This window comes from Nocardia nepalensis (genome assembly GCF_048910785.1).
Classification (GTDB): Bacteria; Actinomycetota; Actinomycetes; order Mycobacteriales; family Mycobacteriaceae; genus Nocardia; species Nocardia nepalensis.
The window spans coordinates 57,672-288,357 of the sequence record NZ_JBKBET010000044.1; the positions used below are offsets into that span (position 1 = coordinate 57,672).

Sequence of the window (230,686 nt, forward strand, 5' to 3'; positions counted from 1 at the left end):
ACACCCATTCCAACGTATCGGACAAAATCGGTGCAGGAGTTGATCTTCGCGGATCCGCTGGGACCGGCGCAGCCGAAAACATCTCGTTGAGCGCGCCGAGGTTGCATTTGTTGAGATCCTCGCCGATCCCGCTGGGACCGGCGCAGCTGTCGGACAGGCTGGGGCCGACGTATCTGATAAGGTTGAGATCCTCGCCTATCCGCTGGGACCGGCGCAGCCATCGCGCGGAAACGCCGTTCGCTCCCAGCCACTTGTTGAGATCCTCGCCGATCCACTGGGACCGGCGCAGCCGGCCGTAGTCGCATTGGAAGCGCGGCATGATCCAGGTTGAGATCCTCGCCGATCCGCTGGGACCGGCGCAGCAAGGTCGGCTTGGTGCCAGCATTGACAACCGACTGTTGAGATCCTCGCCGATCCGCTGGGACCGGCGCAGCATCCGCCGCCGCCGAACTACAACGCCGAGCAGTTGGTTGAGATCCTCGCCGATCCGCTGGGACCGGCGCAGCCGCAAGACTGCGTAGCCGAGGACGAGTGGTATCGGTTGAGATCCTCGCCGATCCGCTGGGACCGGCGCAGCTCCACGCGGCCGGAGGGGGCACTCCGGGGTGGGAGTTGAGATCCTCGCCGATCCGCTGGGACCGGCGCAGCGCCGAGAGTATGGCGCTGTATCACCGTTCCCGGATCGTTGAGATCCTCGCCGATCCGCTGGGACCGGCGCAGCACCGCCGCCTGGCACCACACCCGGCGAGGGGCGGGGTTGAGATCCTCGCCGATCCGCTGGGACCGGCGCAGCCTGCCGTCGCCGACGCCGATAACCGCGCGGCTGTTGGTGTTGAGATCCTCGCCGATCCGCTGGGACCGGCGCAGCGTGACGACGACGCCGTTGTAGCCGGGTTCGTCGCTGTTGAGATCCTCGCCGATCCGCTGGGACCGGCGCAGCCGTCCGCCATGGACAACCTCACCACGACCGGCAAGTTGAGATCCTCGCCGATCCGCTGGGACCGGCGCAGCCCCAACCATCAGGCAGGCAATCGCCGAGAGCTAAGTTGAGATCCTCGCCGATCCGCTGGGACCGGCGCAGCCCAGCCAGCGCATCACCATATTTACGCCGCTTCTGTTGAGATCCTCGCCGATCCGCTGGGACCGGCGCAGCGTCCCAAATGCTCGACATGATGTGTCCGGCGGCGGAGTTGAGATCCTCGCCGATCCGCTGGGACCGGCGCAGCGCATCGCCCCGGCGTCCTCGAGCGCGTCCCGCGTCGCCGTTGAGATCCTCGCCGATCCGCTGGGACCGGCGCAGCTTGCAGGCGCGTGCCTTCGATGTGTCCTCGATCCGGTTGAGATCCTCGCCGATCCGCTGGGACCGGCGCAGCAGGAGAGTCACTGCTGAAGGCGATCGACCGCTGGAAGTTGAGATCCTCGCCGATCCGCTGGGACCGGCGCAGCCGGAACCTCCTCGGCAATCGGGTCGGGGACAGTGAGTTGAGATCCTCGCCGATCCGCTGGGACCGGCGCAGCAGTCCTAACCAGCAGCATCCGCAGTGCACGCTGACGTTGAGATCCTCGCCGATCCGCTGGGACCGGCGCAGCGCTGCACGACCAGCAGGTTTCAACATGCTGCTCGATCACTGCACGGCCCTGCGGTGATTTGCTAGTGCGTTTCGCCTGCATGTCGATTGAGAACCTCACGGTGATCTGGGTCGCGCTTGAGGTTCCGAACCGGACTGTCCACGCTCGACGAATGAAATATGCTCGACAGCAACGCTCCTCGCCTGAGACCCACTTCCCTAATAGCGGCCCGCCAACCTCCGGGACGTGGGGCACAGTGAGTTGGACCGGACTCGGCGCTCACAGGATGAGCGGCTCATTGTGGGGCGGTTTGACTACCGCACCGAGGTGCCGAGCGGTCTGGAATGTGCCGCTGTCAAGTTGGTAAATGCGGATGCTGTCGGTATCGGGCTTGATGGCCTGGGCCAATTCTGCTTCCAGAAGTTGCCGGACGACAGGAGTGCAGGTGACCTCGAACACAGATTTCTGGACTCGGAAGCCGTGGCCCTCGCATATTTTCGCTACTCGGCGTAGTCGGGCAGCTCCGATCGGGGTGATGGTCTCGACGTCGTAGGTGATCAGCAGTTCCATTAAGTCACAGTCCATGGGAAGTAGGTTGCGGTGTCCCCGCGCAGATGACGAGAAAGTAGACGCGCTTGGATCAGAGGGAGCAGTCCCGCAGGTATGTCCCGGTCGAGATAGGCGTGCGGCCAAAGTCGTTCACGTGCGAGGGACCATTGCTCGAGAAAGAACCGGCGTCCTTCATCGGTCAGTTGAACCTCACCGCCAGGTAGCGTCAGTGTGTGGTGTTTGGCGACCTGGTCCCTATTGATAAGTGTGAGGACGAGGCGGTCGACCATCAGCGGGCGGAACTCCTCCATAAGATCCAGTGCCAGTGCGGGTTTGGCTGGGCGAATGCCATGCAGATATCCGACGTAGGGGTCGAGGCAAACTTGTTCGAGGGCGCCGTGGACGGATGCACGCAGCATGCCGTATCCGAACGACAGCAGACAGTTGGCGACGTCGGTCGGCGGTCGTTTTCGGCGGCCCGGTTGTGTTGTGGGGGCGATGGACGGGAAGCTTTGGAAGTAGTCGCGGGCTGCTCGGCCTTCGATGCCAAGCACTTGGTTGAGGTCGCTGGCTTGGCCAAGTGCAGTGAGTGCGGTTTCATGTCGGCCCGCGATATCACGGAGGGCCGATTGGCGGCTGCCGGTGAGATCTCGAGCGGCCCGCAGCAGAAGTTGCCGGTAGTTGTGCAGCTTGCCCGCGACCATGGCCTTGGCCAGGGCCAGTCGGTGAGTAGGGTCGTCGTGTGCGCGGACCTGTTGCAGGCGTAGCTGCGGGTTGCCGGTCAATGGTCCGGCTACGCGGGCCAGGAATTTGCCGTTACGAGTGACCCACGTGACGGCTCGGCCGTCAGCAGCGCATCGGTGGAGCAGGTCGTCGGTCACGGTGACTCCGTTGAACGCGACGATGTCATCGATCCTGATGAGGGGCAATAGGTGTCGGCCAGGCTTGTCCGGGTGGTACACGCGCAATGCGTCACCGTCGAGGTGGAGGCTGGTGCCTGGGGTGGTGACGAACAAGGTCTTGAGGAGCTCAGTCATTCCAGTCTCCGAGTCGACGTGGCATAAACAGATCGATACTCCGGCGGTCCACTGTTTCGGGTAGACATCCTGGCCGCAGCGAGCAGCGGGTGCAGCGGCTGTCGTTGATCGCGGGCGGAAGGGTGTTCTCGACGATGGCTTCCTGTAGTTGCTCGACCACGGCGCGGACTGCGACGGTCATGCTCTCGTTTACGTCGATCTGGTAGCGGCGGCGGGTCTTTCCTGCGAATAGTTCGCCGAACGGCACGTCTTGGTCGAACATTTCACGCAGGCACAGTACTTGTGCAGCGACCTGGAGATCAGCTGCTCCGCCCGGTCGATAGGTCCCCGACTTGTGTTCCACAGGGACTGGGCCGGTGGTGGTCCAGTGAACAGTGTCGCAAATGCCGTGGATGCCGAGTTCCCAGTTGTAGACGGGCAGGGATCGCCAGATGGTGGTTCCCGCCCGTCCTGTAACTGTGCCGCCTCGATCGACGGCGGCGTGCGCGATATCTCCTCGTTGAGATCCTCGCCGATCCGTTGGGACCGGCGCAGCCCCTTGCGGTGACAGAACTGTGTCGAGGTTGGACTCGAAAGATGCTTCCTGCCATATAAGGATGGCCCGGCGTGGCAGTAAGCGTAGTGCTCGATCGCCGAGATCGGCACGTTCCATCGGCGGTCCAAGATCGGCGATTCGGACATATCGTCGGTCAGTTGATGACCTGGGTGTGGGTGACACCGGTCGGCAGGTCATTGGTGTTGACAGCGACGGTGTAGTCGGCGAAGCTGCGCGGGCCGTATTCACTGTCCTTGTTGTGCCGTTCGACGACTACACGGCTGAGCAGTTTGTGGGCGGGAGCATTACCGAAGGCGTTGTCGTGGCTGAAGACATGCAAGCCTCGGGTGGCCATACAGCCGCGAGCCGCCGAACGGTCGTGGTCGAACATCATGTCCAGAACCTGGTAGAGCAGTTCGAAGTCCCTGGCGTCGACTCCGGTCTTGGTACCGCGGGCAGCGGAGTAGGTGATCTCGGCTTTGTAGAGGCCGTACGGGATGGTCCATTTTCCGCCCATCTCGGTGGACTCGCCGTTGTCGATGTCGGATTGGCGGGTCTGGGTGACGCGGGTGATCGGATGTTCGGTCGGTGTGACGGGGTCGATGGAGCGGGCCATCCCGACCTGCAACGGTCCGCGAATCTGGCCGAGGGCGTTGGTGTCACCGGTGGACAACACGGCCCCGAACAGGCGAATGTCGGCGTACCGATCGCACAACCATGCCCTGGCGGTCTCGGCCTGGTCTTTGGTGAGTTTCGATTTCAGCTTCAGTCCGGTGGCGGCGTATGACTCGGCGAGGCGCGTGTTGAGAGCGTGACCTGCCTCGACAAAGATGCCGTAGCGCGGATCGTCGGCTGCGGCCAGGGACAGGGTGTCGCGGATTTTGCGTTTTATGCAGACATCGGTGATCAGGCCGTGCCCGGATTCGATATCGACGCGGGGTTGGTTGCCTGCGTCTGGGTTGCCGTTGGGGTTGCCATCGGTCACGTCGAACAGCAACACCATGTCGTGGCGCACAGCAGGATTCAAGTGCGCGGCGGCGAGGGTGGTGGTCATACGGGGGTGTCCTTTCGGGACGAGAGATCAAACTTGCGGAGTGTTGTTGGGGCGGTAGGCAAGCTGGTGGTGGTAGCCGAGGACGAACTGCTCTTGTTGGCGCACACTGCAACGCGCTGGTAGCCCCTTTCCACCGTCGACGAGTTCATAGAGTTCCGTGAGCTGGTTTTTGCAATGCGCGGCCAGCGCGGGCGATGTGCGGCGCCTGATCTTGCTGAGCCATGCGTCGGCCTCGATTCGCCCCTGGGTGAGCGCGACTCTGGGCGTCGCCACGGCACTGCGGAAATAGCGATTGGTGAACGTACTGTTGACCTCATCGGAATTTCGGCCGGTACCGGATTTCTGGCCCGCTTTCTTCTCGACTCCCGATTCCTCACGGGCACGGTCGGGCCGGTGAGCGGTGCGTTGAATGCTTTCGAGCAAAGCGAACAGGCGACCAGCCAGGTAGGCGGGATCGCGGCGGTTTTTGTCGAGACCGGTGAGCATAGGGCTGTCCTCGATTCGATTGGGACATCTATTGAGTGCAAGACGGATCAAGGCGGCGCGGACATCGTCGACGCGGCCGTCGTTACGGACGCGGTGCATCAGGTGGGCACGCAGCGCCATGGGCACCGGGACACCAAGCAACGCCGTGCGCAGCAGATCGCGGTTGGCTTGTTGGTACCGGTCGGCGTTCTTAGCGCCGAGCCGCGCATAGTGCCCGGTTCCTTTGTCCCAGCGGCCCAGGCAAAGAACCATGTCCTGCAGGGGATGCCATCGCCGGCCCGCGTTGAGCGTGGCACCGTTGGGCAGGGTGTGGGGCCGTGACCACCGCGGCGTGTTCTCGTGGTCCTCGAACCAGGCGGCGAGGTTGTGATCCAGACTCGTCGCCTCAGGGGCAGTGCTGGCCAACGGCATGTCGATCCAGTCTCGGACCATGACGCGAGAAACGTTGCCGCCCAATGCAAGCCAGCAGAACCGGGCATCGAGCCTGCGGGCGGCCGGCTTGCCGGTGTGTACGTGTCGCAGCAGGGCGTTGATGTGATCGGGTTCGGCTCGTTCGATCTGATCGGTCCAGACATGCTCGCCGGGGTCGCTGACCCACCAAGCCAACCGTGTGTCTTGGTCGGGGTAGGTGATCGCGTGCTCCGAGGACAGCACACCGATGAGACCGGCCATCATCTCATCGGCGCAGTTGAGGCAGATGGGTGTGTAGGTGAGCTGCTCGGTCAGGTCGTAACCGAAAACGCGCGCGTTGACCGTCACCAGCGGGGCGTCGTTGCTGGCGCCCGGGATGAGGCTCGCCGGCACCTTCACCGGGATGTTTCTCGACAACGCCCGCGCTTGCCCGCACACCAGGCACGTATCGGTCCGGCCGGTGGATTTGCTAGCCGCCACCTCACTCATCCAGTGCTCAGCGGCACTCGTACTTCGATACGCGGGTACGCCGTCGATGGTGGTGATCACGCCGTCCTTGGCGCGAATGCCTTCAGGGCGTTCGAGTTCGGCGAGCCGGCCGGATTTGTGCAGCGCCAGGAGAAGGTGGGGCACTGGATCGGTACGGTTATCGACGGTTGCGGCCCATCGGCCGATCAGGTCGACATACGCCTGGTGGCATTGCGCGACCCTGTCGTTCTTGGTCGTTTCGTCGCCCCAACCCAACACATATTGCACGTCATCGGCCGCCAAGTGTGCCAGCACATTCGAACTCCGATCCGACGTCGGGACCGTGTGTGTGACACCGCGTTTCGGCGCCTCGGGGACACGCAGCGGGTGCAGGGACAGACGGTCGATATCGCCGCTGTTGGTACGGACATCCAGCTTCCACCGGAAGTCACGATCGCGATGGAACGCCGCAGCCCCCTCTCGGTTGGCGCGCCCGTAGGCAGCCAAGCGGTCCAGCATCAGATCGCCTCCGCGGGCAGCTGTGCCAAACCGAATTTCGGGACGCGCAGCACACCTTTTTCCAGTCGTGCCCGGAACCAAGTGAACGATTTGCGGTTGCCGCCGTGGTGGATGCTGTGGAGCATCACCCCCAACTCGGCGTTCACGTCGATCGCGGTGCGGTCATCTGGTTTGGAGAAGCTGGCGGCGAATTCCCTTGTTCCCAAATATGGTTGGGAGAAGCATTGGCCGCGTGCGACACGGCGGCGGAACTGGTCCCGATAAGCGGCCTCCGGCTTGTCCGCGTGCGGATGCAGGTCCATCTGGGCGTGAATTCGGTACGCGACATCCTTCAAACACACCGCGTTTCGCTGCACACGATGCGCCACGGTGTCCAACCGTCGGCGCCCCGATACCGCGTCAGCGAGCGAAGCCAGATCCGTTGTCTCGTTACGCCGCAACGTGAAATGCCGAATCTGCTCGAGCACTTCGATGCGCTGAATGCTGTAGGAGAATTCAGGTTTCCAGTAGATCGCCTCCAACACACCGATCGCCGCCGTCGGCGTCATCACCGGATACGACACCCGCTCCGCGGTCAACTCCGGCCGGGTGAACAATGCACCCGGCCCCCACACCTGCACAGTCAACGACACTGAAACCTCACCCTTTCCAGCACTTCTCGAAACAGACCGATAAACAGAATTCGACCCCCAGCCCTATCCGGCAGTCCAATATTCGTGTGACTCGTCTCCTGAACCCCTGCGAGACGGGCCCAACGCTAGCACCGACGAACATGCGGCGGAAGTGGAAATTTTCCGGAACATGTTGTGGCAGTGCAGAGTCCGCATAGCGCAGAATCATGCACTAGGCCACCGACAAGAAACGCGACTCGATAACTGGCGATAACACAGCTCGGTCACAGCAAGCGCGAAAGACGCACGCGAACACGGCCTCTGGCCAGCCCACCAGGCACGGCGCACTACCGTGCCCGGGAGCCGTTCCCGCCGATTCGGCGCAGGCCACGAGTCACACGTTGAGATCCTCGCCGGTCCATTCAGACCGGCGCAGCCCCGTGTGGAGCCTTCGTGCCCGGCGGCACTGGTGTTGAGATCCTCGCCGATCCTCCCGGACCGGCGCAGCATAGGCGCCGCTCGTGTCGACTACCCACTGCAGATCGTTGAGATCCTCGCACGATCCTTTCGGACCGGCGCAGCTCGAAGTGCTGCGGCAGGAACTTGTCGTCGACTCGGGTGTTGAGATCCTCGCCGATCCTTCCGGACCGGCGCAGCCCCCGAGACCGGCGCCGTGAACGTCGACAAGGCATAGTTGAGATCCTCGCCGATCCTTTCGGACCGGCGCAGCCGAGAACGCGTTCGTGGTGCGTCGCGTGGTCGGCGTTGAGATCCTCGCCGATCCTCCCGGACCGGCGCAGCCGCTTTTCATCAACCGCTGCCACTTGCCCAACAGGATGTTGAGATCCTCGCCGATCCTTCCGGACCGGCGCAGCCATCCGCTACACCGATCACACCGTTACCCCACTGGTGTTGAGATCCTCACCGATCCATTCGGAGCGGCGCAGCATCCGACAACTCCGGCACTTCGTTCGAGCCGGTGTCGTTGAGATCCTCACCGGTCCGTTCGGACTGACGCAGCGGCTCGGCTGTGGGAAATCGAGCACGTCGCCAATGTTGAGATTCTCGCGGGTACGCTCGGACCGGCGCAGCAGCCAGATCTCATTGTTGGTGGGATTGCCGACCAGGTTGAGATCCTCGCCGATCCTTCCGGACCGGCGCAGCTGGATTCTGCGCAACGCGATCGTGTGGCACAAGCCGTTGAGATCCTCGCCGATCCTTTCCAGACCGGCGCAGCTTCGTTGGCGAGGCCATAAAAGACCTGCTGCTCGCGTTGAGATCCTCGCCGACCCTTCCGGACCGGCGCAGCCCAAACCAGTTCCGGCGCAGGCTGATACGCGACATAGTTGAGATCCTCGCCGATCCTTCCGGACCGGCGCAGCGGTCCACCTCACAGCAGCACCAGCAACGCGATCATGTTGAGATCCTCGCCGATCCTTCCGGACCGGCGCAGCTGCCCGTTGCTGGTCCGCTCGGCTCTGCGGCCCTGTTGAGATCCTCGCCGATCCTTCCGGACCGGCGCAGCCCGCGCAATCCGGCGGGCTACCTGTGGTCGATCCTGTTGAGATCCTCGCCGATCCTTCCGGACCGGCGCAGCCAGCAGGCAGCGAATCAACCCGCGTCGTCGAGCAAGTTGAGATCCTCGCCGATCCTTCCGGACCGGCGCAGCCTTCTGGACCACGGGTGCGGCCGCTCGACCACCAGTTGTTGAGATCCTCGCCGATCCTTCCGGACCGGCGCAGCCTGCGCGACGCCATGTTTCGCGCGTCCATACGGTTGGTTGAGATCCTCGCCGATCCTTCCGGACCGGCGCAGCCGCGCGAATGGTGCCCGACCCTCCCCCACCCGAGGTGTTGGCATCCTCGCCGATCCTTCCGGACCGGCGCAGCAGCCGGTCGGCGGTCTGGCGCGCATGGTAGGTGCCGTTGAGATCCTCGCCGATCCTTCCGGACCGGCGCAGCCCCGTCATGCTCGACGACGGGGCCGCGTGCGCGGCGTTGAGATCCTCGCCGATCCTTCCGGACCGGCGCAGCGCGGACCTGTCACCCATGTGGTCGATCGACCCGTTGTTGAGATCCTCGCCGATCCTTCCGGACCGGCGCAGCCCGCCGCCCAATTGGAGTCAGCGCAGCGGGAATACCTGGTTGAGATCCTCGCCGATCCTTCCGGACCGGCGCAGCGGTGCCCGTCGAGGCGGGAGCGTTCGTCGCCGATGTTGAGATCCTCGCCGATCCTTCCGGACCGGCGCAGCCTTGCTGGCGCGTTTGACCCTAACAAGTCTGCTGGTGTTGAGATCCTCGCCGATCCTTCCGGACCGGCGCAGCATCGGATCCGCGGCGAGCTGGCGGCGCATGTCGACGTTGAGATCCTCGCCGATCCTTCCGGACCGGCGCAGCAGATGAGGAAAACGATTGCAGCAGCGACGCTGCTGTTGAGATCCTCGCCGATCCTTCCGAACCGGCGCAGCAACCGCTTTCCAAAGCGTCGGTCCTCAAGGGCCTTGTTGAGATCCTCGCCGATCCTTCCGGACCGGCGCAGCACTGGACAACCAGCGGGATTCCACAAGCAGCACGATCATCGCACGATCCAGCACGGCCATGTCGATACGTTTCCACTAGATAGTGGTTGAGAACCCCCGGCGATTCGGGTCGCGCTTGGGGTTCCCAACCTCGGCTGTTCACGCCCCATGCAGTGAAACATGTTCCACTACAACGAGTTCCAATCGGTGCGTAGCAGGACTGCGCACGAGGAGCGCACCGATCCACCGAGAAAGGAGAAGCGCCAGCCTGACCTTTCGGCACCATCCGACCTTGACGAGATTCAAGCAGTGTTCATCGCCCCTGCGCAGTCAACCTCGATCTCTGGGCGGGTGACCGAGACGGTACGCCGTGATCAGAACACCGTGGGGAGATCGTCCTCGTCAATACCCAGACCGCGGCCGGTGCCCGAATCCCAATCGTAAGTACCTTTCCACCGTCCCAAATCGCCGACGATGGGATCGATCAGGGCGGCGGTCTCGGGACGTTGCGCGCGATGGGTGGGTAGCTGAACTATCCACGGCTGCAGTGTCCGTAATCCGGCCGATGACCCAACACGACCCGCTGCGAGATCAGCCAAAGTAGCCTCGATCATCGGGCGATGGCGTGCATCGTCGATGACTACCGGCACAGTGTCCTCGTCGATCATCCGGAAAGCTTTCTTGCGGTCTCGGCCAGCGCTGACACCGAGGTCGATCTCCGGGCCGTCGGTGACGGCGATGTAGTCCAGCTTCCGGCGGCTGTCTTGAATAACTTGGCCGACATTCCATTTGGATCGGTTCATCGGCCGATAGTCCAGTCGCAGTTGCTCATACAGCTCCTGGTAGTAGCGGGCGAGCATGTCTTGATCATCCAACTCCGCGCCGGTTGATCCGAAATGGATGGCGGTAAGACCACATCCGATCTCGTAGTCCGGCGGACGCTTTCCGTCGACCGGGTCGAACACCACGACAAGTCCTCCCTCCGGATACTCCCCGTTGCGGTTGGCACGTCCACCGGCCTGCTGCACCGAATCCGCTGGAGCTAGAGCGCGCCACACCGCAGGAAAGGACACATCGACGCCGGCTTCGATCAATTGAGTGGACACGACGAGTGTTGGGAGACCTCGAGCCAGACGTTCGCCGACGAGTCGGAGAACGTCTCGCCGATGCTGGGGACACATGCGAGTCGACAGATGCCACACATGCTGATGTCGTTCCGATACCAGTCGATAAAGGCTGCGTGCATCGGCAACGGAATTGACGATCACCAAAGCCTGATGTTGTTCGGCGACCTCGGCCGCGACCTGCTCCCACGTCACCTTCGAGTCCAGCCGCCGCTGATAGCGCACCCGCCGAGCACGATCGAACAACGACTGCGGGTCGCTGATGATCTCCTTGATCTCCAACCGCTCGCGGCTGGATTCGGATTCTCGCCACACCGACAGCGACTGGAACTGTGGCTGGGTGGCCGAGGTGAGCAGCACGGTGGTACCGAAATGCTCTGTCAGAGTGCGGAGTCCACTCAAGATCGGCAATAGCAACCTCGGCGGCAACGCCTGCACCTCGTCGAGGATCAGCACCGCGTTCGCCAGCCTATGCAGTTTACGAACCTGGGACGGTTTGCGACCGAACAGCGATTGGAACAACTGCACCGTGGTCGTCACCACGAACGGCGCATCCCAATTCTCCGCCGCCAACCGCGCCCACCGCTGCGCCTGGGTCACCGTACCGGTCCCGTTGTTGTCAGGCTCGAAGCGAACGCTGGAATGGTGCTCGAGCACGACTGGCTGCTCGTCGGTATCGAGGAGCTCCCGATACACATCAGCGTTCTGTTCGGTGATCGTCACAAACGGCACCGCGATGATCACGCGGGACTTGCCCCATGCCTTCGCGTGCTCCAGGCCAAAGGCACCTTGCGCGAATGTCTTCCCCAGCCCTGTCGGCGCGGCAAGCCGGAACACTCCCGGCTCCCATTTCGCCGCGGCGACCGCAGCCGCGTACACCTGCGTTCGCAGAAGGTCCGTCGCCGTGGGTCCCCCCGCGAGATTTCGTTTGCGCGCGATCTTCGCTGTGCGACGTTGCTCGAACCGGTCAGCCAGCATGGCCATATCGGTCGGCTCCGCAACTTTCGGACCTGCAAGTCCCCGACGGTGGGCGCCGGTATCCAGATGATCAGCATCGACCAACGTCGAAAACGCCATCCGCAGGCCCATTTCCATCACCAACTCGTTGCCAGCACCCTGCCAGCTCGACGGAATCAACCCCGCACCATCGAGCACCGCTTTCGCCTCCGGCACAGCATCGAAAAACTCCGCTGCCGCATCGGCATCCCCAGGCGCAGGCCCTGCGGCGAGGAGGTCGTCGAACATCTGACTACTCAACAAACCCCCGTGGTGCCCCCACACCGCCATCGCCGCGACATCTGCCACTGGGTACAACAGACGCGCACCCAGCTCCTTGTGTGGAACACCGACCCGGGTTCCACTTGCCTCCACCTCCAACAGGCGGCTCTGCCACAAACACGACGCCTTGCCCGCATCGTGAAACAAACCAAGCGCATGAGCGAGGTCTCCGGCACCGAACACCGAAGCAAACCGTCCCGCCCATTCCCCCGTCGACCGGCAGTGCTCGTGCAAGCTGTGCCGCACCCCAGACACATCGCTGACACTGTGTGCCCACAAAGTCATCCGCCAGACAATAGTGAAATATGTTCTACGGCAACAGCGCTCACCTGCCTGGTCCAGGACGTGCAGACCTGAACCCGCCGCTAAAACCATTGCCGCCCAGGGCAACTGGCGGCCATCAATGCGCACGACTCGGTGCCATGGATACTCAGCGAAACGGCCGCGGACCTCGTTGAGACGCTCGGCCTCCATTGCGGTCCACTCGATCCGGACCACGAGGGTGATGAACGCCTCGACGCTGTAGGTCAGCTGCGGAACTTCGCTGGGATTTGGTGTCGGCATGTTTCATGCCTTGCAGGTCTTTCAGCATGCGGACAACCGCATCCGCGAATGCCTCGTGGATCGACAGCGACCCGATTGTGAGCCGGCCGGCGCAGACGAGCACAGCGTTTCAGCGCGTTTAGTCGGCACGGCGGATCCGCCCTGTTGGAGGTATCACAGATACCCTTCCCCCGTAGCGCCGCTGGCCTGCAGCCAGACGACGACTTCCTCCCCTGGAAAGGCAGCCCGCAGCATCCGGTCGATCAGCTCGACGGGAGAATTCGCAGCCTGCGATACGCCGCCGACCGATCCTTCTAGCGCGAACCGTGTGCCCTCAAGTTTGCGGCTCCACGCGCCGCACAACTCACCGAGCGCCTGCCTGGTCGGACCGGTGACGGTACGCAGTTCCTCGATGAGGTATGCGAGGTCGCTGGCGGTCTCCACATGAGGGACATCAGACACATCGCCGCATCCAAGTCGCAGGTCTTGTGCCCGCCGCCAGGCCAGGTGGGGAGCACTCAGGACCCGCCCCGGCTCAATAGGACCGGTCACCGAATCGGACCCGTGTGGGCGATCATCAGCCCCGTGGCGGTCCCGAGACGTGATGGCTCACCGCTGTCCATGGGTGACGGATTTAGCAAACGACTGAGACCGCCGCCAGGTGTTCTCGCCGGGTTCTGTCGACGGTGAAGACCGTAGTGGCCAATCGCCGGTAGCCCCGGAGTCAATCGCGCGTTCGCCCTCCAGTGGCCGGTTCTTCCTGGCATCCTCGAAATAGCTACTGCGACAAGGGGGATCATGACTTCCGCGCCACCGAGCTGGTATCCCGACCCTCAGAACGAGGGCTTTCTGAGGTATTGGAACGGCACCGAATGGACTGGCGACCGTGCACCCGCCTCTGCGGTGGACGTCACCGACCAGACCCAGCAGGGCGTCGGGCAGGCCGCGAAGGTCCCGCTGTTCGGCGCCCGTGCGCACGCGAAGAAGCAGTCGCAGGAGCTGGCCGACGCGCTCGCCGAAAACCAAAAGCTACGAGCACAATTGGCGAGTACCGGGGGACTCGAGATCGCCGAACTACAGCAGCTGCGCAACCAGTACGCAGCACAGGTCACCGAGCAGCAGGCTCTGCTGGACAGCCTGCGCACGCAGGTGATCAACACTCGAGAAGAGTCGGTACTTCAGGAGATCGGCATCTACGAATACCGCCACCCTCTGTCCGACTCGGTCGCCTACCGCGACAAGCTCAAGCACCTACAAGGTGAGATCAAGGACATGGCACGCCGCGACGGCGGCGCGATCGAGGCCTTGAAAACGTGGGTGGTCGAGGGGTCGGTCACCGATGGCCGCAAGATGATCCGCGAATACTCGAAGCTGATGCTGCGTGCCTACAACGCCGAGGCCGACAATCTCGTCCGAAGTCTCAAGCCCTACAAGCTATCTAGCGCGCTGGAACGCCTCGACAAGATCGCTTTCACGCTTGAGCGGTTCGGCAAAACCATGCAGTTGCGCGTTGCCCCGCGGTATCACCAGTTCCGTCGTCTCGAACTGGAGATGACCGCCGATCATCTCGAGATGCTCGCACGCCAGAAAGAATACGAACGCGAACAGCGCGACCGGCTCCGCGAGGAGCGAAGAGCACATGAAGAGCTCGCCCGCGAGCGAGCAAGACTCGAAAAACAGCAACAGCAATACCGCGGCGCCCTCACCGCGCTCGAGGCCGCAGGCAACGTGGACACCTCTGATGCGGACGACCTGCGGGAGAAGCTGGCGGAGTTGGAGCGTGCGATCACCACGGTCAAGAACCGGGCCGACAATATTCGCGCCGGCTACGTGTACGTCATCTCCAATATCGGGGCGTTCGGCGAAGGCGTGGTCATGATCGGTTTGACACGCCGGTTCGATCCTTGGGATCGGATCCGTGAACTGGGCAACACGTCGGTGCCGTTTCGATACGACGTACACGCCATGTTTTTCGACGACGACGCGGTCGGAATCGAAGAGGAGATGCACCGCCGGCTGGCGCACAAGCGCGTCAACCGGGTCAACAACCGCCGCGAGTTCTTCTACGCCACTCCTGCAGAGGTACGCGAACACCTGCGGACACTGACAGGACGGCTCGTAGAGTTCGACGAGCTGGCCGAGGCGGTGGAATACCGACAAAGCCTCGCCGCGGCCCGCGACCTGGACCCGAAATGATTGCGCAACAACATATTTGACAAAGCCCGATCTGATCGGTTCCCCATACTCGGTGAGCCGGGGCACGGGAGGATGAATGACATGCCGGAACCTCAGGGACATTTGACAATCCGCACCGATGGCAGCGATGACGAGCTCTTCCAGCTTCTCGAGTGGTTCAACGATGACGACGAGCTACGTGGTCGAGTGAGCTTGCCCTCGAACAAGATTCGCCCCGGCCAGATGGGCGACCTCTACGACGTGCTCGTCGTGGCTGTCGGTGCGGGCGGAATCGCCCCCGCACTGGCCCGGTCGCTAACCACATGGTTCACCGTCCGACGATCCGACATCACCATCACCCTCAAACGCGACGATCACACCGAGATCACCGTCGACGCCAAACGCATCAAAACACCGGAGATCGCTCAGGCATTGCAGGGGATGCTCGAACGACCGGTCAGCCCACAGTGACCCCAGCGCCGAACCGGAGCGGCTGGCGCGCCACCCTGATCGGGGTGAGCCGGTACACCCATCCCGAGCTTCCCGACATTCCAGCTGCCGCCAACAACATCGCAGACCTCGCCCAACTCCTAACCGCACCCACCGGCGGCGCACTTGCCGACAACCACTGCACCGTCCTGCTCAACCCAGACCAGAGCACGCAGGTCGGAGCAGCGGTCAATTGCGCCGCGAAGGAAGCGCACGACGTCCTGTTGCTGTACTACACCGGACACGGCGTGCTGGACCGAGGCGGGCGACTGCACTTGGCGCTGTCCGGCAGCGACCCTGACCAAATCACATGGAGCTCAATACCATTTGACAGACTGCGCGAGGAACTCGCCGCGAGCCGCGCACACGCACGCATCCTGATCTTGGACTGCTGCTTCTCCGGACGAGCGTTCGAAGCCATGAGCTCGCCATCGACCCTCGTCGAGGGCCAAATCGACATCCACGGCACCTACACCATCACTTCGTCCGCCAAAAACGAACCCTCGCTTGCGCCAGAAGGACACCGCCACACCGCCTTCACCGCAGCGCTACTCAGCGCCGCCGCCAAGGCCGACCTCACTCTTGACCAGCTCTACCTGCGCGTCGACCAGATCCTGCACCGGAATGGTCAACCCCGGCCCCATAGACGAAGTGTCAACATCGCCGGCGAACTGCGCCTGTTCACCCCACCCGACCTCCGACAAATATCCGGTGCCGATGCACCGTTCGTGCCGACTATCGACCCACTCGCGAGCCCCGACGGCGACACCGAGACCCTTTTCGAAAGTGGCCAACTGTCTGCCGACCAAGGTGACCTCCCCCAGGCGGAGACCTCGTGGCGCCGCGCCGCCTCCCAAGGACACACCGGCGCGATGAATAACCTCGCCAACCTGCTGTGTACGCAGAGGCAATTCCGAGAAGCACACCTCTGGTATCGGGAGGCCGCCGAGCGGGGCAACGTCGAGGCCATGGGAAACCTGGCGAACCTATTGCACGAGGCACAACAACACGGCGACGCCGAACGCTGGTGGCGCCGAGCCGCAGAGGCCGGCAACACCGACGCCATGCACAACCTCGCCATCAACCTCGACAAATCCCTGCACTTCGACGACGCCATCACCTGGTACCGGCGAGCCGCCGAAGCCGGCCACACCGACGCCATGCACAACCTTGCGATCCGACTCCGCTACCGCGGACAACTTTCCGAGGCCACCACCTGGTGGCACCGCGCTGGGCACAAGCGCGCCCAACGCGCCGACGAAAGGCCGCGCCGACCGGTTCCACGAAAGGAATCGCGGTGAGGCCACAGAAGAAGGTCGATGTCATCCTGCCCGTCTTGGGCAGTCGCAAGTGCTTTGGAAGCTGAAGCAACAGACAATACCAAGGGCAGTACCATGTTTCGCGCTCCATCATGTCGGTAGGGCTCTCTACCATGGGCTGCACTGCTTCATTCAGGGGTGGAGGTCCGGCGATGAGTGACATCAGCGGCGAACTCGCACGGGTTCGAAAGGCGTTCGACAAGCCGACGTTGAAGCTTCTCGGCAAGACATGGGCTCCGGTCGTGCTCGCCACCTTCACATCCACCTTCACGCGCGATGACCACACCGTGCCCGCTGAACGTTTCCACGCCCGGGTCGACACCCTGTTGAACGAACTGCGCGCAAACGGTGTCGAGGTGCCGGACAAGACGGCAAAGGAGCTCTGCCGCAGCTGGGTTCGTGATCAGTGGCTGGTCCTGGCACCGGGCGAAGATGCCGCAGAGGAGTACTCGCTGACGTCCCATACCCAGGAGGCCATCGACTACGTGACCCGATCGGCTGGGGGTGTGTCCACGCTGAGTCAGTCGCGCATCCTGTCTATTCTGGAGGCCGCTCGCCGCTGTGCACTGGATGCCAATCCCGACCGAGAGGCACATCTGGCACGGTTGAACGCTGATATCGAGCGCCTTACCGCGGAGCGCGACCGGATCAGCGCGGGCGGACCGATCGAGCACGTGCCCGATGAACGGGTTCTTGAGGGGTACATCAATCTTCGTGATCTGATCGACCGCCTTCCCGCGGATTTTCTGAGGGTGTCCGAAGCCGTCAAGGCGATGCACCGCGAAATCCTCAGCGAGTTCCGTAAAGAAGGCCGACGAACCGGCGAGGTACTGGACCGCTATCTCGATCGTTCGAGAGATTTGATGTCGGAGTCCGCGGAAGGACGAGCCTTCACCGGCGCCGTCGAACTCTTGCGGGACGAGGCTCTGCTCAAGCAGCTCCGCGACGACCTGACGACAATCCTGGACCACCCTTTCTCCCAAGCCCTGACACCTGTTGAGGCACAAGAGTTTCGGAGCACGGTAGCCGCCATCCGCCGCGGGCTGCGGGTGGTGCTCGATCAGCGGCGGCGGGTGTCGAGCACACTGCAGACACATATCACCCGCCATCAGTCGCTGCGTGATCGAGAACTCGACGACGCACTGCGCAGGGCGAAGTCCGCGATGGCGACCTGGATCGAGACCGCTGGCCCGCGCGCCAAGATACCGATCGAACTCGGACTTCCCGCCGTGGATATCGGACATCTCCGACTACGCCTCTACAACCCGGCGGACCACGCCCCTCCCCCACCGTTACAACAGTCCAATCCGGTTGGTCTCAAGACTGTCTCGCTGGACGAGCTGCGACAGCAAGGCGGTCCCAGCTTGACAGCTCTACGCGCGCATGTCTGTCACGCCTTGGCCAGTGCAGAGTCGGTTACCGCCGCCGAGGTCTTCAGTCACGGCGATCCCGAACTACGCAGGCCGGTCGAGATCCTTGGGTTGCTCCACATCGCCGCTGGCCTCGGCAAGCCTGCGCAGGAGGGTGAGCAGCGCTTTGACGCCATCCGTCCAGATGGATCAACGCAATCCTTCACAGCCCCACGGATCGACTTTCATCGGGACGACATTTCCTCGCTGGTCCAGGAGGACGACACCGAGAGACCGTCGCAATGACGGCCTCGATGGATCCTGATGACGAGAACGCCGACACGATCTGGGACGACGAATCGGATGAGGATTCGGGTACCGCAGGTCCCTACTTCGACGGTGACAGCGGCCAATTGCCCCTTGAGGTTCGACAAGCTCTGGTCGTGCTGCTGAAGAAGCGTTACGTATCGGCCGAGGCACAGCCGCAGACATGGCGAACGCTGATCGAGAACGAGGCGCTCCTGCGCTCACGCATGAACGACCTCTTTCTGCACCTCGTCGTCGACCGAGACTACGAGATCGCGTACAAGCGCCAGGCTCAGCCGGAGGCCAACGGTCGAAAATTCCCGACAGTCCTGCACGACCAGGCATACGGGAAAGAGGAAACCCTGCTGCTGCTTCATCTTCGACACCTGCGACGCTCCATTATGAGCGCCGGAGCCGAGGAGGTTTTCGTCGATCACGAGGATCTGCTCGGCGAAGTGTCGAACTATCGACCTGCCAACTCCACCAACAAAGTTCGCGATGAACGGGCGACCGAGAATGCGATCGCAAACCTGATCAGCGCCCACGTCCTCGAGCGGACCGCCGATGGAGATCGGTACCGAATCTCACCGGTTGTGGAGGTCATTATGCCGGTTAGCAAAATCGAAGAGCTCTACCAATGGCTTCTCGCGGGGCAGGGAACCTCCGGCGTGGATTCCGATTTCGAGGTAACCGAGCAGTGAGTACGTTGTTCGTCGCGGATGCGGGTGTCGCCCACCGCCAATGGACCGCAAAGACACTGCAGATGGTGAACTGGGGCGGATTCGAAGGCCATCACAGCATCGATCTCTCCGCACCGGCTACGCTGATCAGCGGGTCGAGCGGTGCTGGCAAGTCCACCCTTATGGACGCCTACATCGCGCTGATGATGGACAGCACGGTCCCGTTCAACGGCGCCTCGAACAACAACGTCACCGGACGGGCTCGCGGCAACGAACAGCGAAATGTGCTGTCCTACATGCGCGGAAAGATCGATACCAGCCGTGAGGCAGGCACCGGCGGACTGCAGGACCACGTCCTGCGTGGTCGCGGCAGCAGCACATGGTCAGCGGTCTCGATGACATGGAGCGCCAGTAATGGTGATTGCTTCACCGCGCTACGTATCTACTTCGCGTCAGCGAGCGCATCGACTTATCAGGACCTCGGAAAGCACTGGGCGACCATCGATAGAGCGTTCGACCTGCGCGGGCTCGAACCGTATGCCGCAGAACAATTTCCCGAGCGAAAGATCAATTCGGCGATCCCGAAGCTGAAGTTCCACACCGGTTACGGATATTTCGCATCGACTCTGTTCACCAAACTCGGGATCGGCGCCCACGGCGATGGGGCGAAGGCGATGAAGCTGTTGGCCCGTATCCAGGCCGGCAAACAAGTCACCACAGTGGACAGTTTGTACAAGGAGATGGTCCTCGAGGAGCCCCAAACATTCTCCGCCGCCGACCAGGCTGTCGACCATTTCAACGACCTCGACAAGTCCTACGATGCAATGAGAAACGTCGAGGAGCAGGTCAAAGTGCTGGCCGAGATCCAGGAGACGCACAGCACGTTGGTCGAGGCCAGGTCCGCCGCCGCGCTGATCGACAGCACCAGGCTAGACGAACTCACCGCGGACACGCCGTTCACGGTCTGGGCTCGGCGTCGCGAGTTCGAACTGATCTCCGCAGAGATGACAGCGAATCGCTCCTCCTACGAGGCCGGTGAGACAGCAGTTGGAGAAGCACGACGCATAGAGAAGCAGACCAGCGACAGGCTGGAGGATATTCGCAACCAGATTCGGGCCAACGGTGGCGACGCTCTGGACTCACTCGAGCAGAAGATCGGCGCTCGTTCTACCGATCTGGTCACGGCTCGGAGGGCGCGGCGGCAGTTTGAAGTCCGCACGAAGGTCCTCGGTGCGACACTCGGCACACGAGATGATCACGATCGCCAACGGCAAGAGAGCGAACGGTTTCTGGCCGACTACGAGTCGAATAGCCGAACCCTCGAGACCCAACGTGATGCGGTGGTGGAGTCAGCGGTCCCGTTGAAAGCGCAGATGGAGAGCCTGACCGCCGAGCTGAAATCTATGCAGAACCGGGACAGTCTCGTCCCGATGGCCTTGCACAATCAGCGGGTGCAGCTTGCCGATGCTCTGCGGGTCGATTGGCAGGACCTTCCATTCGTCGCTGAACTGCTCGATATGGCGCCGGGATTCGACGCCTGGCGCAGTGCCGCCGAGCTGGCGCTCGGCGGCTTCGCCCTCACCGTGCTCGTCGATGAACACCGACGCAGCCATCTGCGGCGCGCCATGAACGCGATGAAATTCCCTCGCCGCCTACGCCATGAAGGTATCGACCTGCACCGGCCACTTCCGGCGGTACGAGGTACGCACACGCTGATCGGCCGCTTCGTCACCAAGGACACGCCGTTCACCGGCTGGCTGCTGGAACGCCTGCTCGACCGATTCGACTACACCTGTGTCGACGACGTGGCCGATCTGGACAACGTGGACCACGGCTTGACCATTGTCGGCCAGACGAAAGACGGTCGCCGGGGGGCGCACGGCGGGATGAAAGACCCGATCCTGGGCTTCTCCAACACCAAACGGCGTCAAGAGCTCGCCGAGGATATCACCGATATCGAGCGGAAGCTCCGGACCATAGCGGCGAACATCGGCGGATACGACGATCGACGTCGCGACTTGCTCGACCGCCGCGACGCACACAAATGCATCACCGAAACCTCCTGGGAGACAATCGATACCCAGACGATCGAGGATGAGATCGCCGAGCTGACAGAGGCGCGCGATCGGCTTCTCGCCAGCAACGATATCCTCGGCCAGTTGAAAGCCGAAGAAGCAGGTCTTGAACCCGAACTCGACGGTGCCCAACGTGATCGATATCTGGCCGAAGACCATCTCAAGAAGCTTGACAATAAGTACGCCGACCTCAAGACACGTGAAAAGACCGTCCTCGACCACCTGGACCGGATGGGTACCGACCTCGGCCCGAACCTGACCGACGAACAGTGCGCACTATTGGATGGCGAATACTCCAAAACGGCATCTCCGTCGAACCTGTCCGCGTTTGACTCTGCCTGTAGTTCGGTCCGCCGCACCCTGCGACTCAGCCGAGAGCAAGCCAGTAACGAATTCACCAACGCCGAAAAGAGACTCACCAGCACATTCGAGCATTTCCAGGCACGCTGGCCGCGTCCCAACCTCGGAGTTGCGATCGACTCTTACGACGGATATCGCGAGATCCTCGCCGAACTTCTTGCCGAAGGCATACATCAACGCCGCGCCAAGTTCAGCCGCGAGATCAGCGAATGGTCCGGACAGGACTTGCTGCGTCTGCACGGAGCCTTCGAGGAAGCGATCGAAGAGATCGAATCCAGGCTCATTCCCGTGAACGACATTCTCTCGCGATTGCCCTTCGGCCCACGCCACGACCGCCTACACATCAATCTTCGCAGAGTCGAAAGCAAGGACATCACCCAGTTCCGGCGCGACCTCAAGACACTCGCCTCCGGTTCCACGGCACTGCTCAGCGACGACCAGATCGAACCGCACTTCAAACGACTTCGCCGCTTCATCGACAAGATCCGCAAGTCCGACAGGCAATCTCAGCGCGACTACTTCATCGATGTGCGCCGCCATGTCTATGTCGACGCCGAGCGACGCGACACGGAAGGCAAGCACCTCGGCGTCTACACCAGCCTCGGCGGCAAATCCGGCGGCGAAACCCAAGAGCTGGTGGCATTCATCGTCGGTGCGGCTCTCCGCTACCAACTGGGGGACGCCACATCTACCCGACCGCGGTATGCGCCGGTTTTCCTCGACGAAGGCTTCATCAAATCCGATGCCGAGTTCGCGGGCCGCGCCGTCTCCGCTTGGCAAGGCCTCGGATTCCAGCTGATCATCGGGGCACCCCTCGACAAGGTCACCGCTATCGAGCCGTACATGGACCAACTACTGCAGATTCTGAAGAACTCGACAACTAACCACTCTCACGTCGCAGCGGTAACACCGGTCCCAGATCCGGCGGTGGTTTCGTGAAAACTCTTGACCAGGTTCTAGGGCAGATTGAGGCCCGCCTCGAAAAGCATTGGCACACAGACATCAGCGCCAATGACGAGTCACACTGGCCGTACGACCTCGTCCTCGGGAAGCCGACCGTGGAGTCTCTGACCCGCCGCTTCGCGGACATACAGCGTTGGGCTCTCGAATGGCGCGATTGGGCCCAAAACCACCAACTCGACCTGCGCCTGCAGAACCGCTCGGTGCACGGAACCAGCCAGCCGTTACCGTCGCACATCACCGTCCCAGACATCGATACCGCAGCAAGACTTGTCGGAGGCCGCTGGCCACGGCTGCTAGCGATCGCGAGGTTCCGGACGACAACACTCACCACACGGTTTCCAGACGTCGACGCCTGCACCATCCTGCGAGAACTCCAACTGCTCGACGATACGAACTTCGAACTCCTCTGCCGCGCAGCCGAGTGGTTCAGCATCAATGACGCAACCGGGTTGACGCCCCGACAAGTGCCCCTCGAGGGTCTCCACGGAAAATGGTTGAACAACCACCACTCCCTTATCCGCAAACTCTGCGGAAAGGACGATCTCGGCCTCGTCTCACGCCCCACCCGCGTCCACCTGACCTACCTCGACCCTGCACACCTCCGGGCAGGCCACCGCAAACACGACAGCATCACCCTGGGCGACACCGCCACACCGCAGTACAGCCCCGATGTCGTAATAGTCCTCGAAAACAAAGACACCGCAGTGTATTTCCCAGAAACCCACCGCGGCATGGCCATCGAGGGAGAAGGCTTCAAGGGCCCAACAACACTCACCCGACTGGAGTGGCTCACCGCCTGCCCCCACATCTACTACTGGGGTGACATCGACGCAGCCGGGTACGAGATAGTCCATAGATTCCGCGCCGCGGGCCTCGATGTCGAGACGCTCCTGATGGACGAGACCACCTACGACACCTACGCGCGGCACGGCAGCTACGTCGACGAGCGGGGCCGCCCGATCCCCTGCGCCAAACGCAAACCCCTCCCGCACCTCACCGATATCGAGCGATCCGTGTACGACCGCATCACCGAACCGAATTGGAGTGGACCTCGACGGATCGAGCAAGAACGAATACCCCTTCGAATCGCGCACACCACCTTGCGCAATGCGATCGCAAGGCAGCAAGGCGTTCAGCCCAACGACAGCCTCCAGCGATCCGCGGATGCGGAAGGCTGACGAGCATTTGCGAAATTCCTACTTGCTCAGTCGATTCGACACCTTCGATTGATACGGCAGCGGGTTGCTGCTGATGTGCCGACACAGATCGAACAGGTGTCGGAAGACATTCCATGCCCAGCGCACCGAGCCGTAGAACTGGCATCGGCACGGCCGCGACCGCACTGTCGGCTTCGGCACGCACGGGCCGGAAAGCAGATCGCCCAGTGCGGCAACAACATTCGAATGAACCTAGCGGCGCTAGCTTAACGGTTAGCGGGCGGACAGAAGGACACCGGTCTACAGTCGCCACGGACACCTGATCCGAGTCGGGGCGGATGTGTCAGACCTGGATCGTCATGTTCAACAATCGATCACCCGAGCTAGGACCCGTCTACCATGAATCCAAGGCGTGCTGCGTCGTTGGTTAGTGTCCAACGCCGAGCTGATCTGGGGGTTGGTGTGTTGCAGCTAGATGCAAGCAGACGGCTTTGGATGACTCGTATCTCGTCAGTGGTACTGACATCCGGTGCAGCTACGACGCTGACCGTGGCAGCTGCGGGCAAGTTCAACCTGATCTGGTCAATCGTCTGGATCATTCCGGCAGCGCTGGCGTTCGTGAGTCTGGACTGGCTGTCGCGAAAGCCGATTCCCAGCCCACATGCGATGGAGGAATCGGTCAAACGGTTGCGACACCAGTACGAGTCATACGTCGAGCACCACGCCGCCGAAGTCCAGGGCATCGGGCCACCAGTCGCTGTCGGTCCAGTGCCGACAACACTGCAACGCCAGATCGACCTCGATACGGCACTGGCTACTGCTGAAACCATGGCCGACCGCCTGTTCTTCGCCCGCTTCTTCGAGAGCGCGGGACGCTTCACCTTCCTGTTGGGGGAGCCAGGATCAGGCAAGAGCGTCCTACTGTTCCGGCTCGCCGCACGGATGGCCAAGGACCATCTCGAGGGCAGCACCACCAGTGTTCCGCTGGTCTTTCAACTACGAGACTGGACCTCTGACTATCCGATGCGGCGGTGGATCAGCGAGCAGGCGTGCTACCGATATGCGATCTCCCCCAGCGTGACTCGACACTGGCTCGACCGAGGGAGTTCGGTGCTGTTTCTCGACGGGTTCGACGAAGTCGCTGTAGGTCAGCGCGGAAACCTGATCAGCGAGCTCAACAGCTGGTCGCGCTCGGCCGGCGGCACACAGCTTGTAGTGTCATGTCGCTCCTCTCAACCCGACTTGCCGCATGTCATCTCGAATCTGCACGTTGACCAACTCGCTGTGCTGCGCCCATTCCCTCAACAGCAAGCGGTGGACTATCTCGAGGCCGCACTCGATCGCTTGAAGCACCAGAGCGGCGGGGCGCTTGCCCGCAGCGAGCACCTCGATCGGCTAGATAGGTTGCTTCGTGGACTAATCACCGACGAAAGCGCTGTTCGGCTACCGCTCATGCTCGGCTTGATGGCTGCCTCCGAATCGGAGATCAACAGAGGATCTGAAGACCACCGGCCGAGCGAGCCGCTCGCGATCATGAATGTCGACCCGGCCGAACCAGTCTTCACCCTCGGTAACGACCTCTTCGCCATGGGCGACTACGACGCTGCGCGAGGCGCCTACCTCGCGGCCAGCCGCATCCCTGGCTCCCACAAACGCGCATTGGCAACGCTCCTTTACGGAGTCTGCGAAGCCGTAGTAGGCAACGAGATCGAGGCACGTCGCGCAATGCACGAATCTATTGCCGCGCGACTTGAAGAATCGATCACCCAAAGCGATGTCAACAATCGTGTCCGCGTCGTCGATATGGACGAACGCGAAGTACTGCACGTCATGCTGCGCGGGGTTAGCTACAACCTCAGCCAAGTGTGCAGCCGATCGGGACTTCCGCCGAGCCGTGCTGATGCCGCACTTCGTTCTCTACGAAACATCGGCGCTATCGAAACGCCCTCGGACGACTGGAACAACATCCGCTTCCGCCGCAGCGAAACCTTCGCGGCCGAAACAGGATAGGGCAACGCCGACGTGCACATCCCCGCATGGGCCACAACAGCAATCATCGCAGCCGTGGCCTCGCTGTCGTTGATGTCCCTGGGAAACGACAAAGCTCTGCGCTGGAAGGCCTGGCGCCCCATCGCCTACGTCGTCGGCCTCGACGCGATCGGCGGCATTATCGTCCTGGCGAGCTACAACCTCATCCACCAAGCGAGCAGTGACCAGGCCAGCGACGTCACCGAAATGACGCCGAGCGCTTGGCCGATGATTATCAGCGGCATCGCAGCTCCGGCGTTGTTGCGAGCTCAAACACCCCGAACTCAAGCGTCAAGCTCCTGGCGAGGTCTAGTCGGCGGCCGACGGCTGTTCGGACCGGTGCGCAAATACCAACAGAAAGCCGAACGCGAGATCGAAGATATCTGCACTGGCGAAGAGACCACGTGGCTACGCGACGAGATCATCAGCGTGATCGGACTCAGTGTGGTCGAAGTCGGCGACTGGACTGAACAGTACCTCACCAGGACACGAGCTTTTCCCGAGAAGGCCCGCAAGCGAAAAGAGCGAATCGGGCAAATCCGAGGCATCGTCAACGACCAACAGTCATCCGACGACATTCGCAAAATGACCATCGCGACAGTCCTTCTCGACCAAGAAGGCCACCGCGCCGTACGGCAGCTATTTCGCTACGGACGCCAACACGCACCAGCCCAGATCTTCAAACGACGTAGCCGGATCGGCCGATACCTGCACTTCGCACGCACTCCAACCAAGGGACCAGAACACCGACTGCGCGGGGACCTCTGCCTTCCAGACGGGTTCCAAATCGACCTCCTCGACGGGCGAGTACGGGTATGCCACCCCGACAGAACAGTCGACGACGCCTTGCGCGACCTCGCGGGACATCTACGTCGTGAACTCGGAGCGCACGCCAAAGTCGAAGGCATCTACCACGGATGGATCGTCATTCGCCCGGCATACCGGCGAGGCAGAAAGAACTCCCTGTCCCAAGCCGTGGAGCGCTTCGCTAAACACCTCCGTGAATGCGAAGCAATCGGCCACGTCCTCGTCCAGCCCGACGGCACCGTCCTCGACAAAGAGAAAGGACTCTTCGCTGTCGCAGGACTCGTCGCCTCGCCAACCACCGCTCCACGCGACGGCAACGGCTACTGCGGAGATGCATTCTGCGGCACCGGTATCTGGCTCGCCGCGGATGTCGGATATGACTCCGACATCGATGACGGACGCGCCTACAAGAAACACTTCCATGCGACCGCCAACGTCCCCCTGTACCTCTTACTCGACATGCAGAAGCGCCAAGTCACCCTCCATGCCAACCCCAGCGATGGAACCTACCAACACACGGAGACCGTCGAGTTCGGGCAAATCATTCAGCTCCCGGCACCACTCAACATCAAACTCCACACCAGCATCTTCGAGACGTGACCGCTAATCGACCGCTGCTTCTTTGAAGCCGAAACGTACTCCAGCCGAGTACTGGACCTTCCGCCGACACGGACAACGGCCGACCAGTACGCGATGCAGCTGTTGGCCTGTTCCCAATAAATGAGACCAGGTGGTCGCCTCATCGGGAACCGGCCAGCTATGCCACCTGCTTTTCCACGCGCACTTCACACCGACCTCGGCCAGCTGGCTCAAACTCGTCGGGTCAACACGGAAATCAGCTTGAACAACCCCGCTGGCCGACAAGAAACCGCTGGTCACAAGAACCCGCTGGTCGTCGCGACATCGACGCGGGCAGCGTTTCGAACACCTGTCAATCCGCGCGTGAACTGTTGAATATGCGGTCGGTTTACGGAGTGAACAGTCGTCCGCATCCATACCTCGAGCTGCTGGCCAGCGTGAGGCCGATCCTAGGCGGTGACCATGACGACCGCGACTCAAAGGCCGTGCCTCGAGCTGCCGCTCCCCCGAGTCGATAGCGTCCCGGGACCGACGACGCCCCTTGTTCACATGGCGGTGTCCACCATGGATAGTTTCGGACGCCTCGCTGAACGTTCATCGCTCCGGTATCTCGGGTGGAATTCCGGGCAACGTGTCGGTGTCACGATCGTCAACGCCGTCCTCGTAGTTTCCGGCAGCGCGAATGCGCCGGACGCGATCAGCGACCGCGGCTATCTACGCCTTCCCGCCCAGGTTCGGCACTGCGCCCGGATCGAACCAAGCGACCGCCTACTCCTTGCCGCGATACGGGAATTCGGCATGCTCGCGATATTCCCTCCTGCTGCAGCGAGCGCTGCGCTGTGGGCGTTCGACCCGACCGTGTGGACGCAGCCATGACCGCTGGCGAGATCGAAGCGGCCAGGCTGCTGCTCGCCCGGCTCGGACTGCGCCCGCAGGACCTGCTCCTCGGCTCCGCCGAGGAGCACCGGCCGGTACCGACCTTCGCTGAATACATCGACCGGCTTCAAAGTGCTGTTCCCCCAGGCACTTTACGCACCTACAGCCCCTATTGGCGGCGCATCGCGGCTATGTGGGGTCCACGTCCGATCACCGAGCCGTCGCCGATGGAAATCAGGGAGCTGATCGAGCAGGCCAAGCAGCAGGCCGTCGTGCGCCGTAACACACGTGGGGGACGTTCGGCCGCCGAGCATATGGTTGGGGCGCTTCGAGCCTTGTACCGGCAGGCGCACGCCGACGGCCACATCACCAATACGGCCAACCCCGCCGATCACATCATCAAACCCCGGCGCCTGCCGAGCAACCGCCGGGCGCTTCCGGATCATCTACTCGCCGACATCAACCGCGTCGCCGCCACCACCGGCAACGACCCCGGCCTCGACACCCTGATCCTGCGACTACACATCGAAACCGCCTGCCGCCGCGGTGGCGCCCTCGCGCTACGCCCATGCGACCTCGACCCCGAGCAATGCCTCGTGCAACTCCGGGAGAAGGGCGGTGTGGTTCGCTGGCAACCGGTCTCCCCCGCCCTGATGCGTGCCCTGCAGGCGCATCGTCAACGTGGCGCCCACAACGACGAGCAACTGCTCCGGTACCGCAACGGACAACCCATCACCGGCCGCCGCTACGACTACCTCTGGAAACGGATCGGCAAGCACCTGCCGTGGGTCGCAACCCAGCAAGTCACCGCACACTGGCTGCGCTACACCACCCTCACCTGGGTCGACCGTCACCGCGGCTACGCAGTGGCCCGCGCGTTCGCAGGACACACCGACACCGCCGGAAACATCGGCGCCACCTTCACCTACGTGAGAGCGTCGCTTCACGAAGTGGCCGAAGCACTTTCGGCGATGACCGGCGAAACACACCCGCTGGCAACCGGATTCGAGGTATACCCGCAGCAGCGCGCCGCCTGAACACGCACACCCCTGCCGAACTCGGGACGATGACTACAATCTTGGTGCCGGACGTGACGATTGGCTGTCGGACGACTGCTAGACATTCTGGAGACCGTTTACGACCAGCAGTTAGGTTCTAACCAGGCAACTAGGTTCTGAGGAAGAAACATGGCGGGCGGAGAATTCGGTCGCGAACTGCGTAGACGCCGACTTGACAGCGGGCTGAGTCTTGGTGAATTGGCAATTCTTGTGCACTATAGCAGGGGGCACTTAAGCAGGGTTGAGACTGGCCATACAGTGCCGACCACATCGCTAGTGCGCGCGTGCGATACGGCTCTGAACGCTAACGGTGAACTGCTCGCGCTCGATCCACGGGCATCGAATGAAGTCGTCGACGACAGCGAAGCTGTGAGTAAAGCTCTGGCGCTCAGGATTCCGTCGATTGCCGACGATGACACGGTAGGTCCAGATCGCCTCGGGATCGCAGCAGATGCCCGGGCGCTTGCCGCGCTCATGGCATCGAGGCAGTTGGTTCCCCCGCTTGCTGTTGCCGTGTACGGTGAGTGGGGCAGCGGCAAGACGTTCTTCATGCGACAGATCGAAGCCAATATCGACCGACTTGTCGTCGGGGACTCTGCAGGAACAAACTTCGAGCCCGCTGTGCGGCACATACGGTTCTCTGCGTGGCACTATGCGCAGGGGAATCTCTGGGCAAGTCTGCTCAAACACATCTTCACGAGCCTCTGCCCCCCAGACTCGACATCGGAGCAGATGTTCGCTGCGGCAACGGCCAAGATCGCCGCCATTCAAGAAGTTGTTGATTCTGCTGATATCCGCGTGGACGCCAGCCAGCAGCGAGTCAACGATGTCGACGACGAGATCAAGCACGCGCGAGCACGTCACGCGGCCAAGATCGATTCTCTAAAATCCGTTCGGCTCCAGGATATCTGGTCTGGCGTAGTCGCGGATCAAGATGTGCGCAACGAATTCGAACGGGCCAGGGAAGAGCTTGGAATTCCGGCCGCGACCGACAGCGCCCACGAACTCCTAACAGCTGCTCGTGAGGTCATATCGCTAGGGTCGCGAACTAGGATCTTGGCCACGGCGGGCAAGCACTGGTACTCATCGCCGTTAGCCGGCGCATACCTGATTGGCGCCCTCGGACTCATCTTGACTGTGATCCTCGCCAAGTGGGCTCCACAGGTGACGAGCGGCATTGGCCCGTTCGTCGCGACTTTCGCGACTGTAGGGTCAAGCGCCGCTGCCTGGATCGGGCGGCAGTCGCAACTGGCAAGGAGATTGCTGGAGCCAGCCGAACGTCTCCAGGCCCAGATAGAGCAGCGGCTGGGGGAGGAACGTGCAAAGCAAGCCGCCGAGGCCGAGAAGCTGACTGCGGAAGCTAAAGAAGCCCAAGCCGAACTGACAACGGCGCTCGCGCAGCGCGCGAATGCGCTTGACGAGTTGGATGCGGCTCATCGTGCTCTCAGCGAGCTGACTCCGGCTCAACTCTTGCAGCGGTACCTCGCAGATCGAGTGGCAAGTGGCGAGTACGACAAGCATCTCGGCGTGGTGGGCGTCGTGCACCGGGATCTACTCAATCTCAGTGCACATTTGCGCGCGACTGCCTCGGATCCCGCAGTTACAACCAAGCGGATCGTGCTGTATATCGATGATCTTGACCGTTGCTCGCCTGTAACGGTGGTTCAGGTTCTGGAAGCAATTCACTTGCTGTTGGCGCTGCCGCTTTTTGTGGTTGTCCTCGGTGTCGATAGGAGGATTGTCAACCAATCTGTGGCAACAGTTCACTCGGACCTGCTTGCCACAGATAGCCGTTCAGCCACTCCATCTGAATACCTAGAGAAGATCTTCCAACTGACTTTTACACTGCCAGCGATGAATGCATCGGGATGTCAAGCCATCCTGCGGGAGGTCGCCAGCAGAAGCCGAACTTCGATATCGACGGCCGCGGACAACGTAGGTGCGACGGAAGGCGACGGCGAGCAGACTTCGGTGCCCAAGTCATCATCGTCAGACAGGGAGCTTGCGGAGTCCCTTATTTTGCACGACGCTGACCTCGCTACCCTAGATGTGGTCGCACCCCTGGTTGCAGTGACCCCACGACGTGCCAAGCGGTTCCTGAATGTCTTTATCGTTGTCCGGGCACGGCTCGCCGCAGAGTCTCAAGACATCGCGGCATTAGCTGTGCTCGTTGCCGCATTAGTTGGTGCGCCTCGCACTTTGGGACACGCATTGCGGCAGCTTGATGCCGCAGACACTGCGGATCTGACGTTCGGGGTTTGGGCGCGTGATGTGCTGTCAGCGACAGCCGAGGAAACCGAAACAAGTAGGATTGCGGATTTTCTCGACTCTGACGCCACGCTCCTTGATCTTCCTTTGCCCGCTGTCCTCGCACACATGCCTCTTGTAGCGCCGTACACGTAGCAGCAGTCCCTATCAGCACATCTACGTGACAGTAGACATCACAGTACGTGCCTAGCATGCCTACCGAGATGGTAGTTGCCTCTCCACACAGTCGAATTCTGATACGGATTCGATGCGGTCCTGATCCGGACAGAGAATCGCATCAAATTTGATCGGTACCGATTGAAAGTGGCTGTACCAGCGGTCTTCTGTGGCAGGAGTCAACACAAAATACAAAGCAAGGAAAGCCCGGTAGGGGACGGGGAGACCACAACGTCAACGCAGACAACGGTGTGGATGTGCTTGTGCGCGTCGATCCGATGACCATCATTGCTGCGTGTCAGCCCTTTCAGTTGGGGTGTGGGACGGACCGGTCGGAAGGCACTCCCTTAGACCGTGTCTCACGTCGTTGTAATTCACTCGATGTGTGCCGTAACCGGTTGTGCCGCATGATGTCTGGTCGTAGTCGATGATCTGTCGCAATGTCTGGTCCCGGATGGGCTGTGGGTGCTGGTCGAGCCTTTGTTGCCGAAGTTCGAGGCTCGCCGGCAGGGTGGTGGCACCGCCCCGGTCGATGAGCGGGCCGTGTTCACCGCGGTGGTGTTCGTGCTGACCAGCGGTTGTGCATGGCGGATGTTGGCGCCATTGTTCAGGGGCACTGTCCCGACGGCGCATCGCCGATTCACCGTCTGGACAGAGGCCGGTCTATGGCGGCGATTACACCGCGCGGTGCTCAACGAGCTGGGTAGTCAGGGCTTGATCGACTGGTCGCGGGCGGTGATCGACGCGGCGTCGGTGCGAGCAAAAAAAAGGGGCGATATGACCGGCCCGAGCCCGTTCGATCGAGGCAAGTCCGGTTCGAAGATCCACATGCTGTCCGACCGCGTGGGATTGCCTCTGGCCGTGGGTATTTCCGTAGCCAATACCAATACGCCCACGCGCTGCGCCCGCTCGTGCGGGTGATCCCGGCAGTGCGGTCGCGGCGCGGGCCACGCCGACGCCGACCGGCAAAGCTGCACGCCGACAAGGCATACGACTACACCGAGCTGCGCCGATGGATCCGCGATCGGGGCATCAGCGTCCGGATCGCCCGCAAGGGCATCGAATCCAGCGACCGCCTCGGCCTTCACCGATGGGTCATCGAACGAACAATCTCCTACCATACCGGCTACCACCGGCTCAAAATCCGCTACGACCGCAAGGCCACGCACTTCCTGGGCTTCCTCACCCTCGCCGCAGCATTGACCGGCTACAAGAAACTCGCGCAGGCGAAATCAGCGACATGAGACACGGTCTAAATCTCGAATTGACGAACAAAATCGAAAGAGCCCCTCCGGCAGTCGGTTACAGCGCATAAAAACTCCACCTATCCACTTGATCACAACACGAGGGCTACCTAATATTCGATGTTATCGAACACACGAAAACAGCAAATTTGCCTGATTGATGTGTGAGAGTCCCCTCTCGCGCACCACTCGAGCACGGATTTGTGTCACGCGTGACACCGTGTTCGAACACCCTCTGAGACGACGTTCCCGCTCACTCGATCCCCGAGGCGTGGCGCAGATAAGACAGCAACGCCGCTCGCCGCACGCGCTTGTGTCACCGATGACACCGCGAGGTGTTCGAGTGAATTTTCCTCGCTTCTCTAACACGCGGTCGTCGTCACAACTGAGACGGTCGCGTCCATGAGCGATCCCTCGCAAACCCCGCTGGCACAAACGTGTTCGAGTGGCATGGCGCCTCGTCCTCTCACACGCCATCTACGGCACATCTGAGCCAGGCGAGTGCTCGAGCGCTTCCTCTAACACGCGTCATCGACGCTGCTTAGACGGTCGAGTTCAGATGCTGCCTCATCCCGACCACTCTCATGCCTCCCCCATACCTGTTCGACGCACCCGGAGGGCGAACAAGTCCAGTCGCAGCGAACGGTCGTGTCGCCCGGTAGACAGCGATCGGCAGCGACGCCCCCAATACGCTTCGCGGCGTGGCTGTACCACGGCTTTGAGAATTTTCGCCGGGAACCCGGACTGCCTCTTGCCCGACTACGTGTTCGGTCGCTGAATGGCGGCGTGGTTGGGAGGAGATCGGTAGTGCAGACACATCCGGAAGGCCGGGCGGATCGGGTGGTGTCGGTGGCGGGGGTGCTGACCGCGGCCATGGGTTTTTCGATGCTGCAACTGTTTGTGGTGGGAGCGCTCGGGCCGCGGATCGTGCCGGATCTCGGGTTGTCTCCGGCGATGTTGGGGTTCACGACGACGGTGGGGTTCGGGACCGCCGCGCTGCTGTCACCGCTGGCGGGGCGGGTGGTCGATGTCATGGGCCCGCGGCGATGTTTGGTCGCTTTGCTGGGGCTGGTCGCGCTCGCGCTCGGGCTGATCGCCGCCGCGCCCGGGTATCTGGTGCTGCTGGTGGCGGTCGGGTTGGGTGGGTTACCGCAGGCATTGGCGAATCCGGCTACGAACAAGGCGATTTTGGCGGTCATCCCGGTTGGGCGGCGGGCCGCTGTGACGGGTACCAAACAGTCCGGCGTGCAATTGGGAGCGATCGCGGCGGGTCTGCCGTTGGCGGCGTTGGCGGCTGCCGCTGGTTGGCGGGTGTCGGTGTTGGTGGCGGCCGGTTCGGCTGTGTTGGTCACGGCTTGGGTGTGGTGGACGTTGCCGACCGATCCACCACGACACGAGCCGGATATCGGTTCTGCCGCAACGGGTTCGGCCAAGTCGAGTGTCGTGCGTTGGCTTGCGGTGTATTCGCTGTTCCTGGGTGCGGGCATGGCCTCGATCAATACCTATCTCGCACTGTTCGGTGAGCGGCGGCTCGGGCTCAGTGCGGCAACGGCGGGGACGCTGGTCGCGGTGCTGGGTGTGGCTGGTATCGCGGGCCGGATCGGGTGGGCGCGGGTAGCGAAGCAGCCGAGGATGGCGGTGGTGTTGCCTGCGGGATTGGCGGTCGGGTCGGCGGGCGCTGCCGGGCTGATGGCCGCGGCACCGTTGGTGGATGGGCTGGTTTGGGTCGCGGTCGTCGCGGTGGGGACGTTCGGGATGGCGGGTAACGCGGTGTCCATGGTGCTGGTGATCCAGCGGGCGGCACCCGGTCGCGGCGGGCGGGACTCGGCATTGGTGTCGGCGGGGTTCTTTGCCGGATTCGCTGTGGGGCCACCGCTTTTCGGTGCTGTAGTGCCTTGGATTGGTTACAGCAGTAGTTGGTTGTTGGTGGCCGCGGAGTTCATGACCGGCGCGGGTGTCGCTGCAGCGTGGGCGTTGCGGGACCGGGCATGAGCGAGCGAGACACCGAGGTCGCGCAGGAGCCGAACGGTGCCGAATCCGCAGGCCCGGGCCTCGGAAGCGATCCGAAGCTTCGCCACATCGGGGAAGGCGCGGGAATAAGCGAGTGGGCTGAGGTGGCCTTGAATTCGGTGTTGAACCGTGCCGAGAAGATCCGAGGGTTAGTGGGTGAGCGGTTCCCGTTGTATGCCGAGCGCGGAAGCGGTGAGTGGGTGTCTACGTCGCGGGGTTCCTGGACCGGTGGTTTCTGGGCGGGTCTGCTGTGGCTGCGGGCGCTGTACACCGGATCGGCCGATGACCGTTCGGCCGCCGCGCAGGTGACCGCGCGTCTGGCGGAGTGGGTCGGCGCGGATACCGCGACGCGCGGATTGATCTTCTGGTACGGAACAGCGTTGGCGGGCAACGCCCTAGGCGACGAAGCCGCTGCCGAGCTTGGCACGGAGGCCGCATGGGCTTGTCTGGACGACTTCGATAACGAACTCGGTGTGCTGCCATGGGGTTCGGCCTTCGGCGGCCCGCGATTGCTGGCCCGCGTCGATGGCGTGGCGGGCACGGTGCCATTGCTGGCCACAGTATCGGGAATGGCAACGGCTAGAGCACATCTGGATACTCACCTCACCCGGTGGCGTGCCGAACCGGTGTGCACCCCGGCGTGGGCATGGGCCGACGGCGGTTGGGTTGCATGTCGGCAGCCGCGTCCGGGGTGGAGCCGAGGACGGGCCTGGCTGCTGCTGGCGCTGGCGGATGCGAGCTGGCATATCGATACCAGCTACCTGGACACTGCCGAGGAATTGGTCGATGACACGGCACCGCTGATTCCGGCCGCCGAGCTGGCACCGGACGCGCCACCGGACACCTCCGCAGCCGCCGTAGAAGCGGTCGCGCTGCTCAAACTCGCTGCCGTACACCATGTTCCAGAGCGAGCCGAGCGCCTGGAAGGCAGGGCGATCGGGATTCTCGAGCGGTTAGCGACTCGGCATCTGAGCGGCACTGGCATGCTGCTGGACGGGTGCTATGACCTGGATCGCAAGCTGGCCACCGCGCACGAACTCATTTGGGGCGACTACTTTTTCGCACTCGCGCTGGCAATACATACCGGTCTGGTCGCTCCGTTCGATACCTGAGGCCGCATCAGCGCAGCACCCGCCGCGCGACAGTCTCGATATGCAGCTCATCTGGCCCATCGAGGACGCGTGCCATCCGGCCCGTGCGCAGCAACCGAGGTAGCGCGGTATCCGGCCCCAGCCCGGCCGCGCCGTAAACCTGGATCGCGGCATCGGCGACCTGTTGCAGTGTTCGGGCCGCCGCGACCTTCGCCAGACCGGCCTCAACCCGAGCATCATGGCCAGCGCTGATCAGTGTGGCCGCTTTGTGCACCAGCGGCCGAGTGCTGCGGATGGCCAGCAGCGACTCGAAGACATGCTGTTGCACCAGTTGCCGGTCGGCCAACGGCCCGCGCGACTGGGTGCGGCTGCGGGCCCGAGCACACATCAGCGCATACGCGCGCTCGGCCTGTCCGAGCCAACGCAGACACCGCAGTGTGCGGCCGAGTTGCAACCGCTCGCCCGCAATGGCCAATGCCCGCCCGGGGTCGCCGATCACGTGGTCGGCAGGTACCCGGACCCGGTCCAGTTCGATCTCCCATTGCCCGCCGACGCCCAGCACCGGTAACTCGCGCACGACCCGGAATCCGGGCGCATCGGTCGGTACGAGCAGCAACGTAAGCCCGTCGCGGCTGGGTGCCTCGCCGTGGGTGCGGGCCAGCACGGTGATCACATCGGCATCGGCGCCGCCGCTGACGAACCACTTGTGGCCGGTCAGTGTCCATGAGCCATCCGATGCCGCGGTGGCGCGGGTGGCCGTCATGGCCGGATCGGTGCCCGGTGTGTCGGGTTCGGTCATCGCGTAGGCGGCGCGCAGCTCACCGGAGACCAGACCCTTCAGGTAGCTCTCGCGAACATGGTGGCTGGCATGGCGTTGCAGCATCGACACATCCAGCAGCGAGGCCGAGCCGAGGATGGCGGGCCCGTGGTCGCTGACGCCCTCTGCTTCGGCCAGGCACACGTAGTCGGCGAACGGAAGTCCTTGCCCGCCATATTCGACCGGCAACGGCAATGCCCACAATCCCGCCGCTCGAGCCTTCGCCCGCAACTCCGCGGATTCGACGGCCGCCATCGGCCCGCCAGCGTCGAGCACCTCTTCCCGCGGCACCACTTTTTCCGCGACGAAAGCTGCCACGCGCGCCCGCAATTCCGCGATATCCACATCCGGCTCGAGCGGCCTCGATGCGGCACTGGCCGGAACCGCACTGTGGGATGTGAACGGCGTCATGACTTCTCCTCCACGCTGACTGGGAACCCGGGTGCCCGACGGTCCGACTGCTGTTGTCCGAGGGATTGGTCGGCGCGCAGCCGCGCCGAGTTCCCACGGGCAGCGCGACCGTTCAACAGGGAGAGCCATGACACCCGGCACCATGCGGACATCCGGCACCGACCAGCTAGCGGCACCCCTGCGGGGCATGCGATTTCATACGTCGAGCCCACCCGGCCCGATCACCACGGCAACCGAACACCTGCGGTTGCTCGGTGCCGAACCGATCGACGGCGACGCCGACGCGCTGACCCTGATCGGACCGGACGGTAGTGCTGTGCACGCCGCTGTGGCCTGGGGCGGATCCGGCAGTCAGGTACACGACGAAGCGACCGCGCAGGCCGCGGCCGGACTGATGCTCGTACACGGTCGACGCGACGGCACTCCGCGCGGTCTGGCGGTGGACTACGCCTCGACTGCCGCCGGAATACTCACGGTGCAGGGACTTCTCGCCGCACTGATCGCTCGTGCACGCGGCGGCGCGGTGGTCGGAGCCGATGTCGCGGTCGACAGGACGGCCTTGTTGACCGTCTCCCAGTATCTCGCGGCGGCGTCCGCCGACGATGACGAAGCGACCTCGCTCGCCCCGGGCGGGCCGCCCTTCGCTACTGCCGATGGCGTCCAATTCGAGGTAGAGGCCCTCGATGTCGGTGTGTGGGCCGAGTTCTGGCGGGCATTGGACGCACCACGGGACGCATTGCGAAAGGGCTGGCGGCCCTTCCAATTCCGCTACGCGACCGCCTGCGCACCGATTCCGCACGCATTGCACGACACCATCGCGCTGCGGAGCTGGGCGCAGGTGCGGGCCGCCGCCGAGGAGTCCGGCGCGGACGTGTGCCGACTGCGTCCACTCACCGAGCGCGGCCAGGAGATGCACGCCACTGGCGAGGACACCGTGCCGTGGCAGTTCCTCCTCGGCGGCGAAAGGCGCATCGCCGCTTCGGGTTCCGTACCGTCCGCCGATCGTCCGCTCGCGGGTTTCACCGTGCTGGAGGCCGGGCGTCGGGTGCAGGCTCCGCTGGCCGCGCATCTGCTCGGGCTGCTCGGCGCGGACGTGGTGCGCATCGAGCCGCCGGGCGGCGATCCGCTGCGCGGTATGCCGCCCACCTGCTCGGATATCTCCGCGCGCTGGTTGGCGCTGAACCGGGACAAGGACGCGGTCGAGATCGACATCAAGTCGGCCGAGGACCGGAAACGGTTGTGCGAGTTGGCTGCCGGGGCGGATGTGTTCCTGCATAACTGGGCGCCCGGCAAGGCCGAGCAGCTCGGGTTGGGCGCTGATGATCTGTGGGCGGCCAACCCTGGCCTGATCTACGCCTACACCAGTGGCTGGGCCGGGCGGCTCACCGACGCCCCGATGGGTACCGACTTCATGGTGCAGGCCCGCACCGGGGTCGGTGAGGCGGCGCGGCCCGCGGATGAGGCACCGATACCGTCGCTGATGACGCTGCTCGATGTGCTCGGCGGCATGCTGGGCACCGAGGCGATCCTGGCCGGTCTGCTCGCCCGTGAGCAGACCGGTCGCGGTGTCCGGGTCGAATCCTCACTGCTCGCGGCGGCGAATCTGCTCACCGCGCCCGCGCTGCGCCGCGCGGCCGACGGGCTGGACCCGCGCCGACCGGCCGGGTTCCGCCGCCCACTGGCCACCGCTGATGGGTGGCTCGCCCCCACCGACGAGCACGCGGCGGCGGCCATCGAGCACGCCGATCGGGTCCGCGGCCTGTCCACCACACAGGCAGTCGCCGCCTTGCGCGACAGCGGAATCGAAGCCACCGCGGTAACCACCGACTTGGCCGATCTGCCAGGCGACCCGCGCTTCATCGACGCTCTGACCACCGACTCGCTGGGCGCTGTCGCTGTTTCGTCTCCCTGGAGTTTCCGATGAGCGTTGTGCTACACGATCTGGTCCCGCGTCGGCTCCGCCGTTCGTGGGCGGCCGACGGCGCCTGTCCCGACCTCGGTCTGTATGCGCTGTTTCGTGCGCAGCGCTGCCTGGACCCCCATCGCAGCGCGCTGCTGGATGCCAAGGGCAAGCTCTGCTACACCCAACTCGACCGGCTGGTCCGTCGCCTGGCGGCGGGCCTGGCAGCCGAGGGTGTGGGCCCCGGAGATGTTGTCGGCGTACAGCTTCCGAACTCCCGCGAAGTGGTCATCGCCGACCTGGCCCTGGCCGCGCTCGGTGCGGTGGCGCTGCCGTTCCCGGTGGGCCGTGGCATGCGGGAGGCCGAATCGCTGCTGCGTCGCGCCGAGGCGGTTGCCGTATTGGCTGCCACCGATTTCCGCGGACACGCCCATGCGGCGGATCTCTCCGAGTTGCTCGGCGACCTTCCGAACCTGCGTTTCGTCGCCGCCGTCGGTAAGGAGCCCGTCCCGCAGCGATGTATCTCCTTCGCCGAACTGCTTCGCGCGGATGGCGAATTGTTCGTCCCGGCTCGTCCAGACCCCGACGGCGCCGCCCGTATCCTGGTCTCCTCCGGTTCGGAGTCGGAGCCGAAAATGGTTGCCTACTCGCATAATGCGCTCGCTGGCGGCCGCGGCAACTTCATGGCCTCACTGCTCACCGGCGAACCGCCGCGCTGTCTGTTCCTGGTCCCCCTCACCTCCGCCTTCGGCAGCAGCGGCACCGCCGTCACCCTGGCCCGACACGGCGGCAGCCTCATCCTGCTCGACCATTTCACCCCTGAGGCCGCACTGGCCGCGATCGAAAAGCATCGCCCGACCCACGTATTCGGTGTCCCGACGATGATTCGAATGATGCTCGAGCACAACGCATCCGGCACCGACACCAGCTCGCTTCAGGCACTTGTGCTCGGCGGCGCACCGCTGGACCGAGCCACCGCCGGCGAAGCCGAAAACGCCTTCAATTGCTCGGTCGTCAACCTCTACGGCTCCGCCGACGGCGTGAACTGCCACACCGACATCGGCGAAACCGATACGGCCGCAGCCGGTCCCGGCATCATTGTCGGCCGCCCGAATCCTCGCGTCGCCGAGATCCGCATCACGAACATCGATACCGGCGAAACCGCCCCCGTGGGCGAGACCGGTGAAATCGTGGCGCGTGGCCCGATGACCCCGCTGTGTTACGTCGGCGATCCCGAACTCGACGCCCGCTACCGCACCGATGACGGCTGGGTCCGCACCGGAGATCTCGGCGTCCTCGATGCCGAAGGACGCCTGCACGTGGTCGGCAGGCTCAAGGAGATCGTGATCCGCGGCGGTGCGAATATCAGCCCGGCCGAGGTGGAGCAGCTGCTCGCCGATCACCCCGACATCCGTGACGTCGCGTGCGTCGGTGTGCCGCATCCGAGATTGGGTGAACGGCTGGCCGCGTGCGTCGTGCCGCGGCCCGGTCGCACACCTGACCTGGATGGATTGTGCGCCCACCTGAGTGCTCACGGACTGGAGCGCGGGAAGCATCCCGAATCGCTACTGCTGCTCGATGTGCTGCCCCTGACTCCGGCGGGTAAACCGGACCGAGCGGCCATGCGGGCTGCGATGAGCTGAAATCGGCTGTGGGGCAAGCACTTCACGCGCTTGCCCCACAGTCGTCAGGAACCGGACATGGCCTTCTTCAATGCGGCGGCCGCATCGCGGTAGACGGTCAGCAGTTCCTGGTCCTGGCCCGGGTAGTTGACGATCGACACCTGCCTGGCGCCGCTGTCCGGCAGCACGGTTCCACTGGACATGTGCGCGTTATCGAGCACGAACTCGGGCTTCTTCGCCGCGAGCGCGGAAAGCTGCCCCGGTGTGACTGCCTCCGGTCCGTAGGTACCGACGATATCGGCACCCGCCAACTGCGCCGCCCACGTCGAAAAGACCTGCGCCACCACGATCGGCTGCTTGCCGCCCGGCCACACGGCTCGAATGTCCTTGCCCAGCTCGTCGTATTCGGCGGTGAACGTTGCCGTCCAGGCATCGGCGGCCGTCGCGGTGCCGAACTGGGTACCAAGCGACTTGACCTGCGCGGTCGCCTTATCGGCCGAGTTGTCGAGGTTCACCTCGATCAGCTTCGCCTTGGAACCGGCCGCCTCCTTGATCTTCGCCGCGAACGGTTCGAACGGCGCGTACAGCACGAAGTCCGCCTCGGCGACCGCCGTCAGATCCGATGGCTTCGGGTCGTAATCGGGTGCGTGGTGCACCGACGCGGGCACGATCACCGTGACATCCTCCGCGCCTGCGGCTTTCGCGAACGCGGCCTCCCAGGTCGTGGTGGCGACGATCTTCGGGTGCTGATGTCCGTCGTGGTGGTCGTGATCGCCGTCGGCACTGGAGCAGCCGCCGAGCAGCACACCAGCGGCCACGGCGAGGGCCAGCCCCGCGGTCAGTGGCTGAAAACGTGCCATGAGTTGTATCTCCGTTCGGGGATCAGGTGGGCCGCGAGGGCGACTGCCCCCGCGGTGAGTACCAGGACCGGCCCGGGTGGCAGGTCGAAGGCGAGGGCCAGGAGGAAACCGACGAGGTTGACGGTGACGCCGATACCGATGGCCCAGCAGATGATCGATGTCAGCGAATGTCCCAGCCGCCGGGCGGCCAGCGCGGGCAGCAGGGTGAGCGCATCGACGAGCAGTGCGCCGGTGAGCCGAATCGCCCCGGCCACCGCCACCGCGACCAGAACCAGCAACACCAGCGTGAGCCACCGCACCGGCACCCCCGACACCAGCGCCAACTCCCGATCGTGCAGCAGCAACGCCAGATCGCGCCGCCGCCACCAGAACAGCGCGGGCACCACAATCGCCAGTGCCGCAAGCACTACCACGTCCTGAGTGCGCACCGACAGGATCGAGCCCCACAGCAGCGAGAACGCCGATGACGCGTTCACCCCCGCCAGCGCGAGCACCAGCAATGCCGCCGCGACCGCCAAGCTCATCAGCAAACCCATTGCCCCGGACAGGCTTTCCGGCGTGCGGGCCAGCGGCGAAATCCCGGCTCCGGCGACCGCGCAAGCCACCAGCCCACACAGCGCCGGATCGAGCCCGGTCAGCATCCCAACGGCCGCGCCGAGCAACGCGACGTGCATCATCGCGAACCGCACCGGAATAATGTCGAGCCCGACGATCACCACCCCGACGATCGGCAACCCGATCGACCCGAGCACCAACGCCACCCCGGCCCGCCGCACCGGTACCAAGCCGAGCAGGTCGGCCACCTCCGCGGGTCCGTTCACGACACCTCCCCTATCTTGCGGATTTGCGCCGGAATCCATACCGCGGCAACGAATCTCATCCGACCTCCCGCAACCGGCCCGCCGCCATCTCCAGCACCCGATCACAGCGCCGCGTCAGCGCCCGATCGTGGGTGACCACGACGAGCGTGACCGGCAGCCCGGCCAAAACCTCGGCCGCCTCGTCCTGCCCCGCGAAATCGAGTGCGGCCGTTGGCTCGTCGGCCAGCACGACACCCGCGCCCGCCGCCACACAGCCCACCGCGCGCGACAGGTGCATGCGCTGCAACTGCCCACCCGACAGCGTGTCGAGCGGCCGGTCGATTAGCGTGCCGACCCCGAGCCGCGTCGCCATCATCTCGGCCGCCGTCCGATCCCCGCTGCTGGCCAATAGTTCACCGGCGAGCAACGGGAACCGCCCAGCCGCCGGACGCTGCGGAATCCACGCGCAGACCCGGCGACGCCACGCCTGCTCGGCAGTGCCGCCGCCGGTACGCCCGCCGACCGTGATCTCGCCACGGACCGCGCCGTGCAGACCGAGCACCGCACGCAGCAGCGTCGTCTTACCAGAACCATTGGTGCCCGTCAGCGCCACCCGCTGCCCGGCGGGGACATCGAGATCGACATCGCTGACGACCTCGATGCGGCCGTGACGGCACGACACCCCCGCCAACCGCAGCTCCAACCCGCCCATCACACCACCTCCGCCATACCCGGCCCGAACCCACCGATCGGGATGCGCGCACCGAGCGGTAGTCGCACGCGAGCACCGATCGGTTTCCCGGGCGTCTCGGCTGCCCGCAACAACGCGACCAAGGTTTCGCGAGCCCGCGCGACCCGCGAACGGATGGTGCCCACCGGGCAACCCACCGTCCGCGCTGCCTCGGCATAGGACAGGCCGAGCACCTGGGTCAGAACGAATGCCTCCCGCCGTTCCTCGGGCAGGCCGCGCAGCAGGTCGGCAATCGCCATTTCCTCTGGAAAATCCGGTCTTTCGTGCTCGCGACGATGGTCCAGGCTCTGCTGCCATTCGGCCAGCTGTGCGTTCTTCGGTCGGGCCGCGGCACTGCGGAACCGATCGATAACCACCCGCCGCGCAATAGACAACAGCCAGGTCCGAGCGGTGGACCGACCCGCGAACCGCGGCAGGGTGCGCATGGCGCGCAGGAAGGTCTCTTGGGTGAGATCGTCGGCGGACTGCACATCGCTCAGATGGGCAACGAAACGCCACACATCACGTTGCGTCGATCGGATGAACTCGGCCAGCGCCACTCGATCTCCCTTACCGGCCGCCAGCGCGAGCGCGGTCAGTTCTTCGTCGGACATGAACGGTTTCCAGACCGGCACGACTCACCCGGGTGCACCGCGGGAAATGTCAGAAGGGACAACGAAATACCACTACCGAATGGCAGTGTTCTCAATAGTGAATGCATTTGTCGAACAATCTCGGTTCAGCGACGCCACAGAACGTGGCGTTGAAAAGACCGGTCGCACACGGGCTTTCCCCGCGCACCGACGAGTGCGCGGACCTCCCCCGGCGACCGCTGGGCGAAAGCTCGCCGCACCTACCGTCCCGGACGGACGCGCAAGCTACGACGGCGACGTCCGCCACTCGTGCACGCCGAACCGATGGCGCCAACCGGATAGTCGGCTACCGGTCCCGCGCCACTGCGCCGGAACCATTCCGGCTGCCAGTGACGGACTCTCAGACCACAACCACGCCCACCGGCGGTCCTCGCCGAGCCACCACATGACGCAGCACGGCACCGCGCAGGGGCACGGTGGCACGCTCGAAAGCGACCGGAACACCGACCCCGGCTTCGTCCACTATCGAGTGGAGTAACACCAGTAGCAGCGGTGCCAGAATCCGTGAGTACAACGCGCTCAGCAGCGCGAACAAAGCCCGCTCGCCGCACCAGAGCCACACCGCGCAGACCAGCGCGGCCACCGCATGCCCGGCGATCATCGCCAGCGAACCCGCGTGCGCAAGGGAATCCGGCACAGCCGCAGCGTGAGACGCGACATGACCGCCCGATACCACCGAGACACCGAACCACAGGTGCAGTGCCGCCTGCATCACCAGCAGCCCACCACCGATAGCGATGATTCCCCGCTGCCGATCGGCCATCGCCCACGCCACCGAACCCGTCGCGGCAAATGCCACAAGCAACGCCGACAACGACAACGTGTGCCCTGACGCCTCGGCGTGGCCGACAGCGGACAACAACACACCGATCGCCGCGAATATCGCCGCACGGATTGCCCGCAGGTGCGGCGATATTGGCAAGCGATTCATAACAATGCCTATCCTCCCATCCGGCACGCGCGTGCGAGTCGGAAGGGTTTGATCAGCCGCGGTCGGTCATCTGTTGATCCATGCCCAGCGCGAGCGATCACCATCCGAGGTTTCGATCTACCTGCGCCGCATCACCGCGGCGCCACCGACCAGCAGACCGAGCGCGCCGAGCGCGATACCGATGACGCCGAGCCAGCGCGCGGTGTCATCGCTGGGGGACCCGCGGCTGGTCGACATCGCCGGAATATCGCCGTGGTTCTCGGCCTCACCGGATTGTTTGGCCGCCAAAGCCAAAGTAGGGGCGGGGTATTCGGGTTCACCCTTATCGGTGGCGGACTGATCCCACTTGACGATCTGGCCGTCGGCATAGGTCTGCACCGCGGGCATGGTGATTTTGTGCTGAGCAGTGACGATAGCCCTGCGATGCCCCTTCACCAGGGATATCGGCATATCCGGCGACCCAGCTGGCAGGAATCGGAATATTCCTCAGCCGATACTGAACGGCTCGCCCCACACGGTGACCCAGGTGACGACGTTGGCGGTCTCCACCTCGACGCCCACGAAGGCGCGGGCCTGGGCATACCCGGCACATCCGTTCAGGTCGATGGTTTCATCGGCCCAGGACACACCGCCGCTGGGGCCCTTGAACTCGTGCCGGATCCGGTGGACCTCCTGGCCGAAATCATCGGCCTGCTCGAGGTCGAGCAGAAAGAACGACTTCGCCTGGCCGGGACCCAATGTCAGATTGCCGCCGCTATTGGCGCCCACACCCGGTTTGACGTTCTTCCCGTCACTCCAGTCGAGAGTGCCCGTTACCCCGCCATTGGCGCCGCCACCGGCGATATTGACCTGGCAGCCGACAACGTAACCAGGGGCGATGCGACCGCCCCTGACGCCGGGCCCGGACAACTCGACCGACGCCGTCCCCGACACCCACGCATTGCGGTGCAGCGGCGTCGCCCCCATCGACGGGTTGATATTCGCCGACTCACCGGACAGCGTGATGTCCACGACGGTGCCATCCGACAGCGTCTTGGTCAGATGCGCACCGGGCAGCGGTACGAAAGTGTCGGCATTCGCCGCGCCCGTGGAGCAGAACCCCAGACCGGCGACGGTCGCGATACCCAGGCCGGCGAGCCGGGCAATGAGCTTGCGGTTGATCATCTTTGACTTCCTCGAAGAGTGAATTCGCTTGAGCGAGAAAAGATTCGATAAATCCGGGGTCAGCCGATGCTGAACGGAGCCCCATAGAGGGTGGTCTTCGAGTAGTGGTCACCGATGATTTCCACAACCGTGTACGCACGCGCCTGCGCATAGCCCGCACACCCCTGGATCTCGATCTCGGCGTCCTGATACTCCACCGAGTACGTGCCGGGCTTCGGAATGTCCTTGTAGTCGATCTGAACGAACTTCACCTCACCTGGCCCGAGGTTCAGCCCCACCGAGCCACCGAGCGATCCCCCACTCAGGTTGATACCGCCGGACACTCCCGCCGAGATCGCGTTATCGGCAATGCTGACCTGGCACCCGACGATGTAGCCCGTGCTCAACTGCGAAACACCATGCGTCGAGGAATTATTGGTGCCCGCAGCGCCCGAAGGGCCATTATTGGGCCCGACCGCACCCTCCGGCGTGACAGCGACTTCGGCGATCGCATTTCCCGAAACCCACACCGTGCGACCGGCACCATTGGCCGCCAACGATGGCGACACAATCGCATGCTCGCCATTGCGGATGATATTCACGCCGGGACCGGCCTTCTGCCCGTCCGGCAGCGCGACGAAGGCATCCGCATTCGCGGCACCGGTCGACAGCAAACCAACGGCCACAGCCGCACCCGCCCCAGCAATACCCAGACCCCGGCGCACGCCCAGACCACGATGTTCTCTCACTACCAACCCCTCAACAGGTGTGCCACATACGATTCAGCGCCGCGACACCCCGAGATCCGGGAATCGACGCTGACGGATCGGTAGTCGCGCGCCAACACCGGGAGTTCCCAGCCGCAGCAAACCTGTGGCGCGAGTCACGATCCCGTCAGCGGCGATCCGCACCCCGGTCGCGCCGGACTCGACAGCTCCGAAGACGCTGCCCTCGACGTCGCCGATCAGCGAGCACCCAGACCCGGAGAGTTAATGGCCGAGTAGTGAATTCGTGGACATTCACCCGGCCGTGGTCTGTATCGGTGCTGTCGATATCGTCGGACGCGGTGCGGCTGAGCGACGCAGAGCGGCGTGCCACCAGTGGGCGCGTGTTGTCGGCATGACACGACCAAGAAGGCCACCGCGCCGTACGAGCTCCCTCGGTCGAGCCAGTGTCGTCGAGTCACGTTGGGGGAGATCGCATATCGGTAGCACGCCTGCTCGCTGATCCAGCGTCGCATCGGATAGTCAGATATCCAGTCTCGTAGTTGAAAGACCAGCGGAACACTGGTGGTACTTCCTGGCTCGAACACTGATTACCTAATTCGCGGGTTTCAGCGAAGAGTTCTGCGCCCATTTACTCGTGCCGTCGGGCGCGTTGAGCGTGTCGATCAGCTCCACGGCCGAAAGCACCAGGACCGGTCCCCCGGCAACAATTGTCCCCAGAATGCCGCCGATCCCCGCGCCGGCGATCGCGCCAGGTATGCATCCCACCCCGAACAGGGGCAAACCCATAATGCATCCGCTAACGCCTCCGACGACCAAGCCGATCACGGTGCCGACGAATGTGCCGATCGTGGCGGCGAGCCCCAATCGGGTCGAGAACTCCGCCATCGCGGCCTGGTTCTCGACCGGCGATGCGACCGGCGTCGCGGCCGACGCGGCGGCGGGTCGCAGCTCACCGGGCGTCAATCGCAGCTCCTTCGCGTCTTTGCTGAGTGCGGGGTCGACTGTGAGCACCTTGTCGCCCACGGTGAATCGCGTTGGCACGACCATCACGGGTGCGCTGCTCTCATCGCGAATCGTGAACGAGCTGTGATCGTGGTCGAGTGCGAAGGTCCCTCCCGATAGCGTGGTTGTCACAACACGTTCCACCGAGGTGACCTTGTACTCGATGTCATGTTCGGTGGGTGCTTCCGCGCGGGCGGTTACCGGCGCGATTGCTGCAACGCATGCGATACCGAGCGCCACGATGCGTGAGGTTTCGATCACGAAATGTCCCTTTCTATTTCATGGATTCTGTTTCACAGATCAGGCAGGTCGCCATCGTGCCCATCCGAGAAGTAACTGGGGACGCACGCGCGATCCAGCCGGGCGGGATAGGGGTCGCCCAATCGGACGGGTAGGTGACCCTTTCGGTATGCACGGTCCACGCGGATCGGCGATAGCGGTTCGGACCCGAGTGCCCGGAACTCCCACCGCGTTCCCGTGGAATCCGGTTGCCAACCATCCGGGTCGATCGCGTATACACGCTGAACCAGTCGGTCGACGACAACGATGGCGTAATGGGCGTTGCGTCTCGCGGCGCTGCTCACCCGCCACCATCGCCGATCTCGGTCGTAGAGCGCTTCGGGGGACCGGAGGACAGACCGCCCGGCATCCGGCCACGGCTGCGAGATGATGAGCGCAATACGTTCACCGACCGCGGCGAGAGCGCCCCAGCGCTGATAGATATGCGCCCGGTCCAGGCCCGTGACGGAGGCGACGTCGCCCAGCCCGGCCGTATGGTCGAGGGCGGCGGCAGCGGCTTCCAACATCCCGGCGTCGATCTCGTTCGCGAGCACACTGTGCACTCGCAGCAGGGCTAGCTGGAACTCACGCGCCTGCACGAATTCCAGCTCACCGTCTTCATAGCGAGCCCATGCCTGTGGTCCGAGCCCGCTCAGTTGGCCGGCGAGTCCGACAAGGAGGGTCCGCACGGACCGTGACAGCCATAACCTTTCAGTTGCCCACATATCGCGCGCGAAGGCATACCCCCCGCCGCTTACCTGTAATTCAGTCATAGCCAGGGACTCTAGCGGCGAGATACATCCAGTTCACAGATTTACCGGATCGATCTTAATTAAATTTCTTCTTTGGTAGCCGGATATTCGCTACAGGTCCAACGCTTGGTTCGTAGCTACCTTTTGCTCGATTTCGAGGACATCAGCCGAAACGGTCTTCCGGTCGACGACATCCACTCGAACAAAACCTGGACCCCAGATAGCGGCCCTCGGGCAAGGCGAATGCCCGATGCCCTCCCCCGACCGATCGGCCAGCGTAACGATATGGCGTCCCACCGCCGACGCCTGGGCATACGTGCCTTCCGCGACCGCTGTCGATGCTCGAAAAGGGAGTACACACTGATTACGACACCGACGAATCCAATGACATTCACGGCCGCCGCCGAACCCGCGGCCCCGGCCAATCGGTTCGATTGTTCGATCAGCCAGGCCGAGGACACGATTGTGGTGACGTTCGGAGTGGAACGCGCCGGAATCGAGCTACCCGCTCCGCTGCGAATCGGGGTGGAGTTGTTTTTCCAGGACAACGGCCTGTCCGGACCCACCATCGCTATCGGTGGTCCGGTCGGGCGCCATATCCGGCTCGTCACCGGCATCAGCAAAGCCGATAGGGCCATCGAGTACCTCCAACACTGCGGGGCGGTGCTCCACATCGGCCGCGTCGTATGGCCTCTGCCTCCCGTTTCGGGACTCGGCCTCACATGGTCGGCGGGCGGCGGAAACGGCCATCGCATACCCCCGCTCGTAGCGGTCGCCGCCGCGGTTCGAGCGGTACGCCGGTACACCCCCGACGGACTCGAGCAACTCCCATAGGCGTCGAGAACGAATCGTCGCCGACCGCTCGGTAGGTGCCGATTCCGCTGCGGCCGAGCAGTATTCGACCTGTGGCTACCGCATCCGGTGGCGCGCCTGCGCTGACCGTGTTCGAACTGTAGGGATGTGATGTGCGGCCGGGCTCGGCTGTGATTTGTCCCGGATATCCGGTTCAATGACACGTTCTGTGTCGATACCGCTTAACGTCGCGAGGGCACAACAGTTGGTTCGGAAGGTGGCAGCGAGCGTGACAGGTACCCAGGCGAAGCTTGATGAATTGGTCAAGATCCTGACGATCGCTGCGGAACCGGCGGGTGAGGCCGGTGTCGCCAAGCGGGAGAAGAAGGGCGTTCCGAGCGTTCGCCAGCGTGTGGACATGCTGCTCGACCGCGGGACGTTCATCGAGACCGGTGCGTTGGCTCGTCAGCCCGGCCAACCGGATGCTCTCTACGGTGACGGGCTGGTCACCGGTCGCGGGCTGATCGGGGGCCGTCCGGTGGTGGTGATCGCCCACGATCAGACCGTGTACGGCGGGTCGGTCGGCATCACGTCCGCCCGCAAGTTCATGCGGGCGCTGCAACTCGCGTTCGACAACGCGTGCCCGGTGGTGACGATCAATGATTCCGGCGGTGCGCGGATTCAGGACGCGGTGGGTTCGATCGCATCGTTCGGTGATATTTCCCGGGTGTTGGAGAAGCTGTCCGGGTATGTGCCACAGGTGTCGATCATTCTCGGCAAGTGCGCAGCGGGTTCGGTGTACGGGCCGATCAACACCGACGTGCTCATCGGCACCAAGGATTCCTACATGTTCGTCACCGGGCCGGAGGTGATCAAGGCCGTCAACGGCGAGGACATCACCGCCGAGGAGCTCGGTGGCGCCGAGGTACAGGCCAAGCGCGGCACCCTGCATCACGTGGCCGACACCGAGCAGCAAGCGTATGAGTGGGCGCGCGACTACCTGAGCTACATGCCGACGAGCTGTCTCGAGCAGCCGCCGATTGTGAACCCCGGTCTGGAGCCGGAGATCACTGCTGCCGATCGGGAGCTCGACACGATCATCCCGGATTCCGATCGCGCCGGTTACGACATGCATGAGATCCTGCTGCGGATCTTCGACGACGGTGAATTTCACGAGATCCGCGCCGCGTTCGCCCCGAATCTGATCACCGGGTTCGCCCGGGTCGACGGCCATCCGGTCGGTGTGATCGCCAACCAGCCGTTGGTGCTGGGTGGTTCCATCGACGCCGCCTGCTCGGACAAGTCGACCTACTTCATCCGGCTCTGCGACGCGTTCAATATTCCGCTGGTGTTCGTCGCCGACACCCCGGGCGTGCTGCCGGGCCTCGAGCAGGAAGCCAACGGTGTGATCATCCGCGGCGGCCGGGTCCCGCGTGCGATCATCGAGGCGACGGTCCCGATCATCAACTTGGTCGTGCGCAAATCCTATGGTGGCGCCTACGGCATGATGGCAGCCCGGCAGGTGGGTGCTGATATCAGTTTCGCCTGGCCGACGGCCCGGATCGCGGTGATCGGCGCCGACAGCGCGGTCGACCTCATCGGCAAGCGGCAATTGGCGGCGGTGCCGGAGGAGCATCGGGCGGCGGCGCGCGAGTTCATGGTCAACCAGTACAACGAGACGATCGCCACCCCGTGGATCGCCGCCGAACGCGGCTACATCGACGCGGTCATCGAACCGGCGCGCACCCGTCTGGAGATCCGGCGCGCGCTGCGCCTGTTGCGCGACAAACCGCCGGTCAAGCCGGAGTTCAACCCGCGCAAGCACCCGGTGTACCCGATGTAGTAGTGGTCCCGCGCAATTGGCGCCGTTCGGGTAGTCGTGCGCGATAGACACCCGATCACTGAAAAGTCAGGACGACACCGGATGCGGTTGCGACGCGTTCGAGCGCCTGGAGATCCTTCTCGACGACGCCGAACAACAAATAGGCGAGCACGAAGGCGATGATGCCGCCGACACACAGTATGCGAACCGCCCAGACAATAGATTCGATCTCGTGCCCGGGCAGGAAGGTGATACCGGTGACGCCGACCAGCGGGACCGCGGCCGCCACGGTGAGGTAGAAGCCGGTGCGGGCAGCGAGTCGGCGCAGATCGTCGACATCGGCGGCATCGGAACGTCCGTGCACCAGGAAGACGGGATACAGGCACCGCACCACATACCAGGTGATCGCGAAGTACGGATACGCCACTGCGATGGCGCCGCACACGACCACCGACAGCAAGAAATGCGCATAGGTGCCGCGCGGAACGCCCCCGGCGATCAGATTGAGCAGCAACGGGAACGTAACGCCGCCGAGAACCCAGAACACGAAAGCAATCCACACCACCCGGTTGCCGAGCCGTAGCGCATCGATGCGTGCCCGAGTGAGAGTCACCTCGAGAAAGTTCCATCCGATGCGCAGACCTATGAGAACCAGAACGAGGCGGCGCGCAACGTAGAGAATCAGTATTGCGGCAACCACAATGGCGAGCGGATAAAGCACCAGGGCGACATAGTCGAATGAGTGCTGGGCCTGCGGCGCGAGCCTGCTGACGATAAGGGTCTTGTTGTAGTAATAGTTGTATCCCGCCGCCACCACGTTCGGTATTCCGATCGCCATCACCAGAATCGGTATCGGCCACAGCGGCCCGGTCGGCCGCCAGCTGCGCTGCGGCGCATCCACCAGATCCCGCGCCCGAGGGTCGAGGCACAGCTCGAATTGTTGAGCCAGCTCCGCACCGTTGGCCCACCGATCCTCCCGCTTCGGCGACAGGCATGTCAGCAGCACTCGGCACAGCGAGGCCGGGCAGTCCGCCGGGAGGTCGTCCAGGAATTCTTGCGCGATCGGGCGGCGACGCACCTCGAGCAGCTGCTCGACGAATTCCCGCGAATCCTTCGCCTCGATCCGGGGGAACGGTCGTCGCCCGGTCAGCAGCTCCCACAACACGACGCCGAGGGCGTAGATGTCGCTGCGCGTGTCCAGGTCGTCGACGGTGCCTGGCAGCGCCGGGTGGCTCGCCTCGAGGTGCTCCGGAGACATGTAGGCGAGGGACCCGCCGAAGTACGCCACCGGACTGCTGCCGACGACGTGGCCGCTGAAGCTTATGTTGAAATCGGCCAACTTCGGCACACCGTCGGCGGAGAGCAGTATGTTCGCCGGCTTGATGTCGCGGTGCAGCACACCCCGCCCCTGGGCGTAGTCCAGCGCCTCGGCGAGCCGACGTCCCAGCCAGGCCACCGTCTCCGGCCACGACAGGGCGGCGATCTCGTCACGCACCCGGACGCCAGAGGTACGGATCTCACCTTTTCCCTCCAACGCCGCGTCGACAGCGTCGAGCAGCAGACGTCCACCGCGTTGCTCCGGTGCGGTCTCGCGGACCCTTTTCAGCACCGATGCCAGCGTTCCACCCGGCAGGTACTGCATGTACATGAGTTTCAGCGCGCGGTCGGGCAGCAACCGCTGGTCGTAGACGCGAACGATGTATTCGTGTTCCAACTGGGCGAGGGTCTGGGGTTCGGTGCCGTGGTCGGCGGAGACCTTCACCGCCACCAGCCGCTGCATCGAGCGTTGCCGCGCCAGAAATACTCTGGCGAACGCGCCGTGGCCCAGCTCGAGCAGCAGGTCGAAGTCATCGATCCGGTCCCCGGGCTCGAGCTCCTCGCTGGCGACCTGAATGGTCGACCGCTCGGTGAGCGTGCTTTCGTACGGGTCGCCCGGTCGCAGGATCGCCTCGAGTTGCTCGGCGTATTCGGGGTATTCCCGCGCATACTCGTCGACGCCGACGCGGACGCCGACGGCGTGCAGGATGTGGAACTCCTCGTAGAGCAGTTGCCGGGGCATAGGGCCGGACTGCAACTCCGGAAACCGTGCCCGGTAATCGGCGAGCCGCTTGGGCCGGTCGTAGCGCAGCCAGCGGTACTTCAGGTCGACCTTTATCAGTGCGATCAGCGAGGCCCGGCTTGCGGTATCACCCTCGAGCGCGAAATTCGCCGGATCGGGCGGCACACCAGCGGCCTCCCACGCGGCGGTGAATTCCGCTACGGCGTCGACCAGCCGTGCCAGAGTGCCCGCCGCACTCTTGGCCAACGGATCGAAGGCAGCGGTCGCATCCGCTGCCGGTTCGGTCATCGCAGGTCACTCCGAAGCGAATCTCCGAGGCATGCTCAATCTTATCGCGGTGCACTTCCCGCAAAACGCTATCGTTGCACTCGGCCAAGGCTGTGCGACCCTCTCAGCGCCGGGTGGGTCATGCGGCGCCCGCGTCGCGACAGCTCAAACACGCGGCCGCCGTGGGCACGTCGCTGACGGTTTCACCCTGACCGATCAGCCATGCGCTAGATGGCGGCCGAGCCCCACGCGTTCTCGACGGCCCAGCAACGATCCGAAACCGGTTGGCCCACAGCAACAGTCGCCGATACTCCACCGATGGCGGGTGGGGTTCGAGTGCCAGGCAGTGGCAGTACCCTCAGCCATACCATTCTCCCAAGAAAGGCCTCCGCCACGTTCAAAGAAAGCCGACTTCGGGAGGCCTAGACCACGACGCGACGTTGTCGCAGCAGGTCTTGTCGACCTACCGACATCCCGGCGGTCAGTCGTCGTCCTCGGGCTCAGGCTCATCCATTTCGGCCTGGTATTGACGGCCGACCAGGTCGATGTCAACCGAGCCGATGCCCCTCACCAATCGGATGACGATCTCGGACAGGTCCCACCGCAGCTCCTCGTCGGTGTCGTGACGTGTTGGTGCACCTAACGTTTCGGTCAACGCTCGGCCCAGATCGGTGAAGCAACCTCTCAACTCAGGTTCGACTTCGAGGGGTATGACGTCGGGGGCGGCAGCGTCGGTGACATAGATCGACAGGTAATCCATCCGCCGCTTCCGCAGGTAGATGTAGGCGACGGGCCGGTTCACGGCGAGGTCGGTGCGGATCAAGGGATCCATGCCCTCCTCGTGGACGATCTCCCATCCGGCCACGGCGCAGAACGGTTCGATGTCATCGATCTTCCCGGACCAGTCGAACTGCGCGGCGAGACCGGCGATACGAATCGCGCCCTCGATATCGGCATGCATGCGCGTAGGCTACTTTCTGCTCGGGTCAGACGAGGTATTGGGGATCTGACAGGCTGGGGCGTTCACCGGATATGGGCTCCATAACCCGCCGTCACGGCATTCTCCTGAGCGCTCGGTTGCCCGGTATCAACTGCCGGGAAACTGATGTTGACTACGACCGACTCATCGAGCTTGTTGCTGTTCGCCTGAGCCCACAGCGGAATCAAAGGCGCGACGACGGCCGGGATAGCGGCCACTGTCCAGCGATTGAGGTTGCTCGCGCCCATTGCGGCCAAATCGCTGATCCACGCCCCCGGCATCGAAGCACTCTGGGCGATCGGCGCCGCCGCACCGGGTATTCCGCCGACTGGAGGTTCAGGTTGTGCGAGGGTGAACTCTTTCGCGGTCTGCGGATCGACCGCGTAGGAGGTGATCCTTCCGGTCCCGGGTTCGGTATGGATCACCATGTAGTCGAAGTCTTGTCTTCCTTCGCGCAGTTGCTTCGCCAGGATCGGATCGTATTTCTCCAGCGCTGTCATGGGGCCTGAGCCCGGGCGGAGGAATTCGTCCTGAGCGTAGGGCAGGGTGCCCTGTTCGAAGGCCAGCTCTGTCCCGTCCCCAATATCCACTTGCCGGGTGCTGAAACTGTCCGGCGTCTTGCCACCCTTGTACTCCAGCAGGACGACTCGTTTGGTGCCGTCCGGAGCCGTGGCGATCGCGACCCGGTCCGCGGTATAGCCTCCGCCTGGGCCTCGGTAGATGATCTCCATCTTGGCGACATTCTCGACGTAGTAGTCGCCGCCGATCTCGCCTCTGACCTCGGATAGTGCGCTGATGCTTGCCTTCTCGGCGGAGAGGTCACCGGCCAGCTGACGGAGTCTCGCAGCAGTCGGATCGTTTCCCGCAAGCCGACCGGACGCTCGCAAGTTCTCAAGTGTGGCGCGGAGCTTCGACCGCGAGAGATCCTTGATCTCGAGGTCTCGCAGGGTGCCGTCATCCATCCTGAGCTTCAGGCCTCGGGATTCGATCAAGTTGTCGAGCTCAGTCAGATGCTGATTACGGGCCGCCTTTGCGGCGTTCTGCATGATGTCCACTTCGCCGAGCATGAATCGCGCTTCGTCGGGTAAGTCCCTGGCCGTGATGGCGTCAATGGGCTCGCCCATGAGCTTTCCGTGCATGACGACGTCGGACGATGCGCTGTCCCACTCCGGTTTCGGTACGCGTTTGCCTGTTTTCGTGTCTTGCCAGAAGACACGACCTTGGCTGTCGATTCTCCGGTCGATGCCTTTGGGCACGGTCTTACCTGGCGGCAGCGGAGGCAACTCGAACTCGGCAGGCCCTACACCGACTGCCCCCGGATCTACCCGTCCGCCGCCGTGCTCGCGTGGGCCGCGGCGTGGAATCTGGTTGTGAGGACGTTGTGGCCCGAGTGGGAAAGGATCGAGGTCATCGAGGCCGGGACCGAGTACTCCGTTCGGCTCGGGTCGGTTCCACGGGTTGTTGCTCGGTCCTCGGGTCGGCGGCACCGTGCCGTCAGGCTTGGGTGTGGTGACTGGAGGCCGGATGCGCTCTCGCGTATTCCATGGCAGTTCATTGGGTTTGGGGTAGTCGAGGATGGCGGGGGGAACGCCTTCGCCGGTACGGATGCCCGCGCCGGGTGCGGCTTCGTACGGGCGGGCGGGGTTGGGGACATAGAGGGAGGCGCCGGGGTTCGTGTCCCACGGGTGATACAGCGGTGCGGCGCCTTCGGTGCCTCTACCGCCGGCGCGAACAGTGGCGCCGAGTTCGGCTTCTTCACCGAGGAGTTTGTTGCCGGCCCATCGAGCACCTTCGCCGAGGCCTCCCAGCACTGCGATGTCCGCACCTGGTACGAGAGTAAAAACAGCCCATGCTGCGCCTTTGGCGGCTTGTCCGTAGTTGCCGTTGTCGAGGCCTTCGCTGAGGTCTTTCAGCCCGGTCATGTCGCCGAGCAGGTCGCGGAAGTCGCCTTCGTTGAATTTGTGCGGCGGCTTGTAGGGGGTGGTGTCGGGGATGAAGGTGCGGCGGGGATCGGTGGGATAGAGCTTGGGGGTGTTGTCGAGTGCTTTGGCCTGGTCGGCGGTCAGTAGTGGGGTGCCGGTGCGCTGCAGGCGGTCGCGGGCGTCGACGGCGTTGCGCCACAACGTGTTTTGCACGTTGTCGGCGGGGATACCGCTGGCGAGGAGCCGGTTGGCTTCGGCCTTGCGGGCCGGGTCGTCGATGGGAAGGTATTGCAGGCTGGCGTAGAGCTGGTCTTCGTCCTGGTTCTGTTTGGTGTAAGCGTGCAGACCGAGGCGGGTTTGGGCGTCTTTGCGTAGTTGTTCGCTGCGCTCGTTGAGCGGGCCGGTGGTGTTGGCCAGCGACAGATCGTTGACCAACTGAACTGCGCTGTAGCCCAGGCCGGGCATGACGGTGGTGCCGTCGGCCAGTTTCGGTAGGGCCCGTTGGTTCCAGTGGCTGTTGAGCCGGTTGGCCGCATCGGCTTTGGCCTGGTTGAGCGCGTTGGTGCTCTCGATGGTTTGCGGGCCCATCACGGTCTTGTCGAGCAGAGCGATGTCGCGGTCGCGTTGTTCGGGACTGTAGGTGGGGTCGGTGGCGAAGTAGCCGCCGAGCTGCTGGAACGAATATGCCGTGTTCGGTTGCGACTGAGCGGGTTTCGCACCGGGCACGGTGACGGTGGTCTGCTGGCCGGTCAACCCGTTCGCCAACGGAACCGACTTGTTCTGCATGGTCGTACCGCTGGGCAGAGTCAGGGCTTGCCCATCCTTGGGCGGTCCGTTGTTGACCACGGCCAAGAGATCGGGCAGGCTGCCCGCGCCCGGCTTCTGCTGCGGCTGCGTGGACGGCAACAAACCCAAACCCTGAGCCATCCGCTGCTGCTCAGGAGTCAGCGGCTTCGACTCGGTTGGCTTCGCGGGCTGGGTATCGGGCTTGGTGGGTGGGGGTTGAACTCTGGGCTTGCCTTGACTTTCCGCGATCGTCGGGCCCTGCACAGCAGGCTGGTTCTCGGGTTTGCCCCGACTCTCGGCGATGGACGGTCCGTAGACGGGGTCTTTGGGAGCCACAATGGATACCTCGGAATTTCATGCAAAAGACCGCCCTGATACGGGACAGCCGAGGGCGGAAACAGCGAGTGCCGCAACCGATCCAGGGGATCAGTTGCGGCACTTCGGATTTCGGGCATGGAGGCCGGAAAATACGACAGTGCCCCCGCCTCGAACGTGAAGAGGCAGGGGCACTGTCGGTGTTGTGTCAGGTGATGCGGGTGTAGGTGCTCGCACCCGAGGTGACGGTCGCTGGGTATGCCGACCATTGACTGTTATCGATGACCTCGACCGTGATCAGGTCACCATTGCCGACAGTCACCGTCGCGCTCGCCGTCGACGGGCTCGACGTGGCGGTGGTGCCGGTGGCAATCACGGTGCCGTTCTGCTTCACGCGCACCTGGATCGAATTACCGAACGTCCCACCCGTCCACGCCACACTCGCCGACACCGTCGCCGATGCCTTACCGCCCTGGGACACCAGAGCGTTCGAGGACACGGTCGATCCCGGATAGTTGGCGGTGTCGGCGCTCCACCCGGTGACCTGTGTCCACGAACTCGACGACGACTGGGTGCCGTTCTTGGTCATGCCCGACGGCTTGAACCCCGGTGTGACCACCGCCGACAGGGTGCCGCTACCAGACCACACAACCGGACCACCAGTAGCGGCCGACGCCGACCCGACCGTTCCGAACGCCGCCGAACCAGCCGTGATGATCGACAGGGTGCCGCGGCCCGATGCCGTGCCCGAGGTAATCGGCCCCGCCAGACCCCCGCCGCCGCTGAACGCAGCGACCTCGATCACCTGAGTGACGGCGGTGAGACCGCCGATTCCGGTGTAAGCAGAAGGCTGACTCACCGTCGCCAACGCCGACCCGGTCGCGCCGGCAAGCAGAGGCATACCGGTCCTCGCCGTCAACGTTGCGGCGCCACTGGCCGAGACCGGCAGACCCGTCGATGCCGTGAGCCTGCCGATGCCCGACACACCCGCACCCGTCGGCACCACAGGTGCCGCGGTGACCGAAGCCATGCCCGTGCCGGTGTATGCCGCGGAAACGACGGCTCGACCGCCGACGGCCACCGTGGCCGTGGCCGTGCCCGAGCCGGCTTGTGCCTCGACCAGGCCCACGCTTTGACCGTAAGGTGCTGCGGGCGTGCCGGTTCCGGCAAACGACGCCAGGTAGCTCAGTGCGGCGCTGGCTGTGCCGATGCCGTAGAACGGGGCCCACGCACCGCTGTTCGGTGTAACCAGTGCTGTCAATTGTCCGGTACCGAACAGACCGGCGTCGGGAGCAACGATCTGGCCTGTCCCGCCGAAAGATGCGGTGACCACGACCGACCCGCCAGGGCCGACAGCGGTTTTCACCACTGCCGACCCCAGACCGGTGAATCCGATGCCGACCGTCTGCACCAAAGCCGTTGTCAGCGAGAGCAATCCGAGTCCGCCGCCGCTGGCCACGGGCTTGGCCGAAGGTATCGACTGGGTCGTCAATGCTCCCACTGCGCCACCGGCCGCGAGTGCGTACGGCGGGATCACTGGTACCCCGGTGCCGGCGATGACGATCAACGGGGCCGCAGGCAACGGCATCGCGGCCGTCGGTGGCGCCGGGACCGCGGGGGCCGCAGTCGGTGGCGCCGGCAGTGTCGCCGTGATCATCTGTGCTGATGCTGTCACAGCGCCTCCGAATTCAGTTGTAGGTGAATGGTTTCCGGCTTAGGTCATCGTGAAGGTCGGGGTGACCAGCAGAGTGCCCTGCGAGCCGAGGGTGGTGGAGGCGATGGCGACCTTGTCGATGAAGGTGCCACCGGTGGCGGCGGTCCACAAACCGGCGTAGGTGTACGTGCCTGCGGGCAGGTTGATGGTGACCTGGCTGCCCGACACCGAGCCGCTGGCGGCCGCACCCCAGGTGGTGGTGACACGAGCGTAGGCGGGCGAGCCGCCGGTGGCTTCGTTGGCGCCGCTGGTGCCCGGGTCACCGGTGTGGATCGACACATAGGTATTCGAACCACCGATTCCGGCATACGCGTTGCACAGCACGTTCTTGGTGGCAGTGACGGCAATGGCCATGACAGCTCCTTATTTCTTCTTGTTGGTGTTGAGCGGTTGAGGCGAAGCCCCAACATTTTTGTGGGACGGAAAGTTTCACCGGGCACTCATCAACCCGGCAGGTGACCGGCTGCCGTCATCGGCCGCTAGGTGCGGATGACGGTGCCCTCGTACCAGGCGTAGGTGGTCGCCGGCGTGGTCGGGTAGGTGACCAGCATCGTGTAGCGCGAGTTGGCCGGCATGGCGTCGCAGACCGAGTTCGGCACCGCCCAGGTGGCGGCGGTCGAGGTGACCGTCGCAGGCCAAGAGCCCAGTGACGCGCCGCCAGGTGCGGTGAGCACGATCGTGACCGTGGTCCCGTTGGGGAAAACGGCGCCGCCGGAGGGCTGGATGGTCTGGACGAAGCTGGCGCCGGTGGTCAGTTTCAGTGGTTCGATGCTCGGTTGATATCCCAGGTAACCGGGATCGGTCGGTGTGGTCATGTGGCTCCTTGATGGTGTTGGACCTCGTTCATCAGTTCCGGCGACAGGTGCAGCTCCGGGATGCGCCCCGCCTGGGCGGCTTCGATCACCCCGCGCAAGACCGCCAGTGCTTCCCGGAAGAGTCCGGTGACCCGGTCCAATTCGCGAATCGAGGCCTCTTGGGCGACCTCGACCGCGTCCAGGCGGTGGGTGACCGCGCGCAGTTCGGCCGATACCCGGGTAAGGGTGGCCAGGGCGATGTCGTTGACGTCCTTGGCCGCGGCGACCTCGTTGCGCAGGTTCTGCACCGGGTCGCGTTTGCGGGCGCGCAGCCAGGAGAAGAACGCGGTCGCGCCGGTGCCGCCGAGGAATGTCGCCGTGCTCAACACCGTCGTCTCTACGAGCGGCATCAAGCGGCCCCGGGCGCAGCGGACTGCGGGTGTTCGAGGGTGGCGATCAGCTCGGCGCCGGCGTCGGCGGCCGCAGCGATCACCGGTTCGTTCTTGACGATCCAGATGTTGAGGCTGCGCAGCAGCTCCATGCCGGTCAGCAACGCCGCGCCAGGGCCGGCCACCGTAGCGGGCGCGTACTGGAACAGCACCGCGGCGACGGCGAGGATGTTGATGACGCCCCCGATTGCCGAGACCACGGTCTTGGCATTCGCGGAAACCATCTGGCCCGCGCTCATGACGCGGCTTTCGGGGCGGCGGAGCCGGTTGCGGCCGACAGTTTCGCGACCGCGTCCACCAGTGTCAGGTTCTGGCCGTGGGCGTTGGTGCCCAGCTGTGTCCACCCGTCTCCGGCCGGGCCCAGCAGCTGGGACCAGATATCTTGGACCTTCTGATAGAGGTCTGCCTGCTGGGCATCGGTGAGCGCCATGAGAACTCCGTTGCTAGTAGGTGGCGTCGACCCGAGTAGTCGACGCAGATCGTCGAGGCTGCCGCGAAAAGCGTCGGCGTCGACGGTGTGTCCGGCGACCTGGGCGGCGTCGGTGAACTGCAGCACGTCGACGGCTCTGTCGCAGAACCCGTTCCAGTACGGCGAGGTGTCACCGGGATACAGGTCAGCGGCGTATCCGGTGCCGCCGACGTAGCTGGACTGGATCAGACCGGGCACCTTCGACAGGTCCGGCGAGCCGAGCCGCATCGCGTACCACCGCGGGATGTAGCTCAACCGGACCTGCACCCCACGCTCGTCGATCGCGTCGCACAATGCCCAAAATGTGGACATATCACCGGAATTGGCTTCGAAGTCCAGCATGGCCGGGGCATTCCCGAGGTGGCTGACGAACAGATCCGCCTGCTCCTCGATGCCGCAGTCCGCGCGGACATAGTGATAGCCGGCGAGCAGCAGTCCGTTGGCCTCGGCGGCATCGCGATAGGCGGGCCAGGTGTGGTCGACGAAATAGTCGCCTTCGGACACCTTCGCGAACACGAAATCGAAGCCTTCGGCCTTCACTCGGGCCAGGTCGATGTCGGGTCCGTTGTTATTGGAAATATCGATACCGAAAATCGTCACAAGAGAACTCCAGGAAAATGACCGACGCTGTCGTGGTCAGGAGAACGAGCAGAGGGTGCCGTCGAAGAACGTCGCCAGACCGTTGGCGTCACCTTGGATACCGGCACTCTGCGCACTCTGGTATCCCGGCGCGACCACGGCGCCGGAGCCGAGGAACACCACGAATGTCGCGCTCGTATCGAACTGGCTGCTACCCGAGCCTTCACCGGCCGCGCGCAGCACGGTCCAGGTTCCGCCGGGATTGGGCGTGGTGTACAGGAACGTCCAGTACGGGTTCGAGCCGGCGGGGGTGTCCCACTGCAATCCGACACTGATCACATACCAGCCCGACTTGGTCACCTGGATCTGACCGGTTCCCAGGTCGATGAGATTGACGTTGTTCGACGGACGCAGCGTGTCGAACGTGCCGCTCACGACGCGCCCGTTACCGCTGGTCTGCGCGACACTGGAAGCGGTCTTGCGGCATACCGACCAACCGGTGCCGACCATCGCCGGTTGCGTTGTATCGGCCGATGTGAAGGAGTCCAGATCGAAACCGAAATAGGTGGCGGTGCCCCACGTCGAGTTCTGCTGCAGATACGAGCTGATGAATCCCACCGACCGGTTTGCGGATCCGACCGGCGACGTTGCCGCGGCGTCGGTGTAGGACAGCACACCGACGCCGTTCACCAGCACCGTGTAGTTGGCGCCCTGGGCGGTGAGAGTGATCGTGTCACCGGTGCTGATGCTCATGTTGCCGGTGCTCGCCCACTGGGTGGCAGTGGTGCTTCCAGCCGATCGTGTGCCGTAACAGAGGTAGACACCGGTGGTTGATACTGCCGTCCACACGAACGTCGACAGATCGGTGGCGGCGCGGATGATCGGTCCGCTACCGGCGAAGTTCGCCCCCGCCTGATTGACGTTGCCCAACACCACCGACACGGTCACGGAATCGGTGTACAACGGCGTTTTCCACAGCGCCGCAACGCTTCCGGTGCCGGTGTCACCATGTTTACCCAGGCCCGCCTGGCCGTTGACCACGGTCATGTCGGCGACCGGACCGGTCTTGAAGCTAGTCCAGTTGGCGGTGTTCCAGCTCTGGAAGTTGTCGGTGATCGACGCGCCACCGACCTGGGACTGCTGCTGCTGTGTCTGCAGAGCCGCGATCGCCGACGCGTTGGCCGTCGAGGTGTCCTGCGCGTTGTTCGCTGTCGATTGCGCTGCGGCGGCGCCGCTTTGGGCGGCGGTCGCCGCGGTCATCGCCTGCGTCGTCGCGTTGTTGATGTCGGTCGTGGCCGTCCCGATCCCCTGGAACGACTGCATCACCCCGGAGATGATCGACTGCTGGGCGGCCTGCCAGGTCAGCTTCTGCAGACTCGACAGGCCCGCCCCGCTGCTGCCGGGGCCCGTGTAGGAACCGGCGGGGACGGACTTGTCGGGGGAAGTCATCGCGAGGCTCGATCCGAATCGGGACCATCCGTTACGAGCTCGGTTGCGGCGTTCACGGCAGCGAGGTTGACCGGCAGCTCGCGCATGTCGACCAGATGCGCCAGATCACCGGACTCGCGCAATTGCGCGACGACATGGGCGCGTTCCTCGGCGGTCAGCTGCGACATATCCGGCGCCGACGCCTGCGGCGGCTGCGGTGTGCCCGCGGGCACCCAGCGACCGGACCCGTTGAGCCAGTGCGTGACTCCCCGCGCCGGCGAATGATATTCCTTGGTCTGTACCTGAGGATCGTGTCGGAACCCCAAGTCCCACAGATGTTTCGACCATTGACGCAGCACATCGGGGTGCACCATCAACGGCGCGTTGCGAGGTCCGGGCAACCCGACCAGCGCCCAGGTGAAGGCCTCGTGCGGATCGTCCGGGTCGCAATCGTCGTACAGCGGAATGGACATGAAAAACCTTCTTCCGGTTTACATTTGGACCGCGAGCTCGTGAATCTCGTCGACGATGTCGGCGATGACGCGCATCGATTTCGCGAACGGCATGTCGTGGTCGTGGTCGGAGCCGATGGTGATCTGCCAGGCCGGGCTGGCGATGCGCGACCAGGCCAATTCCAGCCCGGTGACCTGGTCCACGTAGATGGACCCGGCGGGCATGCCCTTGACGGTCGAACCGACCCGATCGCCGAGGAAGAAATGCCCACGGCCCTGATCACCGATCAGGTAGGGCTCGCCGTTTGCGACGGTGAATTTGTGGGTGAAGTAGCTACGGGTCTTCCAGAGGCCTTCACCGAGGGTGAGCAGCGAACCGAGCGTGTAAGCCCGATCGGTGCTGGTCTCGAAATGCTCGTAGTAGTGCGACCAGCCCGATGCCGCAGCCCGCTCCGGAGACAAATATTGCACCCACGCCAGCAGCGTGTCCGAAAGCAACGCCATCGCGATCGTGTTCACCACTTCGGTGGTCCCGTTGGCGATGCCCTGCAGAATCGGTCCGGCGTAAGGTACTTCGCCCAATAGACCGCCGATGATCATGCCGCAGAACTGAATTGCCGAGGAGATCGCCTCGTTCACCCCCGGCATCGAATGGCCGCCGGTGAGAATCTGCACCGACGACGAGGGCGAAATAACGAACTGGGAAGTCTGGATCCCGGTGTGCTCGTTCTGACGGTAAACCACCCACGGGTTCGACGGCAGCGTGCCCATCCACCCCGGATTCTTGTACAGCGCAGGCGCATCCGGATCGGGCAGCACATTCGGGCTGTAGCCGAGCCAATCGTTCTCCAGCACCTGCATGGTGTGCTGCAGGCCGTCCCACACGTTTCCGCCGGTGCTGGTTCCGGTCCAGAACCCGGACTTATCGACGATGTCGACCACCAGCGTGCCGCTACGCAGATTCGCACCGGGCCACGGCGGCGGATCACCCTGCAGCCAGCGACGAGTCGTGACGGCCAACTGCGCCGACTCCAACGTTCCCGAGGCGGCCTCGTGGAAGTTCTTGAACCGCGACCCGAAAATCGTCCACATCGACGTGTCGGTGGCGTACGGGCACGGCACGACGACGACCGGCCAGTTCGACATGTCCAGCGTCGACCACTGGTTGATATCCATCGGATCGGCAGGCAGCGTCCACGACAACTGCCCCTGCAAACGCAAAAGATTCACGAACAGGGCCGTCTTGAGCACCCACACGCTGGGCCCGGCCAGCAGAAACTCGCGTGGAAACTGCACCGCGGCGGGCAGAAACGGGTTCGACCAGCAGTAGATGTGCTTGAGCTCCTGATAGGAGTGCAGAAACAGCAGCTCGACGGTCGTAATGCCGTGCTCGTCGGTCTTCAGGACCGCCTTCTCCAGCCGACCGTCCCAGCGCGCGCCATCCTTGTCGACGGTGATGTGCACGTTCTTCGTCGCGCGGCCGTTGATATCGACCGCCCACTTCGCCAGGTAATTGTCGTAGGGCAGGGTCAGCATGCCGGTACCGGCCTGGTTGAGCACCCAGCGGAAATCCGCGCTGATCTCCGCGCCGCAAATACCGCGCAGATTCCAGTCACCGTCCCACAGGCGCACCAGCGGCCGAGCGAAGCGCTGCTGTTCGCGAGCGACCTTGGCCCTCTGCGCATTCGAATAGACGCTGGGCAGATCCATCGCCGTCGTCACTGCAGCCCCCACGGGCGCGACCAGTTCCGCGGCGCCACCACCAGCACCGAAGCACCGATGGCGGCGCCGGTCACCGACACCGGAATCGAGGTCGGCGTCGTATAAGCCGGGACCGGGTACAGGAAACTCACCCCGTTCATCAGCGCCCAGATCTGCGACCCGTCCGCGGCGACGATCATCTCCTCCATCGGATCGGTATCGACCGTCAAATCCTGGCCGAGCGTGGTCCGCGGCAACGTCACCATCCGGTTGGCGTTCGCATCACCGGCGATCCACGAAAAATCGGGCAGCGTCCACTTACCGGGCGCCGAGCACACCCACTTCATCCACATCGGTTGGTCGGTGGGATTCGCGATCGTGACCGTGCCCGATTGGATCTGGCCGCCGGAAGTGTCGATCGTCGACGACCAGGTACTGGTCACATCCGACTCCACCCACCACGGATTACCGGCGGTGCAGGTCATCACGACCTTGCCCCACATCTTCAGATGCGGATCCTTCTCCGGCTTGAAATCCGGCTGTTCCGACAACCGCAACGCCAGCGAGCGCGTGCCGTAATCGGTGGTGACATTCAACGTGGCATCGCGGTCGTAGGCCCACGCCTTCCGCCACGCCGAATCCACCGACTCCCACGAGCGTCCCGGTGTCTGAAAGATATTGACCGCGAACACCACATCGCGTTTGTTCGTGCGATACCCGCCGAACGACGAACCGACTTGAAACGCCGACTGATTCCAAATCGTCGTCACCGGGGCGTCGTACAACCCACTCGGCGACGTCGCCAGCTCGACCCCTTCCCGCCCCCTACCCTGACCGGCCAGGGTCCACGTCGACCCGTCGACCCCCGTCATCGTAATCATTGCAGCATTCGACGCCACAAACCCACCTCAATTCTATTCGCATAAAGTAATCAACATCTCGATCTCGACATATCCGGTCCCCCAGGACTAATGGGAATGCAGAAGCTCCCACTGCGCGGACAGCAGCTTCAACCGGCCGACAACATCCTCCTGGCTCGACAGCGAAATGTTGACAGTCGCAGGCTGCCCGGCCGGCGCTGCGGAGCCGAGAGCACCGCTCCCAGCCGGACGACGCTGTTCGCCCCGCTGTGCCATCAGTTTCTGCAGGAAGTACGGATCCTGGTTGAGCGCCTGCAGGAAAGGCCGATTCATTTCGGTGGACTTCGCATTCATTACGAACTCACCGTCGGACAGCCAGGCCGGAATCTTGTCACCGATCGACGAGCCCGGCCCCCTTACTTCGCCACCTGCAGCTTTTGGGGTCGGATCACGTATCAGAGCATCTTGCGTCATTCCCGGTGCCGGAGACACATATCCGTCCTGATATTCATCTATTCCCTTTCCGTCAGCATCCAGCCGTCCGCTACGGACCCTCTGCGCGGAAGTTCCGTGGTCGGCATAATCCCAAGCCAGACCGAATGTATGCGCATCCCTCATGGTGTTGTTCACATCGACCTTCCATGGATGTGATGAGAGCTGGTCATGCGCCTCGGGAGATAGGTAATTGAATTTCTCGTAATCCCATGCCTTGATGTTGTAGAGAACCTCGTAGTCGACCGACCCGTCGGCCTTCGGCGGCTGAACCACGACGGTGCCGGTTGCTCCGAGGTGGAAGTTGCCCAAAGCGTCGTGCACGTCATGGCCCGTCCCATGGGTGTCGGCCTGATCGCTCTCCTCCCCCGCGGCAGTAGTGCTCATCCAAGGAACAACAATTTCCTGACGTCGACCGTATAGGTCAGGATTACTACGCGCCTGCTCTACGGCTGCACGAATTTCATCGCTCAGGCCCCTGCTACGTGTGGGGTGTCCAGGGTCAGTGTGATCGTTTTTCTGGCCGTCATGTATAACGTTGCGAACCCACGGGCTGTGGATAATTCGGTCCATCTGCTCGGGACTGAACTCGTAGCCGGTTCCCGTGTTCTGCAGATAGTGCGAGAGTACATCGATTGCCAGGGGTTCGTTCTGCATCCTGAACCACCACAGTGAGAAGTTGTATGCGAACTCGAACTCGGTTTTGTCGAAAATTCCAGGAGAGGAGCTTCCATGTCGGGGCTGAGCATTGATTCCCGTTTCGCCGAAGAATGCCGAGTCCGGTGCGTCCGGGAGGCGCCGCCATGGAGTCGGAACGCCAGGTATCCGCCATGTTTGCGTCCCATCGTCCGATGGGTCTCGCGTTACTGTAGTTCCGCCGGGAAGTTTCACGGTCGCACCGTCTGGAACTCCTTTGATACCACCGATCCAATAAGGAAGATCCTGTGCGAGACCTGCGTTCTTCGGCGGCTCGTATGTCCAATCCGGGGAATCTTTGATACCTTGCGGTGCGCCTTCGTAATTTCCTCCAACCGGGGGCACAGATCCAGGTGGACGGCCCATGTTTTCTGCAGGGACCGAATGGTTTGGACGCGCCCGGAGATAATTCGGATCGAGACCAATGCCGGACAGAACCTGACGTACCGCAGGATCGCTCAGATCCGGGCCGGCATCCGGAACTCGTTTCTGCGGGGCGGAATACGGATCCGGGGGCACTGCCGGAGGCTGGCGCATCGGCGGATCCTTGAGAATTCTTATCGGCGTCATCGACAACCTTGTCCTCGCGTAATTGTGTGTAGCATGAAACCGCTTGTGCCAGAACCACTCTCGACTGATGGACGCCATATGAAATCGACAAGTCGGCGGCATCGACTCGCTGCGATGCTCGTCTGCTTCGTAGCCTGTGTTGCGGCTCTCGCCGCCTGCAGCGATGGATCGCCACTGGCGGACCTTCCCGAGTCCCTGACCTTCACCGGTGAGATCGCCGGTACCCTCGACCGCGGCATCAACGTCGAACGCCCGACAGACCGCTTCCCCTACGCAAATGCGACCCGCTGCGCCAACTATGTCTACCGCCCCGACTTCCACGGCGAACCGGAGAAGCCCACGGCCTACTTCTCGGCCGCGATCCTTGGCACTGTCGGCGCCCGCACATTCGCTCTCGTCATCAACATCCCCGCAGATATCGATGCGTACCAACATCCGGGTTCGCCGTCCGGGTTGGACGGGCCTGCGGTCCAGCTGATGTCTCGCGGGTCCACGTCAGGGTCCTGGCTCGCCGCCAGTCGCGACGATGCGCAACCATCCGGCACGATAGTTCTCAACCCGGACCGCACATCGGGAACCATCGACGCATGGTTCGGACAGCGCGTAGGTTCACTCCCCCCTTCCGACGCCCCTCAAACTGCGACCCACGTCCAGGGCGAATGGCGCTGCAGGTAACCGTTTGTCGATCAACTGATGTAGACCGACAGCAGCAGCCCCGCGGGGATGGCCTGCCCGCTGCTGTTCTGATGCATCTGGACATCGATGACATCGCCGGGCATGAGGATGGGCTGGGTGGTGATCGGTACCGATACCGGCGCCTCGGCGGACAAAGTGACCCCGGTGGTCGTGGTGAGGCTGGCGAAGGTGGCCTGCACAGTGCCCGCGCGAAGATGGCGGACTGTGAACGTGACGTTGTTCGTCGCTGCGCCGGTGACGGCCGGGTAGCCGATCGGCGCGACGATTTCCACGTCGGTGACGGTGTCACCGCTGTAGAAGGCCGGTGAGTAGGCGCCGATCAGGGTGATGGTGTCGGCGGCGCCGACGGCCTGCGCCGGGAGCGTCGTGGAGTAGATCATTCAATTCCTCACTGAGAGAAGCGAACCGCGAGGCTGTCGGCAGCTTGGTGTGCGTGGTGTCGATCGCAGCACCCGGAGTGGTCCCCGGGTCAGTCTGTGGCGGGTCTGAATTGGTCGATCAGTTGCTGCATCGACCGAGTGCGGGCCTCCTCGCGCAGCAGTTCCAGCGCGGAGGTAGGCCGAACCATAGGGGTGATACGGGGTGGTTCGGCGCCGACAGATGCGATGACCGCGGCCTGGACGCCTTGTAGAGCGTCGATGATCGACAGCAGCAGGTAGCTGTCGATGGTGTAACCCTCCGGTCCGGGTCCGGTGGAATCCTCGGCAGTGTCGTCGGAGTCGGGGAGTTCTTCCTCGGCGGCGAGCAACTGCTCGGCCAGCTCCCGGTCCATCGCCAGTGCCGACCGGTATTGGGAGCCGTAGGGAAGTCGGTCCTTGAACGCCCAGATGGTGCGCCAGTCTCGGGTTCGAATGTGGTTGGGCCCGAAGCAGTCCCGGACGTCGATGCCGCGCTCGAGCAGGTCGTAGTCGAGCGCGGCACCGAAGCGGTCCCAGAACTCTACGAGCCCTGCGATCCCCCCGGCAGTTCACCGGCGCCCTGACCGAACAGGTGGGCGTAGAGGTCGGACTGGAAGGCGAACCACTCGTCGTGCGGGCGGTCGGCGAACAGCTCTTCGACCGCCTGGTACTGATCGCCGAGCACGATCACCATCTGTTCGTCGTCGTCACGGGTCCGACGCAGCGCCAGCACCTGGGCGCGGGTGACGGGCGGGATCTCGATGTCGTCGGTCAACCGGTACGGGACGCGGCGCTTGGGAGCCAGTTCGGTTTGCAGCTCGTAGAAACGGCCGTGGTCACGGTCGTTGGTCGTCATGGGTTGTCTCCGGATTTGGTTGTGCTAGTGGGGATCAGAGATCATTCACCGTCATCGACCGGCTCGGGCTCCGGCTGCTCTTTGAGCGCGTGGCCGAGTTTGTAGACGGCGTTGACGTACTCACTGGCGTTGAACACGGGGTAGTCGTGCTCGCCGTCGGTGAGGGTGACGGGGTATTGGGTGGGGATGGCAGACACCATGGACCCGCTTTCTCTCCGGAAAGGGATGGACAGGGTATGAGGGGGCGTGCCGCGACCGGAGACACGAGGCACGCCCCCACGCCCGGCCTACGCCGGGTGATCGTGGCCGGTCAGCCTCAGCTGACGGTGACCGCGCAGGTGGCGGTGAGCGCGCTGCCACCCGCCGGGGTGTAGGAGGCGGTGATCGTGGCGGTCCCCGCGGTGACACCGGTAACGGCACCACTGGCCGCCACCGTCGCGATCGAGGTGGCCGAAGACGTGAACGCCACCGACGAGTTGGCGATGACGCCGCCGAACTGGTCGGTGACCACCAGCGGCGCCGATGCCGCGCCGCCGTGCACCAGGGACAACGTCGTCGGCGCCACACTGATCGCGGACACGCTGTAGCCGATGCCGGACTTGGCCAGCAGCTGCTTCCAGCCGGCGCCGCCGAAGCCGTGCGCCACGGCGTATCCGGCGGTGTCGTCCTTGAACGCGACCAGGGTCAGCTTTTGCGCCAGCACCTCGGTCGGGTTCCACTGCTCACCGCCGAACTTCGAGACCGCGACCTTGGGCAGCACCTTGAACACGTAGGTCGGCGCGGCATCGTTGCCGTCCTTGCCGATGATGATCGCCGAGTAGTAGGTGATCTGCTCCGAGGTCGGCTGCGGGAAGAACACCTCGCCCGAGGACGCGTTGGCCATCACCTGCTGCAGGTTGGCCGAGGTGGTCAGCTGCAGGCCCAGCGCGTTGGTCTGCTGCGGCTGGAATTCGATGGTGGTGATATCGCTGGTGATGTCGTTGCGCACCGGCTGCAGCTCGCCGTAGGACTCTATCGGTGCGGCGGTGATTCCGCGGGCGAATGCGACACCGGTCTTCTTGTCGATCAGACCGATCGACTGATACGCCGCGGGCAGTGGCTGCAGATTCGCGCTGGCGTCGGTGAACGACGCGGGCGCCGGGGTGTACCACGGCGCCAGGAACACCGCGGCGTCGAGCGGCTTGAGCAGCAACGAACGCTGCGCGTTCTTCAACGCAGTCAGATTGGTGGCAGGCATGAGACTCCATTCGAGACACCCGCATCAGCGGGCGTGGGCAAAAAGAAAGCACCCTGTTCGGGTGCTGTTAGGTGAATCTCCCTGGGTAGGAGAGCTTTTCGATGCCGTCTATTGGCGGCGGGCGTCGATGGAGAAGGCGACCTCGACCATCTGATTGAGCGGGTCGAGGTCGGGCACCTCCGTGAGTCCGCGGCTGCGCCGCAGGATCGGCGGATGGAACTTCGGTTCCTCGGCGGTGATTTCCTCGACGTAGTCGACCAGCACACCGTTCACCCGAGTGGCCGGGGCGCCGAGCATCGCGTCACGGACTTGCACGGCCAGCTGCTGCGCTTGCGTGCGGGTGGTGCCGAACACCACAACGTTCACCTTCGCCTTGTAGGTGATCGCGTTGATATCCAGCGTTCCAGCGGTTTTGCGCACCCAGATCAGCGGCAGCGCCGACTGCAGAGCAGTCGACGTCGCGGGCAAGGTGGTGGCAGTAGTAGCGATGGGCGTGAACAGGTCGATCATGAACTGCTCGAAATCGGGGAACTCCCCCGGTGTGGGATAGGCCGGGCCTGCCATCACACGGCTTCCGCCGCCGGACCGACCTGGACCAGCGCGCCGAGCGTGCCCAACGTCGGAACCGGGCGAGCCGCATCGACGGCCATCGCCACGCCCTGCGCCAGTACCGACAGCGCGTCGAGATCGGCCTTCAACGTCGCCACCCGAGTCAGCAGCGTCTGCACATCGGTGCCGATGGCTACCGCGAGCATGGCGGATGCGGAGTCGGGAACGGTCATGAATTTCTCCTTCCGGAAACGACCAGATCTGCTGAATTCTGTCGTGCTTCTGTGGATTACAGTCCGAGCAGCGGCAGCACCAGCGGAACCAGGTCACTGATCAACTTGATGATGTCTTCGATGACAGCGAGCATCCCGTCACCTCCTCTCGAAGATCGGTAAATCGACTGCGAACCGGCCGCGTCCGACGGGGACCGGGCCGACCGGAGAATCGGCAACCGCGCGGATCTCAGCGCAGATGCGACAAATAGGTGGCGGCCTGCTGATTCAACCGCTGCGCCATGCCGGGATCACGTGGGATGCCGCGGGATCCGAGCACATTGACGGTCATGGTCCGATCGATCTGCGGCCCACCGGAGGGTCCGATTCCACTGCCGTTGAGCGGAACAACCTGTGGCAGGGCTTTGTAGGTCGGCGGTTTCGGCGACGCGGAGAACTGCTGCACCAGATTTCCCACCGCGCTCACTGCCGCACCGACCGCCGCGCCGGCCGGACCGGCCACCGCACCCGCCAGCGCCTCGGCGGCGCCGCTCACCCCGGCCTGTCCGACCTGGCGACGAGTGCTGTCGAAGATCTGAAACCAGTTGTGCCACTGGAGAAAAGGAAACAGCGAACCGGTTCGAGGGCGGGTCAGAAAACCGTCATCGCCGTCCACCGGGCCGTGCTCGTCCACCTCGCCGCCCTCGGCGAACACCTGGGGCACCAGCGCCTTACCCAGCATCTGCCCGCCGAGCTGTGCCACCGACGACCACTGCAGGAACGGAGCCAGCCGACCGACGTGAGATCGCGAAATCACCCCGTCGTCACCGGTGCGCGGCCCGCCTTCCACCTGGCCGCCATCGGCGAAGGCGCGTGGGAGGACGACCCGACGCATCAGTTCATCGGGACGCGACGGCGACCGAAGCATCTGGGCCAACGGCCGAGCAGTCGGTACTTCCTTGATCTTGTTGAAGGAGTGGAATTCAGGTGCAGGGCTGGTCCATGTAGCTGAAAAGTCGGTCATGATGCGCACCTTCCGGCGAAGCTTGTTGATGCGAGACGATCCCGTGACCTGCGGCGACGGGTAACCCTTCGATACGGGAACAAATCCTCATCCGTGGACATTGAGAACCGCTGCCAATCGGGTGCAGTAGCCGAAGTCCTGGTATGCGCGAGTATGCGTGCCGCCGAAGAGGTAGCCGTCCACCATCGCGGCGGCCTGCGACCATCGCGACCAGGTGCACAGCGGGTGCAGCCACCAGTCGAAAGTTGCCAGCTGCCAACGGTTTCGGCGTAGCCGATCGGCGAGGTCCATGGTCCAGCCGCCGAGTTCGGCGAAGCTGAACGCCGAGACCGAATCGGCCAGCGTACGCAGCGGCGAATCGGCCGGACAGGACGTGATGCCGTCGGCGGGGTTGGCGACCTCGAAGGTGAGAACGTCGTCGGGCCAGGGGCCATGCTGACCGTTGATACCGAACCCGACCGGGTTCGCATGCAATGAATCTCCCTCTCGCCGAAGTGGATTCGCGATATTCGCCGCCCACACCAGCTCGCAGTCGGAGTATTCGCCACCCGCCTTGGCCTCCAGGAAACGGGTGACGACCTCCGCGCCGAGGCTGTAACCGAGGACCCCGACCTGGTTCGGGGTGTCCCGGATGGCCTGCGCGAGCGCGCGGACGCCCAACTGGATGGATTGCTGTTCGGAGCATCCGCCGAGACCATGGGCCGCGTTGGCCGGTCCGACATCGGCCGGATAGTCGACATCCGCGCCGATCTGGTACTTGGCGGGGTCCAGCTTGCTGGTCACCGACGCGAGCATGTTGTGCGGCGAACCCAGTGGTTCGCCGGTGCCGCGGCAGGTCAGGACTGTGATCACGCGATCATCTTTCGAGGGTGGGACCCATCGGGTCGGGCTGGTGAAAGGGACGGCCCCACCCGCGGAAAGGGGAAGGACGCGGGTGGGGCCGTCGGGCGCCCCGGCTTCCGGCCGCCTGCAACCGCGCAGGGGTGCGGACGTGCGGGAGGCGCAGCCAGGGAGCGGGGCGGGTCGGGGATGACAGGTTGTGGTTTGGCGCCCCACCCCCGGTTGCTCACCGGGGGTGGGGCAATTGCGCCTCCGCGGCTTTGCGCCGTCTCTACCGCGGGTATGGCCCGCGGGAAACGGGACACCGTGGAGGCGGGTTCGTGCGGCACGCTCTCCCCGTCCCGATATACAAGGGGGTAAGGAGTTTTCGTCGGGGGCGTGCCGCAGTCTTCGGGGCGACTATCGTCGGCGCCTAGGGCAGCAGGAACCGCGTGGTCCTGGCGCGATCGTCGTACGTTTGCAACGGATTTCGCTCCTGCTCGTCAGTATCGGCGGCAGGAGTCGGGCACGATCCTGCCCGAAGCAATCAGTGTCTCGAAGGCCGCAGTCTTTTTCGGGCACTGGTCGGCGACGCATTCGCAGTGAATGCGCATTATTTCATGCGCCTCGTCGATAGTGGGAGTGCACTCAGGCGCGGCATGACCGGCTAGCTCGATGAGCCGGGTCAACGAGTAATTCATGTAGGTCCCGCCTTTCCATTTCCGGACAGAATGAACCTGGCCAATCCCCTTGTCACGTAATGGTCATCGTGATGCTCGGTCGAACAAAGCGATGGGGTCGCGGTCGAGAGCGAATGAGGCCAGGATCAGGTCGCACAGGGTGGGCCGGTCGTCAGCGATCCGCTCACCGATCTCCGAGCCGAGCCTTTCGATGACCGTATCGATCGACTTTTCGTCGAATCGGTGGGCAAACGAGATCGATGGGTGGCTTCGGTCCACGAGAGTGAGCGGCTCGGCGGGTTCGACGTGACCGGCCATGTCGAACAGATCGAGCGGATCGGTCACAGTCGACCTCTTTCGTGTGGTCCGAGTTCCCCTGAGGGAGTGGATTGTTCGAGAGTCCCGTTCCCGGCCGGGGCGGGCCGGGAACGGGACAGACGCGCCCGAGTCGATTGATGTCTCGACCGCGCTGGCATTGCTGGGAGACACCGGATCGCCGGGGCGTATGCGGCAGGCTCCACCCGCTTGTCCTTGGACATCGAAATGGTTTCGGGGGCGTGCCGCACGAATCAGCCGGCCGAGAATTGATGGACGGCATAGGAACAACTGTGGCTTCGGAACCGCGCGGGTTCCGAAGCCACAGTCGCACGTGAAAAGAACGGTTCGACTCGATGAGTCGCAAAGGGGATGTGAGCCAGACTTTTTCTTCCAGAAGCACTTTCAAGGCTTTGGGCGCAGCTCTGGCGCTGCACCAATCTTCACTTAACACGAAGCCGATGTCAACCCCTCATCTTCGAGGTGACCCGAATATGCTGGTAAACAATAGTTTCCGCCCCGGGATCGCGGTATCGAAATCGAGGACATACCTCGGATACGCGAAGTGCCCCACCTGTTCGAGGTGGGGCACTGATCGGCGCGGATGTGGATCACCGGGAAACTCTGTGTCGCAGTGGCGCGGCCGCTGAAGAAGTGCGCCTGTGACGGCTGGGATAGGCGAGATGCGCGTCGAGTACTTGACCGACGGCGAATAGTTCGGGCCACTCGGGTGACCACGGTCCTGGTATCGGCGAGATCTTTCCGGCATCACGCAGCGTCTGCACTCGCCGGACTGTCAACGCGCGGTATTCATCTCCCAAACGCTTCGCCAGCGCCGCCAGCCCTGAAGCGTTGAGACGTTGCGAGCGGGCCAACAGCAACGTCGAATCGTCGAATACCGCGGACTCGTCGGGCGGACTGATGACCCGGAGCGCGGCTTGGATCGCGCCATTGATCTCCGAGGGCGCCGCCTCGGCACCCTCGGTCATCGCCAAGGCGATGAGATTGCATGCCAGCCAGCGGGCAAGCCCGGCAGTCGTCGTTGATCCCGGGTATTCGATTGCACGCTGTTCACAGACCAGCCGCACCCATGACACCAGCACGGCCCGCAAACTATCGGCAGCGTCGGCGGCCGCTTGGTCATAGGGCAGCGGTTGTTCACTCGGCCTGCGCCGCATCCGAAAGTCGCGACGCGCACCGATTCTCGCCTGCCTCGATCTGGCGATTGTGAGGTCCTCGTCCAGTTCTGGCACGGCACGTAGCAAGTCGGCCAGCGCACGCAGTTGCGATCTGTCGAGGTAGAGGTGCTGCGATGCTTCGCTCACCGCGCGCAAGCCTGTTCGATCAGCCACGCGCCGAGCGCTTCGGCCGGATTCCGGCACGGGACCATCCGCACCCGGTACCTCGCCGGATCCAGAGCAGCGGAGAACGACTCGGTGACACCGTCCCCGTTCGGGTGCCAGGTTCCGCCGACGAACACCGGCGCCTTGGCGGCATGAGACGAATCCGGCTCCACGACACGGGATTCGAGCCGAAAGTTGGCGGGGTGAGCCCCGATGGCACCGCCGAGGCGCAGGCAGCTGATCCGACGATAGAACAGCCCCGATGCCGCCGACATATCGATAACTGATCGATCGCTCACATGCCTGATTCCCGCTGACATACAGAAGTGACGTCGCTCACATAGAGGTTTAAACTCGCCCGAGTTCGACAGGTTGCCAACCGCCATTTGTTCGGTGTCGCTCACTGCCAACCCGCAAGCTCGGGAAGTAGATCTACGGTCCGGCGACCCAGGATCGCGGCAATCTTGGCGAGTTCGGTCAATGTGAACGATGCTTCTGCGGCCAATTGCCGCCGCAACACCGCCGAGGGTATCGAAGCACCCCTAACCAGGTCTTTCATTCCAATTCCGGCTTCACCGAGCGCCCTTCGGACACCCTCGGCGATCACTCTGTCCAGTTGCTCCATACGGAGTACATTATGGTCCAAACGGACCTGTAGCAAGTCCGAATGAACCTACCCCCGAGGCGGCGCGTTCGTGGACATGTCAAGATCGGACCGCACGGCGGGTCGTTTGCCACATAGCCGTTCGGAACTCAGAATGGTCCATATGGGTGCGAAACAGGCGGCTACGGCAATCAATCGTGCGGTTGGGGACGAGCTTCGAGCCTCCCGGGCGCGCCGCGATCTGACTCGACAGCAGCTCGCGGAGCTGACCGGGCTCGCCGTGAGCACTATTCAGCGATTCGAGAACGGAGAACGTTCGCCCGACATGCAGCAGCTGCATGCACTGTGCGGCGCGCTGGATATTTCGATGCGCGAGTTCGTCACGCTGGCCCTCGAGGGCGTCGAGCGACCCACCAACCGACAGTGATGCAAACGGTTCGCGCCACGCTCGGATCGAATGCCAAGGCGGCGATGGTCGACGTCCCGCTCAGACGCATATCGCCCGCCACCCTGATCACGCACAGCGCGGACCGATAAAACCCTCCGCGACTGGGCCGACCGCCACCTCGGCGTAGTCCAAGACAGCCTGAACGGGGTCCACTCCCAGCACCCACGACGCGAGAACGACTTCACAGACAGTCGCCGTACCCTCGAGTATTCGGTGCGCACCATCCGTCCCCAAGGTGGGCCGCAGCGCCGACGCAACTACTATCCCCCGAATCGTCGATTGCTCCGCGACGGCAGCGATACACTCCACGACAAAGTTCCCCTTCAACTCATTGCCACGCCATCGGACAAGGCGAACCCGGGCGACAGAACCAGACCTGCGTCCCAGAATCAGCGTATTTATATCGCATCCTCATCCGGTTTACTCGACAAAGTAGCCCGCCGAATCAGACCTTCGTAACTGCCAGTTAGTGCTAGTCGACCCAGTCGGTTTGCTCGATATTCGCCCGAAGGGCATGATCGGTCAGCAATGCAGTCGAGGTGACGTTCCTCGGAGTCAGAATCAGGTCACCGCACCTGCGCCACTACGACTCGATACTCACACCAGCACTTCTGAATATGCTTATGTCGCGCCGCCAGACCGAGTAAGTCGAACGCACGGGCGTGCCCCCTAACCGCTAGGCACTAAACGCATCTGGATGCAAATACCGACCTGTCGGTGCTTTTTAAATTCTGACTGCTTCCACTTCTTCATCCAGCCACCCGAGCGAACGCCCTCCGCTGCCCCGTCGAATTCACCATCGCACCGGGCATCCCGAACGGCAGCCGACGCACCAGAGGCGTGGGTCGACGGTGGCCGGATAGGGCTCGAAATCGACGACTGTCACGCCATGTCGTGCGGCGAGGTGGCGGACGTCGGCGTTGACGGTGCGCACTCGATTCGATGCGGCGAACACCTTCCCGATCCCGGCATCCTTTGGCCGGAAGTGCCAGTCCCCTGTCCGGTTCGGCCGTGGTGCGGCGCCGCGCCGGTCGATACGTTCGGGTGGTTTGTCGACGATGTCAGGAGTGTGGAGTGGGCACGAGATCGAAGGCGGAGACCCGGCGGTGGCGGGGCGTCGGGTCGAGGAAGCCGCGGCGAGGACTGGTGCTGACGGTCGCTGTTCCGGTCGCGGCCGCGGCCATGGTGACCGGGGGCGGCGAGGCGCAAGCGGCCGGGGGTGTCTCGTTCGCCCCGGCGCAGTTCTTCGATACCTCCGCCGGAGGACCGTTCTTCATCCGGGCGGTCGACCTCAATGACGACGGCAAGACCGATATCGCTACCTGCGATTCGCTACAGGGTGGGTGGGGCGGCATGTCGGTGCTCATCAATCACACCGAAAATGGTTCCGCCACGGCCGATTTCAGCGCTCCATTCAACGTGCCCGGTGTTCCGCTGGCGTTCGGCTGCAACGTAGCCGACGTGAACGGCGACGGTAAACCCGATCTGATCGGCACCGATGCCTCCAAGATCGGCGTGGGCGGTGTGGTGGCTATGCTCAATCACACCGAAAAGGGTTCGGATATACCGGTTTTCGGTCCTCCTCGATACTTCGCCGGTGGTCTCATGCCGGCGGTGGTGCAACCCGTCGACATCAACGACGACGGCAGGCCCGACCTCGTCGTCGGCGATACGGCCAATGCCTTCCTCGGCACCACCCAAGTACTGATGAACACCACCGAACCAGGCTCGGACGCAGCCACATTCAGCGGACCGTTCTTCTTCGACGGCGGCCTTACCACCGAGGGCATCGCCGCCGCCGATATCAACGACGACGGCACTGCGGACCTGGTGATCGGCGAAACCAGCTCCAGCACGGTCACCGTGCTGATGAACTTCACTCCGCCCGGTGCGATGGTGCCCGATCTGCGGCCCACCATGTACCTCGTTCCTGGCGCGACCTGGGTCGGTCTGGCGGACATGAACGCTGACGGCAAGCCGGATCTGATGGCCGACGTCGGCCTGTTCGGCAATCCGCTCGTCGGCATGTGGACTTCGGTGAACCGCACTCCCGCGGGCGCGCCAACTCCGGACTTCCAGACCCTGCTCGATGGCGCGCAGGCCCAGCAGGCGGGCGGCTGGGCGACCGAGAACACCGCCGTGGCCGACTACGACGGCGACGGCAAACCCGATGCGGCCCTTGCCAGTCCGTATCTGAACCCACGCAACCAGCTCACCGTGCTTCGCAATGTCACCGCGTCCGGAGCTCCGGCCATCGCCTTCGATCCGCCGCAACTGGTCGGCGACGCCGGCTGGACACCCAACTCGCTGGACACCGCCGATTTCAACAACGACGGCAAACCCGACCTGGTGGCGGGCGGCTTCCTCGCCATCACCGGCAGCCGATCCCTTGCCGTCCTGTTCAACAATCACGCCTGAACAACCGAGACCGCCTATCCGCGACGCTGTCGTCGGGTAGGCGGTCCCCTGGTCAGGATCTCAGTTGATGAACCGGAAGCACGCGCGCTGGCCGCGGTCGCCGATGGTGGCCGAGGACAGGCGCACCATGCGGTAGTCCTTGGCGGGGAGTTTGCTCAGGAATCCGTAGATGTAACCGCTGGAGCATTGGGTGGCTAGCGGATGCACCTCCTGCTCACCGGTTTTCGTCTCGAACACAATGGACCCCTTCGCGCAGTTCACATCGATGAAGGGGGCCATGTCGGCGAGCCAGCCGAGCAGGAATATCCGCCATTCCGGATCGACCGCCCACACCGCGCCGTCGAAGCTCACCCCCGCCGGGAACTGGTTGGTGTGCTTGAAGTCGAACCCCAGGATGTTGGCGTTGAAGTTGAACGGCGCAAGCAGCGGCGGCGCATTGGTTTCGACCGCCTCCGACGTGATGCTGGGCACAGTAATGTCGCGGTGGCGCAGGTGTTGTCGAACGGCGTCGCATCGGCCAGCAGGCCGAGTACCCCGGGCCGGATGTAGGGGTTCAGCGTCGCGATGTCGCCGTCGAACAGCGCACCGTTGGGCACGGTGGTGAAGTGGTTGATGCTGGTGCCGCCGAAGCTGGTGCCCCACGACAGGGTTGGCTCCACCGCACCGGCCTCGGGCGCGCCGAGGGTGGCCCCGACGGCCAGGATACTGCCGCACGCGGTCACGACCGCGGGAACGGATGTCCGCATGGCTCAGCCTCTCCGCGCGGAACGGTTGACGAGCACGGCGACGTCCTCGGACGCGCTGCTCATGGTGATCAGATCCGGATGCCCGTCGTTGTTCAGATCCGCCGTCACCGCGGCCTGCGGGCCGAGGCCGATGGTGTGCTGCTCCACGAACGTGAAGCCGCGACGCCCGTCGCCCTTGAAAATCATTGCGGTGGAAGGGATGTACTGCATGGCCGCGATATCGTTGATGCCGTCGCCGTCGAAGTCGCCGACGGCCACCGCGCACGGCGCGAGCGCCGGTCCGACGAGGTTGGGCGGCCCGAAGTTGCCGTGCCCGTCGCCGTAGTGGATGCCCGCGCTGAAGCCGGCGATATTGGCCGTCACCAGGTCCAGATTGCCGTCGGCGTCCACATCGGCGAGCTTCAGGTCCTCGCTCGGGAGCGCGGCAAGATTCCAACGGGGAGCTTCGAATCCGCCACGTCGGTCGTTGACCATGACCCACACCCCGGAGGTCGCCAGATCATGGAAGGCCAGATCCGGATAACCGTCGTTGTCGACATCACCGGCCAGCACACTGGCCTTGGCCACGCCGACGCCGAACCACTGCGGCGCGGCGAAGTGCCCTCGGCCGTCACCTCGCATGATGCCCACCCCGCCGGGCGCGGGCAGCAGACTGTTGAAGGCCAGATCGACCGCGCCGTCCTGATCGAAGTCCGCCAGCGACACACCGAAGGGGATGCCGCCGGTGCGGTAGGTGACATTCGGGTTGAAGTCGGTCGAATAGGTCCGGTCGACGTGGAAAGTGCCGTGGCCGTCGTTGATCAGCACGGCGAGGCTGAGGAAGTCCCCGACCACGAGATCCGGGCTGCCGTCACCGTCGAGGTCGGCGGCCGCCACCGCGTTCGCGCCGATCTCGGTGTTCACGAACTGATTTCGCCGCAGCCGGCCGGTGCCGTCGCCGAATAGGATGCCGACGCCGTCGACGAGGCCGGTGGCAGCCACATCCGGAAATCCGTCGCTGTTGAAATCTCCGGTCGCCATGGTCTGCGACCCCACACCGGGGCCGAGGCCGCCCACGTTGTACTGCACGGAGTCATGAAAGATGGGATCGGGCCCGCCCGAACCCGAGGCGGATCCGGAGGACAGCGGCTCGGCGGCGGCGGCCGCACCGGCCAGCATCAGGGTGAGGGCCGCGCCTGCGGCGCACAGGCACCGCAGGCGAGTCGTGTTGGTGTGCAAGGTCTTTCCTCAATCTTGCCGAATGCAGTCGTACCAGCCCGGACTGCTCGTCAGGTTCTGGATGAAGATCTGTGGGCGGAGGATCTGCTCGATGGTGGCGCGATCGGGAATGGTCACGCAGTAGCTGGGCCCGTAGTGGCCCTGGGGCGCGAATTCCGTTGCCACGGCGCGGGACAGCCCGTCGTGCGATTTGCTCAGCGCATCGCAGGCGGACTGGTCGGCATCGGCGCGGCCGTAGCAGTTGAACCAGCTCATGGTGTAATGCACCGACAGCGCAGGCGATTTCGGGTTGTGCGGCACGCCGAGCCAGTTGATGGAATCGCCGTGGCTGCCGGCCTCGTAGGTAATGAACATCATCGGGTTGGTGCTACGCGGATCGCGGCGTTCCATGTCGTAGAGGTCCTTGGTGCCGATGGGACCGTCGGTGGGCTGGAACACCGGGTTGGGGAAGATGATCCCGTACTGGTTGAGGGCGGGAATGTCGATGTCCGCGGTCTGCCACTGCACCGCTGCCGAGGCCACATGCTGGGTGAATCCGGACATCAGGGACGCCGCGGCGACCTTGGGCAGCGGACGACCGTCGTAACCGTGCCCCTTGTCCTGATAGTTCAGGTAGGAGGACATGCCGATCGAACCGACCGACTGGCCCCAGAGGTTGATGTGGTCCAGGTCGAGGATGTCCAGCCACGGGTTGCGCTGATTCTCCCCCGCCGGCGCGTAGGCGGGATTGATCCGCACCAGGCGCGGATTCTGCAGGCGCAACAGATTTCCGATCTCGTTCCGCAGATCGGTGATCGGCACGATGTCCTGTCCAGCCACCCAGCGGGTGACGTCCTGCGCGTCCAGGCAGGAGCCAGGCGCGAAGCAGGTCTCCACCTGTAGCAGCGGCGTGAGCAGATCCAACGCGTTGCCGTCGCTGGCAGGCTGACCCGCCTGGGCGAAGGTGTAGCTGATGTATCCGTTGCGCGCGGCGTTCTGGGCGTACATCGCGATATCGTTCTGCGACTCCGAGGCGCCCGGGAAACCAATGGTCACTGGATATTTGTCCCGTCCCGGATTGTCGGGGTCGACGCCTGCGGGAAAGAAGACTTTGCCGGCCAGTGTGATACCGCGGGCATTCACCATCTGGATTTTCTCGACCGTGCCCAGCTTGAATGCCGCGCCGGAATCACCTGCGGCGCAAGAGCCGTCGACAGTCTCGTACCAGATGCTGCCATCGGATCTGTTGCACGGCAGCCGGAACTTCGCCTTCGCGTAGGCCGGGTCGTCGTAGGTGTCGTCGTGCATCGCGTCGTCGATATCCGCGACACCGAATACGCCATTGTTGTTCCAATCCGGCGTGTACCCCGGATGCGGAGGAAACCCGAGGTTGAACGGCGCGACGTGGGTGAGCGCATCCCAGATGCGCTGCGCCGCCGCCGATGCGGCCACGGCGCCGTCCGGGGTATGCCAGGTCTGCGGTTTCGTCAAATCGACGAACGGTTCCGCGAGCCGGCCGAGGTTGGTGAGAATGCCGGCCCTGACGAAATAGTCGAGCTGGCCGGGCGTCAACGCGTCCACGACGGTACCGCTGAAAAGCTGTCCGACTTGGGCGAATACGTAGGACGGGTCGGGTGGTTGCGGCTCGGGATAGGGATCCGCAGCAGCCGGAGTCACCCCCGAGACCGCCACCGACAAGGCCGCGCCAACAGTGAGTAAAGCGCGGGTTAGACGACGTGGGCGAGACACCCGATCCTCCCTCTGACAAAGAACGGAAGCTGCGCGCCGGGCCGTCCATCGCCGTGTTTTCGGCCGGAACGGGGCGCCTGGATAGACCGTACGAGCAGAATGTGACGGCGGTCATGGCACGAATCGCCAGACCATTGACTTCCTTCGCCATCGCATTCGCCGCGAATCGCCCGGGCAACTGGTTATTTCGCGGTGGATCGCGGTGACCGGGACTTCCAGACCAGCAGTGCGGCCTGTGCGATGAAAAAGACGCCGCCGCCGGTGGCGTAGACGGACAGGACATCCAGGGATGGGGACTGGTCCCCACCGGCCACGGGATTTCCGTGGCCGGTGGGCATTTTCATTCGGATCGCTAGCCCAAGAGATCCCGGACGGCGGGCCCCCGTCCGTGCAGTACCGCGGCCTCCGCCCAGAGCCACAGCCACACCGGGCCTGCGAAAACCATTGCCACACCGGCCGGGTCGCTCCAGCGGAACGCACGAAACGAGCGCATGCCGATCACCCTTTTCGTGCGAAGACGAATTCCCGGACCGCGTCGGCGAAGCGCTGGGGTTCCTCCAGATGCCCCATATGCCCGCTGTGTTCCAGGACGAGCAGCCGCGAATCGGGGATCAGTTCGTGCAGTTCCCGTCCCCAGCGCGGTCCGCAGATGACATCGAGGCGGCCCACGATGACCAGCGTCGACACGGTCGAGTTCGGCAGGTCGGCGCGGTCGTCGATGAGATCGGGAGACCGGTCCGCGTCCAGTCCCGAGATATAGGTCGCCCGCAGACCTGCGCGGAACGCAGCCCACCGCTGCCCATCGCCCCAGTAGTCGGCGAAATAGGACGGCAGGATGCCGCGCGCAACCGCGAGGGTCTGTTCGTCGCTCGAAATATCCTGCATCGCAGCGAATGCCGCGAGCACTTCGGCCAGTTCGGGCCGGTCGGCGTGCGCGGCGGCGAACTCCTGGATCCGGCGCGTGGCCTCGGCCCCGTGTTCGGCGCCGGTGACCGGTGCGCCCTCGTACAGGATGACACCCGCGAGCCCGGCCGAGCGGTGCAACGCATGGTAAGCGGCGACGAATGCCCCGTGCGAGTGGCCGAGCAGATACACCTCGGGCACGCCGAGATGATCGATCAGCCGTTGCAGCGCACGGCTGTAGCGCTCCCGGGTGTAGCCGTGCGGATGCGTTGGCAGTCGGCCGGACTCGCCGGTTCCGAGCGCCTCGACGTACACCATGGTCAGGTGTTGCTCCAGCGCGGGCATGCGCAGGTACTCCCAGAAGATCCCGGGGCCGCCGGGGTGGGCGACGCAGACGGGCCCGCGGCCGTACACGTGATACCGCTGGGAGATGCCGTCGGAATCGAAGGTGTGCACACCGGGTGCGAGCCGCTCGGTGTCCGCCGTCGAGTGCGGTGTGGACATCACGCGACCGCCCGCAAGGGGTCCGCGAAGGATTTGCGCAGCGAGGAAGGGCCGACCAGCGGCAGCAGCGCCGCCAGTAGCTTGCCCTTGAACGCCTGCGGCGTCCTGGTCAGTTCGACATCGACGCGCGTGCCGTTCACTTCGGGCGTGGCGCGGAAGACCCAGCCGCCGCCCGCGCCGAAGAGCTTGGAGTCCAGCGTGGTGATCGTGACGGTGTCACCGGCCGGATCCCATTCGTAGCGGGCCCGTTCCCAGGCGGCGGCGGTGCCCTCGGTGACCTCGGCCCAGTTGTCGCCGCGGTCGTGGACGACGAAGTGCTCGGCGTCGATGGACGGCCACAGCTCGACGCGGGCGGGTCCGAAGTCGGTGAGCACCCGCACGACCTCGGCGGGAGTCAGAGTGGACAAGAGGGAGAAACGAACGGTAGGCATGGAAATACCCTCGCCGCCGCGGCCGGGGCGCCGAATCTGTCGGTTGACGCTGAGGTGACGTAATCCTGTTTCGGTAATGTCGCGGCAGGTCCCGTATGCCGTCATGGGTCCGGGAGGAGAGCGCCGCATATGCCGATGGTCGGACGAGACACCGAGCTGAAAGACCTGGCCGCGCTCGTGGACGGCCCTGTCGACCGCAGCGGCATCGTGATCGAGGGGGAACCCGGGATCGGAAAGTCGGCGCTCGTCGAGGAGACGGTCGCCGCGGCGGCCGTCGCGGGCCTGCGAGTACTGCGGACCGCGGGTGTGGAAGCCGAACATGGTCTCGCCTATGCCGGACTGCATCGACTGCTGTACCCGCTGCGCCGCGAGTTCGATGCCCTGCCCGCGCGCCAGCTCGACGCGCTGACGACCGCTTTGGGCATGTCGGATGCCGACGATGAGCCGAGCCTGCACCTGGTGGGGCTCGCCGCCCTGACCCTGCTGGCCGATTCGGCGGCCGAGCGGCCGCTGCTGGTCGTCGCCGAGGACGTGCACTGGCTCGATCCAGCCAGCGCCGAGGTACTAGCCTTCGTCGCGCGCCGCATCGACTCCGAACCCGTTGCCATGCTCGCCACGGCGCGCGGCGGCGCGAGCTCACCGCTGCACGACGCCGGGCTGACCGTCATGCGGCTCGGTCCGCTGCCCGAGGCCGACGCGACCGCACTGCTCGACAGCACCGCACCGGACCTGCCCGCTCAGGTCCGCCGCCGCGTACTCGCCGAGGCGCACGGCAACCCACTGGCGCTGACCGAACTGCCAACGGCCGCTATGGATCTCGCCGAACTCGCGCCGACCCTGCCGCTGACCGAACGCCTGGAACGGGCCTTCTCGACGCGCGGTGCCACGCTGCCCGAGCGCACCCGATCGGCGTTGCTCGTCGCGGCGCTCGACGACAGCGATTCGCTCACCGAAACACTTTCTGCCGCGGGGATTCTCCTGGGATCGGCGGTGGGGGCCGAGATCCTCGCGCCCGCCGTGGCGGCCCGGTTGATCGACATCGGTTCCGGCACGGTGACTTTCCGCCATCCGCTGGTGCGCTCGGCCCTCGCGGCAGCGGCGTCGGCCGAGGAGCGCCGCCGCGCGCACCAGGCGCTCGCCGACCTGCTCACCGAATCTCCGGATCGCCAGGTATGGCATCGGGCGGCGAGCGTGGCCGGCGCCGACGAGGAGGTGGCCGCGGCACTCGAGGACGCCGCCGAACGGTCGCGCCACCGCGGCGGTGCGATGGCGGCACTGGAACGTGCCGCGGCCCTCAGCGACATCCCCGGCCGGCGCGCGGATCGCCTGCTGCGCGCGGCCGAACTGGCCGTCGACTCCGGTCTCCGAGACAGTGCCGAACGACTGGTCGACGCCGCGCGCACCCTTGCCCTCACGACCGCGCAGGAGGCCACCGCGAACTGGCTGCTCAGCGGGTTCGAGGATGGAATGCGTGAAAGCCCGTCGCGCATAGGCGAACTGGCCGCGCTCGCGGCCTCCGTCGCCGCCGACGGGTTCCCGGATCCCGCACTGCGGATCCTGTGGGGTGCGGCCATGCGGTGCTTCTGGTCCGAACCCGGGCCCGAAACCCGGCGCGCCGTGCTCGTGGTCGCCGACACCTTTCACCTTCCCGACGGTGATCCTCGCAAGGTCGCGATCGACTCGATCGTGGCCCCGTTCGAGCGGGGAGAACAGGTCCTCGGCCACCTGCGCGCGTTGGCCGCGACGGAGCGCGACCCGGAGGTCGATCACTTTCTCAGCAGCGCGGCATTCCAGGTCGGCGCCTTCGACCTCGCCGCGCAGTTCTCCGGCGCGGCCGCGCCCGGATTCCGTTCCGCCGGGCGGCTGGGACTGCTGACCCGCGCACTCGCGATCCAAGCCTGGAGCCTGGCCCGGCTCGGCGACCTGGCCGCCGCCGCGCCCATCGCGGCCGAGGCCGCGGACTTCGCGGCGGAGACCGGGCAGCCCTTCATGCATGCGGCGGTCATCGCCGTACAGGCCGAAATCGCGGCTCTGCGTGGCGATTACCCGCAGGCCGCGGCACTCGCGGCGGAGGCCGAACGGACTGGACTGGCCGCCGCCGTGCGCCCGGTGCTGGCGACCGTGCAGCTCACCCGCGGGCTCATCGCGCTCGGTGAGGGCCGATTCGACGACGCCTTCACCGATCTGGCCCGCCTCCACGATCCGCGCGATCCGTCGTATTCGCTGGCGCTGCGCGCGTGTTTCCTCACCGAGCTCGCCGAGGCGGCGGTTCGCGCCGGGCAGGCCGAAGCCATGGCGGAGTTGCTGCGCGGATTGGAATCTGCGGCGGCGTCCACGCCGTCGCCCGCCCTGCACATCGGAATGCGTTACGCCCGAGCGGTTCTCGCGGGTGACGGGGCTGGGAAGCTGTTCGCCGCGGCGCTGGAGGCGGATCTCACCGGCTGGCCCGCCGAGCGCGGCCGCCTGCATCTGGCCTATGGCGAGTGGCTGCGGCGGCAGCGCCGGGTCGTCGAGTCCCGCACCCATTTGCGCACGGCCCGAGAGACTTTCGACGCCCTCGGCTTCGCGGCGTGGAGCGAGCGGGCCCGGCTGGAACTGCGCAGCGCGGGCGAATCGAGCCCGAATCGCGACCCCGACGCCCGCGAACGGCTCACCCCGCACGAGCTGAGCATCGCGCAGCTCGCGGCGCAGGGATTGACCAATCGGGAGATCGGGCAGCGGTTGTACCTGTCGCACCGGACCGTGAGCACCCACCTGCACCGCATCTTCCCGAAGCTCGGCATCAGTTCACGCGGCGACCTCGCGGCGCTGCTGCCCACCGCGGAGGAAACGGCCGGCTGATCAAACGGTCGCCCACGCGAGGAGATCGACATCGATTACGTCATCCGACGCACGCGACGCCGCTGGTGCGCTGCCTAGCGTCGACGGCATGGACATCAACCGACGACGACTTTTCGGTGGAGCGCTCGCGGCGGGGATGGTCGCGACCTCCCTCGGCGCCTGCGCCACGGACTCCGCCACCGTGCCCGCGACCGCTACCCCGGGCACGGCCCTGCGGGTGGGATCGGGTGCCAATACCAGCCTGGGCCCGATCAAGAAGATCGACGCCGGTGTCCTCACCGTCGCCTATGCCGAATTCGGGCCCGCCACCGGGCAACCGGTGATCCTGCTGCACGGCTGGCCCTACGACGCCTACAGCTACGCCGATGTCGGCCCGCTGCTCGCGGCGGCCGGCTACCGGGTGCTCGTCCCGTTCCTGCGTGGCTACGGTGAGACCACCTTCCTGTCCGCCCAGACTGTCCGCAACGGGCAGCAGTCGGCGATCGCGCGCGACATCGTCGACTTCATGGACGCCCTGCACATCGACAAGGCCGTGCTCGGCGGATTCGACTGGGGCGCACGCACGGTCGACATCATCGCCGCACTGTGGCCACAACGGGTCAAGGCGATGGTCGCGGTGAGCGGATACATCATCACCGTGCAGGCGGCACAGCAGCAGCCGCTGCCGCCGGAGGCCGAACTCGGCTGGTGGTACCAGTACTACTTCGCCACCGAACGCGGTCGCCTCGGATACACCCGCAACCGCCACGATTTCAACAAACTCATCTGGCGGCGCGCCTCCCCGGCGTGGAATTTCGACGACACCACCTACGACCGCAGCGCCACCGCCTTCGACAACCCCGACCACGTCGACATCGTCATATCCAACTACCGCTGGCGGCTCAGCCTGGCACCGGGCGAGCCGCAGTACGACGCCTACGAACAGCAACTCGCCACCGGACCGGCCATCACCGTGCCCGCCATCACGATCAGCAGCGACTTCGACGGCGCGGCCAAGGACGGCAAGGGTTACCGCGACAAGTTCACCGGGAAGTATGAACACCGCGTCCTCGACGGCATCGGGCACAACGTCCCGCAGGAAGCACCACACCCGTTCGCCCAGGCGATCATCGACGCCGACCACCTGTGACGGTCACCGAAACCACTGTCGCACAGCCGATATCCGGCGCGGGCACCGCGGTGCCCGCGCCGGACTCGGTTACTGCCGCTTCTCCACCTTCAATGCCATGGGTCGTCGACTCTGGTGTCAGACCGTGATCGTCTGGTATTCGGTGTACTGGCCCAGGCCGACCGTGCCGTACTCTCGGCCGATCCCGCTGGCCTTGAATCCCCCGAAGGGACCGTCGAATCCGACCGGCGCACCGTTGATGGTGACCGTGCCGGTCCGGATCCGGCGGGCGATGGCCAAGGCCGCGGCCTCGTCCGCCGACCACACGCCACCGGAGAGCCCGTAGTCGGAATCATTGGCGATGCGGACCGCGTCGTCGACGTCCTCGTAGGCGAGGACGACCAGGACCGGACCGAAGATCTCCTCCCGCGCGATGCGCATGGTCGGCGTGACATCGGCGAAAACCGTTGGTGTGACGTAGAAGCCGTCCCGCAAGCCGGGCGGAACCTGCGGGCCGCCGCAGACCAGGCGCGCGCCTTCACCGATACCGACCTCGATGTAGTCGCGGACTCGCTGTCGCTGATCGCCGCGAACCATTGGTCCGATGAAGGTTTCCGGATCGCGCGGATCACCTACCGGCAAGGATTCGACCAGCGCCGCCAGCGCCGCGACCACCTCCTCGTAGCGGGAGCGCGGGGCGAGGATCCGCGTTTGGGCAATGCAGGACTCGCCGTTGTTCAATAGCGAACCGAACTTCAGGCCATTCATCACCGCGGTCAGATCGGCATCGGGCAGGATCACCGCCGCCGATTTGCCGCCCAGTTCGAGGCTCACCCGTTTGAGCTGCGCGCCCGCGATGGACGCGATCCTGCGTCCGGCCCCGGTCGAACCGGTGAACGCGATCTTGTCCACCTGCGGATGCGAGATCAGGTACTCACTCGTTTTCCGATCCGCGGGCAGCACGCTGATCACGCCTTCCGGCAGGCCGATCCGATCCAGCAGCTCGGCCAGCAGACCCATACTCAGTGAATTCTCCGAAGATACCTTCAGCACCACCGAATTTCCGGCGAGCAATGCGGGAAGGATCTTCGATGTCGCGGACGAGAACGGGGAATTCCACGGGATCACCGCCGCCACCACGCCGACCGGTTCGCGCCGCACCACAGTGCGTACGCCCCCATCCGGGTCCGACGGTGCGAGCGTGCGCTCCCAGTCGAAATGCTCTGCGGCCGCGAGGTAGGCATTCGCCTGCCGGGTCAGACCGGCCTGACCGGCCTTGGTGAACCATGCGGCGGAACCGTTTTCGGCGGTGATGAGCTCCGCGATCCGGTCGGCCGCCGCCTCGCGCAGCGTATTGAACCGTCGCAGCGATGCGATTCGCTCAGCGGGCGGGGTGTCGCGCCACACGCGGCTTTCAAAGGCGGTGTGCGCCGCCGCCACCGCGCGGTCCACGTCGACGGGTTGCGCCTGCGCCGCCCGGCCGATGACCGATAGATCGTGTGGAGACAGGATTTCCAGCAGCGCCGGTTCGCTTGGTTCAGTCCACGAACCGCCGACGTAGAGCCGGTCGTAGGTGATCATCTGGCTTCTCCTGTGGCAAGCGAATGCTGTTGGTCGCGATAGGTTTCCAGCAACCGCAGCCAGACCTCGCTGATGGTGGGGAACGACGGGACCGCGTGCCAGAGCCGGTCGAGCGGGACCTCGCCGGTGATGGCGATAGTGGCCGAGTGCAGCAGCTCGGCGACGCCTGGTCCGGCGAAGGTAGCGCCGACGATCACCCGACGCCGCGGATCGATCAGGACGCGGGCCCGCCCTCGATAGCCGGGGTCGTGTTGGATCGCGCCAGCGACCCGGCCGATGTCGTAGTCGACCACATCCACGACCCGCTCGGCGCTTGCGGCGTCTTCGGTGGTGAGGCCGACCGCCGCGATCTCCGGATCGGTGAAAACGACCTGCGGCACAGCCTCGAGGTCGGCGGTCCCGGCGTGCGGGCCCCAACGGGCGGTGTCCAGTGCCAGCCCGCGCGCCCGGGCGGCGATGACCGACCCGGCGATACGGGCTTGGTACTTGCCCTGATGGGTAAGCAGCGCGCGGTGATTGACGTCCCCGACCGCGTACAGCCACTCGCCCTCGACGGCGGACACGGTGAAGGTGTCGTCGGTGGTGAGCCAGTCCCCCGGCGTCAGACCGACGGTGTCGAGACCGATGTCCTCGGTCCGTGGTGCGCGTCCGGTCGCGAGCAACAGCTCGTCGGCGACCAGCCGGGTGCCGTCGGCGAGGGTGAGGTGGATGCCGTCGTCGGGTCCGCCCGCGCGTTCGGCGGCGGTAATGGTGGTACCGAATCGCAGCTGCACACCGGCTTCCCGGAGCCGCTCGGCGACCAGGTCCGCGGCGAAGGTTTCCACGCGGCCCAACAGCCGGGGCTCGCGGGCGATGAGCGTGACCCGCGCGCCCAGCGCCTGCCAGGCGGCGGCCATTTCGGTGGCGACCACCCCGGCTCCGAGAATCGCGAGCCGGTCCGGTACTTCCCGGGCGCTGGTGGCTTCGCGACTTGTCCACGGCCGCACGGCATCCAGGCCCGGCAGCGGCGGCAGGGCCGCGGAAGTGCCGGTGCACACGGCCACCGCGTGCCGGGCGGTGAGCCGCACAGTGTCGCCCTCGGGCGCGTGGACGGTCACCCGCCGGGGACCGTCGAGGCGGCCGTGACCGCGGACGAGGTCGACCTCGACGGCGTCGAGCCAGTCGACCTGGTCCCGGTCGTTCCAGTCGGCCGCCATACGGTCGCGGTGTTTCAGCACCGCGGCCGCGTCGAGCTGGCCGGTGACCGCGGCGGCGACGCCGGGGAAGCGTGCGGCCTCGCGGTAGAGCAGGGCGGGGCGCAGCAGGGCCTTACTGGGTTCACAAGCCCAGTACGAGCATTCGCCGCCGACCAGTTCGGATTCGACGATCACTGTGCTCAGCCCGGCGGCGCGGGTGCGGTCGGCGACATTCTCACCGACCGGTCCGGCTCCGACGACCACGACGTCGTAGGTGCGAATTTCCTTGTCGGACATGGGTGATCGTGTTCTCCTCGAAGGTCTTTCGCGACGGTCAGTGGGCGGCGGAATTGCGCGCGGCCTGCTCGATCACATCGGCGACCAGATCGGGATGGGAGACGGCGACCGAATGCGATGCGGCGACCTCGGTGACCTGTGCATGGGCCCGCTCGGCCATGAACCGCTGCGCCGCGGCCGGGATGTTGAGGTCCTGGGTGGTGACCACATCCCAGCTGGGCTTGTCGGTCCAGGCGGCGACGGTGGCCTTCTCCTCGAGTGCGGCCTGGACGATCGGGCGTTGGGCGGCGGCCGCCAGGGCGGCGCGGTCGGCGGGGACGTCGGCGGCGAACTGGTCGTGGAACTTGTCCCGCTGGATGTACAGATCGGTGCCGGGGCTGCCGTCGGGATTGGTGAACGGGACCGGGTCGAGCGTGCCGGGCAAAGTGGACCCGGGGAACTTTCCGGTCAGCTCGAGCGCGGTTTCACCGGGAGCGGGCAGGAATGCCGCCACGTAAACCAGCGCCTTCACCTGATCGCTCCCCGCCGCGGCGGTGCTGATGACCGATCCACCATAGGAGTGCCCGACCAGGATGACGGGACCGTTGATGTGGCTGATCAACCCCCGCAGGGTAGTCGCGTCAGCGACGGGGCCGCGCAGCGGATTGGCCGCCGCGACAACGGGATACCGATCCTTGCGGAGCTTGTCGATGACGTCGTTCCAGCTCGATCCGTCCGCGAACGCACCATGCACCAAGACGATGGTCGGCTTCGGCGCGTCCTCGGTCGGCCCGGCATGGGTGGTGCTCGCGGTGCACGCGACGGCGAGGCTACCGGCGGCCACTGCGGCCGTGATCGCCGCGATCGCCCGGGCCGCGCGCCGCGTACGGGGGCGTCGAATGTCGACCATGTCGTTGTCCTTTCGAGGAACGGTGAACCAGCTTGTGCGGATTCCACTGTCGGTCGCGCCCCCCTGTCGCCACATCTGTCAACTGACGCCGACCATGACGTAGTCAATAGCGCCCGCCCCACCGCGCGCCCCTCGCTGCGGGCCGCGAATCCGCCGGATCAGGACACCGCCCGCACTTGCTCGTCCTCGAGCACCACCGCCGATCCGGTCGATCGGAACCGCTGCTGATACTTGCGTGGTGAGATCCCGAGGCGCGCAACGAATGCCCGGCGCAATGCCTCGCTGTTGCCGAATCCGGCGGCGACGGCCGCCTCGGTCACCGAATGCCCGGCATGCAGCAGATCGCGGGCCGTGCAGAAACGAATGAAACCCACATAGTCGGCGGGCGAGCGTTCCAACTCCGAGCGGAACAGCCTGGTCAGATGACGCACACTGACCTGCGCATGCGCGGCCAGCGTCTGCACCGTATGCGGAGACGCCGGATCCGCACAGATCAGATCCACCACCCGCCGCACCAAGGCGCTGCGCGGTGCGGGCCCGGTCAGCGATGCCGAGAACTGTGATTGCCCACCCGCCCGCTGCATGTAGACGACCAGCGACTGCGCCACCCGCCGCGCGATATCCGCCCCGTGGTCCTCCTCCACCAACGCGAGCGCCACATCGACCCCGGCCACCACGCCGGCCGAGCTGTACAGGTTCCCGTCCCGCACGAAGATAGCGTCCGGCCGCACGTCGACCTTCGGATACCGGTGCGCCAGTTCGGGTGTGAACTTCCAGTGCGTGGTCGCCTGCCTGCCGTCCAGCAGTCCCAGTCCGGCCAGCACGAACGCGCCGCTGCAGATCGAAACCAGCCGACGAGTTTTCGCCGAGAGCGCACGGGCCGCGGCCAAGACCTCGTCGGTGACGAACCGCGCGGGCGGCAGTTCGCTGCCCGGAATCACGACCGTGTCGAAACGTCCGGCGTCGGTCGCCGCGCCGCTCACCTCGATCCGGCTGCCGAGCGAGGTCTGCACGCTGCGGCCGTCGGGCGAGACCAACACCACCTCATAGTCGAGTACCGACTGATTCGCTTCGACGAAGACCTCTGCCGGACCGACGAAATCGAGTGTTTTGACACCGTCGAAGACCAGGAAGCCGATGCGGCGGCGAGATTTTCCAGCTAGCGAGGAAGACATGTCAACCATTATTGTGGAGGCGCGGCTCCAGAACAAGCCCGCAGGAATCTTCGCACGTCGATTGGTACGGTGACCCCATGGGACGGCCGCGACAGTTCGATGAATCGAATTTGCTCGACGCCGCGATCGAGCAGTTCTGGTCCAAGGGATTCGACGACACATCGGTAGAGGACGTATCGCTCGTCGCCGGTGTCGGCAACGGAAGCATCTACGCCGCATACGGCAGCAAACGCGGATTGTTCCTGGCCGCCTTCGAACGCTACTGCGAGCGCCGGGCCGCCTTCGTTCGCGACACCGTCCTCGCCGCACCGGGTTCCGCGCACTCGGCCGTGCTGGCCCTACTGCGCGCGGTCATCGACGACTGTGCCGCGCAGCCGGGCCGCCGTGGTTGCCTGATGATCAACGGCATCGCCGCCCTCGGTAGCCGGATCCCGGAGGTCGCCGAGCTGGGTGCACGCACCACGGCGGCCATGGAGCAGGGCGTCGCCGAGCGGCTGCGCCGGGCGGCCCCCGCGGGTGACGACGCCGCTGTGTCCGCGCTCAGCGCCCATATCATCGTCGTCGCCCAGGGCCTGATCCAGCTGAGCCGCCTGAACGTTCCGGTACACCGCCTGCACGAGGTCGCCGAAATCTCCCTCGCCGGCCTGCCCCCGACCTGGACCGACCGGATCGACATCACCGCGGACGCCCGAAAGGTGACCTCCCGCTGACGGGTGTCCCGTTTGGATCCGGAACCGCCTTTCCTGTACCAGCTCTCGCCCGAGGAGGGCCGCAAGACGGTCGACGGCGTGCAGGATTCGCCGATCTTCAAACCCGAGATCGACGAGGAGTATCCGCTACGGGGCCATCACCCACGACTTCGTCGTGCTCAACACCCTGCACGACACCAATGCCGCCAAAGCCGCTGTCGCCCAGGCGATCAGCGTTCTCACCATGGCGTTGCACGACTGAACCGTCGTGACGTCGCGGCAGCTCGGCGCGGCGTTCAACCCAGGGCGGCCGGCAGGGCGACCCAGCTGCTCCAGGAACGATGTCGCGGCGGTCAGTCCGAATTCGGCCGCAGTACCGCCGCGCCGTACCAGTGGCAGATCAGCAGCGCCAGCTCGACATCCAACCGGTCGTCGGTGATCGGCCGCCCGCGCCGCGAAACCGCCCGCCCGACCCGGTATTTCACCGAATTGAAATGTAGATCGAGCTCCGCGGCAGCCGCCTTGTAGCTGGATCCAGTGCGCAGGAACACCCGCAGCGTCTCGCGCAGCCGGGCATCGTTGTCGTTGTCGGCGGCCAATTCGCCGAGCACCTCGCCCACCCATTCGCCGACCTCCGCGCGGTCCCCGCCGAGGAGCGCCGCGGTCGACAGCCCCGGATCGCTCGCCGCGATGATCCTCGGTTCCAGGCCCCCGCGGGCGAGCGCGACCGAGCGTGCGCGCAGCGCATGCCGATGGGACCGGCGGAAGCCGGATAACCCCTGGCCCATGCTGCCGATCGCCAGACGCGGTGCGTCCGACCGCTTGCTCGCGAAATCACGGACCTTGGCCACCGCATCGGACTGCTCGGATCGATATGGCAGCCAGGCCCATGCGCTCATCCGGTCTGCCGCACCGAACAGCGGCGCGGCCGCGGTGCCGACCGCCTCGGCGAGCTCACGGACGAAGCGTTGCAGCCGGTCCAGCTCATCACTACTCGCGCCGGTGTCGGGATACCAGAGGATCAGCGCCAGGTGATGCCAACGCAGCGGGTAACGGATGGTTTCGGTCGCGGCATCGATATCGACCGGCCGCCTCCCGGACAGCACCTCACGCACGCGCAGCGCGCGGGCGCTGTTGCGGCTCTCCAGCCACTGCTCGCGCTCGGTCTCGTACACCGCGACGACCTGCATGGTGATCCAGTCGACGTACTCGAACAGCGTGGTGGTGATCGCCTCCGCGACCGTGACGCCAGCGGCGGGCGCGATATCGCTGGCCCGCAATTCGGCGAAGACCAGCTCCGTCATCCGCCGCAGGCCGACCCGATAGGCGCGCACCAGGGCATTGAGCGGAACTCCATGCTGGGCAAGACGTCTGGCGTATTCGACGGCCGCCGTGGGAGCGTTGATCCGCGCGACTGGTATGTCGTGCCGCAGTGCGTGCAGGACGGTGTCGACATTGCCTTCCACGCTGGCGCCGAGCAGTTCGACGGTACGGGCGTCGCCGCGCAATTCGGGGATATCGTCCTCGAGACCGCGCCGGAGGATCGCGCTGATATCCGTCACCCGCTCGTTCATGCGGGCGGCGATCCCCGCGACATAGCGGCTCACATCGACATCACCGTCGCGACGAAAAATCGTCACTCCCCAAACGGTAGTTACTGGGCCGTTGCCGCGCGGGAAATTGCCGGCTTGTTTGCCGGGGACAACACCGTGGCCGTGGTTCGAGCCAGGTGCGGGGTTGATGGCGTGACGATCGACAGGTTCTTTGCTTATGGGGTGGCGGTGCGGGAGCATGGACGGGTGGCGCTGTCAGCGCCACGGTGTCCGCTGAGTGTGCTCCGCGATCTGTTTCCGCCTACGTAGGAGGACGAAGATCATGGTGACTATCCGGAATTACCGACGCCCTGCCGTCATCTCGGCTTTCTTCGCAGCGATCGGGCTGGCCGCTGCTCCCGCGCTCGCCGCCAACACCATCGATGTCACTGGTGTCGGTCCGGCCAACGTCGGGGTCGACTACAGCTGCGATGCCTCGGCCGGCGTGGCCGCTATTCGGGCGATGGTGGGCGATCCCAATGCGGACAGTCCGTCGGCCACCGGCACGCAGAACGCCGTCACATGCGACGGAGCCCAACACACCGCCGTGATCATCCTGGTCGGAACGCCGTTGTCGGCGGGGCAGACGGTACAGGTGCGAGTCGCGCTGGTCGATCGCGACGACACCGTCGTTTCCGGTCAGGCGAAGGTGGCCTCGCTGGGATAGCGGGTGATTGATCCAGTCGCGCAGCCCTCGTGAGCAGCGGTCGCATGCGCACGATGACTAGGATCGTGGGGTCGGGAACCCATAATGAGCGTGCCCATGCCGGAATTCGATCCCACCGCTACCCAGCGTGACCAGCAGATCGGTCTCGCCGCGGAGCTGGCTGCGGCCGGATTCTTCGATGCCGAGGAGATCGGGCGGGGTGGTTTCGGGGTCGTCTACCGCTGCGTCGAACGCTCGCTGGACCGCCTCGTCGCGGTCAAGGTGCTGACCTCGGAATTCCGTGGCGAGGACCGCGAGCGATTCGTGCGCGAACAGCAGGCGCTGGGACGGCTGTCCGGACACCCGAACATCGTGCAGATCCTGCAGGCCGACATCACCTCGACCGGGCAGCCCTTTATCGTCATGCCCTTCCACTCCAGCGGTTCACTGGAGACCCGGCTGCGCACATCGGGGCCGGTCCCCTGGGACGAAGTGCTCTCGATCGGGGAACGGATCGCCGGAGCGCTCGACGCCGCACATGCCGCCGGGACCATCCACCGCGATGTCAAACCGGCGAATATCCTCGTCACCGACTACGGCGAACCGCAGCTGGCCGATTTCGGCATCGCCCGCGTCGGCGGCGGCTTCGAGACGTCGACCGGGCACATCACCGGCACCCCGGCATTCACCGCACCCGAAGTGCTCAGCGGCGCGCAACCGAGTCCGGTCACCGATATCTACAGCCTCGCCGCGACGCTGTTCTGTCTGTTGACCGGGCATGCCGCCTTCGAACGCCGGACCGGTGAGACGGTGATGGCGCAGTTCCTGCGCATGACGACCGAACCGATACCGGACCTGAGCGCTACGGCGATTCCCGCCGAGGCCGTCGCGGCCATCGAATCGGCGATGGCACTGGATCCCGCAGCGCGCCCGGAATCGGCTGCCGCGTACCGGAATCTCCTTCGAGAGGCGCTGCGCCACTGCGGCGTCACCGATACATCCCGGCCATCGGCACAGTCGACCGTGCAGCCCTATATCCCGGTCCGCCCGGTCGCGCGCGAACCCGTCGCGCCGCCTGCGGCGCTGACCAAGTTCCGTCCGCCGACACCACCCCGCGCGCTGGTGGACCGCCCCCGATTGCTGCGACTGCTGCGAGACGGCCAGCAGCGACGACTTACCGTCATCCACGCACCCGCGGGCTTCGGGAAGAGCACCCTGGCCACCCAATGGGCCGGCCTGCTGGAATCCGACGGGGTCCAGGTCGCCTGGCTCACCATCGATACCGATGACAACAACGCGGTCTGGTTCCTGGCGCACCTGATCGAGGCGATCCGCCGCGTCCGACCGGCGCTCGGTAAGGAATTGGGCCAGATCCTCGAGGAACGCGCCACCGACGCCACGCGCTACGTCATCACCACCCTGATCGATGAAATCCACACCGCCGGAGACGCTTTCGCGGTGGTGATCGACGAGTGGCATCAGGTGAGCAATCCCACGGCCCGCGCGACACTGGAATTCCTGCTGGACAATGCCTGCCACCACTTGCGTGTCATCGTCACGAGCCGAAGCACTGCCGGACTTCCCGTCAGTCGCATGCGAGTCCGTGACGAATTGGTCGAAATAGACTCCGAGGACCTGCGATTCGACGAATCGGAGACCAATTCCTTCCTCGTCGAGGTCAATCGGCTCCGACTCGAACCGAAGGACGTCGCCGAGCTGCGCGAATCGACCGAGGGCTGGGCCGCCGCTTTACAGCTCGCATCACTGGAGCTGCGCGATAAGGACAACCCCGCGGACTGGCTCAGGCGGTTGTCCGGACACAGCCAGGCCATCGGCGAATACGTCGCATCGAATGTCCTCGAGACCATAGAGCCCGCCCTACTGGACTTTCTGCTGTCGACCTCGGTGGCCGAGACGATCTGCGGCGACCTCGCCAATGCACTGGCGGGCGTGACGACCGGCCAACAGTTGTTGGAGGAGGTCGAACAACTGGACCTGTTCCTGCGGCGCGTCGACGATGACTCGGGCTGGTTCCGTTATCACCGGCTCTTCGCGGATCTGCTGCGCCGCAGGCTCGCTCGTCAGCATCCCGGTCGGCTCGAGCAATTGCACCACCTCGCCTCGGCATGGTTCCTCGATAACAACATGCTCAACGAGGCCGTCGACCATGCCCTGGCCGCGAACGACGCGACGGGCGCGGTCCAGATCATCGAAGAACGCGGGCACGAACTGCTGGAACGGTCGAGGATGGCCACGCTGGTCGGACTCGTCGCGAAACTGCCACCGGCCTTCGCGAACCTGAACCCCCGCCTGCAAATGCTCGTCGCATGGGCGAATATCGCGCTCCAGCGCCCGAGTCCGGCGCGTACCGCCCTGGACATGGTCGATGCGATGCTCGTCACCGGCACCCCGAGCGAGCAGACCGACGCGCTGCGGGCGGAGGCCGCACTGGCCCGCGCGGCAGCCGGATTCTTCGCCGACCATTACGAGGGGCTGCCGCCGGTGGTCGAGGAGCGTTTGCACGGCGATGTCGACCCCTTCTTCGCCACGACCGCGGCCGCCGTCGCATCGGTATCCGCGCTGTACTGCTTCGATTTCGAGGAGGCGCGCCGCTGGCAACAGTGGGCCATGCCGTATTACCGACATCTCACAGGACCTTTCGGCGTCGTGTACGGGTACAGCCTGGCCGGTATGGCCGCCTACGAGCAGCTCGATATCGCGACGGCCGAGTCCGATCTGCGCGCCGCGCTGGCCCTGGGGCAGACGCTCGGAACCCATTCCCACGGCGCCCGGCTGGCCTCGGCGCTACTCGGCGCACTGCGCTACTCCGTCGGGGATCGCGCGGGCGCGGAGGCGCTGCTCGATGAAAGCGCTGAGCTGGGACCGGAACTATCCGTCGTCGATGTCATCATGGCCGCCTATGGGATCGGGGCGCGGGTCAAGGCGCTGCACGGCGATCTGGATGCGGCCCGAGCGCGCTTGGCCGAAGGTGCCGCGATCGCGGAGAATCTGGCGCTGTCCCGATTGACCGCCCGTATCGTGAACGAACGCGTGCGGATCGGTCTGCCGATCGATGCCGAAGACCGCGACATTCTCGCCCAACTGCCCCCGCACCGCCGCCAGCCGAGCGGATTGGCGACGCTTAACGCGGAACTCCAGCAGGACACGGCAATTCGACTGCTACGCGCCGAACACTCCCCCATGGCAACCGACGAGGCCTGCACGCGCGCCGAACGTCTGGTGCGCGAAATTTCCGTGGACAACCGACCCCTGGCGCTGACATCTGCCGAACTACTCTGGGCGGCAACCCTTTCCGAGGCAGGACGGCTGAACGAGGCGATCGCCGTAGCCACCCCGGCGCTCGTACGCTGCGCCGAGCAGGGTTTGATCCGCTACGTGGCCGACGAGGGCCTGCCTATGCGCCGGATTCTGGAATACCTCTGCGCGAATTCCGAAGCAGCTCCTGAAATTCCGCAAGACTTCCTCCGAAAAGCCTTGGCAGAACCCGGATTCGGAGCATCCTGAGCTGTCAAAGCTCAGCTCCGCGGCGATGGCGCGTTCGACATCCGGTCGAGCAAGGTATCTATCGCCCGGAGGGCGGTCACTGCCATGCGGTCGCCCGGTTGCGCGCCGCCCGCAGTGAGTGTGCAGACGATCTCGATCCAACCATCGATTGTGAGCAGCCGGTCCGGTCGAATGCTTCAGCGAAGTACGGCGCGTCCATGCCTGCGCCCGCTTCGGCGAGATCGTCGAGGCGCCGGATCGAGCCCGCGCCGGATCTGGGACCAGTTCTTCGACCTGGCCCGGCCATGGCGCGGCTGCACCCGCGTCCGAGCAGGTCATGGGGGCTTTCGGCGGAAACCGCGGGCCGTCGTGGCTTCAATAAGACGATCTTGACGTGTAGCCTTGTCAGTCGGATCAATGCAATTGGATAGGGGCTCGCGGCCCCGCAGCCGGGTGTGCGCCGTATGCGATCACCCTGCCGGGGGAACATCGGATCCGTCACTACGGAGACCTCATGAGTTCACCGAACCGATTCGACGAGGTGCAAAGTCGCGTCGCAGATCTCGCTCCGGTTTTCCGCAAACCGCTGGACTCGCCGTACGAGATCTCGAATGAATTGTTTGCCGCGCTCCGACACGTCCTGCACGACGTGGGCGGGCAGCCGGATGTGCCGATCGAGTACCGGGAAAAGGTCGAAGAACCCTGGGAGATGAACACCTACGTCACCTGCGAATGCCTCGGCTGGCGTGGCGTGTGGAATTCCGAGGAACGTCGACGAGCCGAGAACGACCTCGGCGCGACGCTGTACTTCGGCCTGCCCTACTACGCGCGCTGGGCGACCGTCGCCGCGAAGGTTCTGATCAACAAGGGTTTGATCACCCCGGACGAACTGTCGGCGAAATTGGACGAGGTACGCGCACGGATGGAGGCGCGGGAATGACCAGGAAGTACGAGATCGGCGATCGCGTCCGGGTTCGGAACGCGACCTCGATGTTCCACACCCGCACCCAGGCCTACACCCGCGGCCGAACGGGTGTCGTCGTCGAACACCGGCCCGAGTGGGTGATTCCGGAGGACGAGGCGTGGGGACGCGAGGACGGCCGCTTCGAACCGTTCTACGTTGTGCGATTCCGCCAGAAAGATCTGTGGCCCAAATACACCGGCTACGACGTCGACACCCTGGAGACCGAGGTCTCCGAGCGCTGGCTCGAGCCCGCAGAGGAGGATGCCAAGTGAGTCGGACCCACGATCACGGGGGGCACGCGCCGATCCAGACGAGCGCGCAGATCAGCGAGTTCGAGGTCCTGGAGACCGCGATTCGCGAACTCGCCATCGAAAAGGGCCTCTTTTCGCAGGAAGACCACCGGCGGTTCGCCGAATGGGCCGAATCGGTCGGTCCGCACGGCGGATCGAAACTGGTCGCGAAGGCGTGGACGGATCCCGATTTCAAGGCGCGCCTACTCGCCGACGGGACCGAGACGTGCAAAGAGGTCGGCATCGACTGGCGTGACCCGACCGGATCCGGAACGCCGAGCGACTACACCTACTTCTACGTGCTGGAGAACACGCCCGAGGTGCACAACGTGATCGTCTGCACGCTGTGTTCGTGCTACCCGCGCCCGGTTCTCGGCATGTCTCCGGACTGGTACCGCACCCCCAATTACCGTCGGCGCCTTGTGCGTTGGCCCCGTGAAGTGCTCGCCGAATTCGGCCTGCACATTCCGCCCGAGGTCGAGGTCCGGGTGCACGACTCGAACCAGAAGTCCCGGTTCATGGTGATGCCTATGCGCCCGGAGGGCACCGAGGGCTGGACGGAGGAACAACTGGCCGCCATCGTCACCAGGGACACCATGATCGGCGTGGCGGTGCCGCAGGTCGACTGGACCGCGCAGGCGCCACCGGACCAGGTCGAGGCCGCCACGGAACGGAGCGGGCAAAAGTGAAAGACACTCCTTACGAAGTCCTGCTGCACACATTGGATCCCGAATCGCGGCGCGAGCGCGCACTCCCCGAACTCGATCGCAAGCCCGACCCATGGGAATCGAGCATGCAGGCGACGTGCGAATGCCTGTCCTGGCGCGGCACTTTGGACAACCTGGACCGCCGCCATGCCGAGGATGAGCTCGGTGAGACGATCTACCGCGACTTTCCGGTACGGACCCGATCGGTCGTCGTGACGGCCCACACGCTGATGGATCGCGGGTTGATCATCCCGGAGGAGTTGCGTGCGCGAATGGACGCGGTTCGGGCGCGGTTCAATCGGGAGTAGCCGCACGAGACCACAACGGACCGGAGGGCGGTTGCAAGCCGTCCTCCGGTCGTGCGCGGTCAGTGGGACAGCGTTGCCGGGTGGAGTCCGCGGCGATATCGGGGTTGCCACACGGTGCGGTAGACCAGGCGCAGCGGTGCGGGCAGCAGTCCGAGCGCATGGCGGGTTTCGGTGTCCGATGCGCCGTCGAGCAGCCACGGGAAAACCCGTGCGGCTCCGGCGATTCCGACCTGTCGGCGTTGGGCGGCGGCGAAGGAATTCCATTCCCGCGCGCTGAGCGCCTGCTCGATCAGGGGTAGCGCGGCGGACTCCTCGTGGTCGAGGTGGGCGGCGAGTGTTTCGGAGAGTTGTGCGAGCAGGGCGGGGAGTTCAGTGGAAAATGATTGCGCCAGTGCGGTTTCTATCTTCTCGACGAGAGGATCCAGGCGCGCGTGTTCCTCGGTCATATCGGTCAGCAGCGTCGTCCGGGTGCCGAGTTTCGCCTCGAGGAGGGGCCACAGGGTCTGATCCTCGGCCGTGTGATGGATGTTCAGATAGGTGCTGAACGTGTGCCAGCGGGTGCGCAGGGTGTCGAGCGCGACGGGGTCCTCGGCGGTGACGAGTTCGCTCATCGCGGCCAGGTCATGCCGAAATGCGTTGTGCACCAGGATCATCATGGTGACGTCGGGAGAGTTCATCTGCTGGTCCTCGGGTGGTTGGTGTCAGGCGATGGCGGCGGTGGAATTGTCGGAAACCTCGCGGATTGCGACGACCGCGACGGCGCATGCCACGACCACGGTCGCGGCGGCGATCAGATAAGCGACGCCGTATCCGTGGGCGAGTGCGTCACCGAAAATGTGCGGGTCGGCCGGAAAGTCTTGTGCCGCAGGTCCGCCGACGCGGTGCCGGGTAACGGTGGCGGCAATCGTGCCGAACACCGCCAGGCCCAGGCTGCCGCCGACCTGCTGGCAGGTGTTGAGCACCGCCGAGGCGATCCCCGCCGTGTCGTGGTCGGTCCGCACCACCGCGGCCAAGGTCAACGGAACGAAGCACAGCCCGACTCCGATACCGGCCAGCGCGAGCGGCCCGGCCAGGTCGCGGACGAAGGTGGCGTCGGCGTCGAGCAGCGATAGCCACCACAAACCCGCCGTCAGCGCGAGCGCGCCTGCCGAGAGGGCCGGACGCGGACCGAACCTGCTCACCATCGGACCAGCGGCCGCCGAACTGGCACCGGCGCCGACGGCGAAGACTAGGAAGCCGAAACCTGTTCGCAGCGCGCTGTATTCGAGCACGATCTGCATGAACAAGGTCAAGAAGTAGAACACGGTGACCGTCGCGGCGCCGATCACCAGCATGGCCGCGTACGCACCGGCGCGGTTGCGGTCGGCCCAGATACCCAGCGGCATCAGCGGCATCCGCCCGCGCGCCTCCAGCAATACGAAGACCAGCAGAGTTACGCCGCCGACGAGCAACGGGACGACCGTGCCCGGCGCGCCCCAGGAGTCCGATGCGGCGTGCATCAGCCCGTACACCACCAGCCCGATTCCCGCGGTCGCCATGACGGCTCCCGCGATATCGATACGGCCGGTCGCCGCACTGGACCTGCCGAAGGCGCGCGGAGCCAATGCCGCGGCGACCACACCGATCGGCACATTGACGAAAAGCACCCAGCGCCAGCTCAATCCGGTGGTCAGCACCCCGCCGAGGACATTGCCGAGGGCCCCACCCGCCCCCGACATGGCCGCGTAGACAGCCATGGCGCGATTGCGTTCGGCGCCCTCGGCGAAGGTGGCCGCGATCAAGGCCAATGCCGCGGGCGCGACCAGCGCCCCCGCGACGCCCTGTGCGACGCGGGCGGCGATCAGCCAGCCCGACCCCGGGGCCAGCCCACCGGCCAGCGAGGCGGCCACCAGCAGCACCAGCCCCGCGACCAGCATGCGCCGTCGGCCGTAGACATCGGCGAGGCGTCCGCCCAGCAAGAGCAACCCGCCGAACGCGAGCGCATACGCGTTGACCACCCATTCCAGGGCGGTCGGGGAGAACCCCAGATCCCGCTGGATCGACGGCAGCGCCACATTCACGATCGACACATCCAGGACCACCGTGAGCTGCGCGGCCGCGATCACGGCTAACGCCAAGGACTTACCGCCGGACACTGCCACCGGCTTGCCCGCGATCGTCTGGGTGCTCATCGCGCCACCCGCCGCACTCGACTGTTCGGAAACACCGCACACCTCCGCGGTTGTGGAACACCTTGTTCTAAAGATATGGAACATGATGCCCCACAGACTGATGTGGTGCAAGATGTACCGAAAGCGACTCGACGAACGGAGTGACGCGGTGAACGACGATCGGCGACCGGGCGGAAGTCTTGGCCGCGGACCGGATCCACGCGTGCTGCGCAGCCGGGAAGCCGCTCTGGCGGCGGCCCGGGAATTGCTGATCGAGCAGGGCTGGAGCGGCGTCACCCATGTGGCGGTGGCGGCCCGCAGCGGCATCGGCCGAACCACGCTGTATCGGCATTGGCCCGAGGTGACGGGTCTGCTGTACGACGCGATCGCCGAGCGCATGGACCAGGTGCGGCCCACGCCCACCGGCGACCTGCGCACCGACCTCGGCAATGAGCTCAACGGCCTGCGAACGCTGCTGCACGAACCGGTCGGCGAACTCGGCATGCGCGCGGTCATCGATCGCGCCCCGTTCGACCCGGCCTTCGGACGGCTGAAGCAGGCGCTCTACGCGGCCGGTTCAGCAGGCTTCCGCACCATTCTCGACACCGCTCGAACCCGTGGCGATCTGGACCCCGAGGCCGATATCGCGGTGGTCATCGACCAACTGGCAGGTCCGCTCATCTTCCGAAAGCTCCTGGCGGGCAGAGATATCGACCCCGCATACGTCGATACCATCGTGGATGGCGTCTGCACGCTCTATGCCATCCGCTGAGAGTTCTTGCCGCACAAGACATCCGCTACGATGCTGCCGCTTCAGCCGGAGGGCACCCGCATCGATCCTGGTGACGAGCAGCACCGCCGGACCCGCAACCGCAGCGATGACGCCGAGCCCGACCGTCGTGGGCACGAACCGGTGCACCGCCAGCCCGTTGGGGATTCGCCGAAATTAGGTTGGTGGCTTCGGGCGAAGCTGGACGGTGCGGGGCGCCGGTTATGCCGAAAGGTCGGTGGTTTCGGCTCCCGCCATCTTTACCAGGATGTCGTGCAATGCTTTTGCCAGCTCGCCCGCGCGATCGCCGTGCAGTGCGACTTCGGTGAAAGCATCGATCAACGCGGGGCCCGGGTCCAGCGGACTGTAAGCGAGATCGCTGCTGCCACGCAGGGATTCGTTGATCAACCTGCGTTGCGCCTCCTGGCGCGCACGGAAGTCGCCCGCGATTTCGAGGGCACAGCCGAATTGGCGAACGACCGCCGCGTACACCGGGCGATCGGCGGATCGACGTCTGCGCAGCCACTTTCGCGGTGGCGCATTGCCGGTCTGCGGGACCAGCCTCGCCAATGTGGGCCCATGGAGAACCATCCAGATCGCCCGGGACTCCGATCGCGGCGCCTGCGAGGACGGCCCGCACACAGCCCGCGCGGACGCGTCACCATCCGAATCGGTGATCTCGATGCCGCGCAACGCAATCGGGTACCTGGTGAGCATGTCGTCAATGGCCGCGGCGATCTCCCGCACGGCATAGGTATCGACGCCCGCCACGTCGAATCCGGCGATCTCCAGATCATGCCGAACCGCCATCTCCGCGGCGATCGTATGCGCCGCAGGATCGATGGCATACGTCGGCGAACGCACAACTTCGCCGTCCACAGTTACCTGCACCCCCTCGCCCTCCCGAACCTCAGCCTGCGGACGCGGCATCCTCGCAGCACAGGCAAAGGACGGCAGCGACTCTCCCCGTGCACCGTCAGGATTCGGACCGACCACCGCAGATCCCGGCACCTCGGGCTGCCGACGAACCCCCGGCCCGGCGACCTCGCCCAGCGGACGACCCATCCCAAGTCCGGCAAGATCGCTTAGCGGACGAGCCGCCGCTGGTCCCGCAACATCACCCAGCGAACCACCCACTGCCGGGCCAGCATCACCACCCAGCGCACGACCCACTGCTGGCCCCACAACATCACCCAGCGCACGACCCACTGCCGGTCCAGTAGCGTCACCACACCCGGGGATCGCAGTGGATTCTGGAGCGGGGGCAAAGGATTGCGATCGCCGCGAGTCTCGCTGGACGTTGTCAGGATTCGGGCCGACCGCCGCAGGTCCGGGTACGTAGACCTGCGGACGTAGCACCCCCGGTTCAGCAACATCGCCCAGCGCACGAGCAACTGCCGATCCAGCGATATCGCTCAGCGGAGCTGGCCCCGCGACGTCGCCCGACAGACGACCCACCTCTGGCCCCGCAACATCACTCAACGAACGACCCGCTGCTGACCCCGCGACAGTACCCAGCGCACGATCCACCTCTGGCCCAGCGACATCGCCCGACGCAGGACCTGCTGCTGACCCCGCAACATCGCCCGACGGACGACCCACCTCTGGCCCCGCAACATCACTCAACGAACGACCCGCTGCTGATCCCGCGACAGTGCCCGGCGGACGACCCGCTGCCGGTCCCGTATCGGCGGCCGGGCGGATCGCAGTGGGTTCCAGACCGGAAGGGACAGACTTCGACGACGGCGACTCTCGCTGGGCGTTGTCAGGATTCGGGATGACCGTCGCGGGTCCCGGCACGGACTGTCGACGAACCGATCCCGGTGCGGTGATATCGCTCAGCGGACGAGCTGCCGGTCCCGCGACATCGCTCCTCGAGCGAGCCGTTGCTGGTCCCGCGACATCGACCAGCGGGGGACGCGGTGCCGATTCCGCGACGCTCGGCGGACGACTCGCTGACGGTCCAATTGCGTTGCCACCCGGGGGGATCACGGTGGTTTGCGCTGGCTGATGGACTACCGGTGACGGTGGCGCGACGGGTGGGTCGGCTTTTGGGGCAACGGGTATGGGCAGTCGGGGTGATGTGGTGGACGTCTGTGGGTGTGCGCGGATGGTGCGTTGTGTCCATGGGGTCTGCGATTCTCGACGGGACCATGGGGTTGGCCGGGGCTTGCGCGCGGAGGTTTCGAGCTGCGGTGGTCGCGGTGCCGCGGTGGCCGGAATTTCGGCCGTGATCAAGGGGGCGGGGTTCGGGGAGCTGTCGGAATGCGCTTCCGCCGAGGCGATGACGGCCTTCAGGTCGGTGACCGCTCTAGTGGCCTCGAGGATGAGGTGTTCGAGACTGGTGACCATCGTGCGCAGTTCGCCGAGGTCGATTCGCGATCGCTGACTCACCGCGCTCTCCTGCTCGTCGTACCGCGGTCAGGTGATGCCGGGTGTGCTGACCTGTAACCACATTCCGAGTTCCACCGCCCCGAGGACGAACAGTGGCACAGTCAATTTTCACCCAGGTCGCAAAACTCCCGAGACTGGGAAGTCGACATCTGGCCGGTGCGGCGACTGGTCGGGCGCGCTGCCGACCAGCCGCGCCGAACCTAGTTCAGCCGACGGCGGACATCGCGCATCGGCGGAGCCCAACCCGGCCGCGGCGGACTGTTCGGAGCCGGGGGCGTCGGGGTGTTCGTCGTTGTTCGCCTGGCTCCGCTCAATGCTTGATCGGTGACGGTCGTATCGGAGATGTGGCCACGGGCCACTCGGAGCAGCTGTTGGTTCGTCGGATCGAGCAATACCTCGTTGACACTGTCCAGGACACGGTCCGCTTGCCTGCTTCCGATCGCCCCCATCATGCGCTGGGCGGCGAGCTGATCCTGTTCGAATCGGGTACCGACCAGTGCGCCCGTTGCGGTGCCACCACTGGCCACTCGTTGGAGATCCTGGACCACCTCCGCCGTAGGCGCGTTCAAGTAGTTCCTGACGAATTGCTCCTCCAGCCCGTTGGGGCGGCCCTCATCGAGGGTGACGCCGGCGGGGACCGAGCGCCGGTACCGGAACGCGGCGGCCTGCAAAGTGGCGAGATCCGCCGCGACTTCACCGGGATCACTCCCGCCGGCGATGAGGCGAAGCGAGGAGTCCTGGACGCGTTGGACCGCGGCGACCACGTGGCCGAGATGGTTGTTGGCGAGCGTCCAGTCCTTGGAGTTGCCATCGACGATCGACCACGAGCGAATCGCGTTGAAGATGATGTCCTGGTCGGTGAATCCGGCGGCGATCAGCGCGGCCGGTGCATCGGCCATCTTTCCGCCGATATCGTCCAAACCCTGCAGCGCCGCGGCCGCGCCTCGGACGGTGTTGATGCCGCCGCCCGGTGCCGCGATCGCGGCCTCCCTGGCAGCCCTCGCGAATATCGGCCGGTGCATATACGACTGGGCGTATGAGCCCTCGGGGCCACCGACTCCCGGTGCGCTCCAGAATCCCCACTGCCCCAACTGCGACGCCCGCTCCATGCGGGCGAACGGCCGCAGCGGCGTGCGGGTCCGGCCGAACAACCATTCGGTCGCCGGCGAATTGCTGACGGTACTGACCGCGGCGAGCATCGGCAGCAGACTCGAACGCGGGAGGGAATGCCGCGCCCCGGCCGTTCCCATACCCAGCGCACTCGCGCCGCCCGAACTCCGTGCGCCACTTCCCTGAACGGCCAGCGCGAACCGATTCGCGATCCACTCGTTGCCGCGGTCCAGTCCGGCGCTGAGCCGTTTGAGCTGGAAGATCGCTACGATCTCGACAATCGCACCGATGATGAACACCACCATGACCTCATCGCCAGCGAGCGTGAAGAGGTCCCGCAAGATCAGGACGTACACGCCGAGAAAGATGGTGTAGGCCGTCATGCGCGCGGCGGCGACGAAGCCGTCGACGATATTGCGGATCAGAAACGTCTGCGTCGGCCCGTATACGAACCCGCCAGCGGCGAAGCCGAAGATCGACATCAAGCCGTGGTAGATCGTGTCGAGTGCCGCCCGGATCACCTTGATCGCCAGCACGGCCCCGAAGGCGAGCAGGATCGCCCCGGCCAGCAGCAATAACAGGCCGGTCCCGATCTGTTCGAAATTCGGATTGTCCATCGCTTCCCGGGCGGCGCTGTCTCCGCAACCGCCGATCCCCCGTTTGACCCGGTCCTCGCTGCGGGCCGCGACGCCCGACGACCACGCGGCGCGGCACGCCGACTGGTCGTCGACCACGTGCCCGAAGTTCCACACCTGTAATGGGCGACGGGCGAAATTGTCGGTCAAGGTGCCCTGCATGGTCGCGACCATCCGGGACGGGTCGACGCCATTGTCGCCGTTCAACCCGGCCGCGACGGAAATGCCGAGATCGCGGCCCTGTGCCAGCAAACCGTCCGACGAGAGCACATCGGCCAGCGGTTCGGCGAGGAATACCGGACCGAGCAGGCCGACCATGAGCATCGTCACCGCTTGCAGATATGCCTTGACGTAGAACCCGCGCACGACGAACCAGGCGACACAGAACGCGCCGATCGTCGCCGCGGTCACCAGCATTATCGGCGTCGCGATCTGCCCGGTCAGGCTGTGCGCCACACCGAGCAGCGCCTTGGCGAAGATATTCAGCCACTGGAAGCTCAAGGCGTAGCCGATCAGCCAGATCGCGGTGATCACAATGATTTTCCAGCCCGCGAACTCCAGACCGAGCACCAGCGATATCGCCGTATCACCCGGATTCAGCACGCCGCCGTGGTCGGTGGCGAATACGTAGCTGGCCGCCTCGACCCCCGACGAATCGGTGACATGGGTCCAGCCGAGTGCACTGCCCACCGACGATCCGGCCGTCCGGGTGCCGGCTTCGGCCGCCGCCGCGTCCGCGGTGCCCAGCAGACCAGGAAAGACGAACAGCGCGAAGACGCCGAGCAGGACCGATACCGTCCAGCGCCGTCGCCGGGTCGCGCGGACCCACGCACGGCAGCGCCACACCACCGCAGGCAGTCGCCAGCGGGCCGGATCCCAGTGATCCGATCTCCAGTTGTTCACCACCACAACCTGATTCGTTTCCGCGCACCCATATACGGGCGCGGCAAGGGGAGGATGAGCGTCGAAGCGGGTAATCCTCGGGGCTGCTCGACAGTCCCCGGAAACGACCCACGTACGCTAACGGCGCGGCGTGAACGACCGCCCTCCGATCAGTGAACAGTGCGCTGCGAAAAGTTAAGAGCGCGTTGAGCTTTCGTCTCGGTCGCGACCGCAGGGTGGCCCGATGAGCGACCACCGGCATCGGAATCCGGGGTCGATTCGATCCGGTTTCAGTTGATGCCGCACACCATCGGATGGTGGTTGTGCATGGAAGGGGCGCGACCAGGCAACGCAACGAACCGTATCGGCCTCCGGTCGCACATGACAGCGCCCGCGATGCACACGGTTGCGCAACAAGATGTTGCGCGTTTCCGATGCTCGTGGCAGAGTAATGCGCAACAGATGGTTGCCTATTGGAGGTCTGGAGTGGAGTTCGGAAAACTGGAGCGCGAGATCCGCATCGACGCGACACCGGAGATCGTTTTCGATGTGGTGAGTCGTCCCGAGCACATCAAGATGTGGTGGTCCGATGACGCGTCGTTCGAGCCGGTGCCGGGCGAAGTCGGCGAGCTGGTGTTCGGCGACCGCGCCGAGGTTGCCGCGATCACGGTGGTCGAGGTGGATCCGCCCCGCAAGTTCGCGTTCCGATGGGTCGCCCCTGATGGTCAGCGGCCCGATGCGGACAACTCTCTGCTGGTCACCTTCGAGCTAGAGCCCTCCGGTGACGGCACGATTCTGCGCCTGACCGAGACCGGCTGGCGGGAGAAGGGGTGGGAAGCCGCGGTGCTCGAGGAGGCCTTTCACGACCACGAGCGCGGCTGGGACATGTTCCTGCCCAGACTGCGGACTTACGCGCCTTCCGTGGTGGCGCGATGACCGTCGCCATCGACGACGAGCTCTGGTCGGCGATCGGCGACCCGATCAGGCGCCGCCTGCTCGACCTGCTGCTCGCCGAAGGTGTCGGTACGCCGACCAGCCTGAGCGATCGTCTCCCGATTTCGCGCCAGGCGGTCACCAAACACCTGGGCGTCCTCGACCGCGCCGGCCTCGTGCATGCGACGCCGATCGGCCGCGAGCGGCGCTATGAAGTCGATGAGGCGCAGCTCTCGCGCGCGGTCCGACAACTGAATGAAGTCGGCAAGACCTGGGATTCGCGCCTGAACCGCATCAAGCGCATCGCAGAACAGATCCAGCGTCAGCACCACGGCTGACCGACAGGTTGCTGGAAGAGATCTCTGGCGACGTCCTCGACCGATGTCGGCGCGCTGTCGACGTAGCACGTAATGAAAGGAGTCTGATCGGATATGAGTGGATCGCTGCTCGAGGATAAGAACGCTGTGATCTATGGAGGCGGGGGCGCTATCGGCGGCGCTATCGCGCGAGTATTCGCCCGGGAAGGCGCAAGGGTATTCATCGCCGGGCGGACGCAGGCGAAGCTCGACGCCGTGGCGCGTGATATCGCCGCGACGGGCGCAACAGTCGAGACCGCACAAGTCGACGTTTTCGATCAACAGGCGGTCGAAAAGCACGCCGATGCGATCGCGGCGACGGCGGGCAGCATCGACATCGCCCTCAACGCCGTAAGTGTCATGCACGACCAGGGGACTCCGCTGGCGGACCTCTCGCTGGAGGAGTTCATGCGGCCGATCGATGGCTTTCTGCGGACGCTGTTCATCACGAGCAAGGCGGTGGCACGGCACATGGGTCGCGAGCGTCCTGGCGTCATCCTGACGTTGTCCGAGCCGGGTTCCAAACTGGCAGTGGGCGGCATCTTGGGGCACAGCGTGAGCGCGGCCGGCAAGGAGGCCTTCTCGCGGGTTCTGGCCGCGGAGCTGGCACCCAACAACATCCGGGTCATCGGCATCCGTCCACACGCTGTCGTCGATGCGCCGGCAGCGGGTTCCTATACCAAGGACCTCTTCGAGCAAATCGCGGCAGCGGCCGGGCAGTCGGTCCAGGAATTGCTCGAAGGCGGGGCGATGGCGCAGGGGACGCTTCTGAAAAGGCTGCCAACGCTGTCCGAAGTAGCAGAGACGGCCGCGTTCCTGGCTTCGGATCGAGCTGGAGCCATGACGGGAGCAATCGCCAATCTGTCCGGCGGCGCACTTGTCGACTGAGCAACGCAGTATCCGGTTGTCGCGCAGGGCCGGAGCACGCACCTGCGGCTTTTCGGCCCGCCACGACTCTGTACATGGACTCAGGAATTCCCCGCGTTCGGGTGTCGGGTCGTCGGCTGCTCGATGATCACGATCGGTTCGATGGAGGGGCCCGGGTGCGGGCGTTCGGCCACCACCGGGAACTGGGCGGTGTGGTATTCGCGAATCTTCGCTATTCGTAATACTTTTCGTCGGGCCAGGAACCAGCCGCCGATCAGGGCCGGGGCCAAGCCCACCAACATCGCGATCACCGCGGCGCGCTGGATCATGTCGCCGGTGCAGGCCATCAGGACGACTACGGCCGCGAGGAAGAGCAGCGACGCCACCGTCGTATAGGGAGTGCCGGGCAACCGGGACTGCGGACGCCACGCCAGTCCGAGGCGCCACTGCTGCCACAGGCGCAGGTGACAGAGCAGGACCGCGGTCCACGACACGATGGTGCCCAATGCCGATACGTTCAGCACGATCTCGAATGCCTTCTCCGGCAACACCGCATCGAGACCGACCCCGATCAGTGCGATCGCGCCGGTGGCGAGGATGCCGACATACGGCACGCCGGAGCGCGACATCCGCGCGGCCGCGGCGGGTGCGCTGCCGTTCATCGACATCGACCGCAGAATCCGGCCCGTCGAGTACAGCCCGGCATTGAGACTGGAGAAGGCGGCCGTCAGCACGATCAGATTCATGATCGAACCGGCCGCTGGCACACCGATTCTCGCGAAGAAGGTGACGAACGGACTCTCCCCCGGCCGGAAGAGCGTGTAGGGCAGCAGCAGCCCGAGCAGTACCAGCGATCCGACGTAGAACAGTGCGATGCGCGCGATGACGGAGTTGATCGACCGCGGCATGATCGTCTCCGGACGTTCCGCCTCACCCGCCGCGATGCCGATCAGTTCGACTGCGGCATAGGCGAATACAACGCCCGTCGTGACCGTGACCAATGGCAGCAGACCGGTCGGGAACAATCCGCCGTGCTGCGTGATCACGTCGACACCGGTCGGCGCGCCCCGAATGGTGAAGCGGCCGGCCAGGAAAACCGTGCCGACAATCAGAAAGCCGACCAGCGCAGCGACTTTGATCAGCGCGACCCAGAACTCGAGTTCGCCGAACCAGCGCACCGATATCAGATTGGTGCTCACGACCACGAGCAGGGCAAGGAGTGCGATCACCCACTGCGGGACGACTTCGAACGCTCCCCAGTAGCGGAAATAGGCGGCGATCGCGGTGATATCGACGATCCCGGTCATGCACCAGTGGAAGAAGTAGGTCCATCCGACGGCGAAGGCCAGCTTCTCCCCGTAGAACTCGCGGGCGTAGGAGACGAACGATCCGGAGGAGGGCCGATGCAGCACCAGCTCGCCGAGTGCGCGCAGGATGAAGAATACGAATACGCCGCACACCGCGTAGACCAGGAACAATCCGGGACCGGCCCCGGCGAGACGCCCGCCTGCCCCGAGAAATAGCCCGGTACCGATGACCCCGCCGATCGCGATCATCTGCACCTGGCGTGCGCGCAGCGATCTGCGATAACCGACATCCTCGGCGTGCAGTGCATCCGTGAACGTCGAAAGTTCTACTGGTCCCCGACCTGCGATCATGACCCGGCCTTCCAGTGCGGGTAGTCATGTCGCGAGCAATGTACCGTTATTTAACGGCACATTCAACAACGTTTCATCTACTGTTCAGCTGGGTACCCTGGATCGCCGCCATGCGAAATCGGTTGTACTTCAATGAGTCTCAGCCGAGCGGTCGATAGCGTTCGAGTAACCGGACGTGTCGCGGTTCGAGTTCGTCGATGCTCCGCACGCCGAGCAGCTTCATGGTTCGAACGATCTGGGTGCGCAGGATATCGATGGCGCGATCGACACCGGGCTCGCCGCCCGCCATCAGGCCGTAGAGGTAGGCGCGGCCGATGAGCGTGAACCCGGCGCCGAGGGCCAGCGCGGCGACGATATCGGCGCCGTGCATGATGCCGGTGTCGAGGTGGATTTCGATATCCGCGCCGACTTCGCGCACCACGGTGGGCAGTAGGTGCAGCGGCACCGGGGCTCGATCCAGTTGGCGCCCACCGTGATTCGACAAGACGATGCCGTCGGTGCCCAGCGCGGCCAGACGTTGCGCGTCCTCGACGGTCTGCACGCCCTTGACCAGGATCCGGCCGGGCCAGTGCTGGCGGATGAAGGTCACGTCGTCGAATCCGACGGTGGGGTCGAACATGGTGTCGAGCAGTTCGGCCACCGTGCCGGACCAGCGGTCGAGTGAGGCGAAGGCCAGCGGTTCGGTGGTCAGGAAGTCCCACCACCACGCGGGTTTACGCACGGCATCGATGGCCGCGCCGAGGGTGATCGAGGGCGGCACGGTCATGCCGTTGCGCACGTCGCGCAGCCGGGCGCCCGCGACGGGCACGTCGACGGTGACGACGAGGGTCTCGAATCCGGCTGCCGCGGCACGTTCGACGAGGGCGAGGGATCGGTCGCGATCGGTCCACATGTAGAGCTGAAACCAGTTGCGCGCGTTGGGTCCGGTGGCCGTCGCGATATCTTCGATGGCGGTGGTGCCCATGGTCGAGAGCGTGAACGGTATGCCAGCGCGTTCGGCCGCGCGGGCCCCCGCCGACTCCCCCGCGGTGTGCATCATCCTGGTGAATCCGGTGGGCGCGATGCCGAACGGCAGTTGGACGGTCTTGCCGAGCACGGTCGCGCTGGTGTCGGTCGCGGCCACATCGCGCAGGACGGTAGGATGGAACTCGATGTCGGAGAACGCTTCTCGGGCGCGGTTCAGACTGATCTCGGCATCGGCCGCACCGTCGGTGTAGTCGAAGGCGACCTTCGGCGTGCGTTTGCGGGCCATCGCGCGCAGATCCCAAATCGTCTGGGCACGTTCGAGTTTGCGTAGCTTACCGGCGAACGGCCGTTCGAATTTGACCAATGGCGCGAGCTCGCGCGGTCGCGGCACCCTGCGGGCCGTCATCGCGGGCCCTGCGCGGATATGTTGTGCGGCGCCCACAGCTGGTCGGCGTCACCGGCCGCCAGACGGCCGCGGTAGACGTCGATCTTATGGTCGATGAGTTCCAGATTTTCTTGCAGCTCAGCGATTTTGGCGGCGACATCGGCGCGGTGCGCCGCCATGAGGGCGAGCCGTTGCTGCTCGTTGCCGGACCCGGCGGAGACCAGTTGGGCATAGCGCCGGATGGTCTTGATGGGCATACCGGTGGCCCGGAGTCTGGTGCAGACGGTAATCCAGGTCAGGTCCATCTGCCGATAGCGCCGTCGCCCACCGATGGTGCGTTCGACGGAGGTGATGACCAGGCCCGCGCGTTCGTAGTAGCGCAAAGTGTGCGCGCTGACCCCGGTGCGACGAGCGGCTTCGGCGATGCTCACGCCCTCGTCGGGCTCGGATACCGGCTGCGGTTCGACTTCGAGCACGCTCTGAATCCTAGCTGGCGCGTTGATCGCGGCGCTGTGCATGTGCACAAAATCCGAGGTCCAGGCTCTGCATCCTGCCAATGGTCTCGCGCCGTCGATTGCGGTGAGCTGAATCCAGCAAAGCGGAACCGGATGATCGACTGGCGGATCAACGGAGATTCGGAGGATGTGATGAGGCGATCTCGGCGACGACTCGCGGCAGTGGCGGTGTCGGCGTATATGGCGCTGGCGGTTACCGGTGTCGCGGCGGCCGATCCGGCGTTCCCGCCGAATTTCCCGCCGGATCAGAATCAGCTACCACAGCTGCCGACCGAGCCGCAGATCTACGACCTGTTGCCGATCCCGTCACCGGATCAGGACCCGTGGTACGACGATCCCGCGGATCTCGCCTCCTATCAGCCCGGGCAGATCGTGCGCAGCCGGGAGGTGCAGACACGCGTGCTCGGCATCCCGTTCCCGGTGTATACCGAACAGTTGCTGTTCCGTTCGAACGACGTGCACGACAACCCGATCGTGACCGCGACAACCGTTGTCGTGCCTGGCATTCCGTGGCAGGGCAGCCCGCGGCCGGTGCTGTCGTTCCAGGAGGCGATCGACTCGACCGATTCGGCATGCAATCCATCGCACACCCTGCAGACCGGCACCATGAAGGAGTCGGCGCTGGTGATCTATTGGCTGGCACAGGGTTTCGCGATCAACGTGCCGGACTTCGACGGCAAGTTCAACACCTTCAACACCTACGCCGAGGGCAAGATGGTCCTCGACAGCCTGCGCGCGATGAAGAACGATCCGGCGTTGGGACTCACCGATTCCGGTATCGCGCTCTACGGATATTCCGGCGGCGGTTCGGGTTCCATTCGCGCGGCGGAGCTGCGCGCCTCCTACGCACCCGATGTGCGGCTGCTCGGTACTACCATCGGTGGCACGCCCGGTGACTTGGCGGCCGAGGCGAAGTACGCGATCGCGCCGGAGCCCGGACTGACCGGCGCCAGCAACTTCACCATGTGGCTCGGCTTCGCGAGCCTCGCCCGCGAATATCCGGATATCTTCGATCCCGCCGAGCTGCTGACCGCCGAGGGCCGCCAGATCGTCGCGGATGTCCAAAGTCGTTGTTACGCGACCATTGCGCTCACGGGTGTCTACCGGCCGATCAGCGCCTACTTCCAGCCCGGCAAATCGCTCGAGTCCGCGCCGGGCGTGCTACAGGTCCTGCAGGACAACAGTCTCGGCAAATACGTTCCGGATACGCCGATCCTGTGGTGGCACGGCCTGTGGGATGAACTCATCCCGCCCTCGGTGGTGCTGCCGACCGTCCGATCCTATTGGGAGCGTGGCGCGGACCTGCGCTTCTACACCGTCCCCGTCCCGGAACACATCGTCAATGCCGTCACCGGCTGGCCGCCGGCCGTCGTCTGGACCAGCGCCGTGCTGCGCGGCCTGCCACCGGGCCCGAAGTTCAAGGCCGACTTCCAGCCGCTGCCGCCCGGCTTTCCCGGGAGCTGAAATGATCTGTGTCCGTGACCGAATGGCTGATCGCGAAATGCTGCCGGTAGCGATCCGGGGTGGTCGACAGTTGGCGAGCGAAGACGCGGTGCAGTGTTTCACCGTGTTTATAGCCGACCGCCTTCGCGATGGCGGCGACGGTCATATCGGTCGTCTCCAGTAGGCGGCGGGCCGCCTCCACACGCAGGTTCTCCACGAAAGCGGCCGGAGTGCTACCGGTTTCGGTGCGGAAGGCGCGTGCGAAGGCGCGCTCGCTCAGTCCGGCCCGCGATGCCAGCGCGGCCACACTCAGGTCTTCGTCCAAATGGTCGGGCAGCCACTGCTGTACGGCCCGGATCGCCGGGGTGCGAGCCGGTTGCGCACGCAGTTGAGCGCTGAATTGCGCTTGGCCCCCCGGCCTTCGGGTGAATACGACGAACCAGCGGGCGATGAGCTGGGCCACTTCGCTGCCGTGATCCTCCTCGACCAGGGCCAGCGCGAGATCGATACTGGCGGTGACCCCGGCCGAGGTCCACCTGTTTCGGTCGTTGACGTAGATCCGGTCCGGCTCGACGATCACCCGCGGGAAACGCTCGGCCAGCACGCCACACGAACCCCAATGCGTTGTCGCGTGATAGCCGTCGAGCAGCCCGGCCGCGGCCAGCAGCAGCGAACCGGCGCATACCGCTGCCACCCGGCGCGACCGCCGGGCGATGGCCGGAAGCTCGCGAACAACGTCGGCCGAAACCGAGGAGGCGAAGGCGCCGTTACCGCCGATGACGATCATCGTGTCGATCTCGTCTGTGCCGCAGGCGATCTCGGGCAGGGAGTGTTCGATATTCATCGTTACGCCGCCCTCCACCGAGATGGCGCCGGCCCGCGGCGATGCCGTCACCATGCGGTAGACCGGCGCTCCGATAACGGCGTTCGCGGCACCGAAAATGTCCATGGGACCGGCCAATTCGATCAGCTGGATGCCGTCGTAGACCACGAGGACAATCGTGCGAGTCGTCGACACGTCCCTATCTTCGCCGCATGCACCCATCACTGTCTCGGCAATGCGCCAGCCGATCACCCCGCTTGCCGGACCGGCTCGAGTAGACCGGCGCTGTGCTTGCGCAGGAAGGGAATGATGAGTTCGGCGACTCGGTCGGCGAACTGAGCGTGCGGATAGTGCCCGCCGTCCTCGACGAGGGCGACCTTGCCGATCCCCATGGGCATCGCCGCGACGATCGCCATCGCCTCGGCCTTCGGGTCCGCATAATCCGAATCGGCGGCGCCCATGATCACCAGCGCGGGACGGTGGACGCCGGGCAGCGCCGCCTCGGCGTCGGCCGGCCTGGTCTTGCTGGCCTTCACGAATTCACCCCACCGGCCGGGTTCGCGCAGCGTCCGCATCAACCTTTCGAGGTAGTCACTGTAATCGTGGGGCTTGGTCGGATACGCGAAATCGAGGTACCTGCGCCACAATCTCGGCGACCCGAGCAGCAGCGTGCCCAGCAACCGCACCATCCCGCGCCGGTATCGCGGCACGGTGAGCAGGGCGCCCACATCGAGGTGCTGGGTCTTGGTGAACGGGTTGATCTCGATGACCGCGGCGACCAGTTCCGGCGCCTCGGCCGCGGCGATGGTCGCCGCGCCGCCGGAAAAGGAGTGCCCGACGAGCACCGCGGGCCCGCCGAAATACCGGATCACACTGAGCAGGTCACCGGCGACATCGGTGCGGCTGATGGCCGCCTTGCCGGTCACCGACGGCCAGCCGAGACTGGATTCGCCGTGTCCGCGCAGGTCGGCGTTCACGACCCGGAAGCCCGCCGCGGCCAGCAGCGGTACGAGATGGCGATAGTCGTGCCGCGAAGTGCCCATGCCGTGCGAGAGCACCACCAGCGGCCCGTCACCGACGACATCACAGGCCAGGCGCCCGTCCTCGAACGTCACGAACTCGGTCATTTGCTTTACCTTCCAGGCTTTTCGATCGTCGCGATGCGCGCGGCGTGGTCGAATTGAACGCCGGAAAACAGCGGCTGTCGGTAGGCCCGGCGGGATCGGTCAGAGACACAACGGATTTCGTCAGTCACTGACCCGATCGGCCCCATGCCGCAGGTCGGGCCACGGTCGCGGTCAGTTTCCCTGGAAGTCGGCCTGTTCGCGGTTTTTGAAGGCTTCGAAGCCGCGGCGGACGTCCTTGGTCAGCAGGATGCGCGCGAATTCCATGCGGACCTTGGCGAGGGCCTTGGCGGTGCCCTTCGCCTGGGCGAGGCGGCCGTTGCGCAGGACGGTTTGGACGCCCAAAGGCGCTTGGCGAGCGATCGTTTCGGCGATTTCGTGCGCCTTCGCGACGGCTTCTCCGGGGTCGGTGAGTTCTTGGATCAGGCCGATGCGGTGCGCCTCGGCGGCGGGGAAGTCATCGCCGGTGAGGGTCCAGCGGTTGGCATTGTGGGTGCCGACGGCCAGCGGCCAGCGCACGGTGCCGCCGCCGAAGGGGAACAGCCCGCGGCTGACCTCGTATTGGGTGAAGGTGGCGGCGGTATCGGCGACATTGATGCTGGCCGCCAGCAGCAGTTCGATGCCGAGGGTGAAGCAGCGGCCCTCGACGGCGGTCACCACCGGTTTGGGGCACAGCGGGGTGGTCACACCCCACGGGTCGACCCCGCCCTTGGGCACCAGCCCCTGGACCAGCTCGAACGGGAGCGGGTTGAGCTGGGACAGCACCTCCCTGGGCAGCTTCGGCAGCAGTGCGCCGAGATCGAGACCGCTGGTGAAGTAGCGGCCGTTCGCCCGCAGCACGCCGACCCGCAGATCCTTATCGCGCGCGAGTTCGGTGTACGCCTCGGCCAGCGCGCGCAGCATCGGGAAGTCGAAGGCATTGAGCTTGTCCGGCCGGTTCAGTGTGATCGTCAGAACGTGCCCGGCGCGCTCGGTCAATACGGTCGGCTCGGTCATGGTCTCCCGCTTTCTGCTGGCATCCCGGTACGAATTATGGACTATTCCATAATTCGTACCGGGTTCGTCACTCCCAGCTCGGCGCGGCGTCGTACCGGCGGCGCATCTGACGTCGCCGGTAGAAGACCTCGTCGACCGATAGCGTCGATGGCGTGGCGATCGGGGCCAGGCGCAGGTCCAGCCCGAGTTCGCTGATGCGGTGTTCCAGATCGATGCGGCGTTCCGGGGGCAAGGCGGACCACATCGTTACGAATCGGGCGCGGACATCGACGTCGGTGGCCGCGATCAGGCTCAGCAGCAGCGGCCAGAAGTGGGCGTCGGTGGCGATACCGGGCAATGCCGCGACCATCGCGTCGCTCAACTGCGCCAGCAGGGCCACCGCGCGGTGCTGGATTCCGGCGTGGGAGTGTTCGATCAGGTTGAACAGTCCACGCCACAGCTCGGATTCGATGCGGCCCTCTAGGCCGCCGATGATTCCGGCCAGCGCCGCATCGTTGGCCATTATCGGATTCGCGGCCAGAGTACCCAGGGCCCACGGGCTCAGGTGCCCGATGAACGTCAACAACTCCGGCGCCGCGCCGGCCCGGAGATAGTTCGCGACGAGATTGCCGATCAGTTCGACCGATCCGATGCCGAACAGCACGTCGCCGACCGCGGCGATCAGATCCGGGTCGCAGCGCGCGAACGCCGCCAGCGCGGCCAACTGCAGGCCCGTCGATCCGATGAGCACGGTATGCAGCATCCGCGGCACCCGCTGCCGCGGCCCGGCCAGCAGTTGGCGCAGGATGGCGCTCACGCCACCCACGGAATAGGCATAGGCGGCGGAGAAGATCAGGCCCTCGTCATCGAGCACGCCCTGTTCGATGGCCACGACCAATTGCGGTGTGGCAAAGGCATCGAGGAATGGTCCGGCGGTGATGTAGTCCTTGCGGGCCAGCATTTCGTTGAGGATGCGCACGATGGGTTCGGCCGGCGCCACGTCGGCGAGTTGGCCGACGGTTCGCGGATCCATATACGGCGCACAGTCGGCCACATACGCGGGCGCGAGCATGGCAACGGTTTCGGCCGCCTTCTTCGGGTGGTCGACGCCGACCGCGCCCGCGGCCCGCCCCGTCATCATCGGTGGCACAAGGCGCTGCACCAAGGGCATCGAGATGCGCAGCGGAATGATCGGCACCAGTTTGCTGATCCGCTCGAAGGTTTCGTTGTGCTGGTCGAAGATCAGCCCAGCCAGCCGTTCCTGGAGTTGGTGCAGATTCTCGCTGCCCAACCGCTCCAGATGCGCCAGTCGCTCCACGGGGGCGTGCAAAGTCCGTGACAGCAGGACGATCTGGGCACCGGTTACCAGATCACTCATCAGCCGAGCCGACTCCCGAACATGATCTTCTTCGTGACCGCGCGAAACGGCCGGGGCAGGGCGCCGACCATCTCATCGACGGCCTCGATCAGTGCGGCCGTCTCGAGTTGCTTGGCCGCGCGGAACATCGCCAGCAGGTCGGCGGCTTCTTGTTCGGTGAGGAACGAGGTTGCCGCCAGCGGTCCGCGTAGTTCGTGTTCGAGGTCGGTCCTGGCGGTCATCCGGCTATCCGTTTCTTCATGTGTCGCAACGTTGATCACTAGTGAAGGCTCCGAGCATAGGTGTCGCGGCCACCCGATGTGGCCGTGCGTAAAGAATTCGTTATCCAAAGAACTTCATAATTTTTTTGAGAGGTGCGACTTCCTTTTTATTTGCGCCGCAACATAACTCGGCTGTTCTTCTCGGTGATGGGAAGTTGCGGATTCTGCCCGTCGCAACTCGTGACGACGGACGTCGGCGGCAGACGGTCGAGATTCAGGCGCAGCCGAGCTTCCGAGCCGACTGGTCACACACCGCACCGCCATCTCCCACCGCAGGCCTACCGCTGGTACGACCCGGAAACCGGATCATTGCCGGAGCACCAACAAAGCCCGCTTCGACCCACCCCGCATATATGTGCACACAGCAACTGTTGCACCATGCGCATATCGGGTAGGGTCTCGGATTCGTGGTCGCAGGTGTGACGGAAGACGTGCGCGCGGAACGATTTCGATGGGCGGCGTGGACCGCGTTCGGCGTGGTCGTGGGGTATGCGGCGGTGCTGCTGGGCAATCCGAGGCATTTCTATACCGATGACACCGAAGCCCAGTACGGCGCGATGTGGGTGATGCTGGGGCGGCAGCTACGGGAGGGGCGGTTCCCGGCGCTGGTGCCATGGGAGTGGATGTCGGGCAACTACTCGATGGAGGAGGCGGGGCTGTACAACCCGCCGCAACTGCTCATCGATCTGATCGCCCCGTCGGCGGATAACCTCGCCGTATTCGTCACCATCGTGAAGCTGGTGTTCTCGATCATCGCCGCGCTCGGGGTTTTCCGGATCTGCTCGGCCTATGGTGCGAAGGCTCCGTGGGCCGCGGTCGCCGGTGTGGCCTTCCCGCTGAGCGGCTGGTTCCTGTTCTTCGACGAGGCGAGTTGGGCGACCTCGCTGACCGGCACCGCGTGGCTGGTGCAGGCCTGGGCCTCGGCGGTCCACTACGTGCGGGGTCGTAGCGGACCGATTCCGACCTTCGTCTTCCTGTATCTGGCGATCTCGGTCCAATATGTCTTTCCCGCAGTCGAATCGGCATTGCTGATCGCCGCGATCGCGGTGGGCGAGTTCGTATACCAGCGGCGATGGGCGCCGACCGTGCGGTTGCTGCTGGTCGCCGGATGCGCGGGTCTGGTCGGGCTGGAGACGTACCTGCCCGGCATGCTCTCCTCCCCGGTCACCTGGCGCGGCAATGAACGTGTCCTCAATGACCCGTTCCTGACGGTGCCCTGGTCGGAGTCGCTGAACGCGAGCCTGCCGAGCACTACGCCCGCGTTCACCGGATGGTGGGGCTGGATACAGCCGCTACCGATGGTCTACATCGCGTGGTTCCTGATTCCGGCATTGGCATTCATCGATTGGCGCGCGGCGGTCCGGTCGGCTCGTGAACTCACCGGGGTCGGCATCTTCGCGGCGGCGGTGCTGATGTGGACCGCGGGACCAGGCCGGATCGGACCGTTGCGCTGGCCCGCGCGCGTGCTGCCGATGGTCGCACTCGCCCTGCTCGTGCTGGTGTGCGTATTGCTCAGTCGCCATGGCACATTCACCCGATCACGCCGCCGCACGGCCGCGGCCACGGTGTTGATCGGACTGCTGTTCATCCGCTCCTTCTCGGCGGATCCGCACAAGCTCCCCTGGCACCTCCTATCGGTAGACGTCGTCGCCACGCTGGGTGCGGCGGTGCTGCGGCTCGGGCGCACCCGCGGCACCGCCGCGGCCTGCGTGCTGATGATCGTCGCTATGTTCCCGATCGCCTACTCGCAGGTGCGCGGTGCGCCACCCACCCCGATGTCCTACAACTTCCCGGTGCGGCGTTCGGATATGAAGGCGGCATTCCCCCATTTCGACGGTGTCACACTGCAATTGGCCGATCGCGCGCTGGTGCGACCGGAGGAGCGCAACCTCGCCGACGCGTACGGCTCGCTCGCATTCGGCAACTATGCCAAGAATCTGCGGCTGGACTACGTCAACGCGTACACACCGATCGGCTATGCCACGTTCAGCGCGCTGCTGTGCATGGGCTGGGACGGCAGCACCTGCCCGGACGCGTTCCGCCGCGCCTTCGCCACCGAATCCACAACGGGCCGAAGCATTGTCGATTTGATGAAGGTGGATCGGGTCGTCCTGCAGCGTGCCCAGTACCCCGACGCCGGCAACCAGCCAGCACCGCCGGGCTGGCGGTGGGTCGACTATCCCGGGCACGAACGTTATATCTGGGTGCTCGAGCGCCTCGACGGCCCGATTTCGACCCGCAATGGCCTGATCGCCGATACCGCGGGCATGTCGGCCAGTACGGAATCCCGTGACAGCATCACCAGCCGGGTCCGGGTGCACGCACCGAACGGCGGTCGAATCGTATTCGCCCGGCTCGCCTGGCCCGGTTATCGAGTGAGTCTGAACGGCAACGAAATTCCGCTCGGGACCGTGGCGGGCACCTTCATCGCCATCGACATTCCGGCGGGCACCGACAACGGCGAGTTGATCCTGACCTGGCGGCCACCGGGCTGGAAGATCGGCATCGCGACCGCGCTGGCGGGGCTGGCCGGACTCGCCATGTTGCAGTGGGGATATCCGCGCCGCCGCCGGCGCGACCCGGTGCCCGCACCCGAGCAACCGCAACCACCCGAGCAGCCGCACCGCGAGTTGGTCGGTGTCGCCTAGCTACAGCGGATAGGTCTGGGCGCCGTCGGCGGGGTTGAATTCGCCGCCGGCCTCGGTGAACGCGTTGAGCGCGGCCACCAGTCCGTGTCGTTGCGCGGCAGGCATATTCGCCACGACGCGGGCGATCTCGGTGCGCCGCCGGGCGGTCACCTCGGCGACGACCTCGCGTCCGCGCGGACTCAAATCGATGATCAGCTCACGCCGGGTCTGCGGATTCGGTTGCCGGGTAATGAGTTCGGCCACCAGCAGACGTTCGACCATCCGGGTCGCGGTCGAGGGTTGTACGTCCAATTGGTGCGCGAGGGTAGTCAGCTTCACCGGGCCCTGGGTCGCCAGAATCACCAGGGTTCGGAACTGCGGCAGGGTGATCGTGTCGTCGACGTGCGCGATCGAGCGCGCCGAAATGGCGACCAGCAGGCGCGAGGACATCATCAGGGCGTCGGTGACATCGTCGATCGAGTCCTGGCTGAGCGAATGGGCTGGCCTCGCCATCGTCCTCCTCCGGCGGATGTGGTCGGAACGGACTCTACCGCTCGACGACGCCGCGGCCCGCCACGCACGGAGACCCCAGCCGTAGCTGGGGTCTCCCGTGGTCGCACCGACCGTTGTGCGAGTCGAAATCTCTGCACCCCGGCCTCGATGAGTGAGCCTGCCACATCCGCTCGGAATCGGCGCGCTGAGGGCGGCCCGCAGCACGCCTGGTCACGCACGTGCATCTGTACGACCGCAACCATGCCGCTCCTGCAGGCGAGACAAGCCGCCCGAGGCCGGTCTGAGATAACGAAATGGCAACATCGAGACAGGACCGTGACCAAACTGTTCGACTCGGAATGTACGACTCGCGACGGAAGCCACAGCGGGATCATCAAGAGGCCGTGGCATTTTCGAGTTCGAGTCCGGTTTTTCCCGGCGTCCGGACTACCGTTGCAGCAGACCGTTCACCCTGCTGGAGGCCTCTTGCGCACCATCGCCCGCGTACTGCTCGTCGTGCTGGCGCTCGTCGGTATTTCCATGACGACACTGCCCACGGCGGTCGGCACCCCGACCACGGCCATCGATGACGTCACCGCGCGGAAGATCGATGAGTTGCTGGCATTGCGGGCCGCATCGCCGGGTGCGCGCAAGGGTGAGTTGATCGACCTGCTGTCGAGTCGTCTCCTCGGCACGCCGTACGGCGCGGATATGCTCGTCGGCTCGGCGAGTCAGCCCGAACAGCTGGTCATCGACCTGCGGCGGGTGGATTGCTTCACCTATCTGGACTATGTCGAAGCGCTCAGCCGGTCGACCGACCGGGACCAATTCGTGGCGAATCTGATCGAGACCCGCTACACCGACGGCCGCGTCGAGTTCGGGCAGCGCAAACACTTCTTCAGCGATTGGTCGCATACCGCGCGCATCGCCGCCACCGATATCACCGCGACGCTGAGTCCCGCCGCGGTGACGATCGGGAAGCACCTCAACGCACGCGCCGATGGCGGAAACTATCTCCCCGGGCTGCCGGTCGTCGACCGCGATATCACCTACATTCCCAGCTCGGCCGTGGACGACAAGGTCATCGGCCAACTCCGCACCGGCGACTACATCGGCGCCTACGCCGACCAGCCCGGCCTGGACGTCACCCACGTCGGCATCTTCGTGATGACCCCGACCGGCCCGGTCTTCCGCAACGCCTCCTCCCTTGCCGACAATGACAAGGTGGTCGACTCCCCCTTCGCCGACTACGTGCGCTCGACCCCCGGCATCGTCGTGCTGCGCGCATAACCGCCGGTGACCATGGGCCGCACAGAAGCGGCGTAAGGCCATTTCGCCCCGGGCATCCTGCGACGATACTTGATAGGTATGACCGACAGCCTTAGTTCCGTACCGGACGAATCGACGGTGCTGGCGGCCATGCGCCTGGCCAGCCGGGCACCGTCGGTGCACAACACCCAGCCGTGGCACTGGGTGTTCGACGGTGCCCGGCTGCACCTCTACCGCGACGACGACCGGTTACTGACCTCGGCGGACCCGATGGGCCGGCAGTTGGTGATCAGCTGCGGTGCGATGCTGCACCATGTGCGCACCGCCTTGGCCGCACAGGGTTGGCACACCGATACCACGCGTCTGCCCGACTCCGAACGCGCCGGTTATCTCGCGGTGGTCGAGCTCCGGCCGTGGCCGGATCCGCCGAGCGGCGTATTGACCCGCGCCGATGCCATCGAACGGCGACGCACCGACCGGCTGCCGATGGCCGCGCCAGCGGGCTGGCCGCAGCTCGTGCACATCGCGCGGATGCTGGTGACGCCCCATGACGTGGAACTCGACATCCTCGACGAGAGCGCAAGGACCGCGCTGGCGGCGGCGTCCGAGCAAGCGACCGCGACCCGCCGATACGACCTGGATTATCAGACCGAATTGCACTGGTGGGCAGGTCATTCCGGCGATACGGAGGGCGTGCCGCGCGAGGCCCTGGTCTCCGATGCCGAATCCGCTCGCGTCGGCGTCGGACGTGCGTTTCCGACCGCCCCGCATTCGGAGCGGCGCGGCGCTCTCGACGATCACGCGGGACTGCTGGTGCTCAGCTCGCCGGGCGACTCCGTCGCGGCCTGGCTGCACACGGGCGAGGCGCTCTCGGCCGTCCTGCTGGAATGCACGTCGGCCGGCTTGGCGAGCTGCGCGCTGACCCACATCACCGAATTGCCCGAGGTGCGAAAGGCCATCGCGGGAATGCTCGCCCACCCCGGTATCCCACAGGTCGTGATCCGCGTCGGCTCCGTACCTGGGGACGAACCGGAGCCCGCGCCGACGCCGCGTCGCGCGGTCAGCGAATTCCTGACGGTTCGGCACGAATAGCGGTACCACTCGACGGAGGTGTTCGGCCGTCTTCTTGCGGGTTCACAGATTCCGTTAATCGGCGGGCACGGTGGTGTTCACATCGTGTTTACGATGTCTGAATGCTGATCGACGCGCAAGGAAGTTCGAGTCCACCTGGCGAGGGAGTGGGCGTTGCGCGTCGGTTTCGAACTCGGTTGGTCTGGGGCAGCATCGCGGGCGCGGTTCTGGTGCTCATTGCCGGACAGCTCATGGCCGTGCATATCGATGCGCTCGGGCCGCTGACCAGCCTTTCCTGGGACTATGTAGGGCGGCCCAAGTCTGCGACCACGCCGTGGGCCGGGTTCTTGCTGGCGTTGATCGGGGTGTCGGGGCCGGTGCGGGTGCGCGCCTTGGCGGCCGCGATCGGCATAGACGTGATCTTTGTGATCATTCGGGCGATCGAGGGGCGGGCCTTCACCGTCGGCAATGGTCCGACCATTGTGCTGACCGCGCTGGCGGTGATCGCCGCGGTGCGGTGGACCGGCGCGCGGCGCGAAACCGCGCTGCGGACCATTGCGCTCGGTGCGCTGCTGATACTGGCGACCAAGGTCGGCGAGATCTGGTTGGACATCACCGCGTGGGCCTGCCCGATGGTGCTCGATCCCTATGCGGAACTCGCCGATCACGCGCTCGGGAATCCGTCGTGGCTGGTCGGGGCGGCGCTGGACGCGGCGGGGCCGGTGCCGTTGGGTGTGGTGCGGTGGGTGTATTTCGAGCTGCCGGTCGCGGCCATCGTGGTCGCCGCCTGGCAGCTGCGCAATGTGACGATCGGTGCGTGGCCGCGGCACTACCTGGTGCGGACATTCCTCACGCTGGGGGTGGTCGGCCCGCTGTTCTATGTGGTCTTTCCGGTGGCGGGGCCGGTGCTGGCGTTCGGGCCGGAGGGCCATGGCTTCGAACTCGCCGATGTCTGGCCGAATATCGTTCCGGCACTGCCGTCCTCGGTCGAATCGATGCCGTTCGACGGGATCACCCCGCGTAACTGCATGCCGTCACTGCATACCGCGTGGGCGCTGTCGCTGTTCATCCATTCCCGGCGCGGTCCGGCCTGGTTGCGCTCGGGTGGTGCGTTCTGGCTGGTCTGCACCCTGATCGCGACGCTCGGCCTCGGCGCACACTACGGTGTCGACCTCGTGGCGGGCGCGGCACTGTGCCTGACGGTCGAATCCGTTCTGCGCGATCCGGATCGGGGTTGGGACCGCGGTCGCGCGCGGGTGGTTGCCTTCGGTATCGCGACCTTCGCGGGCGTGCTCCTGTGCGTGCGCTACCTCGCACTGCCGATGGCGAACCATCCGTTCCCGTTCGGCGTCGCGCTCCTCGGCATCTTCGCCGCACTGGCATATACCTTCTACCGGACTTGGTTCGCCGAAGCGGACGTCCCCGAAAAGGTGTTGAGCCGCTAGCTCTTTCGCAGCGTGCCGGTAATGGCACCGCCCTGACCCGCGTGGTAGGTGACGGTGCCATCCGGTCGCAGCTCGACCGTCGATATGCCTTCTTCGCAGCCGACGCCGCCGGTCAGTCGCGCGGCGAACACGAGTTCGGTTTCGGTGCCGCTGATCATGCGTCCGATGCGATCGCAGCGGTTACCGGAGTTCTGATCGATATCCGACGAGGTGGCGACCTCCTCGGCATTCTTACCGGACTTGATGGTCAGCACGAGGTCATGCGCGGCACGACCATCGGTGACGACGCCCTTCCATTCGCCCAGAAAGACTTTCGGCACCGCCCACACCGCGGCCACCGGCGTCGTATCGCCGGGGCGGTCGACCGGGGCGGCGCTACTTGTCGAGTTGCCGTCGTCGAAGCCGACGACGAATGCCACGATCACAACCACCACGGCCACCACCGCGACGCCACCGATTACCCCGAGGCGCAGCAGCTTCGACCGCACCTCGTCATTCTTCGTCGACGAGTCCTGCCCCACGAGCCGAGTTTAGTTCGCCCTCCGGCGCCGGACCTCGCTTTCGGCTAGTGCAGATAGCCGAAACCCATTGCGTGCCACGCTGTCCACGCCAGGCGGCGCTATGCGGAGTACTTGTAGAAGCCCTCGCCGGTGGCGATGCCGAGCTTGCCCTTGTCGATGTAATTGGTCTTGAGCCAGGCCGCGAGCTGCTGCCCTTCCGCACCGCCGCTGACGAGGATGTTGTAAGGGGTGGTGAGGCCGATGACATCGAGAATCTGGAATGGCCCGTATGGCGCGCCGGTGCCGATCCGCCAGGTCTTGTCGACCGCCTCCGGTTCGGCGAAGCCGCCCGCGCTCAAGGACATGGCCGCGTTGAGCAGCGGCACGAGCAGCGAATTGAGAACGTAGCCGGCCTTTTCCTTGTGCAATTCGATCGGCTCCATACCGATCGCGGCGGCGAAATCGACCACGGCTCGGTGCACGTTCGGATCGGTCTCGGGGGTGCCCATTACCTCGGCGGTGTTGTACTTCCACACCTGATTCGCGAAGTGCAGCGCGAGGAACCTGTCCGGACGACCGGTGAAATCCTTCATATCGCTGGGCAGCAGAGTGGAGGAGTTGGTGGCGAAGATCGTCTTCTCCGGCGCGAGTTCGCCCAGCTGCTGGTAGGTCTGCTCCTTGATGGTGAGCACCTCCGGCACCGCCTCGATCACCAGATCGGCGTCCCGCACCGCCGCGGCGAGATCGGTGGTCAGTGCGATGCCCGCCGCGGTCTCCTCGGCCTTGCCGTCATCGGCGCCGGGCACCTCATCCCGATAGGTCGCCGCCAGCGCCGCCAAGCGGTCGCGGGCACCGGCCAGGGCTTCGTCGCTGATGTCGTAGGCGGTGACGTCGAATCCGCGGAACGCGGTCTGGAACGCGATCTGCGAACCCAGCACTCCGGTCCCGAGGACGGTCACCTTCCGGATGGTCATTGCTTGCTCCTTCCTCCGGGGCGAAGTTCGCCCCGCGTTCGCCAGCAGGGCCCTTGTTCAGCATGAGCCCATGATCGACAAGCGTCGAGGGCCCTTGGTCCACCTGGCTGGACCAAACGTCAGCGCTATCGGCCTAACACGGAATCGAGGAAGAAGTTCAGGTGGTCGTGGGCGCGGTGACGGCCTTCCGCACGGGCGGCGGGTGTGCCGTGCAGGTAGACCAATCGCACAAAACCCAAGGGGGCCAGCAACTCCCACATCAGGCTGTCGCCGGTCAGCGCACCCCCGCGCAGTCGGTCGGCTACCGTTTCGGTCAACTGTCCGCGCTCGGCCCAGATCGGGAAGTACGGCGCGAGGGCCGCGGCACCTTTGCCGATCATATCGGTGACCAGCCGGGGATCATTCGGAATTTCCTGGCGCAGCAGCAATTTGGTGAACTTGCGGGACGTGTCGGTGTCGAAGGTGGCCAGTATCCGGTCGACGATTTCGATCAGGAAGGCGCGCGGATCATCCGGTACCGCATCGGGGTCCGGGAGCATTTCGGCGATCACGGCGTCCACCGCGCCGACACCGGCCTGGGCGGTCAACTCCTGGTAGATCGCCTCCTTATTGGCGAAGTGCGCGTAGAGACCACCATCGGACAAACCCGCGGCGCGCGCGATCATCCGCACCGAAGTGGCGGCGTAGCCGTGCTCGACGAACAGATCCAGCGCGGCGGCCAGCAATGCCGCACGAGTGTCACCCGCCTCGTCCTTGCGCGGGCGGCCGACGCGACGCGGCGGGGTCACGGTCATGCGCTCAGGTTAAACGATCACCGCCTGGGCTAGTTAATAATCGATCGATCGATTAATATCGAGCTCGTCGACCAACAAGCAGTCGTTCATCGTGAGGATCACGCTGATGTCGAAACATCTACTGTCCAAAGAGATTTCGGAACGCCCGGCGGGCTATACCGGACCGAATCTGAGCCCTACCGGGTTGCGGTTGATCCCGCGCCCGATCGGCGAGGGCGTTATCGCGCTCATGGCCAATGTGCCGCCGAAGGACAACAACGGCGTCATCTTCGGCGACCGGGCCGCACTGATCATCGATGCGGGTATCACCCCGACCGTCGGTGCCCAGATCCGCAGTCTGGCAACCGATCTCACCGACGCTCCGCTGCGCTATCTGGTGAACACCACCTACCACGGCGATCACACGTTCGGGAATGCCGCCTTCGACGACCTCACCGTCATCACCTCTCGCGCCAACCGCGACAATATGCACGACCTCGGCTACGAGAAGGACATCCGCGCCCGCAATATGTACGGCGACGAGCAACTGTTCGGCGAGGTGACCCGCTGGCGGCTGCCGGATCTGACCTTCGAGTCAACGATGGAGATCGACCTCGGCGGCCGAACGGTGGAGTTGCATCACTTCGGTCCAGGCAACGGCCCCGGCGACATCATCGTCTACGTGCCGTCGCAGCGCACCGCCTGGACCGGAAACTTCCTGACCGGCGCGGGATCCGCGCACATGCTGTTGCAGGGTGGACCCGAGCCCTATATCGCCTCGCTGCGCGCCATGCAGACCGCCCTACCCGAATTGGCGACGATCGTCCCCGGCCACGGGCCGATGGGACGCGGCCGACGCTCGATCACCGCCCTCATCGACTACCTCGAACGCCTCCGCGACGAGGTATCGGCCGCCTTCGCCGCGGGCCGCACCCTCGACGAGACGTACGCGCTGTGCACCGATCCGTGGGCCACCGCACTCGATCCCGAATTCGCCGCTGCCCTGAGCGAATACGAGGTGCCGTTCGAGCTGGCCGAGCAGGGATTCCTCGAGCTCTGCCGAAACCTGCACCGCCTCAACATCATGACCACCTATCGCGTCTGCGAACGGCTCGCGGCGTAGTTATCGCGTGGCGCGCCCGGCGGCCGAGCCTGCCGATATGGCCGCCCAGCCAACTCACAGCCACGAGCTAGGGTGCGCAAATATCGAGCCTCCACGATTGTCCTGTCGGTCCGGTTCGAACGGCTCGATGGTCTCGGATCGAGACCCGACAACAGGAGGAACGTGGATGAAGATCAAGTCGAAGCTGGCGAAGGGTGCGATCGCGGGCGGTGTGCTGGTTGGTCTGTTCGGTGTCGGCGCCGGCGTTGCGAGCGCGGATCCGGGACCTGATCAGCGCCCGGCCGCCGAGCAGCAGCAGGGACACGATCAGCAGCGTGATGAGCACCAGGGACAGCAGCGGCCGGATCAGCATCAGGACCAGCAGCGGCCCGCTCCGCAACCCGCGGGACACGGATTCTGGCTGTTCGGCCAGTGGATCCCGCTGCCCTGATCTCGATTCGACGCGAAAGACCCTGTGTCCGTTCGGACATGGGGCCTTCGCGGTTTGTACGCCCAGAGCGTAATGATCGACCGGATCGGTGGTCGCGGTCGTACGCTCTGGATATGACCGAGCATCCGAGACTGCACTCGATCCCGGGCGGACGCGACGACCAGCCGAGGCACGCCGAACCACTGTGGCGTGAGGTGCTCGGCGAACGGCTGCGCACGCTGCGGCAGGAGCAGCGCGAGACGCTTGTCGAAACCGCTGGGCGAGCCGGCATTTCGCCGCAATACCTCTCCGAGGTGGAGCGCGGACGCAAGGAGCCGTCGAGTGAGATGATCGCGGCCCTGGCGGGAGCGCTCGGCACCACCCTCTTCGATCTGACCGCACAGGTGGCCGACGAATTGCGCGCATACCGTCGTCCCGCCTTCGCCCGGCAGTCCGCACCGCGCGCCAGCGCCACACCCACTCTCATGGTGCTGGCGGCCTGAGTACCGAACTCATCGAGTCGCCGGTAGTCACAGTGGGATTCGACGAGAGCATCATGCGCGTCGTCGCCGAGACGCGCCAGGATGCGTTGACGCGGGCGATCCGGGTGCTCGGCGATGCCGGAGTCGGCATCGAGGTGCTCGGGTTGCTCGCGCTCGCCGGGATGGCGGCCGTGGTCGTGACCAGGAGTTGGCGCGTCGGCGGAGCCGCGGCCGCCAGTCTGGTGCTCGCCGACGTCATCGCGCACAACTTGAAGCTGGCGATCGGACGACCGCGCCCGAGGGGAGACCTGACGGTGTGGCCCGAGATCCAGGGCTGGGCGATGCCGTCGACCCACGCGGCCGCCACCTCGGCATTGGCGATGGCCGTATTCCTGGCCGTGAACTGGGAATCGGCCCGCACCCGTCGCGCCGCGGGTACGGCACTCGCCGCGGCGGTGGTGTTCATCGGCGGGTGCATGGTGTACCTCGGCGCACACTGGCCGACCGATGTCCTCGTCGGCTGGCTGCTGGGTGCGACCGTCGGCGCGGCCGTCACCTGGACAGCCCGCCGCGTGCTACCGACGCGACAGCCGCGCGCCGCCCGGATGCAGCCCTAGTCCCCGGCGCCGCCCTTCCCACTCCGGCTGCTCACCGAGCGGAGTGATATGGCGGTCGGATGCGGCGTGTCCGACCACCATTCGACTACGCTCGCCGGAACTGCCCGGCCCCAAAGGCGGCACTAGTCCGCGCGTGAGCCCAGTACGTTGTCGACGAGGCCGTAGTCGACGGCCGCCTGCGCGGTGAATACGCGATCGCGGTCGGTGTCGTGACGCAGTCGCTCCGCCGTTTGCCCGGTGTGTCGAGCCAGGATCGACTCGATCTCGGCGCGCATCCGCACCAGCTCGTCGGCCTGCAGAATCAGGTCGGGAATCGCGCCCTGGCCGCGGGCGGCGGGCTGATGCAGAACCACGCGGGCGTGTGGCAGCAGGGATCGGCGACCGGGTGCGCCGCCGGCCAGCAGGACCGCCCCGACCGCGATGGCCTGGCCGACACAGGTCGTGAGCACCGGAGCCTTGATGAACTGCATGGTGTCGTAGATCGCGAGCATCGCGGACAGGTCGCCGCCCTCGCAGTTGATGTAGAGGTTGATGTCCTGTTCCGGACTCTCCGACTCCAGATGCAGCAGCTGCGCGATGAGCGCATTGGCCACGCCGGAGTCGATCGGGGTGCCGAGGTAGACGATCCGCTCGGCCAGCAGGTGCGAGTAGATATCGGTGATACGCTCGCCGCCGCGCGGATGCTGGGCGATCACATTGGGAATGGTGTAGGTCATGCCGAGATTCCGATCCGCTGGCGCTGGGGCACGATCTGCCCGAACGAGTCCACGATGTGGTCGATGAAGCCGTACTCCTTGGCCTGCGTCGCGCTGAACCAGCGGTCGTGCAGCGAATCGTCGTAGATGCGGTCGTAGGGCTGCCCGGTGTCCCCGGCGATGATGCCGAGCACGGTCTCCACGGTGTAGCGCAGGTCATCGGCCTGCACCTCGACATCGACGGCACTGCCGCCGATTCCGGCCGACCCCTGATGCATCAGCACCCGTGCGTGCGGCAATGCGAAGCGCCGCCCCGGCGTTCCCGAGGACAAGAGGAATTGCCCTGCGCTGCAAGCCAATCCGAGCGCCAATGTGGATACCTCGCACGGCACCAGCCGCATCACATCGCGAATGGCGAGCATCGCGGGCACCGAACCGCCCGGGGAATGGATCCACAGCGAGATTCCGGACTCGGCGTCCTCGGCCGCCAATGTGAGCAGCTGAGTCATCAGCAGCGTGCCGTTATCGTCGTCGAGGGCGCCGTCGAGCACCAATATCCGCCTGCTGAGCAGCTGCTCCCTGGCGCGCCAACTGAACATCGGTGTCTTGTCATCGTGAGCCATGACTCCACCGTGCCCGGCGCGCACCCCGAAAATCTCGCCGCGCTGCCCTCAGCAGATCTGCTCAGAGCAGCGTGGTCAGTCGTGTGAATGCGCGTGGATGCGCGCCTGCACCTCGGGCCGCCGCAGCGGCGGCACGGTCTTGGGTGGAACCTTGCGATCGGGCAGTTGTTCGAGCAGCCGCATGGTCGCGGCCGCGATATCGGCGACGGCGGCGTCGACCGCAGGCCGCGTAGCTGCGGAAATGCTGGACAACCCGCCCACCTTGCGCACGTACTGCAATGCCGCAGCATGCACTTCTTCCGGCGTCGCCGCAGGCTCCAGCCCACGCAGGGCAGTGATATTTCGGCACATACTCCGAGGCTAACGCCCCGCCCACCGGCATTGCACCGATCACCATCGGTCGGGGACCGCCCGCTCGGCCGCTGTCGCGCGCCGCGCATGTTCCGTCCGGCGAATTCGTGCGTGGCGTGCGGCGCCCCAGCAAGCCGCGGTCAGCGGGTTGCCCTCGGCACGGTGGAGGGCGCCGATTCCGCGCGTGCGTCGCGCCGGTAGGCGAGGTCGATGCGGGCCGCGCCCCAGGACAGCGCCCAGATGAGTGTCAGGGAGCAGATGAGTACGACCAGCGATGCCACGGTGTATAGCCATGCGGGGTGGTCGAAGGAGCGTTCACGTTGCAGGACAGTGATTTCCGGGACGAAGGGGCGGGTGAACTCGTCGAGGGCCGGAACTTCGGCCGCTCCGATGCCGCGGTCGTGCGGCATGTAGATGGGCAGTGCGGTCAGCATTCGTCCGTCGTGCAGCCGCAGGATCGTCTTCCAATTGCCGTATGCCGGAACCGGTTCCGTACTGATGTAGTGGCCCTGGCCCACGCGACGCAGTTGATCGATCACCAGTCCGCGTCCGGGGCTGGACGAACCGGTGCCGCCCTGCCAGGACAGAATCTGCACCCACTCCGGATCCGGGCCGACCAGATCCACCGGTGTCAGTGTGACGTCCGCGGTCACCATGCGGCCGCTGTCTACCGGTGCCGAATTGTGCAATTGGACTGTCGCGGAGGCATTTTCGGGAACATCGACGCGGAGTCCATTCGCGGTCGCGGCTGCCGCGATCAGCATCGCCGCGACAACGATGCCGCGCCGAACCGCGGGACGCGGTAGCTCCTCGCCCCGCAGGACCATGCCGAGCAGCACGCCTACCGCACCGCCCGCGATACCCACCGGCACCGCCATCGTCAACAGCTCCGGCCAATTGCCGTGCGGCCAAGGATTCACAAACATCCTTGCGACCCACAGTGATTCGAGCCAGAGTCCGAAGGTCGCCGCGACGAGTCCGGTGAGCGCGCCCCACCACACCGGCCGACTGATCCCCGGCAACAACGCCATCAACTCCACGACAAAGGCGATACCGAGATAGAGCGGAAAGACATTGTGCGGGGCGCCGAGCAGCGGACCGACCAGCACCGCGACGAGGGTCCGGACGAAGATCGCGAACACCACCGCCGCCAGCGCGCCGCCGCGACCCAGCGTATAGCGCGCCGAGATCAGCGCGATCGTACTCGCGGCCGCGATCAGCATCGGTTGGAAGACGAGGCGGAATTGTTCGACACCGAAATCGAATTCGACCTGGTACACCGAGAGTCCGATCAGCAGGCCGCCGAAGGCGAAGGTGCGGAACAGCCACATCAGTGGCCCGTCGGCGCGATCCGGATCGGGCCGGTCGAGGCGGCCTTCGAACTCCAGCAGCAGCACCGCGACCAATGACAACCCGGCCCCGCCGATCAACATCAGATGCGTCGGACCCCACAGCGTGACGTCTTGGCCGAACAGCCGGTGCCAGATGTCGTCGAGCGGGAATCCGATGAGGGCGTATAGCCCAGCGCCCGCCATCAGCACGCCGCCGACCGGGGCGTACCAGTCACCGGTGATCCGAATCGCGGCCGGACCGGGCTTATCGTCCAGCGGCAGCACGATCGCCAGCATTCCGGCGATGAACAGGAAGAACAGTCCGATCATGATGAAGTAGTGCGCCGGATTCGCCAGCGGCCCGGTATCGCGGCCCCTGCCGATGTGCAGGCTCACATCCCAGATGAAACCGAACAGCGCGGTGAGGATGGTGGCGATGAACAGCGCCACCGGCAGCGCGACCCAGCCGGGCCGGTTGGCCACCTGTCCCAGCTGATCGGCCGCGGTTCGCAGCCAGGTGATCCGCCGGGTGCGGTGCAGATATGCCACAACCAACAATCCGGCCGCGATGACGATCGCGGTGCCGGTCAGCACCGCGACCTGGTCCAATGCGGCTCCACCGCCCTCGGCCCCCCGCGCGAGTACCGCGGTTATCGACCTCATGACAAATCGCTTTCCAGATTGAGGCGCCGATCGCCGAGTTGCTGTGTTCGGACCGCGCCTCTGACCCTGCTGGACGCAGCAACTCCGCACTGCTTCCGAACGTCGACTTCGCTGTTCGCGTACCCGCTCGCGGGGCCGCCAATCCGGACCTATGCGCCCTCCCGCCAGATACTTTCGGTGCCAGTTTGCAACCGCCTATGCCGGGTAGTTGCCGAATATGGGCAGATCTGCGTTGTCGCCGTGGTGGATCGAGGCGTCGACGGCGGCGGTGACCGGTGCGGTGCGCACCGGGGTTTCGACGGCTGTCGGGTTGGGCGTGCAGCTCGCCGAGGTGCCGTTGCATGCGGTGGAGGCGGTGACGAACGCCGCCGGGGCGGTGGTCGATACCGCCTCGGTCGGGGCGGAGGTCTTGGCGCCCGGCCCGGACAACCAGTTGAGTGACGATCTCCGGGACCTGGTCGACCCACATATGCAACGAGCCAACCGACGGGTGGCCCTACACGACGACCAAGCGACGATCGAGGTGCGCGGCCTGCGCACCAAACGCGGCGCGGCCGTCGCCCGGAAATTGGACGAACGGCTCAGCCACGTCCGCGGCGTCCGGTGGTCGCACGTCAATGCGGTGACCGGCCGAGTGGTCGCCACCATGCGCGATGGCGCGGCCGGACTGCCGGAAGTGCTCGCTGTCATCCAGGAGGTCGAGAAGGCCAACCAAGTCGCCGAACTGGACTGGAGTCGGGCCGAGGAGTACCCCGAGGATCGGGAAGCATTGCTGACGGCCGGAATTCAGGTGGCGAGCGAGGTATGCGCGATCGCGGTGTCCACGGTCGCCTGGGCGCTACCGCTGCGCGCTCCGATGCGCGCGGTGCGGGCGATCGCGGCGTTCACCGATACGCAGCCCCGCGTGCGCGCCATGCTGGAATCGCGGCTGGGGCGCGCGCGTACCGATACGGTGCTGACGGTCGTCATGGCGGCCGGAACCGCATTCGGCGAGGATGCGGCCAACGGGAGCGCGAATCTGCTGGCCGATGCCGCGCAGCGCACCTTCCTGCTGACCGAGGCAGTCGCCCAGCGCCTGCAATGGCGCAGCTGGGAGGGCGATCTGGTGCGACGCGAATACCCTGGCGTCGCCGATCCGCTGCCGGTCTACACCCGGCCGGCCGAGCTGCCGCGCGGACCGATCGAGCGGGTCGCGGACGAGACGGCCGCCGGATCACTTGTCGGCACCGCGGGGCTGCTCAGTCTCGGCCGACTCAGCGATGCGGCCGACGCTCTCGGGCTCGGCGCACCGAAGGCGGCGCGGGCCTGCCGTGAGGCATATGCCGCCACGGTGTCCACCGTCCTCGCGCGGGCGGGTGTGCTGACCCTGCATCGGGGCGCATGGCGCAGATTGGACCGGTTGACCGCACTGGTCGTCGACGGCGAGGCGCTGCTCACGCCACGTCGGCTGGTGCTCGACGCGGAATCGGCCGATGACGAATGGTCGGCCGCGCAGGTCTGGAGCGCGGCGCAGCGACTGTTGTGGGCGGCGGAGTCCGCTGCTGTCGAGGAAGAAGAAGGATCGCCACGGCTGGTCCATCCGAAGACCGGGACGCCTGATACCGGCGCGACGGTCCGTCCGGTCTGGCGTGATCTGCGCGACGGCGACCGCACGGTCGGGCGGGTACTGGTCGGGCGCGAACTCGACCCGAGCGCGCACGATGTGCTGACCTCGGCGCGGCGAGCCGGGTTGCGGGTGATTCTCACCGCCCATGAGGATGCGGCCGAATTGCGTTCGCTCGCTGATGAATTCGTCTCGGCGGCGGCGTCGACCAGTAAACTCGTGCAGCGCCTGCAGCAGGACGGCCATGTGGTCGCGGTGCTGAGCCCGCGCACGCACAAGGCATTGGCCCGAGCCGATGTGGCGATCGGATTGTCGAGTCCCGACCACGGCGAACCATCGTGGGCCGCCGACGCGCTCTGCCGCGATCTGGATCAGGTGCAGCGGATCCTGGCCGCGGTCGGTCCCGCCCGTCAGGTCAGCGAACGCGGCCGCACCCTGGCCCTGTCGGCGTGCGCACTCGGCGGGCTGCTGCTCGCCGTCGCGCCGACCCGAAACACCCGTACCACGCCGATGCTCGCCGCACAGTGGACCGGCCTGGTGACCGGGGCGTACAGCGGCGTTCGAGCGGTCAAGAGCGCACCGCCCGCCGCTCTGGCACCTCTATTGCCTTGGCACGCACTGGAATCCGGCGAAGTACTCGATCGTCTCCCGAAACCGCCGCCGATCCACCAGCGGACCACGCCGACCCGAGCCGAACGGGGCGTGATCGCAACGACTTTCGCGCCGGTCACATCGTTCGCCCGCCACCTGCGCCATGAGCTGGACGATCCGCTGACGCCGATCCTCAGTGTCGGCGCCGTCGCCACCGCGATCCTCGGCGCACCGTCCGATGCCGTACTGCTCGCCTCCGTGCTCACCGTGAACGCGGTGGTCTCGGCCCTGCAGCGCCAGCGCGCCGAGAGCGAACTGCAGGATCTGCTCGCGGGCGAACAGCTCACCGGCCAAGTGGTCGACCGTGCGGATGTGCGGGAGACCGAACCGGCCGAAATCTCGGTGCCCGCGGCCCGTCTCGCCATCGGCGACGTGCTGGCCGTGCACGCGGGCGATGTGGTGCCCGCCGATGCGCGACTGCTGCGCGCCGACGAATTGGAAATGGACGAATCCGGTCTGACGGGCGAATCGGTGACGGTCGAGAAGCAGCTCGCGGGCACGCCCGGCGCGGCGCTCGGTGAACGCACCTGCATGATCTTCGAGGGCAGCACCGTGGTGAACGGCACCGGCCTGGCCGTCGTGGTCGCCGTCGGCGCCGGAACCCAGGCCGGTCGCGCCGCCGCGGGCGCGGTCCCGCCGGATAAGGGCGGCGTGCAGGCCCAGCTGCGCCAACTCACCGATCGCGCGCTGCCGCTCACCCTCTCGGGCGGCGCGGTGGTCACCGCACTCGGCGCGCTGCGCGGGCGGGTGCTGCGCGCCGCGATCGCCGACGGCGTCGCGGTCGCGGTGGCCGCGGTGCCGGAGGGGCTGCCCTTGGTCGCCACCGTTGCGCAGCGGGCGGCCGCGCGCCGGCTGTCGCGCTACGGCGTGCTGGTCCGGGCCAGCCGCACCGTCGAGGCGCTCGGCCGCGTCGACACCCTGTGTTTCGACAAGACCGGCACACTCACCGAGGGTCGGCTGCGGCTGACCATGCTGGCCGATCTGGACCAACGGTGGCAACCCGACGACAACTCAGACGACGCGCGCCGCCTGCTGCGCGCCGCCGCCCGCGCCTGCCCGGATCCGGACGACGGACCGGTAATGCACGCCACCGACCGCGCCGTGCTGGACGCCGCCGAAATCCTGGGCGACGACGGGGATCGTTGGGATCCGATCGACGAGGTTCCGTTCGAGTCCAACCGTGGCTATGCCGCGACGCTGGGCCAGACGACGCGCAAACTGCGCCTGATCGTCAAGGGCGCACCCGAAGTGGTACTCCCCCGCTGCACCAGAACGCCGGCCGCGGAACCGTTCTCGCAGCAGGTGCGCAAGCGCGCACAGCAGGTCATCGATGAGCTCGCCGAAGAGGGCCTGCGCGTGCTGGTCGTGGCCCGCCGCGACCTGTCCCGCGAACCCGATGATGTCGAACACGCGGTCCACGAACTCACCCTGCTCGGCTTCCTCGGCATCGCCGATACCCCGCGGCCCCAGACACTGCCGCTGGTGACGGCCTTGCAGGACAACGATATCGGCGTGCGCATGATCACCGGCGACCATCCGGTCACGGCGGCGGCGGTGGCCCGACAACTGGGCATCGCCGTGGATACCGTCACCACCGGCGCCGATCTGGATCGCCTCGACGACACCGGACAGGCCGAGCTCATCGAACGCAGCACCGTCTTCGCCAGGGTCGATCCGGAGCAGAAGGTGCGCATTGTCGCCGCACTGCGCCGCAACGGACATGTGGTCGGCATGACCGGCGACGGCAGCAATGACGCCGCCGCCATTCGCAGCGCCGATATCGGAATCGGTTTGGCCGCACGCGGATCCGCGGCCGCGCGCAATGCGGCCGATCTGGTGCTCACCGAGCCGGATCCGCTGGCGCTGTTGCACGCGCTGGTGGAGGGGCGCGGTATGTGGCAGCGCATCAACGAGGCCGTCGGCGTGCTGGTCGGCGGGAATGCCGGGGAGATCGCGTTCACCATCTACGGCACCGTGGTCGGTGGGCGGGCGCCGCTGGGCACCAGGCAGTTCCTGCTGGTCAACATGCTCACCGACATGTTTCCCGCACTGGCCCTGGCCCTTTCGCCGGATCGCGACAGCCCGGACCCGCACGACGCGGAGCACGGCGCCGAGCAGCGTGCGCGGCAGCTGGCCGAAATCCCCGCTGCCCACTTGGGTTCCGATCTGACCCACACCATCGCGGTACGCGGCATCGCCACGGCGGCTGGCGCGTGCACCGCCTGGACCATCGGCCGCTACACCGGGACGCGGCGGCGGGCGGCCACCATCGGGTTGGTCGCGCTCATCGGTACCCAACTCGGGCAGACGCTCATCGCCGGATACCGCAGTCCCCTGGTCTGGCTCACCACCGCGGCCAGCGGCGCGGTACTCGGCACGGTGGTCATGGTTCCCGGTCTATCCGCCTATTTCGGCTGCACGCCACTGGGTCCCGTCGGCTGGACCATCGCCAACACCTCCGCCGCCGCGGCCACCGCGGGGTCGACCGTGCTCCCCCGCCTGCTGCCCGGCGCTGTCGAGGGCTGACCACGCCGCTACACCCCCAACACTCGACCACACCAGCCCACCAGCTGACCACGCCGCCACGCCCCCAACACTCGACCACACCAGCCCACCAGCTGACCACGCCGCCACGCCCCCAACACTCGACCACACCAGCCCACCAGCTGACGACGTCGGTACGCCCCCGTACTCGACCACATCAGTACAGCCAACCGCTGCCGACCAGTCCGGCGACGGCAGCCGTGCCGAAGACCAGCCAGGCGGCATAGTCGCCGACATGCCCGCTGTGTAACCGATGCAATTCGGTAACCACCACGGCCGAATCGGCGGCCTTCCGCGTGCGCGCAGAGTGCCGAAATGCAGCGCTGCGAATGCCATGAGTACAGCCAGGGCGGTGGACAACAGACCGAGCGCCAAGCCGCCGCCGGTCCACTCGATATGCGGGCCCGCACCGGGGTGACCATTCGGATTGCCGATCAGCGCCGCCGCCCGGTATGCCTCGGGATCGACGAAGGTCGCGGCGGCGGGACCAATGGCGCTGGTGAATCCGGTTGGCAGACCTAGCAATAGCGCGACCGTCAACAGACCCAGCACCGCACCCATCATGGTGACCGGTGTCCGGTCCCGTGGCGCGGCGATATCGGGCTGCTCGTGCTCGCCGGTGGTCTCCTCGGCGTCGAGCTTGTCATCCGGTACCGCGCCGACGCCGAAACAGACGCGCAGTCCCGCGCGCAAGGCAGCGCCACCGGTCACCGCCGATACCACGATCACCAGCGCGACCAGGAAAATCGATGCGCCGGATTCCTCCAGCAATGCCTTGCCGAGCCCCGCGCCGAACGGCGGCAGCCCCGCGAGGATCAATGCCGAAAGGACGAACAGCACACCGATGGTCCGCTGACCGCGCGCACGGCCGTGCAAGCTGAACTCGTCCACGCTGCGATATCGGGACAGCAGAATGCCGGTCAGCAGGAACAGCGCGCCCTTCACCGCGGCGTGGCCGCCGAGATACAGCACCGACGCGGCGACACCGAGCGGCGACAGTGCGGCCAGACCGAGCAGGAAAAGCCCGATATGCGCGATGGTCGAATACGCGAGCAGTCGTTTGATATGTCGTTGCAGCACACACATCACCGCGCCGAGCACGGCGGTGAATATCCCGAGCACCAACAACATTCGGCGCACTCCCGCAGCCGGTAGCACCGAGTCGAACACCGTCCAATACACCCGCGCCAGCCCGTAGACACCCAGCGGCGCCATCACCCCGGAGAACAGCACACAGACCGGCGAGGGTGCCACGGCGTGCGCGTCGGCCAGCCAGAAATGGAATGGCACCGTGGCCGCCTTGACCAGCCATCCGGTGGCGATCAGCACGAATGCCGCGAGGATGAGGGCATCACCGGGACGCCCTTGGACCGCGAGTCCCAACTGCGCCAGGCCGAGTTGTCCGGTCCGTGCGTACAACAGTCCGATCCCGAAGAGGCAGAGATACGCACCGAGCGAGTTGATCACCCCGAAATTCAGCCCGGCCTGAACGGATTCGGGCTCCTCGATTTTCAGCCCGGTCAGCGCATATGCCGCCACGCCCATCAACTCGAAGAAGACGAACATGTCGAAAAGGTCACCGGTCAGCGCGAATCCGGTCATCCCCGTCGCGAAAAGCAAGACCAGCGCCGGGTAATGCGCGTGCAGGCTGTCGAAGTAGTGCCACCCGAACAGCAATGCGGTCGTAGTGAGCAGCGCGATCAGCAGAGCCAGCGCGGCGCCGAGCCGATCGGCGACCAGCACGATGCCGACGGTGAGTCCCGGTCGCGGCTGCCACCCGCCGGACCACGACACCACCGTGCCCGTGCCCGTGCGATACAGCAACCATCCCGCCAGGACGGTCACCGCCAGCGCGGTCCCGGTGCCGATCACATCGATCAACAGCCTGGGCAGCACGCGCCCGGCGGCGATCAGCACACAGGAACCGGCCACCGGCAGCGCGATCAGGAGAGCCGGTAGAGCCTGATCGAACGCGCCCATCAGCCGCGCAGCGCGTGCAGTTCGTCGGGTACCACGGTGCCGTGCCGCTTGGCGATCTGCACGACCAGTGCCAGCAGTAGGGCGGTCACCGTCGCGGAGACGACGATGTCGGTCAGCGCCATCGCCTGCACCACCGGATCCACCGCGGGCGAACCCGGCGGATTGGCGGAGCCGAAAATCGGTGCGGACGCGCCCTTTTGGTAGCCGATCGCCAATAGCAGCACATAGGTTCCCGATTGCGCGATCGATACGCACACCACCGTGTGCACCAGATGCTGGCTGCGTACCACGCCGAAAATGCCGATCAGCAATAGCCAACCGGCGATCACATAGGGAAATACGGTCATCGCGACGTCCGCCTCTCGGTTGTCAGGTACTCGTCGAGGAACTGCGCCAGCAGGACGACGACGCCACTGCCGACCGCGAGACCGACCGCAACGCTGAACAGCGGCAGCGTGCCGGCCGACACCAGGCGGCCGAATTGCCCGAGCGGCAGCACATTCGCCAGAAACCCTGCGCCGCTCAATATTCCGGCGAGACCGAGCACCACCACCGTGCCCATGCCCGCCGCCTCGCCGAACTCGTACCAGGCCAGCGGACGCACCCGCCGCAGCGCGGGATAGCTGCCCGCCACATACAGCAGATGCAGGCCGGTCGCCAGCACCACCCCGCCCTGGAAGCCGCCCCCCGGCGTCAGATGTCCGTGCACGACCACATCAGCGCCGATGAGCAAGGTCACCGGCAAGAGGGCATAGCCGAGAAATCGAGTCGCCGCCCCGATGCGCCCGATATCGTCGGAATGTCGCTGCGGCCGATGCCCTTCCGGCCGCAGTAGGGTCGCCGCGCCGAGCACCGCGGCCACCAGAATGGCCTCCTCACCGAAGGTATCGAGTCCGCGCTGGTCGAAGTTGACCGAGGAGACCGCATTCGGGCTGTGCCGCTGCATCGCGGCCTCGACCGCGGCGTCGCGGTACGGATGGTCCATGCCGCCGAATGCGGGCATCCGCAGCAGGGCGAGTCCGAGCAGCACCACCAGTCCGGCACCGCCGACGAGGAAGATCACCAGGCGGGCAGTGCGATTCACGACCGTCGCCTCCGCTCGACCGCGCGCACGGTGAGCAGCACCATCAGCGGCACCACCGCGGTACCGACCGCGACCTGCGACAGCGCCACATCCGGCGCACCGAGCAGTAGGAACGGCGGCGCCAGCAGTGCGCCGAATACCGCGAGCGAGACCGCTTGCCGCTGTGGCCGAGCGGTCAGCACGACCACGGTGCCGGCCACCGCGACCAGCCCGAGCGTGATCACCAGCAGGGCATTCATTGCGGGCTCTCGATCCGGCCGTCGACGCGGGCATTGAGTCTGCCGATGGCCGCACTGAGCACCGGGCCGGTGAGCGCCAGCAGCACGAGGGTTACCGCGACGATGGCCGCGGTCAGTCCGGGTCCCTGCGCGATCAGCACGGCCACTGCGATGAATGGCCCGGTGAACGAGCTGATGATCGATGAATAGTGCAGTCGCGCATAGACCGAACGCGGCCGCAGCGCCGCCACCGAGGCGGCGACCGCGGCAAGGGTGCCGATCGCGAGCAGGGTGTCGACGACGAGGCTAGTCATCGCGCACACCCAACAGGCGCGTGAAGACCAGCGTGCCCGCGAACGAGAGCAGCACGAGCACCAGCGGCACGATCAGATAGTCCGGTCTGCCGAGGCCCAGGCTCAGCAGCACCAAGACGATGATCAACAGGGATCCGAGGAGTTGCAGTCCGACGAGCCGATGCGCCGCGGTACCCCGGCTGGACAGCAGCAAGGCCGGTACGATGCCACCGGTCAGCAGCACTCCGGATGCGAACAGCCAAGGCGCGGTGGACATATCGATCAACCCAGCAGCCGACGCAGCTTGGTCGCGGGTACCGGCAGGGCGTGCAGCAGCAGCCCTTCGTTTTCGGCGTCGACGACCAGCGATCCGGGTGTCGCCGAGAGCACACCGGTGATCAGTGCCGCGCGCGCGGCTTGCCGCGCCTTGTCTGCCGGTGCGCTGAGCTCGTGCTCCTCGAACCGCCCGACCGGCCTGCGGCGCGCCGTGATCCACAGGGCGGCCGTGCCATCGCGCACGATCGCGCCGGGCAGCGCTGCCAACAACCGCGGCACCCCGTCCGGTAGTCGCCAATGCCCCCGCACCGCGATACGTCCCACGCGTGCCGCCCAGGCCGCCGGTAGTGCGATCAAGCACGCCGCGATCAACTCATCGATGGCGATCGCGGTCAGGGTCGTCATCCAGACCAGCACCAGCGCCGCCCACCATCCGGCGACCTCCGCTGCCGCTCTGCCGCGGGCGCGCCCGGTCATGGGCAGGCTTCGTCTTGTCGGCGCCAGTCGCGCACCGCGTCGCGCACCCGGTCGAATACCGCCAGCGGCGGACCGACCAGCAGATTCGCCAGTGCGGATTCCCCGGCTCCCGGATGCGGTCGGGTGGGCGCGACCGCTTCGGCGGCGCGGACCGAACCCGCCATCCGCTCCAACTGATGCACCGAAAACTGCTGGCGCAGTAGGGAGAATTCCTCCTTCTCCTCATGGCTGGCATGTTCGACCACCGCGTCTGCGAATTCGGCCAGTTTGCCGTCGAAATCCGGATGGTCGACGCCGAGGTCGTAGAGGTCGGCGAGCGCGCGTTTGGCATGGTTCTCCTCCGCCAAGCGCTGTTCGACCATCTGGTCGGCCCCGAAAAGCGCACGGGCGGCGAGCGGATGGACGGCCTCCTCTTCGGCGCACTCGTGCACCGCGAGCAACCGAACCAGCTCGTTGAACAGCTCCGACTTATCGCCCTGTCCGGATTTCAGTTGGGCGAACAGGTCTTTGATCTGCTCATGCTGGGCCATCAGCACATCGACGACATCGTCGTAGGATTCGTCCATCATGGCGAGGGCCTTCCCGCGCGGTGTGGAATGAATTCCTGCGCTTTGGTTTTGGCGCCCTGCAGCATCAGATGCCAGCCCTCGGGATCACCGCGCATGATGGCCTCCGCGGTGTCCTTCATCTGCTCGTAGGTCGCATGCGGCGGGATCGGCGGCACCTCGGGATCGCAGCGGATGTCCAGCAGCACAGGACGATCCGCGGCGAGCGCTTGGGTCCATGCCTCGCCGAGGTGCTCGGGATCGTCGATCGCGAGCGACGGTAGCCCCATGCAGCGCGCGAGATCCGCGTATGACGTGTCCGGAAGTGTCTGCGACTCCGCGAATTTCGGTGCCCCACCCATCGCGCGCAGCTCCCAGGTGACCTGGTTCAGATCGTTGTTGTGGAAGACGCAGACGACCAATCGTGGATCGGTCCACTGCGGGTAATAGCGCTCGACGGTGAGCAGTTCGGCCAGGCCGTTCATCTGCATCGAGCCGTCGCCGACCAATGCGATCACCGGTCGGTCCGGATGTGCGAACTTGGCGCCGATGGCATACGGCACACCGGGGCCCATGGTCGCCAGGGTGCCGGAGAGCGAACCGCGCATACCGGCGCGGAACCGCAGACAGCGGGCGTACCAGTTGGTGGACGAACCGGAGTCCGCGGTGACGATCGCATTATCCGGAATCTGTTGCGACAGTTCCCAGACCACGCGCATCGGATTGACCGGTTTGGCCTGCAGCATCGCCTGCCGCTCGACCGTCTCCCACCAGCGGGCCACATTCTGCTCGACCCGCTCCCGCCAGGACCGATCCTGCTTGCGGCGCACCAGCGGAATGAGCTCGGCCAGTGTGGCTTTCGCGTCGCCGACCAGATTGACCTCGGTCGGATAGCGCATGCCGATCATGGTGCCGTCGATATCGATCTGCACGGCGCGCGCCTGACCGAATTCCGGCATGAACTGGGTGTACGGGAAATTCGAGCCGACGATGAGCAGAGTGTCGCAGTCGCGCATCAGTTCATAGCTCGGCCTGCTGCCGAGCAGTCCGATCGGGCCGGTGACGAAGGGCAGATCGTCGGGCAACACATCCTTGCCGAGCAGTGCCTTCGCCACACCGGCGCCGGTGAGTTCGGCGATTTCGACCACCTCGCGCACGGCCCCGCGTGCGCCCTGCCCGACGAGTATCGCGACCTTGGACCCGGCGTCGATGATCTCGGCGGCGCGTTCGATCTCGCCATACGGCGCGATGACCGTCGCGGTAACCGGATGCGGCGGGCTGGACGGCACCTGCTTGAAGGCGTGTTCGGGCGGCTCGTAGGGCTCTTCCTGCAGGTCGGCGGGGATGATCACCGCGGTGGGCCCGTGTCGGGTCATCGCGGTGCGGAACGCCCGGTCCAGCGCATTGGGCAGCTGACTGGAGACGTTGACCTCGACCAGATAGTCGCTGGCAACGTCCTTGAACAGGCTCTGCAGATCGACTTCTTGTTGATAGCTACCGCCCATCGCGCTGCGCGCGGTCTGACCGACGATGGCGACGACCGGGACGTGGTCGAGTTTGGCGTCGTAGAGGCCGTTGAGCAGATGGATCGCCCCCGGGCCGGAGGTGGCCGTGCAGACACCCACCTGACCACTGAATTTGGCGAATCCGGTGGCCTCGAAGGCCGCCATCTCCTCATGTCTGGCCTGGACGAACTGCGGATTGTTATCCGCGCGGCCGAAGGCGGCGACCAAGCCGTTGATGCCGTCGCCCGGGTATCCGAAAACGTGTTTCACGCCCCACTCCCGCAGGCGCTGCAGGACGTGGTCACCAACCTGTTGTGTCATGAGGAACTCCTGTTGGTATCCGGGTTGGTCAGAGCGGTGATACCCAGCGAATGGGCAGGCAATCAGCGGGTGTGCCCGGCCGGGGAGCGGGTAGCCGTCCTGTGCCGGTCCGACACAGGAGGGTTGTCGAATGATTGATCTCCCGCTGGCGCGGCTCGCATCCGATCTGACACGGCAGGTCGCCGGTGAGGTGCGTTTCGATCCCGGCTCCAGGGCCACGTATTCCACCGACGCCTCGAATTACCGCGCGGTGCCGCTCGGGGTGGTGCTGCCGCGCACGCCTGAAGATGCGGTCGCCGCCGTCGCGGTCTGCCGCGAGCACGATATGCCCGTGCTCTCGCGCGGTGGCGGGACCAGTCTGGCCGGGCAGTGCTGCAATGCCGCGGTGGTGCTGGATTGGAGCAAATTCTGCGATCGACTGATCTCGGTCGATGCCGAGGCTCGCATCGCGGTGGTGGAGCCCGGGATAGCGCTGGATCCGCTCAACGCGCAATTGGCGCGATACGACCTGATGGTCGGCCCCAAACCCGCGACGCATGTCAGCTGCACGATCGGCGGGATGATCGGCAACAACTCCTGCGGTTCCACCGCGCAGGCGTACGGCAAGATGGTCGATTCGGTGCGACGGCTGGAAATCCTGACCTACGACGGACTGCGGGTCTGGGTCGGCGCGAATCCCGAAGCGGATGGCGATCGGTTCGCCGAACTGCTCGATGGCCTGCGGCGGATCCGCGATGACTATGCCGCCGATATCCGCGCGCACTATCCGGATATTCCGCGCCGGGTGTCGGGCTACAACCTCGACGCGCTGCTGCCGGAGCACGACTTCGATATCGCGAAACTGCTTGTCGGCAGCGAGAGCACGCTGGTGACGGTGCTGCGCGCCGAGCTGGAGCTGGTGCCACGGCCGAAGGCGGTGGCGCTGTCGGTACTCGGCTATCCCGATATCTACGATGCCGCCGATGCCGTGCCGATGGTGTTGCGGCACAAGCCGATAGCGTTGGAGGGGCTGGACCATCGGCTTGTCGAGCTGGAGCACGTCAAACATCTGGCCGAGGGCGCCATCGCCCGGCTGCCGGACGGAAACGGCTGGCTGATGGCGCAATTCGAGGGCGCCGACCAGGACGAAGCCGATCGCAGAGCCCAGTCGATGATCGAGGAGGTATGCGCGGAAACCGGCGCGACCTCGACGATGATCGATGATCCGGCGCGGGAGGCCGAGATCTGGACGGCCAGGGAAGCGGGCCTGGGCGCCACCGCCTTTCCGCCCGACAGTCCCGAAACCCATGAGGGTTGGGAGGATGCCGCGGTGCCGCCCGAGCGGCTCGGTGACTATCTGCGCGACTTCGAGAGTCTGCTCGAAGACTTCGATTACGGCTCGTCCTCGCTGTACGGCCACTTCGGCCAGGGCTGCGTGCACACCCGGATTCCGTTCGATCTCCGGACAGCAGAAGGGGTTTCGCAGTATCACAGCTTCGCCGAACAGGCCGCGCATCTGGTGACCCGGTACGGCGGATCGCTCTCCGGTGAACACGGTGACGGTCAGTCACGCGGTGAGTTGCTGCCGATCATGTTCGGGGAGCGGGTCGTCGCGGCGTTCGGCGCGGTCAAGAATCTCTTCGATCCGCGCAATCGGATGAATCCGGGCAAGCTCGTCGACCCGCGTCCGCTGGATCACGATCTGCGCGAAGGTCCGGACTATCGACCGTGGGATCCGGTGACCCACTTCGCCTTTCCGGACGACGACCATCGTTTCAGCGTGGCGGCGGCGCGCTGTGTCGGGGTAGGTAAGTGCCGGGGTCACGCGGGCGGCGTGATGTGTCCGAGCTATCGGGTGACCCGGGAGGAGGAACACTCCACCCGTGGGCGCGCTCGGCTCCTGTTCGAAATGCTGCAGGGCGAGGTGATCACCGACGGTTGGCACTCCACCGAGGTGCGCGACGCACTCGATCTGTGCCTGGCCTGCAAGGGTTGCCGCAGCGACTGCCCGGTCGATGTCGATATGGCCACCTACAAGGCCGAATTCCTCTCCCACCACTACGAACACCGCATCCGGCCGATGGCGCACTACTCGATGGGCTGGATCCCCCTGTGGGCCCGCCTGGCCACCACCATCGCCACACCGGTCAACGCACTGGCCCAGAGCCGAGGCGCGGGGCGGCTGCTCAAACGTCTCGGCGGCCTCGACCCACGCCGGGACCTGCCGCGATTCGCCCGTAGCCGCTTCACCGAAACCTTCGCCCGTCGCACACCGGACGAGCGCGGCCATCGCGAGCGAGTGCTGCTGTGGCCGGATACCTTCACCAATAACTTCGACCCCGATATAGCCGAGGACGCAGTCACGGTGCTGGAGGCGGCCGGCTTCGAGATCGAAATACCGAGGCGCACCGTATGTTGCGGGCTGACCTGGATCTCGACCGGCCAACTCGCGACCGCGAAACGGGTACTACGCCGGACCTTGCGGCAGCTCGAACCCCAATTGCGGGCGAGCACCCCGATCGTGGTGCTGGAGCCGAGCTGCGCCGCGGTCTTCCGCTCGGACCTGCCCGAACTGCTCCCCGGCGACGAGGACGCCCACCGCCTGGCACGTCAGGTTCGCACGCTGGGTGAACTCCTCGTCGAGCGAGCCGACGACTGGGAGCCACCACGGATCGACGCGAATGCCATCATCCAACCGCACTGCCATCAACACGCGATCCTGCACTACGACGACGACCGAAGGCTTTTAGCGGCAACAGGACTCGACGTCGAAGTACTCGACGCGGGCTGCTGCGGTCTGGCCGGAAACTTCGGCTTCGAACAAGGCCACTACGACGTCTCGGTGGCCTGCGCCGAAGACGAACTGATGCCCCGCGTGCGCGCCCGCACCCCCGAAACCCTGGTACTCGCGGACGGTTTCAGCTGCCGCACGCAAATCGAACACCTGGACCCGCAGGCTCGGCCGCGCCACGCGGCACAGGTGCTCGCCGAGGCGCTGCGCGGGGAAAACCCGGCCTAATGCCGGCGCAGGCCGCTTGCGAGGGTTTCGAGCTGGCGGCTGAGCCAGGTCTGGGGGCTGTGGCGATGCGCGCGGTCGTCGAAATCGCCGTGTGCGCCGAAGTCGGGGCCGCCGGTTCGGTCGACTGGTTCCCAGAGATTGTGCGGTCGGGCATCGGCGTCGGCGTCGGTCTGTTGTGAGTCGTAGCCGGTGCGGGCGAGGTATCGGTCCAGCAGCGCAGGTGCGATGCGTTGTGCGAGTAGCGTGCCTGTCGTGCTTGCTCCGACCCAATATTCCTTGCGCTGCGGATGTTTCGCGGCGAAGACGATCGCGCGGGCGATGATTTCGGGTTGGTAGATCGGCGGGACCGGCTGCGGCCGCTTCGGCAATCGGGAAAGCACCCAGGAGAATTGCGGCGTATTCACCGCGGGCGCCTGCACGATGGTGATGTGCGCGTTGCTGCCCTCGTGCATCAGCTCGACTCGCACCGACTCGGTGAAACCATTGACCGCGTGCTTGGCGCCGCAGTAGGCCGACTGCAGCGGAATCGCGCGGGCGCCCAGCGCGGAGCCGACCTGCACGATCGTGCCGCGATCACGCGGCCGCATGCGCGCCAGTGCGGCCATGGTGCCGTGTACGGTCCCGAGGTAGGTGACCTCGGTGACCCGGCGGAACTCCGCGGCGGCGATCTGCTCGAACGGCGCGAATACCGAGACGAAGGCCGAGTTGACCCACACGTCGATGGGCCCGAGGTCCTGCTCGGCGCGCGTCGCGGCGGCCTCGACCGCGGCATAGTCCGCGACATCGACCGGAATCGGCAGCGGCTGTCCGCCCGCCGCGCGCACATCCGCCGCGGCGGCCTCGAGTCCGGCGCCACCGCGGGCCAGCAGCGCAACTTTCGCTCCGCCGCAGGCGAATTCGCGCGCGGCAGCACGGCCTATGCCCGCGCTCGCCCCGGTGATCACCACTACTCGGGGTTCGCTCGTCATCACAACTCCTTATTCTTGGTCGTCGCCGAATCGGGTGAGGCGAACCGAGGATTCGAACAGTGCCGCGTGCACGAAGGCCTGCGGCATATTGCCGCGCAGCTGGCGCTGGGTGACGTCGAACTCCTCGGCGAACAGACCCGGCGTGCCGCACGCGGCACGGTTGCGTTCGAAATAGCGCGCCGCCGAAACCCGGTGTCCGAGTTGGGCGGCCGCGATCGCCATGATGAATCCGCAGAGTAGGAACGCGCCCTCGTTCGTCTCCAACGGCTGCTCGTCGTGGCGGTAGCGATAAACGTAGAAGTCCGTGCACAATTCGCGCTCGACCGCCCGATATGTCGCGAGGCTGCGCGGATCGTCGACGGGCATGCCACCACGAATCGCGGGCAGCAGCAGGGCCGCGTCGACGCCCTCGGCATCCGGCGCCTGCTGCCAGGCGCCGCTGGGATGCACACTGGTGCGGGCGGTTTCGGCGACGATGGTGTCGGCCAGTGCCATACAGGACACCGGGTCGGCGCCGGTGGCCGCGACCGCGGCGACCGCGCGCAGACCGCTGACGCAGGCCAGCCGGGAATGGGTCCAGTGCCGCTCCTCGATCTCCCAGATGCCCGCGTCCGGGCGACGCCAGCGGTCGGCGATCGCGGCGACCGCCACCGAAACGGCCTTGCGATCGTCCTCGGTCAGCCGGTCGTACCGTGCGGCAGCGGCGAATAGCTGCAGCACCTCGCCGAAGGTGTCGAGCTGGGACTGGTGGCGTACGCGGTTGCCGACGATCGCGCGACCGCCCGGGTAGCCGGGCAGGTCCAGCTCCTTCGGCTCCGGGATGGATCCGCCGGTGACGGTGTAGGCGGGCAGCAGATCGGGACCATCGGCGAGCAATCGTTCGGCGACGAACCGTATCGCGCTGTCCAACAACGGATGCGGTCCGTCGGCGGCCACCGCGAGCCCGGCGTAGCACTGATCGCGGATCCACACGTACCGGTAGTCGTAGTTCTCGCCGCGACCCGCGCGCTCTGGCACGCTCGTGCTGGCGGCGGCGACCATACCGTCCGTGCCACTGGTCATTCCGCGCATGACCGCGTACGCCTGCGCGGTATCGCGGGGCGCGGCACAGGGGCCCGGCTCCGGTACCTCGCGCTGCCACGCGGCCTCGGTTCTGGCCCACGCGGTGTGCGGATCGGGTGGATCCGAAGGCAATGCTGTGTCGGACAATTCGAGGACCAGATCATGAATCTCGCCCTGCCGCAGGTTTATCCGGTCGGTCCAGCCCGAAGAGTCCCGAACCGACGCGGACGAGCCGCCGGCCCAGCGCAGCGCGAGGTCGCCGACCCGCGCATGCCACCTCCCGTCGTCGGTGCGGCGCAGGTCGCGCGCGTGCGCGGCGCCGAATCGGCCCGCGGGCCGCAGCACCACATCGACCTCGGCGTCGCCGTGCGCCGCGATGATGCGACGCAGCACGACGACCCGGTGCGGATCACCGGGAAATGCCAGCGCCTCCCGGCATTCGACGACCGACGTGCCGACCACCCAGTGCGAATTCCAGATCAGCGTGCCCGGGTCGTAGTACCCGCCCCACACATATCGTCCGGTCGGGGTCACCGAATACACGCCATCGCCGCCGATCAGCACGGCGAAGACCGCGTCACTGTGCCAGCGCGGTGCGCACAGCCAGTCGAAATCACCGTGCGGGCCGACGAGCGCTCCGCGCTCCCCGTCCGCAAGGAATGCGTAGTCGCGCAGCACATGCGGCTGGGTGATCTTATCGGTCGTCACGTGGGTCGTATACCACCGCAAACGGCGGGTAATCGCGGTGCTCGCGGCCCGGATCAGGCCTTGCCCAATGCCCGCGCGAGCTGGCTCTTGGTCATCTTCGAACGGCCCTTGATGTTTCGCTGTCTGGCCTCGTTGTACAGCTGGTCGCGGGTCGGGCCCTTCGGACCGCGACTGCCCGAGCGCTGCCCACCGCGTTGCTGCGGCGACTTGTCCTTGACCGAGGAGCGGCTCGCGGTCTTGGACTGCCCGGATTGCGCGCGATTCTTATTGACCGTGCGCGCGGCGATTTCCTTGGCCCGCTTCTGGGACTCGCCCCGATCCCGAGCCGATTCCTTGACGTGTTCGTACTGGCGTTCCTGTTTGTTGGTCCATTCCTTGGGCATGTCACACACCTCCTGCGCGTCGAGTACCCGGGCAACGGATGCGAAACCAGTTGTTTGCGCGCGAATAGCGCGGTTATGCCATCGCCGACGCCGTCGGCCGCGGCAGCGTGAATCGACGTGGTCGCGGGGTCGACCAGGGGAAAGATCATCGTGGATATGCTGGCCGGGTGAAGGTACCCGCTGGCGCGTTGGTGACAGTCGCCGATGATCTGGACACGGTGACGACGGTCGGGCATGAGGACGATCCGGCGGATGCCGGGTTGACGCGCGGCGACGTCGACGCGCTGTGGGCTTCCGTGCAGGCGTGGTACCGGCTGGGGACAACACCCGCGATTCAGACTTGTGTGCGGCGCAGCGGGAAGATCGTGTTGAACCGGGCCATTGGGCACGGGTGGGGAAATGCGCCAAGGGACCGCCCCGATGCGGAGAAGGTGCTCGCGACGCCGGAGACGCCGTTCTGCGGGTTCTCCACCGCGAAGGGTGTTTCCGCGGCGCTGATGTTCATGCTCATCGAACAGGGCGCGTTCGCACTGAATGATCCCGTGTGCAAGTACATTCCGGAGTTCGCGGCCCACGGCAAGGACGCGATCACGATCGGCGATGTGCTGTCGCATTCGGCCGGGGTTCCGTTTATCACGCCGCCGTACAAGGGCGTCGAGTTGGTGCTCGACGAGGAGCTGGCCGTACAGGGCCTGGCCGATCTGGTGCCGAGTTGGCGGCCGGGCCGGTTCCGCGTCTACCACGCACTGACCAGCGGACTGATCCAACGTCTGCTGGTGCAGCGCGCCACCGGCAAGCGGATGCGCGAACACCTCGCCGAGCAAGTACTCGAGCCACTGGGCTTCCGGTGGACCAACTTCGGCGTCCGCCCCGAGGACGTCGACAAGGTCGTGCCCAGTGTGAAGACCGGCCCCGCGCCATCTCGAATGTCGACCCTATTGGCCCGCAAGGCACTCGGCGGCCGAATGGACGGCGCGGTCGCCAAAGCCGCACACCAGGCCTTCCTTACCGCCGAACTCCCCTCGGGCAACCTCGTCACCACGGCCTACGAGCTGTCCCGCTTCTACGAGATCCTCGCCCGCGGCGGCGAACTCGACGGCATCCGGATCATCGAGCCGGGCACCCTACGCGAAGCGATCCGGCCCGCACCCTGGATCCCCGGCGTGGCCGGACGAGTGAGCCGCGCCGGATTCGAACTGGGCGCCCGCAGATCGAAATTCGGCCGAAACACCCAGTCCCACTTCGGCCGCAGCGGCCTGACCACCCAATACGGCTGGGCCGACCCACCCCGCGGCCTCTCCGGCGCCATCCTCACCAGCGGCAAGGCCACCACCGACACCAAACGCCCGTGGGCCTTGGTCGCCCAGATCTCCAACACCGTCGGCCACCTCGCCCCCGCCGATCGACTGTTCGACGCCACCTGACCGGTGATAGTGGGAGCTCGGCGCCACCGACTGGTTTTGCGAATCTGCTTGCGGGGGTAACCGCCGGTTCACTGAGTCGACCGAAATCGTGACGAATGGGTGAACGGTCTGCACGGCATCCGCCTGTGTGACTAGGCTTTTCGGAGCACGCATACGCAGCTGGACATCGCGTAGAGGGATGGACATGACAGGTTCGGAGTCGGCGCGGGTCGAGATCGATCAGACCAAACCGAGTATTTCGCGCGTCTACGACGCACTGCTCGGCGGGAAGGACAACTACCCCGTCGACGAAAAGGTCTGTGAGCACCTGCGTGAGACCATGCCGCAGATCGATGATCTGGCGAAACTGAATCGCGAGATCCTGGGCCGCGGCGTGCGCTACCTCGCGGGCGAGGCCGGGCTGAAGCAGTACCTCGACCTCGGCGCCGGCCTGCCGACCATGGAGAACACCCACCAGGTCGCCCAATCGCTGCAGCCAGGGGCGAACGTCGTCTACGTCGACAACGACCCGATCGTGCTGGCGCACGGGCGCGCGCTGCTCGAGGAGAACGACCAGACCGTCGTCGTCACCGCCGACCTGCGGCATCCGGACAACGTGCTCGCGCATCCGGATGTGCAACGGATGATCGATTTCGACCAGCCGGTCGCCGTCATGCTCGTCGGCATGCTGCACCATCTGCACGACGACGAAGATCCGGCGGGCGTCGTGGCAGGGTATATGGACGCGGTGCCCTCGGGCAGCCATCTGTTCATCACGCACTTCTGTAACTCGGGCCCGGAGGCCAAGGAAACCGAGAATTCCTTCCTGGAATTCCTCGGCACCGGCCGTTTCCGGACCAACGACGAGATCCTCGCCCTGTTCCGGGGCTACGACCTGGTCGAGCCCGGCCTGGTCTACCTGCCCCAATGGCGCCCGAACCGCATCGTGCGCGACAAGCTGACCATCGTCGAACGCCTGATGGTCGGCGCCATAGCGCGCAAACCCTGAGAGCGCCCCCGCGGCGGCGATTAGCTGGCCGAACCGCGGGTATGGCGCAGTTATGGTCCCGACCATCGATGAATTGCTGCACGCGCTGACCCGCGCCGTGAACACGCTGGCGGATACCGATATCCGCTTCGCGGTGGCGGGCGGTTGCGCAGTGTACGCGCGCGGCGGGCCCGCCTCGGAACACGATGTGGACATCTTCATCAAACCCGCCGATGTCGCGCGCGCCCGCGCGGCGCTGGCCCGTGGCGGACTGCGGGTCGCCGAGCCGCCCGAAGACTGGCTGACCAAGGTGTATGAGGGCGGCATCCTCATCGATCTGATCTACCGGCCGAACAACCGCGCCGTCACCGACGAATTACTCGATCGCGCCACCGTGATGCGGATCGGGCCCACGATCGCACCGGTGATCAGCGCGACCGATCTGATGATCGACAAATTGCTGGTCTTCGACGCGCACCGGCTGGATCTGAGCCCGCTGCTGTCCATCGCGCGCGATCTGCGCGAGCAGGTGGATTGGGAGCAGGTGCGCAAGGAAACCGATAGCTCGCCCTACGCCCGAGCCTTCCTCGGACTGGTGGACGACCTCGGGGTGATCGGGCCGAAAGGGGTGGAGTAGATGGATCTGCCGCAATATCTGGTCGCGCACCTGCGCCGGGCGCTGGCCGAGGATCCGCGTACCGCCGAACTCGGTGTCCAGGTGACGATCCGCGGCGATGTGGTCGTGCTCGGCGGCGAGGTGAGCAGCGCCGAACGCAAACAGCAGATGGAAAACATAGTGCGCGAACAGCTCCCGCACGCACGCATCCACAACGACGTGCACGTCACGCCGCCCGCCGCCCCCGGTGACACCGAGGCGCTGACGGACTGAGACCGGAAGGGAGTGTGGCCATGCGGATCGCGGCAATCGGCGACGTACATCTGGGCGCCGAGTCGAGCGGCGAATGCCGCCCCGCGCTGGCGGAACTGTCCGAGCGCGCCGACGTGCTGCTGCTGGCCGGTGATCTCACCAGACACGGCACCGTCGAGGAAGGCCGGGTCGTCGCCGCGGAGTTCGGCGATCTCGGGCTACCGGTGGTCGCGGTACTCGGCAATCACGACCACCACAGCGACGCACAGGACGAGATCATCGCGACGCTCACCGATCACGGCATCACCGTATTGGAAGGCACTGCCGTCGAATTCACCGTCGACGGCCATACCCTCGGCGTCGCCGGGACCAAGGGCTTCGGCGGTGGTTTCGCCGGCAAGTGCGCGAGTGTCTTCGGCGAGCGGGTCATGCGCGAATTCGCCTCGCACACTGTCGATCTCGCGCAGACGCTGGGAGACGCCCTGGCGGGCCTGCACACCGATATCACCATTGCGCTGACCCACTACTCCCCCATCAGCGACACCCTGCACGGCGAGCCGCGCGAAATCTACCCGTTCCTCGGCTCGTACCTACTCGGCGAGACCATCGATGACCAGGGCGCCGACCTCGCGATCCACGGGCACGCGCATGCGGGCATCGAACGCGGCACCACACCGGGCGGCATTCGGGTACGCAATGTGGCGCAGCCGGTGGTGCGCACCGCCTATGTCGTCTACGAGCTGACGCCCGAAGCGAAATAACCGACGCCCGAAGCGAAATAACCAAGGAGTGCCGATGTCCCCGATCGGATCCACCGTCACGCTGGCCACGGCGACATTGGCCGCCGCGCTGCTGGTCGGCTGCGGCGGCAACGGCGGTGTCAACCCGCTGCCCGCCACCCCGAGTTCACATCCGGACGTCACCATCACCTTCTCGTCCCCGGGTAGCTCCGCGCAGGTGCCGAATACCGACGAGATCACCCCGACCGCGGCTAAACAGCTTTGCGACATGATCAGACCCGAGGTCGACAAGTGGCGCAACCAGGGCCAGCAGCTCGGCAAGATCAGCTTCAACGGCACCGTGCACGACTGGGCCGCTCGCAATGGCGGCCTCAACGACACCGTCATCCGGGACCGCGCCATCGTCGATCGCATCACCACCACCGAATGCCCGGACGTCCGGCTGCAGGTTCTCGACGCCCTGCAGATCACCACACTCGCCGATGGTCTGGTCGGTTTCGGCCGCTGAGCAGGTGTTACGAGGGTTCGGAAACCGTTCGGGTGGCCAGGATTCCGGCCAGGATGACCCGTAGTCCGTGGTCGAATTCGGCGTCGGGGTCGGCGTCGAAGAGATCGGCGACCATGCGGGCGGTCCGGGGGTAGCGTCCGGCATCGACCATCTGTTCCAGTCGTGCGGGATCGTAGGGATTGCCGTCGGCGTACTCCGCGCCGGACTGAGCCTGCTCCTCGATAACGAATCCGACCGTGTAGTGCAGCAGGATCGGAAAGACCCGCTCGGCGTCGACCACCGAGAACCCCGCGTCCTCGAGCGTGCGCAAGGTCAACTCCACCGTGCGCCACATCGATTCGTCGACGACGTAGGTACCGGCCAGCACCTTCGCGCCGTCCCGATAGCGCAGCATCGACCGGCGCAACCGCGCGGCCAGCGCCACCACCCAGTCCTGCCAGTCCTCCCCCCGCCGCGGCGCCTCGACGCCGTCGACCGCGGCGACGAATATGCGCCGAGCCATCGCGTCGAGCAGTTCGCGCTTGTTCTTGACGTGCCAATACAGCGCGGGTGCCTGCACATCCAGAGCCGCGGCCACCTTGCGCATGGTCAGCCCGTCGAGGCCGACCTCGTCGAGCAACCCCAACGCGGCCTCGGCGATCGCCTTGGCGTCGATCTTCACTGTCACCTCCATAAGTCCGACCTTGACAGCTTAACAACGTTCTGTTCTCCTTAACAACGTTAAATCGCTTAACGTTGTTAAGGAGACCGACATGGAAACCACCGAGGTAGTGATCGCCGGCGCCGGACCGACCGGGCTGATGCTGGCCTACGAACTGCGCCTGGCCGGAGTAGATGTGGCGCTGGTCGACGGACTTCCCGCGCGGACCGGCGAATCCAGGGCGGGCGGCATTCATGCCCGCACCATGGAGGTCCTCGATCAGCGCGGCCTGCTCGACGATCTGCTCCCGCTCGGCCGCCCCATCCAGGCCGGGCACTTCAGCGGCCTGCCACTGGACTTCAGCGACTTCAACACCCGCTACCCCTTCACGCTCGCCGTCCTGCAGTCGGTGATCGAACGCGAACTCGACCGGCACGCAACAGAACTCGGCGCGGCCGTGCAGTGGGCCTCGCCGGTCACCGACTTCCGTCAGGACGCGGCGGGCGTCGACGTGGCGATCGGCGGACCGAATCCCCGCCGGATCCGCGCCGCCTACCTGGTCGGTTGCGACGGCGGCCGCAGCGCGGTGCGCAAACTCGCCGGCATCGACTATGTGGGTACCGACGCGACCGCTACCGGCATGCTCGCCGATGTCGAGCTGGCCGATCCGCCCGCGCAGCCGTTCTTCGGACACCGCCGCGGCGTTGGCGACTTCTCCGCGGTCCAATTCGAGCCCGGCTGGTACCGACTCGTCGTCCAGCGCCACGACCGCGTGCTCGAGCGCGGCACCGAGCTGAGCTTCGAGGACTTCCGCACCAGCTTCGCCGAGGTCGCCGGCACCGATTTCGGTATGCACAGCCCGCGCTGGGTCTCGCACTACGGCGACGCCGCCCGCCAAGCCGACCGCTACCGGGTCGGCCGCGTCTTCGTGGCCGGGGATGCCGCGCACATCCACTATCCGGCGGGCGGCCAGGGGCAGAACCTCGGCATCCAGGACGCGGTGAATCTCGGCTGGAAGCTGGCCGCCGCCTTGCGCGGCAACGCATCCGACGAACTGTTGGACACCTACGAGACCGAGCGCCACCCCATCGCGGCGCGCGTCCTGCACAACACCCGCGCCCAGACCGCATTGGGGCGGCCCGGCCCGCATACCGACGCGCTGCGCGACATCATGAGCGATCTCATTGATATGGACCAGGTGCGCCATCGCCTCGGGCTCATGATCACCGCACTCGATATCCGCTACGACATCAAGGGCGAGCACCCCCTCATCGGCCGTCGTGTCCCGGACGCCGACCTCATCACCCCGGACGGCGAGACCCGAGTCCACGAACTGTTGCGCGCGGGCCGCCCCGTGCTGCTGGTGCTCAATGGGAACGGCGTCCCCGCGGTGCCCGAATGGCACGACCGGGTCGAGATCGTCGGCGCCGAAAGCCGCGATCGCCGCTGGACCGTGCCCGGCGTCGGCGCGATCCCGGCTCCGGCGGCGGTTCTGCTGCGCCCCGACGGCTACGTCGCCTGGGCGAGCGAGGAACCCACCGCCGCGGGATTGCCCGAGGCCCTCACCACATGGGTCGGCGCACCGGCCTGACACACCGTCCTGCTCCGTTTCACCACTCCGCCGATTCAGCGGGATATGCTGCGGATTAGCGGAGGGCAGAAATACCGGACGGACGGTCTTGTTGATCTTGTTTCGCGGCGCGCGAATTAGTTGATCTTGATGGCGCCGGGGTGACACTGTCGGCGAATGGACACCGACCGAAAATCTTCCGGAGAAAGATCAAAAACGTTGCCCCGCAATCGGGTTGTTGATGTGTATGCTATCGATCAATCACGACCCCACTACGAGGTGGGATGATGACCGAGGACGGTGTCGAAGTGGATGTGAATACACTCCGAATGCGCCGTGCGACCGTCTTCGCGATAGGCGTCGGAGTGCTGACGCTCGCGGCGACCGGGCCGCTCGATCGGTTGCTGCTGGGCATGTTCATCTGCATCGGACTCGGGCTCGGCTGGCTCAATGCGCAACTGACCCGAATGACCGTCAACCGGGTCGCCGATGCGGAGAAGCCGAGGAAGCAGGGACTGTTCCTCTCCTCCGCCAGTCGATTGATCGTGATAACCGCGAGTTCGCTCGCAATCGCTTTCCTGGCGCGCCCCCACGGCATCGGAATCTTCTTCGGCTTGGCCGTCTTTCAGGTGATTCTGGTGCTGGTCACGGTCGTGCCCGAAGTGAAGGAGCTTCGCCAGCAGTCATGACGAATCAACTGGCTTCCCTCGCGCAGCAGGCGCTTCCCGTCCTCGCACAGGACGCACCCGAAGAGCCGAAGATCAAGGTCGGCGAACACGCGGTCGCACATCTGTGGGGCATGGACTTCAATGTCGACACGATCATCTCGACCACCATCGCGGCGGCGATCGTGCTCGCCTTGGCGTTCTATCTGCGGGCCAAGCTGACCTCGGGCGTACCGAACGGTGTGCAGTTGTTCTTCGAGACCGTCACGGTCGGAATGCGCAACCAGGTGGAAAGCGCCATCGGCATGAAGGTCGCGCCGTTCGCGCTGCCTTTGGCCGTCACGTTGTTCATCTACATCCTGCTGTCGAACTGGCTGTCGGTACTACCGGTGCAGTACGGACACGGCGAATTGATCGCGCCGCCCGCATCGGATGTCAATTTCGTCTACGCGCTGGCCCTGTTCGTATTCATCATGTATCAGGGCGCCGGTGTGTACCGGCGTGGCCCCGGTGGGCATGCCAAACAGTTGCTGAAGGGCCACACCGGTTGGGGTCCGATGGTTTTCATCAATGTCATCGAGGAAGTCGCCAAACCGCTCTCGCTGTCGCTGCGATTGTTCGGCAACATGTTCGCGGGCGGCGTGATGGTCTCGGTGATCGCTTTGTTCCCGTTCTGGATCAGCTGGGGTCCGAATGCCATCTGGAAACTCTTCGACATGTTCGTCGGAGCGATCCAGGCATTCATCTTCTCGCTGCTGACCGTCCTGTACTTCAGTCAGTCGATGTCGCTGGAGCACGAACACTAACCGCCAGCGACACCCTTGCCAGTCGCTCGAAACAACAACGGATCGGCGCCGCCGATCGAGCTCATGTAACAGAACAGGAAGTGAAAAATGGCAGACGCAACAACGGCGGCCATCGTCCAGGGCGCCCTCATCGGCGGCGGCATCATCATGGGCGGCGGCGCCATCGGCGCGGGTATCGGTGACGGTTTGGCCGGCGCCGCGCTGATCAACGGCGTTGCCCGTCAGCCGGAAGCCGAGGGTCGCCTCCGCGGTAACTTCTTCCTGACCGTCGGTCTGGTCGAGGCGGCGTACTTCATCAATCTAGCCTTCATGGCGCTCTTCGTATTCGCTACTCCAGGTAAGTAATTCAGTATGACGCCGCGAACGGATGTTGTTGCCGGGGAGAATTTCCTGATTCCCAACGGCACATTCTTCGTCGAGCTTTTGATCTTCCTGATCGTGCTCGGGGTCATGTGGCTGTTCGTCGTTCCGCCGATACGCAAGGTATTGGCGGAACGCGAGGCGAGAGTTGCGGAGACCGCGGTCGACAACAAGGAAGCCAAAGCCTTGTTCGCCGACGCCGAAGCGAAGTATCAGGCGGCCGTCGCGCAGGCGCGCAGTGAAGCGGTCGAGATCAGGAATCAGGCAAGGGCCGAGGGCCGAGTTATCCTCGAGCAGTTGCGCAGTGAGGCGCAGGAAGAGGCCGACAGGATCGTCGCGGAATCCGCGACGGAGCTGCGGGCCCAAGCGGACCAGGTGGCCGCGGAGCTGCGTGATGCTGTCGAACCGCTCGCCGAGACATTGGCCGACCGTGTGCTCGGCATCAAGGATCGGCACGCCGGCTCCAGCGCCGGCCATCACTCAGAACGAGCGTAGCCACCATGACCTTCATCAGTGCTAGCCTCACTAGCGGCCTCCTCGCAGAAGGAGCCCACGCGGCAGGGTCCGAGGACTCGGGCATCTTCCACATCACCTTCGACTGGCCGATCTTCTTCAGCCAGCTGTTCGGTTTCGCGGTCATCGTCTTCATCATCGTCAAATGGGTCGCTCCGCCGGTCGGGCGGCTGATGGCCAAGGCGCAGAACAATATTCAGAAGCAACTCGACGAGAACGAGGCTGCGGCGACGCGACTCGTCGAGGCCAAGCGGGCCTACGACAACGCGGTCTCCGACGCCCAGGCCGAACTGGAGCACATCCGCGAGGACGCGCGCATCGATGCCGAACGCATCGTCGCGAAGATGCGCGAATTCGCCGATGCCGAGGTCGCCCGCGTCCGCAGCCAGGGCCGCGACCAGATCGCCCAGATGCGCACCCAGCTCATCCGCGATCTGAAGGCCGAGCTCATCACCACGGTCATGGACAGCACCGAGGAAAAGGTCCGCTACGAGATCGGTTCCACCCACGTGGCGGCCGACAGCATCGACAAATTCCTCGAAGACCTCGAGGCCATGGCCAACGCGGAACCGCCGATCCGCCGCCGCGCCCAACCCTGGTCATTGTGAACTCGGTGGTCACCGAAGCGCATGCCCTGGCATGCTGACCGCGTGACCACTGCGGAGATCACGGTTGACTTCGCGCCCGAGCTGCGGCTGTTCATCGCCGCCGCGCAACGCGCGGGTCCCTCGACCGTGCGCATCGACGACGTCTCGACACTCGGACATGTCGTGGAGTCGCTCGGCGTGCCGCTCACCGAGGTGGGCGCCCTGGTGGTCGACGGTCGGCCGGTCGAACCCGCACATCTGCCCGTCGACGGCGAGGCGGTCTCGGTGCGCGCCGTGGTCCGCCCCCAGCACATCGCCGAACCGCTGCGATTCCTGCTCGATATCCACCTCGGCACCCTCGCGCGGCGGCTGCGCCTGCTCGGCGTCGACGCCGCCTACGAGAAGCCGGACATCGGGGACGCGGCACTGGCCACGCGCTCGGCAGCCGAACACCGCATACTGCTCTCCCGCGATCGCGGACTATTGCGGCGACGCGAAATCTTCGCGGGCGCATACATTTACAGCCACCGCCCGGCCGAACAACTCGACGATGTGCTGTCGCGTTTCGCACCACCGCTCGCGCCATGGACCCGCTGCACGGCCTGCAACGGCCCCCTCCGACTGACCGACAAGCAGACCCTGCGCGGAAGAATCCCCGACGACACCGAACGCACCTATGATGCCTTCGCTCAGTGTGTCGACTGCGGCCGAACGTATTGGAAGGGCGCACATCACGAAAGCCTCGACGCGATCGTCACGCACGCCCTGCAGAACTTCGGGACCTGACGCGGGCCGTCAAAGGCCGATCGTCACGCATGCCCTGCAGAACTTCGGCGCCTGACGCGGGCCGTCAAACGAATGCGCGTCCCGCGCACATTCGCTCGCCGCGCACGTCTTCGCCCGGCGATTCCGTGCGGCGTGCGAATCTGGGCCCGGAACCAGGCGTTCCCGCCCAGCTGGATCAGGCCCCGAAGGCACCCTCGAGGCGGCTGCGGGAGCCGGGGTGGAGCAGGCGGGCAACGCTGACCAGGGCGGTGGCCGACCAGGTGCGGCGGCGGATCTGCAGACAGGGTTCGGTGCGGCGGATTCGGAGTAGGCGGCAGTCTTCGTGGCTGCCCTGCACGGCCTCGACCACATGCTCGCCGCGGACCAGCGGCGCGACCTCGCTGAGGTAGCGGTTCGGGGTGATGTCGGCGAAATTCTGGTCGAGGTAGCCGGGTGCGGCGGCGGGGTTGACGTAGCGGTCCTCCAGTTGGATCGGCACGTCGTCGTCGAAATGCACCAGCAGCGAATGGAATACCGCAGCCGTCGGCCAGTCGTCGAGCAGCGGATTGTCGGCGTCGACGGATTCATTGCGCAAGAAGATGACCTCGGTGCGATGCCGGTGGCCGCGCTGCTGGATCTCATCGGCGATATTGCGCACCTCGAACAGCGGCGAGGCCACCTTCGCGGGCGCGACGAACGTTCCGACGCCCATCATCCGTACGACCACGCCCGCGGCGGCCAGTTCGCGCAGCGCCCGGTTGATCGTCATGCGGGAAATCCCGAGCGCGTCGACGAGCTGATGTTCCGAGGGCAGCTGATCTCCCGCGACCCAGCGCCCGGCGCCGATCTGCGTGCGGATCAGGGTCTTGATCCGCTCATAGGCAGGTGCGGCGTCCGGCCCGGACGCCGCGAATAAAACCGCCAGGTCCGCATCACTTACCGGGCGGTTCATCGCCACCACCTCTCTCGTCTCTGCGCCACCTTAGCCGTTCCGGTTGACAGCCACTTGTATATACAGGACTATGCATCTGGGCAGCTTCAATGGCCCAGAGCACAGACCGAGGGCGCACGCCGGGTCCTCCCCCGCACCGCACTTGTCGCAGCTGCTCCCCTTCTCCTGACGGAAGGCGGATTCATGCCGCACAACGACGAATTCGACACCGGACTCCAACTCGAGCGCCGCACCATCGAAGTGATTCCGGATGCCGAACGCCATGGCACCCCACGCAATCAGTTCACCCTGTGGTTCGGGGCGAATATGCAGATCACCGCGATTGTCGACGGTGCGCTCGCGGTGGTCTTCGGCGCCGACGCGCTCTGGGCGATCATCGGCCTGCTGCTCGGCAATATCCTCGGCGGCATCGTCATGGCCCTGCATTCGGCGCAGGGCCCGCGGCTCGGACTGCCGCAAATGATTTCCAGCCGAGCACAATTCGGTGTTTTCGGCGCCGTGATGCCGCTGTTGCTGGTGATCGTGATGTATCTCGGCTTCGCCGCGACCGGCACCGTATTGGCCGGCCAAGCGGTGAACAAGATTCTGCACGTGAACAATTCGACCATCGGCATCCTCGTATTCGGCGCGCTCACCGCGGTGGTCGCGGTGACCGGCTATCGGCTGATCCATGTCATCGGCCGGATCGCGACGGTGGTCGGCATCATCGGCTTCACCTATCTGACCATTCGCCTGTTCACCGAATACGATGTCAGCGCCTACATCGGCGCCGAATCCTTCGATATCGTGACCTTCGTGCTCGCGGTCTCCCTCGGCGCGGGTTGGCAGCTCACCTTCGGACCGTATGTCGCCGACTATTCGCGCTACCTGCCCCGCTCGACCAGTGCGCGCACCACCTTCTGGTCCACCTTCGCGGGCAGTGTCCTCGGCTCGCAGTGGGCGATGACGCTCGGCGCGCTGGTGGCCGCGGTGGCCGGAAAAGCGTTCCTTGGCAATCAGGTCGGGTTCATCGGCGACCTCGCGGGGCCGTCCGCGATCGCGCTGCTGATCTACCTGGTGATCGTGGTCGGCAAGCTGACCGTGAACTGTCTCAACGCCTATGGCGGGTTCATGTCCATCCTCACCTCGGTGACCGCGTTCAACGGTCGGTCGCACACCACACAGGCCGCGCGAACGGCCTATATCGTCGGCTTCACCGTGGTGTCGATGCTGATCGCGGTCGGAGCCAGCGCCGACTTCCTCAATAATTTCAAGAATTTCGTGCTCGTGCTGCTCATGGTGTTCACCCCGTGGAGCGCGATCAACCTGATCGACTACTACCTGATATCGCGCGAGCGCATCGATATCCCGGCGCTCTACGATCCGGACGGCCGCTACGGACGCTGGAATCTCACCGCGCTGGCCTGCTACACCCTGGGCATTCTCGCCCAGATCCCGTTCCTCGCACAGAAGCTCTACACCGGCCCGATCACCGACATGCTCGGCGGCGCGGATATTTCCTGGATCGTCGGCATCGTGTTCACCGCCGCGATCTACTACCCCCTCGCCCGCCGCACCAGTAACCCGCCCGACCGGATGATCTACCCCGCTGACACGGTGGCGACCCGCGTGTCCTGAGGCCGGTCAGCCCAAGAGTCCGCGCAGTCCCATCGCGAATTCGGTGATGCGAGGTTCGATTTCGGCTTGCTCAATCGTAACTAGTTACCGACCAGTCGGGTGTAAACCTGAGTAGGACGGATCCGCACGAACCTGTCGGGAGGGGTCTTGCGCAACGAGTTGGGCCGGAATCTCCGTGAGCTCGCCGGCAAGGACGACGACATTTCTGAATGGCGGCCAATTCATTTCGATCTCGGTATCGAGAAAGACCGATCAGAGTTGTTCGCGCTGCTGGCTTCCGCAACCGTCCAGCGGGTGCATGACACACTTGCCGACCAGTTGCGGCAGCTCATATCCGCGCGAGATCCCGGCTGTTCTCGTGTCGAGGTGGACCGGCGCGCACATCGACATCTGGACGGCAAGGAACGGGCCGAGTACGGCGTGTGGGTGTGGTATCCATGGTCGGGTGATCTTGTACATGTACTGCCCGAGACGGAGTTTCGGGAGGTGCGCACCGATCGCAACCGCTACCGCATCACCCCGGCCGAACAGCGGCGGCTCGCCCGAATGCGGATCGGCGTGGCCGGGCTTTCGGTCGGCAATGCCGCCTTGCTCACCCTCGCGCAGGAAGGGATCGGCGGCTCGTTCAAGATCGCGGACTTCGACCGGCTCGGACTGTCCAATCTGAACCGCATCCGCGCCCGCGTCGCCGACCTCGGCGTCGAGAAGACCGTCATCGCGGCCCGGCAGCTGTACGAGATCGATCCGTATCTGCGAATAGAGCGGTGTCACAGGGGAGTTCGGGCCGAAGCAATCGATGATTTCCTGCTCGGCAGCGGTGGTCTCGATCTGCTGGTCGAGGAGTGCGACGACCTGCACACCAAGGTGCTGCTCCGGGAGCGGGCGCGCAGCCACGGCATTCCGGTGATCATGCAGACCAGCGATCGCGGCCTGCTCGATATCGAGCGCTTCGATCTCGAGCGGGATCGGCCGATCTTCCACGGTCTACTCGGTTCCGTACGGGCCCAGGACCTTCGCGATCTCACCACAGCCGACAAGATCCCGTTCCTACTGGACCTCTTCGACGCGAGCCGGATCAGCACGCGTGCGGCGGCTTCACTGCCCGAGGTGGGGCAGACGATCGAAAATTGGCCGCAGCTCGCCTCGGAGGTGGCGCTCGGCGGCGCGATCGTCGCGGATGCCGCGCGGCGAATGCTGCTCGGCGAGCCGGTCGGATCCGGGCGATATTACGTCGATCCGTCCGACCTCGTTCATGCGAATCACGGCATACACCGCGAACCGATCTCGCCCGCATCGTTATTCGCGATCGCCGAAGAGGCGCAGACGGACCCGTCGCTGCCACCGGAACCGTCGCTGCGCGGCATCGTCTCCGACGATGCGGCACGGTGGATCGCGGCCATGGGCACGCTGGCGCCGTCCGCGCACAACACGCAGCCGTGGGCCTTGACCTGGCGGCGCAACGACGCGGTCTTGGAATGCCGCCACGACCCCGGACGCGACCTGCCGAGCCTCGACTTCGCACACAGCGCGACCTGGGTCGCCTTCGGTGCTCTGTTCGAGAATATCGAGTTGGCATCCGGACATCTGGGGCTGCGTACGCGGATCCGGACTTGGCCGCGGCCGAATGACAAACGCCTCGTCGGCACGGTCGAACTGGCCGCCGCACCGGAACTGGAGGCATCGCCGCTCGCCGCGCAGATCGCGGTACGGGTCACCAATCGGCGGCGCGATGCCCGTGGGCCGCTCGGTGTGGACGTAGCACAGTCGCTCACCGCGGCGTGCGCCGAATGCGGTGCACGATTGCAACTGCACTGCGAGAGAACGGGATTGGCCGAAATCGGCGCGCTGATCGGCGCGGGCGATCGAATCGGCATGCTGAACCGGGCGATGCACCGCGACGCCACAGGCGGCTACCGATGGACGCCGGAAGAGGTACGGGCCAAACCCTATGGCCTCGACATCGCCACCGCGGAACTCACCGATGCCGAGCGCGCGGCACTGCGGCTGCTCAGTCAGTGGCGCGTGGCGCAGTGCCTCGCCGAAATCGGCGGCGGCCGTGCGCTGGAAGACCTTTCCCGCGACGCGGTGGCGAGCGCCGCCGCGGTGGGGCTGCTCACGGTGCCGGGTGTGTCACGCGAAAGCTATCTGCGCGGCGGACGCGCCATGCAGCGAATGTGGCTCACCGCGACGGCGGAAGGCATTGCGGTGCAACCGATGACGGCGCTGCCCTATCTGTTCGCCCGCCTCGAGCGCGGCGGGGGCAACGGGCTGTCCAGGCGCGAGCAGACCGAACTCCGGGATTTGCGCGACCGCTATCGGCAGTTGTTCGAGACCGACCCGGACCATGCCGAGGTGCTGCTGTTCCGCCTCGCCCACGCGGGACCGCCGACGGCGCGCTCGCTGCGCCGTCCCTTGGCGGAGGTACTCGAACTCGCCTAGGCGTGGTGCGTGGGGTGGTAGTGCTCCCATGCGTCGGCGAGCGCCTTGCGCACATCCGCCGGGAGGTAGTCGCGGATTTCGCGGCACAGGTGCACGCTGGCCCCGCAATCGTCGCACCAGATCCGGACCGTCCGCGCATCCTTGGCAACCGCGTCGGCGATCCAGTCGACGCGCATATTCCCGTGGTCGACAGTGGCGACCCATCTATCGCCGTATCCATCGGCATCCTGGTGGATGGCGTTCACCATGGTCACCTTGAACATGGGCGCGGGCTGCGTCCGTTTCTTCGTCATGGTGGGATACCTCCAGCTCTGCCGAGCGATATGTTCGTGCGACATCGAAGTAGTACCTTCCGTCGGGCGGTAGGCTCAGCAACCTTCTGGTAACCGGATTGCTTCGCGACGCAGGAGCCAACCGTAACCCCCGCTGACGAGCGCGGCAAGAGCCCGATTTCAGGCGGCAAGTGCAGGGAATCCGCTGGTAAAGAGAACGCAAAGCCTTTGCTCTATTGGCGGTAAGGCGCGGCGGCCGCGCGCGCCGCCGCGGTGAACGCCTGCCTGATCTGTGGCCACAGCAACCGATCCACACACGAGTACTCCGGGAAGAATCCGGCGCAGTCCGATTCGCGCGGTCCGATCTCCATGACCAGCGCCGCCAGCCCCAGTGCGCCGTAGGCCTGATCCATGCTGGTTCCCGAGGTCGGGTAGCCGACGGTTTCGGTGGAGGTGCCCGAGGTGAAACCCTCCGGTGCGACCTGCGCCGCCAGCCGCCGCAGTCGGGCGGCGTCCTCCGGTGCTGTCACAGACGGCGTGATCAGGTAGTTCCCGTAGGAATGCAGGTCTATGAGGAGTCCGGTGGCGCTGTCGGGCACCTCATCGACGCCCGGCTCGCCGCGCTGGTCGGCGAAGATCGCGGATATCAGGCCTTCGAGTGCCCGGGTCTCCGGTTCGGACGCCGCGGCGACACCCCGGTAATCCTGCGCGCACGGATCCGCGTCGGCGCCCTTCTCGCCCCACCGTCCGGAGAAGTTCCGTTCCAGATCCACTCCGCGACCATTGCCCGGGTCCTCGGTCGCGCAGGACGGTTCGGCATCGTCGACATTCTTGCGCTGGAATCGCGGACGGCCCTCGGTGGCGGAGACGATCTCCACACCGTCCGGATTGGCCACCGGCACGATCCAGACCTCGGTGCTGTCGAGCACCGAGGTCGCCTCGGGGTCGATGCCGTAGCCGTCGGCGAGATAGTCGATCCAGCGCCACATCAGCTCGCCGGTCGCGATCTCGCGGGCATGAATCTGGGCGAACAGCAATAGCTTCGGCTTGTTCGAGACCGTCGACAACGCGCACCCGTCGGGCCGGACCAGTCCGAGACCAGCCTTCGCGACGGCCTTGACCGGCATGGGCGCGGGCGCGATACCCGTCAGGCAGATCGCCTGCAGCGTATGACCGCCGTGTCCCTGTGTCGCCAACCAGGACTCGCCGATGTCGTAGACCGTCGCAATGCCCGGATACGTGCGGCCGACGGTCTGCGCGTGCCACAGCATATCCGCGGCCGTGTGATATCCGCCGTAATAGGTCTGCGCCGCCGCGCTGCCCGGAACAACGATCCCCGATAAGAACAAAGCCGCGATACCGACAGCCCACCAACGCAATACGCGCACGAGTCCTCCCCTCCCCATGCACGCCAGACTACCTTGTCCGCGAACCCGTCCTCCCCCATCGGGTTCCGACGCCGGTCACGGACAAGGAGTTGGGCAAGAAGGGGATTCGGGGTCGCCGCGTCGCAACAGCGGGAATCGGATCGAGCGCTCGGCCGAGCGCTCGCTCAGCGCCGACCAGCCGTCCCGGCGCAAGTGGATCCAGGCGCCGATCAGCACCGCCAGGAAGGCGATGACGTAGCCGTTGATCAGCACCTTGGTGATCGGCCACCACGGCGGCAGCAGGAATACCCCGATCGACACCCAGGTCCTGCTCCAGTGATAGGTCCATGCGGCGGTCGCGGTGAACAGCACCGCCGCCGCGACCCACCAGCGCCAATTGTCCTGTGCCTTGTGCACCAGGTAGACCAGCAGCGGTACGAACCACACCCAGTGGTGTCCCCAGGAGAACGGCGACACCGCACAGGCGGTCAGACCGGCCAGCGTGATCGACAGCAGCCGCTCACCCCGCTGATACAGCGCCGTGGTGACGACCAGGCTCGCGATCGCGATCGAACCCGCGATGAGCAGCCACAGCCACACCGGCGCCGGCCGACCCAGCAGATGCGCGATGACACCGCGGATGGACTGGTTGGCCGGGTGGGTGTCCACCGCGATCCGGTTGGACTGGAAGAACGTCGAGGTCCAGTACTGCCGGGAATCGGCGGGCAGGATGACCCAGGCGAAGGCGATGGAGGCGAGGAAGGTGGCGCACGCGATGATCGCCGAACGCCATTGCCGCAGGGCCACGAAGTACGCCACGAAGTAGATCGGGGTGAGTTTGATCCCCGCCGCGAGTCCGACGCCGATACCGCACAGTTTGCTGCGGTCGTCGCGCAGCGCGTCCCACAGGATCAGCAGCATCAGCACCAGGTTGATCTGGCCGAAGTAGAGCGTTTGCCGGACCGGCTCGATGAAGACGCAGGTGGCCGCCAGCAGCACACTGATCACCGTCAGCCGAGCGGTGATCCGATAGCCGAGCAACCGCCAGCTGAGCAGCACACAGCCGATGAGCACGCAGAGGTTCAACACCAGCCAGGTATTCGTGACCCACCCCCACGGCACCAGGTAGATGGGCACGAAGGCGATGGTGGAGAACGGCGTGTAGGTGTACAGCAACCCACGCATCGTCGGCTCGGTGTACAGCGGGATGTCGTGCACGATGCGGAACGCGCCGTCCCGATAGATGTGCACATCGAGCCCGCCGACCAGGAAACCGCCCTTGTCCAAGAAGGGGTCGATCGTGGTGAACAGCAGGATCACCGCCAGCAGGGCGCTCCCGGCGAGGATGTAGATCGCTGGTCCCGTGCGCGGAAACTCCAGCTTCCGGGTATCTCGCACCGCAGAGCTACGAACGGGGCAGCGCCAACGCGGAACAAGTGGATCTGGATCCTGCTGAGCGGTAAGACCTCATCACTGGACCGATCCATCCCTTCGTTCCCACACCTGAGCGCGACACAGCGGCAGCCAATTATTAACGTACCTAATGACCCGAGCCTGCATCATGCCCCGAAGTCTCCGGGCAGGCAAGCGCAGCGGTCATCGCTGTCTGCTGGCCCTGGCCCGCCTGCGCTCCGCCTGTAGTTCCGCGAGCTCCTGTTCGAGCATCTCGGCGATGCGGAACTGGCCGGTGTCGTGGATATCGGGTGTGCGGACCACCTGCAGATGTGGATCCGGATCGGCGGGCGCATTGCCCTTGCCCCGGGTGTTCTCGGTCGACCTGCTGTCCTTGCGGCCCTCGAGCGAGCTGGGCTTGCGCGATACCGCCGAGGAGGCATTGTTCCTGCGCAGTGCCGACACCACCGATGGCTTGCTCTCCGCGGCAGGAGGCGGTTCGGCGGGGGCCGGCGCTGCCTTGCGTGCGGTCGCCTTGGCGGGCGGTGGGCTCGCTGGTCGGGTCTCGACCTTGGGCACGGGCTTGGTCTCGGCGGTGGCGACCGGCTTGTCGGTCGTCGCCGGAGCGAAGGGGTTGTTCTTCGCGACCACCGGCGCGGCCGGCTCCTTGGCGACCGCGGGGCCGCTGACGGGCGTCGCCGGTGCCGCGGGCTCCGAATTGCCCTGCGGACGGCCGTTTTCGGTCACCGCTCGGCCGTTGCCGTTGCTCGCTGCCCGGCGCTTCTCGGAGTCGACCGCGGCCACCGGTGCGGCCGAACCATCTTGTGCGGCAGCGCCTTCCCCGTCGGTCACCTCCTCGACCTCGGCCTCTTCGGCGTCCACGATCGCTTCGACGTCCAGCTCCGCGTCCTGTTCCGCGTCTTCCAGGGCCTGCTGCGCTTCGGACTCTTCGGTGGCTTCCTTACCCGATGCCACCAGGGCCGCCAGCGCATTCGCGCGGTAGGTCGTGATCGTTGGCAGCTTCCGCCGGATCTGCTCGGCCGGATCGGGCAATTCGCGAACCTGCTCGGTGGCCCGGTAGATGGCCAGGCCGTAGCGCGCGCTCGCGGCATCGTGGATGAGCAGGGCGACGCCGATCATCACCGGCGCGACGGCGTGCACACCGGTCTCGTACCATTCCCCGTCGCGCAGATACGGGTAGGTGTTCAGGGTGACCGTCAGTGACAGCAGCGCGATTTCGGCCGCGGCGACCTGTCGGCGGTTATCGATGACACCCCATTCGGCGACCTTATTGGTGCCGACCATGATGATGATCAGGCAGACGCTGATCATCGCCTCGATGAGGTAGCTGAACCAGTACAGCGGATCGCCCGGTCCGCCGGGTGCGATGTTGTGCTGCACGTTGACCGCGGACCACAGCATGCCCGCCGCCACCACGCCCGCCAACGCGCGCAGTGACCATCCTCGGTGCCGGTACAGCGACGCCAGCTTGGCGTGCGGGCTGGACTCCCGCCGCTGTGCCGCAATTGCCTTGCGGGCTACCAATAGATCTCTGATGTCGGCCTTCTCGATCGCTTCCGTGGTCTGCCTGGCGCGGTCGGCCGCGGCGGCCGCGGCCTGAACCTGTTTCCACCGCTGCGCGCGATCCTCGCCGCGAATCTTTTCCGCGAGCTCACGTTCGGCGACCAGCTCGTCCTCGGAGAGCGCCTCGGTCAGCGCCGGATCGAACTGATAGGCCAGGCGTCCTCGGGCCCGCTCGACCCTTCTCGCGAGCTGTCCGACCTCGTCCTCGATGGGATGCTCGATGGTCAATTCGACTCCCAGCGGGAGAGATTCGACGGCAGACAAGTGATCACGCGTGGGAACGGCACCAGACATTCATAGTCGATGCACCGTTGCCAGCGAAACTGTCAATTTGCCGCCGGTGGGTTGTCCTGCGGCGCGCCGCGCGCGACACACGCATCGCCGGTTTCGATTTAACGACGATTTAGTGCGTACCAACGTCGCTCGCGGCGCGATGACCGGACAGTTGAGCGGCCAGGATTCGCTACGACGCAACCGCTTGCCGGCAGCAAACAGCCAACCAGTTGGTTCGTTCAAGGGGTGTCGACACCTTCGGCGTGTCGCCCCCAACTGGTCAATAGGTCGGGCGATTTCGGATCCGTCCGGCCGATGCGCGCCGACGCAGCCGTCGACTTCCGCGATTGGTTGCGGTCAGGCCGCGTCCGTCAGCGCCTCGCGCCAATGCCAGGTGTCGGTGTATTGATGCAGGGCGAGGAGCTTTTCGTCGGCGATATGCCAAATGTGGGCGAATTCGGCGGCGACATGCTTGCCGGTGGCGCGGGCCGTGCCGCGATAGTGGCCGGTGACGATGACGGTGTCGGGGTGGGCGTCGAACCACTGCTCGGCGAAGGGGGCGATTTTGTACTCGCGGGACACCGGCTGCCAGATGCCCGCGAGCGCCGCTTCCGGGCCGTGCGCCTGAGTGATGGTCACGCTGGGCATACCCGGGGCCACCCAGCCCTCGAAGCGCGGATGCAGCGCCGCGAGAATCGCGGCGGGATCGCCGGATTGCGTTGCTTTGTAGAACTTTTCGACTACGTCTCGATTGCTCATGCGTTCATATTAGAGGGATCGTTCTATATCGACCAGGGGCGAAGGCCGGTGATTCGCGGCACAGCGGCAATCCCTGGCCGGCGCACAGCGGTCGCGCGATCCTTCGCCATGTGACCGTGGATTGCGACGATCTCCATGCGACGTTCTGGAGTGCCGTCACCGAGTGGCCGGTGGCGTCGAGCGGGAGGGCTGATTCAGCGTGGCGTCAGTGTGGTGCGGAAGGGCTGATTCAGCGTGGCGTCGGCGTGGTACGGATTCGGGATCGTAGGGCGAGGACGCCGATGGCCGAGCCGATCATGGCGACGCCGACGACCCACAGTCCGGCCCGCTGGGTGCCGGTGAGGTCCTTCAGCGCGCCGGTGACGTACGGCGCGACGAACCCGCTGACATTGCCGATGGAGTTGATCAGGGCGATACCGCCAGCCGCGGCCGCGCCGGAGAGGAATGTGCTTGGCAGCGCCCAGAAGGTTGGTAGCGCGGCGAGGACACCGACCGCGCATACGGTGACCGCGATCATGGCGGCGAACGGGTTGCCCAGATAGAGCGCCACCGGAATCGCGAGCCCACCGACCAGCGCGGGCAGCGCCACATGCCAGGCCCGCTCACCGGTCCGGTCACCATGCCTGCTCCACACGACCATCACCACGGCGCCGATCACGTACGGAACCGCGTTGATGAGCCCGCGCTGCACCACCGAATAGTGGGTGCCATACTGCTGTTGGAATCCGTTGATGATGGTGGGCAGGAAGAATCCGAGCGCGTACAGGCCGTAGACGATGCCGCCATAGATGAAGGCCAGGCCGAGTACCCGGGGATGGGTGAGTGCCTTGCGCACCGTCCAATGTTCGCCCCGCGCCCCCTCCTCGGCTTCGAGTTCCGCTGTCAACCAGTCCCTTTCGACCGGGGTCAACCACTTCGCCTGTGCCGGACGGTCGGTGAGGAAGAACCAGGTGCCGACCGCGAGGACAATCGCGGGCAGTCCCTCGACCAGGAACATGAATCGCCAACCGGTGAGCCCGAAGACACCGTCGCCGTACTGGATGATCAGACTCGACACCGTCGATCCCAATGCGGTCGAAATCGGCACCGCCGTCATGAATAACGCGACGATCTTCGCGCGCTGGGTCTGCGGAAACCAATATGTGAGATACAGCAGGATGCCGGGAAAGAATCCGGCCTCGACGACGCCGAGTGTGAATCGCAGGATATAGAGCCAGGTTTCGTTCGGCACGAATGCCATGGCCGTGGCGACCACACCCCAGCTGACCATGATCCTGGCAATCCAGCGCCGCGCCCCGAACCGGTGCAGCGCCAGATTGCTCGGCACCTCGAGTACGAGGTAGCCGATGAAGAAGATGCCGGAGGCGAAGCCGAACGCCGTCTCGGTAAGCCCCAGATCCGTTTTCATGCCGCTGGGTCCGGCGAAGCCGATATTGACCCGATCCAGGTAGTTGATGAAATACAACAGCCCGAGAAACGGCACCAGTCGAATCGTGACCTTGCGCAGCGTCGCCCGGGATACCTCGATCGTTCCACCCATCCGCGCACTCTCGACCCGGATCCGCCCCGGAGTCAAATTCCCAAGCCAGGCGGTACCGCTCGAATGTTCGATTTCGGGAGCCGCAGCGTCATGTGCGGGAACCCGGGCGTTCAACCGGCAATCGTAGCGTCGGTGGCAGAGGCGAACGGAGATCCCCATGTTCGATCCGCGACTTCGAACCCTGTGGCTGGCGAATGGGGCCGCGGGCGCGGCGGCGGTCACCGTGCGGACCCCCGCTCTACACTCGCCCGAGAGTCGTCGATTCCGATCGTGTGCACCGGGATTCGATCGTCGCCACGGACCTCGGCTACGGTGCGACGCACGCGTCGTCATCGGCGACACCCTGCGCCACGCGGGCATTATGAAACTCGACCCGGACACCGGCGCGGTCCTCCCCTTCGCGGCCGGACTCGGCGCCGCCGACGGCAAGGACGTCGCCGCGGACGGCACGGTCTACGCCACCAACGACTTCGGCAGCCTCATCGGCCGTGTGTACGCGACCCCTTAACGCGGCACAGTTCCACATGCTGTGCGCATCACGGTGATGGGTACCGTGATTGCTGTATGACAGGAACTGCCGCATACGGGCGTGAGATTTCGGTGCGGCCGATCCCGGAGAGGTTGGGTGCTGATGGGTGGCCTTCGATTGGCTTCGGTTGTCGCCGCTGCTGTGATCGGGAGCGGATCCATCGGGTCCGGAGGTCTTTCGAACGCGGCACCGGACACCCGTGGGCAGGTGTCGGAGTCGGCGACGACCGAGGATGGGTCGCGAATTACCGGCGTTACGGTTCGGGGCGATCGGCATCTGACGTTGACGGTCTATTCGGGGGCGATGGGGAAAGAGTTTTCGGTGCAGGTGCAGCGGCCTGCGGATAGTGGGGTGCCGCGGCCGACGCTGTATCTGTTGGCAGGGGTCGATGGTGGGGTCGATGGGGCGACGTGGGATACGAAGACCGATGTCATGCGGTTTTTCGGGGATAAGAACGTCAATGTGGTCGAGCCTGTTGGTGGGGCCTATAGCTATTACGCGGATTGGCGGGCGGCGGATCCGGCGTTGGGGGTCAATAAGTGGCAGACGTATTTGACTCGGGAACTGCCGCCGTTGATCGATGCCGCGCTGGGAACCAATGGGCGCAATGCGATCGCGGGGATCTCCACCTCCGGCACATCGGTACTGTCGCTGGCGATTTCGAGTCCCGGGCTGTACCGGTCCGTCGGCGCGTTCAGCGGGTGTGCGCAGATCAGCGATCCGGTCGGGCAGGCGTTCGTCGAGCTGTCGGTGCGGAAGGGACGTGGGGATCCGGTGAATATGTATGGGCCGCCGCAGGATCCGATGTGGGCGGCCAATGATCCCTATGTGAACGCCGAGCGGTTGCGCGGGTTGAATTTGTACCTGTCGGCGGGAAGCGGATTGCCCGGACCGTACGACAATCCCACCGATCCGCACACGCAGAGCTGGGCCGAGGGCGGACTCCCACTACAGGTGACGATGGGCGGTGCGATCGAGGGGTCGACGGCATGGTGCACCCGCAATCTGCGGGACAGGCTGAATCATCTCGGCATTCCCGCCACCTACGATCTCGACCCCACCGGCACCCACTCCTGGGGCTATTGGGAACGCGCGTTGAAGGATTCGTGGCCGGTGCTCAGCAACGGGCTCGGCGATAACCCCTGACTCACTCGTGTCCCGCGCAACAGTGCGTATCCGCGCTCACTCATTCTCGGCGCAGCAATGCGCATCCGAGTGACCGACCGCGGTCAATCGGCAGAAACACGAGGCCTCGATCGGCACATCCGCCACAGCGGCGACCAATTTCAGTTGCTGGGCGATGATTCGGGCTTCGGCGGTCTTACCGAGGCGCACCAGGCATTCGTGATAGCCGTGCAGACTCCAGACATTGCCCGGATGTTGGGACGCACGCGGCAGGGTGTTATCGAGCCCGAGATCGGCTCGGTAGACGGCCTCGGCCTCGTCAATGTGGCCCTGTTCGAGCAGTAGCGCACCATAGGCGTGTCGAGTCGGCTGCATCCAGCCCCACGGTTCGTCGTAGGGCAGATTGTCGTCGAGGTCGATGGCGCGGCGGAGGGCTTCGAAAGCGCTGTCGTAGTAGCCGTTTCGGTACCGGAGTTCGCCATCGAGCATGGCCGCGGCGATGGCGAGGATATCGCGGCAGGTGTTGTTGAACAGGGTCCGGGATTCCGGGACTCGGTCGAAGGCGGCGAGGAAGCGCCGCTGCTGCTCATCGGCCTCGGCGAGGCGATTGGTCGCGGAGTAGGCGACGCCCTTGGCGTAATGCAGCATCGCGGTGGTGACGCAGTACAGCTCTTGGTCTTCCGGCATCGGCAGATCGATGATATCGGCCCATTTCCCGAACCGGATGAACGCGTGCACCCGCATCGACAGGAAGCTCTCCAGCCAATCCGCCATCGGCGGCGACTGCACCCGCAGCAGCTCCTCCGGAATAGAATTCTCCAGCCGCGCAACGGTTTCCAGCGCAACCTCGGACTGCCCGAGGAACATCGCGCCATAGATCTTGAAGTGATAATTGTGCGCGCGATAGAGGGTGTAGAAATTGATCTCCCCAGCCGCACGCACATACTTCTCATCCGCGGCGATCGCGGCCGAATTGGCGGCTATGACAGCACGGTAGTCACCACACAGCACATCGAGATGCGACGGCATATGCGCGAGATGCCCCGCATCGGGCACCAGACCGCGCAGCCGATCCGCCACCGTCAGCGCGGCTTCCGGCGTCGGCGACATCTCCATCAAATGGATGTACAGGTGTAGCGCACCCGGATGCTTCCGCCCCTCGGCAGTCCCCAACGCCCGCTCCAGCACCGCCTTCGCCTCCAGCGTGCTCGCCCCGTCGGCGGGCGCACCGCTGCGCTGATCCCACAGCGCCCAGGGCGTCAGATTCATCAGGGCATCGGCGAAGAGCACCGCGACATCGAGATCATCGGGAAACCGCTCGTAGACTCCGCGCATCGCCGCCGCGTACTCGGCATTCCAAACCGACCCGTCCCCCTCCGGTGTCTTTGCCGGATACCTCGCGGCCAACGCCTCGATCAGCGCACGCTCGACCACCGAACCCCCGAGTCCGGCAGCCTTGCGCGCCGCGTCATGCGTCCGCGCGACGGTATCGGCCAACTCCGTCTCGTCGAAGAACTCCCAAGGCTTGTTGTAGTTCGGCCCCAACGCATAAGCCACCCCCCAGCCTGCCATCCCGCACCCCGGATCCAACTCCAGCGCCCGCTCGAAGCACCGCACCGCCTCCTCATGATTGAAGGCATATGTCCAGATCAGCCCCCGATCGAACCACAGCTGCGCGGCGGCCGACGACGTCGTAACCGGCCGCGCGTATGTTCCGAGATCGTAGTAGTCCACGGCCAGTCTCCCGGGCTCGAATATGAGTGGATCTCAGCATTCCGGACGATTACGCGCCGCGCGACCCGCTGATCGCGCCACCCGCATGAGGCATATATGAAACCGTACTCATATGGCACGCGCACCTCACCTTCGCCAGCGATCTGGCTGCTACCGAGAAGGCGGCAGCATGGAGAAACTCGAGCGAGGCCGCGATCATGCTGCGGTTCGCGGGCCATGGCCGAGTAACCGACACATCGAACGGCTCACCCCGAGCGCCATCTCTATCTCCTAGGAGGATTCGTGTCCGAAACCGTGCGTGGCGTGGTCGCCCGTAGTAAGGGCGCACCGGTCGAGATCGTCGATATCGTGATCCCGGATCCAGGGCCGCACGATGTGGTGGTGCGCATCCAGTCCTGCGGGGTGTGCCACACCGATCTGCACTACCGCGAGGGCGGCATCAACGACGAATTCCCCTTCCTGCTCGGGCACGAGGCCGCGGGCGTCGTGGAGACCGTCGGTACCGCGGTAACCCATGTCGTCGCAGGTGATTTCGTCATTTTGAACTGGCGCGCGGTCTGCGGTGAATGTCGCGCCTGTAAGCGCGGCCGCCCCTGGTACTGCTTCGCCAGCCACAATGCCAGCAAGAAGATGACCCTCACCGACGGCACCGAACTCAGCCCCGCCCTCGGCATCGGCGCGTTCGCGGATAAGACGCTGGTGCACGAGGGTCAGTGCACCAAGGTCGATCCGGCCGCCGACCCGGCCGTCGCCGGGCTGCTCGGCTGCGGCGTGATGGCCGGCCTCGGCGCCGCGATGAATACCGGCAATGTCTCGCGTGGCGATACGGTCGCGGTGATCGGCTGCGGCGGTGTCGGCGATGCCGCCATCGCGGGTGCGCGGCTGGCCGGTGCGCGGACCATCATCGCCATCGATCGCGACCCCCAGAAGCTCGAGTGGGCAACGGAATTCGGCGCGACCCACACCATCGATGCGACCAGCACCGATGTCGTCGAGCAGATCCAGGAATTCACCGACGGGTTCGGCGCGGATGTCGTCATCGACGCGGTCGGGCGCCCCGAAACCTGGAAGCAGGCCTTCTACGGCCGCGATCTGGCGGGCACCGTGGTGCTGGTCGGCGTCCCGACCCCGGATATGACGATCGACATGCCGCTGATCGACCTGTTCTCGCGCGGCGGCGCGCTGAAATCCTCCTGGTACGGCGACAGCCTGCCCGAACGCGACTTCCCGATGCTGGTCGACCTGTACCTGCAAGGCCGACTTCCGTTGGAGCGCTTCGTCACCGAGCGCATCGCGCTGGACCAGGTCGAGAAGGCCTTCTCCGCAATGCATGCGGGTGAGGTGCTGCGCTCGGTGGTGGTCTGGTGAGCCTGCGCATCGACCGGGTCGTCACCTCCGGCACCTTCTCCCTCGACGGGGGTACCTGGGATGTGGACAACAATGTCTGGCTGATCGGCGACGACACCGATGTGGTCGTCGTCGACGCGGCGCACGACGCCGACCCGATCATCGACGCGGTCGGCAGCCGCAACGTGCTCGCGATCGTCTGCACGCACGGCCACAATGACCACATCACCGCCGCACCGGAACTCGCCCAACGGCTCGACGCACCGATCCTGCTGCACCCCGGCGACGACCCGCTCTGGCGCATGACCCACCCCGACGTCGACTACGAATCCCTGGCCGATACCCAGCGAATCACCGTGGCGGGCACCGATATCGAAGTCCTGCACACCCCGGGCCATTCTCCCGGCTCGGTCTCACTACACCTACCCGAGGCCACCGCTCTCTTCACCGGCGACACGCTTTTCAATGGTGGCCCCGGTGCCACCGGCCGCTCCTTCTCCGACTTCGGCACCATCATCGATTCCATCCGGGACCGACTGCTGACCCTCCCGGAGGAAACCACCGTCCACACCGGCCACGGCGAAGGCACCACCATCGGCGCCGAAAAGCCCGCGCTGGCCGACTGGATCGCCCGCGGCCACTGAATCCGGTGGGATCGAGATCGGGTGGAATCTGCGGGCCGATGCCGCCACAGATTCCACCTGATCTTGCTCACTTCTCGACGTAAGCCTTGATGCGCTCGAGGGTTTCGCGCATGCCATTGCGGTTGGTTTCGCCCCGAGCGCGCCCGGCGACCAGCCAGTAGAGACGCAGCGCGAGGAGCTTGTTGTTGAGCTGGAAGGATTCGGTGACCTCGGTGCCGCCCTCGACCGGTTCGAGCCGGTAGCTCCAGGTATTGACCGCCACTCCGCGCGGGCCGAGCACGGTGAATGCGAATTCGCGGCCCGGCTCGCATGCGACGATCCGGCAGACCGTCCAATACTTCAGCCCCCAACCATTGCGGTTGACGTGTCCTCGGAACTTGACGCCCACGGCGGGAGCCGTTGCCCCGCCGAGCCATTCGGTGTCGAAGGTCTCCGGCGAGAATTTCGATGTATTCGTGATATCGCTGATCAGCCCCCAGATCTCATCCGCGGGTGCCGCCATTCGAACCGTCACGCTGTCCTGCATGCCTGCACGCTAGCAGGCGCTTTCTGAGACAGATAACCGTGTTCACGCCCGCGCTTGTTCATGGTCAGGCACGGCAGGTGCGCTACCAGCGAATTGCGATGAGCGGCAATAGGACTCGGTGCCGCGCGAGAACCTCAGCGCGATTCGGCCGCGGTCCAGAAGGCGATGAGGTCGGTACAGACTCGGAATGGGCGTTCCTCATTGGGAAGGTGGCCTACACCGTCGTAGACGGCGGTGCGAGCGCCCAGTTCTTCGGCGTAGCGTTCGTGGACACTCGGGGGCCAGAGGTCGCCGGAGTTGCCGTAGGCGATGAGGATCGGGAGGGCAGCGGCACGCAGGGCGGCGGTGTAGTCGATGGAACCTTCCATGACGCGCATGATGCCGATCAGGTTCGCCTTCTTGGTCGCGAAGATCCGGTTGTGCAGGAATTCGAGTTCGGCGGGCGGGACGAGGGGTGCCAGCGCCTGGTTCATCTGGTCCCAAAGCGCCCGCTGACCACCGCTTTCGATGAGTTGGGCGACCAATTGCGGTGGGGTGGAGTTGATATCGGAGGTCGAGGACGGACCGGACGCGAGCAGGGTGAGACTGCGGAAGCGGTTCGGCTGGGCGACCAGGGCGGCGCGGGCGACATAGCCGCCGAATGAGTGACCCACCAAGTGGATCGGTGCGTCTTCCGAGATCTGATCGGCGACGAGGTTCAGGTCGTCGGCGAAATCGGCCATGGTGTATCCCGCCACCTCATCGGGACCGTCCGACTGCCATTGACCGCGCTGATCGTAAGCGACGCAATGGAATCCGGCCGCGGCCAGCATCGGCAGCATGGCCCCGAAGTCCTCTTTGGAGCCGGTGAATCCGGGCACCAGCAGCGCCGTGCCACGCGTCTCGACGCCTGGTGGCGGGATGGATTCCCAGGCGGCCAATGTGCCCGCCCCGCCGCGCAGGGCGAACGGAATGGTCTCGGCGGTGACGTGCTCGATGGCATGGCTCATCGGTTTCCTCCATCGGCGTGCTCGGCACTAGGGCGGCAACACCCCTCCATTCTAAGCGAGTATCCAATCGGCATTGTTATTTATTCGAGATATTTCAGAACAGGGTCATCGGCTCGGTCGGGATGGGTTCGGGCAGCGGCGCCAATTCGGGCACGCACGCACGGACTTCGTCATGGAAGCGGCGGGCGAGGTGCAGGGCAGAGGCATTGTCCGGGGTGTGGATGAACACCGTGGGCGAGCGACCCTCGCGCAGCCACGCGACAACGACCTCCAGCCACGGCTGCCAGCCCGCCACGGTGCGCTCGGCCGAGTCGCGGCCGTGATAGCGGACGATCGGGAATTCGGTGAGGGCTCGGGTGCGCCGCGGCACCCGGGGCTTCTTCGCGCGAGCTTCGGCCTCGGCGGCGCTCTCGGCGGGGCCTTCGAAAAGTGTGGTGGTGTCGAAGGGCACCCATTCGGCGTCGACGCGCGCCAGCACGTGTTCCAACTGCCTTGCGGCGCTTTCGTTTTCGAAGAAGGCCGGATGCCGGACCTCGACCGCGGACCGATACGAGCCGGGCAGCGCGCGCAGGAATCCGGCCAGTGTCCCGAGGTCGGTCGGGCCGAACGAGCCGGGCAATTGCACCCACAGCGCGTGGATGCGCGGGCCGAGCGGTTCCATCGCATCCAGGAACGTCCGGAGTTCGTCCTGCGCACCATGCAGCCGGCGCTCATGTGTGATCGGCTTGGGCAGCTTGATGACGAACCGGAAGTCGGGGTCGGTCTGTTGCGCCCACGACGCCACGGTCTTGCGCGTCGGTGTCGCGTAAAACGTCGTATTGCCTTCCACCGCAGTGCACCACGACGCGTAGTGCCGCAACCGCTCCCCCGGCGAGGGTTGTTGTTCCTGCCAGGCCGCGTGCGTCCACATCGCACATCCCACGTGAAGCCGCATGCCAGCGACGCTAACGCACCGCCCGGTCGTCCGGGCGGTCGACATTGGTCACGTACGCTGACGGCTCCACCTCCACCACCTCGGGAAAGAGATCATGACGCAGTTCGAGAACGTCAGTGTGGCCAAGAAGGCCAATGTGTATTTCGACGGCAAGTGTGTGAGCCACAGCATCGAGCTGCCCGATGGCACGTCGAAGTCGGTGGGCGTGATTCTGCCGTCGACTCTGACGTTCAATACTGGCGCGCCGGAGATCATGGAGCTGATCGAGGGCGAATGCAAGGTCACCCTGGCCGGGGAAACCGAAGCGGTGACCTACCGCGGCGGCGAATCGTTCAGCGTGCCGGGCAACAGCTCATTCGAGATCGAGGTGCTCTCGACGGTGCATTACGTGTGCCACTTCGGCTGAGGCGGGCCGTAATATGGCCTGCGCCAAGGGCTTCGATTTGCGCCGTCAGTGAACGCGGCAGGTGACGCCCACGACATCGGCTAGTACGGTCGGCCCCAAGGCGTCGGCAAGGGCTGTCAATACGGTTGCGCATCCGGCATCGACGGTCAGCGTGGCGAGTTCATCACCTCGGGTCCGGCCGCGGTTCACGATCGCGACCGGCTTTCCCTGTTTCGCCGCATGCCGCACGAACCGCAGCCCGGACATCACCGTCAACGAGGATCCCGCCACTAGTAGCGCGTCCGCCGCGTCGACCAGCTCGAACGATGCGGCGACGCGCTCCTTGGGCACGTTCTCACCGAAATACACGATGTCCGGCTTCAGCATGCCGCCGCAGCGCGCGCAGTCCACCATCCGAAAGCTCTCGGTATCGGCGACCACCGCATCCGCATCGGGCGCGACCTCCACCCCGGTCGCCGTCGAATATGCCGCGAACCCCGGATTCGCCGCCTCCAATCGCTCGGCCAACGTCATCCGCGAAATCAGCGCCTCGCAACCGAGACACCGCACCCGCGCATAAGTCCCGTGCAGATCGATGACCCGTCGATGCCCCGCCTTCGTATGGAGCAGATCGACATTCTGCGTGATCAAACCGGTGATTACACCCGAGCGTTCCAGCCGCGCGAACGCCCGATGCGCCGCATTGGGCCGCGCCCCATCCATCGCCCGCCACCCGATATGGTTACGCGCCCAGTAGCGCTGCCGAAACGCCGCATCTCCCACGAACTGCTGGTACGTCATCGGAGTCCGAGCTGGCGACCCAGGCCCGCGATAATCCGGAATACCACTGTCAGTCGACACCCCCGCCCCGGTCAACACCGCCACCCGCTTCCCCGAGAGCAGTCCGCAAAGCCCCTCGACATCCGCACTCGGCACAGCCGAGACACCGGAGCCGGACTTCAAAGCGGACATGGGATCCAGACTAAGCGCACCCACCACCCCCAACCGTCCCAGTGTGCACAGTCACCCCCCGAACGCGCCCCTCGCGATCGCAGACCACGCCTGACGGCGCAGCGATCGCCCCTCGCGATCGCAGCCCACCCCCGATGTAAGGGGACTGTCTCGCCAAGGTATCAAGATCAGGTGGCACTGGTGGCGGGGGCTTCTCGGGCGATGCCGCCATAGATTCCACGTGATCACATGTCCAATTGAGGGGGGTGGGTGGTGGGTGCGTTTGGGTTGGGTGGGCTGCGGTGGGTCCTGTTGTTCTGCACCGACTTCCAGGGGGGTGCGGACCCCGGATGGTTTGGCGTTCTGTGGTTTTGCCGGTGCAGTGCTGGGCGCGTCGTGTGCCGTACCCGACTTACCTCCCGCAGTCAGGTGGGCAGGCCCGCGGCTTCCAGCTCGGTCGACTGGCTGTGGTTGCGTTCTCGAGCGTGTCAAGGGGAGTGGAATGTGCCGCGAGCCCCACCACCGGCGAGCTATCCACCGAGTGGAATCAAAAGGTCGCGCCGAACCAATTGCGAGCCACCATATGACTCACCTCGGCGCGTAATCGGCTCGAGCCCGCCACGCGGTGAGCTGACCGGCGAGCGGAGTCAAATGGTCGCGATAGCACCGGCTGCAAGCACCATATGACTCACCTCGCCGCGTGATCTGCACTGGCCCGCCACGCGATGAGCTGACCGCCGAGCGGAGTCAAATGGTCGCGATGGTGCCAGTGAGGAGGCGCCATATGACTCGCCTCGCCGCGTGATCTGCAGTAGCCCGCCACGCGGTGAGCTGACCGCTGAGCGGAGTTAAATGGTGGCGGTGGGGCTGGTTGGGAGCCGCCGTATGGCTTGCCTCAGGGGATTGGCTGCTGATGGGGGTGGGTCAGTTCTCGGGGGTGGGGTTGGGTGGGGTGGGCGAAGCGTTCGCGGTGGTCAGGAAGGCTGACATGGCGGCGGCTACGTTTTCGGGGCGGTCGAGCATGGATAGGACGTAGGCGTCATCGATCTCTACCAAGTTGCCCTTGGGGAGGAGTTCGGCCAGCTTGCGGCCGTGCTCGCGTGGCATGACCTTGCCTGCGGACGACCAAAGGATGAGTGCGTCGCCGGGAAAGTGTTGCAGTGCTTCGGTATTGGCGATCAGCTCGGCCTTCGGGAAACCGGATTTCGCGTACTTCACCAGATCTCGTCGAATCGCCTTGTCGCGCAACGCTGGTTCGGTCCAGCCGTGCACGAGATCGTCCGGCAGCGGCCGCCGTGCCATCCAGCCCATCATGAGTGGCGAGTCGCGCAGCCATCGAATTCGCAACTGCCGCAGGGCGAGTAAGACCCCACCGGGGAGTGCCACCGCGACGGTGACCAGCTTTCCTGGCAGACCCGGCGGGAAGTTGTCGAACGCCTCGCACGGCAGCGCGATGATCCGGCCGACGCGTTCATCCAGACCGTATGCGGTGAGGAACAGTCCACCACCCCAATCGGTGTGCACGAGTGTCACATCCCGTAGGTCCAGTGCGGCGAGGAAATCCGCGATGATCTGATTCAGCCCGCGCAGCGAGAGATCGGCATCGGGACGCAGCGGTGTCGCATGCGCGCCCAGCGGCAGGTCGGGGAGAACATAGCGAAACCCGTTGGGCAGCAGGTCGATTACCCGATCCCACTGCGTGTGGTTCATCAACAGCCCGTGCAGCAAAACCACCGCGGGCCCTTCGCCGCGTTCGACGTAATCGATTCGACCGGCGGCTATATCGACAGTTGGCATCCGCGAACCTCCATTAGAGTAGTCGCTCTAGAGCACATGCTCTAGTCTTACGGTGTGAACGCAGCGATGTCAACGAGGGACCGGATCCGCACCGCGATGGCTGAGCTGATGCGCAGACAGGGCTACGGCGCGACGACCGTGAAGCAGGTGAGCGAGCTGGCGCATGCGCCGATGGGCTCGCTGTATCACCACTTTCCGCAGGGCAAACAGCAGATCGCGGCCGAGGCCCTGCGCGTGGCAGGTGCGGCATACATCCAGTTGCTGCCGCTGTTGCTGGATCCGCACGAGGATCTGCGCGCGGCGGTGCCCGCCGCCTTCACCGAGGCGGCCGAGCAGATGGAACGGGCCGAGTGGATCAATATGTGCCCGGTCGTCACGATCGCCGGTGAGATCGCCGACAGTGAGCCCGCGCTACGCGAGGTCACGGCCGAGGTCATCGACTCATGGGTGCGCGAATGCACCGACTACTTCACCCGCCGCGGCCTGGACGCACCCGAGGCACACCGCTTCGCCCTCGCGTTCTTGAGCGCTCTCGAGGGCGCATTCATCCTCAGCCGCACACTGCATTCGACCGAACCGCTACGCGCAGCGGGCCAGACGCTGTCCTCGCACTTGGCCACCGACCGCGTATAACCGCAGCCGGTCGAGGCAAGTCGAACGGTGGCTCCAATGCCAGTCGCGAGACACCATTCGCCTACGCTCGGCCCACCGCCCGCTCGACGCACCGCCCACTCGACGCACCGCCCACTGAGCGCATCACCCGCTCGGCGCACCAATAACTGGGTGCAGCCGAACTACTTCCGAGCGGCCTACTTCGCCTGTCCCGATCGACGCACCACCCACTCGACGCACCGCCCGGCCCACCCCCTCGGCGCACTGGCCACTCGGCCCACCGCCCGCCAGGCCCCACCGCCCACTCGGCGCACCGATCACCGGGTGCGGCCGAACTACTTCCGGGTGGCCTAGTTCGGCTGTCCCGAAGTGGTCGGCGCGGGCGGCGTAGTTGTGGGCGGTGCGGGTTGGGGCGTTGTCGGCTTATCCGCGAATCTGGTGGTGCCGTCCGGAGCCAGCATCGTATTGACGTAATCCACACCGGAGGTGAGCAGCGTTGGTCCGCCGACGACCACCGTCCCGATGATCCCGCCGATGGCCGCGCCGGTGGTGAACCCGCCGATGCACCCGGCGGCGATGGTCACCACGCAGCCGACGAACGCGCCGATGGCGGTGCCGACGAAGCCGCCGATCGCCGTGGCCAGACCGAACTGACTGGCGAATTCATTACGGGCACGCTGGTTTTCGACCAGCGATGCCACCGGCTTGACGGTCAGCGGTTGGGTGAGGTCGAGTCCGGCGGGCTTCTGCGGCAGCAGTTCCAGCACCATGCCGTCTTTCTTGACCACCGGCTTGACCGGGATCTCGGTATCGGCGACCCGGAACTGCAGCGGCAGCGTGATCACGACGTGGCCGTCGGTGTCCGCGAGATCGACCACGTCGACCACGTCGGCGATATCGGCGGCCTTACCGTCCTGGTCGACCAGCGTGCCGTCCTTGTCGATCAGCCGACCGTCGCCGCCCGCGGCGAGCTCGCTGCCCGCCGCCTTGGACAGGGTGAAGGTGCCGCCACGCACGCTGGCGACGACGGTCTTTTCGACTAGCTTTAGCGAGTAGGTGATGTCCTGCCGCGCGGGCGCGGCGACCGGCTCGGCATGCGAAACTCCGGCGCCCAGGGTCACGGCACCGATGACAAGGATCGCCGCCGCCGTGCTATTGCAGAGCTTCATTCGGTATTCCCTTCCGTCATCAGGGTTTTCGCCTCCGCACCGCCCGCGCAGGCTCGACTCTCCCGCGCTCGCGATGGTCCCCGTGCAATGTACTCATATGCGCGGCAAGGAGGTCGAGGGGAGCCTAGTCGAGCCTGCGGTGTGAGGCGGCGGATTCGCGACGAAAACCGATGCCGGCTACGCCACGGTTACCTCCTCCGGCTCGTCGACCTGCGGCGCAGGGCGGGTGCGCAGCAGAGCCAGTCCCAGCAACGCGGCAGCGACGCTGAAGCCCGCGCTGATCCACGCACCGGTCGACATGGCGGCGGTGAACGCCTGCTTCGCCGGTTCGGCGTAACCGAGTTGGAAAGCGGCGCCGATGGATTCACGCGCGGCATCCGGTGCCTCGTCAGGCATGTGCGAGGTGAAGACACCGGCCAGGACGCTGCCGAGGATCGCGATGCTGATCGCCATGCCGACCTGCTGCAGGGTGTCGTTCATGGCCGAACCGACGCCCGCGTGCTCGAGTGGAATGGCGCTCATGATCGCGGCATAGGCGGCCGGACCCGCAAGACCACCGCCGATCCCCATGACCAGCATGCTGGCCAACACCGCGAAGTACCCCGAACCGACGGCCAGGATGCCGAAGGCCACACCCATCACGAGCAGACCCGCGACGATGAGCGTCTTATTGCTCAGCTTCTTGCCGAGCGTCGCGCCGAGGCCGTTGCACACCGCCGCGGCCACCGCGTACGGCAGCAGCGCCAGCCCCGCCTTCATCGGCCCGTAGCCGAGTACGAACTGCAGGTACTGGGTGAGCATCAGCATGAGCGCGCCCATGCCGAACACCATCAGCAGCAACGTGCAGCAGGTGCCACTGAAGTCTCGATTGCGGAAGACTGCCAGCGGCAGCATCGGGTGCGCCGACCTGCTCTCCCAGACCACGAAGGCCAGCCCCGCGACCACGGCCAGACCGATCATCGGAATATTCCACTCGCGCTCGATGATCACGTAGACCGCAGAACACAGCGCCACGATGGACAGCAGCACGCCGACGAGGTCGACCGGCCGCTGCTCACCGGTGGATTCCGGCATCAACACCAGTGCCGCGACAATCGCGAGCACCGCGACCGGGATATTGAGCAGAAATACCGACCCCCACCAAAAGTGCTGCAGCAGAAAACCGCCCAGCGTCGGCCCGAGCACGATGCCGACCATCGAGACGGTGGACCAGCCCGCCATCGCCTTGCGCCGCTCGTCCTCGGCGAAGGTGGTCATCAGGATGGACCATCAGGATGGACAGGGTCGATGGCATCAGCAGCGAACCGCCGACACCCATCAGGGCACGGGCCGCCACGACCTGCCACGGTTCGGTGGCCAGCACGGCCGCGAGCGAGGCCGCGCCGAACAACCCCAAGCCGACGACCAGCATGCGGCGCCGCCCGAACCGGTCGGAGAGGCTGCCCGCGGTGAGCAACAGTCCGGCGAAGACGAGCACATAGGCGTCGAGGATCCACTGGACATCCGATGGTGTCGCGTCGAGTTCACGGATCAGGGACGGTATGGCGATATTGAGCACAGTGCCGTCGATCATCAGCACCAGTAAGGACAGACAGAGGACCCCCAGAATCCACCAGCGGCGAGGGTCTCGTACAACGTTCGATTCCACTCGAACACCGTACGATGGAATCGCACAATGTGCGAGAGAATTATGCTGAGGCCGTGACCCAGCAGCAGTTCTCCTCGGTATGGACCCGCGCGCCGCGCCAGCCGAAGGCGGCGGGACTGCGCCGCGACCAGATCGTCGCGGCCGCGATCGAGCTCTTGGACGCCGAGGGCCTCGGCGCACTGAGCATGCGCAAACTCGGCGCCAAGCTCGACGCGGGCGCGACCAGTCTCTACTGGCATGTCGCGAACAAGAACGAACTGCTCGAGCTCGCCCTCGACGAGATCTGGGGTCTGATGCGGATCCCGGATCCGGAACAGACCTCATGGCGAGAGGTGGTGACCACCTTCGCCTACAACTTCCGGCTGACCATGCTCGACCACCCCTGGGTGGCCACCTTGATCGGCTCCTTGCCGAGCGTCGGGCCGAAAGCCTTCGAGCTCTCCGATCGACTGCGCCGCACCTTCATCGGAGCCGGGTTCACCGGCGTGGACATCTACCTCGCGAGCGGTACCGTGACGAGTTACGTACTCGGCCAGGTCATCCCCGAGATCACCTCCGCGAAGGCATTCGGCGAGAAGGGTTTCGACCCAGAAGCGGTGCTCGACGTCATGGATACGCTGGCCGCCGACTATCCGGAGATGCTCGCGGACTATCGGAACACCATGCCCGCCGACTACCAGACCGCCCGCGCGATGGCGTTCGACTTCGGGCTGCTCTGTGTCATGGACGGCCTGGAGTCACGACTGCGCAAGTGATCGCGCTCGCCGAGATCTAGGTCCGCGCGGCGGCGAGGTCTACCGACCAACCGAGCCGGATCGGGTTTTCGCGGCCGGAATAGATCGCGACACCCCTCCGTTAGATTGGTTGCCACATCCACCAAATGGATGGCAGACTCGCCAAGTAATTGAGTTCTCAACCACCTGAGGAGACACACCATGTCGACCACCACCGCCAAGGGACTGACCGCGGGCACCTGGGTTATCGATCCCACACACTCCAACCTGGGCTTTTCCGTGCGCCACCTGATGGTGAGCAAGGTCCGCGGCCGCTTCTCGGACTTCTCCGGCAAGCTCGTGATCAACGAAGACGGCACCGCCTCGGCGGAGGCCGAAATCCGGGTCGACTCGGTGACCACCGACAACGAGCAGCGCGACGGCCACCTGCGCACCGCCGACTTCTTCCACGCCGCCGACTTCCCGGTGGCCACCTTCAAGTCGACCGGCTTCCGGGTCAACGGCGAAGATTTCGTCGTCGACGGCGACTTCACCATCCGCGGCACCACCCGCCCGGTCTCCCTCGACGTCGAATTCCTCGGCGTCAACCCCGGCATGGGCCAGGGCCCGGTCGCCGGATTCGAGGCCAAAACCGTCATCAACCGCCGCGACTTCGGCATCTCCATCGACATGCCCCTCCCCGACGGCGGCGCCGTAATCGGCGACAAGATCACTCTCACCCTGGAAATCGAGGTCGGCCTCCAGGCCTGACCCACATCGAGGCGAGTCATATGGCGGCTGCGGACTCCCCGCAAGCCACCATATGACTCGCCTCGATGAGCATCGCCAACAGCTCTGGCCCCCGTCGACGTGGATGATCGTCGCTCGACGGCGCAGGAGGGCCGAGTACGGACCAACCTGTCGGACCACAAGCAAGCCGCCCAGTCGGACGGTCGACAAGTCGGCGCTGAGGCCATTTGCCGAGCGCTTTGGCGGTAGCGACCTGGATTTGCTCATTTACATCAACTCTTGCTCGGTTGAGCAAGAGGATCTATTGTTTTGCTTGTGCAAGCAAGGAGTAGGTCAGACAAGCAAGAGGAGGGGCGGACGTTCACCGAGAACGCCCGCCGCGCCCAGATCGTGGACGCCGCGATCGCGGTGCTCGCCGAGCACGGCTATCCGAACGCCTCGTTCGCGAAGATCGCCAAACAAGCGGGGCTGAGCAGCACCGGCATGATCTCCTACCACTTTCAAGGCAAGGATGATCTGATCCGCGCGGTGGTCACCGAAATCATGCGCGTGGCTTTGGAATTCGTAACCGCCGAACTCGACGGCGAGGTGGACTACACGGCCCGGTTGCGTGCGCACTTCGCCGCCAACCTCGCACTGCTCGACGAGTACCCCGAACATCTGCGGGCGCTGTCCAGCATCATCGCCAACGCTCACCCCGACGACCGGCAGACATTCGGCCTGGCCGAGCACCTCGGCGAGTTCGCCCGGGTCCAGGAGCAGCGGATTCGAGAGGCCCAGCGGGCCGGGGCATTTCGCGACTTCGACCCCACGATCATGGTGCTCGCCATGCGGGGCGCACTCGACGCGGCCATCGCCCGCGCCGCCGTCGACCCCGATTTCGATACCGCGGCCTGCGCACGTGAGCTGGCCGACCTCTTCGACTACGCCACCCGCAAGCACTCGTGAGCACTGACCGGAGCCGAATCATGAACCAACAGCAGGCGATTGCGACCGACCGCACGCCACAGCAGAAGCGCGCCGCGGTACGCCGCCACCTCGCACGCCAGCTGATCGTGGAACTGGCACTCCCACTCGGCGGCTACTACGCCCTGCGCGCGGCCGGGGTGAACCCGTGGCTGGCACTGATCGCGCCCGGCCTGCTCACCGTGCCGTTCCTCGCCTACCACGCGATACGGCAGCGCCGCATCGACATGGTCGCACTGTTCACACTCAGCATGATCGTGGTGGGGACGGCGATGTCGATGGTGACCGGCGATCCGCGCACGCTGCTGGTGCGCGACAGCTGGATCTTCGGCGCGCTGGGCCTGTGGGTGCTGGCCACCCTGTTCACCCAGCACCCCTTCATGCGCAGCGCCGCCCGCACGATCGTCACCGTGAAGATCGGCGAGGAGGGCTACCGGCAGTGGGATGCCCGCTGGGACAACGACTCCCGGTTCCGCAGCCAGCTACGGGTGCTGACCGCGGTGTGGGGCATGGGCTTCGCGCTGGACGCGGTGGTGCGGGTAGTGCTCGCCTACACCCTCCCGGTCGATTCGGTACCGCTGGTGAGCACGCTGCAATGGCTGGTCGTCCTGGGCGCACTGTTCACCTTCCATTACGTGTACGTCACCAAACACGGACTGAAGGTCTGAGCAGTTAGCCGCAGATGGCCGCATCTATCAGGCCGTCCATGAACCCTCTGTGCACCAGACCGAACATCGGCGGAAGTTGGTTGAGGCTGATGGTGATCGAGCGGTCGGGGGTATATCCGCCGTATACGAAGAATCCGTCCATGGCGCCGCCGTGGCCCCAGATATCGATGCCGCAGGCGTTGCTGCGGTGGAACAGACCGAGGCCGATATCGTAGGGGAGGGTCGGATCGTGGCTCGGGATGGTGCGCTGCATCTCGGCGAGTTCCGCTGGGGCGAGCAGTTTTCCGGTGATCAGCGCGCTGAAGAAGCGATTCAGGTCGGCGTCCGTGGAGACCAGCGCGCCATCGGATAGGCCCCAGCCCGGGTCGATATCGGTGATGTCGACCAGGGTGTCGTTGAAGTACTGATATCCGCGTGGGTGCGGGCCTCGGATCACGTTCTCCTGCGGGAATTCGGGCCAGTAGGTGTCGTGCAGTTGCAGCGGCATCAGGATGCGCCGGGTCACCTCGTCACACACCGAATGCCCGGTGACCTGCTCGATCAGCTTTCCGGCCAGCAGGTAGTTGGTGTTGGAGTAGTTGAAGGTGGTGCCGGGCGGGAAGAGCGCCTGCTGGTCCAAGCCGATCCGGATCAGCTGATCCGCGGTTTGGTACCGCTGCAGTGCCTCGACGGAATCCAGATCCAATCGGGCGAGATAGTCCGGAATACCGCTGGTGTGCTGTAACAGATTTCGGACGGTGATCAGATTCCCGTCGCCGCCGGGACCTCGGACCACACCGGGCAGGTACCGCTCGATCGGAGCGTCGAGCTCGACTCGCCCCTCCCCCACCAATTGCAGCACCACCGTCGCCACGAATGTCTTGGTATTGCTGGCGATTCGGACCTGTGCGTCATCCGGGAACGCCTCGCCGGTAGCGAGATTGCCCACGCCGCTGTTGATCTGGGTTTCCCTGCCATTGGCGGTGACCACCAACTGCGCACCCGGAACGGCGGACGAGCGGACGAGGTTATCGAGCCCGGCTTGCAGCAACTCCGTATGCACCGGAGCTGGTTGGGCGGAGGATGCCGCGAGGGTCGGTAGCACCAAGATCACCAGCGCGGCGACCAAAGCCTTCGTTACCGCGAACCGTCGCATTCACCCTCCCTTGCCGCGGCCCGCTCGGCCGATCTCTCGGTGCCAACGGTGATACCCGTGCGGGTCCCGTTCGGTTCGAAGCAGAATTCGCCAGCGGGCACGCGCGGGTCGGCGTGGCCCGACGGATCAACCGTCATAGGTGACATGCGGTGTCCAATCCTCGAGGGGGCGGACGGCGGCCGCGTGCAGTGCCTCGGCCACCCGATCCCTGGTGAACGCGCCCTCGCCGAGCACGCCGTTGATCTGCACCGCGACGGCGCGCCGACCTTCGGGAGCCAGGGTGGTGTCCAGGCTGGTGACGAGATTGCGCACCGCCGCCTTCTGCACACCGAGCGATGCGGCCTCATTCCACGGCCTATCCGCCGCCGCACTCCCGGTGACCAGCACGCGCGCGCCGTCCGCGAAGAACGGCCGGGCGGCCTGTACCGCGGGCAGCAGCGCCGCGGCACCGATGGTGAAATCCGCGATCAACTCCGCGACGGTCAACTCCAACGGATCCGCCTGCCGGAAAATGCTCGGGTTGAAGTGCAGCACGTCGATCCGGCCATGCCGCTCGCCCGCCTCGGTCACAATGCGAGTGATATCGGCGGGATCGGCCAGATCCACACCGACCCCTTCGGCAGCGAAACCTTCCTCGGTCAGTTCCCGCGCCAACGGCTCGGCCTCCGCGACCAACCGGCAGGCCAGCACGACCACATATCCATCGCGGGCGAAAAGGCGGCCGACGGACAGACCGACACCGGGACCGGCACCGAGGACGACGAGTACAGGAGCAGTCATACACACGACCCTAAGGGTGAATCTGTGCAGGTCACAATGTCCGATTCTTGCTTCCGCCAAGATCGGCCGGTAACACTGGGAAGGTTGAGCAGGTCCTTTCGAGTGACCTGCGAGCAGTCACCAGCGGTGCAACTAGTCGGTAGCGGGTATCACCCGGGCGTGCGCCGTGCCGAACGAGTCGAGACGAGAGCTGAGGCGGCGAGGATGATCCGGGACGAGGCCCGCCGCCATGGATGACGACACCGTCGAACTGCCCAAGATCACGCCGACCGCGCGCCGTGCCCGGCATCGACGCGCGGCCCCCGCCCCGCATCGCGGCCGCCGCGCGGCGAAGATCGCCACTCGCGTGCTGGCCACGATGGCCGCCCTCGCCGTACTCTCCGGTACCGGATTCGCCTGGTCGGCCAAGACCAGGTTCGACAATGGCTTCACCCATACCGACGCGATCGGCGACGACGCACCGCGCTCACTCGGCGGCGATATGAATATCCTGCTGATCGGCCTGGACACCCGGAAGGATCTGGACGGGAAGGATCTGCCGAAGGAGATCCTGGACCAGTTGCACGCCGGCGACGGCGACAACGGCGGCTACAACGCGAATTCGCTCATTCTGTTGCATATTCCGGCGGATATGCACAAGATCGTCGCCTTCTCCATTCCGCGCGACGACTATGTCGCGGTCGCCGGCATCCCCGGCTACGACCACGCCAAGATCAAAGAGGCCTACGGCCTGAAGAAGGCCGCCACCGAGACCAAACTGGAGAACGCGGGCCAGAAGGACAAGGTCGCCCTGGAGCGTGCGGGCCGCGAGGCGGGCCGCGCATCGATCGTGCAGACGGTGCGCAATCTGGTCGGCGTCCCCATCGACCGCTTCGCCGAGGTCTCGCTCGTCGGCTTCTACGACTTGGCGGACAAGCTGGGTGGCGTCGACGTCTGCCTCAACCACGCGGTCGACGACACCTACTTCTCCGGCGCGGTATTCCCGGCGGGTCCGCAGCACCTCGACGCCGCCAACGCACTGTCCTTCGTGCGCCAGCGGCACGGGCTGGAGAACGGCGACCTCGACCGCACCCACCGCCAACAGGCGTTCCTCACCTCGGTCGCCAAGTCGTTGAAGGACACCGGCACGCTGACCAACTTCGGCAAACTCTCCGGACTGATGGACGTGGCGCACCGCGATATCGTGCTGTCCGACGGCTGGAACCTGCTCGACTTCGCCCGCGACCTGGGTTCGGCCGGTTCGATCTCGGTCGAATTCCGGACGCTGCCGGTGCTGCGCTACGACAATATCGACGGTCAGGACGTCAATATCGTCGATCCCGCAGCCATCAAGAAGGAAGTGCGCGCCGCCTTCGGCATCGAGACGACACCGACGACTCCGGTCCACACTCCGACCAGCACCGTCGATGTCCACAACGCGAGCGGTTACAGCGGCCGCGCCGCCCAGCTCTCCAACGCACTCACCAAGCGGGGCTATCAGAAGGGCATCGTGGGCAACGGCACTCGTACCGACGGTGCGACCTCCACGATCACCTATGGTCCCGGCGCCGAGGCCGACGCCGCGCAATTGGCCGACACCCTCGGCCTCACCGCGACCGCATCGCCGAATATCGAACCCGGTCACATCACCGTCGTCGTCGGCAGCGATTTCACCATGCCCGCCGAACTCACGCCGACCTCGACCTCGAGCGCGACCCCGACCACCACCTCCGCCGAGCCGGTGCCCGATGCCGGGAAGCCGGTCGCGACGACGATCGGCAGCACCGTGCCCTGCGTCAATTGACCCGGCGCAGGTCACACCTTCGGCGGGAAACTACGCGCCGAACGGCCGGTAAACTGCGACATGGGTCAGTAAGTCGTAGGTGCGCTGCAGGGAACGCACGGCGAAACACAGGAGAGTCATGTCGAGTCGCCGTTTCCGGTGGAGAACAGCTGCGGGTTTTGCGTTGGTGACGGCGCTGGCCGTCGCCGGATGCTCGTCGAAATCCGACGCCCCGACCACGCCGGCCGGGCCGCCGCTTCCCCCGATCGCCATTACCCCTGGCGGTGGCAGCAATGTCGATCCGCTCGCGCCGGTCGTGGTGAACGCGAACGACGGCATGCTGACCTCGGTGACTTTGACCAATGAGGCGGGCCGGTCGATCGAGGGCATCTACACCCCGGACAAGACGGCGTGGAAGCCCACCGAGCCGCTCGGCTACGGACACACCTACACGATCAGCGCCGAAAGCCTCACCATCACCGGCCGCGTCGGCCCGACCACCTCGACCTTCAGCACGCTGGCGCCGAACAACCAGACCAAGGCATATCTGACCACCACCGCGGGCAACCCGCTGACCGACGGCGGCACCTTCGGCGTCGGCACCGTGATCGTCGCGCACTTCGACGAGGACGTCCCCGATAAGGCCGTCGCCGAGAAGCGGCTCTCGGTGACGACCAACCCGCCGGTCGAAGGTTCTTGGTACTGGCTCGACAAGCGCAATGCGCACTGGCGGCCGCAGCAGTACTACGCGCCGGGCACCAAGGTGACCGTCGCGGCCAATATCTACGGCGCGGACCTCGGCGGTGGTCTCTACGGTCAAGAGGACAGCAAGACCACCTTCACCATCGGCCCGTCGCACGTCTCCATTGCCGACGACAACACCAAGCAGGTGCAGGTCTTCGAAAACGGGAACCTGATCCGCACCATGCCCACCTCGATGGGTATGGGCGGCAGCGAGGTGATCGCGGGCAAGACGCTCACCTTCTGGACCCAGCCGGGCATCTACACCGTGATGGACAAGGGCAACCCGGTGATCATGGACTCCTCCACCTACGGCCTGCCGGTCAACTCCCGGCTCGGCTACAAGGAGGCCATCAACTGGGCGACCAAGATCAGCACCGACGGCATCTACCTGCACGAGCTGGCCTCCACGATATGGGCGCAGGGCAGCCAGAACGTATCGCACGGCTGCCTCAACCTGAGTCCCGCGAATGCCCAGTGGTTCTTCAACTTCGCCATCCCCGGCGATGTCGTCGAGGTCCGCAATACCGGCGGCGCGCCGCTGCAGGTCTGGCAGAACGGCGACTGGGGTCTGCCGTGGGATCAGTGGCTCGAGGGCAGCGCTCTGCACTGAGCTACGCACTTTGTGACCGCGCCGGCACCAGCGGCGCTTCACCTTGTGGCCTGCCCGGAATTTCCGGGTGAAAGTGCCCGGTGTGGCAGAATCGTCGGCATTATGACCGTCTTGACCAGCGCTTCTCCGGAACGCCTGCCCCGGGGTCCGCATCGATTGACCCGGGATGAGGTCGCGACGTCACAGCGCGAGCGACTCTACGTCGCCGCCTTGGAGGCAGTCGCGGAGCTGGGGTACGGCCCGACCACCATCACCGATATCGTCGGGCGGGCGCGGGTGGCACGGCGGACGTTCTACGGGCTGTTCGAGAGCAAAGAGGAATGCTTCACCGCCGCATTCGATTTCGCGGTGGACGTCATCACCCGCGAGCTCGACCGCGTGGTCGCCGAATCGGGCGCGGATACCTTCGTCGAACTGGTGCGCACGACGCTGCGGACGTATCTGGAGTTCCTGGCCGCCGAACCGGCCGCGGCGCGTGCGCTACATATCGAAACCCTCGCCGCCGGACCGGGACTCATCGCCCGCCGGGCCCGCACGCATCGCATGTTCGGCTACCGGATGGTCGCGGCTGCGCGAATCGGCGTGCGCGCGGGCGAGGTTCGCGCCGAACCCGATCCCGGACTGATCGACGTGCTGCTCGGCGGCATCGACGATCGGGTCCGGGCCACGCTCATCGAATCCGGGCCGCAGGAGCTACCGGCCTTGGCGCCCACACTGACTCGCGCCGCGCTGGTATTGCTCGGCTCCGGCCCGGCCTGACATCACCAGCCCGGATCGCCCTCGACCGGAATGTTCACCCAGCTCGGCTGATTCGGGTCCAACTCGATGTGCTGTGGCCGCAGGCCGCTCTCATTCAGCAAGGGGCGCAACGGAAGACTGCTCGGGAAGTTCCCGGCGTAGACGTCGACGCGCAGCCGATGTCCCGGTTGCAGCACGCCGTCGGTGGCGAACATGCCGATATCGATGACCGTCGGCTGGCCGGGCACGATCGGCTGGCGGGTATCCAGCGTCAGGTACGGGTAGGGATCGGTGTAGTCGCCGTTGGCCGAGCGCGTGGCTTTGCTCTCGTCGACCGCGCGCAGGGATGCGGTTCGCTGACCGTGCGTCCACTGCGTCGAACGTCCATCCGGCGCGACGTCGTTCAGCGTCACGGTCCAGTAGCCGTCGGTGGCGTCGAGCACCGTATTCAGGTGCACCGCGATCGGACCGGAGATGGGTGTCGGCACATTCACCGGCGCGCTGGTAAATGTGAGTCCGTTGGTCTCGGCGATCCGCGAATCCTTCGTGCAGATATCCGGTAGCGGCAGGATGCCCGCGGTGCCCTGAGCGCCGTCGCGTGAGCAGAGCGTGGTCAGACCGGGCGCGATCGAAACCCGCGCGGGTCCGCCGGGCTCTGCGGTGAGGCTGCCGTCGTGCGCACTGCCCGGCGCGGTGCCCGAGGGGGCCGCGTTCAAATACATACGGCGGTAATCCATATCGGGCCGCGGGAAGCTGGAGGTGTGGGTCCAGCCGCCGCCCTGCTGCCACAGGGTTACCTGGTCGTAGTCATCGATGCCGTTGTCGATGCCCTTGAGCCACTTGTCGAACCACGCGCGTTGCAACACATCCAAGGCCGCGGGTCCGTCGGCCTCACCCATGCCCGAGCCGGTGGTGACGTGATAGTTGTTGTCCATCACCAGCTTCTTCTGGTTGTCCGGGACATTGATCGCGTTGTAGACCCGCGGGGCGGAGTAGGCGAAGATGTCCTGCCAGCCGCCGTAGACGAAGGTCGGCACATCGATCCGCTCGGGATGTCCGATCCATGCTGTGCGCAGCGGACTCTGGTCGTCGAGCACCGAATACATCTCGGCCGGAATCTGATCCATGCTCTGTGTGCCGAGGGCCATGATGATCATGTTGAAGAAGGTGAACGGGTCGCGGACGCGATCGGCCAGCCAGGTCCAGTCGAACTTACCGGCCAGCATCGAGACCATATCGGGAATCAGCTTCGAGCCGTCGACGGCGAGCAGCCATTCCGGGATGAAGCCGATGCCGAGTGCGCCGCCGGGGGCGGCCACGTCGCGGATCAGGTCGCTGCCCGGCACGATCGGGAAGATCGCCTGCAGCGCAGCGGGTTTGCGCTCCGCGGTCTGCAGCTGGTTGATGGCCGAGTAGGAGATGCCGCTCATCCCGATCTTGCCGTTGGACCACGGCTGTGCCGCCGCCCAGTCGACGACCTCGACACCGTCTTCCTGCTCGCGCTCGCCGAACACCTGCCAGGTGCCCTCCGAGAAGCCGGTGCCGCGGACGTCGACGACCACCTGGGTATAGCCGCTCTGCACCAGTTTGCGATCCACGGCGAAGGTGCGCGCGGTGCCGCCCGCCAAAGCCTGTGCCAGATCACTGATTCCGCTCAAACCGTAGGCCGAGAGGTCGAAGCTGTGCAGCGCCTGCATCAGCGGATCGGCCAAACCGGGGATGGCCAGGATGGAGTCGGCGATATTCGCGACCAACTTGGTGTAGGGCGTCAGATTCACGATGGTCGGCGTCGGCTCGACGATCGGACGGCCGGACGCGTCCGCCGGGTGGTAGATATTCGCCTTCAGCACCGTGCCGTCACTCATGGTGATCGGGACGTCCCAGTCGATGTAGACGTTCGGATACTGTTGCGGCCCAGCATGAGTCGCGGTGAGCTGCGCGTCGAGCCCGAGCGCCTGCGTCGGCGCGGCCGCGACAACGGCTCCGGCGAACACGGTGAACGTGGCTATCGCAGCAGCCACTGCCTTAATCGGACGTCGACGTCTGATCATGCTCGCCAAACCCTCCCGGCAATGAGGAACTACTTCGTTCCCATCAACGAGTTCGTACAGTAACGTGCATCGCCGTTGGTCTGCAACCGTGACGCACCACAACGCTCTGTACAGCGAATCAAGGGCCGTGAACTCGGGATAAGTTGCCACACATTCTCCCGAACCGACGGCGCGGCAGGCGGAGGCGAGGATCAGACCAGGGCGATGTCCAATCGCTGGTAGAGCGGGACGAATACATTCGTGCGATAGCGGCGCTTGGTAATCGCCCACGGACGGCCGGGCGCTGTCATGGCCTCCAATACAGCCGCGAGTTCGACATGGGTCAGGCTCGCGCCGAGGCAGATATGTCTGCCGCCGCCGAACCAGAGCTGCCGAAGTTCGTGCACCTTGCCCAGACGCAGGTCATAGCCGCCGGCGGCATTGTTGATCGACCAGGTCATGATCTTCACCCGGTCGCCAGCGCGTAATCGCCTACCGGCCAGCTCGATATCCTCGACGACGCCGCGCCCGACGATCGGCATCGAACTGGTGACCCGCAGCGCCTCGCGCACCGCGTCCGGAATCAGGCTCCGGTCCTCGATCAGCTCGTGCTGGGCCCCGCTGTCGTGCAGCAACGCCACCATCCGGCCCAGGGTGCTCGCCAGCGTCGCGGTTCCGGCGACGACCAGGAAGGCCGCCATGCGGCGGGTGACCTCGGGTCCGAGGCCGAGTTCGCGGCTGCGGCCGATGGTGGTGCTCGGGTCGGCGGTTTCATATACGGCGGGCACCGAGGCGGCGATGCGGTCGGCCAACGCACGTCCCTTGCGCGCGTTGCGCTCCGACACCACGGTGGTGTCGTAGTTGCCCTTGCCGAGATTGGCCATCGACTCGACCAAGCCGAAGAGTTCCTCGTATGCGGCGGGTGAGTCATCGACCGGCAGGCCGACCAGTTCCGCCATGGTGCGGCCGGTGAACTCCCGCGAGAACTGGGCCATATCAACGGTTTTCCCGGCCGATAGGTCATCGGTGAGTTTGCGCAGCATCGGCCCCACGGACCGTTCGGTAATCACTCTGGACCGTTCGGGGGTGAACAGATCGCGGACCTTCGCCCGGAATTCGACATGCGGCTCGCCCTCGAACAGTTCGAAGACCCACTCGCCGAGCATCTGCCCCCACCAATGACCGGACGCACCGTCACCGATGATGCTGAAATGCTGGGTGTCGCCGTGGATCCGGCGCGCGAGCTCCGGATCGGCCACCAGCCAGCCGAGTTTGGGCACCCGCCGGATCGGCTTGATCAGCGAACCGGCGGCGAGCACCAGCGGCAGTGCCGGCTGGGCGAATCCGTGCAGTGCATATTCGTGGGCCGCGGCTGTTTTCACGAGGCCACCTCTATCCGATCGCCGGGAATGCTCGCGCCCACCGACCGGAATTGGTCCAGCACGAGATGAGTCGACATGACGGCCAGGCAGCCCCATTCGGCCGCGGTGGCCGCCCAGGTTCCGGATTGATCGACTGCGGTGCGCCACATCCGTTCCGTGGCAATCGGATCGAAGATCCCATAGCGGCGCACCGAATCCCGCGACAGATGATCGTGTGCCAGATCGGCACCGGAGCCGGTGAGGTACCACGGACCGACCGGTGTCATGAACGGCTTCTTGCGCCGGCGCACGATCTGCTTCGGCAACACATCCGCGGTTGCCCGCTTGAGCGCGTACTTCTCGATTCCCCAGTGCACCAACATCTCCGGCGACAAGTCGGCGCACACATCGATGACATCGCGGTCGAGATAGGGCACGCGAACCTCGATGCTGTTGGCCATACCCAAGCGGTCCGAGATCGGCAGCACCCAGTGCGGCAGCCGGGTGTAGAACTCGAAATGCAGTTGGCGGCGCAACTTGTCGTGCGGCGGTGGCGGGGCGAGTGCCGATGGTGCCGGAAGACCTTCGGGCGCGATGGGTCCGGTGGTGTCGCCGAGTGCGCTCCACAGGTAGATCCAGGGCGGCACCTCGCCGTAGCGGGCAGTGTATTCGGCACGGCGTCCCGCGACGGAGACGATGTGGCTGTCCAGACCTGATGGCGCACCGACCCATTTGGTGGCATTGCGCCAGATCGCGGTCTGCGCTCGGCCCAATTTCAGCTGTTCGAATCGGGCGCTCAGCTTCATCAGTCGGTAGAAGTCGTAGCCCGCCAACAGCTCGTCGGAGCCGTCGCCGCTCATGGCGACCTTGAGGCCCTTGTTCCGAGCGAGCTCGGTCAAGTCCAGGAACGGCGTGGCGACCGCGCCGTACCAGAACGGTGATTCGAAGTGCCACAGGCTTTTCGGCAGCAGCTCACAGGCCCGGGCACCGGTCATCTCGACCTCGTCATTCGGCACGCCGAGCGACTGCGCGACCAGCCGTGACATCGGCGTCTCATCGAGCACTTCGCCGGTGAGCCGGATGCTCGCGGTGGTGAGCGGTGCGTCGCAGCGGCGGGCCGCGACCGCGGCGATGGCGGAACTGTCCAGGCCGCCGCTCAGCGCGATTCCGGCTGCCACCTCGTCGGGCAGGCGCTTGCGCACCGCGGCGGTGAAGGCCGCGTCGAATCGCTCGATCGCGGCCCGGCCGGTGAGCAGCGGCGCATCCGGATCGCGGCGCAGGAACGGCGTGAAGTAGCGCTGCTGGGAGGTGCCGCGGCGGTCGATCGTGATGATGGTCGCGGGCGGCAGATCGTCGACGCCCTGCCAGAAGGTGCGCGGTGCGATGGTGTGCCCGTAGAACAGGCAATCGCTGAGCCCCTGCGGGTCCATCGACGCCTCGACCAGCCCGGAGGCGAAGATGCCCTTGATCTCCGAGGCGAACACGACCCGGCTGCCGGACCGGTGGTAGAACAGCGGTTTGACGCCGACCCGGTCGCGGGTGAGCAGCAGCCGTTCCCGCCGTGCGTCCCACAGCGCGATGGCGAAATCGCCGTCCAGGCGCTCGACGAAGCCCGGGCCGTACTCCTCGTAGAGGTGCGGGATCACCTCGGCGTCGGAGTGGCTGCGGAACTGGTGCCCGCGCGCGGCCAGGGCGCTGCGCAGTTCCCGGTGGTTGTAGATCTCACCGTTGAAGACGACGTGGATGGTGTCGTCCTCATTGCGGGCGGGCTGGGCGCCGTGTTCGATATCGACGATGGCCAAGCGCTGGAAGCCGAAGGCGACGTTGCGGGTGTGCCAGGTGCTGAAACCGTCGGGGCCGCGGTGGCGTTGGATTTCGTTCATGGCCGCGATCGGGGTCGGGTCGACCGGTGCGGCGAAATCGACGATTCCATTGATGCCGCACATATCACGGCCTTTCGGTAGGGCGGTAGGGAAGGCAAGCGGCCGATGTGCCGTCGGCGGCCGAGAACAGCACCGTTCGGGCTGTGGTCTGGGCGGTGGCGTAGCCGAAAATTGGTGCGGCAGTGTGCGGGTCGCCCACCTCGGGTGGGAGCGCCAGCACCGCCTCACTCGGCAGATCCAGGGCGGCGGCGAGTAGTTTCGCGAACCCGGGTACGGGCTCCGGGGCCAGCAGCACGGCTTCATTCGCGGAAAAGTCCGCGGCGGTGATGCTTTCGCCGACGAGGCAGGCGCGCACCGCCTCGGTCGCCCAGTGCAGTGGGTCACCGGCGTCGGCGTGCACGACCATCGATGCGCGCCCTTGGGTGCCGACCTCGTTCAGTGGGACCAGCCCGAGCGGTTCGACGCCGTCGTCCGGCTCGGCGGTGTACAAACGACCGAAACCGCCTGCGCTACCGTCTCGTTCGAGCAGCAGTGCCGCACCGGTGCTGGTGTATGGGAAACCGGGGACGTGTAGTTGTGTCGAAGGATGGGTATCACCGGCGATGACCAGCGCGTAGTCGACTTCCTCCGACGCGAAGAACGAATCGACGACGGCCAGCGCGTGCAGTACGCCACTCGCGCCGTTCATCAGATCGAAGGAGAAGGACGCGACGTTGCCCTGGGCATAGCGCAGGCCCATACCGATGCGCTTCTGCACCAGTGCGGCAACCGCCGGTTCGACGATGTTGTTGTCTCTGTAGACGCCCGCGTTGATGAGCATGCCCACCCGGTCGGGTGCGATCTCGGCCTGCTCCAGGCACTCTCGTGCCGCGCGTGCCGCATGTTCGAAGTAACTTCCTGTATCGGCGTCGGAGTTGGTCGCCGCGGCAATGATTGTCGTCGGCATCGCTCACGCCGCCAATCGCGAGATCGTGGCCGCCAGATATCCGGAGACCGTGCCGGAGGCCGAGGGAATCATCAGCACCTTGGAGCCCTTGGGAATGTGATTGCGCCCGAGATGTTCGTGCAGCACCAGGAAATGCGACGTCGAGGCGGTATTGCCATACTCCTGTAGGACATTGAGCGCCTCCGGCATCGGCGTGGCGAAGTGTTCCTCGGCCAGTTTCGCGATGTACTCGATCGCGGGCGCACTGAACTGGTGGTGGATCCAGAAGTCGTATTCCTCGCTGCGCCAATCGCTTCCGTTGCGGCGCAGGTAATCCTCGAGCCGGGCGATGCCCTGCCGATAGCGGTCCTCGGTCTGCATGGCGCGGTTGTCGGTGTACATGGCCATGCCGTTGGAACGGTCGCTGGGCATGCCGATGCAGTGTTCGGCGCCCTCGGCCGAGGTCATGATCTCGACATAGTGGATTTCGTCGGCGTCGTCGCCGCGCCCGTCCAGCAGCACAGCGACGGCCGCGTCACCGACGGTCAGGGCCGCGAACTGCGGATCATAGGGTTCGCTGATCTCGCGGACCGCGGTCTCGGCGATCGGGGTGATCTGTTCACCGCTGACAACCAAACCGTTGCGAACCACGCCCGCCTTGATCATGCGGTCCAGCACCATGATTCCGGTGACCATGCCCGCGCACGCGTTGGAGACGTCGAAGTAGCGTGCGGCCTTCGCGCCGATGGCATTGCGCAGCATCAGCGCGAAGGACGGCGCGAAGCAGAACTGTCCGGCTCCCTTGGTGCGGGTGATCGACGCGGAGATCACGATATCCAGTTCGTCTGCGGCATAACCGGATCGCGCCAGACAATCGTCGATCGCGTTGCGCGCCAAGTCGAAGGAGGATTCGTAGGAGTCCGGATCGGAGTTGTAGACGCGACGGTTGCGAATGCCGGTGAGCGCCTCCAACTTCAGCGACCTCGGCACCGCCAGACTGTTGATCAGCTCCTCAGTGGACACAATCGATGACGGCGTATACGAGCCGATCGATTCGAAACGCGTGCGGTGCACAAGGCCTCCCCTATGGAATTGGAATTTCGCTATCGCGAACCGGCGTCCCAGTCCTGCGGTCGGATTCGACGCCGGTCACGTCGGACGCTCCAGGTCCCACCCGGCCAGGTCAGGGTGTTGGTGCCGTCCTCGTCGATGAAGTAGCTGGTGCAGCCGCCGGTCGACCACACCCGGGTGCTGAGCAGCTTCCGCGCGCGGGTGGCCCAGGCGCGCTCGGCCCGTTCGGACGGGCTGTAGCGGCGAATTCCGTTGGCCCGCATGTGCTCGATGGTCCGAGCTATCAGCTTCGTGGTCGGTTCGATGGCGAGGAACTGCGAGGTATGCGGCAGCGCGGTATTCGGTCCGGTGACCGCGAACAGATTCGGCAGACCCGCGAAAGCGATGCCGCGATAGGCGCGGAACCCGTCGCGCTGGAACTTCTTTCGCGTCGAGGTCTGCGCCGTCCGGAATTCCGGAAAATGCGCGATCGAATCCTGCACGTGAAATCCGGTGGCCCACACGATCGCGTCGACCTCGTGCAGCTCACCGTCGGCGGTGCGGATGCCGGTCGCGGTGATCTCGGTGATCTTCTCGGTGCTCAGCCGCACGTTCGGGCGGGCGAACGAACGGTAGTACTCGTCGGAGACCATCGGCCGCTTACAGCCGAACGCGTAGTCGGGTGTGAGTTTGCGCCGCACTTCCGGATCCGGCACCTGCTTGGCCAGCACCTTGCGGACCAGCCACGCATAGACCGAGACCAGCCGCGGATGGAATTCGGCGAAGTGCATGGTCTCCAGGAACAGGAAAACGAAGCCGCGCGCCGCCAGCCGAACCGGCGGCACATGACGCAATACCTTGCGTACCGTCGGCGGAATCGGCCGGTCCAGACGCGGAATCACCCATGCCGGAGTGCGCTGGAACGATACGAGCTCATCCGCGCTCTTGGCGAGCGCGGGCACGATCTGCACCGCGCTGGCCCCGGCCCCGACCACCGCGACCCGCTTGCCCTTCGGGTCGAACGCGGTGTCCCACTTGCTCGAATGCATCTGCGGCCCAGCGAATTCGGCCCGGCCCGGAATATCCGGGATCGCTTCGGCGTGCAGCGAGAAGTAGCCCATGACAACGGCGCGGGCTCGGATCAGCCTGCCGTCGCGCAGCCGGAGCACCCACTGTTCGGCCTCGTCGTCGAAATCCGCCTCGGCGACATCACTGTTCAGCTGCACATGCCGCCGCAGATCGAAAGTGTCGACGACATTCTCGGTATAGGCGCGCAATTCGGGCTGGGTCGCGTATATGCGAGTCCAATCCGCGTTCGGCGCAAAGGAATACGAGTACAGGACCGAGGGCACGTCCACCGCGCAGCCTGGATAGACGTTATCGCGCCAGGTGCCGCCGATGGCCTCGGCGCGCTCGAGAATGACGAAGTTGTCGTTGCCGAGTCGGCGCAGATTCACCGCGACGCCGAGCCCGCTGAATCCCGAGCCGATGATCGCCACATCGTAGTCCCGCATGAACATCACCCCGCGACGCGAACTTCGTCCGGTAGCAGCAGCCCGGCGAGTTCATCGAGTGCGGCATCCATGGCCGCGGTGACGTATGCCATCGGCGGCAGCTTGTCCTGGACACCGAGGACGCCGAAATGCAACCCACCCGAATAGCCGATGCAGGTGAAGTTCAGCGGATTGCCGTGCATCAGCAGCGAGATCGGATAGATCGTCTCGAGCCGAGCGCCGTTCCAGTACAGCGGGTTTCGCGGTCCTGGCACATTGGAGATGCCCATGGGGTGGGAGGCGGCGGTATTGGTGAAGCCGAAGCTGAGGCCGAGGATCCACGGCAGGGTGACCGCGAGTCCGTAGCCGATGACCTCGTTCGGGGCCATCGCGCCCATATGCTGTTTCGCGGCGCGAATGTAGTACTTGACGGCGCTGAGGCGGTCGCGCGGATCGGCGATGTCGGTGCCGAGGGCGGTGAACATCATGCCCGCGCGGGTGCCGACGCGCGTGTCGTCCTCCTCGCGCAGATCGGTGGGAACGCCTGCGGTCAAGGATTCTTCGGGCAGGGTGGCGTGGTTGGTCAGGTAGTCGCGCAGCGCCGTGCTGACCAGGTAGAGCACGATGTCGTTGATCGTGCAGTCGCCCGCCTTCGCCAAGCGCTTGAAGAGCGCGAGGTCGTAGCGCCGCCTGGACAGGTCGCGGGCACCGGTAATGGTGCCGTTGAAGATGGTGTCCGGCTGCTGATATGCCTTCTGCGCCATGGTTTTGTCACCGCGCACCCTGCGGAACGCGTCACGAGCAGCGGATCCAACACCGCGCAGCAGGGCGAGCAGACCCGTCAGTGCGCCGAGCAGGGCGCGGAACGGATTCGTCTTGCCCACAACAGCTTCCGTCGACTCGGCGGCAGGGCTGACGGTGAAGAGGTCCGGGACATCGCGCGCGGCGGCGTCCTCGGTGAACGTATCGGTGAACAGCCGCATGGCCGAAGCGCCGTCGAGGAGGCTGTGGTGCACTTTGAGCAGGAGTGCGAAACGATCCTGTGCCAGCCCCTCGATGACGTGCAATTCCCAAGGCGGGCGGCTCATGTCGAGCTGCTTCTGGTGGATCGATGCGATGAGCTCGGTCAACTGGTCCTGGCTGCCCGGCTCCGGCAGCGTCCATTCCCGGATGTGCGCGCTGAGATCGATATCGTCGACCTCGCGCACCACGGCCGCGACACCGGGCGGCGGGAACTTCAGCGGCACGAAATTCCACGGTTTCGGCAGGCTCGCGGGTGCGTCCAGCCCGGCCCGCCACTGCCGTAGGAATTGCGCCGCACCGCCCTCGGGCGCGCTGAACTCCAGCAGGAAGGCGATATGCATCGGCATATCGGGCGATTCGAGCGACAGCCAGACACCGTCGGTCGCGGTCAGTCGATGCAACGACATCTACATCCTTACCGGTCAGGACGCGGCGGCGTCGCGCCGCCGGGTCAGGTCGAGATCGAGATCGATGGGGATGACGGCGAAGTGGAAGCGATCCTTCGGCGGCTGTGCGCCCGCGGGCAGGCGCACGTCGAAGTTGCGGCAGACCATGCCGGTGACGCTCTTGATCTCCAACATCGCCAGCCCACGCCCCGGACAGAAGCGCGGACCCGAGCCGAATGGTGTGGAGACCTCCGGCCGGTGCGTGCCGTGTCCACTGTGCAGCCAGCGGTCGGGATCGAAGCGCAGCGGATCCTCGAAGTTCTTCTCCTGCACGCTCGCATGCTGCACATTGACGATCACCCAGGTGCCCGCCGGAATGTGCACACCGTCGATGGTGGTGTCGTCGATGGCCTCCAGCCCGACGATGGGGGTAGTCGGCCGCAGCCGCATCGATTCGGCGACAACGGCTTCCAGATAGGGCTGGCGCTCCAGTGCCGACGGGATCTGCGCTACCTCTTCCCGGATCCGTTCCTGCACAGCGGGATTGCCCGCTAGGTGGTAGAGCAGCCAGGCCATCGCATTGCTGGTGGTGTCCTGACCGGCGATGAGGATGGTGAGCGCTTCGGCGAACAGCTGATCGTCGGTGAAGGAGGTACTCCCGTCCTGCGCCAGCAGGAAGGCCTCGATGAAATTGGTCGGCTTTTCCGGGAGATTCGCGCGCGCCCGGCTGATAACGCCGGTGAGGTCGGTGCGCAGCGCGCCCAGTGCACGCTCCAGCGCCCGGTCTTCGGGGAGCTTCACGTAGCGCCAGTACGGGAACGGGCTGTTGATCCGCCGGTTGATGAGCGGGAAGATCAGCTCGAGATGCCGCTGGATGATGTCGCCGGACTGTTCGATGGTGTTGATGTCGTAGTCGAAGGTCAGCTTGGCGGTGACGTCCACCGTGTACCGGGTCAGGTCGCCGCGAATGTCCTTGGGCGAGCGCTGTTCCCAGCGGCGCTGCAGTCGCCCGGTGATCGTCTCCAGCGTGGGATGGAAGCTGCGCAGATGCGAGGCGTTGAAGGCGGGCATCGCCAGCTTGCGACGCAGCCGCCACGCCTCGCCCTCCAGCGAGAACAGGCCATTGGACCCCATCTCGTCCATGACCGATTCGATCGCCGACTGCCGCCGGAACCCACCGGGGCGGTCACGGAAGATCTCGCGATTCAGGTCGGGATCGCTGACGACGACGATCCGCCGCCCGGGCATCTGCAGCTGGTAGAGCGGGCCGTATTCATCGCACCACTCGTCGAACTGGCGGTGCAGCAGCGAGGGCCGCATCTGCGGGAGATTCCCCAGCAACGGCCACCGGCTCGGACCCGGGAGATCGTCCACGGACTTGGAGGGTGATATCGATACGGACAACCTGGCGCCTAACGTCGATATGAACTGGTGGAGTCTTGGCGGTCGAGAAAAAGGCGCAAGAGTTTATTCCCGGGACGCGAACAAAGGCGTGCCGAGTTTCTCCGTGAATGCGGCGTAAGTCGACGAACGTTCGGAAATAACGACAGCCTCCCCGCAGTCGGAACATTTGGCGCGGCCGTATTGGACGGCCTTCGACCAGGCAATGCCGAGGCGGGCGATGACTCAGCGCGAACAATGGCGACGGTAGCCAGCACGAGCAGGTGGTGTCAACCCAAACGATCGGGGGCTGCGAACTTTCCGCAGGTAGCGAACGAGTAGTGAGGAACGCAACAGTGCCCCATCCGATCGCATGAATCCGCAACGTGACCGGTGTGGCGAAATACCCTATCCCCCAACACTCGTCGAGGCTGCGATGGACACCGCGAGCAGGTCGAGCCCGCGGCATCCACAACCACCGGTGAAAGATCTGAAAGTTATTCGGAATTACGCGATCGTCGCTAGACTCTGCCCGCATCGGTCGGATGTATCGACAGGTTCGAGCCCTCGGTATGAGTTACTCACCGGACTGCGCGCCTGAATTCGTCCGGTCATGGGTTCACAAGGAGACACAATGCACGTTTTCGGCAGCTGGAAGCACCTGATAGGAAAGGCGAGACCGGCGGTCATCGCATCGGCGATCGCATTCGGGGCGAGTGCGGCAATCACCGGGCAAGCTATCGCCGAACCGATCGAGGGCATCCACTATGTCGCGCTGGGCGATTCATTTGCCGCGGGCGCGGGCGTGTTTCCGCAGGCCGAGCTCGCCACGTGTACGCGGTCCGCGGTCAACTATCCCGCGCTGGTCGCCGAGGAGCTCGGCGTCGAGACCTTCAAGGACGTCACGTGCGGCGGGGCCACGTTGGACGACCTCGCGAGCCCACAGCGCGGCGTTGTCTCCGGAACCGCGGCGCCGCAGTTCGATGCGCTGACGCCGGATACCACGTTGGTCACGATGACCATGGGCGGCAACGATATCGGTCTGGCGAAGCAGGCGCTGCTGTGCGGCAATCTGCTGCCGGAGCCCAATGGCACCTCATGTGCGGACGCCTTCACGGCGGGCGGCGTCGATATCTTCGCGGAACGGACCAAGGCGCTGGCATCGGTATATGGCACGGCGATCGATGAAATCCGCTCACGCGCACCGAAAGCCACCGTCGCGATTGTCGGGTATCCGACCGCCTCGCGCGCAGGCGCATGCCCGGAACAGCAGCCCGCGTGGCCGCGCGACGCGGACTACCTCCAGGGCGTGCTGGTCGACCTCAATGCCCTGCTGCGCAACGTATCCGCCGCGCACGGCGCCATCTTCGTCGATACCGCGGCCTCCAGCGTCGGGCACGATATGTGCGCCGCACCCGACCAGCAGTGGATCAACGGGCTGATCCCCTCGCTTTCGACCCCATCCTTCGTGCCGTTGCACCCCAACACCTTTGGTGAGCAGAACATCGCGCAGCAGGTTGTCGCCGCACTGAGGTGACCCGATGATGCCGGGCGCAGTTGCCGCGCCCGGCGCATGTCATCGCGAGACGTACGACAGGTGATGGTCGAGCCAGTCGGACAGCGGGGTGGGTGTGATGCCCAGTTCCCGCCAGACGCCCGCGGCGTCGACCGTCTGCGCTCGGGAATCCAGCAACGCCCCCAACCGCATTCGACGCGCCTGCAGCTCATTGAACGGCCGGACCGCGGCGGCGGACATCCGCAGCATGCCAACCGACAGCGCGGTTTCCTTGCCGATCGCGATGCCGAGCCGGTCCGCGATCCGCGTGTTCAACTCGCGCATCGTCCAGTCGTCGGGTCCGCCGAGTTCCACCGTTCGCCGAATCCCCGGCTGCGCCGCGAATTGCACTGCGGCCGCGGCGATATCGGCACCGGCGACGAAGGGAACCGGATTGTTACCGCTGCCGAAGACGAGCGCACGTGACGATTTCACCAGCGAGTCCGCCAGCATCGGCACCCAGGTCTCCATCAGGTGCGTCGGCCGCAGAATCGTGTACGGCATCCGGCCGCGACTCAGCCGGGCCTCCACCTGAGCCTTGCCACGGAAAAGATCTACGGGACTGTCCACTTCGGCACTGGTAGCGGACAGATACACGAAGTTCGTGACATCCGCCCGCTCCGCGGCGTCGATCAGTCCCGGCAGCGCCGATCCCTCCATCCCGCGAGGACCGTTGCGTCCCTTGCCTTCTCCGCCGTGGACGGTGCACACCACGTGCGTCACCCCCGCCAAAGCCGTCGCCACCGAGTCGACATCGCGCAGATCACCCACGGCGACCTCCACACCCGAAGGCGCACGGCCCGGATCGCGCGTCAGTACCCGCACCCGGGCACCCGACTCGATGCAGCCCTGGACCACTTGCCGCCCGACGACGCCGGTTCCGCCTACCACCAAGAACATGATGCGCTCACTTCTATCATTGCTCCGAATTCTATCGCTGCTAGATCTAGCGTTGATAGATAGTAGACGCGCCGAACCGGCCGCTGTCAATGCCGGTTCGCTACTCTGCGAACAATGGACGCAGCAGAAGGACACGCCGCATGAAGCGGGCCCCGGGTCGCACGCAGGGCCGGGCCGGTCACGAGGATCGGCGCCGGGCGATCCTGGAAGCTGCCCTCGAGGTCTTCGCCGAACGCGGCTACCAGGGCGCGACCATCGCGATCGTCGCGGAGCGGGTCGGACTGAGCCAGCAGGGCGTGCTGCACTACTTCCCCAATAAGCAGACGCTGCTGGCGAATGTGCTCGCATTGCGCGACCAGAACGACCTCGACGTCTTGCTCGCCACCGCCCAGGGCAGCGCGACGACGCTCGATTTCCTCGCCGATCTGGTGGAACGCAATGCCGAGCGCCCCGGCATCGTGCAGTCGTTCACCGTATTGGCCGCCGAGAGCGTCACCCTCGATCATCCCGCGCGCGACTTCTTCGTCGAACGTTACGCCCAGGCCAGACAGCTGCTGACCACCATGCTGGAACGCGATCTGGGCGGCGACCCGCCGCGCGGCGTCTCACATCAGGACGCGGCGACGCTACTGATCGCGGTCCTGGACGGATTGCAGCAGCAATGGCTACTAGCGCCGAACGAGGTCGACATGCCCGCCCTACTACGCACCTTTCTGCAACTGATCCGCCCGATCCCTGTCGAAGATAACAAATAGATAACATTACCTACCTGCCACTAGGTGAATCGGCAATACTTCGAGGTAGCGGCCGCGCGTCATACGATCAAGGGAGTCGACCAACCATGGCGAATAACCGATCCGATCGCGAGGCAGCCGTCGAAAAGGCCTTGGCCGCACTGGATCTGGATGCCCGATGCCACCTGCTCGCCGGACAGGACATGTGGTCCCTGCCCGCGATAGCCGAGATCGGGCTGGATTCGCTGGTGATGTCGGACGGGCCGATCGGTGTGCGCGGCGTGCACTGGAGTCCGGGGGATCCCTCGGTCGCCCTGCCGAGCCCGACGGCCCTGGCCGCAACCTGGGATCCGGCCCTGGCACGGCGGGCCGGGCAGCTGCTCGCACAGGAGGCCCGCCGCAAGGGCGTGCATATGCTGCTCGCGCCGACGCTCAATCTGCACCGAAGCCCGTTGGGCGGCAGGCACTTCGAGTGCTACTCCGAGGATCCGCTGCTGACCGGGGCGATCGGCGCGGCCTATGTCACCGGCGTGCAGGATGGCGGCGTCGCCGCGACACCGAAGCATTTCGTGGCCAATGACTCCGAGACCGACCGATTCACCGTTGACGTGCGGGTATCCCAGCGGGCATTGCACGAGCTGTATCTCGCGCCGTTCGAGGCCGTGGTCGAGCAGGCCGGGCCGTGGGCATTGATGGCGGCCTACAACAGCGTCAATGGCACCACGATGACCGAACACGGTGCTTTGCAGAACGACATCCTGCGTGCGCGTTGGGGATTCGACGGCGCCATCGTCTCCGACTGGATGGCGGCGCGCGACACCGTCGGCGCGGCGGGTGGTGGGCTCGATATCGCTATGCCCGGTCCGCGGACCGTCTTCGGGTCGGCACTGGCCGAAGCTGTTCGCGCAGGACAGGTTTCGGAGGAGACGGTCGAGCGGATGGCACGCCATGTGCTTCGGCTGGCCGCCCGGGTCGGAGCATTGGCCGATGCACCACCGGCAGTCGCCGAGGACGCACTCCCCGCGCCGATCGACGGCGAGGCGCTGGCGCGCGAGATCGCCCAGCGCTCGATTGTGCTGCTGCGCAACGAGAGCGGCGCACTTCCGCTCGGTAAGGTCCGGCGAATCGCGCTGATCGGCCAGACCGCCGACCAGCCCAGGGCGCTCGGCGGTGGTAGCGCCCAAGTCTTCCCGCCGCATACCGTATCCCCGCTCGAGGGGTTGCGGCGGCTGCTCGATGAAGAGACCGAAGTGGTGTACGCGGTCGGCGCGGATCCCCGGATCAAGATCCCGCCTGCCAAGGAGGGCTTCGACCTGCGGGTCCGGCTATACGGCGCGGGTGGCCGACCGCTCGGCGAGCATCCGCTGCCGGAGGGCGCCGTCGAGTGGATCGGCGAATTCCCGGATGGGATCGCGGTCGGTGAACTTCACAGTGTCGTCGTCAGCGGCACATTTACGCCCCGGGTGACCGGAACGCACACTCTGGCCATCGCAGGAATCGGGCCGTTCCAGCTCACCGTCGCAGATGAGACCTGTTTCGACGACGCCATCGTCCCGGAGGGTGATCCGATGGCCGCCTTCCTCGCACCGCCCGAAACCCTCGTCGACGTCGAACTCATTGCAGGACAGTCTGTTTCGGTGAGTCTCACGCACACGGTGACGAGGCTGCCCGATCTGCCCATTGCCTTCGAGAAGTTCGCGCTCGGTCATCAGGAGCCGAATATCGATGCGGATGCGCTGATCGAAGCGGCGGTCGCCGCGGCGGCTTCGGCCGATGTGGCCGTCGTGGTCGTCGCCACTACTGCGGAGGTCGAGAGCGAAAGCTTCGACCGCACATCGCTTTCGCTGCCGGGCCGACAGGATGAGCTCGTCGCGCGGGTGGTCGCGGCCAACCCGCGCACCGTGGTGGTCGTGAATACCGGCTCCCCCGTGCAGATGCCGTGGGCCGAGGACGCCGCAGCGATCCTGCTCACCTGGTTTCCGGGACAAGAAGGCGGTTCCGCACTGGCCGACGTGCTGTTCGGCCATGCGGAACCCAGCGGTCGGCTGCCCACCACTTGGCCTGCGTACCAGGATGATTCGCCGGTTCTGAATGTCACGCCCACCGACGGCATCCTCGCGTACGAGGAGGACAGTTACATCGGATACCGTGCCTGGCAACGACTTTCGACCGCGCCAAGGTACTGGTTCGGACACGGTCTCGGCTACACGACCTGGGAGTACGAGACCGCCGCTTTCCACCCCGATCCGACCGGAAAGGTCGTCGGGACGCTGACCGTTCGGGTTCGCAATACCGGCGATCGTCCCGGTCGCGAGACGATCCAGACGTATATCGCCCAATCGGCACACCCGGACCCGCGATTGGCCGCCTTCGCGGTCGTCGAGGCCGAGCCGGGCGCGACCGTCGAGGCGGCGATCCCCATCCCGCGCCGAGCCGCCGAATCCTGGAACGAGGCAACGGAAAACTGGGGGCTACCCACCACTGCCCACGACCTGTTGACCGGCCGATCGGTCGCCGATATCCGGCTGACCACCGCTATTCAGTTCGAAGGATCGCAAGCATGAGACTGCGCCGAATCGCCATGGGCCTCACCGCTTTCGCCCTCTGCACGGCAGGGACGTCGCTCGCCTCCGCCGAGCCGGGGCCGTATCCGACGGCCACCTGGGAGCAGGTGCAGGATGCGGAAACCCGATGGGCGCAGGAGGGCAAGGTCGAAGCGCCGACACCGCCCGGGGTCAATCGCTATGACTGCACCTCTACCGTGCCGGGCGCGGTTCCCGTTGTCCTGCTACACGGTTTCGCGGGCGACGAGTATCGAGCCTGGGGCTACCTCGGACCGGCCTTGGCCAATGCGGGCCTGTGCGTCTATTCCTTCTCCTACGGCGGCAGCAATGCGATGCAGGGCGGCGGCAACGGTCCGCTCGCCGACTCGGCGGTCGAGGTCGAGCAGAAGCTATCGGCGCTGACAACGCGGCTCGGCGTCGCGAAGGTCGACCTGATCGGTCACTCCGAGGGCGGCATCATGGCGCAGTACCTCGTGAAGACCGATCCGGAACTCGCCCGCGGCGTCCGTTCGGTGACCACCATCTCCTCCCCGACACACGGCACGCTCGGCGACCTCGGCGCTACCCTGCTGAACACCGGAAACCTGCGCGACGAACTCCCGGTACCGCCCGCGGTGAAAGATCTACTGGCCGGATCGGCCTTCCTGCAAGAGCTGAACTCCGGACCGATCACCGTTGCCGGTATCGCCTACACGACGATCAGCAGCCGATTCGACCCCATCGCGGCCTTCGGCCAGGATTCGGCCACGATTGCGGAGCCCGGCGTAGCCAACTACGTCCTCCAAAACATCTGCCCCAGTAGCAAAGCCGGACACAACGGCACGGCCTTCTCCCCCACCACCGCCGCGCTCGTCCTGAACGCCATCGACCCCTCGACGGTCCGGCCGATCCCGTGCCAGGACGATTCAACCGGCTAGTTCACGATCGCATCGCGGGCCAGCTGCGCCATCCAGGCACAGGATCCCGTCCGCATTCCCGCGGTGTTCGCTCCGGACGCCGAATGGCTTGCGCCACCGGAGAACGCCACCGCCCGCGCCCTCGGCGGCACCAGTTACCTCATCGGCCGCGATCGCATCGTGCACTTCCTGGCCACCGTTCCCCGCCCTATTCAGGTCCGACCGAAGCGTGGAGTTCACCGGCGTGATTGCCATGTCTTTCGATAGCTGATTGTGCTCCAGCTTACTTCGCGATAGGGTCCAAATCTCTGATACCACTTGGTTTCACAATCGGCCCGGAACCTTCGACCCGGCCGACTCGGAAGGGGACCTCAATGATGAGGAATGCGGCACGGGCAGTCGTCGTGATGGCAATTGCGACGGTGGCACTCGCGGGGGTGACGGGGACTGCGGCGGCCGACGAGATCGCACCAGGAACCACCGCGCAAAGCCTGTTCAATAAACCTGGCCCGCATCCGGTCGCCACCGCCGTGCGGACGAATCCGTGCCAGGAGTCGATCTACGGCATGGTTGAGCACATCGCTGTGCACATATTCGGCAATCGCGACGATCTGACCTGCACCCAGGCGTTTCCGAACGGCCTGGAATCGCCGATCGGGGTGAACACCTACTACCCGGCCGATATCGCGGAGCTACCGAATGCGCCGCTGCTGGTCTTCATGGCCGGATTCGACGCGAATCCCGGGATGTACGACGCACTCGCAAAGCAGTGGGCCAGTCAGGGTTTCGTCGTCGAGATCCCGTACGAATTCTTCAACTCCCTTGCCTATGTCCCGGCCATGGGGATCGCCGCGGCGGTGGTCGCCAACCGCGATCCGAATTCGCCGCTCTACAACAAGATCGACCTCAGTAGGACGGTCTTCGGCGGGCATTCGGGTGGCGGGCAGGCGGCACTGCAGGCCGCCACGCTGGTTCCGCCCGTCGCCTCGCTCATCGACCCGGCCATGCGGGTGCTCGGGGTGCTGGCGATCGAACCGGGTCCACTGGCCATCGGCGCGGCGCTCGGCGTGCCGACGCTATTCCTCACCGGCTACAACGATTTCGTGGTGCCCGACTTCGCCTGGGTCCGCTGGTGGCAGTACAACCTGACGTTCAACGCCCCGTCCTGGATCGCGAATGCCCGTGGTGTCAGCCACTTTTCACCCGTCGACGGGCTCGACAACTACCCGTCCGCCGGTACCGCGATCGCGTGGCTGCAGTACCTGGCCTTCGGTGACGAAACGGCAAAGCAGTTCTTCGTCGGACCCGACTGGCGACTCCCCGCCGATAAGTCGTACTTCAGCGTGGAGCGCAATGCCCTCGCGAACGCGGTGAATTAGGGGGTCCGAGCATGAAATATCGCCGCACCTGGCTGAAGCGGGTTCGCCGCCGCCACGCTCCTCGCACTGACCTTGGTGGCCCCGAGCGCCGCAGCCGATTCCGCAGCCACGTGCGCTCGAGATCACCACCGGCCGCGACTTCCAGGACTTCGCACAGCAGTTGATGCAGCCACTCGGCATCGCTCGCGACCAGTGGGTATGGCTGCGCGACCGCAGTGGAAATACCGCCGTCAATGGCGGACTCGCGATGCGAGCCGATGACCTCGTCCGGCTCGGCATGCCCGGCGGCATCGACACGAACAATGTGCAGACTTCCTTTGCCGCCGAATCCAATCCGGATAACAAGGAGTTCCTGCGCCGGGTAGTCGCGGCGGTCGACGACCAGCCCGGCGAACCCTTCGACGATCCATACCACAACGGCGATAACTTCGGCCCAATCATCGGCAGCCTCGGCGATCTCGCATTCTTGGGTCGACCCGGAACACGTCTTCTCGATCCTGTTCGGTGTCGGGCCCTACGCCGCGACCAACTGAAATGTGCTGTGGTGCAACGGAAAACTGGTGCCGCAGGACGTCTTCGCCGCAACCCTCGACACCACCGGCCAGATTGCGACCACGCTGCTCGGACTGCAGCACGGCACCAGATAGCCCGAGTGCCGGTCCGGACGCCAAGGCCCGGACCGGCATTCGAAAGTTCGCTACTTGACGCCGATCGGCTTGCCGAAGAACGAGGCGAACGTCTCGCCGAAGTTCGCCTTCAACAGCTCGATACCATCCGGGTCCAATGCCAGCCAACCCACGTCCGTAGTGCTGCAACCCTGTTGCGCCGGAACACCATTGAGCCGATCACGCAGCCATAGCATGGCCGGTGCGGTGCCCGAGACCTCGGTGAGCCCGTGCTCGGCGAAGTGCTCGCGCATGTATCGCACGCTCGCGGACGGGTTTTGGCAGTAGGTATCGACCAGCGTGTTGACCTGGCCCACCGGGATGATTTCATCCGGATTGCCCTGCCAGATGTACATCGGCATATCGGGCACCGACTTGCCCATCCGGGTCTTCTCCAGCACGCCGGCGACCACCGGATGCTGGATCGGATCGCCAGGGACCCGGATCATGCCCTTGAGATTCAGGAATGGAAGCAACGGGGTCAGGTACTGCACACACAGCCCACCCTGGACCGTCGACAGTGCCCGTCCCAGCGGATCGATATTGCCGTCGATGAATTGCGCGAACTCCGGATACTCGCGGGTGAGGCCGTTGACAGCCGCCAGCACCAGACCGGAGGTGATCTGGTTATTGGCGACATTGAGCGTCATGCCCAGATCCGCAGGCACACCGCCCTCGGCCGCACCGACGATATCGAGTTCGGGCGCGTAGGCCTGCTTCAGCTCGGCCGCGTGACCGGTGGCGATCGCGCCGCCGGAGTATCCGTACAGACCGATCCGGGTATTCGGTGCGAGCCGCATCGGCTCGAGATTGCGCGCCGCGCGAATGCCGTCGAGGGTGATCCGCCCGGCCAGCGGTCCGGCCGCGTAGGCGTTATTCGGTCCCTGATGATCGGGAATGACAACCGCCCAGCCCTGCTGCACCGCCCCCTGGGCGATTACCCACTCCGCGGGCGCGACGATCTGTCCGACAAACGGACCAGCCGAAAACTGTTGCAGCGCATAGGGAGGCGCACAGTACCCGGCCAGCGAGTCCTCGGCGATCTGCATCGAGACCAGTTTGTCCGGGGCCGAGCCGCGCGGTTTCACGACCGTCGCGACTGCCGGAATCGCTTCGTCCCGACTGTTATTCGAGCGGTAGGAGACCTGCCAGGCATCGACGTTCACCGGAATCAAACCGAAGTTGGCGACATTCACCTGGCGCGCCGAGATGATCTCGCCCGGAGCTCTACTCGCCACCAGTTCGGCGGGCGGGTGGTAGAAACCCGGATCCAACTCGGGCGGCAGCTGAACCGGCGCCGCGGGTTGCACCGCGACCGGTTCTTGCTGCGGCTCGGCGACCGTGACCGCGGTCGTCGCGAGCAACGCGATGGCCGCGATTGCGGCCGACACCATGATTCGCCGGGCGCGACCCGCCAGCGGATTGATCAACTTCCAGCCCCTTCGCTTACTGTGAGACCGCTCCGTCTCACATGTGTGGGACTATCGCACAAACGTGACGCGGGTCGCAACAATCCCGCGATGCGGCACCGATCACGAGCACGAAAACCCGGCGATTTTCCGACTCGCCGTGCCGAGCGGCGTCAGATGCCGTAGCTTTTTCGTTCGACACCGAACCGGCCAGTAGGTGCCGGACAGCTTGCAGGGGAAGCACCGAGGAAATATGCAGGGTCGGAATGAACCGGTCACGACGGTTCTCTACTACGTCATGTTGCTCTTCTACAGCGCGCAGGATGCGCTGGGCGGGGCCGTCAACCTGGGCTGAGCGAGTCGCCCGCGCGGCTCGGGCTACCGTGGTGCCGTGACCATCGTGGATAGGCAGTACGGCGGCCGCGCTGTCAGCGAGCGGAAGGCCGAGCGACGGCAGCGGTTCCTGGACGCCGCCATCCGGACCTTCGCCGAACGCGGCTATGCGAACTGCTCGCTGGCCGATGTGTGCACCGCGGCCGGACTGTCCAAACGCCAGTTCTACGAGGAGTTCCAGACCAGGGAGGACGTCCTCATCGCGTCCTACGACTACATCCAGGACCAGTCCGCCGCCGTCATCGGGCAGGCCGTCGCGACACTGGGTCCCGACACGGATATCGCGGAAGGTCTCACCGCGGTGCTGACCGCGTTCATCGGCTCGATCAGCTCGGACCCGTACCGGGCCAAGGTCGCGTTCGTCGAGGTGGTCGGTGTCAGTGAGCGCATGGAACACCACCGCCGCGAGCGCCGCCATGCCTGGGCGGCTGCGATCGAGTCGCTACTCGTCTCGATCGCGGGTCCGAATATCCGCGTTCGCGGCGGAATCACCTGGGCGGCAAGCGCTCTCATCGGCGCGATCAACGGCGTCGCGCACGAATGGATTCTCGCCGACCCCCGCCCGCCGATCACGCAGCTGGTCGAGGTGCTCGCCCCCATCGCCACTTCGCTGATCATCAACGAGACCTGATTCACGTGGCGCGACACCCCGAGCAGCCGTAGGTTCGGCATATGCAACTCGGTCAGCCCAGTCGCACCGCCCTCGCCACCGCTTACGCCCGCGCCTTCCACCAGATCGCCGGCGAGCCACGGATCTTCACCGATCCACTTGCCATCCAGATCATCGGCGTCACTCCTGATCAACTGGCCGATCTCGATTCCGCGGCGGAACAGGAGGACGACACCGATGGCACGATGCGCCGCCGACGCCGCATGTTCCTGGCCGCCCGCGCCCGCTTCGCCGAGGAGACCGTCGCCGACGCCGTCGCGGCGGGTACCCGGCAGGTGGTCATCCTCGGTGCCGGGCTGGATACCTTCGCCTATCGCAATCCACACCCGGACGTGCGCGTATTCGAGGTCGACCATCCCGATACCCAGGCATGGAAGCGACAGCAGCTCGATTCGGCGCGCATCGCGATCCCGTCGTCGCTGACCTTCACCCCGGTCGACTTCGAAAGCCAAACGCTGGCAGCGGGATTGGCCGAGGCGAACTTCGACCGGAGTCGTCCGGCCGTGTTCGTCTGGCTCGGCGTCGTCATGTATCTGACCCGGGAGACGATCCTGGACACCCTGCGTTTCGTCGCGGGCCAGGCGACGCCTGTGCAGGTGGTGTTCGACTATCTCTATCCCGCTTCGGCTTCCGCGCCCGAGGATGCGCCGGAGCGCACGGCGCGGGCCGACCGGGTGGCCGCCATCGGCGAGCCCTGGCTCTCCTTCTTCACCGCTGAGGAGATCGCGGATCTCTTGCGGGAGACGGGCTTCGACCGCGTCGATGACCGTGACGCACCGAACCTTGTGGCGGGCTACCTTGGCATTCCCCCACGACCGTCGGCTACCGTGTCACCGCACGTGCTGTGCGCCACGCGAACCGAGTAGGCCGGGGTCAGCAGCCGAGTTGGTCTGCGAGATCGAGGAAGTCGCTGGCGTTGATATCGAAGGCGTCGTCGTAGGAAACGTCCACGTCGCCATCGGCGCCGAACTCGAGTGGGCGGGCGACGAAGGCCGTTTGGAATCCCAGTGCGCCCGCGGCTTGGATGTCGTATTTGTGGCTGGCGACCATCATGATTTCCGACGGCTCGAGCCCCAGATACCGTGCTGCCATGCGATAAACGGCGGGGTCGGGTTTGAACGCGCCCGCCATCTCGGCGGTGAACACCGCGTCCCATGGCAGCGCTGCCCGCTTCGAAATATTGACCACGGCAGCGACATCCGCGTTCGACAGTGTCGCGATCGTGAATCTGCCAGCGAGCCTGGTCAATCCGGCGACGACATCGGGCCACGGTTCGAGTCGCTGCCAGGCGAGCGTTAGATCGGCGCGTTCGGCGGGCGATAGGTCGATGCCGTAGTCACCGAGTAGGCCGTCGAGTGCGCTGCCGTATACCGAATGCACGGTGACCCAGTTGTCGCGATCCGGCTCCGCCTTCCGGAGTGCGGCGAAGTATTCGGCACGCCAATGGTCGACGAATCCGGGCCAATCGATATCCCGGTACCGCGCCCCGCCGATGCGGCGCGCTTCCGCGCATACGGTCGAATGGAAGTCCGTCGCCGTGCCCTGGACGTCGAAGAGTAATGCTCGCAGCACAATCGCACCTTTCCGCCTACCTGCGATTCGACCTTAGCGTCAGTGGCGCTGAGCCAGCAGATAGCTGCGGCGGCTCGGATGTTCGGTGCCCTGGTGCGGCTCACGGTCGAGGCGGGCAGCCGGAACGAGACCAGCCGTGGCCAGGGCTTCGGATTCCGCGACAGGATCGAGATAGTGGAAGGTGAGGTCGACCTCATGACCCCACCATTCGGTGAGGGTCTTGACGCCGCCGACCGGGATGTCGGCGTCGCTGGTGTGAAATGCGATGAATGCGTGGCCGCCAGGACGCAGCACACGAGCGAACTCCGCGTAGGCGGCGGCGCGCTGGTGCTGGTCCAGATGGATGACCGCGTACATGCAGACCAAGCCGGCCAGCGATTCCGAGCGCACCGGCAGGGCGGTCATATCGGCCGCGCAGACCGGCACCGAGGTGGTTCGGCGGGCCGCCGCGCACATGGCCGGCGAGAGATCCATTCCGATGGTGCGCAGACCGTTAGCGGCGAGATACGCGCCCACATGCGCTGGGCCACAACCGATATCGGCGACCGGACCATCGGCGGCAAGTTCTGCGAATACCTCGAGCAGCCCACGATCGAATGGCTTGTGCCGCAACTCGCCCGCGAGTTCGTCGGTGTAGCGGTCGGCCACTTGGTCATAGGCGTGCCGGGTGCGTCCCGCAGTGGTCATCCAGCGAGCCTAGTCTCGCGTCCAGATAGCTTCTGCTGTATCGAGCCTTGGGTCCGGTTCCGTCGAGCGCAGTCGAATGGTGGTCGCACACGCTGCATTCAACCGCGGTATCACTACGCTCGGCGAGCTGCTGGAGCGGATAGCGCAGCCGAGCTATCTGGACGCGGCCCTAGAGGACCTCCGCCGTCGAGGCGTCGACCATCATCAGCTCGGCCCGGGGCGCACCGCCGCGCCGAACCGGCCGGGCGCGAGATCGGCTCACGCACGACGCCCTGAAGCCGGATTCACCGCCCGCCGGAAGACGGCCGGGTTCAGCGCACACGAAAGACGGTCAGCCGCCAGCCAGTCGAGCGGGTGCGAGCGATGCGGGCGGCGATGGCGAAGTGTTGGCGGCCGCGGTCGTAGGCGGCGAAGACCTCCGCCGTCGAGGCGTCGACCATCATCAGATCGGCCCGGGACAGCACCGCCACGCCGAGCGTGCGGCCGGGTGCGAGGTCGGCTCGGACCAGGGTTCGCACCGCGGCGACCACCGCGGGCGTGGCAATGCTGGTGAGTTGTGCGACCGGCCGTCGATGGTCGAGAATCTCGAGCGCCAGCCGCAGCGCACGCTCGACGAACTGCTGTGCGGCCGAATCCAATTCGACAACGGGCGGTAACGCGCTGTGCCCGCCGCTGAGCGCACGCCGCAATCCCGCCGGGCCGGACCGCCCGGTCTGATCATTCCGCCCCGGGATCGGCGTGCGGCATGGCTCCGCACGCGGTGGATTCCGAGGTTCCACACGCCCGCTCGGCGGGTAAGGCAACAGCGGCGGTTCGGTCCTCGGCGCATACGAAAGCCCCGACAAATGTCTCTCCATACAGCACCCCCTGAGTTCGAACTACTACCCCCAAAGCTCGGACGGCGACAGCATGCCATGGATATCGACGCAGGTAAAGTCGCAGGTCAACTAGCCAAGCGACCGCTCTGGTGCTGGCTGGTCGCGGCGCGCCTGTTTCCGTTCACGTCGGCTGGGTATCGGTGTCCGACCGAGTGCGGGTTCGGCGCTTCGCTGGCGGATCGAACAAGGTCGGGGCGGCCGATGCCGCTACAGATTCCGCCTGATCTTGATGGCCATGCGGGTTCAGATCAGGTTCGTCGAGTCGAGGAAGCGTTCGGCGAGTTCCGCGTCGCCGGTGATGGTTACTTGGGATCGCCAGGGTGTGCGGGTCGTCGCCCAGGATGGGAAATCCAGTGCAGCACTGGTGATTTGCGCCGCTGTCCCGGCATGGGAACCAGCAACGACGCGCAACCGCCCACGTCCGACCGGTTCGAGTCGCCATGTGCCCCCACCGGTTCCGGCCAACCTCAACCCGATCGGCTGGTCGAGCCAGATCCGATCGCTCGCCCCAAAGTTGGCCAATAGAGCCAACATCCACTCCACTACCGAGCTCATCCGGTCCGCGTCGGTCGCAGGGATCTCCTTGCCGAGCGCGGGCGCGATGTCGTGACGCAAGTGCGTATGGAAGTCGAAGGTCAGAATCGACGGCAGCAACCGCAGCGGGTGGGAACCGAGCTCGCCGATCGGAATGCGGATGGCTCCGAGCGGCCACTGCCGAGTCGTGCGAGCCACGGTGGCGACCCGCGAACTCCACGCCGCCAGCTCCCCGACCACCCGGTCGATCTCCCAGTCAGCGCGTTGCGCAACGAAATCATCGTTGAGCCGCTCGACATCTCGGGAACGCACCACCTTGATGACATCCGGAGTGAGGTTCAGGTGGCACTCCGACCCGAGATGCGCGATCACATCACGCACCCGCCATCCCGCGGCCCGACTCGGCGCCACCCATTCCTGCGGCGTGAGCTGGGCACAGAAGTCCAGAACGGCGTCCCGCTCGCGACGAAACGCGGCTACATGGTCGGTCATGTCTCGATCCTGCCAAGTTGCGGAGACAAACCGCTGTCACCGACGGGGCGAGTCCACGATCGGGAGCACCAGCCAGGCCGCCACGTGTACCGCGGCTACCGTGGGGATGGCCGCTGGCGGCAGTGCGTTTGAGGCGGCCGGACTGTCGCGGCAGGGCCAGCGCGGCCCGATCGACCGGTTCCACCGGCGGCTGCGTTGAGGCCACCAAATACTCCGGGCAGTCCACCAGGGCCCTCCCTTGCACAGCGACTTCGCCGCAAGCCGTCGGCCGACGCAGGGGTCATAGTGCCCGGCCGCCGTCCGATCGGTCAGCCCCCGGAGATGCGGACCAAGGTCTGCAAGGGGTCGGTCAGCACATCGGCAAAGGCCAGCTCGGCAGCGCCGACCAAGGGAGCGTCATCAGCGAGGGCAGAGGTGCGCAAACGCACGCGCTCGCGGACGGCGAGGAGCCCGTTCACCGCCAGCCTGCTGCGGACCTGGGCCGCGGAGGCGAGGTAGATCTCGCGGAGTACACCTCCGAAGACAACCATGGTCGGGTTGAAGATATTGACCAAGTTGGCGACCCCATAGCCCAGCCAATCACCGACCTGGTGCAACGCATCTCGGGCAGTGGCGTCACCGCGCGCGGCGGCCTCCACGATCGCCTCGACCGCCGCGCGGCCGGTCAGATCCGTGCGTCCAGCCGCCGCGATCAACGCGAGTTCCCCCGCCTCGGCCTCCAGACATCCGTACGACCCGCACGTGCAGGCACGCCCGCCAGGATTGACGATCATGTGTCCGACCTCGCCGCCATAGCCGCCCTCACCACCGAGCAACTTGCCGCCCATGATGATTCCGCCGCCGATGCCGACCTCACCGTGCAGGTAGATCATGTCCGCGACACCGATGCCGACACCCCGCTCACGCTCGGCGAGCGCGCCGAGATTGGCGTTATTGCCGACCGCAACACGCAGACCCAAACGTTCGGACAGCCGCGCCCCCACCGGCACATCCACCCAGCCGATATTCGGACCGTATCGGACGACCCCGTCCTCCTCGCGCACCATCCCGCAGAACGCGACTCCCACACCAACGCAGATGGTCTCGCTTCCAGCCTCCCGAATCATGTTCTCCGCAATGGTGGCCAGCGCGCCGATCACGTCATTCGGATCGAATGTGCCACTGGGACGCGGTGTTTCCCGCCGCGCGAGAATCACCCCGCCCAGCCCGACCCGCGCGACCGCGAGCCGATCCGCGCCGACATCCAGCGCCAGACCATATACCCGTTCCGATTGCGGACGCACCACCAGCGACGGCCGCCCCGCCTTACCCGTCTGCCCAGGCAGCTCCTCGCTGACCAGACCCGCCGCGGCGAGGTCGGCGGTCAACGCCAGAATTGTGCTGCGATTGAGCCCCATGCGCTCGGCGAGCACCGCCCGCGACACCGGACCGCTCAGGTGGACATGCCGCAGCAGCACGGCAAGGTTCTGCCGCCGGATCTCGTCCGGGGAAGGCGCAGCTCTCATTCGGGCGAACCTCCTCCCGGTCTTCGGTCAACTTCCTGGCAACGCACGCTTGCGCGACAGCGCGTCCACCCCCGCCGCAAGGAGCAGGACGAATCCTGTCACAACGAATTTGGTGCCCGCGCTATAGCCCATCAGGCCCATTCCGTTATTGATCACCGCGACCACCGCCGCGCCGAGTACCGCGTCCAGCATCCGGCCGCGCCCGCCGAACAGGCTGGTGCCGCCGATCACCGCGGCTCCGACAGCGGTCAGCAACACATCGCTGCCGCCGGTATTCGGATCGACGGAATTGGCGCGCGAGGCCGCGATCAGCCCGCCGACCGCGGCCATCGTCGAGCACAGCACGAATGCGCTGATCTTGATCCGATCGACCGGAATGCCCGCGCGCCGAGCGGCTTCGGTGCTGCCGCCGACCGCGTAGATATGTCTGCCGAAGGAGGTCCGGTTGAGCACGAACGTCCACAGCAGCAGCAGTGCGACGATCAACGGCACCACGATCGGCATGCCCTTGAGCGAGTTGATCGCCGGGTTGCGGCTGCGCTCGTCATTGAGGATCAGCACCGCCGCGCCCGCCACGACGGCGACCGCCGCGATCCGCAGCGCGATCACCGGCGCGGTCTCCCCGGTCAGCCCGAGTTTGGTGCGCGCCCGCAGTTTTCGATACTGGATCAGCGCGAATCCGGCCAGCAGCACCGCGTACATGCCCCAGCCGAGCAGCGGCGGCACATTCTTATTGGCGATCGCGACGATAGTGTCGTCGCGTATCGAGATATTGCGCCCGTTGTCCATGATCTTCAGCGCGACGCCCTGCAATGCAAGGAACGCCGCCAATGTCACCACGAACGACGGGATCCCGATCTTCACTACGATCGTCCCGATGGTCAGCCCGATCGCGACACCGGTGAGCAGCGAGACGAGAACCGCCGCGTACCAAGGCCATCCCTTATCGGTGAGCAATACCGCGAGCACCGCCGCACAGACACCGCTGGTGAATCCGGCCGACAGGTCGATCTCACCGAGCAGCAGCACGAAGATCAGCCCCATGGCGATCACCGCGATGGCCGCGCCCTGGGTAAAGAGATTCGCGAAATTGCCCTGCGTCATGAACACCGGCCGCGCGATCCAGAACACCACCGTCAGCACCGCCAGCGCGATAATCGACGGCAGCGCACCCATATTGCCGCTGCGCACCCGCCCGACATACGAGTTGACCAGCTCGGTCACCGGCGAGGACGTGGCCTCGAACCTATCCGTAACCACGGCACTCATGCCTCCACCTCGCTGGCGCTCGGTTCCGGCATGACCGCCGCTGGCGCTGTGTCTTTGTATCGCTCGCTACGCTCGCTCATGACTTCACTCCACTTCCGAGACCGAGACTTCCGCTGCGACCCGCGGTGATCAGTTCGACGACCT

204 protein-coding genes, 3 pseudogenes and 2 CRISPR repeat arrays (1 of these 209 running past the window's edge) are annotated in these 230,686 nt (G+C 65.5%); of the genes and pseudogenes, 80 read left to right on the forward strand and 127 right to left on the reverse strand.

Annotated elements, in window-relative coordinates:
• The first annotated feature begins 181 nt into the window (after positions 1-181).
• A CRISPR array of direct repeats spans positions 182-1,590; the repeat unit is 37 nt; unit sequence GTTGAGATCCTCGCCGATCCGCTGGGACCGGCGCAGC.
• A 258-nt stretch (positions 1,591-1,848) separates the two neighbouring features.
• The 8 genes from cas2 to ACHQ4I_RS42030 form a co-directional block, all read right to left on the reverse strand.
• The gene (gene cas2 / locus ACHQ4I_RS41995; protein ID WP_420777512.1) at positions 1,849-2,139 is read right to left on the reverse strand and encodes a CRISPR-associated endonuclease Cas2; all 291 of its coding nucleotides are present in this window, start codon (positions 2,137-2,139) and stop codon (positions 1,849-1,851) included.
• Positions 2,139-3,155 carry a CRISPR-associated endonuclease Cas1 gene (gene cas1 / locus ACHQ4I_RS42000; protein WP_420777513.1) on the reverse strand — a complete coding sequence of 339 codons (1,017 nt, stop codon included), beginning with the start codon at positions 3,153-3,155 and terminating at the stop codon, positions 2,139-2,141. Before cas1 ends, cas2 begins: the two co-directional genes overlap by 1 nt.
• A complete protein-coding gene (locus ACHQ4I_RS42005; protein WP_420777514.1) occupies positions 3,148-3,807 on the reverse strand; it encodes a CRISPR-associated protein Cas4 in 660 nt (219 codons plus the stop codon). Before ACHQ4I_RS42005 ends, cas1 begins: the two co-directional genes overlap by 8 nt.
• Positions 3,808-3,844: 37 nt before the next feature.
• The gene (gene cas7c, locus ACHQ4I_RS42010; protein WP_420777515.1) at positions 3,845-4,744 is read right to left on the reverse strand and encodes a type I-C CRISPR-associated protein Cas7/Csd2; all 900 of its coding nucleotides are present in this window, start codon (positions 4,742-4,744) and stop codon (positions 3,845-3,847) included.
• 27 nt (positions 4,745-4,771) lie between these two features.
• Positions 4,772-6,628, reverse strand: a complete 1,857-nt coding sequence (locus ACHQ4I_RS42015) for a type I-C CRISPR-associated protein Cas8c/Csd1 (RefSeq protein WP_420777516.1) — start codon at positions 6,626-6,628, stop codon at positions 4,772-4,774.
• Positions 6,628-7,260 (reverse strand): type I-C CRISPR-associated protein Cas5c, encoded by a 633-nt coding sequence (gene cas5c / locus ACHQ4I_RS42020; RefSeq protein WP_420777517.1) that lies wholly within the window; start codon positions 7,258-7,260, stop codon positions 6,628-6,630. Before cas5c ends, ACHQ4I_RS42015 begins: the two co-directional genes overlap by 1 nt.
• Before the next feature lie 1,251 nt (positions 7,261-8,511).
• Positions 8,512-9,778: a CRISPR direct-repeat array (repeat unit 37 nt; unit sequence GTTGAGATCCTCGCCGATCCTTCCGGACCGGCGCAGC).
• A gap of 353 nt (positions 9,779-10,131) precedes the next feature.
• The gene (gene cas3 / locus ACHQ4I_RS42025; protein ID WP_420777518.1) at positions 10,132-12,723 is read right to left on the reverse strand and encodes a CRISPR-associated helicase Cas3'; all 2,592 of its coding nucleotides are present in this window, start codon (positions 12,721-12,723) and stop codon (positions 10,132-10,134) included.
• Positions 12,724-12,876: 153 nt separating this feature from the next.
• Positions 12,877-13,164, reverse strand: a complete 288-nt coding sequence (locus tag ACHQ4I_RS42030; protein WP_420777519.1) for a hypothetical protein — start codon at positions 13,162-13,164, stop codon at positions 12,877-12,879.
• A 336-nt stretch (positions 13,165-13,500) separates the two neighbouring features.
• Between ACHQ4I_RS42030 and ACHQ4I_RS42035 the strand changes: the two genes are divergently transcribed.
• The 14 genes from ACHQ4I_RS42035 (at position 13,501) to ACHQ4I_RS42100 (ending at position 35,713) form a co-directional block, all read left to right on the forward strand.
• Entirely contained in the window at positions 13,501-14,898 is a 1,398-nt protein-coding gene (locus ACHQ4I_RS42035) for an SNIPE associated domain-containing protein (RefSeq protein WP_420777520.1), read from the forward strand.
• An 81-nt stretch (positions 14,899-14,979) separates the two neighbouring features.
• Positions 14,980-15,348 (forward strand): effector-associated constant component EACC1, encoded by a 369-nt coding sequence (locus ACHQ4I_RS42040; protein ID WP_420777521.1) that lies wholly within the window; start codon positions 14,980-14,982, stop codon positions 15,346-15,348.
• The gene (locus ACHQ4I_RS42045; protein WP_420777522.1) at positions 15,345-16,667 is read left to right on the forward strand and encodes a caspase, EACC1-associated type; all 1,323 of its coding nucleotides are present in this window, start codon (positions 15,345-15,347) and stop codon (positions 16,665-16,667) included. Before ACHQ4I_RS42040 ends, ACHQ4I_RS42045 begins: the two co-directional genes overlap by 4 nt.
• A gap of 170 nt (positions 16,668-16,837) precedes the next feature.
• Positions 16,838-18,340 (forward strand): DUF3375 domain-containing protein, encoded by a 1,503-nt coding sequence (locus ACHQ4I_RS42050; RefSeq protein ID WP_420777523.1) that lies wholly within the window; start codon positions 16,838-16,840, stop codon positions 18,338-18,340.
• Between the two features lie 8 nt (positions 18,341-18,348).
• Positions 18,349-19,041, forward strand: coding sequence for a DUF4194 domain-containing protein (locus tag ACHQ4I_RS42055; protein WP_420777524.1), 693 nt, complete (start codon positions 18,349-18,351; stop codon positions 19,039-19,041).
• A complete protein-coding gene (locus tag ACHQ4I_RS42060; RefSeq protein WP_420777525.1) occupies positions 19,038-22,394 on the forward strand; it encodes an ATP-binding protein in 3,357 nt (1,118 codons plus the stop codon). The genes ACHQ4I_RS42055 and ACHQ4I_RS42060 overlap by 4 nt, the downstream gene beginning before the upstream one ends.
• Positions 22,391-23,596 (forward strand): Wadjet anti-phage system protein JetD domain-containing protein, encoded by a 1,206-nt coding sequence (locus ACHQ4I_RS42065; RefSeq protein ID WP_420777526.1) that lies wholly within the window; start codon positions 22,391-22,393, stop codon positions 23,594-23,596. Before ACHQ4I_RS42060 ends, ACHQ4I_RS42065 begins: the two co-directional genes overlap by 4 nt.
• A 474-nt stretch (positions 23,597-24,070) precedes the next feature.
• Positions 24,071-25,585: an NACHT domain-containing protein gene (locus ACHQ4I_RS42070; RefSeq protein WP_420777527.1), complete on the forward strand. Its 1,515-nt coding sequence runs from the start codon at positions 24,071-24,073 to the stop codon at positions 25,583-25,585.
• 54 nt (positions 25,586-25,639) lie between these two features.
• On the forward strand, positions 25,640-27,010 hold the full coding sequence (locus tag ACHQ4I_RS42075) for a Uma2 family endonuclease (protein ID WP_420777528.1): 1,371 nt from the start codon (positions 25,640-25,642) through the stop codon (positions 27,008-27,010).
• An 851-nt stretch (positions 27,011-27,861) separates the two neighbouring features.
• Positions 27,862-28,902: a site-specific integrase gene (locus ACHQ4I_RS42080; RefSeq protein WP_420777529.1), complete on the forward strand. Its 1,041-nt coding sequence runs from the start codon at positions 27,862-27,864 to the stop codon at positions 28,900-28,902.
• Between the two features lie 150 nt (positions 28,903-29,052).
• A complete protein-coding gene (locus ACHQ4I_RS42085; RefSeq protein WP_420777530.1) occupies positions 29,053-31,326 on the forward strand; it encodes a P-loop NTPase fold protein in 2,274 nt (757 codons plus the stop codon).
• 435 nt (positions 31,327-31,761) lie between these two features.
• Positions 31,762-32,591 (forward strand): IS5 family transposase gene (locus ACHQ4I_RS42090; RefSeq protein WP_420777741.1). Its coding sequence is split into 2 segments (ribosomal slippage): positions 31,762-32,236 and positions 32,236-32,591, totalling 831 coding nucleotides; the frame shifts between segments, so codons are not numbered across the junction.
• Between the two features lie 807 nt (positions 32,592-33,398).
• On the forward strand, positions 33,399-34,583 hold the full coding sequence (locus tag ACHQ4I_RS42095) for an MFS transporter (RefSeq protein WP_420777531.1): 1,185 nt from the start codon (positions 33,399-33,401) through the stop codon (positions 34,581-34,583).
• Positions 34,580-35,713 carry a hypothetical protein gene (locus ACHQ4I_RS42100; RefSeq protein ID WP_420777532.1) on the forward strand — a complete coding sequence of 378 codons (1,134 nt, stop codon included), beginning with the start codon at positions 34,580-34,582 and terminating at the stop codon, positions 35,711-35,713. Before ACHQ4I_RS42095 ends, ACHQ4I_RS42100 begins: the two co-directional genes overlap by 4 nt.
• A 7-nt stretch (positions 35,714-35,720) precedes the next feature.
• Here the strand turns inward: ACHQ4I_RS42100 and ACHQ4I_RS42105 are convergent, their stop codons facing one another.
• The gene (locus ACHQ4I_RS42105) at positions 35,721-36,920 is read right to left on the reverse strand and encodes an acyl-CoA dehydrogenase family protein (RefSeq protein ID WP_420777533.1); all 1,200 of its coding nucleotides are present in this window, start codon (positions 36,918-36,920) and stop codon (positions 35,721-35,723) included.
• 127 nt (positions 36,921-37,047) lie between these two features.
• Here ACHQ4I_RS42105 and ACHQ4I_RS42110 point away from each other — a divergent pair, with 127 nt between their 5' ends.
• Positions 37,048-38,844 carry a CoA transferase gene (locus ACHQ4I_RS42110; protein ID WP_420777534.1) on the forward strand — a complete coding sequence of 599 codons (1,797 nt, stop codon included), beginning with the start codon at positions 37,048-37,050 and terminating at the stop codon, positions 38,842-38,844.
• On the forward strand, positions 38,841-40,463 hold the full coding sequence (locus ACHQ4I_RS42115; protein WP_420777535.1) for a class I adenylate-forming enzyme family protein: 1,623 nt from the start codon (positions 38,841-38,843) through the stop codon (positions 40,461-40,463). The genes ACHQ4I_RS42110 and ACHQ4I_RS42115 overlap by 4 nt, the downstream gene beginning before the upstream one ends.
• A 44-nt stretch (positions 40,464-40,507) precedes the next feature.
• Here ACHQ4I_RS42115 and ACHQ4I_RS42120 read toward each other — a convergent pair whose 3' ends face one another.
• The 10 genes from ACHQ4I_RS42120 to ACHQ4I_RS42165 form a co-directional block, all read right to left on the reverse strand.
• The gene (locus tag ACHQ4I_RS42120; protein WP_420777536.1) at positions 40,508-41,302 is read right to left on the reverse strand and encodes a metal ABC transporter solute-binding protein, Zn/Mn family; all 795 of its coding nucleotides are present in this window, start codon (positions 41,300-41,302) and stop codon (positions 40,508-40,510) included.
• Positions 41,281-42,123, reverse strand: a complete 843-nt coding sequence (locus tag ACHQ4I_RS42125) for a metal ABC transporter permease (RefSeq protein ID WP_420777537.1) — start codon at positions 42,121-42,123, stop codon at positions 41,281-41,283. The genes ACHQ4I_RS42120 and ACHQ4I_RS42125 overlap by 22 nt, the downstream gene beginning before the upstream one ends.
• A gap of 55 nt (positions 42,124-42,178) precedes the next feature.
• Complete coding sequence (locus ACHQ4I_RS42130; protein ID WP_420777538.1) at positions 42,179-42,814, reverse strand: ATP-binding cassette domain-containing protein; 636 nt, start codon at positions 42,812-42,814, stop codon at positions 42,179-42,181.
• Entirely contained in the window at positions 42,814-43,446 is a 633-nt protein-coding gene (locus tag ACHQ4I_RS42135; RefSeq protein ID WP_420777539.1) for a sigma-70 family RNA polymerase sigma factor, read from the reverse strand. Before ACHQ4I_RS42135 ends, ACHQ4I_RS42130 begins: the two co-directional genes overlap by 1 nt.
• 379 nt (positions 43,447-43,825) lie before the next feature.
• Entirely contained in the window at positions 43,826-44,416 is a 591-nt protein-coding gene (locus ACHQ4I_RS42140) for a hypothetical protein (RefSeq protein WP_420777540.1), read from the reverse strand.
• Positions 44,417-44,533: 117 nt separating this feature from the next.
• Entirely contained in the window at positions 44,534-44,866 is a 333-nt protein-coding gene (locus tag ACHQ4I_RS42145) for a DUF1775 domain-containing protein (protein ID WP_420777541.1), read from the reverse strand.
• 36 nt (positions 44,867-44,902) lie between these two features.
• A complete protein-coding gene (locus ACHQ4I_RS42150) occupies positions 44,903-45,580 on the reverse strand; it encodes an MspA family porin (protein WP_420777542.1) in 678 nt (225 codons plus the stop codon).
• Positions 45,581-45,639: 59 nt separating this feature from the next.
• Positions 45,640-46,308, reverse strand: coding sequence for an MspA family porin (locus ACHQ4I_RS42155; RefSeq protein WP_420777543.1), 669 nt, complete (start codon positions 46,306-46,308; stop codon positions 45,640-45,642).
• A gap of 570 nt (positions 46,309-46,878) precedes the next feature.
• Positions 46,879-47,550: a DUF8020 domain-containing protein gene (locus ACHQ4I_RS42160; RefSeq protein ID WP_420777544.1), complete on the reverse strand. Its 672-nt coding sequence runs from the start codon at positions 47,548-47,550 to the stop codon at positions 46,879-46,881.
• Between the two features lie 32 nt (positions 47,551-47,582).
• Complete coding sequence (locus ACHQ4I_RS42165; protein WP_420777545.1) at positions 47,583-48,257, reverse strand: hypothetical protein; 675 nt, start codon at positions 48,255-48,257, stop codon at positions 47,583-47,585.
• Positions 48,258-48,704: 447 nt separating this feature from the next.
• On the opposite strand from ACHQ4I_RS42165, the gene ACHQ4I_RS42170 reads away from it, so the two are divergent.
• Complete coding sequence (locus ACHQ4I_RS42170) at positions 48,705-49,154, forward strand: hypothetical protein (protein WP_420777546.1); 450 nt, start codon at positions 48,705-48,707, stop codon at positions 49,152-49,154.
• Between the two features lie 247 nt (positions 49,155-49,401).
• Positions 49,402-50,955 (forward strand): acyl-CoA carboxylase subunit beta, encoded by a 1,554-nt coding sequence (locus ACHQ4I_RS42175; RefSeq protein WP_420777547.1) that lies wholly within the window; start codon positions 49,402-49,404, stop codon positions 50,953-50,955.
• Positions 50,956-51,010: 55 nt separating this feature from the next.
• On the opposite strand, the gene ACHQ4I_RS42180 is transcribed toward ACHQ4I_RS42175, so the two are convergent.
• The 27 genes from ACHQ4I_RS42180 to ACHQ4I_RS42310 form a co-directional block, all read right to left on the reverse strand.
• A complete protein-coding gene (locus ACHQ4I_RS42180; protein ID WP_420777548.1) occupies positions 51,011-53,281 on the reverse strand; it encodes a serine/threonine-protein kinase in 2,271 nt (756 codons plus the stop codon).
• A gap of 460 nt (positions 53,282-53,741) precedes the next feature.
• Complete coding sequence (locus ACHQ4I_RS42185; protein WP_420777549.1) at positions 53,742-54,221, reverse strand: DUF6301 family protein; 480 nt, start codon at positions 54,219-54,221, stop codon at positions 53,742-53,744.
• Between the two features lie 62 nt (positions 54,222-54,283).
• Positions 54,284-57,283 (reverse strand): hypothetical protein, encoded by a 3,000-nt coding sequence (locus tag ACHQ4I_RS42190; protein WP_420777550.1) that lies wholly within the window; start codon positions 57,281-57,283, stop codon positions 54,284-54,286.
• 187 nt (positions 57,284-57,470) lie between these two features.
• Positions 57,471-58,937, reverse strand: coding sequence for a hypothetical protein (locus ACHQ4I_RS42195; RefSeq protein ID WP_420777551.1), 1,467 nt, complete (start codon positions 58,935-58,937; stop codon positions 57,471-57,473).
• Between the two features lie 39 nt (positions 58,938-58,976).
• Entirely contained in the window at positions 58,977-59,330 is a 354-nt protein-coding gene (locus tag ACHQ4I_RS42200; protein WP_420777552.1) for a phage tail fiber protein, read from the reverse strand.
• Positions 59,331-59,455: 125 nt separating this feature from the next.
• Positions 59,456-59,791, reverse strand: a complete 336-nt coding sequence (locus ACHQ4I_RS42205) for an LtfC-like domain-containing protein (RefSeq protein ID WP_420777553.1) — start codon at positions 59,789-59,791, stop codon at positions 59,456-59,458.
• Positions 59,788-60,180, reverse strand: coding sequence for a hypothetical protein (locus ACHQ4I_RS42210; RefSeq protein WP_420777554.1), 393 nt, complete (start codon positions 60,178-60,180; stop codon positions 59,788-59,790). The genes ACHQ4I_RS42205 and ACHQ4I_RS42210 overlap by 4 nt, the downstream gene beginning before the upstream one ends.
• Positions 60,180-60,458, reverse strand: coding sequence for a hypothetical protein (locus ACHQ4I_RS42215; RefSeq protein ID WP_420777555.1), 279 nt, complete (start codon positions 60,456-60,458; stop codon positions 60,180-60,182). The genes ACHQ4I_RS42210 and ACHQ4I_RS42215 overlap by 1 nt, the downstream gene beginning before the upstream one ends.
• Complete coding sequence (locus tag ACHQ4I_RS42220; protein ID WP_420777556.1) at positions 60,455-61,288, reverse strand: glycoside hydrolase family 25 protein; 834 nt, start codon at positions 61,286-61,288, stop codon at positions 60,455-60,457. The genes ACHQ4I_RS42215 and ACHQ4I_RS42220 overlap by 4 nt, the downstream gene beginning before the upstream one ends.
• Positions 61,289-61,324: 36 nt before the next feature.
• Complete coding sequence (locus tag ACHQ4I_RS42225; protein ID WP_420777557.1) at positions 61,325-62,716, reverse strand: DUF7257 domain-containing protein; 1,392 nt, start codon at positions 62,714-62,716, stop codon at positions 61,325-61,327.
• Positions 62,713-63,168 carry a phage gene 29 protein family protein gene (locus ACHQ4I_RS42230; protein ID WP_420777558.1) on the reverse strand — a complete coding sequence of 152 codons (456 nt, stop codon included), beginning with the start codon at positions 63,166-63,168 and terminating at the stop codon, positions 62,713-62,715. Before ACHQ4I_RS42230 ends, ACHQ4I_RS42225 begins: the two co-directional genes overlap by 4 nt.
• 18 nt (positions 63,169-63,186) lie before the next feature.
• Positions 63,187-64,869: a Gp37-like protein gene (locus ACHQ4I_RS42235; RefSeq protein ID WP_420777559.1), complete on the reverse strand. Its 1,683-nt coding sequence runs from the start codon at positions 64,867-64,869 to the stop codon at positions 63,187-63,189.
• Entirely contained in the window at positions 64,866-65,720 is an 855-nt protein-coding gene (locus ACHQ4I_RS42240; protein ID WP_420777560.1) for a phage tail protein, read from the reverse strand. Before ACHQ4I_RS42240 ends, ACHQ4I_RS42235 begins: the two co-directional genes overlap by 4 nt.
• Positions 65,721-65,816: 96 nt before the next feature.
• A complete protein-coding gene (locus ACHQ4I_RS42245; RefSeq protein WP_420777561.1) occupies positions 65,817-67,901 on the reverse strand; it encodes a hypothetical protein in 2,085 nt (694 codons plus the stop codon).
• A 251-nt stretch (positions 67,902-68,152) separates the two neighbouring features.
• A complete protein-coding gene (locus tag ACHQ4I_RS42250) occupies positions 68,153-68,542 on the reverse strand; it encodes a hypothetical protein (RefSeq protein WP_420777562.1) in 390 nt (129 codons plus the stop codon).
• Between the two features lie 89 nt (positions 68,543-68,631).
• Positions 68,632-68,934 (reverse strand): hypothetical protein, encoded by a 303-nt coding sequence (locus ACHQ4I_RS42255; protein WP_420777563.1) that lies wholly within the window; start codon positions 68,932-68,934, stop codon positions 68,632-68,634.
• Positions 68,935-69,101: 167 nt separating this feature from the next.
• Positions 69,102-69,416 (reverse strand): hypothetical protein, encoded by a 315-nt coding sequence (locus tag ACHQ4I_RS42260; protein ID WP_420777564.1) that lies wholly within the window; start codon positions 69,414-69,416, stop codon positions 69,102-69,104.
• A gap of 41 nt (positions 69,417-69,457) precedes the next feature.
• The gene (locus ACHQ4I_RS42265; protein WP_420777565.1) at positions 69,458-69,616 is read right to left on the reverse strand and encodes a hypothetical protein; all 159 of its coding nucleotides are present in this window, start codon (positions 69,614-69,616) and stop codon (positions 69,458-69,460) included.
• A 116-nt stretch (positions 69,617-69,732) separates the two neighbouring features.
• Entirely contained in the window at positions 69,733-70,653 is a 921-nt protein-coding gene (locus ACHQ4I_RS42270) for a phage tail tube protein (RefSeq protein WP_420777566.1), read from the reverse strand.
• Positions 70,654-70,761: 108 nt separating this feature from the next.
• Positions 70,762-71,217 (reverse strand): phage tail termination protein, encoded by a 456-nt coding sequence (locus ACHQ4I_RS42275; protein WP_420777567.1) that lies wholly within the window; start codon positions 71,215-71,217, stop codon positions 70,762-70,764.
• Positions 71,217-71,435: a hypothetical protein gene (locus tag ACHQ4I_RS42280; protein ID WP_420777568.1), complete on the reverse strand. Its 219-nt coding sequence runs from the start codon at positions 71,433-71,435 to the stop codon at positions 71,217-71,219. Before ACHQ4I_RS42280 ends, ACHQ4I_RS42275 begins: the two co-directional genes overlap by 1 nt.
• Before the next feature lie 229 nt (positions 71,436-71,664).
• Positions 71,665-72,438 carry a hypothetical protein gene (locus ACHQ4I_RS42285; protein WP_420777569.1) on the reverse strand — a complete coding sequence of 258 codons (774 nt, stop codon included), beginning with the start codon at positions 72,436-72,438 and terminating at the stop codon, positions 71,665-71,667.
• 87 nt (positions 72,439-72,525) lie between these two features.
• Positions 72,526-73,290 (reverse strand): PE-PPE domain-containing protein, encoded by a 765-nt coding sequence (locus tag ACHQ4I_RS42290; RefSeq protein WP_420777570.1) that lies wholly within the window; start codon positions 73,288-73,290, stop codon positions 72,526-72,528.
• 731 nt (positions 73,291-74,021) lie between these two features.
• The gene (locus ACHQ4I_RS42295) at positions 74,022-74,282 is read right to left on the reverse strand and encodes a hypothetical protein (RefSeq protein ID WP_420777571.1); all 261 of its coding nucleotides are present in this window, start codon (positions 74,280-74,282) and stop codon (positions 74,022-74,024) included.
• A gap of 581 nt (positions 74,283-74,863) precedes the next feature.
• A complete protein-coding gene (locus ACHQ4I_RS42300) occupies positions 74,864-75,577 on the reverse strand; it encodes a hypothetical protein (RefSeq protein ID WP_420777572.1) in 714 nt (237 codons plus the stop codon).
• A complete protein-coding gene (locus ACHQ4I_RS42305; RefSeq protein ID WP_420777573.1) occupies positions 75,574-75,999 on the reverse strand; it encodes a hypothetical protein in 426 nt (141 codons plus the stop codon). Before ACHQ4I_RS42305 ends, ACHQ4I_RS42300 begins: the two co-directional genes overlap by 4 nt.
• On the reverse strand, positions 75,996-76,220 hold the full coding sequence (locus tag ACHQ4I_RS42310) for a helix-turn-helix domain-containing protein (RefSeq protein ID WP_420777574.1): 225 nt from the start codon (positions 76,218-76,220) through the stop codon (positions 75,996-75,998). The genes ACHQ4I_RS42305 and ACHQ4I_RS42310 overlap by 4 nt, the downstream gene beginning before the upstream one ends.
• A gap of 142 nt (positions 76,221-76,362) precedes the next feature.
• Here ACHQ4I_RS42310 and ACHQ4I_RS42315 point away from each other — a divergent pair, with 142 nt between their 5' ends.
• On the forward strand, positions 76,363-76,626 hold the full coding sequence (locus ACHQ4I_RS42315; RefSeq protein WP_420777575.1) for a helix-turn-helix domain-containing protein: 264 nt from the start codon (positions 76,363-76,365) through the stop codon (positions 76,624-76,626).
• A gap of 1,095 nt (positions 76,627-77,721) precedes the next feature.
• On the forward strand, positions 77,722-79,065 hold the full coding sequence (locus ACHQ4I_RS42320) for an FG-GAP repeat domain-containing protein (RefSeq protein WP_420777576.1): 1,344 nt from the start codon (positions 77,722-77,724) through the stop codon (positions 79,063-79,065).
• A 60-nt stretch (positions 79,066-79,125) separates the two neighbouring features.
• On the opposite strand, the gene ACHQ4I_RS42325 is transcribed toward ACHQ4I_RS42320, so the two are convergent.
• The 7 genes from ACHQ4I_RS42325 to ACHQ4I_RS42355 all read right to left on the reverse strand — a co-directional run bounded on the left by ACHQ4I_RS42325 (position 79,126) and on the right by ACHQ4I_RS42355 (position 84,595).
• Positions 79,126-79,536 carry a hypothetical protein gene (locus ACHQ4I_RS42325; RefSeq protein WP_420777577.1) on the reverse strand — a complete coding sequence of 137 codons (411 nt, stop codon included), beginning with the start codon at positions 79,534-79,536 and terminating at the stop codon, positions 79,126-79,128.
• A 278-nt stretch (positions 79,537-79,814) separates the two neighbouring features.
• Positions 79,815-81,029, reverse strand: a complete 1,215-nt coding sequence (locus ACHQ4I_RS42330) for an FG-GAP repeat domain-containing protein (protein ID WP_420777578.1) — start codon at positions 81,027-81,029, stop codon at positions 79,815-79,817.
• Between the two features lie 9 nt (positions 81,030-81,038).
• Entirely contained in the window at positions 81,039-82,757 is a 1,719-nt protein-coding gene (locus ACHQ4I_RS42335) for an alpha/beta hydrolase family protein (protein WP_420777579.1), read from the reverse strand.
• Between the two features lie 182 nt (positions 82,758-82,939).
• Positions 82,940-83,071 (reverse strand): hypothetical protein, encoded by a 132-nt coding sequence (locus ACHQ4I_RS42340; RefSeq protein WP_420777580.1) that lies wholly within the window; start codon positions 83,069-83,071, stop codon positions 82,940-82,942.
• 38 nt (positions 83,072-83,109) lie between these two features.
• Positions 83,110-83,250 (reverse strand): hypothetical protein, encoded by a 141-nt coding sequence (locus ACHQ4I_RS42345; protein ID WP_420777581.1) that lies wholly within the window; start codon positions 83,248-83,250, stop codon positions 83,110-83,112.
• Positions 83,251-83,255: 5 nt separating this feature from the next.
• Complete coding sequence (locus ACHQ4I_RS42350; protein ID WP_420777582.1) at positions 83,256-84,164, reverse strand: alpha/beta fold hydrolase; 909 nt, start codon at positions 84,162-84,164, stop codon at positions 83,256-83,258.
• Positions 84,164-84,595, reverse strand: coding sequence for an SRPBCC family protein (locus ACHQ4I_RS42355; protein WP_420777583.1), 432 nt, complete (start codon positions 84,593-84,595; stop codon positions 84,164-84,166). Before ACHQ4I_RS42355 ends, ACHQ4I_RS42350 begins: the two co-directional genes overlap by 1 nt.
• A gap of 129 nt (positions 84,596-84,724) precedes the next feature.
• On the opposite strand from ACHQ4I_RS42355, the gene ACHQ4I_RS42360 reads away from it, so the two are divergent.
• Both ACHQ4I_RS42360 and ACHQ4I_RS42365 read left to right on the forward strand, forming a co-directional pair.
• Entirely contained in the window at positions 84,725-87,436 is a 2,712-nt protein-coding gene (locus tag ACHQ4I_RS42360; RefSeq protein ID WP_420777584.1) for an ATP-binding protein, read from the forward strand.
• A gap of 88 nt (positions 87,437-87,524) precedes the next feature.
• The gene (locus tag ACHQ4I_RS42365) at positions 87,525-88,565 is read left to right on the forward strand and encodes an alpha/beta fold hydrolase (protein ID WP_420777585.1); all 1,041 of its coding nucleotides are present in this window, start codon (positions 87,525-87,527) and stop codon (positions 88,563-88,565) included.
• A gap of 117 nt (positions 88,566-88,682) precedes the next feature.
• Here the strand turns inward: ACHQ4I_RS42365 and ACHQ4I_RS42370 are convergent, their stop codons facing one another.
• From ACHQ4I_RS42370 to ACHQ4I_RS42385, 4 genes are all read right to left on the reverse strand, one after another.
• The gene (locus ACHQ4I_RS42370; RefSeq protein ID WP_420777586.1) at positions 88,683-90,125 is read right to left on the reverse strand and encodes an aldehyde dehydrogenase; all 1,443 of its coding nucleotides are present in this window, start codon (positions 90,123-90,125) and stop codon (positions 88,683-88,685) included.
• Positions 90,122-91,597 carry a dihydrolipoyl dehydrogenase family protein gene (locus ACHQ4I_RS42375; RefSeq protein ID WP_420777587.1) on the reverse strand — a complete coding sequence of 492 codons (1,476 nt, stop codon included), beginning with the start codon at positions 91,595-91,597 and terminating at the stop codon, positions 90,122-90,124. Before ACHQ4I_RS42375 ends, ACHQ4I_RS42370 begins: the two co-directional genes overlap by 4 nt.
• A gap of 37 nt (positions 91,598-91,634) precedes the next feature.
• The gene (locus tag ACHQ4I_RS42380) at positions 91,635-92,486 is read right to left on the reverse strand and encodes an alpha/beta fold hydrolase (protein ID WP_420777588.1); all 852 of its coding nucleotides are present in this window, start codon (positions 92,484-92,486) and stop codon (positions 91,635-91,637) included.
• A 158-nt stretch (positions 92,487-92,644) separates the two neighbouring features.
• Entirely contained in the window at positions 92,645-93,661 is a 1,017-nt protein-coding gene (locus tag ACHQ4I_RS42385; protein ID WP_420777589.1) for a GlxA family transcriptional regulator, read from the reverse strand.
• 77 nt (positions 93,662-93,738) lie between these two features.
• Here ACHQ4I_RS42385 and ACHQ4I_RS42390 point away from each other — a divergent pair, with 77 nt between their 5' ends.
• Positions 93,739-94,371 carry a TetR/AcrR family transcriptional regulator gene (locus ACHQ4I_RS42390; RefSeq protein WP_420777590.1) on the forward strand — a complete coding sequence of 211 codons (633 nt, stop codon included), beginning with the start codon at positions 93,739-93,741 and terminating at the stop codon, positions 94,369-94,371.
• 332 nt (positions 94,372-94,703) lie between these two features.
• On the opposite strand, the gene ACHQ4I_RS42395 is transcribed toward ACHQ4I_RS42390, so the two are convergent.
• Positions 94,704-95,924: a PucR family transcriptional regulator gene (locus ACHQ4I_RS42395; protein ID WP_420777742.1), complete on the reverse strand. Its 1,221-nt coding sequence runs from the start codon at positions 95,922-95,924 to the stop codon at positions 94,704-94,706.
• A 301-nt stretch (positions 95,925-96,225) separates the two neighbouring features.
• Here ACHQ4I_RS42395 and ACHQ4I_RS42400 point away from each other — a divergent pair, with 301 nt between their 5' ends.
• From ACHQ4I_RS42400 to ACHQ4I_RS42425, 6 genes are all read left to right on the forward strand, one after another.
• Positions 96,226-96,609 carry a hypothetical protein gene (locus ACHQ4I_RS42400; RefSeq protein WP_420777591.1) on the forward strand — a complete coding sequence of 128 codons (384 nt, stop codon included), beginning with the start codon at positions 96,226-96,228 and terminating at the stop codon, positions 96,607-96,609.
• Between the two features lie 96 nt (positions 96,610-96,705).
• Complete coding sequence (locus ACHQ4I_RS42405) at positions 96,706-100,113, forward strand: protein kinase domain-containing protein (RefSeq protein ID WP_420777743.1); 3,408 nt, start codon at positions 96,706-96,708, stop codon at positions 100,111-100,113.
• A gap of 493 nt (positions 100,114-100,606) precedes the next feature.
• Entirely contained in the window at positions 100,607-101,032 is a 426-nt protein-coding gene (locus tag ACHQ4I_RS42410) for a hypothetical protein (protein WP_420777592.1), read from the forward strand.
• A complete protein-coding gene (locus ACHQ4I_RS42415; RefSeq protein WP_420777593.1) occupies positions 101,029-101,328 on the forward strand; it encodes an SH3-like domain-containing protein in 300 nt (99 codons plus the stop codon). The genes ACHQ4I_RS42410 and ACHQ4I_RS42415 overlap by 4 nt, the downstream gene beginning before the upstream one ends.
• Complete coding sequence (gene scnC / locus ACHQ4I_RS42420; RefSeq protein ID WP_420777594.1) at positions 101,325-102,035, forward strand: thiocyanate hydrolase subunit gamma; 711 nt, start codon at positions 101,325-101,327, stop codon at positions 102,033-102,035. Before ACHQ4I_RS42415 ends, scnC begins: the two co-directional genes overlap by 4 nt.
• Positions 102,032-102,361, forward strand: coding sequence for a ScnB (locus ACHQ4I_RS42425; protein ID WP_420777595.1), 330 nt, complete (start codon positions 102,032-102,034; stop codon positions 102,359-102,361). The genes scnC and ACHQ4I_RS42425 overlap by 4 nt, the downstream gene beginning before the upstream one ends.
• 59 nt (positions 102,362-102,420) lie before the next feature.
• Here the strand turns inward: ACHQ4I_RS42425 and ACHQ4I_RS42430 are convergent, their stop codons facing one another.
• A complete protein-coding gene (locus ACHQ4I_RS42430) occupies positions 102,421-103,038 on the reverse strand; it encodes a hemerythrin domain-containing protein (protein ID WP_420777596.1) in 618 nt (205 codons plus the stop codon).
• Positions 103,039-103,062: 24 nt separating this feature from the next.
• Entirely contained in the window at positions 103,063-104,532 is a 1,470-nt protein-coding gene (locus ACHQ4I_RS42435) for an MFS transporter (RefSeq protein ID WP_420777597.1), read from the reverse strand.
• Between the two features lie 148 nt (positions 104,533-104,680).
• On the opposite strand from ACHQ4I_RS42435, the gene ACHQ4I_RS42440 reads away from it, so the two are divergent.
• On the forward strand, positions 104,681-105,283 hold the full coding sequence (locus ACHQ4I_RS42440; protein ID WP_420777598.1) for a TetR/AcrR family transcriptional regulator: 603 nt from the start codon (positions 104,681-104,683) through the stop codon (positions 105,281-105,283).
• A gap of 219 nt (positions 105,284-105,502) precedes the next feature.
• Here the strand turns inward: ACHQ4I_RS42440 and ACHQ4I_RS42445 are convergent, their stop codons facing one another.
• From ACHQ4I_RS42445 to ACHQ4I_RS42455, 3 genes are all read right to left on the reverse strand, one after another.
• Positions 105,503-106,159 (reverse strand): hypothetical protein, encoded by a 657-nt coding sequence (locus ACHQ4I_RS42445; protein ID WP_420777599.1) that lies wholly within the window; start codon positions 106,157-106,159, stop codon positions 105,503-105,505.
• A gap of 206 nt (positions 106,160-106,365) precedes the next feature.
• Positions 106,366-106,512, reverse strand: a complete 147-nt coding sequence (locus tag ACHQ4I_RS42450) for a hypothetical protein (RefSeq protein ID WP_420777600.1) — start codon at positions 106,510-106,512, stop codon at positions 106,366-106,368.
• Between the two features lie 1,362 nt (positions 106,513-107,874).
• Positions 107,875-110,322, reverse strand: coding sequence for a hypothetical protein (locus ACHQ4I_RS42455; RefSeq protein ID WP_420777601.1), 2,448 nt, complete (start codon positions 110,320-110,322; stop codon positions 107,875-107,877).
• 465 nt (positions 110,323-110,787) lie between these two features.
• Here ACHQ4I_RS42455 and ACHQ4I_RS42460 point away from each other — a divergent pair, with 465 nt between their 5' ends.
• The 3 genes from ACHQ4I_RS42460 (at position 110,788) to ACHQ4I_RS42470 (ending at position 112,478) form a co-directional block, all read left to right on the forward strand.
• Positions 110,788-111,237 carry an SRPBCC domain-containing protein gene (locus tag ACHQ4I_RS42460; protein WP_420777602.1) on the forward strand — a complete coding sequence of 150 codons (450 nt, stop codon included), beginning with the start codon at positions 110,788-110,790 and terminating at the stop codon, positions 111,235-111,237.
• The gene (locus ACHQ4I_RS42465) at positions 111,234-111,572 is read left to right on the forward strand and encodes an ArsR/SmtB family transcription factor (protein ID WP_420777603.1); all 339 of its coding nucleotides are present in this window, start codon (positions 111,234-111,236) and stop codon (positions 111,570-111,572) included. The genes ACHQ4I_RS42460 and ACHQ4I_RS42465 overlap by 4 nt, the downstream gene beginning before the upstream one ends.
• A gap of 93 nt (positions 111,573-111,665) precedes the next feature.
• Positions 111,666-112,478 (forward strand): SDR family NAD(P)-dependent oxidoreductase, encoded by an 813-nt coding sequence (locus ACHQ4I_RS42470; protein WP_420777604.1) that lies wholly within the window; start codon positions 111,666-111,668, stop codon positions 112,476-112,478.
• A gap of 80 nt (positions 112,479-112,558) precedes the next feature.
• On the opposite strand, the gene ACHQ4I_RS42475 is transcribed toward ACHQ4I_RS42470, so the two are convergent.
• The 3 genes from ACHQ4I_RS42475 to ACHQ4I_RS42485 all read right to left on the reverse strand — a co-directional run bounded on the left by ACHQ4I_RS42475 (position 112,559) and on the right by ACHQ4I_RS42485 (position 115,942).
• On the reverse strand, positions 112,559-114,115 hold the full coding sequence (locus tag ACHQ4I_RS42475) for an amino acid permease (RefSeq protein ID WP_420777605.1): 1,557 nt from the start codon (positions 114,113-114,115) through the stop codon (positions 112,559-112,561).
• Between the two features lie 139 nt (positions 114,116-114,254).
• Positions 114,255-115,487 carry an alpha-hydroxy acid oxidase gene (locus tag ACHQ4I_RS42480; RefSeq protein ID WP_420777606.1) on the reverse strand — a complete coding sequence of 411 codons (1,233 nt, stop codon included), beginning with the start codon at positions 115,485-115,487 and terminating at the stop codon, positions 114,255-114,257.
• A complete protein-coding gene (locus tag ACHQ4I_RS42485) occupies positions 115,484-115,942 on the reverse strand; it encodes a MerR family transcriptional regulator (RefSeq protein ID WP_420777607.1) in 459 nt (152 codons plus the stop codon). Before ACHQ4I_RS42485 ends, ACHQ4I_RS42480 begins: the two co-directional genes overlap by 4 nt.
• A 171-nt stretch (positions 115,943-116,113) precedes the next feature.
• Here ACHQ4I_RS42485 and ACHQ4I_RS42490 point away from each other — a divergent pair, with 171 nt between their 5' ends.
• Positions 116,114-117,445, forward strand: coding sequence for a lipase family protein (locus tag ACHQ4I_RS42490; RefSeq protein ID WP_420777608.1), 1,332 nt, complete (start codon positions 116,114-116,116; stop codon positions 117,443-117,445).
• Here ACHQ4I_RS42490 and ACHQ4I_RS42495 read toward each other — a convergent pair.
• The 5 genes from ACHQ4I_RS42495 to ACHQ4I_RS42515 all read right to left on the reverse strand — a co-directional run bounded on the left by ACHQ4I_RS42495 (position 117,399) and on the right by ACHQ4I_RS42515 (position 121,945).
• Positions 117,399-118,442, reverse strand: coding sequence for a GlxA family transcriptional regulator (locus ACHQ4I_RS42495; protein ID WP_420777609.1), 1,044 nt, complete (start codon positions 118,440-118,442; stop codon positions 117,399-117,401). The genes ACHQ4I_RS42490 and ACHQ4I_RS42495 overlap by 47 nt on opposite strands.
• Before the next feature lie 53 nt (positions 118,443-118,495).
• Entirely contained in the window at positions 118,496-119,374 is an 879-nt protein-coding gene (locus ACHQ4I_RS42500; protein WP_420777610.1) for an alpha/beta fold hydrolase, read from the reverse strand.
• Positions 119,375-119,545: 171 nt separating this feature from the next.
• Positions 119,546-120,367 carry a crotonase/enoyl-CoA hydratase family protein gene (locus ACHQ4I_RS42505; RefSeq protein WP_420777611.1) on the reverse strand — a complete coding sequence of 274 codons (822 nt, stop codon included), beginning with the start codon at positions 120,365-120,367 and terminating at the stop codon, positions 119,546-119,548.
• A gap of 67 nt (positions 120,368-120,434) precedes the next feature.
• Positions 120,435-121,724: a hypothetical protein gene (locus tag ACHQ4I_RS42510; RefSeq protein ID WP_420777612.1), complete on the reverse strand. Its 1,290-nt coding sequence runs from the start codon at positions 121,722-121,724 to the stop codon at positions 120,435-120,437.
• Complete coding sequence (locus ACHQ4I_RS42515) at positions 121,724-121,945, reverse strand: hypothetical protein (protein ID WP_420777613.1); 222 nt, start codon at positions 121,943-121,945, stop codon at positions 121,724-121,726. The genes ACHQ4I_RS42510 and ACHQ4I_RS42515 overlap by 1 nt, the downstream gene beginning before the upstream one ends.
• A gap of 458 nt (positions 121,946-122,403) precedes the next feature.
• On the opposite strand from ACHQ4I_RS42515, the gene ACHQ4I_RS42520 reads away from it, so the two are divergent.
• Entirely contained in the window at positions 122,404-124,632 is a 2,229-nt protein-coding gene (locus ACHQ4I_RS42520; protein WP_420777614.1) for a hypothetical protein, read from the forward strand.
• Here the strand turns inward: ACHQ4I_RS42520 and ACHQ4I_RS42525 are convergent, their stop codons facing one another.
• Positions 124,633-125,124: a MarR family winged helix-turn-helix transcriptional regulator gene (locus ACHQ4I_RS42525; RefSeq protein ID WP_420777615.1), complete on the reverse strand. Its 492-nt coding sequence runs from the start codon at positions 125,122-125,124 to the stop codon at positions 124,633-124,635.
• 519 nt (positions 125,125-125,643) lie between these two features.
• On the opposite strand from ACHQ4I_RS42525, the gene ACHQ4I_RS42530 reads away from it, so the two are divergent.
• The 3 genes from ACHQ4I_RS42530 to ACHQ4I_RS42540 all read left to right on the forward strand — a co-directional run bounded on the left by ACHQ4I_RS42530 (position 125,644) and on the right by ACHQ4I_RS42540 (position 128,888).
• The gene (locus ACHQ4I_RS42530; RefSeq protein ID WP_476445424.1) at positions 125,644-126,393 is read left to right on the forward strand and encodes an N-acetylmuramoyl-L-alanine amidase-like domain-containing protein; all 750 of its coding nucleotides are present in this window, start codon (positions 125,644-125,646) and stop codon (positions 126,391-126,393) included.
• A 78-nt stretch (positions 126,394-126,471) separates the two neighbouring features.
• Positions 126,472-127,464, forward strand: a complete 993-nt coding sequence (locus ACHQ4I_RS42535; protein WP_420777617.1) for an Acg family FMN-binding oxidoreductase — start codon at positions 126,472-126,474, stop codon at positions 127,462-127,464.
• Between the two features lie 101 nt (positions 127,465-127,565).
• Positions 127,566-128,888, forward strand: coding sequence for a phosphatase PAP2 family protein (locus tag ACHQ4I_RS42540; protein ID WP_420777618.1), 1,323 nt, complete (start codon positions 127,566-127,568; stop codon positions 128,886-128,888).
• Here the strand turns inward: ACHQ4I_RS42540 and ACHQ4I_RS42545 are convergent.
• The 3 genes from ACHQ4I_RS42545 to ACHQ4I_RS42555 form a co-directional block, all read right to left on the reverse strand.
• Complete coding sequence (locus tag ACHQ4I_RS42545; RefSeq protein WP_420777619.1) at positions 128,885-129,409, reverse strand: hypothetical protein; 525 nt, start codon at positions 129,407-129,409, stop codon at positions 128,885-128,887. The two genes, ACHQ4I_RS42540 and ACHQ4I_RS42545, sit on opposite strands and share 4 nt — an antisense overlap.
• A gap of 98 nt (positions 129,410-129,507) precedes the next feature.
• On the reverse strand, positions 129,508-130,362 hold the full coding sequence (locus ACHQ4I_RS42550; RefSeq protein ID WP_420777620.1) for a 3-hydroxyacyl-CoA dehydrogenase: 855 nt from the start codon (positions 130,360-130,362) through the stop codon (positions 129,508-129,510).
• Between the two features lie 125 nt (positions 130,363-130,487).
• Entirely contained in the window at positions 130,488-131,156 is a 669-nt protein-coding gene (locus ACHQ4I_RS42555) for a TetR/AcrR family transcriptional regulator (protein WP_420777621.1), read from the reverse strand.
• A 106-nt stretch (positions 131,157-131,262) separates the two neighbouring features.
• Here ACHQ4I_RS42555 and ACHQ4I_RS42560 point away from each other — a divergent pair, with 106 nt between their 5' ends.
• The 4 genes from ACHQ4I_RS42560 to ACHQ4I_RS42575 all read left to right on the forward strand — a co-directional run bounded on the left by ACHQ4I_RS42560 (position 131,263) and on the right by ACHQ4I_RS42575 (position 133,766).
• Positions 131,263-132,258 carry an MBL fold metallo-hydrolase gene (locus ACHQ4I_RS42560; RefSeq protein WP_420777622.1) on the forward strand — a complete coding sequence of 332 codons (996 nt, stop codon included), beginning with the start codon at positions 131,263-131,265 and terminating at the stop codon, positions 132,256-132,258.
• A 166-nt stretch (positions 132,259-132,424) separates the two neighbouring features.
• A complete protein-coding gene (locus ACHQ4I_RS42565; protein ID WP_420777623.1) occupies positions 132,425-132,688 on the forward strand; it encodes a hypothetical protein in 264 nt (87 codons plus the stop codon).
• 113 nt (positions 132,689-132,801) lie between these two features.
• The gene (locus tag ACHQ4I_RS42570) at positions 132,802-133,170 is read left to right on the forward strand and encodes a helix-turn-helix domain-containing protein (RefSeq protein ID WP_420777624.1); all 369 of its coding nucleotides are present in this window, start codon (positions 132,802-132,804) and stop codon (positions 133,168-133,170) included.
• A gap of 32 nt (positions 133,171-133,202) precedes the next feature.
• Positions 133,203-133,766, forward strand: coding sequence for a phosphatase PAP2 family protein (locus tag ACHQ4I_RS42575; RefSeq protein WP_420777625.1), 564 nt, complete (start codon positions 133,203-133,205; stop codon positions 133,764-133,766).
• A 122-nt stretch (positions 133,767-133,888) separates the two neighbouring features.
• On the opposite strand, the gene ACHQ4I_RS42580 is transcribed toward ACHQ4I_RS42575, so the two are convergent.
• The 4 genes from ACHQ4I_RS42580 to ACHQ4I_RS42595 all read right to left on the reverse strand — a co-directional run bounded on the left by ACHQ4I_RS42580 (position 133,889) and on the right by ACHQ4I_RS42595 (position 137,429).
• Positions 133,889-134,482 (reverse strand): ClpP family protease, encoded by a 594-nt coding sequence (locus tag ACHQ4I_RS42580; protein ID WP_420777626.1) that lies wholly within the window; start codon positions 134,480-134,482, stop codon positions 133,889-133,891.
• Positions 134,479-135,084: a ClpP family protease gene (locus ACHQ4I_RS42585; protein ID WP_420777627.1), complete on the reverse strand. Its 606-nt coding sequence runs from the start codon at positions 135,082-135,084 to the stop codon at positions 134,479-134,481. Before ACHQ4I_RS42585 ends, ACHQ4I_RS42580 begins: the two co-directional genes overlap by 4 nt.
• A gap of 75 nt (positions 135,085-135,159) precedes the next feature.
• Positions 135,160-135,435, reverse strand: a complete 276-nt coding sequence (locus ACHQ4I_RS42590; protein ID WP_062987807.1) for a DUF2277 domain-containing protein — start codon at positions 135,433-135,435, stop codon at positions 135,160-135,162.
• 140 nt (positions 135,436-135,575) lie between these two features.
• The gene (locus ACHQ4I_RS42595; RefSeq protein WP_420777628.1) at positions 135,576-137,429 is read right to left on the reverse strand and encodes a hypothetical protein; all 1,854 of its coding nucleotides are present in this window, start codon (positions 137,427-137,429) and stop codon (positions 135,576-135,578) included.
• 217 nt (positions 137,430-137,646) lie between these two features.
• On the opposite strand from ACHQ4I_RS42595, the gene ACHQ4I_RS42600 reads away from it, so the two are divergent.
• Entirely contained in the window at positions 137,647-142,209 is a 4,563-nt protein-coding gene (locus tag ACHQ4I_RS42600; RefSeq protein ID WP_420777629.1) for a cation-translocating P-type ATPase, read from the forward strand.
• Positions 142,210-142,959: 750 nt separating this feature from the next.
• On the opposite strand, the pseudogene ACHQ4I_RS42605 reads toward ACHQ4I_RS42600, so the two are convergent.
• From ACHQ4I_RS42605 to ACHQ4I_RS42645, 9 genes and pseudogenes are all read right to left on the reverse strand, one after another.
• Positions 142,960-144,207 (reverse strand): annotated as a pseudogene (locus ACHQ4I_RS42605) (complex I subunit 5 family protein); the annotation flags it as partial.
• The gene (locus ACHQ4I_RS42610; RefSeq protein ID WP_420777630.1) at positions 144,207-144,554 is read right to left on the reverse strand and encodes a sodium:proton antiporter; all 348 of its coding nucleotides are present in this window, start codon (positions 144,552-144,554) and stop codon (positions 144,207-144,209) included. The gene ACHQ4I_RS42610 and the pseudogene ACHQ4I_RS42605, both read right to left, overlap by 1 nt.
• On the reverse strand, positions 144,551-145,291 hold the full coding sequence (locus ACHQ4I_RS42615) for an MnhB domain-containing protein (RefSeq protein ID WP_420777631.1): 741 nt from the start codon (positions 145,289-145,291) through the stop codon (positions 144,551-144,553). The genes ACHQ4I_RS42610 and ACHQ4I_RS42615 overlap by 4 nt, the downstream gene beginning before the upstream one ends.
• A complete protein-coding gene (locus tag ACHQ4I_RS42620) occupies positions 145,288-145,530 on the reverse strand; it encodes a hydrogenase subunit MbhD domain-containing protein (RefSeq protein WP_420777632.1) in 243 nt (80 codons plus the stop codon). The genes ACHQ4I_RS42615 and ACHQ4I_RS42620 overlap by 4 nt, the downstream gene beginning before the upstream one ends.
• Positions 145,527-145,823 carry a monovalent cation/H(+) antiporter subunit G gene (locus tag ACHQ4I_RS42625; RefSeq protein ID WP_420777633.1) on the reverse strand — a complete coding sequence of 99 codons (297 nt, stop codon included), beginning with the start codon at positions 145,821-145,823 and terminating at the stop codon, positions 145,527-145,529. The genes ACHQ4I_RS42620 and ACHQ4I_RS42625 overlap by 4 nt, the downstream gene beginning before the upstream one ends.
• Complete coding sequence (locus ACHQ4I_RS42630) at positions 145,816-146,079, reverse strand: monovalent cation/H+ antiporter complex subunit F (protein WP_420777634.1); 264 nt, start codon at positions 146,077-146,079, stop codon at positions 145,816-145,818. The genes ACHQ4I_RS42625 and ACHQ4I_RS42630 overlap by 8 nt, the downstream gene beginning before the upstream one ends.
• Positions 146,080-146,084: 5 nt before the next feature.
• The gene (locus tag ACHQ4I_RS42635) at positions 146,085-146,555 is read right to left on the reverse strand and encodes a Na+/H+ antiporter subunit E (protein ID WP_420777635.1); all 471 of its coding nucleotides are present in this window, start codon (positions 146,553-146,555) and stop codon (positions 146,085-146,087) included.
• Complete coding sequence (locus ACHQ4I_RS42640) at positions 146,552-147,124, reverse strand: hemerythrin domain-containing protein (protein WP_420777636.1); 573 nt, start codon at positions 147,122-147,124, stop codon at positions 146,552-146,554. Before ACHQ4I_RS42640 ends, ACHQ4I_RS42635 begins: the two co-directional genes overlap by 4 nt.
• Positions 147,121-148,926 (reverse strand): thiamine pyrophosphate-requiring protein, encoded by a 1,806-nt coding sequence (locus ACHQ4I_RS42645; RefSeq protein WP_420777637.1) that lies wholly within the window; start codon positions 148,924-148,926, stop codon positions 147,121-147,123. The genes ACHQ4I_RS42640 and ACHQ4I_RS42645 overlap by 4 nt, the downstream gene beginning before the upstream one ends.
• Before the next feature lie 130 nt (positions 148,927-149,056).
• On the opposite strand from ACHQ4I_RS42645, the gene ACHQ4I_RS42650 reads away from it, so the two are divergent.
• Positions 149,057-151,924: an FAD-binding and (Fe-S)-binding domain-containing protein gene (locus ACHQ4I_RS42650; RefSeq protein WP_420777638.1), complete on the forward strand. Its 2,868-nt coding sequence runs from the start codon at positions 149,057-149,059 to the stop codon at positions 151,922-151,924.
• Here ACHQ4I_RS42650 and ACHQ4I_RS42655 read toward each other — a convergent pair.
• Genes ACHQ4I_RS42655 through ACHQ4I_RS42665 form a run of 3 tightly spaced genes read right to left on the reverse strand, consistent with a single transcriptional unit; the run spans position 151,921 to position 155,045 of the window.
• On the reverse strand, positions 151,921-152,892 hold the full coding sequence (locus ACHQ4I_RS42655) for an SDR family oxidoreductase (protein ID WP_420777639.1): 972 nt from the start codon (positions 152,890-152,892) through the stop codon (positions 151,921-151,923). The genes ACHQ4I_RS42650 and ACHQ4I_RS42655 overlap by 4 nt on opposite strands.
• 9 nt (positions 152,893-152,901) lie before the next feature.
• Positions 152,902-154,662, reverse strand: coding sequence for a glycoside hydrolase family 15 protein (locus ACHQ4I_RS42660; protein WP_420777640.1), 1,761 nt, complete (start codon positions 154,660-154,662; stop codon positions 152,902-152,904).
• A 53-nt stretch (positions 154,663-154,715) separates the two neighbouring features.
• On the reverse strand, positions 154,716-155,045 hold the full coding sequence (locus tag ACHQ4I_RS42665) for a plasmid stabilization protein (RefSeq protein ID WP_420777641.1): 330 nt from the start codon (positions 155,043-155,045) through the stop codon (positions 154,716-154,718).
• 167 nt (positions 155,046-155,212) lie between these two features.
• Between ACHQ4I_RS42665 and ACHQ4I_RS42670 the strand changes: the two genes are divergently transcribed.
• From ACHQ4I_RS42670 to ACHQ4I_RS42695, 6 genes are all read left to right on the forward strand, one after another.
• Positions 155,213-156,469 carry a serine hydrolase gene (locus ACHQ4I_RS42670; protein ID WP_420777642.1) on the forward strand — a complete coding sequence of 419 codons (1,257 nt, stop codon included), beginning with the start codon at positions 155,213-155,215 and terminating at the stop codon, positions 156,467-156,469.
• Between the two features lie 184 nt (positions 156,470-156,653).
• Complete coding sequence (locus ACHQ4I_RS42675) at positions 156,654-157,457, forward strand: SAM-dependent methyltransferase (RefSeq protein ID WP_420777643.1); 804 nt, start codon at positions 156,654-156,656, stop codon at positions 157,455-157,457.
• Between the two features lie 52 nt (positions 157,458-157,509).
• On the forward strand, positions 157,510-158,073 hold the full coding sequence (locus ACHQ4I_RS42680; RefSeq protein WP_420777644.1) for a nucleotidyltransferase family protein: 564 nt from the start codon (positions 157,510-157,512) through the stop codon (positions 158,071-158,073).
• Entirely contained in the window at positions 158,074-158,325 is a 252-nt protein-coding gene (locus ACHQ4I_RS42685; RefSeq protein WP_420777645.1) for a BON domain-containing protein, read from the forward strand.
• A gap of 20 nt (positions 158,326-158,345) precedes the next feature.
• Positions 158,346-159,065 carry a metallophosphoesterase family protein gene (locus tag ACHQ4I_RS42690; protein ID WP_420777646.1) on the forward strand — a complete coding sequence of 240 codons (720 nt, stop codon included), beginning with the start codon at positions 158,346-158,348 and terminating at the stop codon, positions 159,063-159,065.
• Between the two features lie 34 nt (positions 159,066-159,099).
• Positions 159,100-159,552, forward strand: a complete 453-nt coding sequence (locus ACHQ4I_RS42695; protein WP_420777647.1) for a hypothetical protein — start codon at positions 159,100-159,102, stop codon at positions 159,550-159,552.
• A gap of 7 nt (positions 159,553-159,559) precedes the next feature.
• On the opposite strand, the gene ACHQ4I_RS42700 is transcribed toward ACHQ4I_RS42695, so the two are convergent.
• Positions 159,560-160,225 (reverse strand): TetR/AcrR family transcriptional regulator C-terminal domain-containing protein, encoded by a 666-nt coding sequence (locus ACHQ4I_RS42700; protein ID WP_420777648.1) that lies wholly within the window; start codon positions 160,223-160,225, stop codon positions 159,560-159,562.
• Between the two features lie 79 nt (positions 160,226-160,304).
• Here ACHQ4I_RS42700 and ACHQ4I_RS42705 point away from each other — a divergent pair, with 79 nt between their 5' ends.
• The 7 genes from ACHQ4I_RS42705 to ACHQ4I_RS42735 all read left to right on the forward strand — a co-directional run bounded on the left by ACHQ4I_RS42705 (position 160,305) and on the right by ACHQ4I_RS42735 (position 165,479).
• Positions 160,305-161,783: an FAD-dependent monooxygenase gene (locus tag ACHQ4I_RS42705; protein WP_420777649.1), complete on the forward strand. Its 1,479-nt coding sequence runs from the start codon at positions 160,305-160,307 to the stop codon at positions 161,781-161,783.
• Between the two features lie 344 nt (positions 161,784-162,127).
• On the forward strand, positions 162,128-162,451 hold the full coding sequence (locus tag ACHQ4I_RS42710; protein ID WP_420777650.1) for a hypothetical protein: 324 nt from the start codon (positions 162,128-162,130) through the stop codon (positions 162,449-162,451).
• Positions 162,452-162,561: 110 nt separating this feature from the next.
• Positions 162,562-163,233 (forward strand): F0F1 ATP synthase subunit A, encoded by a 672-nt coding sequence (gene atpB, locus ACHQ4I_RS42715; RefSeq protein WP_420777744.1) that lies wholly within the window; start codon positions 162,562-162,564, stop codon positions 163,231-163,233.
• A gap of 87 nt (positions 163,234-163,320) precedes the next feature.
• Positions 163,321-163,578, forward strand: a complete 258-nt coding sequence (locus ACHQ4I_RS42720) for a F0F1 ATP synthase subunit C (RefSeq protein ID WP_040687366.1) — start codon at positions 163,321-163,323, stop codon at positions 163,576-163,578.
• A 6-nt stretch (positions 163,579-163,584) separates the two neighbouring features.
• Positions 163,585-164,088, forward strand: coding sequence for a F0F1 ATP synthase subunit B (locus tag ACHQ4I_RS42725; protein ID WP_420777651.1), 504 nt, complete (start codon positions 163,585-163,587; stop codon positions 164,086-164,088).
• 5 nt (positions 164,089-164,093) lie between these two features.
• Complete coding sequence (locus ACHQ4I_RS42730; protein WP_420777652.1) at positions 164,094-164,714, forward strand: F0F1 ATP synthase subunit B family protein; 621 nt, start codon at positions 164,094-164,096, stop codon at positions 164,712-164,714.
• A 42-nt stretch (positions 164,715-164,756) separates the two neighbouring features.
• A complete protein-coding gene (locus ACHQ4I_RS42735) occupies positions 164,757-165,479 on the forward strand; it encodes a Mut7-C RNAse domain-containing protein (RefSeq protein WP_420777653.1) in 723 nt (240 codons plus the stop codon).
• Positions 165,480-165,654: 175 nt separating this feature from the next.
• Here ACHQ4I_RS42735 and hutC read toward each other — a convergent pair whose 3' ends face one another.
• Positions 165,655-166,410 carry a histidine utilization repressor gene (gene hutC / locus ACHQ4I_RS42740; protein WP_420777654.1) on the reverse strand — a complete coding sequence of 252 codons (756 nt, stop codon included), beginning with the start codon at positions 166,408-166,410 and terminating at the stop codon, positions 165,655-165,657.
• A 183-nt stretch (positions 166,411-166,593) separates the two neighbouring features.
• Here hutC and ACHQ4I_RS42745 point away from each other — a divergent pair, with 183 nt between their 5' ends.
• Together ACHQ4I_RS42745 and ACHQ4I_RS42750 are read left to right on the forward strand one after the other, a co-directional pair.
• The gene (locus tag ACHQ4I_RS42745; RefSeq protein WP_420777655.1) at positions 166,594-168,027 is read left to right on the forward strand and encodes a purine-cytosine permease family protein; all 1,434 of its coding nucleotides are present in this window, start codon (positions 166,594-166,596) and stop codon (positions 168,025-168,027) included.
• 147 nt (positions 168,028-168,174) lie between these two features.
• Positions 168,175-170,466 carry an Rv1355c family protein gene (locus ACHQ4I_RS42750; RefSeq protein WP_420777656.1) on the forward strand — a complete coding sequence of 764 codons (2,292 nt, stop codon included), beginning with the start codon at positions 168,175-168,177 and terminating at the stop codon, positions 170,464-170,466.
• Here the strand turns inward: ACHQ4I_RS42750 and ACHQ4I_RS42755 are convergent.
• The 6 genes from ACHQ4I_RS42755 to ACHQ4I_RS42780 form a co-directional block, all read right to left on the reverse strand.
• A complete protein-coding gene (locus ACHQ4I_RS42755) occupies positions 170,463-170,759 on the reverse strand; it encodes a hypothetical protein (RefSeq protein ID WP_420777657.1) in 297 nt (98 codons plus the stop codon). The genes ACHQ4I_RS42750 and ACHQ4I_RS42755 overlap by 4 nt on opposite strands.
• Positions 170,760-170,971: 212 nt before the next feature.
• On the reverse strand, positions 170,972-172,144 hold the full coding sequence (locus ACHQ4I_RS42760) for a M14 family zinc carboxypeptidase (protein WP_420777658.1): 1,173 nt from the start codon (positions 172,142-172,144) through the stop codon (positions 170,972-170,974).
• Between the two features lie 57 nt (positions 172,145-172,201).
• Positions 172,202-173,503, reverse strand: coding sequence for a glycosyltransferase 87 family protein (locus tag ACHQ4I_RS42765; protein ID WP_420777659.1), 1,302 nt, complete (start codon positions 173,501-173,503; stop codon positions 172,202-172,204).
• A gap of 198 nt (positions 173,504-173,701) precedes the next feature.
• Positions 173,702-175,309, reverse strand: coding sequence for a hypothetical protein (locus ACHQ4I_RS42770; protein ID WP_420777660.1), 1,608 nt, complete (start codon positions 175,307-175,309; stop codon positions 173,702-173,704).
• Between the two features lie 402 nt (positions 175,310-175,711).
• The gene (locus tag ACHQ4I_RS42775; protein WP_420777661.1) at positions 175,712-176,113 is read right to left on the reverse strand and encodes a nuclear transport factor 2 family protein; all 402 of its coding nucleotides are present in this window, start codon (positions 176,111-176,113) and stop codon (positions 175,712-175,714) included.
• Positions 176,114-176,342: 229 nt separating this feature from the next.
• Positions 176,343-177,653: an MFS transporter gene (locus ACHQ4I_RS42780; protein ID WP_420777662.1), complete on the reverse strand. Its 1,311-nt coding sequence runs from the start codon at positions 177,651-177,653 to the stop codon at positions 176,343-176,345.
• Between the two features lie 316 nt (positions 177,654-177,969).
• Between ACHQ4I_RS42780 and ACHQ4I_RS43275 the strand changes: the two are divergent.
• Both ACHQ4I_RS43275 and ACHQ4I_RS42790 read left to right on the forward strand, forming a co-directional pair.
• Positions 177,970-178,146, forward strand: a pseudogene (locus ACHQ4I_RS43275) (SMP-30/gluconolactonase/LRE family protein); the annotation flags it as partial.
• A 339-nt stretch (positions 178,147-178,485) separates the two neighbouring features.
• On the forward strand, positions 178,486-179,328 hold the full coding sequence (locus ACHQ4I_RS42790) for an alpha/beta hydrolase (protein WP_420777663.1): 843 nt from the start codon (positions 178,486-178,488) through the stop codon (positions 179,326-179,328).
• A gap of 36 nt (positions 179,329-179,364) precedes the next feature.
• Here the strand turns inward: ACHQ4I_RS42790 and ACHQ4I_RS42795 are convergent, their stop codons facing one another.
• Positions 179,365-181,041, reverse strand: coding sequence for a tetratricopeptide repeat protein (locus tag ACHQ4I_RS42795; protein ID WP_420777664.1), 1,677 nt, complete (start codon positions 181,039-181,041; stop codon positions 179,365-179,367).
• Between the two features lie 282 nt (positions 181,042-181,323).
• Here ACHQ4I_RS42795 and ACHQ4I_RS42800 point away from each other — a divergent pair, with 282 nt between their 5' ends.
• Together ACHQ4I_RS42800 and ACHQ4I_RS42805 are read left to right on the forward strand one after the other, a co-directional pair.
• A complete protein-coding gene (locus ACHQ4I_RS42800; protein ID WP_420777665.1) occupies positions 181,324-182,409 on the forward strand; it encodes an S-(hydroxymethyl)mycothiol dehydrogenase in 1,086 nt (361 codons plus the stop codon).
• Positions 182,406-183,032 (forward strand): MBL fold metallo-hydrolase, encoded by a 627-nt coding sequence (locus ACHQ4I_RS42805; protein WP_420777666.1) that lies wholly within the window; start codon positions 182,406-182,408, stop codon positions 183,030-183,032. The genes ACHQ4I_RS42800 and ACHQ4I_RS42805 overlap by 4 nt, the downstream gene beginning before the upstream one ends.
• Before the next feature lie 67 nt (positions 183,033-183,099).
• Here ACHQ4I_RS42805 and ACHQ4I_RS42810 read toward each other — a convergent pair whose 3' ends face one another.
• The 3 genes from ACHQ4I_RS42810 to ACHQ4I_RS42820 all read right to left on the reverse strand — a co-directional run bounded on the left by ACHQ4I_RS42810 (position 183,100) and on the right by ACHQ4I_RS42820 (position 185,481).
• Entirely contained in the window at positions 183,100-183,558 is a 459-nt protein-coding gene (locus ACHQ4I_RS42810; RefSeq protein ID WP_420777667.1) for an SRPBCC family protein, read from the reverse strand.
• Between the two features lie 134 nt (positions 183,559-183,692).
• Entirely contained in the window at positions 183,693-184,547 is an 855-nt protein-coding gene (locus ACHQ4I_RS42815; RefSeq protein ID WP_420777668.1) for an alpha/beta fold hydrolase, read from the reverse strand.
• A 94-nt stretch (positions 184,548-184,641) separates the two neighbouring features.
• Positions 184,642-185,481, reverse strand: a complete 840-nt coding sequence (locus ACHQ4I_RS42820) for a DUF72 domain-containing protein (RefSeq protein WP_420777669.1) — start codon at positions 185,479-185,481, stop codon at positions 184,642-184,644.
• Positions 185,482-185,575: 94 nt separating this feature from the next.
• Between ACHQ4I_RS42820 and ppnP the strand changes: the two genes are divergently transcribed.
• Entirely contained in the window at positions 185,576-185,887 is a 312-nt protein-coding gene (gene ppnP, locus ACHQ4I_RS42825) for a pyrimidine/purine nucleoside phosphorylase (protein WP_420777670.1), read from the forward strand.
• A gap of 45 nt (positions 185,888-185,932) precedes the next feature.
• Here the strand turns inward: ppnP and ACHQ4I_RS42830 are convergent, their stop codons facing one another.
• Both ACHQ4I_RS42830 and ACHQ4I_RS42835 read right to left on the reverse strand, forming a co-directional pair.
• A complete protein-coding gene (locus ACHQ4I_RS42830) occupies positions 185,933-186,838 on the reverse strand; it encodes an NAD-dependent protein deacetylase (protein ID WP_420777671.1) in 906 nt (301 codons plus the stop codon).
• Positions 186,839-187,741: 903 nt separating this feature from the next.
• Positions 187,742-188,614 carry an alpha/beta fold hydrolase gene (locus ACHQ4I_RS42835; RefSeq protein WP_420777672.1) on the reverse strand — a complete coding sequence of 291 codons (873 nt, stop codon included), beginning with the start codon at positions 188,612-188,614 and terminating at the stop codon, positions 187,742-187,744.
• Positions 188,615-188,680: 66 nt separating this feature from the next.
• Between ACHQ4I_RS42835 and ACHQ4I_RS42840 the strand changes: the two genes are divergently transcribed.
• Entirely contained in the window at positions 188,681-189,247 is a 567-nt protein-coding gene (locus tag ACHQ4I_RS42840) for a TetR/AcrR family transcriptional regulator (protein WP_420777673.1), read from the forward strand.
• A 36-nt stretch (positions 189,248-189,283) separates the two neighbouring features.
• Complete coding sequence (locus tag ACHQ4I_RS42845; protein WP_420777674.1) at positions 189,284-189,580, forward strand: hypothetical protein; 297 nt, start codon at positions 189,284-189,286, stop codon at positions 189,578-189,580.
• Here the strand turns inward: ACHQ4I_RS42845 and ACHQ4I_RS42850 are convergent.
• The 3 genes and pseudogenes from ACHQ4I_RS42850 to ACHQ4I_RS42860 all read right to left on the reverse strand — a co-directional run.
• Positions 189,577-190,395 (reverse strand): DUF8020 domain-containing protein, encoded by an 819-nt coding sequence (locus ACHQ4I_RS42850; protein ID WP_420777675.1) that lies wholly within the window; start codon positions 190,393-190,395, stop codon positions 189,577-189,579. The genes ACHQ4I_RS42845 and ACHQ4I_RS42850 overlap by 4 nt on opposite strands.
• A 177-nt stretch (positions 190,396-190,572) precedes the next feature.
• Positions 190,573-191,652 (reverse strand): MFS transporter, encoded by a 1,080-nt coding sequence (locus tag ACHQ4I_RS42855; RefSeq protein WP_420777676.1) that lies wholly within the window; start codon positions 191,650-191,652, stop codon positions 190,573-190,575.
• Positions 191,653-191,722: 70 nt separating this feature from the next.
• Positions 191,723-191,968 (reverse strand): annotated as a pseudogene (locus ACHQ4I_RS42860) (MFS transporter); the annotation flags it as partial.
• 128 nt (positions 191,969-192,096) lie between these two features.
• Between ACHQ4I_RS42860 and ACHQ4I_RS42865 the strand changes: the two are divergent.
• The 4 genes from ACHQ4I_RS42865 to ACHQ4I_RS42880 all read left to right on the forward strand — a co-directional run bounded on the left by ACHQ4I_RS42865 (position 192,097) and on the right by ACHQ4I_RS42880 (position 195,140).
• Positions 192,097-192,798: a TetR/AcrR family transcriptional regulator C-terminal domain-containing protein gene (locus ACHQ4I_RS42865; RefSeq protein ID WP_420777677.1), complete on the forward strand. Its 702-nt coding sequence runs from the start codon at positions 192,097-192,099 to the stop codon at positions 192,796-192,798.
• Positions 192,799-192,978: 180 nt separating this feature from the next.
• A complete protein-coding gene (locus ACHQ4I_RS42870) occupies positions 192,979-193,527 on the forward strand; it encodes a YceI family protein (RefSeq protein WP_420777678.1) in 549 nt (182 codons plus the stop codon).
• A gap of 294 nt (positions 193,528-193,821) precedes the next feature.
• The gene (locus ACHQ4I_RS42875; RefSeq protein WP_420777679.1) at positions 193,822-194,454 is read left to right on the forward strand and encodes a TetR family transcriptional regulator; all 633 of its coding nucleotides are present in this window, start codon (positions 193,822-193,824) and stop codon (positions 194,452-194,454) included.
• 20 nt (positions 194,455-194,474) lie between these two features.
• Positions 194,475-195,140: a VC0807 family protein gene (locus ACHQ4I_RS42880; RefSeq protein WP_420777680.1), complete on the forward strand. Its 666-nt coding sequence runs from the start codon at positions 194,475-194,477 to the stop codon at positions 195,138-195,140.
• Positions 195,141-195,144: 4 nt separating this feature from the next.
• On the opposite strand, the gene ACHQ4I_RS42885 is transcribed toward ACHQ4I_RS42880, so the two are convergent.
• Both ACHQ4I_RS42885 and ACHQ4I_RS42890 read right to left on the reverse strand, forming a co-directional pair.
• Positions 195,145-196,275 carry a serine hydrolase domain-containing protein gene (locus ACHQ4I_RS42885; protein ID WP_420777681.1) on the reverse strand — a complete coding sequence of 377 codons (1,131 nt, stop codon included), beginning with the start codon at positions 196,273-196,275 and terminating at the stop codon, positions 195,145-195,147.
• A 126-nt stretch (positions 196,276-196,401) separates the two neighbouring features.
• Positions 196,402-197,055 carry an SDR family NAD(P)-dependent oxidoreductase gene (locus ACHQ4I_RS42890; protein ID WP_420777682.1) on the reverse strand — a complete coding sequence of 218 codons (654 nt, stop codon included), beginning with the start codon at positions 197,053-197,055 and terminating at the stop codon, positions 196,402-196,404.
• Between the two features lie 229 nt (positions 197,056-197,284).
• On the opposite strand from ACHQ4I_RS42890, the gene ACHQ4I_RS42895 reads away from it, so the two are divergent.
• From ACHQ4I_RS42895 to ACHQ4I_RS42905, 3 genes are all read left to right on the forward strand, one after another.
• Positions 197,285-198,838, forward strand: a complete 1,554-nt coding sequence (locus ACHQ4I_RS42895; protein ID WP_420777683.1) for an LCP family protein — start codon at positions 197,285-197,287, stop codon at positions 198,836-198,838.
• A gap of 118 nt (positions 198,839-198,956) precedes the next feature.
• Positions 198,957-200,171, forward strand: a complete 1,215-nt coding sequence (locus ACHQ4I_RS42900) for a L,D-transpeptidase (RefSeq protein WP_420777684.1) — start codon at positions 198,957-198,959, stop codon at positions 200,169-200,171.
• A gap of 102 nt (positions 200,172-200,273) precedes the next feature.
• Positions 200,274-200,930, forward strand: coding sequence for a TetR/AcrR family transcriptional regulator (locus ACHQ4I_RS42905; protein ID WP_420777685.1), 657 nt, complete (start codon positions 200,274-200,276; stop codon positions 200,928-200,930).
• 2 nt (positions 200,931-200,932) lie between these two features.
• Here ACHQ4I_RS42905 and ACHQ4I_RS42910 read toward each other — a convergent pair whose 3' ends face one another.
• From ACHQ4I_RS42910 to ACHQ4I_RS42945, 8 genes are all read right to left on the reverse strand, one after another.
• Positions 200,933-202,960 carry a CocE/NonD family hydrolase gene (locus ACHQ4I_RS42910; protein ID WP_420777686.1) on the reverse strand — a complete coding sequence of 676 codons (2,028 nt, stop codon included), beginning with the start codon at positions 202,958-202,960 and terminating at the stop codon, positions 200,933-200,935.
• 191 nt (positions 202,961-203,151) lie between these two features.
• The gene (locus ACHQ4I_RS42915) at positions 203,152-204,321 is read right to left on the reverse strand and encodes a cytochrome P450 (RefSeq protein ID WP_420777687.1); all 1,170 of its coding nucleotides are present in this window, start codon (positions 204,319-204,321) and stop codon (positions 203,152-203,154) included.
• Complete coding sequence (asnB, locus tag ACHQ4I_RS42920; RefSeq protein ID WP_420777688.1) at positions 204,318-206,246, reverse strand: asparagine synthase (glutamine-hydrolyzing); 1,929 nt, start codon at positions 206,244-206,246, stop codon at positions 204,318-204,320. The genes ACHQ4I_RS42915 and asnB overlap by 4 nt, the downstream gene beginning before the upstream one ends.
• Before the next feature lies 1 nt (position 206,247).
• The gene (locus ACHQ4I_RS42925) at positions 206,248-207,129 is read right to left on the reverse strand and encodes a hypothetical protein (protein ID WP_420777689.1); all 882 of its coding nucleotides are present in this window, start codon (positions 207,127-207,129) and stop codon (positions 206,248-206,250) included.
• 3 nt (positions 207,130-207,132) lie between these two features.
• Positions 207,133-208,182, reverse strand: a complete 1,050-nt coding sequence (locus ACHQ4I_RS42930; RefSeq protein ID WP_420777690.1) for a 3-oxoacyl-ACP synthase III family protein — start codon at positions 208,180-208,182, stop codon at positions 207,133-207,135.
• Positions 208,183-208,211: 29 nt separating this feature from the next.
• Positions 208,212-209,672 (reverse strand): flavin-containing monooxygenase, encoded by a 1,461-nt coding sequence (locus tag ACHQ4I_RS42935; RefSeq protein WP_420777691.1) that lies wholly within the window; start codon positions 209,670-209,672, stop codon positions 208,212-208,214.
• Positions 209,673-209,677: 5 nt separating this feature from the next.
• Positions 209,678-211,081: a wax ester/triacylglycerol synthase family O-acyltransferase gene (locus tag ACHQ4I_RS42940; protein ID WP_420777692.1), complete on the reverse strand. Its 1,404-nt coding sequence runs from the start codon at positions 211,079-211,081 to the stop codon at positions 209,678-209,680.
• A gap of 15 nt (positions 211,082-211,096) precedes the next feature.
• Positions 211,097-212,434, reverse strand: coding sequence for a cytochrome P450 (locus tag ACHQ4I_RS42945; RefSeq protein ID WP_420777693.1), 1,338 nt, complete (start codon positions 212,432-212,434; stop codon positions 211,097-211,099).
• 640 nt (positions 212,435-213,074) lie between these two features.
• Here ACHQ4I_RS42945 and ACHQ4I_RS42950 point away from each other — a divergent pair.
• Entirely contained in the window at positions 213,075-213,977 is a 903-nt protein-coding gene (locus ACHQ4I_RS42950; protein WP_420777694.1) for an SGNH/GDSL hydrolase family protein, read from the forward strand.
• Positions 213,978-214,016: 39 nt separating this feature from the next.
• Here ACHQ4I_RS42950 and ACHQ4I_RS42955 read toward each other — a convergent pair whose 3' ends face one another.
• Entirely contained in the window at positions 214,017-214,895 is an 879-nt protein-coding gene (locus ACHQ4I_RS42955) for an SDR family oxidoreductase (RefSeq protein ID WP_420777695.1), read from the reverse strand.
• Positions 214,896-215,035: 140 nt separating this feature from the next.
• Between ACHQ4I_RS42955 and ACHQ4I_RS42960 the strand changes: the two genes are divergently transcribed.
• From ACHQ4I_RS42960 to ACHQ4I_RS42975, 4 genes are all read left to right on the forward strand, one after another.
• Entirely contained in the window at positions 215,036-215,650 is a 615-nt protein-coding gene (locus ACHQ4I_RS42960; protein ID WP_420777696.1) for a TetR/AcrR family transcriptional regulator, read from the forward strand.
• Between the two features lie 86 nt (positions 215,651-215,736).
• The gene (locus ACHQ4I_RS42965) at positions 215,737-218,193 is read left to right on the forward strand and encodes a glycoside hydrolase family 3 protein (protein ID WP_420777697.1); all 2,457 of its coding nucleotides are present in this window, start codon (positions 215,737-215,739) and stop codon (positions 218,191-218,193) included.
• Complete coding sequence (locus tag ACHQ4I_RS42970; protein WP_420777698.1) at positions 218,190-219,110, forward strand: esterase/lipase family protein; 921 nt, start codon at positions 218,190-218,192, stop codon at positions 219,108-219,110. Before ACHQ4I_RS42965 ends, ACHQ4I_RS42970 begins: the two co-directional genes overlap by 4 nt.
• 386 nt (positions 219,111-219,496) lie before the next feature.
• Positions 219,497-220,468: a poly(ethylene terephthalate) hydrolase family protein gene (locus ACHQ4I_RS42975; protein ID WP_420777699.1), complete on the forward strand. Its 972-nt coding sequence runs from the start codon at positions 219,497-219,499 to the stop codon at positions 220,466-220,468.
• Positions 220,469-221,165: 697 nt separating this feature from the next.
• Here the strand turns inward: ACHQ4I_RS42975 and ACHQ4I_RS42980 are convergent.
• Positions 221,166-222,563 (reverse strand): lipase family protein, encoded by a 1,398-nt coding sequence (locus ACHQ4I_RS42980; RefSeq protein ID WP_420777700.1) that lies wholly within the window; start codon positions 222,561-222,563, stop codon positions 221,166-221,168.
• A gap of 370 nt (positions 222,564-222,933) precedes the next feature.
• Between ACHQ4I_RS42980 and ACHQ4I_RS42985 the strand changes: the two genes are divergently transcribed.
• Both ACHQ4I_RS42985 and ACHQ4I_RS42990 read left to right on the forward strand, forming a co-directional pair.
• Positions 222,934-223,566 (forward strand): TetR/AcrR family transcriptional regulator, encoded by a 633-nt coding sequence (locus tag ACHQ4I_RS42985; protein ID WP_420777701.1) that lies wholly within the window; start codon positions 222,934-222,936, stop codon positions 223,564-223,566.
• A 41-nt stretch (positions 223,567-223,607) separates the two neighbouring features.
• Positions 223,608-224,471, forward strand: a complete 864-nt coding sequence (locus ACHQ4I_RS42990; protein ID WP_420777702.1) for a class I SAM-dependent methyltransferase — start codon at positions 223,608-223,610, stop codon at positions 224,469-224,471.
• 7 nt (positions 224,472-224,478) lie between these two features.
• Here the strand turns inward: ACHQ4I_RS42990 and ACHQ4I_RS42995 are convergent, their stop codons facing one another.
• The 7 genes from ACHQ4I_RS42995 to ACHQ4I_RS43025 form a co-directional block, all read right to left on the reverse strand.
• A complete protein-coding gene (locus ACHQ4I_RS42995) occupies positions 224,479-225,174 on the reverse strand; it encodes a haloacid dehalogenase type II (RefSeq protein ID WP_420777745.1) in 696 nt (231 codons plus the stop codon).
• A 42-nt stretch (positions 225,175-225,216) separates the two neighbouring features.
• Positions 225,217-225,864, reverse strand: a complete 648-nt coding sequence (locus ACHQ4I_RS43000; protein ID WP_420777703.1) for a class I SAM-dependent methyltransferase — start codon at positions 225,862-225,864, stop codon at positions 225,217-225,219.
• A 311-nt stretch (positions 225,865-226,175) separates the two neighbouring features.
• Positions 226,176-226,502, reverse strand: a complete 327-nt coding sequence (locus tag ACHQ4I_RS43005) for an Rv3235 family protein (protein WP_420777704.1) — start codon at positions 226,500-226,502, stop codon at positions 226,176-226,178.
• Positions 226,503-226,985: 483 nt separating this feature from the next.
• Positions 226,986-227,768, reverse strand: coding sequence for a maleylpyruvate isomerase N-terminal domain-containing protein (locus ACHQ4I_RS43010; protein ID WP_420777705.1), 783 nt, complete (start codon positions 227,766-227,768; stop codon positions 226,986-226,988).
• 308 nt (positions 227,769-228,076) lie between these two features.
• The gene (locus ACHQ4I_RS43015; protein WP_420777706.1) at positions 228,077-229,273 is read right to left on the reverse strand and encodes an ROK family protein; all 1,197 of its coding nucleotides are present in this window, start codon (positions 229,271-229,273) and stop codon (positions 228,077-228,079) included.
• Between the two features lie 27 nt (positions 229,274-229,300).
• Complete coding sequence (locus ACHQ4I_RS43020) at positions 229,301-230,542, reverse strand: sugar ABC transporter permease (protein WP_420777707.1); 1,242 nt, start codon at positions 230,540-230,542, stop codon at positions 229,301-229,303.
• A 76-nt stretch (positions 230,543-230,618) separates the two neighbouring features.
• Positions 230,619-230,686 carry the end of an ATP-binding cassette domain-containing protein gene (locus ACHQ4I_RS43025; protein WP_420777708.1) on the reverse strand. It continues 703 nt past the right edge of the window, so 68 of the gene's 771 nt are visible here — the last part of the coding sequence; its start codon lies beyond the right edge, outside the window; it ends in the stop codon at positions 230,619-230,621.

Excerpts from the sequence above, each read along its gene's own strand:
- cas2 (WP_420777512.1), bottom strand. The coding sequence starts at position 2,139 with ATGGAACTGCTGATCACCTACGACGTCGAGACCATCACCCCGATCGGA.
- cas1 (WP_420777513.1), bottom strand. The coding sequence starts at position 3,155 with ATGACTGAGCTCCTCAAGACCTTGTTCGTCACCACCCCAGGCACCAGC.
- ACHQ4I_RS42005 (WP_420777514.1), bottom strand. The coding sequence starts at position 3,807 with ATGGAACGTGCCGATCTCGGCGATCGAGCACTACGCTTACTGCCACGC.
- cas7c (WP_420777515.1), bottom strand. The coding sequence starts at position 4,744 with ATGACCACCACCCTCGCCGCCGCGCACTTGAATCCTGCTGTGCGCCAC.
- ACHQ4I_RS42015 (WP_420777516.1), bottom strand. The coding sequence starts at position 6,628 with ATGCTGGACCGCTTGGCTGCCTACGGGCGCGCCAACCGAGAGGGGGCT.
- cas3 (WP_420777518.1), bottom strand. The coding sequence starts at position 12,723 with ATGCCGACACCAAATCCCAGCGAAGTTCCGCAGCTGACCTACAGCGTC.
- ACHQ4I_RS42035 (WP_420777520.1), top strand. The coding sequence starts at position 13,501 with ATGACTTCCGCGCCACCGAGCTGGTATCCCGACCCTCAGAACGAGGGC.
- ACHQ4I_RS42040 (WP_420777521.1), top strand. The coding sequence starts at position 14,980 with ATGCCGGAACCTCAGGGACATTTGACAATCCGCACCGATGGCAGCGAT.
- ACHQ4I_RS42050 (WP_420777523.1), top strand. The coding sequence starts at position 16,838 with ATGAGTGACATCAGCGGCGAACTCGCACGGGTTCGAAAGGCGTTCGAC.
- ACHQ4I_RS42055 (WP_420777524.1), top strand. The coding sequence starts at position 18,349 with ATGGATCCTGATGACGAGAACGCCGACACGATCTGGGACGACGAATCG.
- ACHQ4I_RS42070 (WP_420777527.1), top strand. The coding sequence starts at position 24,071 with ATGACTCGTATCTCGTCAGTGGTACTGACATCCGGTGCAGCTACGACG.
- ACHQ4I_RS42080 (WP_420777529.1), top strand. The coding sequence starts at position 27,862 with ATGACCGCTGGCGAGATCGAAGCGGCCAGGCTGCTGCTCGCCCGGCTC.
- ACHQ4I_RS42085 (WP_420777530.1), top strand. The coding sequence starts at position 29,053 with ATGGCGGGCGGAGAATTCGGTCGCGAACTGCGTAGACGCCGACTTGAC.
- ACHQ4I_RS42100 (WP_420777532.1), top strand. The coding sequence starts at position 34,580 with ATGAGCGAGCGAGACACCGAGGTCGCGCAGGAGCCGAACGGTGCCGAA.
- ACHQ4I_RS42105 (WP_420777533.1), bottom strand. The coding sequence starts at position 36,920 with ATGACGCCGTTCACATCCCACAGTGCGGTTCCGGCCAGTGCCGCATCG.
- ACHQ4I_RS42110 (WP_420777534.1), top strand. The coding sequence starts at position 37,048 with ATGACACCCGGCACCATGCGGACATCCGGCACCGACCAGCTAGCGGCA.
- ACHQ4I_RS42115 (WP_420777535.1), top strand. The coding sequence starts at position 38,841 with ATGAGCGTTGTGCTACACGATCTGGTCCCGCGTCGGCTCCGCCGTTCG.
- ACHQ4I_RS42120 (WP_420777536.1), bottom strand. The coding sequence starts at position 41,302 with ATGGCACGTTTTCAGCCACTGACCGCGGGGCTGGCCCTCGCCGTGGCC.
- ACHQ4I_RS42130 (WP_420777538.1), bottom strand. The coding sequence starts at position 42,814 with ATGGGCGGGTTGGAGCTGCGGTTGGCGGGGGTGTCGTGCCGTCACGGC.
- ACHQ4I_RS42135 (WP_420777539.1), bottom strand. The coding sequence starts at position 43,446 with ATGTCCGACGAAGAACTGACCGCGCTCGCGCTGGCGGCCGGTAAGGGA.
- ACHQ4I_RS42140 (WP_420777540.1), bottom strand. The coding sequence starts at position 44,416 with ATGAATCGCTTGCCAATATCGCCGCACCTGCGGGCAATCCGTGCGGCG.
- ACHQ4I_RS42145 (WP_420777541.1), bottom strand. The coding sequence starts at position 44,866 with ATGCCGATATCCCTGGTGAAGGGGCATCGCAGGGCTATCGTCACTGCT.
- ACHQ4I_RS42150 (WP_420777542.1), bottom strand. The coding sequence starts at position 45,580 with ATGATCAACCGCAAGCTCATTGCCCGGCTCGCCGGCCTGGGTATCGCG.
- ACHQ4I_RS42170 (WP_420777546.1), top strand. The coding sequence starts at position 48,705 with ATGACATTCACGGCCGCCGCCGAACCCGCGGCCCCGGCCAATCGGTTC.
- ACHQ4I_RS42180 (WP_420777548.1), bottom strand. The coding sequence starts at position 53,281 with ATGACCGAACCGGCAGCGGATGCGACCGCTGCCTTCGATCCGTTGGCC.
- ACHQ4I_RS42185 (WP_420777549.1), bottom strand. The coding sequence starts at position 54,221 with ATGCATGCCGATATCGAGGGCGCGATTCGTATCGCCGGTCTCGCCGCG.
- ACHQ4I_RS42200 (WP_420777552.1), bottom strand. The coding sequence starts at position 59,330 with ATGGCCATTGCCGTCACTGCCACCAAGAACGTGCTGTGCAACGCGTAT.
- ACHQ4I_RS42205 (WP_420777553.1), bottom strand. The coding sequence starts at position 59,791 with ATGACCACACCGACCGATCCCGGTTACCTGGGATATCAACCGAGCATC.
- ACHQ4I_RS42210 (WP_420777554.1), bottom strand. The coding sequence starts at position 60,180 with ATGCCGCTCGTAGAGACGACGGTGTTGAGCACGGCGACATTCCTCGGC.
- ACHQ4I_RS42215 (WP_420777555.1), bottom strand. The coding sequence starts at position 60,458 with ATGAGCGCGGGCCAGATGGTTTCCGCGAATGCCAAGACCGTGGTCTCG.
- ACHQ4I_RS42225 (WP_420777557.1), bottom strand. The coding sequence starts at position 62,716 with ATGACTTCCCCCGACAAGTCCGTCCCCGCCGGTTCCTACACGGGCCCC.
- ACHQ4I_RS42230 (WP_420777558.1), bottom strand. The coding sequence starts at position 63,168 with ATGTCCATTCCGCTGTACGACGATTGCGACCCGGACGATCCGCACGAG.
- ACHQ4I_RS42240 (WP_420777560.1), bottom strand. The coding sequence starts at position 65,720 with ATGACGGGGGTCGACGGGTCGACGTGGACCCTGGCCGGTCAGGGTAGG.
- ACHQ4I_RS42245 (WP_420777561.1), bottom strand. The coding sequence starts at position 67,901 with ATGTTGGTACGCATCGATATCTGCGGGGATGTTGATGACGAGAGCGAA.
- ACHQ4I_RS42250 (WP_420777562.1), bottom strand. The coding sequence starts at position 68,542 with ATGATCTACTCCACGACGCTCCCGGCGCAGGCCGTCGGCGCCGCCGAC.
- ACHQ4I_RS42255 (WP_420777563.1), bottom strand. The coding sequence starts at position 68,934 with ATGGACCGGGAGCTGGCCGAGCAGTTGCTCGCCGCCGAGGAAGAACTC.
- ACHQ4I_RS42260 (WP_420777564.1), bottom strand. The coding sequence starts at position 69,416 with ATGACGACCAACGACCGTGACCACGGCCGTTTCTACGAGCTGCAAACC.
- ACHQ4I_RS42265 (WP_420777565.1), bottom strand. The coding sequence starts at position 69,616 with ATGGTGTCTGCCATCCCCACCCAATACCCCGTCACCCTCACCGACGGC.
- ACHQ4I_RS42270 (WP_420777566.1), bottom strand. The coding sequence starts at position 70,653 with ATGCCTGCCACCAATCTGACTGCGTTGAAGAACGCGCAGCGTTCGTTG.
- ACHQ4I_RS42275 (WP_420777567.1), bottom strand. The coding sequence starts at position 71,217 with ATGGCAGGCCCGGCCTATCCCACACCGGGGGAGTTCCCCGATTTCGAG.
- ACHQ4I_RS42280 (WP_420777568.1), bottom strand. The coding sequence starts at position 71,435 with ATGACCGTTCCCGACTCCGCATCCGCCATGCTCGCGGTAGCCATCGGC.
- ACHQ4I_RS42285 (WP_420777569.1), bottom strand. The coding sequence starts at position 72,438 with ATGACCGACTTTTCAGCTACATGGACCAGCCCTGCACCTGAATTCCAC.
- ACHQ4I_RS42310 (WP_420777574.1), bottom strand. The coding sequence starts at position 76,220 with ATGGAGCAACTGGACAGAGTGATCGCCGAGGGTGTCCGAAGGGCGCTC.
- ACHQ4I_RS42315 (WP_420777575.1), top strand. The coding sequence starts at position 76,363 with ATGGGTGCGAAACAGGCGGCTACGGCAATCAATCGTGCGGTTGGGGAC.
- ACHQ4I_RS42345 (WP_420777581.1), bottom strand. The coding sequence starts at position 83,250 with ATGCGCTCGTTTCGTGCGTTCCGCTGGAGCGACCCGGCCGGTGTGGCA.
- ACHQ4I_RS42350 (WP_420777582.1), bottom strand. The coding sequence starts at position 84,164 with ATGTCCACACCGCACTCGACGGCGGACACCGAGCGGCTCGCACCCGGT.
- ACHQ4I_RS42355 (WP_420777583.1), bottom strand. The coding sequence starts at position 84,595 with ATGCCTACCGTTCGTTTCTCCCTCTTGTCCACTCTGACTCCCGCCGAG.
- ACHQ4I_RS42360 (WP_420777584.1), top strand. The coding sequence starts at position 84,725 with ATGCCGATGGTCGGACGAGACACCGAGCTGAAAGACCTGGCCGCGCTC.
- ACHQ4I_RS42365 (WP_420777585.1), top strand. The coding sequence starts at position 87,525 with ATGGACATCAACCGACGACGACTTTTCGGTGGAGCGCTCGCGGCGGGG.
- ACHQ4I_RS42370 (WP_420777586.1), bottom strand. The coding sequence starts at position 90,125 with ATGATCACCTACGACCGGCTCTACGTCGGCGGTTCGTGGACTGAACCA.
- ACHQ4I_RS42375 (WP_420777587.1), bottom strand. The coding sequence starts at position 91,597 with ATGTCCGACAAGGAAATTCGCACCTACGACGTCGTGGTCGTCGGAGCC.
- ACHQ4I_RS42380 (WP_420777588.1), bottom strand. The coding sequence starts at position 92,486 with ATGGTCGACATTCGACGCCCCCGTACGCGGCGCGCGGCCCGGGCGATC.
- ACHQ4I_RS42385 (WP_420777589.1), bottom strand. The coding sequence starts at position 93,661 with ATGTCTTCCTCGCTAGCTGGAAAATCTCGCCGCCGCATCGGCTTCCTG.
- ACHQ4I_RS42390 (WP_420777590.1), top strand. The coding sequence starts at position 93,739 with ATGGGACGGCCGCGACAGTTCGATGAATCGAATTTGCTCGACGCCGCG.
- ACHQ4I_RS42395 (WP_420777742.1), bottom strand. The coding sequence starts at position 95,924 with ATGAACGAGCGGGTGACGGATATCAGCGCGATCCTCCGGCGCGGTCTC.
- ACHQ4I_RS42400 (WP_420777591.1), top strand. The coding sequence starts at position 96,226 with ATGGTGACTATCCGGAATTACCGACGCCCTGCCGTCATCTCGGCTTTC.
- ACHQ4I_RS42405 (WP_420777743.1), top strand. The coding sequence starts at position 96,706 with ATGCCGGAATTCGATCCCACCGCTACCCAGCGTGACCAGCAGATCGGT.
- ACHQ4I_RS42410 (WP_420777592.1), top strand. The coding sequence starts at position 100,607 with ATGAGTTCACCGAACCGATTCGACGAGGTGCAAAGTCGCGTCGCAGAT.
- ACHQ4I_RS42415 (WP_420777593.1), top strand. The coding sequence starts at position 101,029 with ATGACCAGGAAGTACGAGATCGGCGATCGCGTCCGGGTTCGGAACGCG.
- ACHQ4I_RS42430 (WP_420777596.1), bottom strand. The coding sequence starts at position 103,038 with ATGAACTCTCCCGACGTCACCATGATGATCCTGGTGCACAACGCATTT.
- ACHQ4I_RS42435 (WP_420777597.1), bottom strand. The coding sequence starts at position 104,532 with ATGAGCACCCAGACGATCGCGGGCAAGCCGGTGGCAGTGTCCGGCGGT.
- ACHQ4I_RS42465 (WP_420777603.1), top strand. The coding sequence starts at position 111,234 with ATGACCGTCGCCATCGACGACGAGCTCTGGTCGGCGATCGGCGACCCG.
- ACHQ4I_RS42470 (WP_420777604.1), top strand. The coding sequence starts at position 111,666 with ATGAGTGGATCGCTGCTCGAGGATAAGAACGCTGTGATCTATGGAGGC.
- ACHQ4I_RS42475 (WP_420777605.1), bottom strand. The coding sequence starts at position 114,115 with ATGATCGCAGGTCGGGGACCAGTAGAACTTTCGACGTTCACGGATGCA.
- ACHQ4I_RS42480 (WP_420777606.1), bottom strand. The coding sequence starts at position 115,487 with ATGACGGCCCGCAGGGTGCCGCGACCGCGCGAGCTCGCGCCATTGGTC.
- ACHQ4I_RS42490 (WP_420777608.1), top strand. The coding sequence starts at position 116,114 with ATGAGGCGATCTCGGCGACGACTCGCGGCAGTGGCGGTGTCGGCGTAT.
- ACHQ4I_RS42500 (WP_420777610.1), bottom strand. The coding sequence starts at position 119,374 with ATGACCGAGTTCGTGACGTTCGAGGACGGGCGCCTGGCCTGTGATGTC.
- ACHQ4I_RS42505 (WP_420777611.1), bottom strand. The coding sequence starts at position 120,367 with ATGACCGAGCCGACCGTATTGACCGAGCGCGCCGGGCACGTTCTGACG.
- ACHQ4I_RS42510 (WP_420777612.1), bottom strand. The coding sequence starts at position 121,724 with ATGAGTGATCTGGTAACCGGTGCCCAGATCGTCCTGCTGTCACGGACT.
- ACHQ4I_RS42515 (WP_420777613.1), bottom strand. The coding sequence starts at position 121,945 with ATGACCGCCAGGACCGACCTCGAACACGAACTACGCGGACCGCTGGCG.
- ACHQ4I_RS42525 (WP_420777615.1), bottom strand. The coding sequence starts at position 125,124 with ATGGCGAGGCCAGCCCATTCGCTCAGCCAGGACTCGATCGACGATGTC.
- ACHQ4I_RS42530 (WP_476445424.1), top strand. The coding sequence starts at position 125,644 with ATGACGACACTGCCCACGGCGGTCGGCACCCCGACCACGGCCATCGAT.
- ACHQ4I_RS42535 (WP_420777617.1), top strand. The coding sequence starts at position 126,472 with ATGACCGACAGCCTTAGTTCCGTACCGGACGAATCGACGGTGCTGGCG.
- ACHQ4I_RS42540 (WP_420777618.1), top strand. The coding sequence starts at position 127,566 with ATGCTGATCGACGCGCAAGGAAGTTCGAGTCCACCTGGCGAGGGAGTG.
- ACHQ4I_RS42550 (WP_420777620.1), bottom strand. The coding sequence starts at position 130,362 with ATGACCATCCGGAAGGTGACCGTCCTCGGGACCGGAGTGCTGGGTTCG.
- ACHQ4I_RS42555 (WP_420777621.1), bottom strand. The coding sequence starts at position 131,156 with ATGACCGTGACCCCGCCGCGTCGCGTCGGCCGCCCGCGCAAGGACGAG.
- ACHQ4I_RS42560 (WP_420777622.1), top strand. The coding sequence starts at position 131,263 with ATGTCGAAACATCTACTGTCCAAAGAGATTTCGGAACGCCCGGCGGGC.
- ACHQ4I_RS42565 (WP_420777623.1), top strand. The coding sequence starts at position 132,425 with ATGAAGATCAAGTCGAAGCTGGCGAAGGGTGCGATCGCGGGCGGTGTG.
- ACHQ4I_RS42570 (WP_420777624.1), top strand. The coding sequence starts at position 132,802 with ATGACCGAGCATCCGAGACTGCACTCGATCCCGGGCGGACGCGACGAC.
- ACHQ4I_RS42580 (WP_420777626.1), bottom strand. The coding sequence starts at position 134,482 with ATGACCTACACCATTCCCAATGTGATCGCCCAGCATCCGCGCGGCGGC.
- ACHQ4I_RS42585 (WP_420777627.1), bottom strand. The coding sequence starts at position 135,084 with ATGGCTCACGATGACAAGACACCGATGTTCAGTTGGCGCGCCAGGGAG.
- ACHQ4I_RS42590 (WP_062987807.1), bottom strand. The coding sequence starts at position 135,435 with ATGTGCCGAAATATCACTGCCCTGCGTGGGCTGGAGCCTGCGGCGACG.
- ACHQ4I_RS42595 (WP_420777628.1), bottom strand. The coding sequence starts at position 137,429 with ATGAGGTCGATAACCGCGGTACTCGCGCGGGGGGCCGAGGGCGGTGGA.
- ACHQ4I_RS42600 (WP_420777629.1), top strand. The coding sequence starts at position 137,647 with ATGGGCAGATCTGCGTTGTCGCCGTGGTGGATCGAGGCGTCGACGGCG.
- ACHQ4I_RS42610 (WP_420777630.1), bottom strand. The coding sequence starts at position 144,554 with ATGACCGTATTTCCCTATGTGATCGCCGGTTGGCTATTGCTGATCGGC.
- ACHQ4I_RS42620 (WP_420777632.1), bottom strand. The coding sequence starts at position 145,530 with ATGAATGCCCTGCTGGTGATCACGCTCGGGCTGGTCGCGGTGGCCGGC.
- ACHQ4I_RS42625 (WP_420777633.1), bottom strand. The coding sequence starts at position 145,823 with ATGACTAGCCTCGTCGTCGACACCCTGCTCGCGATCGGCACCCTTGCC.
- ACHQ4I_RS42630 (WP_420777634.1), bottom strand. The coding sequence starts at position 146,079 with ATGTCCACCGCGCCTTGGCTGTTCGCATCCGGAGTGCTGCTGACCGGT.
- ACHQ4I_RS42635 (WP_420777635.1), bottom strand. The coding sequence starts at position 146,555 with ATGACCGGGCGCGCCCGCGGCAGAGCGGCAGCGGAGGTCGCCGGATGG.
- ACHQ4I_RS42640 (WP_420777636.1), bottom strand. The coding sequence starts at position 147,124 with ATGATGGACGAATCCTACGACGATGTCGTCGATGTGCTGATGGCCCAG.
- ACHQ4I_RS42645 (WP_420777637.1), bottom strand. The coding sequence starts at position 148,926 with ATGACACAACAGGTTGGTGACCACGTCCTGCAGCGCCTGCGGGAGTGG.
- ACHQ4I_RS42650 (WP_420777638.1), top strand. The coding sequence starts at position 149,057 with ATGATTGATCTCCCGCTGGCGCGGCTCGCATCCGATCTGACACGGCAG.
- ACHQ4I_RS42655 (WP_420777639.1), bottom strand. The coding sequence starts at position 152,892 with ATGACGAGCGAACCCCGAGTAGTGGTGATCACCGGGGCGAGCGCGGGC.
- ACHQ4I_RS42665 (WP_420777641.1), bottom strand. The coding sequence starts at position 155,045 with ATGCCCAAGGAATGGACCAACAAACAGGAACGCCAGTACGAACACGTC.
- ACHQ4I_RS42675 (WP_420777643.1), top strand. The coding sequence starts at position 156,654 with ATGACAGGTTCGGAGTCGGCGCGGGTCGAGATCGATCAGACCAAACCG.
- ACHQ4I_RS42680 (WP_420777644.1), top strand. The coding sequence starts at position 157,510 with ATGGTCCCGACCATCGATGAATTGCTGCACGCGCTGACCCGCGCCGTG.
- ACHQ4I_RS42685 (WP_420777645.1), top strand. The coding sequence starts at position 158,074 with ATGGATCTGCCGCAATATCTGGTCGCGCACCTGCGCCGGGCGCTGGCC.
- ACHQ4I_RS42690 (WP_420777646.1), top strand. The coding sequence starts at position 158,346 with ATGCGGATCGCGGCAATCGGCGACGTACATCTGGGCGCCGAGTCGAGC.
- ACHQ4I_RS42695 (WP_420777647.1), top strand. The coding sequence starts at position 159,100 with ATGTCCCCGATCGGATCCACCGTCACGCTGGCCACGGCGACATTGGCC.
- ACHQ4I_RS42700 (WP_420777648.1), bottom strand. The coding sequence starts at position 160,225 with ATGGAGGTGACAGTGAAGATCGACGCCAAGGCGATCGCCGAGGCCGCG.
- ACHQ4I_RS42705 (WP_420777649.1), top strand. The coding sequence starts at position 160,305 with ATGGAAACCACCGAGGTAGTGATCGCCGGCGCCGGACCGACCGGGCTG.
- atpB (WP_420777744.1), top strand. The coding sequence starts at position 162,562 with ATGGACTTCAATGTCGACACGATCATCTCGACCACCATCGCGGCGGCG.
- ACHQ4I_RS42720 (WP_040687366.1), top strand. The coding sequence starts at position 163,321 with ATGGCAGACGCAACAACGGCGGCCATCGTCCAGGGCGCCCTCATCGGC.
- ACHQ4I_RS42725 (WP_420777651.1), top strand. The coding sequence starts at position 163,585 with ATGACGCCGCGAACGGATGTTGTTGCCGGGGAGAATTTCCTGATTCCC.
- ACHQ4I_RS42730 (WP_420777652.1), top strand. The coding sequence starts at position 164,094 with ATGACCTTCATCAGTGCTAGCCTCACTAGCGGCCTCCTCGCAGAAGGA.
- hutC (WP_420777654.1), bottom strand. The coding sequence starts at position 166,410 with ATGAACCGCCCGGTAAGTGATGCGGACCTGGCGGTTTTATTCGCGGCG.
- ACHQ4I_RS42745 (WP_420777655.1), top strand. The coding sequence starts at position 166,594 with ATGCCGCACAACGACGAATTCGACACCGGACTCCAACTCGAGCGCCGC.
- ACHQ4I_RS42755 (WP_420777657.1), bottom strand. The coding sequence starts at position 170,759 with ATGACGAAGAAACGGACGCAGCCCGCGCCCATGTTCAAGGTGACCATG.
- ACHQ4I_RS42760 (WP_420777658.1), bottom strand. The coding sequence starts at position 172,144 with ATGGGGAGGGGAGGACTCGTGCGCGTATTGCGTTGGTGGGCTGTCGGT.
- ACHQ4I_RS42775 (WP_420777661.1), bottom strand. The coding sequence starts at position 176,113 with ATGAGCAATCGAGACGTAGTCGAAAAGTTCTACAAAGCAACGCAATCC.
- ACHQ4I_RS42780 (WP_420777662.1), bottom strand. The coding sequence starts at position 177,653 with ATGGGTGGAACGATCGAGGTATCCCGGGCGACGCTGCGCAAGGTCACG.
- ACHQ4I_RS42790 (WP_420777663.1), top strand. The coding sequence starts at position 178,486 with ATGGGGAAAGAGTTTTCGGTGCAGGTGCAGCGGCCTGCGGATAGTGGG.
- ACHQ4I_RS42810 (WP_420777667.1), bottom strand. The coding sequence starts at position 183,558 with ATGCAGGACAGCGTGACGGTTCGAATGGCGGCACCCGCGGATGAGATC.
- ACHQ4I_RS42815 (WP_420777668.1), bottom strand. The coding sequence starts at position 184,547 with ATGAGCCATGCCATCGAGCACGTCACCGCCGAGACCATTCCGTTCGCC.
- ACHQ4I_RS42820 (WP_420777669.1), bottom strand. The coding sequence starts at position 185,481 with ATGCGGCTTCACGTGGGATGTGCGATGTGGACGCACGCGGCCTGGCAG.
- ppnP (WP_420777670.1), top strand. The coding sequence starts at position 185,576 with ATGACGCAGTTCGAGAACGTCAGTGTGGCCAAGAAGGCCAATGTGTAT.
- ACHQ4I_RS42830 (WP_420777671.1), bottom strand. The coding sequence starts at position 186,838 with ATGTCCGCTTTGAAGTCCGGCTCCGGTGTCTCGGCTGTGCCGAGTGCG.
- ACHQ4I_RS42835 (WP_420777672.1), bottom strand. The coding sequence starts at position 188,614 with ATGCCAACTGTCGATATAGCCGCCGGTCGAATCGATTACGTCGAACGC.
- ACHQ4I_RS42840 (WP_420777673.1), top strand. The coding sequence starts at position 188,681 with ATGTCAACGAGGGACCGGATCCGCACCGCGATGGCTGAGCTGATGCGC.
- ACHQ4I_RS42845 (WP_420777674.1), top strand. The coding sequence starts at position 189,284 with ATGCCAGTCGCGAGACACCATTCGCCTACGCTCGGCCCACCGCCCGCT.
- ACHQ4I_RS42850 (WP_420777675.1), bottom strand. The coding sequence starts at position 190,395 with ATGAAGCTCTGCAATAGCACGGCGGCGGCGATCCTTGTCATCGGTGCC.
- ACHQ4I_RS42855 (WP_420777676.1), bottom strand. The coding sequence starts at position 191,652 with ATGACCACCTTCGCCGAGGACGAGCGGCGCAAGGCGATGGCGGGCTGG.
- ACHQ4I_RS42870 (WP_420777678.1), top strand. The coding sequence starts at position 192,979 with ATGTCGACCACCACCGCCAAGGGACTGACCGCGGGCACCTGGGTTATC.
- ACHQ4I_RS42880 (WP_420777680.1), top strand. The coding sequence starts at position 194,475 with ATGAACCAACAGCAGGCGATTGCGACCGACCGCACGCCACAGCAGAAG.
- ACHQ4I_RS42885 (WP_420777681.1), bottom strand. The coding sequence starts at position 196,275 with ATGCGACGGTTCGCGGTAACGAAGGCTTTGGTCGCCGCGCTGGTGATC.
- ACHQ4I_RS42890 (WP_420777682.1), bottom strand. The coding sequence starts at position 197,055 with ATGACTGCTCCTGTACTCGTCGTCCTCGGTGCCGGTCCCGGTGTCGGT.
- ACHQ4I_RS42895 (WP_420777683.1), top strand. The coding sequence starts at position 197,285 with ATGGATGACGACACCGTCGAACTGCCCAAGATCACGCCGACCGCGCGC.
- ACHQ4I_RS42900 (WP_420777684.1), top strand. The coding sequence starts at position 198,957 with ATGTCGAGTCGCCGTTTCCGGTGGAGAACAGCTGCGGGTTTTGCGTTG.
- ACHQ4I_RS42905 (WP_420777685.1), top strand. The coding sequence starts at position 200,274 with ATGACCGTCTTGACCAGCGCTTCTCCGGAACGCCTGCCCCGGGGTCCG.
- ACHQ4I_RS42910 (WP_420777686.1), bottom strand. The coding sequence starts at position 202,960 with ATGATCAGACGTCGACGTCCGATTAAGGCAGTGGCTGCTGCGATAGCC.
- asnB (WP_420777688.1), bottom strand. The coding sequence starts at position 206,246 with ATGTGCGGCATCAATGGAATCGTCGATTTCGCCGCACCGGTCGACCCG.
- ACHQ4I_RS42925 (WP_420777689.1), bottom strand. The coding sequence starts at position 207,129 with ATGCCGACGACAATCATTGCCGCGGCGACCAACTCCGACGCCGATACA.
- ACHQ4I_RS42935 (WP_420777691.1), bottom strand. The coding sequence starts at position 209,672 with ATGCGGGACTACGATGTGGCGATCATCGGCTCGGGATTCAGCGGGCTC.
- ACHQ4I_RS42940 (WP_420777692.1), bottom strand. The coding sequence starts at position 211,081 with ATGTCGTTGCATCGACTGACCGCGACCGACGGTGTCTGGCTGTCGCTC.
- ACHQ4I_RS42950 (WP_420777694.1), top strand. The coding sequence starts at position 213,075 with ATGCACGTTTTCGGCAGCTGGAAGCACCTGATAGGAAAGGCGAGACCG.
- ACHQ4I_RS42955 (WP_420777695.1), bottom strand. The coding sequence starts at position 214,895 with ATGTTCTTGGTGGTAGGCGGAACCGGCGTCGTCGGGCGGCAAGTGGTC.
- ACHQ4I_RS42960 (WP_420777696.1), top strand. The coding sequence starts at position 215,036 with ATGAAGCGGGCCCCGGGTCGCACGCAGGGCCGGGCCGGTCACGAGGAT.
- ACHQ4I_RS42965 (WP_420777697.1), top strand. The coding sequence starts at position 215,737 with ATGGCGAATAACCGATCCGATCGCGAGGCAGCCGTCGAAAAGGCCTTG.
- ACHQ4I_RS42970 (WP_420777698.1), top strand. The coding sequence starts at position 218,190 with ATGAGACTGCGCCGAATCGCCATGGGCCTCACCGCTTTCGCCCTCTGC.
- ACHQ4I_RS42975 (WP_420777699.1), top strand. The coding sequence starts at position 219,497 with ATGGCAATTGCGACGGTGGCACTCGCGGGGGTGACGGGGACTGCGGCG.
- ACHQ4I_RS42990 (WP_420777702.1), top strand. The coding sequence starts at position 223,608 with ATGCAACTCGGTCAGCCCAGTCGCACCGCCCTCGCCACCGCTTACGCC.
- ACHQ4I_RS43000 (WP_420777703.1), bottom strand. The coding sequence starts at position 225,864 with ATGACCACTGCGGGACGCACCCGGCACGCCTATGACCAAGTGGCCGAC.
- ACHQ4I_RS43010 (WP_420777705.1), bottom strand. The coding sequence starts at position 227,768 with ATGACCGACCATGTAGCCGCGTTTCGTCGCGAGCGGGACGCCGTTCTG.
- ACHQ4I_RS43015 (WP_420777706.1), bottom strand. The coding sequence starts at position 229,273 with ATGAGAGCTGCGCCTTCCCCGGACGAGATCCGGCGGCAGAACCTTGCC.
- ACHQ4I_RS43020 (WP_420777707.1), bottom strand. The coding sequence starts at position 230,542 with ATGAGTGCCGTGGTTACGGATAGGTTCGAGGCCACGTCCTCGCCGGTG.